Origin of the sequence: Heliobacterium mobile (assembly GCF_009720735.1) — a bacterium.
Classification (GTDB): Bacteria; Bacillota; Desulfitobacteriia; order Heliobacteriales; family Heliobacteriaceae; genus Heliobacterium; species Heliobacterium mobile.
This window is the reverse complement of sequence record NZ_WNKU01000003.1, coordinates 57,672-226,123: the sequence shown is the minus strand read 5'-3', so window position 1 is coordinate 226,123 and position 168,452 is coordinate 57,672. Positions and strand designations below refer to the sequence as shown.

The 168,452-nt window shown below is 47.8% G+C and carries 145 protein-coding genes, 1 tRNA gene, 1 other RNA gene, 4 pseudogenes and 2 CRISPR repeat arrays (2 of these 153 cut by a window edge); of the genes and pseudogenes, 112 read left to right on the top strand and 39 right to left on the bottom strand.

Translation table 11 applies throughout. The features are described 5' to 3' along the window. Positions 1-107: 107 nt before the first annotated feature. Positions 108-2,132: direct repeats of the CRISPR family, unit length 36 nt; unit sequence GTCGCATCGCCTTAATGAAAGCTAGGAATGTGACAC. Positions 2,133-2,236: 104 nt separating this feature from the next. Beyond that, positions 2,237-2,915: direct repeats of the CRISPR family, unit length 36 nt; unit sequence GTCGCATCGCCTTAATGAAAGCTAGGAATGTGACAC. 461 nt (positions 2,916-3,376) lie between these two features. Beyond that, positions 3,377-6,088 carry a RecB family exonuclease gene (locus tag GJ688_RS05150; protein WP_155475468.1) on the top strand — a complete coding sequence of 904 codons (2,712 nt, stop codon included), beginning with the start codon at positions 3,377-3,379 and terminating at the stop codon, positions 6,086-6,088. Continuing rightward, on the top strand, positions 6,085-9,342 hold the full coding sequence (locus GJ688_RS05145; RefSeq protein WP_170291681.1) for a UvrD-helicase domain-containing protein: 3,258 nt from the start codon (positions 6,085-6,087) through the stop codon (positions 9,340-9,342). Before GJ688_RS05150 ends, GJ688_RS05145 begins: the two co-directional genes overlap by 4 nt. A gap of 126 nt (positions 9,343-9,468) precedes the next feature. Here the strand turns inward: GJ688_RS05145 and GJ688_RS20560 are convergent, their stop codons facing one another. The 3 genes from GJ688_RS20560 to GJ688_RS05130 form a co-directional block, all read right to left on the bottom strand. Next, positions 9,469-9,621, bottom strand: coding sequence for a YvrJ family protein (locus GJ688_RS20560; RefSeq protein ID WP_170291680.1), 153 nt, complete (start codon positions 9,619-9,621; stop codon positions 9,469-9,471). 144 nt (positions 9,622-9,765) lie between these two features. Then, positions 9,766-9,990 carry a DUF2922 domain-containing protein gene (locus GJ688_RS05135; protein WP_155475465.1) on the bottom strand — a complete coding sequence of 75 codons (225 nt, stop codon included), beginning with the start codon at positions 9,988-9,990 and terminating at the stop codon, positions 9,766-9,768. 106 nt (positions 9,991-10,096) lie between these two features. Further along, complete coding sequence (locus GJ688_RS05130; RefSeq protein WP_170291679.1) at positions 10,097-10,321, bottom strand: DUF1659 domain-containing protein; 225 nt, start codon at positions 10,319-10,321, stop codon at positions 10,097-10,099. 616 nt (positions 10,322-10,937) lie between these two features. Here GJ688_RS05130 and GJ688_RS05125 point away from each other — a divergent pair. Both GJ688_RS05125 and GJ688_RS05120 read left to right on the top strand, forming a co-directional pair. After that, positions 10,938-11,249 carry a hypothetical protein gene (locus tag GJ688_RS05125; protein ID WP_155475463.1) on the top strand — a complete coding sequence of 104 codons (312 nt, stop codon included), beginning with the start codon at positions 10,938-10,940 and terminating at the stop codon, positions 11,247-11,249. Positions 11,250-11,337: 88 nt separating this feature from the next. Beyond that, entirely contained in the window at positions 11,338-11,559 is a 222-nt protein-coding gene (locus GJ688_RS05120) for a hypothetical protein (RefSeq protein ID WP_155475462.1), read from the top strand. Between the two features lie 88 nt (positions 11,560-11,647). Here the strand turns inward: GJ688_RS05120 and GJ688_RS05115 are convergent, their stop codons facing one another. The 3 genes from GJ688_RS05115 to GJ688_RS05105 all read right to left on the bottom strand — a co-directional run bounded on the left by GJ688_RS05115 (position 11,648) and on the right by GJ688_RS05105 (position 14,834). Then, positions 11,648-12,601, bottom strand: a complete 954-nt coding sequence (locus GJ688_RS05115) for a hypothetical protein (protein ID WP_155475461.1) — start codon at positions 12,599-12,601, stop codon at positions 11,648-11,650. Between the two features lie 153 nt (positions 12,602-12,754). Next, complete coding sequence (locus GJ688_RS05110) at positions 12,755-14,005, bottom strand: tetratricopeptide repeat protein (protein WP_155475460.1); 1,251 nt, start codon at positions 14,003-14,005, stop codon at positions 12,755-12,757. A 265-nt stretch (positions 14,006-14,270) separates the two neighbouring features. After that, entirely contained in the window at positions 14,271-14,834 is a 564-nt protein-coding gene (locus GJ688_RS05105; RefSeq protein WP_155475459.1) for a hypothetical protein, read from the bottom strand. A gap of 379 nt (positions 14,835-15,213) precedes the next feature. Between GJ688_RS05105 and GJ688_RS05100 the strand changes: the two genes are divergently transcribed. From GJ688_RS05100 to GJ688_RS05090, 3 genes are all read left to right on the top strand, one after another. Continuing rightward, a complete protein-coding gene (locus GJ688_RS05100; protein WP_155475458.1) occupies positions 15,214-15,441 on the top strand; it encodes a hypothetical protein in 228 nt (75 codons plus the stop codon). A 431-nt stretch (positions 15,442-15,872) separates the two neighbouring features. Continuing rightward, positions 15,873-16,979 (top strand): copper amine oxidase N-terminal domain-containing protein, encoded by a 1,107-nt coding sequence (locus tag GJ688_RS20555; RefSeq protein WP_235910786.1) that lies wholly within the window; start codon positions 15,873-15,875, stop codon positions 16,977-16,979. 609 nt (positions 16,980-17,588) lie between these two features. Beyond that, positions 17,589-18,176: a YdcF family protein gene (locus GJ688_RS05090; protein ID WP_207708757.1), complete on the top strand. Its 588-nt coding sequence runs from the start codon at positions 17,589-17,591 to the stop codon at positions 18,174-18,176. 212 nt (positions 18,177-18,388) lie between these two features. Here GJ688_RS05090 and GJ688_RS20550 read toward each other — a convergent pair. Next, a pseudogene (locus GJ688_RS20550) lies at positions 18,389-18,475 on the bottom strand (manganese catalase family protein); the annotation flags it as partial. A gap of 142 nt (positions 18,476-18,617) precedes the next feature. Between GJ688_RS20550 and GJ688_RS20260 the strand changes: the two are divergent. From GJ688_RS20260 to GJ688_RS05065, 5 genes are all read left to right on the top strand, one after another. Next, a complete protein-coding gene (locus tag GJ688_RS20260) occupies positions 18,618-18,857 on the top strand; it encodes a hypothetical protein (protein WP_170291678.1) in 240 nt (79 codons plus the stop codon). Positions 18,858-18,924: 67 nt separating this feature from the next. After that, positions 18,925-20,574 (top strand): recombinase family protein, encoded by a 1,650-nt coding sequence (locus tag GJ688_RS05080; protein WP_170291677.1) that lies wholly within the window; start codon positions 18,925-18,927, stop codon positions 20,572-20,574. Between the two features lie 194 nt (positions 20,575-20,768). Next, positions 20,769-21,413, top strand: a complete 645-nt coding sequence (locus GJ688_RS05075) for an accessory gene regulator ArgB-like protein (protein ID WP_155475456.1) — start codon at positions 20,769-20,771, stop codon at positions 21,411-21,413. 34 nt (positions 21,414-21,447) lie between these two features. Next, a complete protein-coding gene (locus GJ688_RS05070; RefSeq protein ID WP_155475455.1) occupies positions 21,448-21,570 on the top strand; it encodes a cyclic lactone autoinducer peptide in 123 nt (40 codons plus the stop codon). Positions 21,571-21,581: 11 nt separating this feature from the next. After that, on the top strand, positions 21,582-22,952 hold the full coding sequence (locus GJ688_RS05065) for a sensor histidine kinase (protein WP_155475454.1): 1,371 nt from the start codon (positions 21,582-21,584) through the stop codon (positions 22,950-22,952). 136 nt (positions 22,953-23,088) lie between these two features. On the opposite strand, the pseudogene GJ688_RS05060 reads toward GJ688_RS05065, so the two are convergent. The 3 genes and pseudogenes from GJ688_RS05060 to GJ688_RS20545 all read right to left on the bottom strand — a co-directional run. Then, positions 23,089-23,187 (bottom strand): annotated as a pseudogene (locus GJ688_RS05060) (manganese catalase family protein); the annotation flags it as partial. Positions 23,188-23,216: 29 nt separating this feature from the next. Then, on the bottom strand, positions 23,217-23,474 hold the full coding sequence (locus GJ688_RS05055; protein WP_155475453.1) for a spore coat protein CotJB: 258 nt from the start codon (positions 23,472-23,474) through the stop codon (positions 23,217-23,219). A gap of 33 nt (positions 23,475-23,507) precedes the next feature. After that, the gene (locus GJ688_RS20545; protein ID WP_155475452.1) at positions 23,508-24,215 is read right to left on the bottom strand and encodes a spore coat associated protein CotJA; all 708 of its coding nucleotides are present in this window, start codon (positions 24,213-24,215) and stop codon (positions 23,508-23,510) included. Between the two features lie 251 nt (positions 24,216-24,466). Between GJ688_RS20545 and ssrA the strand changes: the two genes are divergently transcribed. Next, positions 24,467-24,819: a transfer-messenger RNA gene (gene ssrA, locus GJ688_RS05045) on the top strand. 346 nt (positions 24,820-25,165) lie between these two features. On the opposite strand, the gene GJ688_RS05040 is transcribed toward ssrA, so the two are convergent. After that, the gene (locus GJ688_RS05040; RefSeq protein ID WP_155475451.1) at positions 25,166-26,401 is read right to left on the bottom strand and encodes an MFS transporter; all 1,236 of its coding nucleotides are present in this window, start codon (positions 26,399-26,401) and stop codon (positions 25,166-25,168) included. A 156-nt stretch (positions 26,402-26,557) separates the two neighbouring features. After that, positions 26,558-27,031 carry a MarR family transcriptional regulator gene (locus GJ688_RS05035; protein ID WP_155475450.1) on the bottom strand — a complete coding sequence of 158 codons (474 nt, stop codon included), beginning with the start codon at positions 27,029-27,031 and terminating at the stop codon, positions 26,558-26,560. A 236-nt stretch (positions 27,032-27,267) separates the two neighbouring features. Here GJ688_RS05035 and GJ688_RS05030 point away from each other — a divergent pair, with 236 nt between their 5' ends. Then, on the top strand, positions 27,268-27,552 hold the full coding sequence (locus GJ688_RS05030; protein WP_155475449.1) for a hypothetical protein: 285 nt from the start codon (positions 27,268-27,270) through the stop codon (positions 27,550-27,552). 453 nt (positions 27,553-28,005) lie between these two features. Here the strand turns inward: GJ688_RS05030 and GJ688_RS05020 are convergent, their stop codons facing one another. Continuing rightward, on the bottom strand, positions 28,006-28,545 hold the full coding sequence (locus GJ688_RS05020) for a hypothetical protein (RefSeq protein ID WP_155475447.1): 540 nt from the start codon (positions 28,543-28,545) through the stop codon (positions 28,006-28,008). A 38-nt stretch (positions 28,546-28,583) separates the two neighbouring features. Beyond that, positions 28,584-29,234: a hypothetical protein gene (locus GJ688_RS05015; protein WP_155475446.1), complete on the bottom strand. Its 651-nt coding sequence runs from the start codon at positions 29,232-29,234 to the stop codon at positions 28,584-28,586. Between the two features lie 378 nt (positions 29,235-29,612). On the opposite strand from GJ688_RS05015, the gene GJ688_RS05010 reads away from it, so the two are divergent. Both GJ688_RS05010 and GJ688_RS05005 read left to right on the top strand, forming a co-directional pair. Next, positions 29,613-29,807 carry a hypothetical protein gene (locus GJ688_RS05010; protein WP_155475445.1) on the top strand — a complete coding sequence of 65 codons (195 nt, stop codon included), beginning with the start codon at positions 29,613-29,615 and terminating at the stop codon, positions 29,805-29,807. A gap of 395 nt (positions 29,808-30,202) precedes the next feature. Beyond that, complete coding sequence (locus GJ688_RS05005; RefSeq protein ID WP_170291676.1) at positions 30,203-31,621, top strand: serine hydrolase; 1,419 nt, start codon at positions 30,203-30,205, stop codon at positions 31,619-31,621. Between the two features lie 442 nt (positions 31,622-32,063). Here the strand turns inward: GJ688_RS05005 and GJ688_RS05000 are convergent. Further along, positions 32,064-32,139: transfer RNA gene (locus tag GJ688_RS05000), tRNA-Thr, on the bottom strand. Between the two features lie 234 nt (positions 32,140-32,373). Between GJ688_RS05000 and GJ688_RS04995 the strand changes: the two genes are divergently transcribed. Further along, positions 32,374-33,540, top strand: coding sequence for an HD domain-containing protein (locus GJ688_RS04995; protein ID WP_155475443.1), 1,167 nt, complete (start codon positions 32,374-32,376; stop codon positions 33,538-33,540). 146 nt (positions 33,541-33,686) lie between these two features. On the opposite strand, the gene GJ688_RS04990 is transcribed toward GJ688_RS04995, so the two are convergent. Beyond that, positions 33,687-34,016 carry a nucleotide pyrophosphohydrolase gene (locus GJ688_RS04990; protein ID WP_155475442.1) on the bottom strand — a complete coding sequence of 110 codons (330 nt, stop codon included), beginning with the start codon at positions 34,014-34,016 and terminating at the stop codon, positions 33,687-33,689. A 186-nt stretch (positions 34,017-34,202) separates the two neighbouring features. On the opposite strand from GJ688_RS04990, the gene GJ688_RS04985 reads away from it, so the two are divergent. The 7 genes from GJ688_RS04985 to GJ688_RS04955 all read left to right on the top strand — a co-directional run bounded on the left by GJ688_RS04985 (position 34,203) and on the right by GJ688_RS04955 (position 41,742). Continuing rightward, positions 34,203-34,877: a TetR/AcrR family transcriptional regulator gene (locus GJ688_RS04985; RefSeq protein WP_155475441.1), complete on the top strand. Its 675-nt coding sequence runs from the start codon at positions 34,203-34,205 to the stop codon at positions 34,875-34,877. A 96-nt stretch (positions 34,878-34,973) separates the two neighbouring features. Then, positions 34,974-36,122 carry an HlyD family secretion protein gene (locus GJ688_RS04980; protein WP_155475440.1) on the top strand — a complete coding sequence of 383 codons (1,149 nt, stop codon included), beginning with the start codon at positions 34,974-34,976 and terminating at the stop codon, positions 36,120-36,122. Between the two features lie 117 nt (positions 36,123-36,239). Continuing rightward, a complete protein-coding gene (locus tag GJ688_RS04975) occupies positions 36,240-37,007 on the top strand; it encodes an ABC transporter ATP-binding protein (protein WP_155475439.1) in 768 nt (255 codons plus the stop codon). 11 nt (positions 37,008-37,018) lie between these two features. Then, the gene (locus tag GJ688_RS04970; protein ID WP_170291675.1) at positions 37,019-38,158 is read left to right on the top strand and encodes an ABC transporter permease; all 1,140 of its coding nucleotides are present in this window, start codon (positions 37,019-37,021) and stop codon (positions 38,156-38,158) included. 328 nt (positions 38,159-38,486) lie between these two features. Continuing rightward, a complete protein-coding gene (locus GJ688_RS04965; protein WP_155475438.1) occupies positions 38,487-39,824 on the top strand; it encodes an acetyl-CoA hydrolase/transferase C-terminal domain-containing protein in 1,338 nt (445 codons plus the stop codon). Positions 39,825-40,063: 239 nt separating this feature from the next. Further along, entirely contained in the window at positions 40,064-40,849 is a 786-nt protein-coding gene (gene motA / locus GJ688_RS04960; RefSeq protein WP_155475437.1) for a flagellar motor stator protein MotA, read from the top strand. Beyond that, positions 40,846-41,742 (top strand): OmpA family protein, encoded by an 897-nt coding sequence (locus GJ688_RS04955; RefSeq protein WP_155475436.1) that lies wholly within the window; start codon positions 40,846-40,848, stop codon positions 41,740-41,742. Before motA ends, GJ688_RS04955 begins: the two co-directional genes overlap by 4 nt. A gap of 93 nt (positions 41,743-41,835) precedes the next feature. On the opposite strand, the gene GJ688_RS21270 is transcribed toward GJ688_RS04955, so the two are convergent. From GJ688_RS21270 to rd, 3 genes are all read right to left on the bottom strand, one after another. Continuing rightward, complete coding sequence (locus tag GJ688_RS21270; RefSeq protein ID WP_155475435.1) at positions 41,836-43,041, bottom strand: EAL domain-containing protein; 1,206 nt, start codon at positions 43,039-43,041, stop codon at positions 41,836-41,838. A 78-nt stretch (positions 43,042-43,119) separates the two neighbouring features. Next, positions 43,120-44,079, bottom strand: a complete 960-nt coding sequence (locus tag GJ688_RS04945; RefSeq protein WP_235910794.1) for a YpdA family putative bacillithiol disulfide reductase — start codon at positions 44,077-44,079, stop codon at positions 43,120-43,122. A 137-nt stretch (positions 44,080-44,216) separates the two neighbouring features. Continuing rightward, a complete protein-coding gene (rd, locus tag GJ688_RS04940) occupies positions 44,217-44,378 on the bottom strand; it encodes a rubredoxin (RefSeq protein WP_155475483.1) in 162 nt (53 codons plus the stop codon). Between the two features lie 1,509 nt (positions 44,379-45,887). Between rd and ilvD the strand changes: the two genes are divergently transcribed. The 9 genes from ilvD (at position 45,888) to cimA (ending at position 57,858) form a co-directional block, all read left to right on the top strand. Continuing rightward, positions 45,888-47,561: a dihydroxy-acid dehydratase gene (ilvD, locus tag GJ688_RS04935; RefSeq protein WP_155475433.1), complete on the top strand. Its 1,674-nt coding sequence runs from the start codon at positions 45,888-45,890 to the stop codon at positions 47,559-47,561. A gap of 270 nt (positions 47,562-47,831) precedes the next feature. Next, on the top strand, positions 47,832-48,311 hold the full coding sequence (ilvN, locus tag GJ688_RS04930; protein ID WP_155475432.1) for an acetolactate synthase small subunit: 480 nt from the start codon (positions 47,832-47,834) through the stop codon (positions 48,309-48,311). Between the two features lie 48 nt (positions 48,312-48,359). Further along, a complete protein-coding gene (gene ilvC, locus GJ688_RS04925; RefSeq protein ID WP_155475431.1) occupies positions 48,360-49,355 on the top strand; it encodes a ketol-acid reductoisomerase in 996 nt (331 codons plus the stop codon). Between the two features lie 76 nt (positions 49,356-49,431). After that, positions 49,432-51,099 (top strand): biosynthetic-type acetolactate synthase large subunit, encoded by a 1,668-nt coding sequence (gene ilvB / locus GJ688_RS04920; protein WP_155475430.1) that lies wholly within the window; start codon positions 49,432-49,434, stop codon positions 51,097-51,099. A gap of 202 nt (positions 51,100-51,301) precedes the next feature. After that, a complete protein-coding gene (locus GJ688_RS04915; protein WP_155475429.1) occupies positions 51,302-52,840 on the top strand; it encodes a 2-isopropylmalate synthase in 1,539 nt (512 codons plus the stop codon). A gap of 44 nt (positions 52,841-52,884) precedes the next feature. Continuing rightward, on the top strand, positions 52,885-54,147 hold the full coding sequence (gene leuC, locus GJ688_RS04910; protein ID WP_155475428.1) for a 3-isopropylmalate dehydratase large subunit: 1,263 nt from the start codon (positions 52,885-52,887) through the stop codon (positions 54,145-54,147). Next, positions 54,148-54,651, top strand: coding sequence for a 3-isopropylmalate dehydratase small subunit (gene leuD, locus GJ688_RS04905; protein WP_155475427.1), 504 nt, complete (start codon positions 54,148-54,150; stop codon positions 54,649-54,651). A 393-nt stretch (positions 54,652-55,044) separates the two neighbouring features. After that, entirely contained in the window at positions 55,045-56,118 is a 1,074-nt protein-coding gene (gene leuB / locus GJ688_RS04900) for a 3-isopropylmalate dehydrogenase (protein WP_170291673.1), read from the top strand. A 93-nt stretch (positions 56,119-56,211) separates the two neighbouring features. Continuing rightward, complete coding sequence (gene cimA, locus GJ688_RS04895; RefSeq protein WP_170291672.1) at positions 56,212-57,858, top strand: citramalate synthase; 1,647 nt, start codon at positions 56,212-56,214, stop codon at positions 57,856-57,858. Positions 57,859-58,125: 267 nt separating this feature from the next. Here cimA and GJ688_RS04890 read toward each other — a convergent pair whose 3' ends face one another. Then, entirely contained in the window at positions 58,126-58,503 is a 378-nt protein-coding gene (locus tag GJ688_RS04890) for a small basic family protein (protein ID WP_155475425.1), read from the bottom strand. 138 nt (positions 58,504-58,641) lie between these two features. Here GJ688_RS04890 and cdaA point away from each other — a divergent pair, with 138 nt between their 5' ends. The 7 genes from cdaA (at position 58,642) to glmS (ending at position 71,082) form a co-directional block, all read left to right on the top strand. Beyond that, the gene (gene cdaA / locus GJ688_RS04885) at positions 58,642-59,454 is read left to right on the top strand and encodes a diadenylate cyclase CdaA (RefSeq protein WP_155475424.1); all 813 of its coding nucleotides are present in this window, start codon (positions 58,642-58,644) and stop codon (positions 59,452-59,454) included. Next, on the top strand, positions 59,454-60,503 hold the full coding sequence (locus GJ688_RS04880) for a CdaR family protein (RefSeq protein WP_155475423.1): 1,050 nt from the start codon (positions 59,454-59,456) through the stop codon (positions 60,501-60,503). Before cdaA ends, GJ688_RS04880 begins: the two co-directional genes overlap by 1 nt. Further along, the gene (locus GJ688_RS04875; RefSeq protein ID WP_235910785.1) at positions 60,469-62,301 is read left to right on the top strand and encodes an NAD(P)/FAD-dependent oxidoreductase; all 1,833 of its coding nucleotides are present in this window, start codon (positions 60,469-60,471) and stop codon (positions 62,299-62,301) included. The genes GJ688_RS04880 and GJ688_RS04875 overlap by 35 nt, the downstream gene beginning before the upstream one ends. A gap of 190 nt (positions 62,302-62,491) precedes the next feature. Then, complete coding sequence (locus GJ688_RS04870; protein WP_170291671.1) at positions 62,492-63,916, top strand: phosphoglucosamine mutase; 1,425 nt, start codon at positions 62,492-62,494, stop codon at positions 63,914-63,916. 411 nt (positions 63,917-64,327) lie between these two features. Then, positions 64,328-66,331, top strand: coding sequence for a methyl-accepting chemotaxis protein (locus tag GJ688_RS04865; protein ID WP_155475420.1), 2,004 nt, complete (start codon positions 64,328-64,330; stop codon positions 66,329-66,331). 341 nt (positions 66,332-66,672) lie between these two features. Next, entirely contained in the window at positions 66,673-68,676 is a 2,004-nt protein-coding gene (locus GJ688_RS04860; protein ID WP_170291670.1) for a methyl-accepting chemotaxis protein, read from the top strand. Positions 68,677-69,255: 579 nt separating this feature from the next. Further along, positions 69,256-71,082 (top strand): glutamine--fructose-6-phosphate transaminase (isomerizing), encoded by a 1,827-nt coding sequence (gene glmS, locus GJ688_RS04855; RefSeq protein WP_155475418.1) that lies wholly within the window; start codon positions 69,256-69,258, stop codon positions 71,080-71,082. A 274-nt stretch (positions 71,083-71,356) separates the two neighbouring features. Here glmS and GJ688_RS04850 read toward each other — a convergent pair whose 3' ends face one another. Then, positions 71,357-72,664, bottom strand: coding sequence for a D-alanyl-D-alanine carboxypeptidase family protein (locus GJ688_RS04850; RefSeq protein WP_170291669.1), 1,308 nt, complete (start codon positions 72,662-72,664; stop codon positions 71,357-71,359). Positions 72,665-72,818: 154 nt separating this feature from the next. Here GJ688_RS04850 and GJ688_RS04845 point away from each other — a divergent pair, with 154 nt between their 5' ends. The 6 genes from GJ688_RS04845 (at position 72,819) to GJ688_RS04820 (ending at position 79,475) form a co-directional block, all read left to right on the top strand. Next, the gene (locus GJ688_RS04845) at positions 72,819-73,199 is read left to right on the top strand and encodes an MmcQ/YjbR family DNA-binding protein (protein WP_155475416.1); all 381 of its coding nucleotides are present in this window, start codon (positions 72,819-72,821) and stop codon (positions 73,197-73,199) included. 192 nt (positions 73,200-73,391) lie between these two features. Beyond that, positions 73,392-74,009, top strand: coding sequence for an FHA domain-containing protein (locus GJ688_RS04840; RefSeq protein ID WP_155475482.1), 618 nt, complete (start codon positions 73,392-73,394; stop codon positions 74,007-74,009). A 75-nt stretch (positions 74,010-74,084) separates the two neighbouring features. Beyond that, positions 74,085-76,058, top strand: a complete 1,974-nt coding sequence (locus GJ688_RS04835; RefSeq protein ID WP_155475415.1) for a stalk domain-containing protein — start codon at positions 74,085-74,087, stop codon at positions 76,056-76,058. Between the two features lie 18 nt (positions 76,059-76,076). Continuing rightward, a complete protein-coding gene (locus GJ688_RS04830; RefSeq protein ID WP_155475414.1) occupies positions 76,077-77,540 on the top strand; it encodes a trypsin-like peptidase domain-containing protein in 1,464 nt (487 codons plus the stop codon). Positions 77,541-77,627: 87 nt separating this feature from the next. Then, positions 77,628-78,527, top strand: coding sequence for a PP2C family protein-serine/threonine phosphatase (locus GJ688_RS04825; protein ID WP_155475413.1), 900 nt, complete (start codon positions 77,628-77,630; stop codon positions 78,525-78,527). Positions 78,528-78,626: 99 nt separating this feature from the next. Then, positions 78,627-79,475, top strand: a complete 849-nt coding sequence (locus GJ688_RS04820) for a PP2C family protein-serine/threonine phosphatase (protein WP_170291668.1) — start codon at positions 78,627-78,629, stop codon at positions 79,473-79,475. Positions 79,476-79,919: 444 nt separating this feature from the next. Here GJ688_RS04820 and GJ688_RS04815 read toward each other — a convergent pair whose 3' ends face one another. Next, on the bottom strand, positions 79,920-80,480 hold the full coding sequence (locus GJ688_RS04815; RefSeq protein ID WP_155475411.1) for a CBO0543 family protein: 561 nt from the start codon (positions 80,478-80,480) through the stop codon (positions 79,920-79,922). A 302-nt stretch (positions 80,481-80,782) separates the two neighbouring features. Between GJ688_RS04815 and GJ688_RS04810 the strand changes: the two genes are divergently transcribed. From GJ688_RS04810 to GJ688_RS04790, 5 genes are all read left to right on the top strand, one after another. Next, entirely contained in the window at positions 80,783-82,030 is a 1,248-nt protein-coding gene (locus tag GJ688_RS04810; protein WP_155475410.1) for a hypothetical protein, read from the top strand. Between the two features lie 565 nt (positions 82,031-82,595). Beyond that, positions 82,596-82,982: a MerR family transcriptional regulator gene (locus GJ688_RS04805; protein WP_155475409.1), complete on the top strand. Its 387-nt coding sequence runs from the start codon at positions 82,596-82,598 to the stop codon at positions 82,980-82,982. A gap of 41 nt (positions 82,983-83,023) precedes the next feature. Beyond that, complete coding sequence (locus GJ688_RS04800) at positions 83,024-84,025, top strand: aldo/keto reductase (protein ID WP_155475408.1); 1,002 nt, start codon at positions 83,024-83,026, stop codon at positions 84,023-84,025. A 111-nt stretch (positions 84,026-84,136) separates the two neighbouring features. After that, positions 84,137-85,258 carry an MBL fold metallo-hydrolase gene (locus GJ688_RS04795; protein ID WP_155475407.1) on the top strand — a complete coding sequence of 374 codons (1,122 nt, stop codon included), beginning with the start codon at positions 84,137-84,139 and terminating at the stop codon, positions 85,256-85,258. A 47-nt stretch (positions 85,259-85,305) separates the two neighbouring features. Next, a complete protein-coding gene (locus tag GJ688_RS04790; RefSeq protein WP_155475406.1) occupies positions 85,306-85,956 on the top strand; it encodes a flavodoxin family protein in 651 nt (216 codons plus the stop codon). 73 nt (positions 85,957-86,029) lie between these two features. Here the strand turns inward: GJ688_RS04790 and GJ688_RS04785 are convergent, their stop codons facing one another. Next, positions 86,030-86,848 carry a stalk domain-containing protein gene (locus tag GJ688_RS04785; protein WP_155475405.1) on the bottom strand — a complete coding sequence of 273 codons (819 nt, stop codon included), beginning with the start codon at positions 86,846-86,848 and terminating at the stop codon, positions 86,030-86,032. Positions 86,849-87,300: 452 nt separating this feature from the next. Between GJ688_RS04785 and GJ688_RS04780 the strand changes: the two genes are divergently transcribed. Together GJ688_RS04780 and GJ688_RS04775 are read left to right on the top strand one after the other, a co-directional pair. After that, positions 87,301-87,729: a MarR family winged helix-turn-helix transcriptional regulator gene (locus GJ688_RS04780; protein WP_235910784.1), complete on the top strand. Its 429-nt coding sequence runs from the start codon at positions 87,301-87,303 to the stop codon at positions 87,727-87,729. Between the two features lie 46 nt (positions 87,730-87,775). Further along, positions 87,776-88,390 (top strand): class I SAM-dependent methyltransferase, encoded by a 615-nt coding sequence (locus tag GJ688_RS04775; protein WP_155475404.1) that lies wholly within the window; start codon positions 87,776-87,778, stop codon positions 88,388-88,390. Between the two features lie 5 nt (positions 88,391-88,395). Here the strand turns inward: GJ688_RS04775 and GJ688_RS04770 are convergent, their stop codons facing one another. Beyond that, entirely contained in the window at positions 88,396-89,289 is an 894-nt protein-coding gene (locus GJ688_RS04770; RefSeq protein WP_155475403.1) for a DMT family transporter, read from the bottom strand. 206 nt (positions 89,290-89,495) lie between these two features. Next, positions 89,496-89,942, bottom strand: a complete 447-nt coding sequence (locus GJ688_RS04765; protein WP_155475402.1) for an ATP-binding protein — start codon at positions 89,940-89,942, stop codon at positions 89,496-89,498. 181 nt (positions 89,943-90,123) lie between these two features. On the opposite strand from GJ688_RS04765, the gene GJ688_RS04760 reads away from it, so the two are divergent. Further along, on the top strand, positions 90,124-91,623 hold the full coding sequence (locus GJ688_RS04760) for a 4Fe-4S dicluster domain-containing protein (RefSeq protein ID WP_155475401.1): 1,500 nt from the start codon (positions 90,124-90,126) through the stop codon (positions 91,621-91,623). Between the two features lie 76 nt (positions 91,624-91,699). On the opposite strand, the gene GJ688_RS04755 is transcribed toward GJ688_RS04760, so the two are convergent. The 3 genes from GJ688_RS04755 to GJ688_RS04745 form a co-directional block, all read right to left on the bottom strand. Next, complete coding sequence (locus GJ688_RS04755) at positions 91,700-92,164, bottom strand: pyridoxamine 5'-phosphate oxidase family protein (RefSeq protein WP_155475400.1); 465 nt, start codon at positions 92,162-92,164, stop codon at positions 91,700-91,702. Positions 92,165-92,340: 176 nt separating this feature from the next. Continuing rightward, entirely contained in the window at positions 92,341-93,222 is an 882-nt protein-coding gene (locus tag GJ688_RS04750) for a glycoside hydrolase family 25 protein (protein ID WP_155475399.1), read from the bottom strand. 221 nt (positions 93,223-93,443) lie between these two features. Beyond that, positions 93,444-94,289: a methyl-accepting chemotaxis protein gene (locus tag GJ688_RS04745; protein ID WP_170291666.1), complete on the bottom strand. Its 846-nt coding sequence runs from the start codon at positions 94,287-94,289 to the stop codon at positions 93,444-93,446. A gap of 546 nt (positions 94,290-94,835) precedes the next feature. Here GJ688_RS04745 and spoVG point away from each other — a divergent pair. From spoVG to GJ688_RS04695, 10 genes are all read left to right on the top strand, one after another. Beyond that, positions 94,836-95,114 (top strand): septation regulator SpoVG, encoded by a 279-nt coding sequence (gene spoVG / locus GJ688_RS04740; RefSeq protein WP_155475397.1) that lies wholly within the window; start codon positions 94,836-94,838, stop codon positions 95,112-95,114. Positions 95,115-95,407: 293 nt separating this feature from the next. Further along, positions 95,408-97,426, top strand: coding sequence for a sensor domain-containing diguanylate cyclase (locus tag GJ688_RS04735; RefSeq protein ID WP_170291665.1), 2,019 nt, complete (start codon positions 95,408-95,410; stop codon positions 97,424-97,426). A gap of 131 nt (positions 97,427-97,557) precedes the next feature. Next, on the top strand, positions 97,558-100,530 hold the full coding sequence (locus tag GJ688_RS04730; protein WP_155475395.1) for an ATP-binding protein: 2,973 nt from the start codon (positions 97,558-97,560) through the stop codon (positions 100,528-100,530). Further along, on the top strand, positions 100,527-101,438 hold the full coding sequence (locus tag GJ688_RS04725) for a response regulator (RefSeq protein WP_155475394.1): 912 nt from the start codon (positions 100,527-100,529) through the stop codon (positions 101,436-101,438). The genes GJ688_RS04730 and GJ688_RS04725 overlap by 4 nt, the downstream gene beginning before the upstream one ends. 212 nt (positions 101,439-101,650) lie before the next feature. Next, positions 101,651-106,102, top strand: coding sequence for an S-layer homology domain-containing protein (locus tag GJ688_RS04720; RefSeq protein ID WP_155475393.1), 4,452 nt, complete (start codon positions 101,651-101,653; stop codon positions 106,100-106,102). 234 nt (positions 106,103-106,336) lie between these two features. Beyond that, positions 106,337-107,569, top strand: a complete 1,233-nt coding sequence (gene pgaC / locus GJ688_RS04715) for a poly-beta-1,6-N-acetyl-D-glucosamine synthase (protein ID WP_155475392.1) — start codon at positions 106,337-106,339, stop codon at positions 107,567-107,569. Next, positions 107,569-107,970, top strand: a complete 402-nt coding sequence (pgaD, locus tag GJ688_RS04710; protein WP_155475391.1) for a poly-beta-1,6-N-acetyl-D-glucosamine biosynthesis protein PgaD — start codon at positions 107,569-107,571, stop codon at positions 107,968-107,970. The genes pgaC and pgaD overlap by 1 nt, the downstream gene beginning before the upstream one ends. Before the next feature lie 231 nt (positions 107,971-108,201). Then, positions 108,202-109,413, top strand: coding sequence for an HD-GYP domain-containing protein (locus GJ688_RS04705; RefSeq protein ID WP_155475390.1), 1,212 nt, complete (start codon positions 108,202-108,204; stop codon positions 109,411-109,413). 154 nt (positions 109,414-109,567) lie between these two features. Next, positions 109,568-110,014: a PaaI family thioesterase gene (locus GJ688_RS04700; protein WP_155475389.1), complete on the top strand. Its 447-nt coding sequence runs from the start codon at positions 109,568-109,570 to the stop codon at positions 110,012-110,014. A gap of 259 nt (positions 110,015-110,273) precedes the next feature. Continuing rightward, complete coding sequence (locus GJ688_RS04695) at positions 110,274-110,513, top strand: hypothetical protein (protein WP_155475388.1); 240 nt, start codon at positions 110,274-110,276, stop codon at positions 110,511-110,513. Between the two features lie 165 nt (positions 110,514-110,678). Here the strand turns inward: GJ688_RS04695 and GJ688_RS04690 are convergent, their stop codons facing one another. Next, the gene (locus GJ688_RS04690) at positions 110,679-111,419 is read right to left on the bottom strand and encodes a VCBS repeat-containing protein (protein WP_155475387.1); all 741 of its coding nucleotides are present in this window, start codon (positions 111,417-111,419) and stop codon (positions 110,679-110,681) included. Positions 111,420-111,511: 92 nt separating this feature from the next. On the opposite strand from GJ688_RS04690, the gene GJ688_RS04685 reads away from it, so the two are divergent. The 4 genes from GJ688_RS04685 (at position 111,512) to GJ688_RS21265 (ending at position 115,068) form a co-directional block, all read left to right on the top strand. Then, on the top strand, positions 111,512-112,168 hold the full coding sequence (locus GJ688_RS04685; protein WP_155475386.1) for a DUF1847 domain-containing protein: 657 nt from the start codon (positions 111,512-111,514) through the stop codon (positions 112,166-112,168). 240 nt (positions 112,169-112,408) lie between these two features. After that, positions 112,409-112,921: a flavin reductase gene (locus tag GJ688_RS04680; RefSeq protein WP_155475385.1), complete on the top strand. Its 513-nt coding sequence runs from the start codon at positions 112,409-112,411 to the stop codon at positions 112,919-112,921. A gap of 309 nt (positions 112,922-113,230) precedes the next feature. Beyond that, positions 113,231-113,545, top strand: a complete 315-nt coding sequence (locus GJ688_RS04675) for a hypothetical protein (RefSeq protein ID WP_155475384.1) — start codon at positions 113,231-113,233, stop codon at positions 113,543-113,545. A 248-nt stretch (positions 113,546-113,793) separates the two neighbouring features. Next, positions 113,794-115,068 (top strand): DUF429 domain-containing protein, encoded by a 1,275-nt coding sequence (locus GJ688_RS21265; protein ID WP_155475383.1) that lies wholly within the window; start codon positions 113,794-113,796, stop codon positions 115,066-115,068. A gap of 163 nt (positions 115,069-115,231) precedes the next feature. On the opposite strand, the gene GJ688_RS04665 is transcribed toward GJ688_RS21265, so the two are convergent. Genes GJ688_RS04665 through GJ688_RS04655 form a run of 3 tightly spaced genes read right to left on the bottom strand, consistent with a single transcriptional unit; the run spans position 115,232 to position 116,532 of the window. Further along, positions 115,232-115,552 carry a hypothetical protein gene (locus GJ688_RS04665; protein WP_155475382.1) on the bottom strand — a complete coding sequence of 107 codons (321 nt, stop codon included), beginning with the start codon at positions 115,550-115,552 and terminating at the stop codon, positions 115,232-115,234. Between the two features lie 17 nt (positions 115,553-115,569). After that, entirely contained in the window at positions 115,570-116,103 is a 534-nt protein-coding gene (locus GJ688_RS04660; RefSeq protein WP_155475381.1) for an RNA polymerase sigma factor, read from the bottom strand. A gap of 36 nt (positions 116,104-116,139) precedes the next feature. Continuing rightward, complete coding sequence (locus GJ688_RS04655) at positions 116,140-116,532, bottom strand: hypothetical protein (RefSeq protein WP_207708756.1); 393 nt, start codon at positions 116,530-116,532, stop codon at positions 116,140-116,142. 218 nt (positions 116,533-116,750) lie between these two features. On the opposite strand from GJ688_RS04655, the gene GJ688_RS04650 reads away from it, so the two are divergent. The 3 genes from GJ688_RS04650 to GJ688_RS04640 are packed head-to-tail and all read left to right on the top strand — an operon-like array spanning position 116,751 to position 119,810. Further along, positions 116,751-117,209, top strand: coding sequence for a tripartite tricarboxylate transporter TctB family protein (locus GJ688_RS04650; RefSeq protein ID WP_170291664.1), 459 nt, complete (start codon positions 116,751-116,753; stop codon positions 117,207-117,209). Between the two features lie 26 nt (positions 117,210-117,235). Beyond that, the gene (locus GJ688_RS04645) at positions 117,236-118,918 is read left to right on the top strand and encodes a tripartite tricarboxylate transporter permease (protein WP_155475379.1); all 1,683 of its coding nucleotides are present in this window, start codon (positions 117,236-117,238) and stop codon (positions 118,916-118,918) included. Then, entirely contained in the window at positions 118,899-119,810 is a 912-nt protein-coding gene (locus GJ688_RS04640) for a tripartite tricarboxylate transporter substrate binding protein (RefSeq protein WP_328597315.1), read from the top strand. The genes GJ688_RS04645 and GJ688_RS04640 overlap by 20 nt, the downstream gene beginning before the upstream one ends. Before the next feature lie 194 nt (positions 119,811-120,004). On the opposite strand, the gene GJ688_RS04635 is transcribed toward GJ688_RS04640, so the two are convergent. Then, positions 120,005-121,387: a 4Fe-4S binding protein gene (locus tag GJ688_RS04635; protein WP_207708755.1), complete on the bottom strand. Its 1,383-nt coding sequence runs from the start codon at positions 121,385-121,387 to the stop codon at positions 120,005-120,007. A gap of 2 nt (positions 121,388-121,389) precedes the next feature. After that, positions 121,390-122,301, bottom strand: coding sequence for a hypothetical protein (locus GJ688_RS04630; RefSeq protein ID WP_155475376.1), 912 nt, complete (start codon positions 122,299-122,301; stop codon positions 121,390-121,392). A gap of 306 nt (positions 122,302-122,607) precedes the next feature. Here GJ688_RS04630 and GJ688_RS20410 point away from each other — a divergent pair, with 306 nt between their 5' ends. Next, positions 122,608-122,832: a hypothetical protein gene (locus tag GJ688_RS20410; protein WP_188039476.1), complete on the top strand. Its 225-nt coding sequence runs from the start codon at positions 122,608-122,610 to the stop codon at positions 122,830-122,832. A 117-nt stretch (positions 122,833-122,949) separates the two neighbouring features. Here GJ688_RS20410 and GJ688_RS04620 read toward each other — a convergent pair whose 3' ends face one another. Then, positions 122,950-123,999 carry a stalk domain-containing protein gene (locus tag GJ688_RS04620; RefSeq protein WP_155475375.1) on the bottom strand — a complete coding sequence of 350 codons (1,050 nt, stop codon included), beginning with the start codon at positions 123,997-123,999 and terminating at the stop codon, positions 122,950-122,952. 274 nt (positions 124,000-124,273) lie between these two features. Between GJ688_RS04620 and GJ688_RS04615 the strand changes: the two genes are divergently transcribed. The 23 genes and pseudogenes from GJ688_RS04615 (at position 124,274) to GJ688_RS04510 (ending at position 146,916) form a co-directional block, all read left to right on the top strand. Further along, entirely contained in the window at positions 124,274-125,161 is an 888-nt protein-coding gene (locus GJ688_RS04615) for an EamA family transporter (RefSeq protein ID WP_170291663.1), read from the top strand. Positions 125,162-125,423: 262 nt separating this feature from the next. Continuing rightward, the gene (locus tag GJ688_RS04610) at positions 125,424-125,768 is read left to right on the top strand and encodes a hypothetical protein (protein WP_155475373.1); all 345 of its coding nucleotides are present in this window, start codon (positions 125,424-125,426) and stop codon (positions 125,766-125,768) included. 227 nt (positions 125,769-125,995) lie between these two features. After that, positions 125,996-127,567 carry a nitrogenase component 1 gene (locus tag GJ688_RS04605; protein WP_155475372.1) on the top strand — a complete coding sequence of 524 codons (1,572 nt, stop codon included), beginning with the start codon at positions 125,996-125,998 and terminating at the stop codon, positions 127,565-127,567. Then, on the top strand, positions 127,560-128,906 hold the full coding sequence (locus GJ688_RS04600) for a nitrogenase component 1 (RefSeq protein WP_155475371.1): 1,347 nt from the start codon (positions 127,560-127,562) through the stop codon (positions 128,904-128,906). The genes GJ688_RS04605 and GJ688_RS04600 overlap by 8 nt, the downstream gene beginning before the upstream one ends. A 145-nt stretch (positions 128,907-129,051) precedes the next feature. Continuing rightward, positions 129,052-130,086, top strand: coding sequence for a uroporphyrinogen decarboxylase family protein (locus GJ688_RS04595; RefSeq protein ID WP_155475370.1), 1,035 nt, complete (start codon positions 129,052-129,054; stop codon positions 130,084-130,086). 369 nt (positions 130,087-130,455) lie between these two features. Further along, positions 130,456-130,920 carry an RrF2 family transcriptional regulator gene (locus GJ688_RS04590; protein ID WP_170291662.1) on the top strand — a complete coding sequence of 155 codons (465 nt, stop codon included), beginning with the start codon at positions 130,456-130,458 and terminating at the stop codon, positions 130,918-130,920. A 65-nt stretch (positions 130,921-130,985) separates the two neighbouring features. Next, positions 130,986-131,771, top strand: coding sequence for an ATP-binding cassette domain-containing protein (locus GJ688_RS04585; RefSeq protein ID WP_155475368.1), 786 nt, complete (start codon positions 130,986-130,988; stop codon positions 131,769-131,771). After that, on the top strand, positions 131,768-132,469 hold the full coding sequence (locus tag GJ688_RS04580; RefSeq protein WP_155475367.1) for a GTP-binding protein: 702 nt from the start codon (positions 131,768-131,770) through the stop codon (positions 132,467-132,469). Before GJ688_RS04585 ends, GJ688_RS04580 begins: the two co-directional genes overlap by 4 nt. 1 nt (position 132,470) lies before the next feature. Then, positions 132,471-133,640, top strand: a complete 1,170-nt coding sequence (locus tag GJ688_RS04575) for a cysteine desulfurase family protein (protein WP_155475366.1) — start codon at positions 132,471-132,473, stop codon at positions 133,638-133,640. 74 nt (positions 133,641-133,714) lie between these two features. Beyond that, positions 133,715-133,819: pseudogene (locus GJ688_RS21520) on the top strand ((Fe-S)-binding protein); the annotation flags it as partial. Between the two features lie 237 nt (positions 133,820-134,056). Beyond that, on the top strand, positions 134,057-134,449 hold the full coding sequence (locus GJ688_RS20530) for a hypothetical protein (protein WP_235910782.1): 393 nt from the start codon (positions 134,057-134,059) through the stop codon (positions 134,447-134,449). Positions 134,450-134,714: 265 nt separating this feature from the next. After that, positions 134,715-136,037 carry an O-acetylhomoserine aminocarboxypropyltransferase/cysteine synthase family protein gene (locus GJ688_RS04565; RefSeq protein WP_155475364.1) on the top strand — a complete coding sequence of 441 codons (1,323 nt, stop codon included), beginning with the start codon at positions 134,715-134,717 and terminating at the stop codon, positions 136,035-136,037. A gap of 9 nt (positions 136,038-136,046) precedes the next feature. Beyond that, entirely contained in the window at positions 136,047-137,534 is a 1,488-nt protein-coding gene (locus GJ688_RS04560) for a nitrogenase component 1 (protein WP_155475363.1), read from the top strand. After that, positions 137,518-138,837, top strand: coding sequence for a nitrogenase component 1 (locus GJ688_RS04555; RefSeq protein WP_155475362.1), 1,320 nt, complete (start codon positions 137,518-137,520; stop codon positions 138,835-138,837). The genes GJ688_RS04560 and GJ688_RS04555 overlap by 17 nt, the downstream gene beginning before the upstream one ends. Positions 138,838-138,893: 56 nt before the next feature. Further along, entirely contained in the window at positions 138,894-139,586 is a 693-nt protein-coding gene (locus GJ688_RS04550; protein ID WP_155475480.1) for an ABC transporter ATP-binding protein, read from the top strand. 1 nt (position 139,587) lies between these two features. After that, positions 139,588-140,790: an ABC transporter permease gene (locus tag GJ688_RS04545; RefSeq protein WP_155475361.1), complete on the top strand. Its 1,203-nt coding sequence runs from the start codon at positions 139,588-139,590 to the stop codon at positions 140,788-140,790. 94 nt (positions 140,791-140,884) lie between these two features. Beyond that, positions 140,885-141,742 carry a methionine ABC transporter ATP-binding protein gene (locus tag GJ688_RS04540; RefSeq protein WP_155475360.1) on the top strand — a complete coding sequence of 286 codons (858 nt, stop codon included), beginning with the start codon at positions 140,885-140,887 and terminating at the stop codon, positions 141,740-141,742. Beyond that, positions 141,732-142,400 (top strand): methionine ABC transporter permease, encoded by a 669-nt coding sequence (locus tag GJ688_RS04535; RefSeq protein WP_155475359.1) that lies wholly within the window; start codon positions 141,732-141,734, stop codon positions 142,398-142,400. Before GJ688_RS04540 ends, GJ688_RS04535 begins: the two co-directional genes overlap by 11 nt. Positions 142,401-142,463: 63 nt before the next feature. Next, positions 142,464-143,291: a MetQ/NlpA family ABC transporter substrate-binding protein gene (locus tag GJ688_RS04530; protein WP_155475358.1), complete on the top strand. Its 828-nt coding sequence runs from the start codon at positions 142,464-142,466 to the stop codon at positions 143,289-143,291. Positions 143,292-143,571: 280 nt separating this feature from the next. Further along, complete coding sequence (locus GJ688_RS04525; RefSeq protein WP_155475357.1) at positions 143,572-144,396, top strand: ABC transporter ATP-binding protein; 825 nt, start codon at positions 143,572-143,574, stop codon at positions 144,394-144,396. Between the two features lie 51 nt (positions 144,397-144,447). After that, on the top strand, positions 144,448-145,452 hold the full coding sequence (locus GJ688_RS04520) for an ABC transporter permease (protein WP_155475356.1): 1,005 nt from the start codon (positions 144,448-144,450) through the stop codon (positions 145,450-145,452). 55 nt (positions 145,453-145,507) lie between these two features. After that, positions 145,508-146,518 carry an ABC transporter substrate-binding protein gene (locus GJ688_RS04515; RefSeq protein WP_155475355.1) on the top strand — a complete coding sequence of 337 codons (1,011 nt, stop codon included), beginning with the start codon at positions 145,508-145,510 and terminating at the stop codon, positions 146,516-146,518. Between the two features lie 77 nt (positions 146,519-146,595). Then, complete coding sequence (locus tag GJ688_RS04510; protein ID WP_170291661.1) at positions 146,596-146,916, top strand: NifB/NifX family molybdenum-iron cluster-binding protein; 321 nt, start codon at positions 146,596-146,598, stop codon at positions 146,914-146,916. Between the two features lie 134 nt (positions 146,917-147,050). Here GJ688_RS04510 and GJ688_RS04505 read toward each other — a convergent pair whose 3' ends face one another. Next, entirely contained in the window at positions 147,051-148,409 is a 1,359-nt protein-coding gene (locus GJ688_RS04505; protein WP_155475354.1) for a nitrogenase component 1, read from the bottom strand. 3 nt (positions 148,410-148,412) lie between these two features. Then, entirely contained in the window at positions 148,413-149,942 is a 1,530-nt protein-coding gene (locus GJ688_RS04500) for a nitrogenase component 1 (RefSeq protein WP_155475353.1), read from the bottom strand. A 520-nt stretch (positions 149,943-150,462) separates the two neighbouring features. Between GJ688_RS04500 and GJ688_RS04495 the strand changes: the two genes are divergently transcribed. The 5 genes from GJ688_RS04495 to GJ688_RS04475 all read left to right on the top strand — a co-directional run bounded on the left by GJ688_RS04495 (position 150,463) and on the right by GJ688_RS04475 (position 154,772). Beyond that, positions 150,463-151,368: a radical SAM protein gene (locus tag GJ688_RS04495; protein WP_155475352.1), complete on the top strand. Its 906-nt coding sequence runs from the start codon at positions 150,463-150,465 to the stop codon at positions 151,366-151,368. 30 nt (positions 151,369-151,398) lie between these two features. Continuing rightward, the gene (gene nifH, locus GJ688_RS04490; protein ID WP_155475351.1) at positions 151,399-152,277 is read left to right on the top strand and encodes a nitrogenase iron protein; all 879 of its coding nucleotides are present in this window, start codon (positions 151,399-151,401) and stop codon (positions 152,275-152,277) included. A 42-nt stretch (positions 152,278-152,319) separates the two neighbouring features. Beyond that, entirely contained in the window at positions 152,320-153,246 is a 927-nt protein-coding gene (gene cysK / locus GJ688_RS04485; RefSeq protein ID WP_155475350.1) for a cysteine synthase A, read from the top strand. Positions 153,247-153,693: 447 nt separating this feature from the next. Then, entirely contained in the window at positions 153,694-154,152 is a 459-nt protein-coding gene (locus tag GJ688_RS04480) for a DUF4418 family protein (protein WP_155475349.1), read from the top strand. A 377-nt stretch (positions 154,153-154,529) separates the two neighbouring features. Beyond that, a complete protein-coding gene (locus GJ688_RS04475) occupies positions 154,530-154,772 on the top strand; it encodes a hypothetical protein (RefSeq protein WP_155475348.1) in 243 nt (80 codons plus the stop codon). 194 nt (positions 154,773-154,966) lie between these two features. Here the strand turns inward: GJ688_RS04475 and GJ688_RS04470 are convergent, their stop codons facing one another. Both GJ688_RS04470 and GJ688_RS04465 read right to left on the bottom strand, forming a co-directional pair. Then, positions 154,967-156,001: a CobW family GTP-binding protein gene (locus GJ688_RS04470; RefSeq protein WP_170291660.1), complete on the bottom strand. Its 1,035-nt coding sequence runs from the start codon at positions 155,999-156,001 to the stop codon at positions 154,967-154,969. After that, positions 155,976-156,638 carry a DUF1638 domain-containing protein gene (locus GJ688_RS04465; protein WP_155475346.1) on the bottom strand — a complete coding sequence of 221 codons (663 nt, stop codon included), beginning with the start codon at positions 156,636-156,638 and terminating at the stop codon, positions 155,976-155,978. The genes GJ688_RS04470 and GJ688_RS04465 overlap by 26 nt, the downstream gene beginning before the upstream one ends. 422 nt (positions 156,639-157,060) lie before the next feature. Here GJ688_RS04465 and GJ688_RS04460 point away from each other — a divergent pair, with 422 nt between their 5' ends. Further along, on the top strand, positions 157,061-158,122 hold the full coding sequence (locus tag GJ688_RS04460) for a uroporphyrinogen decarboxylase family protein (protein WP_207708753.1): 1,062 nt from the start codon (positions 157,061-157,063) through the stop codon (positions 158,120-158,122). 86 nt (positions 158,123-158,208) lie between these two features. Further along, positions 158,209-158,856 (top strand): corrinoid protein, encoded by a 648-nt coding sequence (locus GJ688_RS04455; protein WP_155475345.1) that lies wholly within the window; start codon positions 158,209-158,211, stop codon positions 158,854-158,856. A 1-nt stretch (position 158,857) separates the two neighbouring features. Further along, on the top strand, positions 158,858-159,955 hold the full coding sequence (locus GJ688_RS04450) for a uroporphyrinogen decarboxylase family protein (protein WP_207708760.1): 1,098 nt from the start codon (positions 158,858-158,860) through the stop codon (positions 159,953-159,955). Between the two features lie 47 nt (positions 159,956-160,002). Next, the gene (locus tag GJ688_RS04445) at positions 160,003-161,025 is read left to right on the top strand and encodes an MtaA/CmuA family methyltransferase (RefSeq protein ID WP_155475344.1); all 1,023 of its coding nucleotides are present in this window, start codon (positions 160,003-160,005) and stop codon (positions 161,023-161,025) included. Positions 161,026-161,028: 3 nt separating this feature from the next. After that, positions 161,029-162,711, top strand: coding sequence for an ASKHA domain-containing protein (locus GJ688_RS04440; protein ID WP_328597314.1), 1,683 nt, complete (start codon positions 161,029-161,031; stop codon positions 162,709-162,711). Positions 162,712-162,792: 81 nt separating this feature from the next. Continuing rightward, positions 162,793-163,902 (top strand): ABC transporter substrate-binding protein, encoded by a 1,110-nt coding sequence (locus tag GJ688_RS04435; protein WP_328597313.1) that lies wholly within the window; start codon positions 162,793-162,795, stop codon positions 163,900-163,902. A 21-nt stretch (positions 163,903-163,923) separates the two neighbouring features. Beyond that, positions 163,924-164,724, top strand: coding sequence for an ABC transporter ATP-binding protein (locus tag GJ688_RS04430; RefSeq protein WP_155475343.1), 801 nt, complete (start codon positions 163,924-163,926; stop codon positions 164,722-164,724). Further along, entirely contained in the window at positions 164,721-165,470 is a 750-nt protein-coding gene (locus tag GJ688_RS04425; protein ID WP_155475342.1) for an ABC transporter permease, read from the top strand. Before GJ688_RS04430 ends, GJ688_RS04425 begins: the two co-directional genes overlap by 4 nt. Positions 165,471-165,529: 59 nt before the next feature. Then, positions 165,530-165,652, top strand: a pseudogene (locus tag GJ688_RS20525) (radical SAM protein); the annotation flags it as partial. A gap of 68 nt (positions 165,653-165,720) precedes the next feature. Then, positions 165,721-166,650, top strand: coding sequence for a cysteine synthase A (gene cysK / locus GJ688_RS04415; protein WP_155475341.1), 930 nt, complete (start codon positions 165,721-165,723; stop codon positions 166,648-166,650). A 389-nt stretch (positions 166,651-167,039) separates the two neighbouring features. Next, positions 167,040-168,452, top strand: the 5' portion of a protein-coding gene (locus GJ688_RS04410; RefSeq protein WP_170291659.1) for a nitrite/sulfite reductase. Its footprint extends 6 nt past the window's final position; 1,413 of the gene's 1,419 nt are visible here — the first part of the coding sequence; it begins with the start codon at positions 167,040-167,042; its stop codon lies off the right edge, out of view. Then, positions 168,451-168,452, top strand: a 2-nt sliver of a protein-coding gene (cysC, locus tag GJ688_RS04405; RefSeq protein WP_170291658.1) for an adenylyl-sulfate kinase. Its footprint extends 562 nt past the window's final position; only 2 of the gene's 564 nt are visible here; the start codon is cut by the window's right edge — 2 of its three bases fall inside, at positions 168,451-168,452; its stop codon lies beyond the right edge, outside the window. The genes GJ688_RS04410 and cysC overlap by 8 nt, the downstream gene beginning before the upstream one ends.

The following is a 168,452-nucleotide window of genomic DNA, read 5'->3' as shown; positions in this document are numbered from 1 at the left end:
CCCCCCCCCCCCCGCTTATTTTATTTTTAATGATTCTGCCACCACGGATTTATAAACTATACTCTTCTTACCCTCGGTCAGATTATTATAAGTTCCTGGTCTTCTTTGTCGCATCGCCTTAATGAAAGCTACGAATGTGACACGGTAGTCCAACGGCAAGCCTCACGCTGGGGAGAGGTCGCATCGCCTTAATGAAAGCTACGAATGTGACACATATCTGATTTGGTCATCCATTTTTCGAGGATGATGTCGCATCGCCTTAATGAAAGCTACGAATGTGACACTGGCTGAATTCATCAAATAGGGCGAGGATGGTGTCGTCGCATCGCCTTAATGAAAGCTACGAATGTGACACCCAATGAATTCCATCCAACCCGGCGAAGACGGCGACGTCGCATCGCCTTAATGAAAGCTACGAATGTGACACTGAATTGTGTATTAATGGAGTAAAAGTCTTCGATGTCGCATCGCCTTAATGAAAGCTACGAATGTGACACATGCTTTCGAGGATGACGAGATAGATAAAAAAATGTCGCATCGCCTTAATGAAAGCTACGAATGTGACACTCGTCAGCGGGTCAGTACCTGGTTCAGATACAACTGTCGCATCGCCTTAATGAAAGCTACGAATGTGACACTGGGCCAACGGCTCCGGTATCACCCTTGTCCCCCTGTCGCATCGCCTTAATGAAAGCTACGAATGTGACACTCGGCATAAGCATTGGCGTTGCTTTCTGCCTCGTTGTCGCATCGCCTTAATGAAAGCTACGAATGTGACACCCGCATTGGGTTTGCACCTCGGCAAACTCGTCGATGTCGCATCGCCTTAATGAAAGCTACGAATGTGACACTAGACTGCCACAATCCAACAAAGAAACAGGATTGAGTCGCATCGCCTTAATGAAAGCTAGGAATGTGACACAGAAGGATTGTTATCGGCAGACAATGCCCTTGTGGTCGCATCGCCTTAATGAAAGCTAGGAATGTGACACTCCCGGAGCTTGTCGTAACTGTGCCCATAATCCGGTCGCATCGCCTTAATGAAAGCTAGGAATGTGACACTGCCGCGCCGGGTATTCCGCAGACCTTGAAAGGGTGTCGTCGCATCGCCTTAATGAAAGCTAGGAATGTGACACTCAGCATGGAAGCTGCGCCCGGTGCCCCCGGCATCGTCGCATCGCCTTAATGAAAGCTAGGAATGTGACACCTTTTCTATCGCTCGTTTCGCCGCGGCAATACGACGTCGCATCGCCTTAATGAAAGCTAGGAATGTGACACTTGAAGGAAGCTGGTATTTGTATCGGTATACCTTGTCGCATCGCCTTAATGAAAGCTAGGAATGTGACACAGCCAGTGATAGGTCGTAGATGGTATCTGTTCTCGTGTCGCATCGCCTTAATGAAAGCTAGGAATGTGACACTCGCTGAAGGATTTTCATCTCGATATGCCATAACGTCGCATCGCCTTAATGAAAGCTAGGAATGTGACACGCCACGCAGCACCGAGAAAACCACGCAGACCGAAAGTCGCATCGCCTTAATGAAAGCTAGGAATGTGACACCCAGGGCTGGAATGATTGTGATCCCGGAAGTACGGTCGCATCGCCTTAATGAAAGCTAGGAATGTGACACCAGTATTTCACGAATCGCCTTGCCGTCACCGTCAATGTCGCATCGCCTTAATGAAAGCTAGGAATGTGACACGATTTGACGGCTAGAACAATTAAAGCGACGGTATTGTCGCATCGCCTTAATGAAAGCTAGGAATGTGACACCCACGGCTGCAACAAAAAAGGCTTCCCTCTGAGAGGTCGCATCGCCTTAATGAAAGCTAGGAATGTGACACGCGGCCTCGTCCGGCTTTAAGAGTGCGGGGGCGTTAGTCGCATCGCCTTAATGAAAGCTAGGAATGTGACACTGCGTCCGAGAGACCAACACGATCAGCCAAGTCCTGGTCGCATCGCCTTAATGAAAGCTAGGAATGTGACACGCGATGTGAAGATGCTGGCGAGTGCGGGTGTGTGGGTCGCATCGCCTTAATGAAAGCTAGGAATGTGACACATTTCGGCTCATCGGGCGTGGCTTAGAGCCTTTTTCGTCGCATCGCCTTAATGAAAGCTAGGAATGTGACACTAAAGGTTCCCGTCAAATGAGCTTCATAAGTGGTAGTCGCATCGCCTTAATAAAGCTAGGAATGTGACACGAGAAGAACCCAAACTTGAGATTCTTTTGATTCCCGTCGCATCGCCTTAATGAAAGCTAGGAATGTGACACCGGGGAGGTGAGATGGGAATGTGTCAAGGAAGCGACGTCGCATCGCCTTAATGAAAGCTAGGAATGTGACACCCGACTCAAAATACGGATATGCTCATGACTTCTCGGGTCGCATCGCCTTAATGAAAGCTAGGAATGTGACACCTGGGTTATTCATGGATTAACACTCCATGAATAATGTCGCATCGCCTTAATGAAAGCTAGGAATGTGACACCTGTCAACGAGAAAACACCAAAATCAACGGTGCGGCGTCGCATCGCCTTAATGAAAGCTAGGAATGTGACACACGATTCAATACACCGGGACCGGGGAAAACAAAAGTCGCATCGCCTTAATGAAAGCTAGGAATGTGACACGAAGATGGATGTGTGCATCATCGTAAGGTCGGTCATGTCGCATCGCCTTAATGAAAGCTAGGAATGTGACACGCGATTTCTTTGGCGAGTTGGTGCCAGTTTGATGTCGCATCGCCTTAATAAAAGCTAGGAATGTGACACTTGGGGGACGATTTGCAGGACAGCCTCGATGTGGTGGTCGCATCGCCTTAATGAAAGCTAGGAATGTGACACCACGACACGTTGGGTACGTCCGGTGATTTCAGCCACGTCGCATCGCCTTAATGAAAGCTAGGGATATCACGTAAAAAAGTGTTCCATTTTGCTTTCTTCGATCACGAGAGTGTGCCTTAGCCATGAAGTGTGTTTTAGTAAAATGTTATTATGACTACGAAATCATGAGGAGGTGTTGCCTTTGCGCAAGACCTCTTTCGCTTTTTAAAGGATTTCTACGTAGCATGATAAATCAAACCGATGATATCTGAGATAAATGCCTTTTAGCCAAAGCGGACATCACAAGCACGAATGAAAAGTATTGATATCGGAAAAAGATTCACTGTATTAACATGGGGATTAATGGAATTCAAGGAGGGGAAATACTTAGGTTAAAGAAATAATGGTAAGTTTTCTTTTGCTTTCGGAAAAAGTTGTTTGAGGAACAAGTCTCCAAAACTTTCGAACAAGTATCCCACCTGATTTGAAAAGCCGACATGTTTTTTTGACAAAGGACTGTCGTAGCAAAAAAGAAGAAGGAGGAGGACACTGCGTTGAACATAATTCTCGGTTATTGGCTAGATTCTGTCACCTATCCTGATGCACTGGGAGAAAAAGAGGCGTCAGCAGGTACAGTCGTGACCGGTTTTCATGGCTTGATCGGAATACTAGAAACGCAGTTAGGGCTGACTTCACCTGAAACGTCACAAAATCTAAGAATTGCAGATTGGCAAGAGTTGATTCGGCATCATGATTCAGGAAACATGCCCTATTCGAAATCTTTCGGGATCGACTCATGGAATACGGCAAAAGAATTATTACGGCGCCGTGATGAGCTAGTGTTGGCGGGTTGGGATCCTGAAGTTTATGTAGGTGGAAGCCTGTGGATAGATACGCTGGCCCAATTGGAACGTTCCAATCCCAAAGGCAAACGGGGATTTCCCGACAGAGTGCGGGCATTACTCGCAGAGTTACAAAAGCGGGTTCCGTTACATATAGACAGGATTGCGATTGTGGATGAAGATGAGACGTTGTGGGATCCCTGGGCTGTTCATTTGATAGACGCAATCAAACGTCTTGGTGTACCCGTCGTGAAGGAATCTGTTCGTTTGGGAAAAGATGAACAACAAAAGCCAATGTCAGACTTATCGCTTCTTCAAAAGATTATGTCCGGAGAGTTGTCTACAGGACAGGCTTGTGGAGATGGAAGCCTGCTCCTCATCCGTTCCGAACAAGAATGGGATGCTGCGGACTTTTTGATCAGCTGGCTGTGGGAAAATGGTTCAGAAGATACAGTGTTAATCAAAGGGGAAGGCTCTTTATTCCTGGATGAGTTTTTTCACCGTCGGGGCCTTCCGGCTCTTGGCGTAGATGTCTCATCCAAATGGCGAGCCGTTCTTCAGGTCTTGCCACTGACTATCGATACCTATTGGAAGCCGCTGCGGATTGAGAGAATGATGGAATTATTGACGATTCCCACGTCCCCAGTCCCTTGGCGCATTCGATATCGATTAGCAAAAGTGTTAGCTGATGCGCCCGGTATTGGCGGTCCCCAATGGCTCCAAGCCATCGAGGAAGGTAAACAAGCCTATGAGGAACAATGGGCATCAGAGGGACTAGACGAATCGACAATCCGAAAACGGCGAAAAGATCTGAATGATCAGCTTGACTTGTGGGTGAACCATGATTATTACGACAGCAACGATGGGATACCGTTCGAGAAGTTAATAAGTATTTGTCAAAAAGTCAGTCGATGGGCAGCGAATGAGCTCCGTATTGCCGATGACCCCCTGTATGGCTACGTCATGAAGTATGTACAAGAAGTCATCGAAGGGGTAACGACACTTGGCGAAAGTACGGTATCTCGGTTGCAAGTGGGGCGAATCTTAGAATCCGTCATTGGTGAAGGTGCCGAGCTGTCGAACTATATTCAAGAAGCTTCGAAATGGCAAGTGGTTCAGCATCCCGGGCAAATTTGGGGCAAAGCCGATACGATTCTTTGGTGGGGTTTTCATCGGACCATGTCTGGGCCAAGCGTCAGAACGTGGACATCGAAAGAGCGTTCGTGGCTGCGTCAGCATGGTCTTTTCCTGAGCGATGAGCATGTTCAACGAAAACGGGAAGCTGCCTCTTGGCAACAGGCTGCCCGATTCGCGAATCGGAGGTTGATCCTGTTTGCTCCGGTAAAAGTGAAAGGCAAAGAAATGCCGACTCACCCATTCTGGGATGAGATTCGGCACGCCCTTGCCAGGGAAAATCATCTGGTGAGCTCTATTACCGTGAATGCATCGGAACTGCGTAAAAAGCCAAGTTTTTCTCTTCATCAAAAAGTCTTTGAACGAGTCTCATTAGAACCGCGGAATATTCCGGCTCCGATGAGAAAGTGGGAGATTCCGGCCAATATGATAGGCCCGCGAGCAGTGGAATCGGCAACCAGTTTTGAATCCTTAGTTGCGTGCCCCCTAACATGGGTGCTCCGTTATGCAGCCAATGTGAAGCCCGCAAGTGCACTCTCTTTACCCAATGAGTCGCGTATGCTGGGAAATCTAGGTCATAAAATATTGGAGACATTGATAGAGGAAAAAAGGTGTGGCAAAGCGATCGAAATAGAAGGACGTACGGGCGAGTTGTTTGATGAATGGTCGCCTTTGTTGGCCGCGCCTCTGTTAGAGTTGCAAAACGGAATTAAAAGAAACGAAATACGACTTAAATTGCAAAAGTCATTGAAGCAGTTTTTCATCTTGTTACATCACGTCGGTATTCAAATCCAGCATACCGAATTGAGTTTACAAAGAACGTGGAGTGAAGGCGTCGAGCTTGAAGGCACGCTGGATCTGGTTGGAGAAACAGCGGCCGGTAAAAAGATCCTCATTGATGCGAAATGGTCAAGCCGTCCGAGACGATATAAAGCAAAGTTAGAAAAGATATCCGTTCAATTGGCGCTTTACCATTGGCTTTTGTCGGATCATGAGATGGAAGAACTACCGGTAGCTTATTTCATGCTAAGCAGTGGTGAATTTTTTGCGCTGCCCCATGGCGATATTCCGTCCGTTCATCATGTCGTTGGGCCATCACCGCTGGAACAGATGAACCGTTTGCGAGCATCGCTGGACGATGTTTGGACGTACCTCTTTCATGGCATTGTGATGGCTCCCGGTATTCCGATGCATGTCGAAGATGCCGACCCGTTTACACCTTTAATCGAACCGCTATGTACATTTTGCGACTATCAACATCTTTGTGGTGCTGGGAGGGTGAGCCAATGAGCGGAACCTTAAAAATCGTAAGTGCCGGAGCCGGAGCGGGCAAGACCTCCCGTTTGTCAGATGAGATATTGCAGGCGATCAAGCGGGGTGTAGGTCCTGAAAATATTATGGCGACGACCTTTACCACGAAGGCGGCCGATGAACTGATTGAAAGGGTTCGCCTCAAACTCCTAGAATCGGGAGATAACATGGCTGCGGCACAGATTCTCGATGGCTATGTGGGTACGATGAACAGTGTTTTCGGCCGGCTTTTGCGTGAGTTTGCCTTAGAAATGGGTTTATCGCCAGTGCAAAAAGTATTGGCGGAAACAGAAGCGGCGGCGTTGTTTAATCAGGTGGCCGCGGAAGTCATCGATAAATACTATCGTGGATACAGGCAAGTCTTTCATCGTCTCGGTCAAGAGGATTGGCGCGAAAGTGTCCTAAGAACTCTAGAACTTGCCCGTCAAAATGGAATGAATTCCACAGATGTGAAAGCCTGTGCGGAGTATTCTTGGAATCAGATGAGGGCTTGGTTACCGGAGGCCCTGCCAAATTCGGAGTTGTTGGATGAAGACTTGAGAGCGGCCTTGGTAGTAGCCCGATCACAGCTTCCCGGCGGAGATACGACGAAGGCGACCGCCCAAGTCATCGCCGATATCGATATGGCGCTGAAGGAATGGGACCGCCATGAATCGTTATCTTGGCAGCAATGGGCCAAGTTAAGTAAATTAAAACCGGGCGCAAAAAGTCGGGACGCCGTATCACCGATTCTTATAGCTGCTTGCAAACATGCTCGCCATCTCAGACTGCATCAAGATATGAAAGCGGCCATGTTTGCGGTATTTCATTGTGCCGCAGAGGCGATGGATACATATGCGAGCGAAAAAGGCAAAGGCGGATTGATTGACTTTACCGATCAAGAGTCTCTGGCACTTCAGCTTTTGAAGAATGAACAAAACCTGGAGCTGTTAAAAGACAGGATTTCGGAAGTCTTCGTCGATGAATTTCAAGACTCCAGCCCGCTGCAAATCGCACTGAATATGCGGCTTCGTGAAATCGCAGAGAGAGCGACTTGGGTAGGAGATGTAAAGCAGGCCATTTATGGTTTTCGAGGAACCGATCCGGAACTGATGAAAACGGCTATGGACAGTATTACAGACTTAGCAATTGAAGTGTTAGACGATTCCTACCGTTCGCGCGAGTCGCTGGTCACATTCGTAAATGCGATCTTTGTTCCTGTTTTTCAAGCGAAAGGGATGGCGCCTGAAAAGATTAAACTAGCGCCCAAACGGAAGGACAAGCGCGAACAAGCGGTAGCCCTGGAGATGTGGTCGTATCCAAATTCTAAAAACAAAGAAACAGATGCGGCATCTTTGGCTGTAGGTATGAAAAGCCTATTGAGTCAAACAGAACAATACTTGATCGTAGATAAAACTTCCCGCCAAGTTCGTCCCCTAAAACCAGGAGATATAGCCATTCTCTGTAGAGCGAATGATGAGTGCTTGGAAGTCGCAGAGGCCTTATCCAGAATCGGAGTTTCAGCTACTGTGGGAGAGAGTGGTTTATTGACCGCTCCGGAAGTCGTGTACGCTGTTGCGTCAATGCGCTATTTAGTTGACAAGAATGATACCTTGGCTATGGCCGAAATCGTTCACTTTTCTTCCGAGAAGTTAGGAGAAGGGCGTTGGTTGTCGCCGTGGCTTCAAGCGGAGAAACCAGTTGAGATCTTTGGAGATGAACCAATGATTAAAGAGTTGGATCGGGCACGTGCAAAGATAATTCAAATGAGCCCATCCGAAGTGTTAGACTTAGCGCTCGTCACTGCGAAAGTGGACGAAGTGTCATTACAGTGGGGGCAAGGGGATCAACGATTAGCGAACCTCGATGCACTCCGTTCGATAGCCGTATATTATGAGGAAGTTTCAGCCACGAATGGAACGGCGGCAACGACAACAGGATTTCTTTTGTATCTTCGTGAAGTGGAAAACAACAAAGAATTGAACCGATTGGGTGAATCAATCGATGATAAGGCTGTTCGTGTGTTGACCTATCATAAGGCCAAAGGGTTAGAGTGGCCCTTCGTGATTTTGAATTCATTGAACAAATCTTCCGAGAAGCAAGCGCTGCCCCCTGTATTTAATCAAGTAACAGCCGTGAGTACGACACCCTTTCATGTGGACGCCCCTCTGGATGGACGTCGTCTCTATTTCTGGCCGTGGCCATATGGAAAGCAAGCGAAGGACGTTGGCTTAGATGGCTATGTAGAAAATGCATCTGAACTGAAACAGAAAAGGCAGTCGCTTCTAGACGAAAATCAAAGATTGATGTATGTAGGCATGACGCGTGCCCGCGATTACCTTGTGTTCACGACCCGCGATTTTACAAAAGCCCATTGGATACAAGAATTAACAGATGCTGCCGGAGAACAAGTAATGACCAACCTAGGTATTGCCGAGGAAGACCCGGACACATCGAATTCAGGCAATGCCGATGGAGAAATTATTGTGCGAGGGGAAGTCTTCCCTTGCCGAATTCGACATCTATCCATCGATGCATCGCCGGAAGAAGCTATGAATCCAACTGTGGCAACAGAAATTAGTTATGTGGGAAAAATAGAAGAACCCATGCCTTTTGTACCGGCGCGTTTTCGTCCGAGTGGACAAAAAGTGAAAACGATTTTGGATGAAACTGGGATTCGACTGCCCATAGTAGACACAGAAATTGAGACAAATGGTTCTAGAATTCATTCTATCGGTCGTCGCCTGCCGCTATCGGGTACCCCGGATATGGCGAACCTCGGCGAAATGGTTCATGCATTCCTGGCGACTGATCATCCTCAAAAGACGAAAGCAGAGAGGCTCGCTCTGGCTCAAGCGATCCGGCAAAGATACGCAGCGTACGAGCTTTCCGAAGATTCTATGGTACAAGCGGCTGACCAACTCGAGCGTTTTCTATCGCAACATTACCCAGACATATTAGAGCGACATCGGGAATGGCCTATTCACATGCGCAAAGGGTTACAAAGAACATCAGGATGGATTGACTTGTTGTTGCGTACGCCAAAAGGCTGGGTGATTGTAGATCATAAAACATTTCCCGGTAAGAAGGCCGATTGGCTATTCCGGGGATTACGTTACTTACCTCAACTTCGTACTTATGCAGAGGCGATTTATAAAGCAACCGACCGTCCCGTCTATGAAGCATGGATTCATATGCCGGTCGTTGGGTCGATGATTAAATTTACAGAGAAAGATATAAGAATACCGGAGTAAGTACAAAACAGAGTTTTGCATGCGCGCATGTTTTTAGCAAAAAAATGGGGTCAAGTTACAACTCATATAATCGGTAGTTTTGCACAAGAAAACCCCTGCTAACCAATAGCAGGGGTTTACAATTTGTTACACCTGTTCTTTTAGGATTTCAACGTTCTTGGCCAGTTCGCTAATGGCGCTGCTCAGCGTTTCGAGCCGTCCCTCCATGCGAATGAGCAGGTACGAGGCGATCGCCACCGGAAACCCCACATTGGCCACGGACTGTAGGAGACCGTCCACGTCTATTGCACCTCCTTGATGTCTTTGGAAGTGAAAGAGATTTACGCCGGAGATCAGAGAGGACCGGGAACGATGTCTATCTTTCAGTTCCCGGTCCCTTTTTATGGGGATGGTTCTCTCTCTGCCTTATCCCCGAGCTTATTCTTAGGGGTTGTACAGGTCGGTCACGTTGGAAGAGACCATGCGGACGTCTTTTTTGCCGATCAGGTCTCCGCCAGAGGTCGTGAACACGTTGTTGGCGATGATGGTATCCATGACGGTAGTTACTTCGTCTGTCGTGAGGCCCGCTTTGGGGTCGCGGACCCGCAGTACTACGTCGCGGCCCAGTTGGTTGGTAAATACCAGTTCGAGGGTTTCTTTCGTTGCCATCGAATTGTCACCTCCTTGAGAGGCCGGGCGGGGGATGCTGAATTCCGCCCGGCCTAGTTTTATGTGCGTTGAGTTATGACGGGGCTTGTCCCAGCGTCACCGGGCCTTAGGCTTCGACTAAGGCATTTTGGTCAATCCGGGAGATGCGACTGACAGGGATACTCATCAAGCTCGCCAGGGCTTGAGCGGTGGTAAAGACGGTTTCGTCGGTGGCAGCGGGCTTCAAGCCTTTGTAATCCCGATTTTGCACCAGCGGCTCCCCTTTGCTGTTCGTACCCGTTTGGACCGATAAGCGCAGGCTGGCGGTCACAGCGGATTTGTTGATAGCCATTCTTTTTGACCTCCTTCCGAACATATGTTTGTGCCGGCTACGGTTTTAATGTACCAGAGGAATGGAAATAGGACAAACCTTCTGAGGGCGGATTAGACCTGATAATTAGCACGTATGTTCCAATGCCTCCCAATATCTCCTGGATTCTCAAGAACACATGTTTGGTAAAACGATATGGTTCTTCTTTTTTTGAGGTTAAGTGATAAATTACTTTATAAAAGACAAATAAAAAAAGACCTCGTAATTACTTACGAGGCGTGAACAGGGAGGAACTGGAATTACTGGGGTACTATTTTATATATGCATCGAATCAAAAGGGCATGTCCTAAAAAATGCTTTGCATTTAGGTTTGAGATCTACCGCCGGTTTATAAATAAAATGGGAAGGAGTCCGTTTTTGAGGACGGACTCCTTCAAGAGGTAGGAGATGAATATGAGAGGTTGCACTAGCTAGGAACCGGTTACGAAAGGAGTACAAAGAGCAGCGCAACAAGAAATATTTTCTCCATTTAAATGGAAATATAAACTTTTTACGAGTTTTTCCGAAACGTAAAGAACAATACGTTGCGAACACCTTTGGAATTGCCTATGATAGGAAATAGGAGGGTGATGTAGAAATGATTGTAACAACAGGCAAAGATCTATTTGTCGATGAAAGAGGAAATTACTTTATCCCTATTCATGTCCAAAACAAAGAAGTGCAGTTAGCAAACGCCTTTAATGTGCTTGCATTCGAAAGCGTATTGGACCAAGAATATTACGATGAACACAAAAACGAAAAAGTCGGATTCACGATTGCGAATCGATTAAAAGCGAGAATTGAGCTCTTCAAAAGAAATTACATACAGCAAAATATTTATCCTTTAGAAGATTTGTATAAAGGCGGATATGAGGTAGCCTTTGTACCGGTATACGAACCGAGTGTGTAAAAGGTACGAATATTGACGGAATAGTACGATCGATAGTTTGTCTAACATCCCTAGATTCATCCTATGATGGAATCGTGGGGGTGGATAGATGAAGGTCGTTTTTATGCCGCATGTAGATCCACAAAATGCAGTATACGAGTCAGAATTTGATGCTGCCGAAATATCAGCGCTTATAGGCAGTGATTATGTAGTCATTCAAGAACCAGAGAAAACTTCACATTACAAAGTAAAATCCAGGATATTAAAAGTCGACACGAACAAAAGTGTTAAACACCTGTATGTAGCTGTGGAAAAGAAGTATGAGCGATAAGACACCCTTTGGGGTGTTTTATGACTATTTTAAGGTCGTACAGCTAATAAACAAAAGGATTTAAGTTATAGAGACTGTTTGTTTCTGTTTATTTAATTCCCAATTTTTCTTTAATGAACGCGTAATAATCTGAACCAGGCATATGAGCCGGGTGGATTAAGTTGGTAGCTTCAAAAGAAGCGCCATTTTTTATGGAAGCCAAAAGTTCTCCCAAAACATTATGACCCTTATTTACTCTATCTAGGTATTCATTAGACGACACAGTTCCTCGTAAAAGTAAGTTATCTAATTCCTGTTTCATCAAAGCAAATTTTTGAAATTCATTTACGACGGAAGATTTATCTTCGTCTGAAACTGAGAAGTTGCGCAGCATCGTTTCAATATGGGGACTATCTGACTGAACAGACGTACCCAACCAGTTGCGGATGAAACCATAATAGGCTTCCTGTAAATCTTTTAAGTTATCTTCTAGAGGTGTTGCGGTATCTTCAAGGTTTTTGGAACGCTTATCTAATATGCCATACATGAGAGGTAGTATTTTATCAAGACCTAAACCATGACGCCCAAAATATTTCTGGCTATTATCGAAGTTATCGGGCCAATTTAACGGAGCCGTATCAATGGTACCTTTACTCGCCGAGAAAAGGATCACATTGCACATTTGATGGCAGACACCTGTAATTGCGTAGATGATCCCGCACCAATCTTTATACCCATCTTCGCGGTTCAGGTCTGAGTAGTGCCTGCGCGTCAGATCTGGGTCTTTTCTAGGGTATGGAAATTTAAACTCTGCTAACCCGCGGGCTATGTATAAGTTGCAGTCTACTTCTGTACCCAGTGGTGTTTTGCCGGGGGAATAAATTTGTTTCGGGAAGAATAATTCATCATCAATCTCCGCTGTCCAATAGCAATGAAAGTAGATGTTTTTGTCGATAACTGCGTAAGTATGTGCATCTTTTAAGGAAAAAACGTTAGAAACCCCGACCTGAATCTTTGAATTCGTTGGCTCGACGCCAGAGACTTCGAATTGACTCGGTGACATTGGTCCCAACTCCTCCCAAGAGTATTTTTCACCCAACTAAATAATAACAAGAACTAACCCTAATTCCTATGTGATTAGAAAAATTTAATGCCGTTTATTGGGCGAATAATAAGCCCCGACCTCCATGAAAGAAATCGGGGCTTTGGCGAATTTTTAGTTACCACATCCCAGTTCTTTAGCTTTTTCAAGGTCTTTATTCGCTCTTGCATTATCGCCTTTAGTTGTGAAAACTTTAGCTCGATAAAAATAGGCTTCAGAAAGATCGGGTTGTAATTCAATTGCCTTATTTAAGTCGTTCATTGCCTTATCCATTTCATTTTTCAAATAATAAGCGATTCCTCGGTTGTTATAACCTAACGGGTCTTTGGTATCCAATTGAATCGCCATGTTTGCATCTTCGAGAGCCCGATCGGCATCATTTGTTTGGATGAAAACTTCGGAGCGATTGATATAGGCGTTTTCATAGTCTGGGTTTAGTTCGATTGTTTTATTCAATGCTTCAAGTGCCTGATCATAGTTTTTGAGCTGAGAATAATAGAACCCTAACAAACCATAGTCTTCGTAACTATCAGGGGCCAACTCTAGCGATTGCTTTATATCGGCGATTGCTCTGTCATATACCTTTTTATCTGCATACACCATTCCACGGTTATGATAGGCGATATCGAAATTGGGATTCAACTGAATTGCCATGTTTAAATTGTCTAACGCGTTATCATAGTCTTTTTGATCCCAAAATACTAAGCCTCGATTATTGTATGCATTTGGATACTCTGGGTTTAGACGAATCGCCTGATTGATATCATCCAAAGCCGCCGTATAATCTTTTAGACCTTCGTGACATGCTCCCCGTTTACTAAAGGCATCCACACAATTGGGGTTTGACTCTATCGCCTTTGTAAAAAGGGGAATTGCTTTTTCGAATTCACCCTTTTGCATTAGCTCCACTGCTCGGTTATATGGTTCTTCCCAAGGGCCATTTTTGAATCGCAATGTATTCGTCTGTTGATTAAACTCTACCTGTGCTTTGAGTTCTTCAGATATAAACTCGAGAGGAACAAAGACCCTATCTTTAAGAATCACGGCGGGTGCCCCGATTTGCTTTTCCCCTTTTCCAATCATCACTGAGTTCGAATCAACCCGAACCGTTAATTTCATACCGGCTTTTGCCAGTATTACACAAGGCTTCTCCCAAGTCACCTTTGCGCCGAGTGCCTCGGAAATCATACGCAGTGGGACCATTGTTAACCCTGTTTTTGTGTCTATAAATGGTTTTGCGTCTGAGGCGACTAGTTCTGATCCGTTCAGCACGATGTCCGGATTCACTGAAGCTGATGCTATGCTAGGGTATAAAGCGGTTGCCAATAAGATAGTTTGAGTTATGAGTGCTAATTTTTTCTTCATAACCAACCCTCCGATCTTTTTCACAAAGATTATTCAGTCTTCTTGTTTTGAATCATAACGCTTTCTGTCAGCTTGTACAACAGATATATCAATCAATATAACAACTGTGGACAAGATGTTTTTGTAGTACTGTTTCACAGGGAAAGTGCACCGGGCAGACGATTCAAATAAACTTTATTAGAAAAGCGTTTTTGGTATTATTGACATATTAGAATAAGCTATGCCCCATCAAAATAGACGGGGCATAGCGATCGTCGTGATACGATTAATTGTCGTATGAACCTGTCTCAACGTTAACACAATCAACACTGGAATCAGATAGACGCAACTGTACACTGAAAACCCCTCTTGTCACTTTACCATTAGAGCCTTCATACCATTCGTCTTCAAAATATTTTGCTAGAGTTGGGCTTTTATAATAAAAGTATTTTATGGAATTATCATTTGCGACTTTTAAGAAAATTGAATCTTTAGGAGTAAGCTTACGGGCAAAATTTAAAGCTTCGCTTTCACTCCAAAAAGTGTTTTCAGGAGCAACAAGCTGAAAGCTTTGGATACGATGGTTTATTACCGAAAGTACGCTTAATTCGCAGTTGTTATTCATATTCCATTCGTAACCACCACCGTAACCGTCTTCATCTAGAGGTTCGACCGAATTTTTAGGGTTACCATACGCAGATAAAACATCCTCAATCGAATTTCCAAGAACTACAATAGATTCTGACTCTTGTGACGTTGAAGTATTTACCGGATTTGAGTTATTCGTCTGGTTACATCCAAATAATATCGAAGAAAAAACAATGAGTGACACCATAAGCCAGCGTTTCATGCTAGAACCACTACTTTCTCCTAAAAATGCCCACTTAAATATTCTTATGTGTTCTCGAAAAAATTAGAAGCGAAAAAATAAAAATAAGCCATGAACTCTTCAAGAGGTGGGCTTTCATAAATTCACTCACGTTTTACGCTGGTTCAATCTTAAAAGAAAGATTGGACCAGAACACCGGTGATAATATAAGTGAACAAGCATTTTCAATTCAATAAGGAATGCTATTGGCAAATATTACTAATAGCCACAATAATACATTAATTGAAAAACAACCGGAGAATACCTTGAATTGCAATACAATTCCTTGGGACTTTTGATCAAAAGTTTTTTCCAATAGAATGTATTCAAGAGAATGATTAAACCATAAGGGAGGTAACCGATGGAACCAAGGCTAGCAGAACTGAAAGATGGACCCCAAAACCTATTTAAAGAAGCTTTAGAGCGCCGAAAAAACGAATACTATGAAGCACTCCATCGGGCGGCATATTTGGTCGTTCTTTCATTAGAGATGCCGACACATAAAGAGATTGAGAAAGAGTACCTCGATTCTTTACGTCGATTAAATATCATGGAATATGATTTGAAAAGTGTAGGTGTTTTCACATAAAAAAACCCCGAACGCTCAATGTGAGGTAAGGGGAACTAACAGTGGTAGAATGTTCCGACTTGAACAGCAGTCTCGGACTCTATTGCGGATAACTTTACGATTTCTAATTCTATTTGCGATGTATAGATTTCCCTACTCTTATAAAGGTCTCTAATTTTAGACTTTGCTTCACTGTCAGAGGCTGCCTTGACCATACCATAGAATATCTTGCGGTTATCGATGCAAGGAACATGATAAAGATAAATATACACTTTAAACTCCCCTTCATCCGATAAGGGTTTATCTACCTATAATATATTCTAAGATTCTTTGTATAGCAAAATAATTTTAGGATCCCCCACTATGCCTAACCGGTAAAAGAGGAAAGGTACACCAATCGTCGAAATTATTTGAGATTGTTAACGCGTGCTAATATGGAAAGGGGTGTACATATGAAAAGAAAAATCGTAGTTACTGCCACTACATTATGTACTATCTTCGCGGCAATCTCTCCGGCAACAGCTATAGAGATGTATCAATCAACGGAAATTAAGCCAATTCCGTCACAACCTACTTATTATCAGGCACAAGAAGTAAAACCGATGCCCTCTTCCCCAACAAATACCGAGCAATATCAAGCCAAAGAAGTAAAACAAGTCACGTCTACTCCAGTACAATACCCAGCTATAGAAACCAAACCAGTTACATCTCAATCTATTGAGTTTTATCAAGCTAAAGAAGTAAAGCCGATCTATTCCGAACCGGTACAAGAATATGTGGCAAAGCCCATTTCCGTGGTCTTCAACGGCAATCTGCTGAATTTTGATGACCAAGCTCCAGTCATGCTGAACGGGCGTGTAATGGTTCCAATGCGTAAAATCTTTGAGGCTCTGGGTGCCTCTGTAGGATGGGATGGCCCAACCCAAACTGTGGCAGGGATCAAGAAAGGTAAAATTGTAGTGTTAAGAATTGGTGTTCTCAAAGCTCTTGTTAATGATCAGCAAGTCTCAGTTGACCCTCCTCCGCAACTGATTAATGGAAGAACATATGTTCCTTTGCGATTTGTCAGCGAGTCGTTGGGGGCTAACGTAGGTTGGGACGGGGTAAACCAAAAAGTAACCATTACATCGACAACGGAACCGACAACAGAACAACTTGCTTCAAACGATGATCAAACCGTGTCTAATGATAATAATCAGGATCTAAGCTTCTTCTTCAAAGAGTGGAAATTGAATGTTGGTGGTGGAACGACCATCATCCCGGGAGTTTCCTATGATACTCAAATAACTAGTGCGGGTACCGGCACCGTAGGAACACTGGTTATTCGTAGTGACGGAACGTATACATGGAACACTTCTTCGGGTGTCATCAATGGTGATTGGAAGGCTACTGGAGAAGGTACTGAAGTAGGAAGCCATCCAATTATTCTGCTAAACGGTGAACTGGGACGTGACTATAAAGTGGGTAGAGGCGATGGTACCACTCAGGGCCGAGAGACAAATATCAGCGTCGGTGATCTGAAGGGACTACGATGGACCATAGGTAAACCAGCTAATTAGGAAAATTGGGGTTGGCAAAAAGCTATCGGTACTAACAATGGTAACGTAACTACGGTTAAGGTTAACCTCAAGCGCCTGACAGTTACCACGGAGTATGTTTCTAAAGAGGTTAATGTATTCAACGTTGTTTCGAAGAGCAAAAATAACACTTGTTAAAACCCTGCTCTCCTTTTAGGGGCGCGGGTTTTAATTTTCTGGAACTGTACAAAAAGAGCCAGCGCTATTGCTGACTCTTCTTGTTTCTGATTTTTGTATGACTAAGACATTTATTTTAGCGCAGTGCTTTTCAGCTATACACACCGGAGTCTAATCGTCGGATAATTTTTGTTTCGCCTCCCTCTGTCGGATAATGCGAATAGCAATCTTCACCATAATGCGGATGGCCGCCAATGTTCTTGGAGATACATTCTTATTCATGATAGAGTGTATGATCAGAATAGCTTTGGACAACCATGATTAATGTATAGCCTCACTGACCGAACTTACGTATCCGGCAGAGAAGACGAATCTATCCATTTGAACCCAGGTTAAAAAAATGGTTAGAAAGAAGATTCATCACAGGGAAGTAAACCCTCTAGGGCGAAAAGAAAAGCTGAGGAGGGATAATCTTTGGCCCGTTTTTTAAAAATTAAATTTTTATGGACTTTGCTAGCCTTTAGCATTTTTTTCTTATTGTTAAGTTTTGCCGGTGATTTTCTGGTAGTGGCGGAAGAGCCTAAAATAGCAGACGCGATTATTGTACTGTCCGGAGACGACGGGGGTAGAACTGAACGTGCCGTTGAACTATACCGCCAAGGATACGCGCCATACCTCATACTCTCCGGCGGCCGCATATACCAAGAAACAACCATGGCCGAACTGATGATGCAACATGCCTTAAAGTTGGGGGTCCCGAAAGAAGCGATCGTTCTTGAAAACAAATCCAGCAGCACCTACCAGAATGCGGTTCACAGTAAGGAAATAATGGAAAAGTATAAGTTTAAATCTGCGATTGTCGTTTCCTCGAACTATCACATGAGACGCACGCGAGTGGTCTTTGAGCAGGTCTTCCAAGGAACAGGCAACGTTTTTGCATACGTACCCTCTGCTGATCAGGATTATAATCCGGCCAGATGGTGGGAAAAAAATCGAAGTATCATGGTAACGATTACTGAGTACATAAAGCTGATCGGGTACGTTTTAAGGATGGCGACATAGATGTTGGAATTCCCTTAGGGTAACGGCCAAGGGAGCATTCCTTGGGGAGTTTTTTCTTTTCGCTGAGCGATTCAAATACCACAAGCGGCGATTAACCTACTTATGTAAAATCACACACAAAGGAGAAAGGAACATTTCTTTTCTCCTTTTACGTTTCTTTCGGCAAAATACCCGTCAAAACCGCTTGCCTTTTCATATCAACATATAAAAAACCCTTTAGCTTTCTTGGTAGGCATGGAATAACGTTGGGTGAGGTAACGCAGCGAAGCAGCCAATTCAGAGTCGGGACCGCCAGACTGACAAAAACGATAAGATAGCCGAAAGAGGCGGCTGAAGCTCACAACCCAAACAAACAGGGGAGTGGGCTTTTTACTTCGGCCAAGCCACCTGGACAAGGCCTGTTGCATATATGTAGACAGGAAACCTAGAGGTGGTGTCTGCATGTCTCAATATCAACCGGCAGAAATCCGAGAAATGCTGTTGAAGCTTTTTTTTCAGTGGGCTTTGGAAGACAGAGAGAGGGCAAAAATCGATAAAGGAGATGAGACGCCGGAGCAAGGAGGTGTCAGCCACGACAAGGAGACAAAACCTCAACAAAGAGACCCCAAACAGAGAGAGTCCCAACAGAGACACCCCTTACAGAGAGAGCAGCCAGAGAGTCAAGAGCAAAGAAACAGGTAAAAGACACGCTAATAAAAACACAAACCCTGCAACAAAGGCAGCCGTTACGGATGACATAGAAATCATCATGGATAACAGAGAAATCGTCACCGATGACATAGTAATAAAGCCGCGACAATCGGGAAACTTCGAAATACTCACGGATATCAAAAGCACGTTGAACATGCCAAACCTCTCCGTAGGTGGATATATCCGCGTATCCACGGCGAAGGAGGGGCAGAAAACAAGCATTGAAAACCAAGAAAAATACATACGGGAATGGTGTGAAGTCAACGGATACCAGTTGCATCAGGTGTATATCGATGTCAAAAGCGGCCAGTTCGCCAGGTTGCGTTCCGATTTGCACAAAATGCTGACGGACATTGAAGAAAAGAAAATATGCGGGATCGTCACCAAGGAAATCGCCCGTTCCTCTCGGGATGTGATGGACACGCTCGAACTAAAGCGCAATCTAAGTGATCAAGGAGCCTTTCTCATCAGTATTCGAGAAAATTACGACAGTCGCACCGACGATGATGAGTTCCTTCTTATTATCCACGCGGCCCTCGCCCAGAAAGAGCGGAAAACAACCAGTTCCCGCGTCAAAGTCACCCAAATGCTCAAAGCTAAGGAAGGCCGGGGCAACGTTCCCCCGCCGTACGGGTACCGCTATGGAGAAGATGGCCGCTATCTTCCCGATCCCCTAGAGGCTCCCGTCTATCACAAAATGGTCGAAAACTTCTTGAACGGCCGATATGGCCGGTTAAAGATCGCTAAAGAATTGAACCGGGAGAATACACCGGGGCCTCGTGGCGGAAAGTGGTGTCCTTCTTCCGTGAAGTTCATCCTGGAAAACCCCGTTTACCTAGGAATCATGATCTACAACACGACGACGCTCATCCGGACCGCCGGCGGGGAACGAAAAAGAGTCATCCGCCCGCAAGAAGAATGGGTGGTCGTTCACGAGGCTCATCCGCCGCTGATCACGAAAGAGGATTTTGATCGAGTTCAAGATTTGATCCAAAGGCGGCGTGCGAAGGACAACCGGGACCAGTGGAGTTTTGAGAAAAAGTACTTGCTGAGCGGGCGCATCTATTGCGGCGTCTGCGGCGGACGGATGCACGGCTCCTATTTTCGTCAACGATATAAAGTCAAATCAGAAGAAGAAAAAGAGTGTTTTTTATATCGCTATGTTTGTCAAGGAAAAAACGGCCGCTGCGATCGACCGATGAAGTATTACAAGATGCAGATCATCGACCAGATGATCCTGGATGAGATCACAAAAGTGCTCCACAAACTAATCAACCCAGAAGAAGCAGGGCGGTACGTTCAACGCCATAAAGATCTCTTTCATAAAAATCTGTCCAAAGAGCGAAAAGAGCGAGAACACTTGAAAGTGCGAATAGACAAAAATAAGAAAGCCATGCTCTTGCAACAAGTGGCATACGAAGAAGAAGCCATCGATTTAGAGGAATATAAAATGCGCCTAGCCAAGCTCCGAGAGGAAAAAGATCAATTGGCGCAAAAGTTAGAACGGCTGAACCAAAAGATGGCCGCTACCGATTCCGCAGAGGAAACCGTACAGGCCATAACTCATCACATCGTTCGTTCCTTAGGTAACATAGGACACCTAAGCGGCGACCGAAAACGCAGCCTGATCGATCTGATGATATCCCGGGTGGTTGTCTATCCCCAGCATCAAATCGATATCCAGTGGAGTTTTAAAAAGATAATATAACTTGAAACATCGACTACTAGTTACTAAATTCGACATAAATAAAAAAAATAAAATAAAAAAATCAAAAAAATAAGGAGGAAAAACAGAAAAAGTGGAGAATATTGGTCGGTAAATTAAACAAAACAAAATTCATGAAAAAATACCCCGATTATGTAAAACAGTGAAAAACGTTATGAAGCAAGGGAAGGGACTCTATGGATCGCCTATACAATCGGGCTGCTCAAATCCTGGCACAGATATTAGGTAGTGACGAAGAAGAACGTGCTGTTTACTTGTACGCCCTGCGAGTATGGGGAAGCACCCTGATGAATTACATACTCATGATCGTTTTTGGCTGGATGATCAACTGCCTACTGCTAGTGCTCGTATCGAGTATCTTTGCCAGCGCCGTCCGTATCTACGGCGGGGGGGCGCACCAAAAACGTTCCGAAATGTGTGCCTTTGTCACCGTTTCGATTCATCTAATTAACGCGCTTATCGTCACCTATTACAGGGAAGCATGGGCTTCACAGGGATGGCTCATCACCATAGCCGCTTTTGGCTTTATCACCTGGTCCATATATCGATATGCCCCTGCGGCAGCACCGACAAAACCGCTGACAGACGAAGAGAAAAAAAGATACAGAAAACGTGCGATTGTGGCATACTGCATGGCCCTGCCCACATTGGCGGTCTTGTATATGTCTCCGTATACACCAGTGGCCTATGCAGGGATCTTAGGCCTTACCTGGCAAGCCTTTACCATGACAAACTCCGGCTTTGCCTTTGCCGCTTTCATCGATAGGATTGCCGATCAACTCATGCCCCCGAGCGGCCCTCAAATCTTCCATCACTCCTAACGAATCGAAACAGACTATGAGGAGGTGATTCGGAATGAAGTATCGCATTTTGGCTCTTTTGGCTATGGTGCTCACTTTCCTGGCTCAAGTCGGCTCGGCTTCAGCTTGTTTTGTTCATGGTTATCAGCCTGAAGTACCCAACAGTCTGAAAAAATAGGGGGACCAACGATGGAAGATTTGAGGGTCCTTTTTTTTTATCAAATATTTGAACCGGCCATTTCCTTAATCCCAGGTCTCGTGTTAATGGGGCAACAAGTTCCGCGGAAAAAGCTTTGGCTGTATTCCATCCTAACGGGACTCATAGCATGGCTGATTCGTGGTTTACTGAGTCAGTATTTATTTGGACTACACGTGTTCCCACTCATGTTCGTCTCTATCATCAACGCATTTGTCATTTTGAACATCCCTGTTGGATACGCCATAACGACGGTCGTCCTTGGCTTAAGTCTGATTGCCTGTATGGAAGCATTTATCATGCCCTTCGAAACCGAAATGCTTGGAAACATGCCATACGTTCTCAATTATTCAAGCACGCATATCGTCGGCGGATGGATGACACTCACCGCGATCATTATCCTGACGGTGATCATTAAAGAGGTTAAGAAACAAGTCGAGAATAAAGCGCTCATCGCGATATCGGATATGCCTTTAGCTGAAAAAGTAAAAAACCTGGAAGCAAATGTTCAGATGGTCATCACATGTATAGCTCTCATGCTATTCATTGTCATATACTTAATTATGTTTTTCTCCAACTGGTCCAAATACTTTTTTGGCGAGGAAGCGAATGTTTCGAATATGGTCAGGACCGTAGGGGCCAGTACCCTCGTCCTGACCATCATTATCATCATATTGATCAGCAAAATCATGACCATGTATCGAACAGCCCTGCATAGCGTCGAACTGGAACAGAACTTGGAAAAGTCGAAACTGCTTGTCGATCAGTATAGAAAAAATCAACATGAGTTCTTAAATCATCTGCAAGTCATATTTGGATTCATCCAGATTCAAAAGCCTGAAATGGCGCTGGAATACATCAAAGAATACGATATTCGGTACCGGCAGGGGATCAATATCGGGAAAATCGCACGGGCCGACGTAGGCGCGATCATTGTCAGTAAAATGAGCTCGAAAATCGGAGAAACGACGAAGTTCATTATGAATTTCGAAAACGACTTGGCCTGTATTCCCATAAAGTCTAACGAAATGGTCTCGTTACTGGGTAACTTATTGCAAAACGCCTTGGAAGCTGTGCAAAAAGTGGAGGAAACGGAACGGTTCATTGAAATTGAGACGAAAAGGGCTGATAAGGCAACCCTAATCCAGGTTTCCAATTCCGGACCTGTCATCCCGGCAACGATGATCCACAAGATCTTTGATTTCGGCGTCTCCAGCAAAGAAAACCCTAATTCCGGGGTGGGATTATGCTTAGTAAAATCCATCGCAGAGAAGTATAACGGAATGATTCATGTAGACAGCAACGAAGCGAAGACGACCTTTTTGGTGTCTATCCCCGATGTACCCGATGACCTAAAGACCTAAAGACCTAAAGACCTAAAGACCTGACGACCCGACGACTAGACGTAACTGACGTAACCGAATGTCGAGCAAAAGGGTGGCGGCGGTAATCGTATTCGCCGGGACAGCCGCCCGTTGATTCATCTTATCGTTCTTGACAGTCGGGACCGCCGTACTGGGCAAAAAGATATTTAGCCATCCCGATGTCGCATTTTTCCACGCGGACCGGGTATTGCAGTTTTTTCTCATAAATCCACATGCTGGTTTATCGACCTCCCCGATCCAGACTCAATACTCGATTTCCCAAGGCCAGGGCGCTTCGATCCAGTTCCAGGGGTATTTTCCAGCAGCATGACTTTCCACGGTCAATAGATCATATTTGTGTTCGTAAGCCATTTTCAGCTTCTTTAACTCATCGACAACACGGCTGTAGTCTCGAAGGGCAGCCCGGTTGTCTGGATGGGTATCCAAAAAGAGGTTTAAGTCGATGGCGACGAACTCAAGTTCCTGAATTCGCCTCAGCAGGTCACGTTGGCATCGATCCATTTTCCTCACAATCCCTCCCGATAAAATGACTTATTAGGGGCGGCGACGGACATAGGGCTGATAGAGCGGGGGGAAGATAGTACCTTTGCATAAGGCCTCCGCGGGGGAGTAAAAAGGCGGGCAATAAGGCTGCCAGGGAACATGGGCTCGGGCGAATGTCCATCCAGCCACACAGGTATCACAAGGGGATATGGCTTCACCGTATTCCGGCATCGTCGGGCAAGGCATCGGTCTATAGGGCATTTGCTCGATCGGTGCAGTCTCGACAGGCATGGGCATCGGGGGATAGGGAGGCATCGAAGGACAGGGAGACACTGGCGGACAGGGAGACACCGGCGGCATGGGAACGTATTCAATGGGTGCAATAATCGGTTCCTGAGGTGCACAGGGAACAGGTGTGCAAGGAACAGGTTCGCAGGGAGTCGGTTGACAAGGCACCGGTTCACAAGGGACCGGCTGGCAAGGCATCGGTTGGCAAGGGACTGGTTCGCAAGGTACAGGCTGGCAAGGGACCGGCTCGCAGGGGACCGGTTGGCAGGGTACTGGCTCCATCCTCACCGGCTCAATCACTGGCGGCGGTGGAGGCGGAGGAGTTGGCGGAATAGGTTTCATCTTCGGCACTTGTGCCTCCGGAGCCACTTGAACGGGTGGAGCCGGGGGTGTAGGCGGCATCGGGGCCGCTGGTGGGGTATAAGGCATTTGCGGTGGCATCGGGTAAACGGGCGGTTTCATCCGATTCATGTAAATGAGCACCTCCTCATGTTCGCTCCATCATATGCCAATTAAGGCATGATGGTACTACCGACGCTCAGATTTGGACAAAGAAATCGAACCCTAAAAAATCATCAAGTCAAATTCCTTAAAAATCATCCTTTGATTTGACTGGTTTGTATTAACATTGAAAACCCAAACACTTTCGGGTATACTATAGCTACGTTCGGATACCCTCCGATCACCTGGAAGGCTGATCAGGCCTTCAGGAAGATGAACATGGGGGCGTAATGGTTTCGACGGGGAACGTGTTTGCTTGGGATGCGAGCCGGGTTGCCGCCAGGACCGTAAAAAGGGCGGAAGGCTTTAATTGCCGAAGATAACTACGCTTTAGCTGCTTAATTGCAGTCTAACCTCTTCTCCTCTGTGCTCTCGGTGAGGATGTAAGGGGTCATTTAAGAGAGCTGGCTTCGACCAATTCTCGGAGGTCCAAGCGAGATTTATCGAGATAGCCTGACCAACGCTCTGTCTGCCGTGCGGAAGGAAGGCGAAATCTAAAACGACAGACTACGCTCGTAGTGTCCTTTGTGGGCATTTCTTCGGACGCTGGGTTCGACTCCCGCCGCCTCCACCAAAATTATGGTAAATGCCTGTTAGACGTGTTGCGGATGACAGGTTTATTTGTCTTTCGTAACAGTGTTCGACTGACTTAAACGCATATATTTAGTGTCATTCGGACACCTCATTATTCTGTTGGAAAAAACGGAAAGTGAGGTGTCTTATATTATGCCTATCGTTGGCAAGAGACCAAGAGCGGGGAAGGTATCAGAACGGCGATTGGTGACCCGGGAAAATGTGCTAGCTGAGTTAAACCTAATGGATAATAAACCCACACAACGTGGAGATGTCAGTGCCGGATTTGCGCGTATCCCTCTAATAATCAAAAATAAAGGGATACTTGCCTAAATAAAGTAGGTAGTTTACACATTTGCATGCGTACTCTTGTACAAAACTGGTATTGCCGCTGCTATAAGGATCATACCCATAAAGGCGGGTGCGGCATGACCTAGTGATACATAGATTTGACCTCCAATGATAGGTCCAATCATTCTTGCTAAAGCCTGAATCGATTGGCTACCTCCTTGAATCCGTCCTTGTTCACTAGAATCGACAGATTTGGAGAGCATCCCATTGAATGAAGGCCCGAAAATCGAATCACCAAAGCCAAATATAAACATTCCGGCGATAAAAAGAGGATAGAATGAGAACAACGCCGATACTGCAATAAGACTGTAGCCGATAATCTCCGATGCCATGCCTAGAATTGCTATCTGTTTATCACTACGTTTTATCAAAAGCTTAGGCATTATGAAACCTTGTGAAATGATGTCTTGGAGGCCTATAATCGAAAACATAAGTCCGATTAATGCAGGCTTCCATCCGAAAGTATCCATTGTAAATTGTGAAAAAACTGCCTGTAAAGATCCGTTGGGTATCCAAAGTAAGAACGCTGAGACAAGCAGCATTTTTAAGTTGTTCATGGAAAGCACGTTTGCAAGCTGTGTGAATGGATTCAGTCTTACCAAGGTAATCTCTTTCAGTCTATTATTCTTATCAAGGCTCTCCGGCATAAAAAAGAATCCATAAACAACATTCAATAAAGTTATGATTGCTCCAAAATACATGGGTACAGAATAACCAAATTTGGCAAGTAATCCGCCTAGAGCTGGGCCAATGACGGTGCCTACACCTACAACCGCACTCATCCATCCAAAGTATTTGGTTCGCTGCTCTCTAGGAATGATATCTGCAAAATATGCGAAGATAGTGCTTATGCTTCCGCCTGTTATACCTTCTATTATGCGCCCAGCAAATAATACCCATAGAGCTCCTCCGATGCCAAAAACGAAGTACCCGATTGCAGAACCCAAAAGGCATACTAAGAGCAATGGACGACGGCCATATCTGTCGCTTAAAGCTCCAAGTACGGGGGACGCAAAAAACACGCAGACTGCGTAAACAGAGGTCAGCAGCGTAACAACAATAGCTTGATCTCCCGGATTGCTTATATAAGGCTGCACTAAGAATGGGACGACAGGTGCTATGATACTGAAGCCGATTCCGCAAAGAAACACAGACATAAGACCGAAGAGTAAAGCCTTTTTATCTACGGTTGGTTCTGTGTTCTGTTCATGGTTTGATCTGAATTCGAACATTTAAATTCTCCCTTTACAAGCTGCGATTTTGTTTCCTTGGAAGCATATTTATCGTATGATAATTTTGTTTCCTTGTCAACAAAATTATCGCAATAAAAATGCAGCCCGTTCTCAATGGAGTTGGGCTGCCTGTGGTTTCATTTTCATGATACAAATTTATTCTGGCTTAATATCTACAGCCAGTTTCTTTATTTCTGCATCCAAATGCCTACTATACTTTTCCACAAAGCTAAGCATACTGTCAAATTGTTCCTCGGTTATCTGCTCAAATACAGCTTTATCCCGTTCTTGAAACTCTTTGTGCAGTTCGTCATGGATTTTATAAATTACTTTCCCTTGCTCAGTAAGCCTAAAATAGATTTCTTTCTTGTTATCCGGCTTCTGGTAGCTTTCGATAATGCCTTTTTCTATGAGCTTCTTAGCTATTTTACTTATGGCACCGCTAGTCATATAAAAGGATTCCGCAAGTTTTGTTACGTTGGAATCTACATTTTTTCCAATGTATTCGATGCAATGTACTTCAGAAGACTTATAACCCTTAAGACTGTCTTCCATCTTAGACTTATTAAGCCAAACCATCTTGTTATATAAGTCCCTGAAACCCATTATGAGCTGTTCTTCTTTGTTCATGGCCTGTCCTCCCGCCCGCTGGTGCATTAACAATATTATAATCATTTTTGTTTCCATTTCAACAATATAAAAAGTTATTTTTAAAATGGAAATTGACTAGTTCCTCGATATATTCTATACATAGGTATAAAAACCTGTAGGCGGGAATCCTGAATGGCTTAGGATTGCTTTTTTAGCCCTGTCCTTGGATAGGCGTTCAAAACTACGTAACCAAATATAATAAGGAGATAAACAAAATGAAAATTGAACAAATTAAAGAGCGGTTGGAACAATTACGAGCCAATACACCTGTTATCGCAGGTATGAAGCATGAGTATGAGATAATAGAAGAAAGACAGTGGGTGAATCTGTACATAGAGAACGATCACTATTCCCACACCATTTCAGCAGGGAAGAATCTTCTGAGTGGGTATGCAATGAGGTATGATCACCTCACGTTTAATTTTCCTGAAGGGGAGTTCAATGAAGAAACGTGGACTAAAATCATTCATGAGATAGCTTCATTGGAAGAAGAGATCTAATCACGCATTCAAGTGTAAAGGTAGTGGGGTAACACCTGCTACCTTTTTCTTATCCCCCCCAATACTATTTTTCGTCCGGTTGCGAGGGCTCTCTGCCGACGAATGCGTCGAAACGAGGAATCGCCTTCGCAGCCGATGCCACCAATGCTCAACCGTCTATGTGGGGACGGCATCAGAGCCAAGGGAAAGAACAGGGTCCTCGGATGATGGGGACCCATATCAAAGATATTCTTTCCTCGTTAGTGACTGCCGGAACGATAAGCCAAGCACAATCCGATCTGATTTCAACAGCCCTGCCCCAACCACCACAAAATTCCTTGAACCAGTTGGTGACTAATGGTACCGTAACTCAAGACCAACTCAATGCAATTCTGCAAGCCCTTCACGGGGGACAGTTTTTTTCGATTATCGTATACGGGGTTTCGGTAACCATAAACCATAGCTGGTTAGAATCTATAACTGGTTAATGATTTGGATTAAGGTATTTTTCGTGTCTTCAACGCTCTTCTCTACTTTTAACCAGGTGCAATATGAGTATTTAGTATCCTTAATCGGAACAATGATATAGATCTCGTACCATACGGTGTCGTCTTCAGATGCAGCAGAATAAGAGCGTTCCAAAAGGAATAGTTTTCCTCTACCAAGTGGTGTGGTAATATCTTCGGTATCTTTTATTAAACTATGATTTGGCAAGTTAATATATCCTTCTCCGCCTAAGTAGCACTCACCGAGTTCCTCGCCCTTTGCGTTAATATATAAAGGTGGAGAGGCTGTAAAATCGATCCTCAAATTGACAGGAAACAGGACGTTATGTAACTTCGTAGTCAAACTTTCCGAGATAGTAACCATTTTGGATTGCTCACCGACTTCGAAATTGACTTTCTGAGTGTTGAAGTGTGGGATGTTTAGAGTGACAGGTAAATCGATTTTGTTTTGGGAACAGCCTGTCATTAAGAATGAAACTACGATGAATCCTAAGATATATCTCTTCAATTCATTCTCCTTTCCATCAACACTGTGGACAAGCTGATTTACACCGTAATACGGATTTGAATTTTCGACGTTTCTAAACCGAGACGCCGTTGAAGCTCAGGTGTCACTTCTACAACAATCGTCGAACCAGGTTGAAGAGATTCAAATATGTAATGATAGCCAGAAACGGTGGTTCCGCTGGAAGCCTGCATATCAAAAGGAACATCGGATAGGATTTTCAGGTGATCGTGATAGTCGCCGTTTTCCTGTAATCCTTTCAGAGGACCCATTTGCTCATACTTGGCGGGGAGCGTCGAAGACATTTGAGTCCGCTGTGATAGGACAAGTCGAATCTTTAAATCATGTATCTCCAACACTCCGTCGCTGGGGATGGGAGTATCATTAACGGTCATAGTATAATGACAGAGTTTTTCTGCAACAGAGACGAGTTGTTCCTCGGTCATTATTTTCAGAGCCACTTCGTTAAACTTTTTATAATCTTCAAGTTCCTCTTGTAAGGCCAGGTTTGATGTAGCCGAAGGGGAACTATCTTGAGAGGTTGATGGATTTTCTATAGAAACCGTCTTTATAGGCTGCGACTGATGAGTAGCACTGCATCCGGTCAATGTGAACAGCAACAGGCAGCAGCTTATTGCGGCTTCTGTCGTCAATTTGTTGCTATTGAAATTTTTCAACAAGCCCGATTTCACCATAGTAACCTCCCCATGTATATCGATTGCATTGATCCCTAATGAAGAAGCATCCTCGCCAGATAATCAGCATCCATCAGATGGGATTAATGGAGACTATTTAGATATATGGATGAAGTTTTCCTATTGAGATTGGAAAAATACTTCACACCGCCTTTAGAGCGCATCGGCCTGCAGAATGTTGATGATGATGATCGTCGGAGAAAATGTAAGGGTACTCGACAGGGAAACAACACTTTTGAAGCTCCACTTAGAAGGGTGGCTTTTTTTGCCACGGCTTAAGCCTATATACGAAAAGATAGTAGAAACTTTACAAACAAAAGAATGTCTAACTCGTACCTATTATTGCTATAATTGCTATTGAAAGGGAGGTTAGAGATGATAGGGATAAACTATGCGCAAGTGGAGCAGCTCTTCCTGGAAAAAGGCATCGACGACGACAAACTATTATCTGCCGGAGAGGTTAAGGAAATCGTTAAAGAAATCATATTGATAAACAATGCAGCTATAGAAAAGAAGTTGGCCGACGCCATGGCGAGAATTTTTGGTATACCACTGAACCCAGAGCATTAGCATAAGAGAAAAATGTAAAAACAGCTTATAGAGAGCGCCGAGTCTGGCGCTTTTTTGATTTTTACCTGCTGTAATCTTCATCGGTCAGGGCATCTGGACAATTTCGCCAAAAACAACGCCTCAACCGGTAAAGAAAGAACTTCCTCCGATCGAATCAACCCTGTCTCCAATAGTCGGGGAAGTCACGCCTAAACCAGCTAATCTTTCACCGACAAGCAAACTCAACCGAGAGCGCCTGATTTTGTGTAAAGTTAAAGCCCCGATCTCCTGTTGTGGATGTCGGGGCTTTTGTCTTTATAACTTCTCATTAAGAATAGGGATTGCAGGTTCGCTGCTATATCCCCCATAATGATGGGTGAAAAGCAAATAAATGGATTGAAGGGATGGAGGATATTTTGAAGGAAGCTCCATTTACTCGGCTGGTAAGAAGTAAAATATTTGTTATTCCCGTAATTCTATCGGTAGCTACCTCGATTTTCCCTATTCAATTTGCCACCGCAGCTTCTGTATCTGCGCAGACCCAAGTTGTGCAATCTTCACCTTACCAACAGATTCTCGACGACGTGGTTACAAAAGGTTCGCCGGGAGCGATGATGCTGGTTCAAAAACACGGAGAGAAACCCGTTGTTACTGTTAGTGGGTTGGCTGATACTTCCTCCAATGATAGCATGGACGCCATGATGCAATTTAGGGTGGGAAGTGTAACCAAAACCTTTGTTGCGACGACAGTTCTCCAACTTGAACAGGAAGGTAAATTAAATATCGAAGATTCCGTAGAAAAATATCTTCCTGGATTGATTCCGGACGGTCAAAACGTAACCCTTCATCAGTTACTAAACCATACTAGTGGACTTAATGACTATGCTACAGACCCACAGTTCCTTGGGATGCTCGCCCTTGATATGAAAAGGGACTGGAAACCACAGGAACTCGTTGCATTTGCAACCCAAAAGACATCCCTACCTAAAGGGCAATTTTATTACAGCAATACAAATTACATAATCCTCGGCCTAATCGTGGAAAAAGTCGACGGGATGCCCCTCGATACTTCCATCAAGAACCGGATTATCAAACCTCTAAAACTTAAGAAAACCTATTTGGCTACTGAGGAAAATCTTGAGGGGACTTATGCCCACGGATACATGGATATAAACATGGATGGTCAAGTCGAAGATATTACTTCAATCAGTCCTTCTTCCGCCTGGGCTGCCGGCGCGCTTGTTTCCAATATGGGTGATCTTGCAACTTGGGCTAAAGCGCTTGGCACAGGAAAACTGCTAAACGATATCGAGCGAAAAAAGATGATGACCTATGTAGATGCCAGCAGCATTCTCGGAACGGGTGTTCAATATGGATTAGGGATCGGTTGCTACAAATCGACGCCAATTGGGAAATTACTCGGTCACAGCGGCAATGTTCCTGGTTACTTAACTGAGATTGCGTATTCTCCAGATAAAGATTTATCCATCGTATTGATGATAAACACCAATCGAAATGACTTAATTAAAGAGGCGGAAGGGAAATTACTTGCCCAACTGGCCATACCTACAGTAGAAGAACTGAAAGCTAAGCCAACCAGTATTTCCCTTTCAGCTGGTGCTACAAAAAAGCTTAAAGTGACGGCGAAACTAAGCAACCACTCGTCTTCTGATGTGACATCGACTAGTACTTATGTCTCAAGCGACCCTGAAGTAGTTACAGTGGATCAAAATGGCTTGATTACCGTTTCATCAGACGCAAAAAGAGGTAAAACGGCAAAAATCACTATCACGTACGGTGGTAGGACTTGCAAAATAGGTGTCCGGGTTAAGTGATACCATTGAAAATTTAATCAATGCCTGAGCTAATGCATTGATTAAAACGTATGTTCTAATTTGCCTCCTTTGCGCTATAATGTTCGCAAAGGGGGCGTTTATATGTTCGAATGTGCAGAACACTATGACCAAACCTACCCAGAGGTCGATACCATCGATATCACCACAACCACACTGAAGGTCAGCGTTGACAACGGCCAAACCCGTTTTGAGTGAATCACCAGACCGTCCGCTCTCAATTTGATTAAGTTGAGCTTTAATTGTAGAGGAAAGATTTACGATCGCATATGCGAATGGCAGAAAAAAAGCGCCGAATAAGGCGCTTTTTCTACGTCCGCCGTCAGAGTCTGCCGTCAAAAAGAGACTTTGAAATTCCTCCGTCAAATCGCCGTCAAAGATAAAAAATTAAAGGCTCACGATTTCTCGCAAGCCTTAATTTCACTGGAGCCGATGGCCGGACTCGAACCGGCGACCTATTGATTACGAATCAATTGCTCTACCAACTGAGCTACAACGGCGTATTTTGTTGGTTTGAAGACCGATCCCTTGGGACGAGAATCAGTGTACCACAAAGGCAAAAGCGAGTCAACTGGAAAATTTTCCAGTTGACTATTGCTGATAACCCCCGCCATTATGTCTCGACATTCGGAAGGAGATCTAAAATCGTATAAACCGGGGGATAGGAATTCGCCTGCTTTTGCCGAATAAGGACCCTATGAACCTTATTGTTCGGTGGAGGTAGGCGATCAACCATGAGTATATTCGTGTCATCCAAAGAATGTGCGATGGATCCCGTCGATCCGATCAGTCCGGACGCTCCTGGCAATTCCGGCAACCCGGTTGTTCCCGCCTCGCGGCACAACACCGGAGAAGGATGTTTAGGCAAAGAGGATCTTTTTGAGGTAATCATCAAATCGATGCACGAGGGACTGCTGCTCATCGATTGTCGTCGACGGCTCAATATTATCAACGAGGCGGCGGTACGCATCTTGGGGCTCGAAAGTGTAGCAGCCGTGCAGGGGACGTTGATCGAGGAGACTGTCGGTCTGGTCTTCAACCCAACTCCTGCGGAGTATGCTCAGTCAAGCCCTTGGAAACAAGTGCTTGAAACAGGAGTGCCTCGGTTTGGTGTGGAACGGCGAACCTTGTCGGGGAAAAATCTGCAGGTGAACTTTGTTCCGGTCGTTAAAGAGGGACAGGTCCGAGGCGTATTGGCGACGATTCAAGACGTGACAGCCAGTAAACAACTGAAAGAAAGCCTCATCCGGGCCAACCAAGAACTGGAGGAAGCCTTCTCGCTTACGCTGCCGAACTCGAAAGTGACCCTGAAGCTCAAGACGACACCGGAATATGTCGATGTCTATGACGCCGCTACAAGGACGATAACGATTACAGACATCATCGAAGACGGTTCCTATCGCCATGTCATCAACGCGCTGAAAGTGCTTGCCGATTTACATAAACAAGGCATTACCGAACAGATCGGCATCGAAAAAGATACACTGGTTCAGGCCATCCTTTTTCACGATTTAGGCAAAGTCCAGCCGAAAGCCAAAATCGGAGACGTAGTCGCACCGGCCCAGTTCTTTGAAGATGGACGAAAGCATGCCGAACGAAGTGCCGAATTTGCTGCCCATTATTATCGGCAACCCCCAGACGTAGTGGAACTGATTCGGTACCACCATCACCGGGAGCAAGAGCTTCCGGACACTTTCCCTTTTCGGCTGTTGCCCATGCTGCGCTTGCTCCAACTCGTCGACGGTCTCTCGGCCGGGCTGACGCGCCGGAAGAACCAGATGGCTTTTACCGTCGAAGGAAGCGCCATCGTCATCCGGGAACATTCGGTCCATCCCCAATACAACAACATCCGCCGTATCGACTTGTTTACCGGTGAGGTAATTGTACAGTCGATCTCATAACGGAACCGCGACATTCCTTTGACCATACCAATAAAATGATCAGAACCTTATCCTTCATCTATAACTTCAGAATTAAGCTATAGCTTCAGCATTCAGCCCAACAAAATGCCCATTACAAAGATAAACCCATCAATCGAAGGATGGGTTTAATTTTTTTTTCGCGTCCACCGGTCCTTGTCCCGGACTTCGTACTTTTCCATCGTCCGACGGAAAATATCGGCTAGATCATAGCCCCGGGAGTTGCAGAGACAGACCAAGATAAAGAGGATATCGCCGATCTCCAGTTCCATATCCCCATCGGCTTCGCCGGGCTTTTTCTTTTTCGGGCCAAATTGGTGGGAGACTTCCCGAGCCAGTTCCCCTAACTCTTCACAAAGACGGATGACGAGCGTGGGCGGATCAAAATAACCTTCTTCGAATTGAGAAATATATTCATCGACCCGGGCCTGTACTTCCTTCATCGTCAGCGAGTCCATACGCAATCACCTCAATGTTACCTTAGCCCGCTCCAAGAGTTTTGTCCAGATTCCCCTAGAAATATTATTGGAACTAGGCTATTGACAGGACTTGGCCGTCAGCTCACAATGTAAGTAATCACTCACTTTTTAGAAGTAAAGGCATTCAAAGCATGAGCAATAACTTGAACTACAGGAGGGAACTCGATGGATGATCGAAGCTTATCAGATCAACCGATTTCAACAGGTCTCCAAGAACCTTCCGATCTGCAACTCACGGACAAACAATGGAACATCCTCGACGCTGCCCTAGCAGTCTTTACAGAAAAAGGATTCAGTGCAGCGACGACGAGTGAGATCGCCCGTCAAGCCGGCGTCTCCGAGGGGACGATTTTCCGCCACTTTAAGACGAAAAAGGACATCCTGCTGGCTATGCTGGTACCGCTGATCCGAAACACGATGGGACCCAAGAGTGTGAACTCCTTGACTCAGATGATCGTAAAAAACGAAAACCTTCCCTTGCGGGAAGTGTTGCTCATGATCGCTCTCGAACGACAGGAGTTTCTCACGGATAACCAAGCCCTGCTTCGTTTGATCTTGACGGAAGCCCAATACCATCCGGAACTGCGGGAAGTGATCATCGGTGAAGTGGCCTATAAAAGCCAGGAACAACTCATCCGACTGATAGAACAGCGGCAGCAAAAAGGGGAGATCCGCCAAGACCTCCCGGCGTGGGTTTTAGTTCGCTCTTTTTTCGGCATGGTGGTGGTCTACATGCTTTCCCGGGTGATGCTGACGAAACGAGAAGCGGGAAAAGACAACCGAGAAGAGATCCTGAAGATCATCGATCTCTTTTTGAACGGAGCGGCGATGGAGAAATAGCAGACAGAAACGGAAAATTGCGAGGAAAAAAGCCAATAAAAGGTCAGGGAAATACCGTTCAGGTTCGAGGAGAACAAGGGGGAGGGGGATCTACCGATGAAGCCTGGCAAGGGTCTTGTCATAGGCGGCGTGGTCCTTATTGTTGCTGCATCGCTGTTGGGAACCGGCCTGTACGCCTCTAAGCACGGCGGCACGTCGATCATGGCCGGAATCTTTAAACCAACCAAGACACTTTATTCCGGGACGATTGAGGGCACCATGATCCCGGTTCAGCCGGAGATAGCTGGACGCATTGTCGAGCTTCCTGTTCAGGAAGGACAAGAGGTAAACGCAGGCGATGTGATCGCTATCATGGAACCGCAGACGGCGCAACTGAACCTCTCCGTCGCGGAAAATGAGCTCAAACAGGCAGAGTCGAAGCTCTTAGACCTGCTCAACGGCAGTCGTGCTGAGGAAATTCGGCGCTACCGGGCCAATGTGGATCAGTATCAAGCGACAACCGATCAGATGGCCGCTTCGTCGGCGCAGGTGAAGGCGCTCGTAGCCCGAGATGAGGAGAACTTGCGTCATGAGGAAAAGATACTCAAAGACAGCCAAACCCTCCACGATGCGGGTGCCTTGAGCAGCCGTGAACTGGAAAATGAGCAGAATAAGGTAGAGACCTTGCGAGCCCAACTGGAGAGCAGCCAGGCTCAATGGGAAGGCAGCAAAGCCCAGTACGAGTCGGTTCGTGCCCAGTTAGCTGCCGCCCAAGCGAATCTGGATCAAGCCGTAGCCGGATATACGGAACCGACTATTCAAGCTCAGAAGGCGGTCGTAGACAGTCTCCGGGAAAAAGTACGCTTGGCCCAAGTCAATCTGGACAAAACCGTCATCAAAAGCCCGGTGAAAGGTCGAGTGCTTTATAAACATGTGGAACTCGGTCAAGTCGTCAACACGGCATCGCGCCTCGTCACGCTCCTCGATGAACAGGCGCTTTGGGTGAAAGTCTATATCCCCGAGGCGGAACTGCGCAACATGGCCCTTGGGAAATCGGCTCTGGTCAGTGTCGATGCCTATCCGGAACAGGTCTTTAACGGACAAGTCACTCAAGTCAATGACAAGGCCGAGTTTACTCCGAAAAACGTGCAGACCAAGGAAGAGCGCACGGCCCTTGTCTTCGGCGTCAAGACACAACTGAAAGATGGGCTGGATGTGTTAAAGCCGGGGATGCCGGCAGACGTAGCTTTTGAAAGCACGAACTGAACCGACTATCCGACTAGATACGATTCAGCGGCTTTGCAGAACTGTACGACTGCAGAACTGCAGGACTCTGGAACTTACACGTAAGCAATACTACCCTCGCCGAAAGGAGGCAAGGGAATGGAAAAAACCGAACTGGCCATCGATTGCCGAGGCTTGGTCAAACGGTTTGGAAACTATACGGCTGTGGAAGGTGTGACCTTTCAACTGCCTACCGGAGCGATCATGGGTTTTGTCGGGCCGAACGGTGCCGGAAAAACGACGACGATCCGCTTGCTCTGTGGCGTGTTGATGCCGACAGAGGGCCATGCCACTGTTCTCGGCTTTGATGTGAAAACACAGCCCGAGGAGATCAAGCAACATATCGGCTATATGTCCCAGAAATTCAGCCTCTACGAGGATCTGACCGTTCGCGAGAACATCGACTTTTATGCAGGCATCTATAACCTCACGGGCACCTTTGCTGCTGAGCGCAAGCAGCAAGTCATCGAACGGATCGGTCTGAACGAACGATTGCCCCAACTCGTCCAATCCTTGTCAGGCGGTTGGAAACAGCGAGTCGCCCTGGCCTGTGCCTTGCTCCACGAACCGAAGCTGCTCGTCCTCGACGAACCGACGGCCGGTGTCGACCCAGTGTCCCGGCGGGTCTTTTGGCAGATCATCCATAAGTTAGCCCAAGAAGGCATGACGATCCTCGTCAGCACCCACTACATGGATGAAGCGGACACCTGTGATTACCTGGGATTCGTTTTCTATGGCCGGCTGATCGCCTTTGGTACACCAGCGGAGATGAAGGCAAAGGAAAACAAAGCGAATCTGGATGATCTCTTTATCTATTATGTCGAACGGGAAGCCGTCGACGATCCGCGCAACAAGGGAAACCGGTAAGGGGGAGAAGGGTGAAGAGGTTTAACTGGTCCCGTTTTTTGGCCATCTTGGTCAAGGAGTTTCGCCAAATCGCCCGGGATAAACCGAGCGTCATCATGGCCGTCGGGATGCCTGTGATCATGCTTTTGCTCTTCGGATACGCCGTCAATACCGATGTAGACCACATGCCGACGGTCGTCTGGGACCAGTCCATGAGCCAGGACAGCCGTGAAGTGATCAGTTCCCTGCGAAACTCCACCTATCTCGACCCCGATTTTTACGTCCGGGGATATGATGAGATCAGACGCTATCTAGACGGATCATCGGCCCGAGTCGCCGTCATCATCCCTCCCGACTATGGCAAACAGGTGCAAGGCAGCGGCAACACGACCGTGCAGGTTCTCGTCGATGGTTCCGATCCGACGGCCGCCCGGGCTGCCATGTCAGCGGTACAGACCGTTGGCTTCAATACCGGCTGGGAGGTGCAAGCGGACCGGCTCGCCCAGCAGGGGGGAGCGACGCCGGTTCTGCCGGTACAGGTGGAGACTCGAGTTTGGTATAACCCCGATATGAAATCGCTCGTCTTTAACATCCCTGCACTGATCGGATTGATCATCCAAAACGTCATTGCCATGCTCACCGCTTTTTCGCTGGTTCGGGAGAAGGAGCGGGGCACCTTGGAGCAATTGGTCGTGACGCCGGTACGGCCCACTGAGCTGATGCTTGGTAAACTCGTACCCTTTGTGATCATCGCCTTCGTTTCGCTGATGCTCATCCTGAGCGTCGGCATCCTTTGGTTCGGCGTTCCGCCGAAAGGAAGCCTCCTGCTGCTCATCTTATTATCGATGCTGTTTGTGACGACCGTTCTCGCCATCGGCTTGCTCATTTCTACGATCTCTCGAACCCAGTTGCAAGCTATGCAAATGACCATCTTGTTGATTCTTCCGTCTATTCTGCTTTCTGGCTTTATCTTTCCCCGCGAAACGATGCCTCTCTTTCTGAAGGGATTGGGTGGTATCGTTCCCTTGACCTATTTCTTAGTCATCGTCCGGGGGATATTTTTAAAAGGGATCGGACTGGAGTACCTCTGGAAAGAAACACTCGTCCTAGCGACCTTTTCATTGGTCCTCTTTTTCCTTGCGGCCAAGCGGTTCCGTAAGAACCTCGACTAAGAGTGAATTCGCAAATAATTGTTTGAATGCTTATCCTTTACCGAACTCCTTACTTAAATTGAATGGATGAATTGGAACCAAGTTTGTGAACGAGTTACGAAAAAGTGAACGGCAGAGAAGTTTAGCCCGTTAAAAATTTAACTACGCAGTACCGTAAGACCGCTTCCGAAGGGAGCGGCTTTTTTCGTAATATCCTGCAAATTCCAAAGAACCTTACCATTTGGGGTATTTACTGGCAACAAAAATTTCAGTATAATCCAAATAGTCTATACATTCGTTCAATCCTCCTTATAGGAGCAAGAAAAACTACAGGGGGTAGCTTAACAGAATGAGCCTGCAAGACATCTATCGTTCGAAACTCGTTTCGCCACAACAAGCGGCACAGTTAGTCAAATCGGGGGACTGGATTGAATACGGCTTTTGTGCAACGGCCCCGCGAGCCTTTGACACCGCCATGGCGGAACGAAAAGAGGAATTGTTCGATGTAAATATTCGAGTCGGCGTTTCCGTACACCCCTCGAAGGCCTTCGAATCGGATCCGACTGGGGAGCACTTCACCTGGAACTCTTGGCACTTCACAGGCCTTGATCGCAAGTATGCTGGCATGGGTGCCGCCTTCTATAACCCGATCAAATTCTCCGAATTACCCCGCTATGTACTGGAAAATCAACGGACCGACATCTTCGTAGCCCAGGTGGCTCCGATGGACAAGTTCGGCTTCTTCAACTTTGGTGTCAGCAACAGCCATCATTACGGCGCTGTCGCACGGGCCAAAAAGATCGTCGTGGAAGTCAACGAAAAGATGCCTCGCGTCCACGGCGGCTATGCCCACGGCATCCACATCGACCAGGTCGATTGCATCATCGAAGGAGATAACCTGCCTCTGCCGGAGCTACCTTCAGCACCGCCCAGTGAGGTCGACCGCGCCATTGCCCAATTGATCATGAAGGAAATGCATGACGGCGACTGTGTCCAACTCGGTATCGGCGGCATGCCGAACGCCCTCGGTGCTATGATCGCCGAGTCTGACCTCAAAGATCTCGGCGGTCATACGGAAATGCTCGCTGATAGCTTCGTCGATATGTTCATGGCCGGACGGATGAACGGACGCCGCAAAAACATCGACAACGGCCGGATGGCCTATACCTTCGCCTTAGGCAGCAAAAAACTATACGATTTTCTCGACGACAACCCCTTCTGCGCCAGCTATCCCGTCGATTACACGAACTCCGCCGAAGTGGCCGCCAAGATTGACAACCTCGTCACCATCAACAACGCCGTCGAGATTGATCTCTTCGGGCAGGTCTGTGCGGAATCGGCCGGTGTCCGCCACATCAGCGGTCAAGGGGGTCAGTTGGACTTCGTCATCGCCGGCTATCTCTCCAAAGGGGGCCGCAGCTTCATCTGCCTGTCATCGACATACAAGGATAAGCAGGGTAACCCCAAATCGCGCATTCTGCCGACGATTACCCCAGGGGGGATCATCACCGACACCCGTTCCAACACCATGTACGTCGTGACCGAGTACGGCATGTTCAACTGCAAAGGCCAATCGGCCTGGCAGCGGGCGGAAGGCTTGATCGGCATCGCCCATCCCGATTTCCGGGAAGAGCTGATCAAAAATGCCGAAAAGATGGGCATCTGGCGCCGCAGTCACAAACGGTAGACAAAGGGAGCCAGTACATATTAGGGAATTCAATTCACAAGCCCCCGAAGCAATTCGAAGATTCGAAAGGCCGGGGGCTTATTTTTTACCTATACTTCATGAAATCTTTTTGAGAAATGAGACTTTTGGCGGAAGGTAACGAATTCGTCGATGTCGAATAGCTTTTAGCGGGTTACAAATGAGCTTCCTTGTGAAGGAAAAATATAGAATTCTGAATTGTGAAAAATGAGGTGCAAAGCATGGATACAGCCGTTATTCTCGGGCTAGTTCTCGCTGTAGTCGCGATTATCGGCGGGATGATCGCGAAAGGTGCCAGTTTAAGCGTCTTGATTAACCCGGCGGCCATCTTGATTATCTTCGTAGGAACGATGGCTTCTCTGTTAAACTCATTTCCGATGAAAGAAATTAAAAAACTACCGACCCTCTTTGGAATTATCTTTAAGGAACAAAAATTGACTGATCCGAAAGTCATTATTAATCAGATGACGGAAATGGCTCAGCAGGCACGGCGGGAAGGTCTGCTCTCGCTGGAAGCGGCCATTGAAAAACTCGACGAACCTTTCCTTAAAAACGGAATTCGCTTGATCGTAGACGGTCAGGGAGAAGAGTTTGTTCGGGAACTGCTTGAGGCGGAGATTGCTGCCATGGAAGAACGGCATCGGGTGGGTGCTTTAATCTTTACCTCTGCCGGTTCATATGCGCCTACACTAGGGGTTTTGGGTGCGGTTATCGGTCTAATCGGCGCATTGGGGAACCTAAATGACGTAGAAAAGCTCGGCCACATGATCGCGGCTGCCTTTGTGGCCACCTTATTTGGTATCTTCTCTGGTTATGTACTTTGGCACCCCTTTGCCACGAAACTAAAGCGGAAGTCCCAAGAAGAAGTGAAGTTAAAAACCATGATGCTCGAAGGGATTTTATCCATTCAAGTTGGTAGCAGCCCGATTCAAATCCGTGAAAAGATGATGATTCATCTAACTCAGACAGAACGTCAAGAACTAGACAAGGAAGGCGCTCGCGGATGAGCAAGAAAAAACAGCACCATGAGGAACATGTGGATGAGTCCTGGTTGATTCCTTATGCTGACATTTTAACGTTGCTTTTGGCGTTGTTTATCGTTATGTTTGCCGTCAGTCAGGTAGATACGAAACGATTCGAAGCCTTAAAAAAAGCGATGGAAACGGTCTTCAAAGGCGGCTCGGGCCTCATGATGAATTCCAGTCCCATGCCCACGGAGGGAGCGAGTGACCAACCGCCGGAAATGGCCGTTATGGAATCGCTCCGAGAAGCGCGGAACTTTCAAGAAATGAAAGCCCAGATGGACAAATACATCCAAGATAAGGGTCTGCAAAACCAGATCGAGACCGGTTTGGCTCAAGAAGGATTGCAGATCTCTTTTCGGGACGCAGCTCTCTTTGATTCCGGTAAGGCTAACTTGCGGCCGGAAGCACTTCCGACGCTGGATGTATTAGCGGAACTTCTGAGCGGGTTGAAAGGCAATGATGTGCGCATCGCCGGTCATACGGACAATCTGCCCATCAATACGGCGGAGTTTCCTTCCAACTGGGATCTGAGTGCCAAACGAGCCTTAAATGTGATGAAGCGCGTTCTAAACCAGGGTAAATTGGATCCGGCTAAGTTCACTGCCGTCGGTTACGGTGAGTACCATCCAAAAGACACGAACGATACCCCCGAGGGGCGGGCGAATAACCGGCGGGTCGAAGTGTTGATTATCCGCAAATACCCCGACAAAACCGCCTCTGGGGGAGCATCAGCTTCCACAGCCACGGTTCCTGCGGTAGTGACACCCAGCAAGGGGGAGAATAAAATTCCTTCTTTTGAAGGATTACCTGGAACGGGAGAGCCGAAACAGCTGCCCTCTGATCCGATTCCGGAAGGACTGAAATTTGTCAACTGACTTCAAAAAAACAGGCCGGGAAGCACTACGCTTTCCGGCCTGTCCGTTTTACCAAAGCTATGATTCGAATGATGATAATTGAATAATGAGAATTTAATCGACGCAGAGATCCAGGCATAAAAATAATTCGTCTCCAGCGGGATATATGTAGGTGCGCATCTTGCAACCGCTATGGGCGTCGGTGTAGGTACTGGACAGTTTGCCTGTTTCCTTATAGGTGGCTTTCACGATGTTGTTGAGAAAGTAAGGCCGCCAGGCCCAGTTCCGACCGCGAAACTCCTCTTCGGTGATCCACTCGCCCCGACGGCGAGTGAAGTTCGATGAGCATTGATAACCTCGCTCGTCGCAAAGATAGACGCGAGAGACAAGTCCGGGGAGTAAGTCGAGAAAACGGCTGATAAACTCGTCGGCCTTTCGCCAGCGTGGAGCCGTGCCTTCGGGCCAACGGGGTAAACACTCCAGCAAGGAGCTGCGCAGCGCATCGGAAGCGCGCTGGTCCGAATGGGTCTCCCATAGAGCGTGATCGACAAACTGCCGGATCTGGTAGCTCAGGCAGTGATGAAACACGTAAGGACTTAGAAACTCATCGTGCGGCTTCGCAAAGAAGTACCCCTGCAGGTAGCGGGCCCCTAAAGAGAGGGCGATTTGCACCTCTTCTTCCGTCTCGATGCCTTCAAAGAGCAAAAAAGCACCGATTTTCTCGGCTGTATTGGCGAACGAAGCCAGGACTTCCTTAAAGAACTCTTCGCGAGTGCATTTCTTGACCAGTTCCAGGTCGAGTTTGAGGATGTTCGGTTTAATATAGGCGATACGGTCAAAATTGATGAAACCACTGCCCACATCGTCGATCGCGATTTGACAGCCCGCTTCCCGGTAGGTCTGAGTGACCCGGGCCAGATCTTCGATATCATCGTTAAAACTATCTTCGGTGATTTCTACAGTGACTCTCGACGGATCGACGTTATGCTCCCGCAAAAACTTCAAGGTCGGAAGCTGCTCCGGGCGGTCGCGAAACGAATAGATCCAGCTTGGTTTCAGATTGAGAAAGAGGCGCGTATCTTTTGGCGCTTTCGCCAGGGCGGCAATTGCCTTCTGGCGAATGACGCGATCGATGCGAATATGGTCTTCCGTGCTTACAGACGGATCGTGGAAAAAAGGGCCCAGACTGCGAGTCCCTTCAGGCGTCAGCCAACGCCCCAGCACTTCATAGGCGAAGATCCGCTGAGTATCCATCGTAAGGATCGGTTGAAAATGAGGTATTACATCGCCGGGATTGGGGATAGGAGTCGACGTAGGCACGGTAGGAAAGCCCCCTCATGATGATGACGAGCAAGTCTGTCAGGGAACAGCAGGACATGAAGACCACGATCCGTCTGATTACACTTCGTCAAAAGATTGGATGATCCGTTTGCCATGAAAACGGCCTTTTTCGATATTCGCTTGGGTCACACGCCAGCCCTCTGAAATGGCGCCAGCCACATAGAGACCGGGAACGTTTGTCTCCATCGTCAGCGGGTTATGAGTAGGGAAGCCGTATTCATCGAGAGCGACACCGGTATCGACGAGCAATTTCGTGTTCGGCCGGTAGCCCGTCATCAAAAAGACGAAGTCCGCTTCTACCTCATATCGGTCGCCGTCTCGCCGTATCGTTACTGAGCGAGGTTGGATAGATTCCAAATGACTGTTGAAGAAAGTGGGGATGTCTTCTTTGAGAATGCGGGAGAGGATATCGGCGCCGATCCAGGGCTTCACGTTTCCATCGAGTTGATCGCACCGATGGACTAAGGTGACATCGGCACCATGGCGATAGAGGTCTAAGGCGGTCTCCGCAGCAGAATTGCCCCCGCCGACGACTACCGCTTTGCGGCCTGAATAGGGAAAGGCCTCTTTGAAGTAATGGCTCACATGGGGTAGATCTTCCCCGGGTATGTCAAGCAGGTTAGGGGTGTTGTAGCAACCGGTCGCTACGATGACTCGTTTCGAAAAATATATCCGGACTTCACCGGTAAAGACATTTTTCGCGTGTACCATAAAGCCCGTGTCTGTACGCTGAATGTCGGTAACCTGCCGATAAGTTTTAATGGGAATAGCAAAGTGCTGGGCGGCTCTCAAATAATACCGAACGGCTTCTTGACGGGTCGGTCGACAACCTTGGACGACGAAGGGTAAACCGCCAACCTCCAGCATATCGGTGGTGCTGCTTAAGATCATATATGTGGGGTAACCTACGACAGATTCGACAATGGAGCCTTTTTCCAAAACGACGAAGTCCAAACCATGGATCTTCGCTTCGATGGCACAAGCGAGGCCGCAGGGACCGCTGCCTACTATGATCATGTCATGCACCGAGCTCACCTCCGAACCATTCTTTTTCATTATCATTATAGCGGGAGTGAGAGTGAAAAAATAGCACTTTCTCTAAGATATAGAAAGAAAAAGAGGCCACACATGGGGGCCTCTTTTTCGATCTTAAGTTAATCCATAGGTTCAAACTGATCTTTACCGACACCGCAGACGGGGCAGACCCAATCATCAGGGATCGATTCAAAGGGGGTGCCAGGCTCTATGCCCGAATCAGGATCGCCCTTTTCCGGGTCATAGACATAGCCGCAGGGAACACAGACATACTTTTTCAAAACGATCAGAATCTCCTTTCTCGAAACTGTGCTCAGTCCTATTGATTTACCGCAGGGGGTGCAAATATCCATAGAAAAAATAAAAGAAGAAGGCTTGCGCCTTCTCCTTTGAAGCAACTACCCCTACAGTGTAACCGTTCCTAAGAGCATCAAGACTACCTCTTACCTTAACAACGCGACACCACTAAGTGATAGACGAAAATACTAACCTTGTCAAAGCCAATCTACGATGGAACCGAACCAGATATAACCAAACTGCCTAAGAACTGACCTAGGAAAGAACCGACCGAATTACCGATGCGGAATCGACCCAGTTACCCGAGACCTAGGAAAGAACCTAACCAGGGATAGAATCTCACCAAACAACCTGGACCTGAATCGTTCAAGGAACCAACTGAGCTAACCGACCAAGGATAGAACAGGGGCCAAGACGAATACCTACCCAGGGGGAAGACTGGATACCGGACAACAAGGGTACGAACGAGTAGGAACACCGGAACCCAACGAAGGAAAACCCTGAACTAAAGGGGAACCCAACCTAACGGGAACCGAACCGAGAGAAAAACCGAGAACTGAGTCGGAAAGAAACCGTACCCGAGAAAGAACTTGAACCTTGACCAGATAGGGACTGAACCTAAACCTAGGGGTATAACCTGGATCCTAACCCGATGGACCGAACCAAAGTTGGAACCTAAAACCGAACCGGGTATGAACCAAACTACCGAAGAACCTGAAGGACTGATCCTGATAGGCACCGGCTTGAGGAAAGAGAACCCCTAACCTAGAGAATCAACCAGAGACTGAAACCCCTTGAGCGACCTAGACCCTAACTGTGTCCGATGGGATTTACGGGGATACCACCGTTCAGGACCGATTCGGTTAACCTGAGGACCCACCGTGAGACTGGTAAACACCTGCCATGGACTGGAAAACCTGTTTCCGAAACCCTAGCGATTTGGTGAACCGGAGTCAATTTACTGTAGGGGTGTTGCTCACCTTTATACTAGCACAAGATTGTGAATTTTTCAACTGGAAACCGTGAAAAGCTTTACAAAGTTTTTACTGCCAGAGGTTATTGACACCGGGAGCAGCCATGACTATACTATTTTTTAATAACATACTACGCAAAGACGATGATGGGGTACTATGGCACTGAACGTCCCTTAGTTTCCAGAGAGCCGGGGCAGCTGAAAACCGGTACTAAAACGACAGTGTTGTCTCTCCCCGAAGTCGCTATCCGAACTGTCGGGCCTGGGGGCGCGGCGTAGTAGGTGGTGCCGGATGGAGCGCCTCAGGGCGTAAGCGTCCGTTATCAAGCTTCCGGCGATAGCATCGCTGGACAAGAGGTCGGCCATCTACTTTGATGGTACGACAATCAGGGTGGTACCGCGGGAAATACCTCTCGTCCCTGACAGGATTTTGGACCTGTCTGGGCGGGAGGTTTTTTTATATCCTTACCTCAATCATCAGAACAACGCACAGAACAAACAAAACCTAGGGGGGAGCCAATTGGATAGCAAAAACACCCGCAGCCATTCCGTGAAATGCGGTGTGGAAAAAGCGCCGCACCGTTCTCTATTTCGCGCCTCGGGCCTGACGGAAGAGGAGATGAATCGCCCGCTCATCGGGATCGTGAACGCCAAAAATGACGTCGTCCCGGGTCATATCCACTTGGATACCATCGCCGAAGCGGTCAAAGCGGGTGTGCGCTTAGCTGGCGGAACGCCTCTGGCCTTTCCGGCCATCGCCGTATGCGACGGCATCGCCATGAACCACATCGGCATGAAATACTCCCTGGCATCCCGGGAGATCATCGCCGACTCGGTGGAGATCATGGCCACGGCGCACGGTTTTGACGCGCTCGTCTTCATCCCTAACTGCGACAAAGTAGTACCGGGCATGCTCATGGCAGCGGCCCGATTGAACATTCCTTCCATCTTCATCAGCGGCGGCCCCATGCTGGCCGGCCGTTTCCAAGGGAAAAAGGTCAACCTGAACAGTGTCTTCGAGGGCGTCGGCCAGTACAACATCGGCAAGATGACCTCGGAAGAACTGGACGAACTGGAAGAAAACGCTTGCCCCACCTGCGGATCTTGCTCGGGCATGTTTACGGCGAACTCGATGAACTGCCTGACAGAAGTGCTCGGCATGGCTTTGCCGGGCAACGGAACGATTCCTGCTGTCTATTCCTCCCGGATCCGCTTGGCCAAACAGACAGGCATGAAGATCATGGAGATTTTGGAAAAAGACATCTGTCCCCTCGATCTCATGACCGAACAGACTTTTCGCAACGCCATCACCGTCGACATGGCCCTCGGCTGTTCCACCAACACCTTGCTGCACCTGCCGGCCATCGCCTACGAAGCCGGTGTGGAACTGAACCTGGACATCGTCAACGAAATCAGCAAAGGTACACCTCACCTGTGCAAGCTGGCTCCGGCTGGCGAGCACCATATTGAAGATCTCGATGAAGCCGGCGGTATCCCCGCCGTGATGAACATCCTGCTCCAGCAAGGCCTTATCGATGGTAACCTGCCCACAGTCACCGGAAAAACGGTGGCTGAAAACGTCTCCAATCGTGCCAACCTGCGGCCCGATGTCATTCGGCCCGTCGATAATGCCTACAGCCAGACCGGCGGCTTAGCTGTCCTGCGGGGGAACCTCGCTCCTGATGGTGCCGTCGTCAAAAAAGCGGCTGTCGCTCCGGAGATGTACGTCCACCAAGGCCCGGCTCGCGTGTTCAATTCCGAGGAAGAGGCTTATGCAGCCATCACCGGCGGCAAGATCCAAAAAGGTGACGTCGTCATCATCCGCTACGAAGGTCCTCGCGGCGGCCCAGGTATGCGGGAAATGCTTTCCCCCACGTCGACCATCTGCGGGATGGGCCTCGACAAAGACGTGGCTCTCATCACGGACGGTCGTTTCTCCGGTGCCACCCGGGGCGCATCGATCGGACACGTTTCGCCCGAAGCGGCTGATGGTGGTCCCATCGCCTTTGTGGAAGAAGGCGATATCATCTCCATCAACATCCCAGAAGGCAAGCTGAACGTAGAAGTAGATGAAGCGACACTGGCCGAACGCCGGAAAAACTGGCAGCCGCCAGAGCCGCGCCTGACCAAAGGATACATGAAGCGCTACGCCCAGAACGTCCTTTCCGCCTCCACCGGCGCGCGGATGCGCTAAATCTAAAGATCAAGCATTTGGTCGAGCCGGGGTGCCTACGCTGGGTAAACAGGCCGGGCATAGGCACCCAAACTCGCCAAAGAAAAACTCGTCGAAGGAAAAACTTACCGAAGACGTAACTTATCGAAGACAAAACTCATTAAAGATAAAAGTTCCAACGAAAAGTTCCAACGACGAGGATAAAAGCAGAAAAGAAGAGACAAAGTTACAGAGTACCCATCGAACCATGATTACCTTATATAGCAAGAACATAACAAGGAGGCGGAATCGATGCGGCACACCCTGTCCGTCATAGTGGAAAACAAACCGGGGATTTTGACGCGCGTGGCCGGCTTATTTGCCCGCCGGGGGTACAACATCGAGAGCCTCGTCGTGGGGGAGACGGAAAACCCGCAAGTATCCCGGATGACCATCGTCGTCGACGGTGACGAGAAGATCATCGAGCAGGTGACCAAACAACTCCACAAATTGATTGAAGTCATCAAGATCTCCGACATCACCCAAGAAGAATCGGTCCACCGGGAACTGATCCTGGTCCGCGTCGCTGCCGACGCTTCGACCCGTGGTGAGATCATGCAGATCTGCGAGATCTTCCGGGCCAGTATCGTCGATCTCAGCCGCAACTCCGTCATGATCCAAGCGACGGGAGACCAGAAAAAAATCGAAGCCATGCTGACCACCCTGCGCCCCTTCGGTATCCGCGAATTCGCCCGCACCGGGCGGATCTCCATGGTCCGGGGAAGCAAGTAAGCAGCTAGCAAATATATGTTTAAACGTTTGAATGGAGGAACCCCAACAATGAAAATGTATTATGATGCCGACGCCGATCTCTCGTTATTAGATGGAAAAACAATTGCTGTCATCGGTTACGGCAGCCAAGGCCATGCCCAAGCCCAAAACCTGAAAGATTCCGGAGTCAACGTCATCATCGGCCTTCGCCCCGGCTCTGCCCGTTGGGACGAAGCGAAAGCATACGGTTTTGAAGTCTATCCTGTCTCCGAAGCTGCTGCCAAAGCGGACATCATCCAGATCCTCATCCCTGACGAACGGCAAGGCGAAGTCTACCGCAAAGAAATCGCCCCGCACCTGACCGAAGGCAAAGCCCTCTGCTTCTCCCACGGCTTCAACATCCACTTCGGCCAAATCCAGCCGCCGAAAAACGTAGACGTCTTCATGGTCGCCCCGAAAAGCCCCGGCCATATGGTCCGCCGCATGTACACCATGGGCGCTGGCGTTCCCACACTGATCGCTGTCCACCAAGATGCGACCGGCCGCGCCAAAGACTACGCTCTCGCTTATGCCAAAGGCACCGGCGGCACCCGCGCTGGCGTCATCGAAACGAACTTCCGTGAAGAGACTGAAACAGACCTCTTTGGCGAACAGGCTGTTCTCTGCGGCGGTGCTTCCGCCCTCGTCAAAGCCGGTTTTGAAACCCTCGTCGAAGCCGGTTATGCTCCCGAAATGGCGTACTTCGAGTGCCTCCATGAACTGAAACTGATCGTCGACCTCATGTACGAAGGCGGCATCGCCCGGATGCGCTACTCCATCTCCGACACGGCGCAGTGGGGCGACATGATCATCGGACCTCGCATCGTCACCGACGAAACCAAAAAAGAAATGAAAAAAGTCCTCACCGAAATCCAAAACGGCACCTTCGCCAAAGAATGGCTCTTGGAAAACCAAGTCAACCGGCCGAAGTTCAACGCCCTGGCTCAAGCCGACGAAACCCATGAGATCGAAATCGTCGGTAAAAAGCTCCGGGCCATGATGCCCTGGTTGAAAGATAAGAAATAATCTGGCCTGAACTACGGCAAGAAGGCCCCGAAAAGGGGCTTTTCTTGTCCGGCGATACAGAAGGGAGTGGAACGATTTGAACGGAGCCCAGGCGCTGCTGAAATGTTTAGAGGCCAATGGGGTCGAGATGATTTTCGGCTACCCCGGCGGTTCAGTGCTGCCGATATATGATGCCCTACTGGACTCGCCGATCCGGCACATCCTTGTACGCTGTGAACAAGGGGCGGCCCACGCGGCCAACGGCTACGCCCGGGCTGCGGGCAAACCGGGCGTTTGCCTGGCTACCTCAGGACCGGGAGCGACCAACCTCGTGACCGGAATCGCGAACGCGTACATGGATTCCATTCCGATGATCGCCATCACCGGGCAGGTTCCTACTTCCATGGTCGGCACCGATGCGTTCCAGGAAGTCGATATCACTGGCATCACCTTACCGATTACCAAGCACAATTATCTGGTCAAGGATCCCGCCGAAATTCCCCGGGTAGTGCAGGAAGCTTTTCACATCGCCTCGACAGGTCGGCCTGGTCCCGTCCTGATCGATATCCCCAAAGATGTGCTCCAGGCGCAATGCCTCTGCCCCGATGCCGATGAAAAACCTGTCGTCGACATCAAGGGATACCGGCCGAACGTCAAAGGCCATCCGTCCCAGATTAAAAACGCCGTCAAGCTGATCGAGGCGGCCAAACGGCCCGTTCTGATGATCGGCGGCGGCATCATCCATGCCCAGGCGTCGGCAGAGCTTTTCGAACTGGCCACGCGGGCGAACATCCCTGTGGCGACGACCCTCATGGGGATCGGCGCCTTTGCGGAGACGCACCGCCTGTCCTTAGGGCTCATGGGCATGCATGGCACCCCGTACGCCAATCTGGCTATCTCCAAGGCAGACCTGCTCATCGGCATCGGCGTCCGTTTTGGCGACCGAGCCACGGGAGACGTTGCCAAGTTTGCCCGAGATGCCAAGATCGTTCATGTCGATATCGACCCCGCTGAAATCGGGAAAAACGCCGATATCGATGTGCCTATCGTCGGCGACGCCCGCATCGTCCTGAAGGAGTTTCTGAAGCTGACCCCGCCGATGGAGCAAACCGAATGGATGGACCAGATCGCCGCTTGGAAGCAGAACCGTCCCCTCAAATACAGGGCGGATCAACTGACGGCCCAACAGGTGATCGAAACCGTCGGCAATCTCACCCGCGATAAAGCCTGGGTGGCGACCGATGTGGGCCAACACCAGATCTGGACGGCGCTCTTCTACAAGTTTAACCGTCCGGGAAGCTTCATCACCTCGGCCGGTTTAGGCACCATGGGGTACGGACTCCCGGCCGCCAACGGTGTACAGATGGCCCGGCCTGATGACATGGTCATCCTCTTTACCGGTGACGGTTCCTTCCAGATGCAGATGCAGGAGCTGGGGACGGCCCGGCAGGAAAACCTCCCCTTGAAGATCATCCTCTTTAATAACCACGCCTTAGGCATGGTCCGGCAACTGCAACACTTCTACTGTGGCAAGCGTTACTCCGGCGTCAAGATGACCTTCAACCCGCAGTTTTCATCGCTCGCCGAGGCCTACGGCGTTCAATACTACCATATCTCCCGCCAAGATGCCGTCGAATCGACCTTGAAGGAAGCCTTCGACCATTCGGGCATGGTGATGGTGGAGGTGGCCGTTGACGAGCAGGAAATGGTCTACCCCACTGTTTTAGGGGGAAAAGGCCTCGACGAATTGATCGTCTGTGACTGACGGACTCATCGGAGACGTAGGATAGACGGTCGCGAACGAGGAAGCTTCCGTTCCAGTGAAAATCCTTTGAAAATTGCTTAATTCGAAATCTTGCAAAAGCATACTCTGCCGCAAAAACTACTGTTTTCAAAGCGTTGCTTTCACCCAACGCCTATGGAACGAAAAAAATCTACCGGATTGAACGAAAGAAGGGGGATTCGAGATGTCCAAGCGAGTCGTTATTTTTGACACCACGCTTCGCGATGGCGAGCAATCACCGGGGGTGAGTCTGAACCTTCAGGAAAAGCTAGAGATCGCCCATCAGCTGGCCCGACTCGGCGTGGACGTCATCGAAGCCGGTTTCCCGATTGCCTCACCGGGCGATTTCGAAGCTGTCAGCGCCGTCGCTGCCCAAGTCAAAGGACCGGTTATCGCCGGGCTCGCCCGGGCGAACCGAAAAGATATTGAACGGGCCGCCGAAGCCTTACGGGCGGCGGAACAAGCCCGGATTCACACCTTTATCGCCACGTCGCCTATCCACATGCGCCACAAACTGCGCATGGAACCGGACCAAGTGCTGGAAGCGGCTGTCGAGGCTGTCAAATTGGCCAAGACTTTTACCGCCGACGTCGAATTCTCGGCGGAAGACGCTTTCCGCAGCGATGTAGAATTCCTCTGCCGTATTTTCAAAGCGGTCATCGATGCCGGTGCGACCACCATCAACATCCCCGACACGGTAGGCTACGCGACACCGCAAGAATACGGCGCCTTTATCCAATCGGTCATCAACGGCACGCCCAACATGGAGCGGGCTACCGTTTCGGTCCACTGTCACAATGACCTGGGCCTCGCCGTGGCCAACTCCCTGTCGGCCCTGGAAAACGGCGCCCGCCAGATCGAATGCACCATCAACGGTATCGGCGAGCGGGCCGGCAACTGTTCTTTGGAAGAAATCGTGATGGCCCTCTATACACGCAAGTCCGTCTACGATCTGGACACGTCGATCAACCCCACCGAGATCTATCGCACCTCCCGTCTGGTCTCGAACTTGACGGGGATGCTGGTCCAGCCGAACAAAGCCATCGTCGGTAAAAACGCCTTTGCTCATGAATCCGGCATCCACCAGGATGGCGTCTTAAAAGAGCGGACCACCTACGAGATCATGAATCCCCAAATGCTCGGCATCTTTACGAACAACATCGTCTTGGGGAAACACTCGGGTCGCCACGCCTTCCGGGAACGCCTCAAGGAACTGGGCTTTGAGCTGGACGACGAAAATTTAGCGAAAGCCTTTGCCCGCTTTAAGAACCTGGCTGACCGCAAAAGCGAGATCACCGATGAAGATCTGGTCGTACTGGTGGAAGATGAACTGCGGGCTGTACCCGAGGCGTATCGCTTGGATTACCTGCACATCACCAGCGGCACCGTCCTCGTACCGACAGCGACAGTCCGTCTGAAACGCGAAGAAGAGACTTTCGAAGAAGCTTCCTGCGGCGACGGTCCCGTCGATGCCGCCTACAAAGCGATCGACAAGATCACCGGCGTCGGTGCCCGTCTGAAAGCTTATGTCATCAGCGCCACCACCTCAGGCGAAGATTCTCAGGGCGAAGTGAGCGTCAAGCTGGAGCGGGAAGGCCGGTTCTACACAGGCCGCGGCGTCGATACAGACATCATCGTCGCATCGGCGAAGGCCTACCTGAACGCCGTCAACAAAATCGTCTATGACAGAACACCCGTACCGAAACCGGAGCGGGCTGTGTAGAAAAATACATACTTTTGCAGACAGAAGGAGGGACTGGAACGACCATGGGTATGACCATCACCGAAAAAATCCTGGCCGCCCACGCCGGCAAAGCCACCGTGGAGCCAGGCGAACTGATCCGTGCGAAACTGGACCTGGTCTTGGCTAACGATGTTACAGCTCCTGTCTCCATCAAGGAACTGGAAAAGATCAACCTCGAACAGGTTTTTGACAAAGATAAAGTCGTTCTGGTCCAAGACCACTTCGTTCCGGCCAAGGACATCAAGTCAGCCGAACAATCGAAAGTCGTCCGCGACTTCGCCCGCAAGTTCGATATCACCAACCATTTTGATGTCGGAGAAATGGGCATCGAGCACTGCCTGCTCCCGGAAAAAGGCCTCGTCACCCCCGGTGACGTCGTCATCGGCGCTGACTCTCACACCTGCACCTACGGTGCCCTCGGTGCCTTTGCTACCGGTGTCGGTTCCACCGACTTAGCCGCCGGCATCGCCTTAGGGGAAGCCTGGTTCAAAGTGCCCGAATCGATCAAATTCGAATATGACGGCAAACTGCCAGAAGATGTGACCGGTAAGGACCTGATCCTGCACACCATCGGTGACATCGGCGTCGACGGCGCACTGTACCAATCGATGGAGTTCACCGGTTCAGCGATCGACGAACTGTCCATGGATGGCCGCATGACCATGGCCAACATGGCCATCGAAGCGGGCGGGAAAAACGGCATCATCGCTGCCGACCAAAAGACCATCGCCTATGTAGAAGAACGGACAAACAAACCCTACAAAGTCTACCAGTCTGACGAAGACGCCAAGTATAACCGCGTCATCAAATACGACGTCGAAAAACTCGAGCCTGTCGTCGCTTTCCCGCACCTGCCCGAAAACACCCGGCCCGTCAGCGAAGCAGGCCATGTCGAGCTTGACCAAGTCGTCATCGGCTCCTGCACGAACGGCCGCATCGAAGACCTCCGTGTCGCTGCCAAGATCATGCAAGGCAAGAAAGTGCACAAAAACGTGCGCTGCATCATCTTCCCGGGCACCCAGGCCATCGTCAAGCAGGCCATGAAAGAAGGCCTCATCGAGATCTTCATCGACGCCCGCTGCGCCGTTTCCACGCCCACCTGCGGCCCCTGCTTAGGCGGCCACATGGGCATCCTGGCCAAAGGCGAACGCTCCCTCGCCACCACCAACCGTAACTTCGTCGGCCGCATGGGCCACCCCGAGAGCGAAGTTTACCTCTGCGGCCCTAACGTCGCTGCCGCATCGGCCATTGCCGGCCGCATCGTACATCCCCGGGAGGTGGAATAAATGGAGTTCACAGGCCGCGTTTGGAAATTCGGGAAAGACATCGATACAGATGCCATCATCCCTGCTCGCTACATGAACACGAGCGTGCCGGAAGAACTGGCCAAGCACTGCATGGAAGATGCTGACCCCACCTTCCCGCAGAAAGTGCAAAATGGCGACATCATCGTCGCGGACAAAAACTTCGGCTGCGGTTCCTCCCGGGAACATGCGCCCATCTGCATCCGCGCCGCCGGCGTCTCCTGCGTCATCGCCAAATCCTTCGCCCGCATCTTCTTCCGCAACGCCATCAACATCGGGCTGCCCATCTTCGAGTGCCCTGAAGCGGTCGATGGCATCCGGGAAGGCGATGTGATCCAAGTGAACGCCGACAGCGGTGTCATCTTCAACATGACCACCGGTCAAACCTACACCGCCAAAGCCCTCGACGCCTCCATGCAAGAGATCATCCGCAACGGCGGTCTCATGGAGTATGTGAAGACGAGGTTGAGCGAGGCCAAGGCCTAATTGGTACTCTGTACTCTAGCTCTTATCTAGTACTTAGTAGTGCAATGTGGTAAATCGGGGGTGTAATGACTCCGCTCGCTAAGGGCTTCACGGCTGTTCGCTCGGTTGCTCCGCCGGTGCGCCAAACCCCAAGGCTTTTCTGCATGTAAACCATGGCGCACTTTCCGGCTTCGCAACTTTCGCTCACGACGCCGTTACGCCCCAATCGCTCACTCCGTCATTACACCCCAGATTTCTTACGTAAGTGCAAAGAAACCAGAAAGAGCGACCCTACTGACTTCTATGACCAAGCATAATCACTGATGGTTGCTTGGGGTCATTGGACGGTGTGCATTTCGGAGATCATAGCGAGCCGGCCAATGACCCTAACGACATCCTAAGGAGAGATAAACCGTGGCTTACCGTATCGCAGTCCTTCCTGGTGACGGTATCGGTACCGAAGTCGTCCCGCAGGCGATTCGCGTCCTCGACAAGATCGCCGAAAAATACGGCCACCAGTTTGAGTATAATCAAGGCCTCATCGGCGGCGCCGCCATCGATGCGACCGGCCATCCCCTGCCTGAAGAAACGCTGGGACTCTGTTACAACAGCGATGCCGTCCTCCTCGGCGCTATCGGCGGCCCCAAATGGGATAACTTGCCGACTCACCTCCGACCGGAAGTAGGCGCACTCCTTCCCCTGCGCAAAGAGCTCGGCCTCTACGCCAACATCCGTCCTTGCCGGATGTACAGCGCCCTCGCCGATGCCTCAACCTTGAAAAAGGAAGTCCTCGAAGGCACCGACATGGTCGTCATCCGGGAACTGACCGGAGGTATGTACTTCGGTCCCAAAGGCCGCGAAACCGTCGATGGTGTGGAAAGAGCTTGGGATACCATGCTGTACTCGACACCAGAGATCGAACGCATCGTCCGCCTGGCTTTTGAAGCGGCTCGCAAGCGCACCCGCAAGGAAGTCTGCTCCGTCGACAAAGCCAACGTCCTCGAAGCGTCCCGGCTCTGGCGGGAGACGGCCATCCGTGTCGCCGCTGACTATCCCGATGTGACCTTGACACATATGTATGTTGACAACGCTGCCATGCAGCTCGTCCGCAACCCCCGGCAGTTTGACGTCGTCGTCACCGAAAACACCTTCGGCGACATCCTCACCGACCAGGCTTCCATGCTCTCGGCTTCCCTGGGGATGCTCCCGTCGGCCTCCATCGGCGGCAACGTCGCTCTCTACGAACCGGCTCACGGTTCCGCGCCGGACATCGCCGGACAGAAAAAGGCCAACCCCTTGGCCACCATCCTGTCGACGGCGATGATGCTCGAATACTCCTTCAACCTGGTGACTGAAGCTCGGGCCATCGAAGATGCCGTCGAAAAAGTTTTATCGAAAGGTTTCCGTACGGGCGACATCATGGAAGCAGGAAAAACCCTCGTCAACACCGAAGAAATGACTGATCGCGTATTAGAAGAGCTGGCTTAAGCCGGCTCTTCACGCATATCAATGCTGGAATATTGTGCTCACAAGCGCAAAGATGCCGGCTGAAACACGTCGTTGTACCTGTAAGAGTTACCGATGGAGAAAGAGGTGCCCCGATTGGACCGTGTTTTTATCTATGATACGACGCTCCGCGACGGAACCCAAGGGGAGGGCATCTCCCTCAGTGTGGAAGACAAACTCAAAATCGCAGCACGACTGGACCAACTTGGTGTAGCCTACATTGAGGGCGGATGGCCCGGATCGAACCCCAAAGATATGGAGTTTTTCCAGCGGGCGAAGAGCATGCCCTGGAAGCATGCCAAAATTGCCGCCTTCGGCGCCACCTGCCGTCCCGGCTTGAAAGCCAGCGAAGACGCCAACCTGCAAGCGTTGGTACAATCGGGTGCCCCAGTCGTCACGATTTTCGGCAAGACCTGGGATTTCCATGTCACCGCCGCCCTGCGGACGACCTTGGAAGAGAACCTGCGCATCATCCGAGACTCCATTGCCTTTCTCAAAGAGCAAGGCTTAGAGGTCATGTTTGATGCGGAACACTTCTATGACGGGTACAAAGCGAATCCCCAATACGCCAAAGAAGCGGTACTGGCCGCAGAACAGGCCGGTGCCGATTGGATCGTCCTCTGCGACACCAACGGCGGCACGTTACCTCAGGATATGCTCGCCATCACCCAGGAAATGGTCTTCACCCTTCGTGCCCCTGTTGGCGTCCATGTCCATAATGACGGCGACCTCGCCGTCGCCAACTCCCTGATGGGGATCATGGCCGGCGCCCGGCAGATCCAAGGGACGATCAACGGCTATGGGGAACGCTGCGGCAATGCCAACCTCTGCTCCATCATCCCCAACCTGCAACTGAAAATGAACATGGAATGCCTGCCCGCGCAAAATGTGGCCTTGCTGACAGAAACGGCTCACTATGTGGCTGAAATCGCCAACGTGACCCTGCGCAACGACATGGCCTTTGTCGGACACTCCGCCTTTGCCCATAAGGGCGGCATGCATGTATCAGCCCTCTTAAAAGACCCCGGCACCTATGAACATATTGAGCCCGAACAAGTCGGAAACCAGCGCCGTGTGCTCGTCTCCGAACTGTCCGGTATGAGCAATATCGTCTACAAGGCGAAAGAACTCGGCCTCGATGTAAACCGGGAAAATGCCGACACGAAACAGATCATTGAAAATATCAAAAACCTGGAACATCAGGGCTTCCAGTTTGAAGGTGCCGAAGCTTCTTTCGAAGTCCTTCTCCGCCGCGCCTTCGGTGAAGATCCCGTTCCTTTTGTTCTCGATTCGATCCGCCTGATCATCGAAAAGCGTTCTGACGCTGAATTCACGTCGGAAGCCATGATCAAGCTGCGTGTCGGCGACCAGGTCGTGCACACCGCGGCCGAAGGCAACGGTCCCGTCAACGCCGTCGATAACGCCCTGCGCAAAGCCTTGATCAGTCATTATCCCTTCTTGGGCGACTGCCACCTCACTGACTACAAGGTGCGGGTGCTCGACGAGAAAGATGCTACCGGCGCCAAAGTCCGCGTTCTCATCGAAACAAGGAACCACCAGGATAGTTGGAGCACTGTCGGCGTCTCGGCGAACATCATCGAAGCGTCCTGGCAAGCATTGATGGATTCCTTCCAGTACGGCTTGCTCAAGCACGGTCAAGTAGAGACGGACCCAGTGGAAGCGACCGAAGTGGCCTCTGAGGCAGCCGCAACGACTGCCTAACAACGTATTGGCTGCCTAACAGCCGTACCCATACCTTACTTGCACTGAAGGCATAGTCCCGACGAAACATGACTGTCCGATCAGTCTGTCGAGTCCCTCTGTCAAATCCCTGGCAAATCCGAAAGTCCACAGAATCTTGAGACCGCAAAAGAGAAACAGTGAAAAAGCCTGCCCAAAATCTGGGCAGGCCTTTGCTTTTCCACAAAACTAAAGATAAAATAGAGGTTATGACGAGAACAAATCCCCAACGGTGGGTGTACTCGTTCCCTAGGCTTTTTCAAGATTGTTCGGCGGCGTTTTCACGCGGGGCCGGACAATCCGGTCGATGATATAACGGCGGATGACGGCGAGATTCTGGAAAATCCGGACACCGAAGGCGAAGACGGCAGCGAGGAACAGGTCGACACCGAGCCGATCGCCGATATAGGCGAGTAGCGCTGCCAAAACGGCATTGGTGAAGAAGCCCGTCAACAGGATCAGGGCGTCAAATTTGTCCTCCAAAAAGCTCCGCAAAGAGCCGAAGACAGAGTCTAACGCCGCCAGGACCGCAATCGACATGTACTTGGCATACTCAATAGGAATCGTAACGGATAATACGGAACCAATAAAAACCCCCAGGGCGAGCCCGACGAGAGGTAACCACATCTGTTCCTGGCACCACCTTAAATGAAAATCTTGTCAAAAAATGAAATACGATTCTGCCTCCATTATAGTCGCAAACCGGATTTTGCCACAAGGGATTTTGCCCTCGAATAGAGAAAATCTAGAAGAGGAGGTGATCTGATGATTCCACCGGCCTTGGAAAAGTTCAACCTGATCGCACTCATAGACATCTTGGCCGTTGCCTATATCATTTACCGGCTCACCATGTTTATAAAAGGCACCCGGGCGGTGCAATTGCTCAAAGGGTTCGGTGTGTTAATCATCGCCTCCTATCTGAGCGAAGCCCTCAGCCTGACCACCTTGAGCTGGCTTTTAAAACAAGCCTGGACAGCGCTCATCGTGGCGCTTCCTGTCGTTTTTCAACCGGAACTGCGCCGTACCTTAGAACAGTTGGGGCGGGGTAAACTTTTTCCAGCTCAGCTCGCTGTGATGGGCGATGAGGACAGAAGCTTAGTCATCGGGGAAATCGTTCGCGCCGTCGGCGTGCTCGTCAAAAACAAGATCGGTGCGCTGATCATCATCGAACGAAAAACCGGTGTCAATGATGTCATCGAGACCGGGACATTTATCGACGGGAAAGTATCGAGCGAGTTTCTCGTGAACATATTCATCCCCAAGACACCCCTTCACGACGGCGCTGTCGTCGTCCGGGGCGATCGGGTCATCGCGGCGGCCTGTTACCTTCCGTTGACAGACGACCCCGATCTGTCCCGGGAACTGGGCACCCGGCACCGGGCCGGCATCGGCATTACCGAACAATGCGACGCCGTGGCGGTGATCGTCTCGGAAGAGACAGGCAACTTATCCCTGTCCGTCGATGGGAGACTGACCCGCTTCTTAGATGAGACATCCCTGCGATCACGGTTAGAAGAATTGCTGCAACCGAAGTCGTCAAATACGCGGCCATTCTGGCATTGGAGGGGGCAGCAATAATGGATCTCGCCGAAACAGCACGCCGTAACTGGCTCTATAAGGCGGCTGCCCTTGCCTTAGCCGTCCTTCTATGGATCTATGTACAGGCGGAGCAGCAAGGGACACAAACCTTTCCCGTCACGCTCGAACGAGAAGGCCTGGAAGCGGGCTATGTGCTCGACCCGGAACCGCCGAACGTGGTGGAACTTAAGGTCCGGGGACCGAAGTCGATATTAGCGAACTTATCGTCGCGAGATTTCCGGGCCCGGCTCAGCTTATCCGGTGCCAAGCCCGGACCGCTGACGGTTAGTATTCAAGTCGATTCACCGTCCAACGTACAGGTGATCAGTCGTACGCCATCAGAGCTCAACCTGAACGTAGATGTCTTAGAGACCCGCACCGTTCCCGTCGCCTGGGAATACAAAGGCACCCTGCCGACAGGGTATAAGATGGGCGATCCCACCTTTCAACCAGCCGATGTTGTCCTCAGCGGACCCCGAGAAAAACTAAAAGCGATCCGGAAGGTCGGCGTTCAGATACCGGTCGGGGGAAAAGAATCGATCCTTCGCAGCCTGCCGGTGAGCATCATGGAACCGTACATCAATAACGATGACGGGCGGATCCAAATCTCGCCGCGTTCGGTCGAAGTAAACGTACCGATCACCCAGGAGATTACCTCTAAGACGGCAAACATACAACCGCAAGTCGTTGGAACCCCGGCAAAAGGATACCGTGTCGCCTCCACGCGGGTCGAACCGGCATCCGTCACGGTCCAATTGCCTGTGGAAATGTCACCGGAAGTGCGTAGCCTTTCCACCTCACCGGTAGACATCACGGAGGCTAAAGGAGACGTCGTTAGAGATGTGCCCCTCCAGTTCCCGAACGGGATTCGCCCGCAGAACGCCGCCCAAGGCATGGTGAGAGTGACCGTCGTCATCGAAGCCGTATCGGCCACAACCCCTGCGGAGACGGTACCGCCGGCAAGCGGGCAAACCCCGACCGGTGGTGGAACGGGTACGGGTACGGGAACCCCGAATGGAACGAAGGAACCTGCTAAGGAAGGTCAGTGAGCCGAAAGGAGCCTTTGGGACGAATTTGAAGATACGGATTGCCAATTTACGGGCCGGCTTGTCGGAAGACACCGGCCGTCTTTTGCCGAAGGCGGCAAAACGGCTGGGCTTGAAGCCTGGCCAAATCGCTGAACTGAATATCATACGTGAAGCTGTCGATGCTCGCAAAAAGGCCGATATCCGTTTCGTCTACACGGTGGAAGTCCTCCTCAAGGCCGACGTGAAGATCCCCAGCGGAATTGTAGAAAAGGATAGCCAAATTGCCATCGTCAAAGAAGAAAAAGTGAAGCCGCTGTTGCGAGGAAACGAGCCACTGACTAGCCGTCCTATCGTCGTCGGCGCGGGACCTTGCGGCTACTTCGCCGCCTTAAAACTCGCCGAAGCCGGTTACCGGCCAATTCTCTTGGAACGAGGCTACGATGTGGACCGGAGAACGGAAGACGTACGCCGGTTCTGGGAGACGGGAGAATTGCAGGTCAATTCGAATGTGCAGTTTGGAGAAGGCGGCGCCGGGACCTTTTCCGATGGTAAACTGACGACGAGGACCCATGATCCCCGGATTACAGAGGTCTTCGAACGGCTCGCTGAAGCGGGAGCGCCCCAGGAGATCCTCTACAAGGCTAAGCCCCATGTGGGAACCGATGTGCTCCGTCAGGTGGTCCGCAACCTCCGGAAGCGTTTGGAGGAACAGGGCGGAGAGGTCTTCTTTGGTGCTCAGGTGGACGAACTGATCCTTGAGAAGACGGCACTCGGCCGCCGGGTAGCCGGGGTGAAGCTCACGAAAGAGAGCGAGCTTATGGCCGAGCATTTGAATAAACATGCTAACCAAAAGGGTTTGACTAAGTTTAGTGCGGGTAGCTCTGATGCAGGGGGTCTGTCTACAAAAAGTCTGCCTGTAGGTAGTCTGCTTGTAGATAGTCCGTCTGAAAGTAGGGAGATACCGGCCGAGATTGTTGTTCTAGCCATTGGCCACAGTGCCCGAGATACGGTAAAGAACTTATACCATCAGGATGTGCCTATGCAGGCGAAACCCTTTGCGATCGGTCTTCGGGTGGAACATCCTCAGGAATTGATTGACCGGTCCCAGTATGGGGAAATGGCTGGGCACGAACGCCTTGGTGTGGCCGACTATCAACTACACACGAAAATCCAAGAAGCCGGACGGACGGTCTTCTCTTTCTGCATGTGTCCCGGCGGTACCGTGGTCGCAGCTGCCTCAGAAGAAGGTGGCGTCGTCACCAACGGCATGAGCGAATACGCCCGAGACACGGGCGTGGCCAACTCGGCCCTGGTCGTCTCGGTCGGTCCGGAAGATTTTCCCTCGCCCGGTCCGCTCGGCGGCGCTGAGTTTCAGCGCATCTGGGAACGCAAAGCCTTTGAACTAGGCGGATCCAATTACCGAGCGCCAGCCCAGACGGTCGGTGACTTTTTGGCCGACCAAAAAGGCGATCTAACAGGAGCGCTCGTCACGCCCACCTATCAACCAGACGTTACGGCGGCCAACTTGCACGCGAGCCTCCCGAAAGAGGTCGGCGAAGCCTTGCAAGCAGGGCTGAAAAATTTCGGACGGAAAATACAAGGCTTTGATATGGCCCAGGCGGTGCTAACGGGCGTAGAGACGCGCACATCAGCCCCCTGGCGCATCCTTCGTGATGAGTCTCTGCAGTCGCCGGACCTCCATGGCCTTTACCCAGCTGGAGAGGGCGCTGGTTATGCGGGAGGCATCGTCAGTGCTGCTGTAGACGGCCTACGGGTGGCCGACGCGATCATCTCTACCTACCGTTTGGTCGAGGCGTAAACGGAATCGGTGACAGAAAACTAACTGGAAGAAGTCAAAGGCAATTGGAAAATATAAATTTCAATTAAAAGCAAAAACAACGCAACAATAAAATAAAACGTTCATGGCCCATTGGGCCACAGGCTATCATGAAAATGGCTTTTTCATAAAAAAAATTAGATAATAAGAGTGATAAAGGGGAATGGAACCTGTGGGTAAACTCTTCGGTACTGATGGTGTTCGCGGCGTCGCCAATAAAGAACTGACGCCGGAACTCGCCTTTAAACTAGGCCGGGCTGGAGCCTATGTGCTCAGCAAAGAAGCGCCCCATCCGCGCATCGTCATCGGTAAGGACACGCGCATCTCCGGGGATATGCTGGAGGCGGCCCTCATCGCCGGCATCACTTCTGTCGGTGGGGAAGCCTTGCCGGTCGGTGTACTTCCTACGCCCGGGATCGCCTACCTGACCCGGAAGCTTGAAGCGACGGCGGGTGTCGTCATCTCCGCTTCCCACAACCCGGTGGCTGACAACGGCATTAAGTTTTTCTCCGCATCGGGCTTCAAACTTCCTGATGCCGTAGAAGAAGAAATCGAAAGCTACATTCTAGGAATAGGCAAAGAATCGGGCGATAAGCCCTGTGACAAGAATGGTTGCAGTGACACCAGTTCAAGCGACTGCCTCGGCGATGCAGAGGGCCACCATAGCGATGGTTTGCCAGCCCCGATCGGTGTACAAGTGGGAAGAGTTTGTCCGGTGACCGATGCCGAGACCATGTATATCGAGTTTTTAAAGCAGACCGTCCCCGTAGACTTTTCCGGTTTGAAAATCGTCGTTGACGGGGCGAATGGTGCGGCTTCTCGTGTGGCTCCCCGGGTACTGCGAGAACTGGGCGCCGAAGTGATCCCGATCTTCTGCGAGCCGGACGGTACGAACATCAACGACGGCTGTGGTTCCACCCATCCGGAGGAGCTCAGCCGGGCTGTCGTCGACCATGGCGCCCACCTGGGACTCGCTTTGGACGGCGATGCCGACCGGCTCATCGCTGTTGACGAAAAAGGAAATATCGTCGATGGTGACCAGATTATCGTTACCTGCGCCTTACATATGAAAGCAAAGGGACAACTGCCGAAAGATACCGTCGCCGTGACCGTGATGAGCAATATGGGATTACATATCGCCTTAAAACAGGCAGGCATCCACATCCTCGAAACCAAAGTGGGCGACCGCTACGTACTGGAGGCTTTGTTGCAGCATGATGCCGTCTTCGGCGGCGAACAGTCGGGCCACATCCTTTCTCTGCAGCACAACACCACCGGCGACGGGGAACTGACAGCTCTGCAGTTGATCACAGTGATGAAGGAGACGGGAAAACCCCTTTCGGAACTGGCTGGTCAAATGCAGCGCCTTCCGCAACTGCTGGTCAACGTGCGGGTGAAAGACAAAAGCTGCATGAATGCGCCAGAAGCCTTAGCAGCAGTTGAGGCGGGTCAAGAAAAACTGGATGGCCATGGACGTATCCTCGTTCGCCCCTCCGGTACAGAGCCGCTCATCCGGGTCATGGGAGAAGGCCCCGACCTCGTTGAACTAAAGCAGATCGTAGAGGAAATCGCTGACGTGTTCCGGACGTTCCAGTAAAAATCATGTCCCTGGGACTTCCGAACATGCCGGGATTTTCTCGGTTCCAATAATAGAAACACAAAACGCCTTGGTGGTATTATTCTTTTTACCACCAAGGCGTTTTCTAATTATACTATCACTCAAGTTTCATCTACAGAAATAGCGTCTATCCTTGAATAGAGTTCTTTTTTCTACATTGTAGAAATTAAATGAGAACACCTCTCGTTAGTAGTCTGTGGTTAGGGTAACTTAACTTTAACTAATTTATAGCGGCTTTTCTATATGAAGAATCAGAATAGTACAGAAATTCAACGAACTAATTAAAAATTAATGCAATTTTATGTTTGTAAAAACATAACTATGTTATTCAATTAGTTAAAAAATAATGTATAATTTAGTTAGTAAATTTTTTCGAAAGGAGGAACCAAATTGCGACGTGGTAAGTCAAGCTTGATGACCCAACTCATCCTCTTTCTGATCACTCCGGTTATTTTGGGGATGGCGGCCGTTGGGTACCTGGCTCATCATGGATCTTCAGTCATGCTTAACAATCAACTTAATCAAAGCTTAATCTACCAGGCTGAAAATGAAAGTAGAAACCTCGAACTATCCCTGCAAGAAAACGAAGACTCCATACGCAATCTGGCGGCAATCATGGGTCAAAATCCCCTAACCGTGGTACAAGTACGATCCATTTCCCTCTCTATTATGAATGTGCACCGAAACATGGCTAACTTGTTCATTGGATTTGAAAACGGGGAAGCTTTAGACGCAAAAGGCTGGGTTCCACCGGCCGGGTATGATCCCCGTACACGTGCGTGGTATAAGCAAGGAAAGAAAACCCCTCTTGGCTCTGTTGAATATACGGATATCTACAAGGATGCCATCACGGGAAAAGATGTCATCAGCATTGTAACACCGATACAGAAGGGCGACCAATTTCTTGGTGTCGTGGTCGCTGATCTTGATTTAACCTATTTGAAAGAATCCGTAGCGAATATAAAAAGCGGGGAGTCAGGATACGGATTCTTGATAAACAATCAAGGAAACTACGTCTATCATCCCACCTTACCCATTACAGAAAATATCCTCACACTAGACAATGGTGCATTCGCGCAAGCGGGCAAAGCATTTCTCAGTGGAAAACCTGTATTAGACTCTTTTATTTATAAAGACGTAGAAAAAAGATATGCTTCCCACCCGGTCGGTAAAACCGGCATGGTGCTCGTCGTGAACATGCCAGACAGTGAAATCGATGCGCCCATTAATGAACTGGCTCGTCAAAATCTCCTGACGACAAGTGTCGTCATCGCGATTTTGGTCGTGCTCATCTATTATCTATCTCAACGGATTAGTCGATTGGTCATCTATATTGGTCAAGTGGCCAAGCAGATCGCGAGCGGCGATTTGAACACCTCTGTGACCTGGTCTGAAAAAGAAGTGGCAAGCGAGGAATTTGCCTCTTTACTCGAGAGCTTTCGGGAGATGTTGGCTAATCTTCGTGGTGTTGTAGGCGACGTGGCAGCTGCATCGCAAACCGTATCGGCATCGTCGGAAGAATTGACCGCCGGCGCTGACCAAACGGCGCAAACAATCAACCACATGGCGGCTTCCGTCACGGATGTGGCCAACAACATTGAAAAGCAATCTCAGAGCATCGAAGCTTCCATCGGCACGGTGCAGATGATTTTTTCCCAACTGGATCAAACCTCTGCCCAGGCTAGCCAATTGACTGTCACAGCCCATAATACCGCCGAGATGGCGAAAAATGGACATGGCTCTGTAACGACAGCGAAGGTAGCCATGGACCGGATCCGCGATGCTGTAGTCAACCTTTCTACATTCGTTTCCCATCTGGATGAGCAGTCGAAGGAGATCGGGCAAATCGTCAACACCATTGCCGACATTGCCTCCCAAACCAACCTGCTTTCCCTGAACGCGGCCATTGAAGCGGCTCGTGCCGGAGAACACGGACGTGGTTTTGCCGTCGTCGCTGAAGAAGTGCGCAAATTAGCAGAAATGTCTCGGAAGGCGACAGAAGATATCACTGCCCTTATCCAAACGATTCAGCAGGAGATGAGCCAGATCACGCAAGCGATGACCGTCGGTCAACAGGAAGTCCACCGTAGCACCGAAATCGTTACCGGTACGGGAGACATTTTCAACAATCTAACCGATAGGGTTCTATCCTTGGCGGTCGATGTGGAGGGAATCGCTGAAATGGCGCAGAGTATCGCCCAGGAAAGCAAAACAGCTACAGAGAAGTTAAACGTAGTAAGCCGGATTAGCCGGGATACGACTCGTCAGACCCAAAATATTGCAGCTGGCGTCCAAGAACAATCGGCTGCTATGGAGGAAATTGCCTCGGCGAGCCAATCCTTGGCCTTTACGGCTCAAGAACTGCAGCAGTCGATTATGAAATTTAAACTATAATCGATAGAACGATAGGGATGGTATGAAAGCGTAATATCCTCCGAAAAAGGTATGCATACAAAATGTAGAACCGGGTTGGCTCATAAAACGATGAGCCAGCCCGGTTTTTCGTTTGCAGGACAAATAACTTAGCGAAGTTGCGCAATGTTCTAGTAGTACGGTTAAGTATAAATGGTGAATAGCCAAAAAACTTGATTATATCCGGTCCTGAACAAGCAGTGGTTTTAAGAAGTAAAGACGAATTATACCCATTAAACAATAATGTCGAAATTTGTTACATAATGTCGATTAGCAGTGTATAATTAATTGGTACATATACTATGAGAGGGGGGCCTCTAAAAATGAGAATCCTTAAAGCAAGCCTCATGACCCAACTTATCTTGTTTTTGATCACTCCCGTTTTTTTGGGTCTGGCGGCATTCGGATACCTTGCTCATCATGACGCTTCGGTGATCATGGACAAACAACTGAAAGATACGTTGGCCTATCAGGTAGAAAGTGAAAGTCGCAAACTTGAACAATTAATGCGAGAAAGCGAAAATTCCGTTTTAAATTATGCAGGTATTATCGGTCACAATCAGATGACAAAAGATCAACAACGGGCGATTGGCCTTGCCATTCTCAAAGACAATCCGGGTATGACGAATCTGCTCATCGGGTTAGAAAACGGTGACGTCGTCGACGCCAAGGGATGGGTGCCACCCGCCGGTTATGATCCACGACAACGGCCTTGGTACTTACTCGGCAAAAATGCGCAAAGGGGAACCGTCGGGTATACAGAGATCTACAAAGACGCAATTACCGGGAAAGATATCATCAGCATAGCTGCGCCCATACGGGATGACAATCAAACCCTCGGCGTTGTCGTTGCTGACTTAGATTTGAACCTCGTAAAGGAGTCGGTTTCAAAGATAAAAATCGCTCAAACAGGGTATGGCTTTTTGATCAACAAGCAAGGAAACTTCGTCTATCATCCTACGTTAACTTTAAAAGATAACATCAATACCCAAGATAACGGGGACTTTGCAATTGCGGGTAAAGAGTTTCTTAGCGGAAAACCAGTCCTACAGCGTTTTGTTTTTAACAATGTAGAAAAGCAGTACGCCTCACATCAAGTTGGAAATACAGGTTGGGTGCTCGTTATCGGCGTCCCAGTGAGTGAAGAATATGCTGGTGTAGATTCCTTAAAGCAGAAGACATTTATCTCTACAGTGATTGTCATCGCCTGTCTGATCGCGATTATCTATATTGTATCCCGCCGTATCAGCCGGTTAGTGACTCACCTCGCCGATAATGCGCGGCAGATCGCGGAAGGCGATCTGACCACCGATACACTTTGGTTTGAGACAGAGGCAGCGAGCTCTGAATTTGCCTCGTTACTGAGCAGCTTTCGAGAGATGACGAACAATCTTCGCCGTGTCGTTGGCGACGTAGCCGCGGCCTCACAAACCTTGTCCGCTTCGTCGGAAGAATTAACTGCCAGCGCTGAACAAACGGCTCAAACGGTCAACCATATAGCGACGTCTGTTTCCGACGTCGCTGATAATACGGACAGGCAATCTCAAAGCATTGAAGATGCCATCAGTACGGTACAGTCGATTTTTTCTCAACTGGATCAAGCCTCCGTACAGGCGGGTCAAGTGGCTGCAGTGGCTCACAACACAGCTGAGATGGCGAAAAACGGTCACGGATCGGTCTCGACAGCGAAAGAAGCGATGGATCGAATCCGCGATGCCGTCGTGAACCTTTCTACATTTGTAGCCCATCTGGATGAACAGTCGAAAGAGATCGGACAAATCGTCAGCACTATCGCTGATATCGCTGCGCAAACTAACCTGCTCTCGCTCAACGCAGCGATCGAAGCGGCTCGTGCCGGGGAACATGGCCGAGGTTTTGCCGTCGTCGCCGACGAAGTCCGCAAGTTGGCCGAAATGTCTCGAAAGGCGACAGAGGACATCACCGTCCTGATCCAAACGATTCAGCAGGAAATGGGCCAAATCACCCAAGCGATGACTGTCGGCCGGCAGGAAGTTAGCCGCAGTACCGAGATCGTCACTGGTACCGGAACCATCTTCAATAATCTGACCGACAAGGTGTTGACCTTAGCCACCAATGTGGAGGGCATTGCCGAATTGGCTCAAAGCATCGCCCAAAATAGTAGGAAGGCGACAGATCAAATGAACGAAGTAAGCCGAACCAGTCAGGATACGAGCCGTCAGACCCAAAACATCGCCGCCAGTGTTCAAGAACAATCGGCAGCCATGGAGGAAATCGCCTCGGCCAGCCAATCCCTCTCCTTTACAGCCCAAGAACTGCAGCAGTCGATCACAAAGTTCAAACTGTAAGGTACACCTTAGGAAGCGGGCGGGTCCCTTTACTTTTTGGACCTGCCCGCTTTCTTTTGCATCTATTGCCGCCTGCAGAATCAAAACCTCAATAACCTTGAAGTCAGGCAATTTATCGAAAAAAAAGAATCGAGCAATAAGTTAGAAGTTTAGGAATGATAAGAGCAAAGAATATTTTTACGGGAGGGTTGCAGCCTTCTTGTCCCACTGATACAATGATCATGACTCGAAATAGGGCTTAACAGGTATCAGAACTCGACAGGTGAATATGCAGCGCCAGAACCGGTATTTCACTCCATGGTTAAAATTCTAGTGGGTACATAAGTGGATTCCGGTTGACGAGGAAGGGGCTTATCGAAGATTTCGGCGGATGGCCCCTCGGCCGCTTACGGTCGACAGCCTAGCTACAAATCCCGGGAGCAATCGCGGAGACAAAAAGCTGGCAGTGAGTGTCGGGATAGATCTGTGCCTTTGAGCCGCCAAGCCTTTCGCCAAGGGATGCGAAAGAGGCGGCTTTTTTGCGCCCGTTTTGATTCGAGGGGCACAGCCCGACAACATACGAGAGGGGAAACGAAAAAAATGTGTGGAATTGTTGGTTACATCGGCGGCAAACCGGCCGCCCCAATCCTGGTGGAAGGTCTGAAAAAACTCGAGTATCGCGGGTATGACTCCGCCGGTATCGCCATTATGGAAGAGGGAAGCATTGAAGTCCGCAAGGCGAAAGGCAAACTGGCCATCTTAGAAGAAAAACTGGGTGACGCCGCGCCTACAGGCCTTATGGGCATCGGACACACCCGTTGGGCCACCCATGGCAAGCCTTCCGATGAAAACTCTCACCCCCATCAGGACTGCCAAGGCGACTTCGCCGTCGTCCATAACGGCATCATTGAAAACTTCCAAACCTTAAAAGAGCGTCTTATCGCTGACGGTCACCGCTTCACCTCGGAAACAGATACTGAAGTGCTGGCCCACTTGGTTGAATCCTTCTACGAAGGGGACCTGGAAGCAGCTGTCCGCAAAGTCGCCTCTGTCATCGAAGGCTCCTACGCCATGGCCTTTGTCTGCCGTCGTGAAGGCGACAAGATCGTCGCTGTCCGCAAAGACAGCCCCATGGTCGTCGGTCTCGGCGACAAGGAATACTTCCTGGCCTCGGATATCCCGGCTATTTTGAATCATACCCGTCAGACCTATATCTTAAATGACGGCGAAATGGTCATCCTCACCACCGATAGCGCCACTGTCAAGGACGCTAAAACCGGAGAGCTCATTGAAAAGGAAATCTTTGAAGTGAAGTGGGACGCTGTCGCAGCCGAAAAAGGCGGCTATGACCACTTTATGTTGAAGGAAATCTATGAGCAGCCCAAGGCCCTACGGGACACGATCAAAGGACGCTTTGACGAAAACGGCGTCAATTTAAGTGAAATCGGCATCGATACAGAACTGCTTCGCAAGGCCAACAAAGTCGTCATCGTCGCCTGCGGCACCGCCTATCATGCCGGCTTAGTCGGTAAATACGTCATCGAAAACCTCGCCCGCATCCCCGTAGAGGTGGACATCGCTTCCGAGTTCCGCTATCGGAACCCGATCATCAATAAAAAGACCTTAGTCATCGTCGTCAGCCAGTCCGGTGAAACGGCAGACACCTTGGCCGCGCTCCGAGAAGCCCAGTCCAAGGAGGCCAAAGTCCTGGCCATCACGAACGTGGTTGGTTCGACCATCGCCCGGGAAGCCGACTCGGTCCTCTACACCTGGGCCGGCCCGGAAATCGCTGTAGCTTCCACGAAAGCCTACACCACCCAATTGGTCGCCATGAACATCGTCGCCCTGGCCTTGGCCCAGTGCCAATGCGCCCTTCCCTGCAGCGAGATCAAAGCCATCGCCGAAACCTTAAAACAGATCCCCGCCCAAGTGGAAACAGTCCTGACCCAAGCGGACAAGGTAAAAGAGATCAGCGAACAGATCAAGGCTTGGAACGACGTCTTCTTCATCGGCCGCAGCATCGACTACGCTGTCGCTATGGAAGGCTCGCTGAAGCTCAAAGAAATCTCCTACATCCACGCCGAAGCCTATGCCGCCGGTGAACTGAAGCACGGCACCTTGGCCCTGATCACCGACCGGATCCCTGTCATCGCTCTGGCTACCCAGGAGCAGGTCCTCGACAAGACCGTGTCCAACATCCAGGAAGTCAAAGCTCGGGATGCGTTTGTCATCGCCGTGGCGCAGGAAGGGAATAGTGAGATCGGTAAGTTTGCCGAACATGTACTCACCATCCCCCGGACTCATGCAGCGCTGACACCGATCCTGGCTGTGGTTCCGTTGCAGTTGTTGTCGTACTATACAGCAGTGGCTCGGGAGTGTGACGTGGATAAGCCACGGAATTTGGCGAAGAGTGTGACGGTGGAGTAATAGTCATATTTTTTGGCTTCGATTGATCAATAAATATAAAGTTGGTAACTAACACTTTTAATCATTAGTAAAAAACCTTGGCATATTTTCTTAAATATGCCAAGGTTTTTTACTATTACTTTTTCAGGATCTCTCAGACGACTCTTATGACCTTTTTGTAATATTTTGAGCTAAGAATTATCATAACTTATTCAACCTAAAGTAATACCAATAATTAGAGTGCTTCTATTGGACAGGAATATATAATGTCTTTGTACGGTCCGTAAATCAGGGTTTAGGTCGTTGAAGCCTTACTTCTACCAATAGATTTTCTGTTTCTTCGCAATTTATTACGTTTTATTATTTGTAAGTTGCTATATATCCGAAGCGCCACAATAACCAAAAGTAAAACTACAAACCATTTAACATATAAATATTTACTATCATCATTAATATCCTTAGTGGTTAAAGGTGTTGTGGGAGGTATAGTTTCTTCTGATGATGAGAGAGGAATAGTGCTTAGGAGATTGTTTCCGCTCCAAACCTCAACAGTGGAAATTTCTTCACTTTCTTTTGCTTGATCGTTTTTATTTGAAACGGGTTTCACTCGAAGATTGACAGTTGGCAATTGTCCATCAACCGTTTTCGTTAAATAAATTGGTATTGTTAGATTTAAGTTAACTGATTTAGAACCAACCATTATTGAACCCACTGAAGCTCCTGATGGTTTGTATAATATATTGCTTGTTTGAGTAAAACCGTACTCAAAAAGATGGGACATGTCATTCCAGATAGTTCCTACCGGTGATTTTAATAACACTCCTACTAGACTGCGTCCATTCACTGTTGATGTAGCAACAAAACAATTTAATGCTTGAGAGGTAAAGCCTACTTTCATGCCGTCAACATGCGGGTCACGCCATAACAGCTTATTCTCATTAATCATTTGAGTTGGTTGACCCTGTACGGAACGAGTGATCCATTGTTCTTTTGTTTTTATATATTGATCAAATATTGGATTCTGATAGGCGACACGGGCGATCAGCGCTAAGTCGTGTGCAGTTGTAGTATGCTGCGGGTCAGTTAAACCGGTAGGATTAACAAAATGAGTCTGTGTTGCACCTATTTGTTGAGCCCTAGCGTTCATCATGTCAACAAATTGAGGTACACTCCCACCGATATATTCCGCAATAGCAACAGCAGCATCGTTTGCAGAATCTAGGAGTGTAGCATATAATAAATCATCCAGAGTTAACGTCTCGCCTGGGGTCAAATTAATGACTGTTCCGTATACTAATTTACTATCAATAACCGTATTCGTAATTGTTACCTTATCATTTAAATTTCCATATTCGATAGCTAAAAGAGCGGTCATAATCTTGGTTGTACTTGCTGGCTCTAGTTTTTCGTTAGCGTTCTTAGTGTAAATTTCTTGTCCAGATTGAATATCAAGAAGATAACCAGATTCTCCTCGAATTTCAGGTAATGCTGTGCTTGCCGCATTTACAGGCGCAGGAATAAGTATAGTTAAAACCATAAGCATGGAACCAAACAAACGTATTGGTCTTAATCGTTTCTTATGTTTCCTTTTAAACAAATACATTATATTTATCCAAACCTTTCTAGAATGTCTCATCTTTAAATTGTACTCGACAATATTCGACATATATTTTAATATATTTTTTTTGATTTGGATATAGAAAAATCAGCTCCGCTGGCGATCATTAAAGGCATTTTGACCGTTGTAGGTGTAGAACATGGACAAAAAAACTACGTATCAATGGCTGCATCGCTATGTAATGACAAAACGTGGAACCGAGGAAACGTATCCGTTTGACTTTGAAACGACTGTTTATCGCGTTGGTGGCAAGATGTTTGCCTTAGTCTTTACCAACGAAGATATCCTCCGAGTGAATCTCAAATGCGATCCCATGCTGGCCATTTTGCTCCGAGAAAAGTACAGCGCAATCACACCGGGTTATCACATGAACAAACGGCACTGGAACACCGTTCTTATGGACGGTTCCGTTCCTCAGGATGAAATCAAAGAAATGATATCGCATTCGTACGATTTGGTCTTTAACGGACTGCCTAAAGTGAAAAAGAACCGTATCATCGGAGCAATATTCCCAGGCTAGGAATATTGCTCCGATTTTTTTGTTGTGTAGTGAAGCTCATTTATGTTCTTAAGGATTTCTTTACATACTTTAAAACTAACGCCAATAAAATGAAAAAGGTAAGCGGAAAGACAATTTTTAATGAGAAGGTTCTTAAAGGATGATGTCGAGTGGCGCAGCCACCATGAAATAGAAAGGTGGGATGAGAAAACGATGAAGCGATGTTCCAATGGACACTATTACGATCCACAAATGCACAGTACATGCCCATACTGCGGGATAGAGAATTTTGATCCATCGGTAACCCGGCCTCTTTCATCGGGGACATTTCCCTATATGGAAGTTCCTCCCACACAGCCGAAACGTCCAGACTATGGGGTACCTTCTTTACCCCAAGCTTCACCCCCGGCTTGGTCCCAACCTCAAACTCCTCAACGAGAACAAATCCCACCTACACGGGGTGTCACTCAAGTCAAAGGGTACGACCGGGTGGTAGGGTGGTTGGTCTGTGTTGAAGGAGCGGAACTAGGCAAAGATTACCGTCTTCATAGTGAAAAAAACTTCATCGGACGCTCGGAAAAGATGGATGTTGTCATCAGGGCTGACGAAACGATTTCCCGAGAAAATCATGCAATCGTAAGCTATGACCCGAAGAAGAATAGTTTTCGCTTGCATCCAGGTGACGGAAGGGGGTTGGTGTATATCAATGGCGAAGAAGTCACCATCCCTGTACCGATTCAAGCCTATGACATGATTGAGATTGGTGAAACGACGTTACAATTTGTTCCCTTCTGTGGTGACCGGTTTCAATGGAAAAAAGATAAGGCATGATCAGGATGAGTTCTCCAGGTTGCCTTCAAGGCAATGTGGGTCAGTGTAATGGTAATCGTATGAGGGGGAACTTCTATGTGGGAAGAGCTTTGCATGGGTTGCATGGGACAAAAAGGGGAAGCAACGGTTTGTCCCTCTTGTAGTTATGAGGAAGGATCAGCCGTGATTCTACCCCATCAACTGCCATCACGCACCCTTCTCAAAAACCGGTACGTTATCGGGCGTGTTTTGGGGCACGGCGGATTTGGCATCACTTATCTGGCCTGGGATACCACTTTAAACACTCGCGTGGCGATCAAAGAATACTTTCCGCGCGATCTCACGACTCGATCCTACGGGAATTTGACGGTCTTTATCTACACTGGCAACGCACGTAACCAATACCTTTATGGATTAGATAAGTTTCTGGAGGAAGCCCGAGCCTTAGCTCGGTTTGCCCATCATCCTGGAATTGTGGCAATCCAAGATTTTTTCCAGGAAAATGAAACCGCCTACATGGTCATGCAGTACATGGAAGGCATGACACTGAAAGAATACTTGGATTCTGTTGGCCGCATCACCTACGATACAGCCCTTAGCATCTTAATGCCGGTGATGGATGCTGTAAGAGAAGTGCATGCTGCCGGGATGCTTCATCGGGATATCAGCCCAGACAACATCTACATAACCAAAACGAAACAAGTTAAAATTCTAGATTTTGGCGCCGCTCGTTACGCCCTTGGTGATTTTACGCAGAACATCTCGATTTTGTTGAAGCCTGGTTTCTCTCCGGAAGAACAATACCGCAGCCGAGGACACCAAGGGCCGTGGACCGATGTTTATTCCCTTGCAGCGACTTTATACATGGCCATAACGGGGCTTATTCCACCGGCAGCGATCGATCGACTGCATGCCGATCTTATTCAGGCTCCCTCGCAGCTAGGGGTAACGATTCAGCGGGAAGTCGAATGGGCACTTCTGAAAGGGCTCTCTGTTAAAGCAGAAAATCGCTATCAAAGTGTAAAAGAGTTTCAGATGGCTTTAACCGGATCGAACTTGGTGATGGACGACCGGATTATCACTTGTGCACATTGCGGCGCCCAAAATCGAGTCGCACCCAATACATCCATCGAGAATATGGCCTGCAGTCAATGTTACCAACCGTTTAGACCGGTCACTCCGGGTATTACCACAAACCATCACGCTGTTCCTCAAGCTGCGTTCATGCCTAGCGGTGCACCCGGCAGCGTACCTGGCGCCTTGCCGAATATCACCCCGAGTAGTATGCCGGGCTTCAACCTGGGTAGTCCATCCAGCGCTTCACCAAGGAACATATCGGCTGGAATACCTGGATCTATCCCGTATGCCGTACCCGAATCCGCTTCGAGTCCCATTTCTGGCAATGCTCCAGGAGTAAGTTCGGTCAACGGAATAAATCCGTCAATGGTTGCATCAGATTCGGGTGGAACGACGATTATACAGTTCAATTCAAACAACAAAACGTTGATGAAAATAGCTGCAGGGGCAGTCGCAGCTATTTTGATAGTCGTTGGTCTGGCGATTTACGTGAAAGAACCACCTAAGAAAGAACCCCCCGGTAATACAACTATCTCAACGTCCGCGAACGGGACAACGGAACAAACAAATCCACCCTCATCCCAGTCCTTTGAGCCACAAAGTGCCAACTTAACCTTTAGAATTGGCGAAAAAGTTTTTTATAAGAACTATAAAAAATATACAACCGATGTAGCCCCCTATATTCGAAATGGCATAATCTACGTCACTGTTCGAGTATTGGCCGAAACCTCCGGAGTTCAAGTGGATTGGGATCCGGATACACAGACTGCGTCCTTCCTTCGGGATAATACTCGGTACATAGTTAAACCGGGCGTTCCCAAGCTTATGGGTGATAACGGCATTGCAATACCGATGGAAGGAGCGCCGGAGCTCAAGGATGGCCGAATCATGATCCCGATAAACTGGATTGCCAAAGTGGCCCAAGGCAAAATGGAATATGATGAAACAACCCAAAACGTCACAATTACGCGAGAGCCGAACAAAAAACAGTAGGGAAATGGAGGTCTAGCGATGCTTAGAATCAAAAAAAATTTGGTCGCCATCCTCCTTGGATTCGTATTTTCTCTAATTTTCGTTACTGTTCCCTATGTCGAGACCGCACAAGCCGAACCCGACGCGAATCAGATGCGGCAAAGCGTCGTACACGTTCGAACCTATTTCGTGAATGACCGTGTCGGGTACGGCTCTGGTTTTATCGTCGATCGAGAGGGACAGTATGTGGTAACCAATAGGCACGCCGTAACGGATGAGGATGGTGTAAGGGGATACGATTTTTATGTCTATGTAAAGGATCAGGATGAACCGATTCAGGCACATATCTTAAGCCTGTCGCCTGAAAAAGATTTAGCCATCCTTGAGTTAACCAAAAAATCCGGTAAGGTTCCGGTCAGATTCGCCAGCAGTGATAACGTCAAGGATGGCCAGGCTGTTTATGCTGTTGGCTATCCTTTCCCGGCCTATATCGAAAAGATGACAAACATTGCCCAAATCAAGCATCCGCCGGAATCAAAGATTACCCGTGGCGTGATCAGCGGGAGAAACAAGGACGATAAAGGAACTAACCATTATCAGACGGATGCCGCCGTAAACTTTGGAAACTCAGGAGGTCCCCTTTTCAATGAAGCGGGTGCAGTAGTTGGCGTGATCCGAGCAAAACCCAACGTCAAAAAGATCGAATCCGAAGGGATCGCCTGGGCGATTCAAAGCGATGAAGTCATGCAGTATTTGGACCGGAATAATATCAAATATGACAACGAAGATACGGCAGTTAAACCCCTGAACCCACCGGAAACATCGACAAATGCTACTAACGACCCGAATGAGAAAAATACTCCGGCAAAAGAGAATATAAATGCGAATCCACCAGTTTCTACTCCACAAGCGCAAGACAAAACCCTGTTGATTGTCATCGGTGTAATCTCCATGATTGTTCTCATCAGTGTAGTCGCCATCATGATGGTACAGTCAAAAAAGAAAGCGGCCGTACCCTCGTCGGCTACGAATCCAGGAGTCAATCATGGAACAGGCGGAAGCATACCGAATGGGAAGGGCATAGGGCTCGGGCCGCAAGGTTTAGAGAGAAAAGGAGCACAAGAAAACCCTGTAACTCAACCCATTGCAACGAATCCAGAGAATTCACGGTCGACTAAGCCCATCCTTCGCGGACTGGTGGGCACATTTATCGGTCGAACCTTTGAGATGGATAAGGAACCTCTTACCGTAGGTAGGGACTCCCGGGTTTGTCAAGTGATCTTCCCGCCAGATCAGACCAATATTGGACGGGTTCACTGCAGTATCCGCTATGAAGAGCCCAGTCGGACATTCATTCTGGAAGATTGTTCGTCAACCAATGGAACCTATCTTTTCAATGGAGATCGAATCAGCCCCAAGCAACCTGTCCGGCTCAAATCGGGAGATCGGTTTTATCTCGCCGATCGAGAGAATATATTTGAGGTATTGCTGGAAAAAGGATAATCTCATCTGGGGCGTTGAGAGGCTCGTGTTTTTTCAACACGAGCCTTTTGACTAGACGGAAGAGCATCCGAAGCGGAAGGAGAACCAATGAGAATCGTTCCGGGGAATTTCCAGCATATTGGCAGAAGGGAAGAACAGCAAGACGCCTTTGGTTTTTCCGATATCGATGATTTGACATCTGTCCTCAACGGCGGAGTAATGGCAATCGTTGCGGACGGAATGGGTGGATTGTCCTGTGGTCGCCAAGCCAGTCAATTGGCGGTTCGAACCATGCTCTACGAATACTACCATGAATCTCGTCGCACTTCGGTGCCGGAAGCTCTTTGGAAGAGTGTACATAAAGCCAACACTGCCATACTTCAACTGGCGATGGAATCGAATTTGGCAGGGCAGATGGGTACAACACTTGCCGCTGCCGTGATTTATCGGGATATGCTCTTTTGGGTAACAGTGGGAGATAGCAGGGTTTACCTCTACCGGCAAGGAAAGTTAACACGCTTAAATGCCGATCATAATTATCGATTGGATTTACTAAAAAAAAGCGCCCGAGGAGACTTAGGTCGAAAGGAGGCCGACGAACATGCCGAAGGAGCTCATTTAACAAGTTACCTCGGCTTGACTGATCTCGAAAGAATCGATCGGAATATTCGACCGTACACCCTGTTTGCAGGAGATCGGATTCTGCTCTGCAGCGACGGGTTCTACGCCAATTTGTCGGAACAAGAAATCGTAGAAGCATTGGCGGGTGACCCTCAGAAGGCCTGCTATGTTTTAGCCGATCGTGTTCTGGCTTTAAATCGACCAGACCAAGATAATTTAACCGTTGCGATTTTAGCGTTAGAGGAGAATGATCCATTCCGAGTGACAGAACGGCAATTGCCGCAAACCCAGCGAATCGACACTATTGTTAGATTCCGCTGGGGCGCTGCCGCTTTGCTTCTCTTTATCGTTTCGGCGTGGATGATTATCCAAATGGCGAATTCATGAATTCAAACGAAATAGCTGCATCAACGAAAGGGCAAGTGTCAATCCGAAAAAAGAGGCCTGTCGGGCGTTTGTATGTATAAGGTGGGAGGAAAAGGGTTTATGAGGCTTACGACTGCTATGATTAGCCGGATAGGTGGAAGAGAGTCAAACCAGGATCGGTGTGATTACTTTTATAACGGGCAAAAGGGCTGTTGGGTGGTCGCCGATGGGTTGGGCGGTCACCGGGGGGGTGAGAGGGCGGCTCAAATTACCGTCAATACTGTATTGGAATACTATATAAAAGACGGAACAGCTACGGAGGAAACCTTAGAAAAATGCTTTCAAACCGCCCAAAAACAAGTGTCGATTGAACAGGACGAGCATAGTGAGTATTATCGGATGAAGTCAACGGCCGTAATTCTTCTGTTTGCGGAAAACATAGACTCGGGGACTGTGCCAAGTACTTCCAGAAGTGAAGAATCGACGGAAGAAGAAAGTTCAAGGGAAAGCTCAACGGAAGGTTCAAAAGAAATCTCAAAAGAAATCACTAGTGAAGTCGTCTGCGGCCATATCGGAGATTCACGACTCTACTATTTTCGTGACGGAAAAATTGTCTATATCACGAAGGACCACAGCGTGTCTCAGGCTATGGCGGAAGCTGGCTATATTTCACATGAAGAGATACGTTTTCATGAAGATCGGAACCGGGTATTGCGATCACTGGGACAGAAGGAGTCAATACGACCGGATATCGTGAGAATTCCTGGTCCTTATCGACCGGGTGATGCCTTTCTCCTCTGCACGGATGGTTTTTGGGAACATATCTGGGAGAGAGAAATGGAGATAGACCTGTCTAAGGCAGAAACACCGGACGCATGGTTGGAATTAATGGAGATCCGAATCATGGAGCGTGCTCCTGAGGATCACGACAACTATTCGGCTATCTCTGTTTTTTTCTGTGAGTTTTAACGCAAGAAAGCCAGGACAATCATCCTGGCCTTCACTGTTTACTTGATTATATCCCCAACGCCGCCCGCTTCTGATCCGCAAAGCATATCCGTTACGATGGAGGATCCGGAAACTTTTCAAACAGCGGTACGTTACCGATTTGATGCGTTTTTCGCACGATATCGCATCCTCTATTTATCGATTCAATGCTAGTATTCGCACTTTTATGCATCTTTGTACCTCAGAGATTGCAGAACCAGACTGGTTGACTGAAAAATACTACGAAGACAGGCAGTCCAGCCCATCGTGGTTTGGACTGCTTTTCTTAAGGACAGAGAACAAATAATGCTCTTGAGTTCGAGCATTATCTTTGCTTCGTAGAATAACGTTTTTGGAATTCATTTTCGATAATTATAAGACCGAAGTGGAGGAACGATTGGAGCAGTCTTTAAGAGTACGACCCATTTACGTATCCTTTAATGGCTTGAATCCATCCAATGTTGTAAAGTAGTGGCTACCCACAAAAATGGTGTAGTAGAGGGGGAGGGAGTAGTACTGTCGCCAAAGAAGCAATTCGTACAGTGCCATCCACCTCAGAATTTCTTCTCCTATAAAACTGAATAGGAGTGCAAATACCAAGCCCTTTAGATGCGGATTTAGCGATGGATTGTACTGGATCATGAACATGATTGCCACCGGAATAATCGAAAAGTCCGCAGGAATATAGTGGGGGAATAAAGGTAGAGCCTTATAATCGTAGAACCACAATCCGATTATTGAACCGATGGTATCTAAGGTAAGTGCAGCAATCATAGAAAAAAAACCGGCCAAAAGCAGTCGGTGCTTGGATTCGGGATTTCTGTATCTTAACCATAGTAACCACGGTACTATGGTTAAGAGGACACTAACCCACCAACGCCACGTAAATAACATTTCTGACAACCATATACTGTAAAACTGTTGCTGTAATTCAGTAAGTTGCTGATAGATCAGAGCAGTGCCTGTTGTATGCTCATGCGGTAACAAATATGGATTCCCCTTTGTGTAACCGTAATACTTCTTTTGGTTTTTTGTCCTGATATTCTCGTAGACGCACAAGTCAACATACCGCCCAGTCGACCCAAAGCGGAATCATAGCTACTAACGGTTCTCCTCATAAGATGTTCATTTTGGAAAATATATATTAGTTCCCGGAAGTATTATTCTGCGTATTCGGTGATATTGTTCCCAGAATACCGTTCTAATAAACAAATGAACTCCTACTCAATAAAATGGGTGAGTATTGGTAACAATATATAAGAATTTAAAGCTATAGGAGATAATACCCGATGCCTCATCAGAAGTTCCAGTCAGATGCAATCAAACCTCGATATGCCAAAGGACGTATATCCGCATTGGGGGTAAACTCGGTATATCCCCGCACTCCTTGGGTGGCAGCCTGGTGGTCGACCGCCTTTCCGGGGTTTGGGCATATGTTTTTAGGAAAGTACCTACATGGTTTTGCGCTGATAATTTGGGAACTTGTGGTGAACAGCCAAGCCCGTTTAAATATTGCGATTGCCTTATCCTTTCTGGGTAGGTTTGAGGAGGCAAAGGCTCAGATAAACCAGGAGTGGTTTCTGCTTTATGTGGCAGTGTACGTATATAGCATCTGGGATAGTTACCGTTGTGCGGTTGAAATTAAAAAAAGTCACGTTCTGTCCGAAATTGAAGATGCGCCGATCGCCCCTTCCGATGTTAGTTTTTTTGATGTTGTTATCCTTGATAAGAAAAATCCTTGGATGGGATTTGTCTGGTCAGCGTTCACACCTGGTTTGGGACAATTATACGCAGGTAGTACGGTTGTGGGTACATTTGTTTTGGTCTGGTGGATTTTTGTTTGCTATAAGGCATCGGCTGTTCGTGCCTGGCTCTATTCTTTCCTCGGGGATTTTAGCCGTGCAGCCGCAATTGTGGATTGGCAGTGGTTTCTTTTTTTGCCTTCCATGTACGTTTTTGCAATTTATCAAGCATACACAGCGGTAAATGAAAACAATATTTTATTCGATATCGAGCAAACAAGGTACCTTAGAGTGAGGGCTGCAAACTTGGGACAACGAAACACAATCGAAAACGGCACCATACAAATCATCGCCACATTTGACCATTCACCTTTTGTGGAGATGGTTATCCATGATATTGAAAAGCTAGGAGTGCCGCCACGGGATATCGTAGTGTTACCGCTGGAAAACCTTGATTCGGATACACATATCATTGACACTATTGATCGGGTTGACGGCAGAAGTAATCTGGACGGAGCCATGATGGGTGGTACGATCTTTATGGTCTTAGGTGCGATTTATGGATTTGTATGGTTATGGGGACCGGTAATTTGGGGGCTGATCGGCTTAGTAGTCGGTTTCTTCCTGGGATTGATCATCGAATTAGTACTCAATAAAAAGAAACCAAAAGTTCTTTCCGGTCGCAAAAGCGAGGTAATTATACGGGCGACATGTAAAGCCTCTCTACAAGACCAACTTGTTAAAACTCTTAAATCCCGAAGAGCCAGTGGTTTCGTGATCATGCCTCAAGAATAGCAGTTAGGACATAACCTACTGGTTCAAATGAATGTTTTCAAGCATTTTCAAGGACGTCAGCCCACTCCTTTGGTCTATTTACGGATGTATTAGGTGGATCTACGGTATTAAGTTGTGAACAGTAAAACCCGGAAGATAAGGTCTTATGAAAAAAAGGACAGTCCAAAGAACATTGATCTTTGTTCGGTCCTTTTTAATTTTTGTTTTATAACATCGTCGTAACTTCTAAATATGGAATATAGGGTCTCTCAATTCGGACAGGAATTCACAGTGAGTTAGTAAATATTAAGCTGGTAGGTAAATAGGTTTATTATTTTGCGCTTGACTTGGAGTTAACTCCAAGTGATATGCTATTTTCTGAGGTGAATCTAATCTTGGCTCTTTCACGGTTTGAGTTCCTATATAGACGGTACTATCCAAATGCCACTGGTGAAGAAATCGGTATGGGTAGTCGGGATTATGAATTAATTGTTTTGTAGTACGGACGAACGTATCCTTTCGAATTGGCGGACCTGCCTGAAGATGTCCGAACGTTGGATGACCGAATATCGGGAGGTAAAAACCGATGACAATTACAGAAGTCAGTGAAAAATTGGATATTTCACAGGATACACTCCGCTATTATGAACGCATCGGATTGATTCCTCCTGTGAACCGCAATAAAAACGGAATCCGGGATTACACCGAAGAAGATTGTAAGTGGGTCGAATTTATTAAATGTATGCGCAGTGCCGGTCTACCGATTGAAGTATTGATTGAGTATGTTGCATTATTCCAACAGGGCGACGAAACGATTGAAGCAAGAAAAGAACTTTTTATCGAACAGCGTAAACAACTTATCACAAGAATCGAAGATATGAAGAAAACGCTGGAGCGCCTAGATTATAAAATTGCAGTATATGAACAGGCGATCGTCAAAAAAGAAAAAGAATTGAGAAGGCCGGAACATTAGCTATGAGCGCTCAAAAACAATTAAGGAAATGGAGAGTTACAATGAAGTACAGAAAATTAGGGAAAACAGACGTAGAAGTTTCGGCAGTGGGTCTAGGCTGCATGGGAATGAGTGCAGCTTACGGGCAGGCAGATGATAACGAAAGCATTAGCACTTTACAATATGCACTGGAGCTTGGAATAAACTTTTGGGATACTGCCGATATCTATGGAAATGGTGCGAATGAAGAACTGATTTCGAAGGTACTGGTTCCTAACCGCAACAAGGTTTTTATTGCAACAAAATTCGGGTTCCGTGTAAGAGGCGCCAAAGGAGATGCCTTTGTGGGCGGAGATACCTATATTGACGGTTCCCCGAGGTGGATGAAGCAGGCCGTGGAGAACAGTCTTAGACGGTTGAAGGTGGACACCATTGACCTTTATTATGCTCACCGTGTAGACCCGCATGTTCCGGTAGAAGAGACCGTCGGTGCCATGGCTGACTTGGTCAAAGAGGGCAAAGTCCGTTACTTGGGATTAAGTGAGTGTACGCCGGAAGATTTGAAAAAGGCGCACGCTGTCCATCCGATTACTGCGGTACAAAGTGAATACTCGCTGCTAACTCGCGACGTGGAAAAAGAGATTCTTCCATTAACGAAGGAGTTAGGGATAGCATTCGTTCCCTTTGCTCCGTTAAGTCGTGGATTGATAACAAACAAACTCAATGTAAGCACCCTTGAATCCAATGATTTCCGCAGAAACCTTCCACGCTATAATGGAGAGTATTTGGAAAATAATCAGAATCTAGCAGCTGAATTTGCCGAATTTGCGGCGGGGAAGAACTGCACCCCGGTGCAGCTTGCCATCGCCTGGGTAATGGTACAGAGCGATAACATCATTCCGATCCCCGGAACAAAACGGAAAAAATATCTGGAAGAAAACGCAGGAGCGGTAGATGTCACACTTACGGCTTCAGATTTAGAACAGATAGAAAATGTAATTATGAAATATCCGAATATAGGGCCACGCTACAGTGCGCGGGAGAACAAATTTGTAAAAAAATAAAATCATACGTTGTGGTCATTGAACGTATCGATAGTAAACCAAGTCGCCAAGAGCACTTGGTTTGCTACTTTTATAAAAGTGTAGTCCAAAATCGGATTTTCGGAGAATTATATGAAAGATTGGTTAAGAAAAATGCTGTTCTTTTCACTCCTAGGTCTTATCGTTTTATTGCTAGGTATCGGTCTTTATTTGCAACATCCTAAGTTTGGCCGATTGCCTGACGGCTCGAACCTTGAAAGAATTAAAAGTTCTCCCCATTACTTGGATAACCGTTTTCAGAATTTAATCCCCACTCCTCAATTTACCGGAGAACAGAGTTCTGCTTCCTCGTTATGGGAGTTTCTCTTTACCAAAAAGGAACGGCTGCGACCGACCGATCCGATTCCATCGATAAAAACAGATCTGATGGCTTTGGACAAAGGGAAAGATACCGTGATTTGGCTGGGTCACTCTTCGTACTACATGCAACTTGGCGGCAAAGGGATTCTCATTGATCCCGTATTTAGTTCCTACGCAGCACCTGTCTCTTTTGCGAATAAGGCATTTGAAGGAACGAATCCATACACAGCAGATGACATCCCGGAAATCGATTATTTGCTGATTTCTCACGATCATTGGGATCACTTAGATTATCCCACAGTGACTGCGCTAAAAGCCAAAGTTAAAAATGTGATCTGCCCTTTAGGTGTCGGTTCCTATTTTGAACAATGGGGATTTGAAAAACAGCGTATCCATGAGGGGGACTGGTTTAGCTCATTAGAATTAGAAAAAGACTTTACCGCCCACGTACTGCCTGCTCGCCATTTTTCTGGACGCCTGCTCACTAGAGATAAGACGTTATGGGCTGGATTTGCACTGGTCACCCCGCAACGTCGGATATTCTACAGTGGTGACAGCGGATATGGTCCCCATTTCAAGCAAATCGGAGAAATGCTCAACGGTTTTGACCTCGCAATCTTGGAAAATGGTCAGTATGACAAGAGCTGGGCAAATATACACATGATGCCGGAAGAAGTGGCAATGGCCGCTGAAGAACTGAAAACCAAGGCCTTATTACCTGGCCATTCCGGAAAGTTTGCGATTTCCAACCATCCTTGGGATGATCCATTGAAACGGATTACGCTTGCCAGTCAAAATAAAAACTACCGGCTTCTTACGCCAATGATCGGAGAACCGGTATATCTCGATAAGGAGCAACAAGGCTTTTCCCAGTGGTGGGAAGGGGTTAACTGAATCCCCGCAGAACACTATTTCCATTATGAGGGTGGAGGAGGACTATGATGAAGGTACTTGGAATTAACGGAAGCCCACGGAAGCAGTGGAATACAGCGACGTTACTCAATAAATCTCTGGAAGGGGCAGCATCAAAAGGTGCCGAAACAGAGTTAATTCACCTTTATGATCTTACTTTTAAAGGATGTATGAGTTGTTTTGCTTGTAAGACAATAGGCGGTCACAGCTACGGGAAATGTGCGGTCAATGACGATTTAGCGCCAATTCTAAAAAAGGTCGAGGAAGTTGATGCGATTATCGTCGGGTCTCCCGTGTACTTTGGCAGTGTATCGGGGGAACTCAGATCATTTATCGAACGATTACTTTTTCCCTTTCTAGCTTATTCTAACCAGGCTCGATCACTCTTTCCGAAAAAGATCCCTGTTGGTTTTATCTATACCATGAATGTGCCAGAAGAATGGGCAAAACAGATGGCATACGAGCATCAGATTAGTCAACATGAAATGGCATTCAAATTGATCTTTGGCGGAGATGTGGAGAATCTTTATAGCTATGACACCTATCAGTTTACGGATTATTCAAAGGTAGTGTCAGACCTTTTCGATCCTGAACAAAAAGCGAAAAGGCGGGAAGAAGTCTTTCCCCTCGATTGTGAACGGGCTTATGAATTAGGTGCAAGAATCACAGGTAGACAATGATTGCCTAAAAAAGAAAAAAGGCGTGTCAAACTGTTGCTAGTTTGCACGCCATTTTATCTTTCAAATCAATATTTTACTTTTTCATCATTTGATAGGGTAACGTATTTTCCGAATCCATCGCTATCGCGTCATCGAGTAATTGGTTGGCTCTTTCCACCTGCCCGTGATTGAAAAGCATTTGGGCCGCAGACGAGAATGTGCTATATAGACTCTCCTGCTTTTGTTTTTTTGCATTGACCGCCATGAAGATGTATTTTGTCCCCTCGTCATAGTGGCCTACCTCGTAATACTGTGCAGCGATATTGAAGGCGTAAGTATCCGCTTGTTCAGGGTAGTATTCCATCGCTTGTTTTAATTGTTCAATTGACTCCAATGCGGCGGGCTCTTCGGTCGATGACGACCCATTTGACACAGACGGCTCAGTCTTCTGATTGGGTGAATGATTTACGGAAGAATCCCTGAAAATATTCACTGTACTGGTATTCCCATCCCACTCGACGGAGCAACCCAGGCTTTCGGCAACAAATCGGGCGGGCACCATCGTTCTTCCCTCAATAATGGTTGCGGGAACATCCAAGTGAAGAGTTCGGTTATTGACGACGGCTTCACGACTACCGACCGGTAAGGAAATCGAGATGCTTTCTTTGGTGGCTTTGACCGTACTGGTGGACTGATCCCATGCTAACTTCGCGCCGAGCGATTCAAAAATCCCTCGCAGCGGAACCATCGTGCGTCCTTCGATGACAGTGGGCTGAACGTCGAAAAAGATCGGTTTTCCATCAACATTTACAAAGATCCCTTCATCCGCGAAGGTGGGAGTTATTGTAGACGAAACAATGAGTGTGGTGATTGCTGGAATAAGCCACTTTTTGTATTGCTTTTTTCGTTCCATCGAAATTCCTCCATTGATGCTGATTCCTTTATTGAAAAATTGTACAGCTGGTACGGTGATTGATCTAAAAAGAATTATAACATGTCAAAGCCATTAATGGATATTTTTATCCTAAGTGAATGGGTAGGCAGAGAAACATCCGTCAGATAAACATGAAATAGGGAGGAAGTTCATAGGAAAAGGGATGGAACAATTCCAAGCATATTTACCAAATACTAGAGGCTTAGCAAAATTGCTCTAGCCTCTTTTCGTAAGCTCGGCTATTCTCGTTCTCTTGTTATTGAGCGAGTTTTGCGGGTAAGCTCTTTTATTGGGGAAAATAAAGTTATGGTTAAGACAATTCATGGCATATAAAATAGTTGCAACACACAACTACTTCTGTTGTGGTTTGAATATGATGTAAGCCTATTGGATGAGGAAGAATTTTGATTTCATGAGCAGGAGTGATTGGATTGGAAGATGGCGTAAGTGCCAAGGAATTGCGCGAAATCATCCGACAGCTTGAGCGCAAGTTAGGTATTTTAGAAAAAAACGAAATGGGTTGCTGCGGGGTTTCTTTTGCACAGTGTCATGCGATTGTAGAAATCGGAAGAGGAAAAAAAGTATCTCTAAATCTGTTAGCCGATAGCCTCGGTTTAGATAGCAGTACGATGAGTAGGACTGTAAACAATCTTGTGAATAATGGATTTGTCCAAAGAGAGCTTGATCCGGGGGATCGACGATACGTTACGATTCAATTAACGGAATCGGGAAATAAGGTTTTCCAACACGTAGAAGAAACCATGAACAATTACTTTCAAGGGGTTTGGGAGCGCATACCGAACGATAAAAGAGCGCAAATTCTTGATAGTTTTCAAATCTTATTAACAGCGTTTCAATAACTATTTCGGGTGATTCAGATTTTGTTGTTTAGGAGGTTTCGTTGTGATGAGCAAAGAGTATTTTGATCGTGTTGCGGACAAATGGGATGATATGAGGCAGGAATTTTTTTCGGATAAGATTCGTGAAAAAGCCTATTGTATAGCCGATCTTGTAAAAGGTAAACTGGCGGCGGACATTGGGGCAGGAACTGGCTATGTTACGGATGGTCTCACAGAAAAGGGTGTAAAAGTCATCGCCGTAGATCAGTCCGAGGAAATGTTACGACAGTTGAAATCTCGTTTTGGGGAAAAAGTCGATTGCCGTGTAGGAGATGCTTCTGCACTACCCATTGAAAATAACGCAGTTGATTATGTTTTTGCCAATATGTTTCTTCACCACGTGGATAGCCCGAGTGAGACAATTACAGAAATGGTACGTATTCTGAAGCCGGGTGGAAAATTGATTATTACTGATTTAGACGAACATAACTTTGAATTTCTTCGAACTGAACAATTTGATCGGTGGCTAGGTTTTCGGCGAGAAGACATAAAATTATGGCTGAGTCATGCTGGATTACACAACGTGAGCGTTGATTGTATAGGCGATAACTGTTGTTCAATGTCTGAATCCGGGACATCTCAAGCGAAGATAAGTATTTTTATTGCCTATGGTGACAAATAATAAACTCAACTTTCTTGATTTTGTATCTGAAAACTATGTAACTGAGCTATCAACATGCCTACCGCCATGAGTACCATTCCTATGATCTCATGTGGACCAAGAATTTCCCCAAGGATGAGATATCCTCCCAACGTTGCAAAGACGGTTTCCATACTCATGATAATCGCCGCATGAGTTGGCTCGGCATGTTTTTGTCCGATGATCTGGAGTGTATAAGCGATACCAACTGAGCAAAGTCCACCGTACAAGATAGGTACTGCTGCCTGTAACAGGAGGGTAGGAACGATTTCCTCTGTCGTTAGGGCTACGACCATGCTGAGAGCGGAACATGTTATGAACTGCCAAAAGGCCAGCACTAGATTATCGATTTTTGCTGCATACCGGTCGATAAGCAAAATATGAAACGTCCAAAAAGCGGCACCGATTAGTTCCAGCAAGTCGCCGTAGGAAACGGTAAAGTCACTTTTTACACATAAAAAATACAGTCCAACTGCCGATAGAACGGAGCCTGCCCAAGTATTCATTGTAATCCGGTGACCGATAAACAGACCTGTCAATGGAACCAGTACAATGTAGAGGCAAGTAATAAAAGCAGCTTTACCGGCAGTTGTATACAAAAGTCCGATTTGTTGTAGCGATGCAGCGATAAATAGGACTGTTCCCGCCAATATGCCGATCTTCCACGCCTTTGGGGAATTTTCCTCAGGCGTTATTTTTTTTGTGGAAGAATCTCGGCGGAAATACCAGATCAACGGTAAAAGCGAAGCTGCACCCAAGGCAAATCGTACACCGTTAAAGGTATAGGGGCCAACAAAATCCATACCTACCCGCTGAGCGACAAAGGCAAAGCCCCAGATGAATGCAGTCATTAATAGCAGTAAATTAGCTTTAAATTTCATCGATAACTCCTACATAATGTAATCGTGAACCTAGGTGCTCTTAAAAAAACTAGCCGGACGACGAATCCAGCCAGATTTCTAGCTTTGCCTGAAAGTTAAGCATAAGATTGTTTCCATTTTCATGATAGTACTATGGGCGTTACGATACAACAAGCGCCGTACCGGTGACTATCGAATACAAGCTGATGATAACCGTGCCTTGAGTTTTATTCCATTCCCTCTTCCTCATACTCTACAATGTGATCAATGGTCTCATCTTTTCGTGGAGGTTGAAAACGTTTATTCATGGAACGAATCACAGCTACGGGTACTTTCCGATCGCGAGAAGCGTTTCGGGCTAGAGCCGTTTCTAGTGAGGTTTTTACCCAGTGGAGCGTAATAGTGGCCCCGTGTTTATGGGCTAACTGGATAAAGGGTTTACGGTTTCTTCGTGTCATATTGGTGGCATCGAAAATGACAGTATTTCCTCGGGGGAGCATGTAGTCGATCATCTGACGGGCTATCTCAAAAACAAGTTGGTCGTGGCATATGATGGCCTCATCTTGCCAGAGAAACTTTCGGATGCTATCAGTTGATACAACATATCCCTGGAGCCGGTTTACCAAAGTCGATTTTCCACTGCCCGGCAGGCCGCAGAGCATATGAAATTCCATCGGTACACTCCTTTACAGGTGGCTGTGCGTATATAGAAGGCAAAATGCAAAAAGTCGCCTAAGATGAGAATCCGTCTGAAAATAGCGGTTTTTCTTTCGCCCCTATTGCATGATTTTTTAATTATTGTGTCGAAAGTGTATATACTTGCTTTTGGCAAGATATCGGACAGGGGGCTTCGCAATGGATTTCAGAGTTTTGACGCAGCGCCAATATGAGACAGCCGTCCAGATGATACGTCATGAAGTCTTTTATTATGTGGCCAAGATGACGATGGATGGCACATTAGAGAAAAATAAGCAGTTCATCCCGACGTTGATCAACGAGGAAAAAAAGCCGCGCTACCGTTGTTGTGTCTATAAGGAAAGAGCCGTCTCGGCAGAGCGTGTCCGCCTGGCTTGCGGTGAAGAGCCGGAAGGAGGAGTCGTACACGATCCCTCTGCTGGGGATGATCCGAGAATTCGTGTGATCTCCATCGCCTGTGATGAATGTCCCGTCAACCGGTTTTCCGTCACTCCCGCTTGCCGGGGATGTATCACCAAACGATGTATCGATGCCTGCCCGGTCAATGCGATCGCTCAAATCGATCGGCGAGCAGTCATCATTCAAGAGAAGTGTATCGAATGCGGACGCTGTCACCGTGTCTGCCCCTACGGTGCTATTACCGATATGCAGCGTCCCTGCATCAAAGCATGTCCTGTAGACGCCATTCGCTATGATGAAGATAAAATCGCACGCATCGATCCGCAAAAATGTATCGCCTGCGGACATTGCACCATCAGTTGTCCCTTTGGCGCGATCTCGGACACCTCTAGTATCGTCGATGCGGTAAAGATGTTGCGGCAGGAAAAGGGGAACGTCCATGCGGTGTTAGCGCCGTCTGTGGCCAGTCAGTTCCCCGATATCACCATTGGTCAAGTGAACAGCGCACTGAAAAAGCTCGGCTTTACGGCGGTCCATGAGGCGGCCTTGGGCGCGGACATGATCCTTGAGGCAGAAGCCCGGGAACTGGCGGAGAAGCTGGAAGCCGGCTCGTTCCTGACGAACTCCTGCTGTCCCGCTTTTGTGGCGATCATCGAGAAACACTTTCCCCAACTGAAGGATAATGTATCCACGTCTGTGTCGCCTATGGTGGCTGTTGGACGGTATGTGAAACAAAAGTATCCCGGCGCTCAGACGATCTTCATCGGTCCTTGCATGGCCAAAAAAGTGGAGATTGGGCTGCCTAAATGCCAGGGCGATATCGATCTGGCGATCACTTTTGAAGAACTGCTGGGTATGTTCGATGCGGCTGGGATCGATCTCGCCAGTTGTGATGATGAGCCGTTGGAGCAGGCTTCAATTTTCGGTCGCCGCTTCGCTCGCTGCGGCGGTGTTGCCGAAGCGATGGGACAGGCGCTCAAGGAAGCTGGGGTGACTGTGGAACTCAAACCTCATCGTTGTGACGGGGCGGAAGAGATCATCAAAGCACTTCGCATGGCAAAAGTGGGTCGCCCACCGGGCAATTTCATCGAAGGCATGGCTTGCGTCGGCGGCTGTCTCGGTGGGCCTTCTGCCTTAAACCATTCGCGCCGGTCAAAGCAAATGCTCGAAGCATACAGCCAGGAGGCAAAGGCCCAAACCATTGGCGAGGCCCTTTCCTCCTTAGACTTAGGACAGATTTCGCTACATAAGCACGAATAGGAAAACAAAAATAAGAGCCTGTCCCAGGTACTTGGGACAGGCTCTTGATCTGTTTGACTTTGCCGGTAAGCCTGATTTATCTTTGGGCCTTACCAGTCAGATGCTCGATTTCAATTTTTACCACAGTCGTAGTATGTCCAGAGTTCTCGATGTATTTTTTCCCAGATTCCATGTAATCGGCGGAATATTTTTTTACCAGTGCCAGCAAACCTTGTACCTTTTCATCTCCATCGACGATCTTGGCTTTACCAAAGACAATGACGCTTTCGTAATTCGTATCAAACGACTTGGATAGTAATTCGGTGTTACCAACTACACAAAAGGAAACACGGCTTTCATTCCCTATATTGTCGAGTTTTAACCCATTTACCGCCGAATGGACATAAATACTGTCGTTATCGTAAGCATAATTCAAGGGTACCCCATAGGGATACCCATCTGTGCTTAGCGTTGAAAGAATCCCGTATTCGCCTTCGGTAAGAATTTTTAGGCTATCGGCTACGGAAAGTTGCTTGTCTTTTCTACGCATTTCAGTGAACAAATAAAATCGACTCCTCTGAAATAATAGTAATTATAGCACGAGGAGTACCTCTCGTATCGTCGCTGAAATCAAATTACACAGTTTTACAACTGGATGATTGGCTTGCTTTTATTCCCAAAGATTATCTCAACGTTGTAACATATTATCGTATGAATATAATACGGTACAGCAATTATCTATGAAACAACGAAGTTCCAACCGCCATCGATCGGTACGGCTTGGACATTCTTAGAAAGACACATCCAAGGTAGATATGTGTCACCGTTGTACACAACTCCCTGAACATCTACACCATTCACATTCATCAGACCGTTGCCTTTATATATGAAAGGTGTCTTAACCTCCTTAAGTGCCGTCCAGACTACGTAAGTATCTACGCCTACGACGATACCGTCCATCCATGGCTTTCCGTTGATTTGTACTTTTTTCTTTAGATAGATTTGCAATGCCTCTAGTGATGTGACGACATTCATATCTACCTGTCCCGAGATTCCATTTACGGTTCCTTTATCGGTATATTGCCAAATGAGCCACTCTGCCCAGCCCGCAAAGTCTGGCGGTGGGTAGGAGGAATAGTGACTTATCCATAGGGGTAGGTCAGACAAGCCATCAACCTCATACATATCGATATACCATTTTCCTGTATATAGGATCACCTTTCCCCCAGTCGAACTGGACACAATATTGATAAATGTCCGAGACCATTCGGCCAGGTAGTCACCACTTAGAGTTGAATTCTTCTGCGGTGGTGACTCGAGGTCTAGCACGGGCCATAGATTTAGATTGACCGAGTTCAGTGCTTCAAGGAAGTGAGCCGCTTCATCCTCAGCGGAGTTTTGCTCTGGATGGGCGTAGTGATAGGCGCCAACAAGTACCCCGGCTGTTTGTGAGTTGTTCACATTCAATTGGAAACACTGATCGCTGGTTCTACAACCTTCGGTAGCTTTTACGTAGGCAAAAGAGATACCAGCTTCTCTTACTTGGTTCCAGTCAATATTTGTTCCCTGATAGCTGGATACATCAATTCCGAGCACGTTAGAATCAGAACGATTTTGCATAAATAAGCCTCCTCTTTAAATATTGAGGATTTACTATAATGTACGAAATAAAACCCAAATATTTACACAAGCATTTTGTTCATGTGTAAGCTTGGTATGTAATACCGACGGTCTCCGAGCTTTTATTAGATAAAAAATGACCTTGCCGATTTTGGTAAGGTCATAAGCTAGTTTTATTCTCGATGAGTAAAACAGCTAATGGGATAGACGATAAGGTATGTTTAGATAATCTGAGCTATTTTATCAATTTCTGTGGCTGACGAAGCTAACTCTTCCATCGATGCCGATATTTCCTCTGTCGCTGCAGCTTGTCGTTCTCCTAACACAGCCGTATTGCTTATTTTCTCGTCGATTAAATTCAAAGATTGCTTTATCTCGGAAAGGATTTTATCGGCATCTTTTACCGATTTCTCACTATTAGTAGCCATCTTCCTGATTTCCTCAGCCACGACCGCGAATCCTTTACCTTGTTCTCCTACCCGTGCCGCCTCAATGGAAGCATTTAACCCGAGAAGATTGGATTTGGATGCGATTTGTCTTATGAACGATAGAATGGTATCAGTTTGCTTAATATTTGATTGAACCTTTTCGGCGAGATTTTTCAAGTCTAATAATTCGTGAGATAAGGTAGTTGCAGAAGAAGCGATTTCTTCTGTCGTCGCCGAAATTTCTTCGGAGGTCGATGCAATCATTTGTGCCGCCGCTTCAAGAACTTGTTGATTAGCGAGACTTAGCCCTAGACTTAATGTACCAATAATATTTCCGCTTTCGTCCCTAATGGGTACGTTTGAAGACTTAACAGGGATGCCCCAAACATCTTTAGGAATCGTGAGCACGATTTCTGTACCTGTGTCTAAACATTGACTGGCGCCCCCTGACGGAGGCAATGGACTTCCTGCTACGGTTTTTGTATCAATTTCCTCGCCAGGTAAATAATACAAAAACTTTTCCTTGTCTGTAACTGCGAACATACAATCAAGTGGAAGAACTTTTTGAAAATAGGGTAGTGTTTTTTGAAAAGCTTCTAGTAAATCATCGACGCTGGATGTACTGCTTCGGATTGTCATTTCCCTCATCTCCATCTAATACACTTATTTTGCAATAATAATACTGGTATGTCACAATCCAAGACTTAAATCAAAAAAACTCTTCTAAAATCATCTGCACAAATAAATAAGGGTGCTATGTAGACAAGGTAAATACCGAGTGTCAATTTTATTCTACCATTTAGTTCCTTTGCCTACAAGGTAAAACCTTATACATGTTTAAGGTTTTATACTTTGAAACATGTAGCTGGATGCAAGGATTACCGATTTGTCGTCTACTTAAAAATAAAAAAGGCTCGGAAACGTATCTCGTTTTCGAGAGCCCTCATTGGCTAAAATTTTACTTAAAGTTACGTCGTAATTATACGTTAAGTTTTTATTTTCCACAATACTCTTTTTGTGGCTTTTCGAATCATCTCAAAATAGGTGACCCGGGATGAAAAAACGCCTAGAAAAAGATAATTCTCTCTAAAGCTATAAAAACATTAAACAAGTATTGACTACCCGAACAAATAGGGTAAAATTGAACCGATGAGTACAAAAAGATGCTATAGGGAGTTGTAGCGAATGGATATCAGTGTTAGAATCAGAAAGATCACCCGCGAAGGGGCCGTAAAGGCTATCGCATCTGTCACTATCGACGAAATGTTTGTTATTCATGACATAAAGGTAATCGCGGGAAAGACAGGAGATTTTGTTGCGATGCCGAGTAAAAAGGTGCCAAACGGAAGTTATCTCGACATTGTGCATCCGATTCATCAAGAATTTCGCGACATTATTTTTAAGGCAGTAATGGAAGAATACGAAAAAGCAGCCGGTAGTTCGAAAACACCGGTGGCGATGTAACCGCAACAGTTTGGTCGATAAGATTAAACTCTTTTTCGGTAACTACAGGGAAATTCCAAATCCAAATTAAACTTCCAGAGCGATCTTGCCATCACGGGCGAGGTCGCTTTTTTATTTAAAGATTGCTTGCCAAAGATCCGGCTGTTGGAAGTATCAAAGTAAAGTCTTCAACATAGAGCGAAAACAAATCAAAAGTAGTGATATATGAAGATATTTTAACAAAAAGGCCGTTTTTACGCGTTCGCTTGACTCAATTGTAAGAGTTTTGTCAGAGTCGGATGATACCCTTATTCATGAGTCATCAAAGAGACAGATCGATCATTGACGTGACCGAGGTGAACATTATCGTGAAACCACAGAATGTCGAAAATCGTTACCAGCCTCTATCACTTATAAAGGGCATCCTTGTTAAGATCTTTCTCATGTCTATTGCAATCGTAACGGTGGTCTCTTTGATCTCGTACTATAATGCCTACCACCGGGAGACGGAAGAAAGGCTGGAGGAACTCACCGTCTATGTTTCGGAACACGTTCGAACAGAAAGTGAGATCTTTAGGCTGGCCAAAGACAACCTCGACGTTTTTTCCCAGGAGTTCTTAAAACTCTATCAATCTGACATCAAGGTATCGGAACAGGAATTCTGGTCTTATTACTTTGTCGATAATCAAGGTGCTACGCGGATGAAACGAGAGTACTTTGATGGTTTCTATACGAAGGATGGCGGCTATATCTACGGGTTGTCCAGCTTCATCGGAAACAACCAAAGCGCGAAGGATCCCGATTTTCAACGACGGCTCATCCTGGCCGGCAGGGTCTTGTCTCGAATGGGCCCGGCATGGGTGAATCGTTTTGCCAATGTGCATGTGGCTTATCCAGAGAACGCCATCACCCTTTTCTACCCCGTGGAGCCGTGGGGCTTGCATGCCCGGGCCGACCTGCCCATGAACGAACTGGGCGTCATTCGAGCTGTCAATAAAAAAGAGAATCCAGAACGGAAAGCGATTTGGTCTGGTCTTTACTACGATGAGACGGCGAAAAAGTGGATGGTTACCTACATGGCTCCCTTGGATGAGGGAGATCGGCACTTGATCACACCCGGTCACGACATATATCTGACTGATTTAGTCGATAAAATCGTCGAAAACAACAACGATGGAACCTACAACTTCATCATTCGGAAAGATGGGTATCTGGTCGCCCATCCGAGCGATCCTACGGACGATCAAAAATGGGTGGGACAGTTATCCTTAGACAAAATCAACAGTCCTTTTATAAAGGAAGCCTATAGACTAATTCAAGAAGAAACCAAGGGGAATCTCTCGGAAGTTAAGATCATTAAAAATAATGCCTATGACTGCTACCTGGCTGTGGGCCAGTTTGAAGGTCCCGAGTGGTTGCTCGTTCGGGTCTTTCCCATGAAGATTATTCGGGAGGCAGCCCACGCAGCGGCGATAAGAATCTTTACCGAAGGCATGATGATTCTCACGATCATCCTTTTTATCGTGTACTATGTGATGCGCTATCAAGCAGAAAAACCCTTGAAACAGTTGACCCTTGCTGCCGAGGCTATCGGTCGAGGGGAGTATCAAGCGGTGGCGGAGCAAACGATTACATTACCGGTGCAATTGGATAATGAAATTGGCTTACTGTCTACCAGATTTGTGGAAATGGCTACCAACATCCGCGATGCTCAGGAAAACTTAGAAAGAATTGTGGAAGAACGAACGAAAGCCCTAGAGCAGGTCAATGCTGATTTGGTAGAGATGAGCTTGTTGGATGGCCTTACAGGGATCCATAATCGCCGCTCCTTCGATCGCAGCATGACACGGATCTTTACCGACGGGAAGGACGATTTAGGAACGTTTTCGATCATGATGGTCGATATCGATTTTTTTAAGAACTTCAATGACACCTACGGTCATGCTGAGGGAGACCAAGTCTTAAAGAGCATCGCGAACACGATTAAGGAAAATATTCGGGCAGAAGATCGTGTATTTCGTTATGGCGGGGAAGAGTTTGTTGTGATTTTTAGCCATGCCAACTTGATGATCGCCAAAGAGGTGGCAGATCGAATTCTTCAGGCGATTAAAGGTCTGCAGATCGTTCATCGGCAAAGTCCCCATGGAATGGTTACGATCAGCGGTGGGATTGAGGAGTTCGATCCATCCTATACTTCTGCCGAGGAGATGCTCAGGGTGGCCGACAGCAGACTTTATCACGCCAAAAAATCAGGGAAAAACCGTATCGTCTTCGGTTCTTCGGCCCCATCGGGTATCAAAGACGATGTTGAAGTATCATCCATTACGGCGTAAACCGACGGAAAGGCGTGCTCATAGGCCACCCCTTACGGGAATTCGAAAGAGAGGTCCATCAAGGATAAGACTCCCTTCTTGAAGAATATATGTGGCAGAACGACGTTACGGAAATTGGGTGAGTATTATACATGTTGAAGTTTTTTTGTTTCAAAAAGCCCTATATACCTATTTTATGGCTTTTGTTTATCGCGCTTATTGTACCTGCTACCGTCGTTCATGCCGAAGAGTTACCGGAAAAGCAAGTATTATTTTTGCACGCCTTTACCCCCGATGATCCAGCCCATCAGTTGTTTAACGAGGGGTTTAAGCGCACGATCGAAAAAAATGCTCAATATAAATTTATCTATTCCTATGAGTATCTTGATTTGGCTCGTCACCCCAATGATGAGGAGTACTTAGAAAACGTAGCCCACTATCTCCAAGCGAAATATGCCCGTCGTGAGCCAGATTTTGTGACCGCTAAAGCGAACCTGCGGCCCTTTTTATCGAAATACGGAAACGACGTTTTTCCGGGGGTATCCATTAGTATCGATGTCAAAAAAGACGAGGGACCGGCCGATGAGGATCCCTTAGTGCGTATGGGAAATCCCCGCGCGACAGATATCGATAAAAACATTCAACTCATTCTGCAAACGAAGCCGGATACGAAAACCATCTACATGGTGACTCCCGATCCGATCGAGCCCCATATCGACGGAATTCTCGAGAAGTATAAAGGGCAATCAAAGTTCGTTTTTGTCAATCAACTGCCCTATAAACAGATGCTTCAACGCCTGAAAAAAGCTGATGACGACTCCGCAATCTTGTATTTTCATTGGATGACCGATGTGGATGGAAAAAAGTATGCGCCTATCGAAGTCCTGCAAACGATATGCCAAGAAACCACGGTGCCTGTATTTGGTACCGACGTGCAGTATCTCGGGTATGGTATTGTTGGAGGATATGTCTTTGATTTTGAAAAGCTAGGGCAGTACGCTGCGTTACGGGTACTTGATGAGTTGACCCGTATAAAACCTCCGGACGATATCTTTCCCCCTCCTGTATATCATAAGTATGCTTTCGATCACCGCCAGTTAAAACAATGGGGAATAAAACGGAATCAGTTACCTGCCGAGAGCAAGATCGAATTTCAAGAGACCTCCTTTTGGGAGCAGTACGGAGATTATATTGTCAGCGGAATTATCTTGCTTATCCTACAAGCCCTGTTGATCGTGCTTCTTTTAATTAATCGGATGAAACGGATCAAAGCAGAGAGCAATTTGATCGAAGCAAATAGTTCACTTCAACAGATGTCGGAAAAACTCATCAAACTGGACAAGCTCAAAGATGAGTTTTTATTGAACACATCCCATGAACTTCGGACTCCTCTCAACGGAATTATCAATATCACTCAATCCGTCTTGGAGGAGGGCAAAAACAACCTTACCCACGCTCAGAAGGAAAGCCTAACGATAGTCAAAGCGGCGGGAAACCGCCTGTACCATATGATCAACGATATCTTAGAGATCTCAAAACTAAAACAAGGAGAAATTAAGCTCGACCTAAAGCCTGTCGACTTGTATACAACCGTATCTAAGGTCAGTTCGGTCTTGCTGTTTTTGATCAAAGATAAAGAGATAGAGCTACATATCGAAATCGCTTCAAATCTTCCGCCTGTGTTAGCCGACGAAAAGCGCCTGATCCAGATCCTTTACAATGTAATCGGCAATGCGATCAAGTTTACCGAAAAGGGTTCCATCGTCATCCGGGCTCGATGCCATCCTGACGGGATGGAGATTTCCGTCGAGGATACGGGAATCGGTATCGAGCAAGAAGAGTTACCCTTTATCTTTGAAGCGTTCGTGCAAATTCATCACCAAGATTCGCGATTGTACTATGGAACAGGCCTAGGATTATCCATCACCCAAAAGCTTGTAGAACTTCATGGCGGTAAAATATGGGCTACTTCGGAATTGCATCGAGGGTCGACTTTTTCCTTTACATTACCGGTGGCCCAAGAAACCGCGCCGAACACAGAGTCGTCGGTCGAGCTGGCTGCTCCTGACCTACCGAGACAGATGGGCACAGCCCCGGTGGAAATCCAGGGAAGCAACGGTTTTCGGATTTTAGTTGTCGACGATGATCCGGCGAATTTACAAGCCATTGTCAACATTTTAGCGTTAGAAGGATACAGCATCAAAGCAGTCACGCGGGGACAAGAGGTTTTAGATCTGCTCAAACATGGCGCTGCCTATGAATTGCTTATCTTGGATTTGATGATGCCGGGAATGACCGGCTTTGAAGTGTTAGAGTCGTTGCGGGACAAGTATTCCTATGTGGATTTGCCGGTACTCGTTCTTACCGCCAGAGCGCGGCAAGAAGATCTGGAAATCGTTTTTTCGATGGGGGCAAACGAATATCTCCCCAAACCCTTTGATGCTGGAGAACTGCGCGTACGCGTGAAGACCTTGGTGCAGTTAAAAAGGCTGGTCAGCAATAAAGTATCCAGTGAGTTGATGTTTCTCCAGGCACAAATGAAACCTCATTTTATCTTCAATGCCTTAAATGTCATTGCCTCTCTCAGTATTCGAGAGCCGAATAAGGCTAAAGAGCTTGTCCTCGACTTATCTGATTACTTGCGGAGCAGTTTTGACTTTGAAAGCAATGAAGGCATGACGAATTTAATGAAAGAACTGGAGCTGGTTCGTGCCTATCTAGCGATTGAACAGGCACGGTTCAAGCAAAGGCTGACCGTCGAAATCCTGGTAGAGGAAGATATCGACATCGCCATCCCGATGTTATCCATTCAGCCGCTCGTAGAAAATGCGGTTCGGCATGGGATCATGACCCGTATCGAAGGGGGACGCGTATCCGTTTCTGTCCATCGAGAAGCGGATGATATCAAAGTGTCTGTCTGTGACAACGGCGTAGGTATGGAAGAAAAACTGCTTGCCGTCATTTTCTCCAAGGAAGGAAAACAAGGCAGTGTGGGGATGAAGAACATTCACCGAAGGCTGTTAGCCCTCTATGGTAGGGGCCTGAAAATTACCAGTCAACTGGAAAAAGGAACGACCGTGGAATTTGCTGTTCCCTTCAGGGAGACGGAGGTTATGGATGCATGAATATATTAATCGTTGATGACGAGCCGGATTCCCTTCTTGAAATAGGCGCTTATCTAAACAAGTTCGGAAGATTTGACACGTATGAGTTATGCAGCAACCCCTTGGAAGCGTTAGAAAAAGCAAAGCAAAGCCCCTTTCAGGTGGCTTTGCTCGATATCGAGATGCCCGAAATGAACGGGCTTGATCTAGCGGAGAAACTGCTTGCTCTGTATCCACAGATCGGCGTCGCCTTTATTACCGCTTACAATCATTACGCAACGGAAGCGTTTGAGGTGAATGCGATTGATTACATATTAAAGCCCATCCGTGAGGAACGGTTGTTTAAAGCCCTGGATAAGATGAAGGCTAAATTGGATGAGTTCCATGTCCCAAAGGAAGACATCCCGGTCGTACCTGTGAATAGAGATACACTCACGATCACCATGTTTGGAAAGTTTGCCATACGGATGGGAGACCATCTGATCAAGTGGAACAGGCAAAAAGCTGCCGAACTGTTTGCGTATCTGTTAGATAAAAAGGAACAACCCGTTCACAAGGAGAAGCTATGTGAGCTTCTCTGGCCCGATTCGGATCCGCAAAAGGCGCTGGTGAATTTACAGACGTCGATCCATGCGATTCGGAAAACATTCTTGATCAGGTATGCCGATCATTTATCCATTGAATACAGCGGAAACAGCTATATGCTCCGTCTGAAGGACGTCATTATCGATGTGGAACAGTTTGAAGACTTGATAAAAAAAGCGGAGGAAAGCCATGACCGCGCTTTTTTAGAGCAAGCGGTAAGTTTATATGGAGGGGACTATCTGGAGGAAGACGGTTGGCATTGGGCGGAAGCGAAAAAGGTATGGTTACAGAGAAAGTACTTAGCTGCGGTGCAGGAGTTGAAGAGAAATAAAAAATCTAGCTAAGAAAAATAGAATGCAAGATATCGAGAAATGTCGAGATAAAATGAGAAAAGTAGAATAAAAAAGTGGTTATTTAAATGACATTCAAATCGGATAGTGGGTTTGTCTTAAGGATTATTGTATAGGATAGCCAAAAGGGGGTATGAAGGAACATTTCTGTAAAACGGTATCATCGGTTTCTCAAATATGGGTTTGAAAAAGAAGGGGATCGGGAGATGTATTTTAGAAATTTAACCTATAAAATTAGCACGACTGTCTTTTTAATTATTTACCTATTTCATTTTATACCTGTAGCGTCCTTTGCTAGTTCTCCATCCTCGCCAGGTATTTGGCCAACCGTATGGGTGCCTTATACACTTACCGATGGTTCAATCATTTGCGACCCCCATGATGAAAGTCCCGACGGAGTAGATTTAACTAGTGGTATTAGTAATAACCTATCAAGTGTTTATTTAGCATCCGATGGTTCCAACATGTTTTTTCGTTTTAGGCTGAGGGGTAATCCTCGCTATACTTCAGGCGGAAACAACGGTTCCTTTAATAGTAGTGGAGGATACTGGCAAGTTGAACTAGCAGATGCCTCTTCAAATACACACAAAGTAACTGTAGGTGTAGCTGGAAAACAAACTGACGAAGTTTATGTTATAGCACCTAATGCCACTAATGAAACCAAAGTTTATGATGTTCCCGCCAATGATTCCTTGTATACGAGAGTAACACAAGATCCGACTACGGGTGAGTATTACTTGGATTATCAAGTTCCTATATCATATTTATCTAACTACGGAATAACAGCTACTACTTCTATCAAGTTGTTTTTTGGAACGTCTACAACCTTACAAAAAATAAATAAGGATTTTATGATTAACTCAGCAATTCAAGACTCAAATGGTATTGTCTTTTCTCAACTAAACGTTGCACAAGTAAAACCAAACTCAATTCCTACATACGGATTACCAAGCGTATCGATCGACTCTGCCTCATTATCTTCGAGTTCCAGCACACCGACTGTAACAGGTTCCTTTAAGAATGCGGATCAAGTTTTAGTTACTGTTAGTAATTCTTCTTATAATGCGACGCTGAATTCTTCGAACAATACATGGGCGGCACTTATAACGTCACGTCTTAGCAATGGAATCTATCCCGTTACCATAATGGCCAAGGATACTTCTTCTGGTTGTTACTCAGAAGTTTCCGGAAATCTCGTAGTCAATGCATCTGTAGGAGTTCCGACCGTGACCACCGATAGTACGGTGAGCAACGTGACGGCCACGGGAGCCACAGTGGGCGGGAACGTCACGTCAGACGGAAACGCAACGATTATGGAACGGGGAATCGTCGTTTCTACCCAGACAGATCCGAGCACAAGCGATACCAAGGTAGCCGCGTCTTCGGCAGCGACCGGCACATTTACCGTGAACCTGACGGGACTAGAACCAGCGACGACATATCATTACCGGGCCTACGCAACAAACAGCCAGGGAACCAGCTACGGAGCCGACCAAACATTTACGACAGCCCCAGCCAGTAATCCGCAGAGTGTTCCGACCGTGACCACCGATAGTACGGTGAGCAACGTGACGGCCACGGGAGCCACAGTGGGCGGGAACGTCACGTCAGACGGAAACGCAACGATTACGGAACGGGGAGTCGTCGTTTCTACCCAGACAGAGCCGAGCACGAGCGATACTAAGGTAACCGCGTCCTCCGCAGTGACCGGCACATTTACCGTGAACCTGACGGGACTAGAACCGGCGACAACATATCATTACCGGGCCTACGCGACAAACAGCCAGGGAACCAGCTACGGTGCCGACCAAGCATTTACGACAGCCCCAGCCAGTAATCCGCAGAGTGTTCCGACCGTGACCACCGATAGTACGGTGAGCAACGTGACGGCCATGGGAGCCACAGTGGGCGGGAACGTTACGTCAGACGGAAACGCAACCATTACGGAGCGGGGAATTGTCGTTTCTACCCAGACAGATCCGAGCACGAGCGATACCAAGGTAGCCGCGTCTTCAGCGGCGATCGGCACATTTACCGTGAACCTAACGGGACTAGAACCGGCGACTACATACCATTACCGGGCCTACGCAACAAACAACCAGGGAACCAGCTATGGCTCGGATAAAACGTTTACAACCGTTGTTCCAGCTAAGGAAATTTACCAATTGACCGTTGATGAGTACAAGTATTCCTTAACCGTTGGTACTAAACATTCAACTACGGTTACGGCTATCTACTCGGACCAAAGTGTACAAGATGTTACTACAAAGGCTACGTATCGATCGTCTAACGAAAATATAGTTACTGTTGACACCTTTGGAAACATACAGGCAGTTTCTCAAGGTAATGCGGTTATCACAATTAGTTATGAGGGAATAACCGTTTTTACCCAAGTATTCGTTTCTAGTATGGAACCTGGCTTTGTTTTGGATTTGCAAGTATCCCCTGATACCATTGTTGGAGACGGTAATTCAGTTGTTTCCATTACCGCAAAACTTACCGCTACGAGTAATAGCTCTGTGGAAGGAGTTCCGGTGGAGTTCAACTTTACAAAATACCCAGTTTATAACAACTTGATCTCGACCGATAGTCTGGGTATTGCAAAATATACGTTTAAAGCACCGAATATACAGAGTGTAACACCAGTTTTAGATTCACTAACGGTTAGAGCCACAGATATAGAACGTAACAATTTACAAGTTGAGAAAAGTATCAACATTCGTTTTATGCCAGCGATGGTTAAAGGGGTTGTAGTCGACCAAGTATCAGGAAAACCAGTTGAAGGTGCAACGGTTTCACTTACGGCCGACTTTAACAACGATGGTGTTACTGATTTCTCATCGACAACTTTTACAGATTCCGATGGTTCTTACGAGGTCTACGTACCTAGAGGAAATTGGATCTATACTTTGAATATTCAAACCCCTGTGAAAATTGGAGATAAAATCGTACTACTTAATTCAACCCAAACAGCAAGTGTAGGACAATTGGATGGGTCTGAGAAGACCGTCGATTCTACGAATAAAATTAGCGGTCAATTACTTGTAGCGAGCTCGAATTCTGATTCTCCACTACCCACATCAACGTTGAGCGATTTGTTTGGTATAGGGCATGTTAGCGTCAAATTAAAATCCCTTTCGGATAACATAGAATTACCTAGCTTTCCTATAGACGAGAATGGTAATTTTGAAGTCAACAACGTCCAAAGAGGGACCTATCAAATTATCTATCAAATTACTGGACCGAACGGTGAAACATTAGCCGGTCCGACATCTCTCGTTAGCGTGAATCAAGATGGTGAAATGAGTATTGTTTATTCTCTGATAGACCCATATGGAATTGTAACGGATTCCGACAATCACCAACCAGTGAGTGGTGTGACGGTAAAACTATACTGGGCAGATACAGCTCTAAACCGACAAAATCATCACATACCAAACACGATGGTAAACCTTCCGGAACTCCCCAATTTCGCTCCAAATCTTAACCATAACCCGCAAGTGACGAATTCCGCAGGGGAATATGCGTGGATGGTCTACCCAAATGGAGATTATTATGTCATAGCCACGAAGGATGCCTATAAACCTTATAGCACACTCGATACGAAACCAAATGCACCTGCGACTGACGGTTCTGATAGTTTCATTAGAGATGGCATTATTCACGTTGGGCAGAACCTAGTGTCGCTAAATTTCAATTTGACGGGGGAGCACAGATCTTCAAGTAATTCGGGTAGTGGAAGTTCTTCACCGAAAGAAAACGCCGCTATTACCATAACAACTTCAAAGAGATCAATATATGTCGGTGATTCACTTGTTATTACTGCAACCGTAATTGGAAAGAATGCCAGTGGATTTGTAACTTTTATGGACGGTGAAGTTCAACTGAGCGATGCCGTTAAGTTGCAAAATGGTATGGTGGTATTTACTACCTCGGAATTGGGAGTAGGTACTCACAGCATCACAGCTGTTTACAATGGCGACATGAGATTTGAAAGTGCCAAATCTCAGACAGTGTCTGTAGACGTCAACCCAAAACTGCAAAACGGTGAGCATCAGAAGTATATAAACGGCTACCCGGATGGGGAATTTAAACCCGCAAAAGCAGCCATCCGCGCTGATCTCGCCATGATCTTGTACCGAACGCTAAACCTTTATAATGTTATTTCTGATGATGTTCAATACAATGACATCTCAAAGTCATATTGGGGAACAAAAGCTATTTTAGCCGTAACAAAAGCGGGATATATGAACGGGTACCCCGATGGAACATTCCGTCCAAACCAACCAATTTCCCGTGAGGAGATGGCAAGCCTAGTTTCACGAGTAAGGCATCTCCCCGATGGAAATCGTGGTTCGTTTATCGATGTAGAGGACGGTTGGGCAAAGAAATCGATAAATGCGGCTAGTTCTATAGGGGTGATAAAAGGATATCCTGATGGAACGTTTCATCCGAAGACAAACGTAACTCGTGGCGAAGCTGTCACTCTTATCAATAGAATGCTAAATCGGGGACCCCTTACTGAGGTTCAGACTGATACTTGGCCGGATGTAGATCCATCGAACTGGGCATTTGGAGACATTGAGGAAGCCTCAACAGATCATGAATATACCTTTAGCAACGGTGTGGAACGATTGGTTGAAACTGCAAAAAAATAAAAAGAGTATAAGTTGAAAGTGGTAGGTTGTTCGTTTGAAAACAATGAACAACCTACCACTTTTTTATGACGGAGCTTTTGTAACTATACAAGAAAAGCGTACTTGTTAGGATTAATACTTAATTTAATTAAAAAATGTATCGTTTCGAAATGTTAAATAATTACTATATTAACGTCAAGATTACAATGTTAATTTCCTTTGATTATGCTAGGCTAATTAGGAGGGACAAAAAGCTTGAGGAGTTTTATTACAATAATAACAAGTTATGTTTTTTGGTACCCTCTTATAATGAGCATGACCTGGATCATCGGCGGCTTATTATTCTATTTTCGCAGGGAAAAGCGCCGCCCGCCCGAATTGACGGTAACACCGCTGGTTTCTATTTTAATCCCTTGTTACAATGAGTCGAAAACAATCGAAGAAACCGTCTTTCACCTTCATCAAATTAATTATCCTAATGTTGAGGTCATCGCCATCAATGACGGCAGTACCGATGAAACTGAAAAAGTGCTGCGGGACTTACATGATAAATATGAAAAGCTGAGAGTGATCCATCTCAAAAAGAATTCTGGCAAAGCGAATGCCTTGTATTTGGGCCTGATCGCCTCAAAGGGAGAAATCATATTAGGTCTAGATGCGGATTCGATCTTGGATCCAGATGCCTTAAATTTCATGGTACCCCACTTTACCACCCCGAACTACGGAGAGCGGGTTGGTGCCGTAACCGGCAATCCGAGAGTTCGAAACCGCAGTTCCCTTTTAGCTAGAGTTCAGTTGTGCGAGTTTTCAAGTATCATCGGGTTAATCAAGCGGTCGCAACGCATCCTGGGCAAAATCATGACCGTTTCCGGAGTTATTGTCGCCTTTCGAAAAAGGGCGCTTCTCGATTGCGGGATGTGGGATAGGGATATGATCACGGAAGACATCGGGGTAACGTGGAAACTGCAGAGACGTTTTTGGGACGTGCGGTACGAACCGAGAGCCTTGTGTTGGATGTTAGTGCCAGAGACCTTATCAGGATACTGGAAACAGAGGGTGCGCTGGGCCCAGGGCGGCATTGAAGTTCTCATAAAACATCGGGATATCTTTTTAGATTGGCGCCAGCGGAGATTGATACCGATTTATATTGAAGAGCTGCTCAGTATTTTCTGGTCTTTGTCATGGATAATTACGACATTACTCATAGTGGTTAACATGATTAAAACGAATTTTTACTATGCGCCTGTATTCTGGTCTGGTTCCTACTTGGCTCTCATATGTCTCATCCAGTTTGGCGTGGCTATGTTCATCGATGGTGAATACGACGCGAATCTAAGAAAGTACTATTTATGGGCCATATGGTACCCCATTATTTACTGGTATTTTAACGCTTTGGTTGTCGTCAGGGCTTTACCGAAAGCCCTATTTAAGAAAAACAAGCATCAATTTGCCGTATGGGACAGCCCCGATAGGGGGTTAGGGACCTAGTGATTATTGACGGGAAACAAAATAAGCTGAGGAAGCTGCTCGAAGGCGTCTTGACCTCACTTGGCTGGAGCTATATTTTTTTCTTTTCGGTACAACTGATTGCGTCCTTGTTGCTTTGGTATTTTAATATAAAACTGTTTCATTCCGAGTTGTTTACGGACGAAAATATTCAGGGTACGATAAGAGTTTTTACCATTAATGTTATCCTGGCGTTGATTAATTTCATCATTATGTATACTTGGGGTATGTATAATGCCAAAAAGTTTGGCCGGTTACATCGAAGAAAGTTTTTAAATGATGTGACCAATGCTGAGGTGGCCAACTATTTTCAAATTCCCGAGTCTCAAGTTGAGCACTTTCAGAAATCCAAATGGATAGAGCTAGAGGAGACGATCGTATAGCCCCTGTACAACCCCGACGGTTGTCACACTAAAAGGTTTATCACCCGTTGGTCCTAAGAAATAACCACGAGCCAAACTGCTCATACTCACGGAATTCCTAACTTCACTACATGGAGCCGGTGAGAATGGGCAGTTATATTTTAATGATATTGATTTTCATTTACCTTTAGATCTCTCCGTGATATAATCAGGGCAATTATGGATTACTCGGTTGATGGAGGCAGACCGTAGATGCGCTTTAATCTTAACGAATTTTTGATCGCCCTGTCTTTTGCCTTAGACTTTGTCGAGATGGACATCTTCGGGATCGTAACGAATCACTCCAAAAGAGTCGCATACATGTCGATGCGTATGGCCGAGAAACTGGGGATGTCGCAAAGAGAAATCTTTGATATCGTATCGTTATCGATTCTGCACGATAATGGAGCAAGTGAAAAGATACTCCACGATAAACTAAAAAGCGAACCGATGAGTTCCTTACAATCGATCGAAAGCAAACAAGAGCACGGTCTCAAGGGAGAAGAGAACGTAAGGGATTACCCTTTTCTTACGGACGTTCGCAATGTAATCAAGTACCATCACGAAAACTACGACGGTACCGGCTTTTTTCAGATCAAAGGTGACGATATTCCCGTTATGGCCCAGATCATCAAACTCGCCGATACGGTGGAACTGAATACTTCCTTAAATAAGGTCACCATTGCGGAAAAACGCAGAATCCAGGATTATGTGAAATCGCAAGAAATGTCGACGTTTTCACCGAAAATAGTCAATGCCTTTATCGACGTGAGTCAAACACCCCATTTTTGGCTTGACTTGAAAGATGAATTTATCCACGCATCGCTGCAAAGAAATATTCCCAACTTCAGTGTCGAGATGACTTTTGCGCAGCTACATAATATTACGAGGGTCTTTTCGAAGATCATTGACGCCAAATCTACCTTTACGCAGGTTCATTCCAGTGAACTTGCTGATAAGGTCGCTAAGATGGGGGAGTATTACAAGAAGCCTGATGATGAAATATATAAGCTGATCATCGCGGCAGACTTACATGACATCGGGAAACTTGCTGTCAGCAATGCGATACTCGATAAACCCGGAAGGCTCGACGAGGAAGAGTTTGATGCGATCAAGCAGCATTCTTATTATACGAGGTTAAGCTTGCAGGAGATTCAAGGGTTTGAGGATATCATGGAATGGGCCTCAAACCACCATGAGAAACTTAACGGGAAAGGCTATCCTTACGGCAAAAAGGGAACAGAGCTAGACTTTAATTCACGCCTGATCGCTTGCCTCGATGTCTATCAAGCGCTTACCGAAAACAGGCCCTATCGAAAGGCGATGACTCATAGGGAAAGTTCAGAGATCCTTATGGGCATGATCCGAGATGGTTCGTTAGACGAACAAATCACTTCTGATGTGATCGGTGTTTTTAAAAAATAACGGTGAAAATATCGATAAGATTAACGAAGGATTTGAGTTGCTTCTATCCTTTTTTTATGAGTACAAGGGTACCAGCGAATTGTGTGGGGCTGGTATTTTGGAAAAAATGTAATTTATGATACTATAGATCCAAAAGTGGACTGGGGGCTTTCGATTGACGCAAGAACACCTTTCATGGGTACGCAACTATCTACAGGAAAAATATCAGACGCCTATCCTCGAAAATTTTCTTGGACTCGAGGTTGTCGAACTGGCAGAAGGAATAGTTATCTATCAAGTACAAATGAACGAACATCATCGCAACATATACGGATCCGTACATGGCGGTACGTTGGCCTCGATTTCGGACGTGGCCATGGGAGTCTCCTGCTTAACCTTGGGCAAACGTGTCGTTACGATCGATATGAACGTTAGTTACATAAAAAATGTAACCCAAGGAAGCATCTTAACTGCCGTCGGCGAGGTTGTCAGCAACGGGAAAACCATCATGCGAGCAGTCGGGGAAATTTATCATGAAGAACAACTCCTAGTACGGGCGCAAGCTTCATTTTTTGTGTTAGGCGTTTTTACAGAGAAGGATTATCATGTTGAGGCACGATAGATCGTCCTATCTAAATCGAACATCTAGCGTAGAATTCTGGCCTAAAAAATCCCGTTTGCACCACAGCCATAAAAGATCCACAGCACAATACGTAGAAGCTTTAGCGTAGAGCTTTCAAAAACTTAACTGCCCATTCTTACTTCTCATTCAACCTTTGGTTGAATGAGACAGTCAGAATGGGCGTTTTTTTATGCCTATCGCCAAAAGACAGGTGTTAACGAGTCGCCTTTGGACATCCTAGTCTTGGGAGGTAGATGTCTTGTCAGAACGTATGCGCGAAATCCGTGAAGCCCGTGAGGCTGAACAATTATCGAAGCTCAAAGATCTTCAAGTGCAGTACGAGAGGATTGCCCAAGATATTCAGGGGTTCATTGACAGTGTGGAGGTAGCCGGTATTCGCATTCCTATTGAAGTTACGAAACTATTGGAAGACGAGATGGCCACACTGAGGGGGCTGTCTACCGAGTTAAAAGGAGATCTAAGACAAAAATTAAACTAGAATGATTGGAAGATCTCGCTAAGTTCGGCGAGGTCCTTTTTTGTTATTACGGCGTAAAAAGACGCCCACCTTGATAGGATTGGGCGTAAGCCTGTATTTATAGCGGAAGATAATAGAGTACACTCGGCAAGCAATGCCAAACGTAGACAGGGAAACGAAAATGGACTAAAAGGGATAGAGCACTACGCTATAGTTTCGCAAGCGAAAACTGGTTCCATACCAATCCCACGTCGACTGTACATAGCCTAGCGTGTCTGCATTAGCGATACCGATAATTCGCTGATTGGCCAGCAAAGAAAATGTTCCGTCACGGTTTAGGTCAATTGGATTAATGATTTCTAAGGGCAAGACTTGACCGTTCACGGGCTTACGCAACTTTCCGTTCGGTGAATAGATGTCTGTATAGTACTCTTTGCGGTTACTCACGTCGAGTGTCACCGTTTGAGTGCGGTCACTTGACGCGACAACCACTCTGTAATCCTCGCGATAAATCACTTGAAGTTGAAGACCTTGGTTAAATTTCTCTATATCAAACAGGGAAGTCAATTGGTTATAGCGAAACGAATATAAGGCGTTCCAAAAGAGACCGCCGCTTCCACCTGTGGAGATGTTAACGAGGATATCGGAGATCAGGTCTTTGTTGAAGTCGCCGAGAAACAGCATGGGTGTGTAGCCGTTTTTAAAAGGTAGCGGATATTTATAAGTAGCCTTCGTCAATCCGTCCTCAATCACCAGCGTGATTTTCGAAAAGGCACCGGATCTATCTCCGGCACTTGTTCCCACTAAGGAGACCAGATCGGCGATATGATCTCCGTTCACATCTGCCCACTTCTTGACAATCATTGTCTGCGGTCCCTTGGAGGCAGCGGAATGATCATAGGGATTGGAATGAATATCTTTATTCATTTTTACCCTCCCATACATGACGCCTAAGGTAAGGTTAACCTAGCATATGAAAGTAGAAACGGCCGCGTGAAAAGAAAGAGGAGGATTTTACGATGACGATGGACACCAAAAAGCTCAGTTGTTCCGACTGTGGTCAGTTTAACTGTTACCGGCAGGATAAGGAGTTTCCTCGTTTTTGTCTTACCACTGAGATCGAAGCGGATGAATTGGAGCGGATCAAAGAGCTCTATCGGACGGATGAATGGGTATCCAAACTGGCCTATGCGGCTGCCGATATCGAAGGAACCTATTACGGAAAGCTCACCCGAGTCGAAGAGATCATCGCTTTCGCCAAGCACATCGGCGCTAAGAAGATAGGGATTGCGACCTGTATTGGTTTAATTGAGGAAGCGAAAACCTTCGTCAAAATCTTGCGGGCTAAAGGGTTAGAGCCCTACAGCGTCATCTGCAAGGTCGGGAGTGTAGACAAGACGGAAGTCGGGGTCCCCGAAGAGAAAAAAGTGAAAACCGGTTGCTTTGAAGCCCTTTGTAATCCAGTGCTTCAAGCGGAAATCTTAAACCGCGAGCAGACCGAACTAAACGTGATCATTGGCTTATGTGTCGGCCACGATTCATTGTTCATTAAATATTCCCAAGCACCTGTGACGACCCTGATCACGAAAGATCGGGTACTCGGCCATAATCCAGCTGCAGCTCTATACACGACAGGCTTTTATTACAAGCGCCTCTTGGAACCGGAAAAGGAATAATAAAAAGTTAACTGTTCGGCTAAAACGCATAAAAACTGTTTGTGTAGAAGATACTTGCTTAATGAAGCATACTTAAAAGGTGGGCCGATTACGTGAAGCCCGTGAAGCCCTTTAGCACGCTTTTATGCAGTGATTCGCCATGCCAAATGAAGCTGACAGAAGGGAACATAATCGAAAGAACCAAGTGAAGAACAACGGGATTGTATGAATACCGACTTCTGTACAATAGGTGGGGATTTGATGAACGAAGATTTTACCGAAATTAAACCGGAGGGACTGGACAGAAGTCCCTTTCGGATGATCGGAACCGAGTGGATGCTCGTTACCGCGGAGAAAGAGGGCAAAGTCAACACGATGACTGCCTCTTGGGGCGGCCTAGGAGTTATGTGGGGCAAAAATGTGGCCTTTATCGTTCTCCGTCCTCAGCGCTATACGAAAGAATTTGTCGATAATGCCAACACCTTTTCCCTAACCTTTTTTGCCAATGATTTCAAGAAAGAGTTGGGCTATCTAGGCTCTGTATCAGGTAGAGACGAAGATAAGATCAAAAAGGCAAATTTAACGGTTCTCTACTCCGATAAAACACCCTATTTTCAAGAAGCCAAGCTGGCATTGTTCTGCAAGAAGCTCTATGCCCAAGCGTATCGACCTGAATGTTTTATCGAAGCAGAACTGAGCGAGAAATGGTATCCTCAAAAGGACTATCATACTATGTACATCGCCGAGGTGACCAAGATCTTGGCCAAAGATTAAAAATGAAATACAGTACCTGTGAACTAACAAAGCGTGTGAAGCTATGAGTAGAGTACAAAAAGCCGGAACGGTACCTCGGTTGCTCAAAGAACTTCTATGCTTGCGTAAGAAACTATTTACTTTTGAGAATAGTTTGTGCTAAAATCATCTTAAAAGTTGATACCTTCCAGGAGAGTTGGAGAGGAACCTTGTACGTTGAGGTTCCTCTTTTTGTTTTTAAAAATCGGGGGTGGGACAAGCGAAGAATAATGATCTGGTGCGTGCGATGCTGTTGGGGGAGATAAGAAGATTTTGGGGGGCGGTGGCGTTATGTTCCGAGAACTCGCAAAAGAAGGAGACGAACTAAGTACGACGCTTTTGGTTAAGGATTTACCGGACTGCTTTTTATACCAGATACCTTCCTTTCAAACGTGGGTAGAAAAGTGTAAGCGAGTTTTAAAGAGAAAGTTACCTAGATCGGCAACGGAAGCGTTTTTTTTAGAGCAGGCAAATTCGCAGGATGAACCCTTCCGTATTGTTTTAGATAAGATGTTATTTGTGATCCATGGACTCGCTTTGGCTGAAGATCTTATTGAGGCTCTGGACCGCAATGATAATGAGACCCTTCGAGCGATAAGAGCATGAATTGAAAGCGACATCGGAGTGAACAAGACGTTCGCTGCGATGTCGCTTTTTACGTGCAAAAACGAGTGAGGGCCATTCGGTAGTTAAAATGAATCATGCAGAAAGGAATTAAGTGGTTAGACGAATAAGATATAAAAGAAACCAAAACATAGATTGAGTTCATATATTGAGTCCCAAGTTTAAAAAGCAGAAGCACAAAACCTGAAATTCATGGCTCAAAGATTTAATTAACGTTCTGTGAGGTACCCATGTCTGATTACATTCTTACCTATTCAAAAACCAAGTTTTTTCCCTTGGAGCCGGTATTCGCCGATATTCACATCGTGGATATTGCTCATTCATTATCGTTGATGACCCGGGCGAACGGGCACTTTACTCACTTTTACTCGGTAGCTCAGCACGCGATCAATTGTTGCAAAGAAGCCCAAAGCCGTTCCTATTCCGAGCGGGTCCAGCTCGGTTGCCTCCTGCACGATGCCAGTGAAAGCTATATCTCTGATCTGACACGGCCGGTGAAACGAAATCTACCCGAGTATTTTCGAGTCGAAGAAAAGCTGCAAGGTTTGATTTACGAACGGTTCGGACTAGGCGATTTATCAGAGGCAGAACTCAAGCAGATAGAAGCGGTCGATGATGCGCTCCTTCACTTTGAATTTGCTGCGATGATGGGCATAGAGATCTCGGATATCCCCCCGGAGAAGACGATGGACCATGATTGTTCACAGCGAGATTTCATAGATGTAGAAAAAGAGTTTCTTCGCCTCTTCCGCCGGTTAACCGGTGAAAAAGGTGGGTTCGCTTGTGTCGGGGTCGATGGCTGCAAAGAAGGTTGGATCGCCGTAGCGATCACCGAAGGTGATGTTGAGGTGGATCTATTCCCAAGCGTGGAAGCAATCTGTTTGAAATACGGTGGGAGTGACTGTATCCTCATTGATATGCCTATCGGTCTTCCGGAAGATGTGAGCGATATCCGACCCGATGGGGCAGCGAGACGAATTTTGTCTACCCGAGCTTCCTCCGTGTTCAGCGTCCCTTGTCGACAGGCCCTGTACGCTCGTGATTATTCTGAAGCAAACGCTATAAATCGGCGAGTCATGGGGAAAGGCCTCAGCCATCAAGCATTCAATATTTGCGGCAAAATCAAGGAAATCGATTTATGGTTAGAGCGAAACCCCTCTTATAAAAACAGACTCTTAGAAAGTCATCCGGAATTGTGTTTTACTATGCTGAACGCTAAGGGTGAAGAGAAAATACCGATTTCGGAGAATAAACGGACGGAAGCAGGTAGGGAAAAACGCTTATCTTTACTCAAAGGCTATTATGATAAGACTAGCCGAGTTGAAAAGATTATGAATGAAGATCCAAGGTTGCGTAAGATGAAGGACGATGTCATCGATGCTCTTTGCCTGGCGGTGACGGGAATGTTGGGGATGAAATACGGACTGAAGACGATCCCCGAAAAGCCCACCCATGACCGCCGGTGTATCCCGATGCAGATAGTTTGTGTCGAAATCCCGCAGTAGAACCTTATATCTGAGGATTCATCAAGACGATTCTATAACGCTACTTCTCCATAAAGATTCAACTAGATAGTAAAAGGCCCTAGGAACTGAACGCTCCAAGGGCCTTTGTTATTACTCAAGGCGGTGGTGCAGAAATAGGGTAAGGAATCCTTTTCCGGCTTGACTATACTTGTGGTTCGCCTTCCGCTGTATGGGAAACACAGGGATCCTGGTCAGTAACATTTCTGTGAGTGCATTTTTGCTTATGCCCATGTTTCGGGTGCCCGGCAGTCCCGAAAAGCAATCGAGACAATATGACGAGTCCTGCTCCTTGCCAGTAGGTGATAGTTTTTAATCCGAAAATGTCTGGCATCAGCTGATTCCATAAGACCATGACGAAAAAACCGAAGAGCAAGCTAATGGCAACGGCCATTAAAATGCCGCCGAAGATATGGGTCAGAACTAACGTAGCTTTTCCTTTGCCGTGACCGTGATGACAATTCATACTCAGTCATAGCCCTCCTAGTCTTGGTTGTCGAGTATCTTTTTCAGGGCTTTAGAGGCTCTACTTTTCCGGGATAAGAGTGTTCCGAGCGGTTCGTTCCACTTCTCCGCTAGCTCTTTAAAGCTCCGTCCTTCGATTTCGGTGGCGATCCATACTTTCCGTTGATTCGGTTCAAGTTCTAAAAGAGCCGAATTCAGCCGCTCCTGAACCTCCTTTTTATGCAAGACTGCATGGATATCCGCGTCGGGATCGATGATTCGTTCCAACAAGGTCGTGCCGGTCGCCTCATCGATCTGATCGAGCGATATGGACGGTTTAGGCTTACGCAGGAAATCAACCACCTTATTTCTTATGGAGCAATACAGATAAGCTGTTAGATTTTCGACATGAATTTCTAGATCTGCACGATTAAATACGTTGAAGAACACTTCGGCCACGATGTCTTCCGCGTCCATTTCCGATATGCCAGTAACTTTGCGACGGACATAGTGCATGAAGTTTTTTTGTTCTTGTTGGAACACTTCGCCGATGTGTTTTTGTTGTCCATCCATGATGTTTTCTCCAGATAAACTACACCCGGTTGAGAATCAGCAATTCGATGAAGGATCGCCAGTCTCTTGAGGGGATGGTGTTTGTTGAGCTTTGATGCTATCGACCATCCCGATACCAAAGTGTACGTAATAATCAGGCACACCGGTCAGGGGAATCCAGTAACCTATGATTTTAGTTTCTCCAGAAAGGGAATCTTGCCGGATGGCTTCATTCTTGTCCAGCGCAACGTTGGCTTTACAGCCTTTGTGCTTTTCTGGGTTGACGGCATTGCATTTGGTCCCAGGAACACCGCCGTATTGCTTGCAGCACTCATTGACCGCAATGACGGTGCGGCTTCGATGAATCAGCATAACCGGTTCGGGAAATTTACCCCACATGAGTTCAAAAGCTTTGGTTAATTGTTCTTCACATTTTTGTTGGTCTGTCATTGATAGGCCTCCTTATTTGTTCTAATTCTAATGACGTACAAGACCACGTTTTATTGCACAGTAAATAAAAATATTTATCTTTTTCGCGTGGAAGGTATGTCCGAGGTTCACAGAATAAATTGGAACAAACGATTGAGCTCCTCCTTGCATATCAATAAGTCGAACATAGCGCCCCTATGGTCTACCGATTTAATAGAAGAAAGGATGAGACATCAGCCGTGTATGCCGCCAATATCGGCGTAAGTCTTGGGTTACTTGTTCTCTCAGGTGCTGTCGTTGTTACGGCACAACAATTACCTCGAACGATTCCAGGTATTGCCATGGGACCCGGCGTTTTACCCTTATGGGCTGGCCTATTGATGAACCTATTGGCTGTAAGTTTGCTGATACAGAATATATTTTTTCGTTCGCCGAGTCCAAAGCGGAAGGTTTTTGATCCAAAAGAACTAGCCGCCGTTGGCAAGATGTTTTTTGCGATCAGTGCTTATGCTGCCGGAATAGAGTATCTTGGATTTGGCATGGCAACTTGTATCATTGTCGTCTATTTAATTCGATACCTCGGACAGTATGCTTGGTGGCGCTGTCTCTTGTTCGGTTTAATCATGGCTGGGGTGAGTGTCGGCGTATTTCGATATTTTCTAGACCTGCCGTTACCGACGGGCTGGTTCGGTTTGTAGCGATCCCATAGAGGCAGGTGATGGGTATGGATGTTTTTCAGCCGCTCCTACAGGGGTTTGCCGCCGCTTTAACCCCGCAGAACTTATGCTTTGGCTTTATCGGATGCGTTCTAGGTACGCTCGTTGGCGTCCTTCCCGGTATCGGTCCCACATCGGCCATCGCCATGCTGCTGCCGCTGACATTGATCCTCGATCCGACACCAGCGATCATCATGCTGAGCGGAATCTACTATGGCGCCATGTATGGCGGCTCGACGACAGCGATTTTAGTGAATATTCCAGGGGAGATTTCGTCGGCGCCGACGGCCCTCGACGGATATGCCATGGCCAAAAAGGGTAGAGCCGGTCCGGCGCTTGCTATTTCCGCCATTTCTTCCTTTGTTGCCGGAACGTTGAGTCTCGTCGGTCTGACCTTCTTCGCTCCGACGCTAGCCCAACTGGCATTGCACTTTGGACCTCCCGAGTATTTTGCCCTGATGCTCCTGGCTTTGAGTGTTGTCATCAATCTTTCCGGAAAGTCGCTGATCAAAGGGTTGATTTCGGCGGTTGCTGGATTTTTCGTGGCTATGGTGGGAATGGACCCGATCACAGGTATCGCCCGCTTTACCTTTGGTTCGGTGGAATTAATGTCAGGCATCGATTTTGTCAGCGTCATCATCGGTCTTTTTGCGATAGCCGAGGTGCTTTCAACATGGGAAGCTCAAGTGACTCCAGTGATTCGGACGAAGTTGACCGGTTTGATGCCGACAAGAGAGGACCTTCGTGAGACATTTCCGGCGATGCTTCGTTCTACCGTTATTGGTTTTTTTCTCGGCCTTTTGCCTGGCTGTAGTCCGGGAGTGACCGCCTTCATCGCCTACGATACGGAAAAGCGTTTTTCCCGCGTTCCGGAAACGTTCGGCCAAGGCCAAATCGCCGGAGTCGCTGCTGCTGAAGGGGCTAACAACGCCACGACCAGCGGTGGGTTTGTGCCGCTGCTGTCCTTTGGCATTCCCTCTGGTCCGGCACTCGCTGTTTTGCTCGGCGGCTTTATGATGTACGGCTTACAGCCGGGGCCTACTTTATTTGAAAAAAACGCACCCTTCGTATGGGCGCTGATTGCCTCTATGTATATCGGCAATGTCATGTTGATCATTTTGAATCTGCCTCTGGTAGGTCTTTGGGCGAGACTCGTCAAAGTGCCCTATCCTCTGCTGGCGCCGATCATCCTCATTTCTTCCTTCATTGGTGCCTACAGTGTACGCAATAAGATGATGGATGTCTGGCTCGCCATCGCCTTCGGCCTCATCGGTTGGTTGATGCGAAAGCTAGAAATCCCATCGGTACCGCTGATTCTAACGACGATCTTGGCGGGGATGCTCGAAACGTCGATCAAGCAAACCTTGAGCATGGGCGATATGGGAATTTATCTTTTATTCACCCGGCCCATCAGTTTGACAATTTGCATACTTGCCCTCTTGTTAACCATCTCATCCCTCTACGGTAGGTACAAAAAGATCCCCTTGCCGGGAGATGCTGAAGAGTTTTCCTCGGAATCTTTTGAGTTTCCTGATGTCATCGAGAAAAAACGCCCTGTCCTGGTGAAACCAAGGAGGTATCTACATGTTCCCAAAACGGTTTACCTGGTGCGCGAGCATGATCGCAGCCGTAATGTTGCTAAGTGTGGTTCTTTACGGATGCGTCAAGCCGGTGAACAAGTCCAACGGTGAAGGGTATCCGAATAAGCCGGTTCAACTGATCATCGCCTTTACGGCTGGCGGTTCTAGCGATGTGCAGGCTCGGATCGTTGAGAAGTACTGGAAGAAGTATTTCAATGACCAGCCGCTGGCCTTTGAATACAAACCCGGTGCCGGAGGGCAAGTTGGCTTTACGGAGATCGCCCGGGCAGTACCGGACGGGTACACTATCGGCGGTGTCAACGTTCCCCATATTCTCTTACAGTCGCTGAGTCCCCAGGCGACCTTTCGCAAAGACGACTTCGTCCATATCGCCCAGGTGGTCAATGATCCACAGTTGATCGTCGTCAATCAAAACAGTTCTATCCGGACCCTCAACGATTTCATTGCCGAAGCCAAGAAAAAGGATGGCCAAATGACTGTTGGTATCGTCGGGACCTTCACGGCCCATCATATGGCCCTCCTAAAACTGCAGGACATTTTGGGTGTGAAATTCAACGCTGTTCCCTTCCAAGGGTCTGCTGATCAGAATGTGGCGCTCCTCGGTGGTCATATCGATGCGATGATCGGGAATTTGAACGACATTATGCGATACACAGAACAGTTCCGCATGCTCGCTATCGCCTCGGAAAATCGCCACCACTGGCTTCCCGATGTGCCTACCTTCCAGGAGCTAGGCTATTCCTTCACCTCTGACATTCGACGGGGCTTCTCTGTTCCCGCTAACACGGACCCGGCTATCGTTCAGCGGTTGCGAGAGGGCTTCCAACAGATTTGTAACGACCCAGAATACCTCAATGAGATGGAGAAAATCGGTCAGCCCGCGGCGTACCTTTCGGGAGAGGATTTTACCAAGTACTGTGACCAGTATTATGAAGAAGCAAAGCAGTTGATTGATAAGTACGAACTCAATAAGAAAAATTAGTATAGAGTGAAGAGATTATGAAGGCTGTTTTACAGTAAAACTTCATCTGAACATTGATTAAAAAGCATAAGTTTGTGGCTTTTCTAGAGGCAAAAAGGGCACAACAGTAGAGAACGCTATTTCGATGAAGAGAGACCCTACAGATCGTCTAACAATCTGTAGGGTCTCTTTGGGATCTATTCATAGGAGAGGCGTTACACCCGGTGAGCCATCGGCAACGAAAATGCGTAAATGTTGATGATTAGGATCAAGCCCAAGAAAATCAGGTGGGGGAGTAAGGTCGAGAACATCTTTCCTTGCTCTTTGTAATGGTTTCGAGCGATCCGGAAGGCTGTATAGCCCGAGCCGATAAAGCCAACGAGGAGCAACAGAATTTGCAAGATATAGATAGTGCCGTTATCTACGAAGGCTAAGGATGCGGGGGTCGACACGGTGGTGAATACATTTAAGAAGGTATACCAAAGGGCTTTTCCTTCGCTGAGCAAGTGGAAAAGGTTGTGAGCCATGTGTGCGGCTAAGTCGAGCGGGATGATCGCATAGCCGAATAGGGTTAAATTCCGCATCGTCTTGTCGGACGTACCGACGCGAGAAAAGGCGCTGGTCAACCAAAGTGCGAAGAACGGAATCGCCATGGCTACCAAGAAGATGGTCGTAAAGACGACTGGGTAATTGGTCGTTCCCAGCAAATTTTGTGTAAATTCCAGGATGCGGGGCCAGATGGACAGCATGGTCAAGTTTTGAATCAACACAATACCCATGACGACTACGGCGAGAAAAGCTTCTTCCATCTTAGGTTTACGAATGAACCAGAGTTCCTTCGTCGGAACACGGGGTGTCACGCGAATCGAATCGTTGGGGCAGTTCTTGATGCAGTAGCCGCAGAGATTACATTTGGTGTTGTCTTCCATCGTGCGGGGAAACTCAAACATAGGGCAGCCTGGGGCCTTATCGGAACCGTTGTAACAGGACTTGCTGGTACAATTGCGGCAAATATCCGGGGTTGCCCGGAGCTCTAGAATACCAGCGCGGGAATAGTTTCCTGACAGGCCGCCGATAAAGCAGATGTAGCGGCAAAAAGTTCTCCGCTCCCAAAAGGCACCGGCAAAGATGACGAGGGCAACGATAATCAGCAGGAGGTAGGCCGAACCGCGAGGCGACTCGATAACTCCCCAGATATGATCCGACCAAGTAATGAGAAGGAAAAAGGCGTCGATGATCCACAATCCATACTTCTTTAGGAACTGGGGGACAGGCCGGTTCGCGCCGAAATACTTCTGCACAGTATCTGAAAGCCACGAGAAGGGGCAGATGGCACACCAAAACCGGCCAAAGAGGAAGAAGAACAAAGGGATCAGGGGCCACCAAAGTACCCAGGTGGCGGCAGTGCCGAAGTTTTTAGAAGCATTGGTGGAGCCGAACAAGGTAACATAGATGATCAGTGCGAAGACTGTGACTGTGATCCAGTGAAATACCCGTGGATATAAAGAACTTTGAAAAATGCCTTTGATCCAGCGATTTTTCAAAAGGTTATACGGCTGTCGATTATCATCGTGGTTGACTTTATTTGTAGAGTTCATCATTACACCTCCTTCAGTTGTCGCTTGTTTCGTAGAATCGTAGAACTCATCAACGTACCGGCAACAAACAAGCCGAACCCGCTCAAGAACCACTTGTTTGGGGGAGAAGTTCTCACGTGTATAGGTACAACTTCAGCGCCGGTTCCTTTTGGGCCTTGGACGGTAAAGACCAGAGAAGCATTTCCTTCTTTATTGGGGGTTATGGCGATTGTATACTCCCCGTTTCCAGAAGGAGTAGCATCGACAACGAGAGTAGAAGCCGACGTTGCTCCATGTTCATGGCCGCTGCTTTCTTGGGAGAGGAACTGTACCGATAGTGCCGAAGGAGTCAGGGTCTGACCGTCTGCCGACTGGACGGAAACTTGGATTATAGAAGCCTCGTCCATGGTCCAATCAGGGGGATTCATCATCGTGACTTTATAGAGTCCTTTACTGTTTGGCATGGATGCATCTCCGTGCATCATTCCATGAGTGGTATCGTTGTCATGATCTCCAGTGGCTGAGGAAGCGTCATGGGCAGTCCCAGCCATAGGCATATTCATATCGTGGTGGTTCATCATGTCATCATGATTCATATCGGAAGGCATAGAATGATCGTCCATCATGCCGTCCATGGAATGAGTACCGCCTGCAGATGGCTCATGACTCATCCCGGAAGGCATAGGATGATCGTCCATCATACCGTCCATAGAATGAGTGCTGCCCGAAGATGGCTCATGACTCATACCGGAGGGCATGGAGTGATCGTCCACCATCCCATCCATAGAATGATTCCCTGCTGTAGAAGCCGTTGGTGCCGGTGAGGAAGAGGAAGTACTGTGTTCATGGCTCATTTCCGCGGCCCATGCCGTACCTATCAAGGAAAAGGATAGTGTAAAAGTCAATAAGAACGCCTTTGTATTTACACTAAACATGGCTGTCCTCCTGATTATTAATTTTTGCGCGCGCTATAAGCATCGTGCTTTTCGTTAAGTAAAAATGTTGCTGCTTCGGTGATTACCTAACTGCTTTTGTATTTTACGAAATAGATTTGAAGAACGTATGAACTCTTTACTGAGCCTTATGGTCACTGATTTTTCTATAAGTTGAGGGTTCCATTTCTTCATCAATTCTTCACAGGTGCTTGATAAGATTAAAGGGAGCATAGGGATGCTTCATTTCTGGTAAGAACATTAAATTTTTTTAAGAAAGTGTTCTTAATTGTTTGAGGGAGGAAAGACATGTTTAAGAAGCTATTGTTGGCGGTTACTGTCAGCGGTGTATTACTGATTTCCACAGCTTGCAACAGTAATCAAGGGGCGACGAATTCGGCAGCTCCGACGGGAAATGCACCCGCTGCTGCTCAATCTCAAGAGCCCTCTTCCGATAAATCACAACAAAAATCTACGAACATGAGTGACATGCCCGGTATGAGTTCCCAAGAGCATGCCAATATGAAACAGTAATATATAAAAGAGCCGACCTTCATAGAAGATCGGCTCTTTTTGGCGTTTTGAACCGGCGATCTCGTAAATACCCCACGAGATCGCTTTATTATCGTTGTAAGGTAAATGACTTTTTGGTTAGAGATGAATCGTCATAAGAGAATCTAAATCCGAGTAAGGAATTACCACCTCGGGAAAACCGTAGACATAAGGTGTGTACTCATAGAGTTGAAAATAGACTACAAGTCCTTCCGGACTGAGATAGAAATTCTGATCCCTAGGAATGCTGGTGAACCCAGAGAGGGGCTGGTTAATTTGCTCAGTGAAATACTGAGACACGTCTCGGTTGATGAGCGGTATATAGGAGTCATCCTGAAAGAGGTCTGGTAAGGAATAGACCTTCCCATTGGTGGTGCTTACGGTTATCGACGAAGCATAAGTCATTCCATGGGCACCGCCGGAATAGATGTAATCTCTAAAGAAAAAGCTGATCAACCCGTGTTGGTTGTATTTGACTTCATAATTACAGTCTATGGCCATGGTCATATTCTTGGCGCCGGCATCACGGAGTTCTACCAAACTCTCTCGTAACGTACCGATATTATTCTTTTTAAAGGAATCAACGCGCTCCTTGAGGATGCGATTGATCTTGGTTTGTACAGTCGGATCGGCAAGGCCATCCAGTTGGGGGTACTGAATCTTTATGGATACGTCCGAATCATCGGACTGTTCTTTTTGGTTGCTGATGAGAATAGGGCTCTCTGGGATCGAACGAAGGGCTACTGTACGGGTGTTAGGTTGCCATTTCACTTCTGTACCTAAGTTTTCTGCAATAAAGCGAAGCGGAACAAAGGTGCGGTCATCGATGATTTCCGGCGTGCTGTTGAGGAACAAATCATGACCGTTGACGGATACATCAGCTTTGCCGATGTGCAGAAGGATTTCTTTACTTCCTTTTACAAGGGTGATGGATTGACTCGGTTCATCCCATTTGACAGAAAAGTTCAGTTGTTCGCTGATATCACGAAGCGGAACGAAAGTTTGGTCGTTCATGACGCGGCCGGAAAATGGCATCGGTGTCCCGTCGAGTTGAATCGGGACGGAAGGGTTACCACTGCCATAAGCGGTTCCAATTGCTGATGTCCACAAAGCAGCCGAAATTAAGAGAAGGCTTGAGCGTTTATGCATACTTTCAATCCCTTCTTGCTTTTGAACTTATGTATATATTCCAAATCATACTTACATAGTCCTATTGTACCATTTGGAGATGAATGATTTGTTAAATGCTTGAATAAAACTCAAAATAAAAAGGACTTTCACTATGGACAGAGAAAAGCCCTTGAAGCATAATGATCCGAGGGCATTATCTAGGCGCGCGAGCTGAATTGTCGTCTATGCCTGTAAAGTAAAGCGATGAACGAACGAATCCACTACATTATGTACCATGAAAGGATCATTGCACTTGAACCAAAATCATCGATGGCTCGGGTTTTTGTTGGTTCTCCTCGCGAGTACCTTATGGGGAATCAATGGAACGATCGCCAAGCTTCTCTTCCAGCAAGCCGTCAGTCCCATCTTTGTTGTCCAAGTCCGGTTGTTTTTTACAGCCGTCTCGCTGTTCCTGGTGCTCAGAATCTTTCGTCCTCAATGGCTGCGGTTGTCGCCTGGACAAATTCCCTCATTGATTACTTTAGGGGTTATGCTGGGAGGAGTCCAATTTACATACCTTTACACGGTGAGTCAGACGAATGTTGCAACGGCCGTTTTTCTCCAGTATACAAGCCCTGCTGTGCTCATCGCTTATCTCGCCTGGAGAGGGAAGGAGAAGATCTACCGAGCCCATTGGCTCGGTATGGCTTTTAGTTTGATCGGCGGATACTTAATGGTCGAGCACAGTCTGCAGATCACTGAAAGTGGTCTAATGACGGGCATCGTTTCCGCTTTTTTGGTGGCTGGCTATACCCTGGCAGGACAAGCCGTAGGGCGTCGTGTTCATCCCTGGGCTGGTTTGGCCTACGGTTCTGCGATCGGTTTTATCGTTTGGGCTTTGTTGGTGCCGCCGTTCACGCTGGATTGGCCTACGGCGAATGAACAATGGCTTTTTCTCCTCTACGTAGCACTGATGGCCACACTCATCCCCTTCGGTTTGTATTTTATGAGCCTCAAATGGCTTCCTGCAGCGACCGTTGGCATCCTCTCTACGGTCGAACCGGTCGTCGCTGCTTTTGTCGCTTGGCTCGTGTTGCAGGAGAATTTAACTGTCGGTCAGTTCATCGGGGCAGCGATGGTGGTTGCTGGGGCAGTGATCGTGCAACTGCGAGCAGACAAACCGGAAAAAGCAGTCGAATAGGGAATGCTTTTTGTTTTCTCTGCCCCATACAACCGAATCCTGGAGCAAGCGGTTGATTGGAACGTACTAGTTGAACGTAAAAAGTGGCTATTGACAAGAAAAAAGGAAGCCGATAGAATCTAAAATATCCCATCGGTTGAAATCTAGGGCTCACTAGAGAAACTAGAGGCCAAGGTACTACCGCCTTTGTGGCGGTAATGCCTTGGCTATTTTTGTTTAAAAACAAGTAAGTCGTGCGTCATATTCTAAGGAGGAAAAGGCTATGAAAAAAGATACCTATATCTGGGTGGGCGTAATTCTATCGCTATCCCTAACGGTCATCTTTGCTCCGAGTTGGAACGAATCATCGTTCAATCTCGGTGAAGGCAAAAACATCCCCACGTCTGTTAAGGACAGATTAGAAGTTCCTCCGGCAGAAGCGGCCACCAACGTAAAGCTAGATCCGGCAACCGAACAAGTCCAACCGACACGAACCCAGTCTACAAAAAACAAGTCTACACAATCCCAATCTACAGATCTTAAAAACGATAACAAACGTAGGTCTATCGGCAACTCACTGATAGAGCCGAGGAGAACACACGGCAGGGTCTGGAACTCCCATATTTAGACAGGGTCGGAAAGAAAGTCACCCTGATACTTTGGCGAATGTTCCGTTTGAATGTTTACTAAACCGGTAGGTATTGACAAGATAAAAGGAAGCCTGTAGAATCTAGATTATCCCATTCATAAAATTTGAAGGCTCACTAGATAAACTAGAGGCCGAGGTATTACCGTTTTAATGGCGGTAATGCCTCGGCTTTTTGTTTTTCCGAAAGAAAGATTGAGGTGAAGACGTTGTCATTCTTGGACCAAAAAGAACCTCCCCGTCGAGAAGAGCGCCTCGGTGCCTGCATCGCCATGAGCGATACCGTTGGCACTCTAGCGAAAAAGAAAAGCTGCCTTCTCGATGATGGAGAACGTGCCTTCAGCCAGGGGTCTATTTGTCTCATGCTGCCTGCCTTGGCTATTCTCAACTCCATCCCCGACAGCGTAGTATTGGTGCACGGTGCTAACGGATGCGGTTCCTGCTCTCACTCCCAAAATGCGAATACCCGTTCCGGCAGCTTGCAGCGAACGGGTAAGGGAAAAGACGCCATCTGGCTCTCCACAGGACTGAACGAGACCGATGTCATCGGCGGGGGTGAAGTGAAACTAGCTCCAGCCATTCGTGAGGCAGACCTCCGTTATAAGCCGAAAACCATCTTCGTAGTATCGACCTGCGTCCCTGGAATCATCGGAGATGATATCGATGGAGTCGTGGCTGAGGTTCAGCCAGACGTGGAAGCCCGTATCGTGCCAGTCCACTGCCAAGGTTTCAAGACGAAAATATGGGCGACCGCCTATGATGCCGTATACCATGGTATCGGAAGAAGACTCTTGGACGAGCCCGAAGAGAGCGATGAAGCAACAGTCCTTCAAGATGTGAAAGTATCGATTTCCGGAGAACAGCAGACCGAAGAGGAGACTGAGCAAGTCAGCCAGCTAGAAAGGGAACGCTTCCATCGTACCGTCAATCTGATGAACGTGTCATCGATGGGGCGAGTAGATGAGTTAGAGTTAGAACGTCTGCTTCAGAGCATTGGTTTAGAGGTCAACTTCTTCCCCGTCTTTGCCTCTCCCGATGGGATGTATAAAATGACGAAAGCCGCCCTATCCATCAGTACCTGCCCGACTCATGACGATTACATACTCAAACACTTGAAAGAGAAGTATGATGTCCCCTATCAACTGAAACACATGCCCATTGGGATTGAAAACACAAATCGATGGCTCCGGGACATCGCTGTATTTTTCGGATTGGAAGAAAGAGCGGAACAAATCATCGAACAAGAGGTGCAGGAACTAGGGTCCGCTCTGGAGGAGTTCAAACCTCTTTTTGCAGGAAAGACCGTCTTTGTCAGCGCTGGTGAATTTCGTGCCTTGGCGACGGCTCAGTTGCTGATGGAACTTGGTTTTGATGTGCGGGGAATTCGCTCATTCCACCACGATGAGTTCGCCGAAGGAGAGTATGAAAAACTAGCGCGCCAGGCAAAAACGGATTTTCTGATCAATATCGCTAACGTACAACCTTTTGAAGAAGCCAACCTGTTGCAAAAGCTCAAGCCCGATTTGTTCCTCGGCCATACGAATGGAAACATGACTGCTTCCAAGCTGGGGATCGCTACCCATGTCATCTACAATACAGGCTTAAGCTATGTAGGCTATAAAGGTGCTTATGAACTGGCCCGACGCCTGTACCGGCAACTGCGAAATCCATCCTTCAACATCAATCTATCGAAACATATACGGCTTCCATACCGTGCGGAGTGGTACCAAGCAGATCCCTTCCGCTATATTCGCACCCGGGGAGGCAGATGTCATGAGTAACCAAGTATTTGTAGAACGCCCCCGTTATACTTGTGCTTCCGGCGGTGCTGTCGCGACAGTCACAGCCTTGCCCGGCGGTATACCGATCCTTCACGCGGCTCAAGGCTGCGCCGGTAACTTCGCCTGGACACAAAATGGCGCTGCCGGCCTGCAAGTGGGCGGATATTGCGGCAGCTTAACCGTTCCCAGTTCTAACGTGCAGGAGCGGGAGGTCGTTTTCGGCGGTGTGGACCGGCTGTGCCAGCAGATCACACACACCTTGGAGGTCATGGAAGGGGAACTTTTCGTCCTTTTAACCAGTTGTGTCACAGAGATCATCGGTGATGACGTGGCCCCGGTGGTAGCTGAGTTTCGAGAACAGGGAGTACCGATCACCTTTGCCGAAACGGCCGGATTCAAAGGCAACTCCTATGCTGGTTACGATCTGGTGCTGCAATCCCTATTCCGGGATATCCTAGAGCGAGGCTTGCCTTTACAAAAAGGCAGGGTCAACCTCTGGGGCATTCCACCCTACCAAGACGTCTTTTGGCGGGGAAATTTAGTAGAACTGCGTGGGTTGCTAGAAAAGCTCGGTCTGACTGTGAACAGCTTTTTTACGGCGGAAGACACCGTGGAAAGTATCCGCACCGCATCAGCGGCCGAATTGAACATCGTTGTCTCTGAAGTTTATGGATTGGAAGCTGCGAAGGTCTCCCAAGAAATCCACGGCGTACCTTATGTCACGACGGCCCTGCCGATTGGGCCTGCGGCGACAGAACAGTTCTTGCGGCAAGTAGCTCAGGCTCTGTCTCTGGAACCCGCTATACTCGAATCGGTGATCGCCTCAGAACAACGCTACTATTATCGAACCCTTGAACCGCTCACCGACTGCTACAACGATATGGACTTGCAACGGTATGCCATCGTTGTCGGTGACGGAAATTATGCACCGGCGCTTACCCGCTTCCTTGCCGATGATCTAGGCTGGTTGCCGGAACTGGTGGTGATCACCGATTCCCACGACGATGATCGGAAAAGGGCACTCACATTGACGGTGAAAACATTAACGTCCGGATTGAAACCTCATCTCGTCTTCGAAAGCGATGGCAGTCAAATCATTTCTCATTTCCACCAAATCTGGCCTTCCCGTCAAAATCAAAAATACAAGCACGCCTTCAACCCTGCCTTTGTCGTCGGCAGTTCCCTGGAAAGAGAACTGGCAGCATCGCTGGGAGCGGCTCACGTGAGTATCAGCTTCCCCGTGTCTAACCGGGCTATTCTCGACCGGGGATATGCGGGCTACCGGGGTGGCTTACGTTTGATCGAAGATTTACTTGGCGTGGTCATCGCCGGAAGATAATTACTTTTTTGCTGACCGAATATCCGGAGGTGAGGTTGTCACAAGTGATACAACCTTGCCTCCTTTTTTGGGGAATCCCTTTTCATAATCGCCCGTGAGCCGATAAGTTACGAACAGTTACTATAGAGAAAAGGAGTTCGTAGATATGGCCAGTGACGTTTCTATGACCGATAAGGATGTGGTTCTCTCCACGATCCAGGGCGGGTCTCCAGGACGCCGTCCTGTCGCTTTGCTATCGGGAGGTGCTTGGACCTTCCGGCAACGAGGCTTATCCCTCCAAGAGGCGCTGCGTGATCCAGAAAGAGCGGCGCAAATCATCGTAGAGACGAATGAAATCGTTCGCTCCGATATTGTATGGCCGGGATCGGGCTATCACAACCTTGCCATACAGGCCATCGGGGGAAAGATTAAATATCGTGTGAAAGGAACGCCTGATGTAACGGAACCACTGATGGGCGAAAAGATCGAAAAAATCGATCTATCACGGATCAGAGACGATGAGAATCTTGCTTCGCTCTGGAAAATGACGGGCATAGTTCATAAGCTCATCGGCCATAAGACACTGGTGGGGTCTAGTACTTGGGGCCCCTTTACATTGGCCGGCCTCATCTTCGGGGTTGAGCGGCTCATGTACAGTTTGTATAAAGACAAAGCGGCCGCTCATGCCATATTGAAGCTTTCCACAGAATTGGCTGTGAAGTATTTAGAGGGTTATATTCAAGCCGGAGCTAAGATTCTGTCGGTAGCGGAACCGACGGCGTCAGGCGATATGATTTCAAGGAAGCATTTCCAAGAATTCGCTCTGCCTTACATCACCCAATTGATGGCGTGGATTCGCGATCAGGGGGTCCTTACGTTTTTGCATATATGCGGGAATATTACCGATCGCTTGTCGCTGATTCCGGAAAGCGGCACTGATGTATTGTCTGTTGACTTTAAAGTCGACCTGAAACATGTCCGTGAGAAGGTAGGAAACAAGATTACGTTCGCCGGGAACGTTAACCCGGTTGCTGTGTTAAAGGATGGAAGTCCGGAGACAGTATTCGCCCAAGGACAAAGTTGCTTATTAGAGGCCGGAGAGGAGTATCCTTTTATCCTGATGCCTGGATGTGACATTCCTCCGGACACGCCGATATACAACGTTGTCAGTTTTATTAACGCAGTCAAGGGATCGAAATAGGTGACAAGTCAAGCGGTGTAGGATGCTTTTGATATGAGGTGATGAAATGTTAAAGAAAAATTCAATTGATTCTAGACCCTCTCTGCAATATCTGGAAAAGGTATTGCGACAGAACAATGGAAAGGGAGGGCTATTTCGCTGCATTCGCTATCGAGATAAAATAAGCCAATTTGCTTCCACAGATTTGAGCACTAAAAATCGCTTAGCCACCAATGAAATATAATCTAGTCAACCCTATTTTAAAAAGACCGCTTTCTCGGTAGAGTTTGGATGACTCCCGAGCTAAGCGGTCTTTTCATATTTCAGGAATACTACTAATTGTGACTGATATCAATAGACAAAAGACCAAGGATGAAAGGAGCTGCCTCCGTGAAAATTTCTAAGAAAACTGATTATGCGCTGCGAACACTTTTTACCCTGCTTGAATACTATGGGAGCAGTCCGGTACCCATCCGAGAGTTGGCAAAGCGGAACAACATTCCAAAACGGTTTTTAGAGCACATCATGTTGGAATTGAAAGCTCAGGGATGGGTGAGTAGTATTCCAGGCAAGAACGGCGGGTACATTTTGGCAAAAAACCCGAATGAAATCACAGTTGGTCAAGTCATACGTTATTTTGACGGCGTATTGGCCCCCGTCGGATGTGTATCTGTGGCCGAATATAAGAAATGCAGTCAAGAGGGAGTCTGTAAGTTCCGACAGCTTTTCGCCAACGTCCGTGATTACATGGTCGAATTGATGCACCAGGCAACGCTGCAAAAGGTGTACGACGGGTTTTCCGGCGAATTTCGCGAGGTGCGGCTTAACTACATGCAGAACGGCGACGGTATATAAATTTTTTTTTCAACAAAATAACGACCCACCTTGCCGTGATTTATTCATTAAAGGAGTGAAAAAAATTGATCGAGAGTGTCACTATTATGGGAGGTCATGGACGGTCGGGCCGTCCCGAGGCGGTTCAACAGATCGATTTGAAGATGGGGAACGTGGTCAGCATTGTCGGACCAACTGGTTCCGGGAAGACAACACTGATTAACGATATTGAACTCCTGGCAAATGCGAATACACCTACGGGAAGACGCATTTTGATCAACGGATGCGTGCCACCCAGTGAGTATCGTTATGATCCCGCAAAGAATCCGATTGCCTTAATTACCCAGCATACCAATTTCCTTTCTGATTTACCGGTTCGCAAGTTTTTGGAGACCCACGCACGCATCCGTGACAAAAGAGATCAAAGCACTGATGGATTGATTGAGAGAGTAATATCTTTCGCAAATCAATTAACTGGCGAACCTATCAACTTGGAAAGCAGAATGACAGAACTCTCCGGAGGGCAAACACGGGCGTTGCTGATCGCCGATGCCACAATCATCTGTGACACGCCCATCGTCCTCCTCGACGAAGTGGAAAACGCCGGGATTCACCGGACACGGGCTTTACAACTTCTCCGTGAGCATAAGAAAATCTTTTTGTTTGTCACGCATGATCCCAGGATCGTGTTGCTCTCAGACTTTCGGATTGTCATGCGGGAGGGAAGCATTACCGATGTGCTACACACCGATCAGGAAGAGCAAAAACTTTCTGAAGGCGTGAGCAAGCTGGACGACAGTCTCTGTTTGTTACGGGAAAAATTGCGCTGGGGTCAGCGACTCATTGCAAATGACTTGGAGGTATTCGCATGAAATTGGCCATTGTTGCGGGTCCAGCCACGACAGGGAAAACCTCGGTAATTCGTCACGTCATCCGGAAGCTTAAGAGCAATGAGAAAAAGGCAGCTTTTTTGAAAATCGATGTGCAATATGCTGAAGAAGATATCGAGTTGGCCGAAGAGTTCGGTATTCCTACCCGTAAAATCTATTCCGGTGAACTTTGCCCCGATCATTGCAATGTGATGGTATTAGGTGATGCGCTGGAGTGGGCTGAAGAACAAGGCAGTGATGTGTTGATCGTGGAGACAGCCGGCTTATGCCTCCGTTGTTCGCCCTATGTAGAAGATGTCCTCGGTATCGTAGTTCTTGAGGCGACAAGCGGGATGAATTTGCCCCTTAAAGTGGGTCCTATACTTTCCCTCTCAGACATCGCTGTGGTGACGAAAATTGACCGAGTCTCCCAGGCGGAACGGGAAGTCTTCCGGGCCAGAATCCAGGATGTGGCTCCCAAGGTGCTCATACGAGAGGTGAATGCACTCTACGGCATTGGGATTGATCCGCTCGTAGAGGAGATTCTTGAATCAGCCGATGTGGAAGGTCAGTTGTACTTGCGCGGGAACCCACCCGTTGGAACTTGTACCATTTGCGTAGGTAAGAAAGAGGTTGGTTGGCAATCCCACTTTGGCGTGGTCCGTTCGTTAGAAAACCAGAATTTCTACAGGGGGCAATAAAATGAGTCGGGATATTTATTTCGATAATTCGGCGACGACCCCGATTGATCCGGCCGTAGCTCAAGCTATGGACCCCTGGATTGACGAGTACTTTGGAAATCCATCCAGTATGCATCGTATCGGACGACAGGCCCGTGAAGCGGTAGAGCTAGCCCGCCATCAGGTGGCCCAATTGATCAATGCAAAAGCGGAAGAAATCCTGTTTACGGGAAGTGGTACTGAGGCCGATAACACGGCCATCGTCGGTCTCTTTGAACTGGCAGGGGGCCAGCCCTTTCATCTGATTACCAGTGCGATTGAGCACCCGGCGATTTTGGAAACTTGCCGATATCTCGAACGTCGCGGCGCAGAGGTGACCTATCTAAGTGTCGATAGTTCTGGTATGGTCGACCCCGAAGAATTGGCATCTGCATTCGAACCGCACACACGGTTGGTATCGATTATGACGGCCAATAATGTCGTCGGTACAATTCAACCTATTGCAGAATTAGCGAGGATCACAAGAGACCACGGGGCTCTGTTTCATACAGATGCAGTACAGGCGGCGGGGAGAATTCCCCTTGATGTGCACGTCCAGCCTATCGATTTACTCTCTTTATCGGCCCATAAAATTTATGGCCCGAAAGGGTGCGGAGCACTGTATGTCCGTCAGGGAATTAAGCTGGAACCATTGCTCCACGGCGGCGGGCAAGAATTGGGTCGCCGTTCGGCCACAGAAAACGTCATAGGAATCGTAGGATTTGGTGTGGCAGCCGATATTGCGCGAGTAGAAATGAGCCGAGAATCGGCAAGGTTGGTACAATTACGAGATCGATTAATTCGCGGGATCGTAGATACAATTCCCAATGCCTATCTGATTGGGCATCCTTTTCGCCGGTTGCCGGGTCATATTTGTATTGGTTTCGCCGGTCAGGAAGGTGAGGCGATCAAGATGCTGCTGGCATTAGATCAGGAAGGGATTGCCATTTCTTCCGGAAGTGCTTGCAGTTCAAATCACGCTACGGAAGCGTCCTATGTACTGAAGGCAATGGGGTTTGATCCGTTGAGGGCGCGAGGCGGCTTACGCATCACCCTTGGCCGGTTTAATACGGAAAAAGAAGTGAATGAGTTCTTAGAAGTGATTCCTCGAGTTGTCGATTCTATGCGCACCATTACGTCCAGAGCCGTGTAAACAAACCTGTTGAGCGCAAGCGATTAAGAGTATAGACGAACCTTGATAAGCTTACAAAGACAATATTGGGAAGGATGATACCAGTGGTAAATCTCCCAGGTATGAACTGTGGATTGTGTGGGTACCGGAGTTGCGAAGAATTTGCCGTTCCTTTAGCGTCTAATCCTGATTTGATCAAACGGTGCATTTACTTGTCTGATAATAAACTTAAATCCACCCATCCGGGCCAAAAGTCAACTGAGATAAAGACAAATTACTGTAGCGGTGAAACCCATCAGAGCTGTGTCAGTGCTTCATGCGGAAGACAATCAGATACGGTTAAGGTAACCAAAAATAAAACAGAATGGAGGGATAGTCTAGATCGAGATTTCGATTTTTACTTGGATCAGTTTCCCGAGGACCCCGGGCCGCGGGAGGTGATCATTCCTCATAATCCTATGCTTACCCGCGAGTTGGAAATTCAAAAAGGTGAAATATTAATTGGCCGTCCTTTGGGAATGTCTTGTGGATGCCCGATTACTCACTGTGGTATTGTACACACCGTCGATCACCGAACCGGGGTCATAACCTGGTTTGTGACGGGACCGCTCGATCCACGGGAAAAGGGATTTAAAGATATGGGCTACTATATCGCCGAAGGCTATGAAGGCTTGGTCACGGAATCACGGGTGGATATAAAATTGGGGATGAGATATTTCTTTCAGCCTCGCCGATGTATGTTAAATTGGCGGCATAGCGGGCTGGTCAATTACGTTAACCGGACACCGGATGGGTTGCAAGTTCGAGTCGAGGGCCTATGGATCGGGTAAGCGGATTTAAAAAGCAGGTGTTCATTTTGAGCGCCTGCTTTTTTCAATCACGTATTTTGGAGTCGGGTTCCATGGAATTTATTTATCGAAAAGCTATTGACATCCATTACTAGGCATGTTTAAAATCATAAATGTAAATCGAATAACTCGGGTTTACTTACGACGTTGACCGGAAAGACCGGAGACCGAGAGATTCTCATCCATTCATTGGAGAGTATCTCCCCGGTCTTTTTTTATTCTGTTAAGAAGGAAAGGTGAGGCATGAATGACAGAGCCGCAATACGGGTTCGATACGTTAAAAGTCCGGGCTGGCTACGAGCCGAAAGCTCATCATCACGCAGTCGCTGTTCCTATCTATCAAACGGCGTCTTACGATTTAGGGAGTCCGGAACGGGCTGACCGATTGATTGGCCTGGAAGAAGCCGGGTATCTGTACACGAGAATCGGAAATCCGACAGTGGCCGTATTGGAGCAGAGAATTACCGAATTAGATGGAGGAACCGGGGCGATCGCCGTAGCTTCGGGCATGGCTGCTATCTCCTATACGTTGCTGAATCTGGCGGAGGGGGGAGGAAGAATTGTCACGACACCCCGGCTGTATGGGGGAACATCTGACAGTTTTCAAAAAATATTCCCTCCTTTGGGTATACAAATTGACTTTGTCGAAGACTCCGATGATCCCGAATCCTTCCGAAAAGCGATTCGACCGGATACCAAAGGAATACTGATTGAATCGATTAGCAACCCGAACGCGACCGTACTGGATATCGAGGCTATCGCCCGGGTTGCCCATGAACAGGGTATTCCCTTAGTTGTCGACAATACCTTTGGTACACCCTATCTGGTCCAGTTGTTCCACCATGGTGCCGATATCATTGTTTACTCTGCTACAAAAGCTCTTGGCGGGCACGGTACAACCATTGGTGGGGTGATTGTAGAAAGGGGAAGATTTAACTGGGCGAATGGGAAGTTTCCTCACTTTGAGGTTCCTCAGTACCTGTTGCGCGATCAAAAAACGGGACAAGAACGGACGATCCTCGAAGTTTTTCCCAATACCCCCTTTATAGCGAGAATACGCTTTAATCATCTGGCCTATCTGGGAGCGGTATTAAGTCCCTTTGATGCCTTCCTCATTCTACAGGGAATTGAAACGCTTTCGGAACGGATTGATAAGCAACTGGCGAATACGCGAAAAGTCGTGGCATATCTCGAAAAACATGACAAGGTCAGTTGGGTCAGCCACCCTTTCACCCAAAATAGCCCCTACAGAGATCTGGCCGCAAAGTATTTTCCGAAAGGAGCAGGGACGATCTTCACCTTCGGCTTTAAGGGAAGTGAAGCAGAACTGTATAAATTCATTAATGCCGTCAAAGTGTTTTCTTATCATGCCAATGTCGGCGATGCTCGCTCTCTAATCATCAATTCTCCCAAGAATACGCACGGGGAGTTAACGCCGGAAGAACAGAACTTGGCGGGGATAACTCCCGATTTGATTCGACTTTCCATCGGTCTGGAAGACCCAAATGATCTAATCGCAGATTTGGCTCAGGCCTTTGTAAAGGCCTTCGATGAGAAGTCAGAACTATGAGAGGTTATCATGAGTAAATGCAGAGTAAATTTGGAAGCACCGGAAGTGCCGATTCGGGAAGTCCGGATTGGATCGATCACCGGATTTGAAGGCACCGCAGGTCAACTGGTAAAGTGTGCGAAAGCCGGTATGCTGCGTGAAAACAGCCGTTCCTTCAGCCAATGCATGGGTTGCAGTTCGGGCAACGCTTTTTGCCAATTGTCTATGATCCAAGATGCAGCGATGGTCAATCATGCCCCAGTAGGCTGTGCTGGTGATTTTTTCACCTTTAACTTTGTCTACCGGGTAGGGCAGATGGAACGAAATCTTCCGCCGGTGATCGGGAGATATTTCAGTACTAATATTGAAGAAAAGGATACGATTTTTGGTGCCGTACAAAAACTGGAGGAGACGATTCGCAAAGCCTTCGATAGAGTACGCCCAAAAGCGATCTTTGTAACTACCTCCTGTGCATCGGGCATCATTGGCGACGACGTGGAGAGTGTGACCGAAAAAATGACCGAGGAACTTGGCATTCCTGTGGCCGCCTGTTTTTGTGAGGGGTTTAAATCGAAAATATGGACAACCGGATTTGATTCTGCCTATCATGCCATCGTGAGAAAGATCGTCAAACCGCCGAAGAAAAAGACCAACAAGATTAATGTTATCAATTTTTGGGGTAGTGACGTGTTCTCGGAACTGCTGGGGAAACTCGGTTATGAACCTACATACATCGTGCCATTCTCGACGGTAGCACAGTTGGAACAAATCTCGGAAGCCGCGGCAACCATTCAGATCTGTCCGACCTTGGGCAGTTACCTCGGGGCAGCGTTGGAGCAGGTTTACGGTGTGCCGGAGGTGAAGGCACCTTTAGCCTATGGAATTGCCGGAACCGATGCTTGGTTCCGAGAGTTGGGCAAGGTCCTTGGTAAAGAGGCCGAAGTGGAAGAGATCATCTCCGTCGAGAAAGCGAAAATACTACCTCAACTTGAAGAATACCGGGCCAAATTGAAGGGGAAAACCTGTTACGTGACGGCCGGTGCGGCCCACGGGCATGCGTTGCTCGCGTTGCTTCAGGAGCTTGGATTGAAGGTGCAAGGGGCAGCAATTTTTCACCATGATCCTGTCTATGACAATGGTGACCCCCGTTCAGATATGCTGGAACACACCGTCAATACCTATGGCGATATACCTAACTACAATGTATGCAATAAACAGGCCTTTGAATTGGTCAATATCCTAAACCGGGTTCGACCGGATCTAATGATCGCCCGTCATGGCGGGATGTCCCTTTGGGGCGCGAAGTTAGGGATTCCTACCTTGTTGATCGGCGATGAACATCTGGGCTTCGGTTACCAGGGACTGCTCAATTACGCAGAAAGGATTTTGGAGACCATCGATAATAAGGAATTCGTCACCAATTTAGCAAAACATAGCACCATGCCGTACACCCAATGGTGGCTTGAACAAAATCCGTACACTTTTCTGGGAGGTTGTGCACATGTCAAAAGTTATTGAGCAGCCTCGCTACTCTTGCGCATTAGGTGCACAGCAAACCGTCGTCGCCATCAAACGGGCCGTTCCCATAGTGCATGCCGGACCGGGATGCAGCACGAAAATCTGCAGTCTGATTGGGCAAGGGGAAGGTTATGCCGGTGGAAGTACGATTCCTTGCACGAATGCCAGTGAACCGGAGATCGTTTTTGGCGGTGAGAATAAACTGCGTAGTGTCATCGACGGTGCCTTTCAGGTGATCGACGCGGACCTCTATGTGGTGCTCACCGGTTGCACTTCTGACATCGTGGGCGATGATATCGGTCAGGTTACCCGACAATTTCAAGAACTAGGCAAGCCGATCGTCTACGCGGAAACAGGAGGATTTAAGAGCAACAACTACGTCAGCCACGATGGGGTTGTGCGGTCCATCATTGAACAGTATGTAGATAAACAGACCGATTTCAATCTGGGTAAAAAAGAAGGATTGGTCAATGTCTTTGCCACCATCCCCTATCAAGATCCCTATTGGAATGGCAACCTCGTTGAGCTAAAGCGCATTTTAGAAGGAATTGGCCTACAGGTGAATATTCTCTTCGGTACAGAGTCAGCAGGGGTGAAGGAATGGTTAACGATTCCGCAGGCGCAATTCAATATTTTAATCTCGGCGTGGCCTGGGTTGGATATCGTGAAAAGCTTACAAGAGCGCTATGGGACGCCCTATTATCACTTTCCTTACCTGCCCATCGGTGGTGCGGAAACATCCCGGTTTCTACGAGGTGTGACGGAATTCGGCGGGCTGGACAGAGACAAAGCGGAAGAATTCATTCTAAAGGAAGAAGAGAAATTTTACTCCTATATTGAGCGGACGGCTGACTTTCTGTTGGAATTTCGGTATGGTTTGCCTCGCAAGTTTTATACCATCTTGGATGCAACCTATGCTGCCGGCTTTGCCAAGTTTTTGCTCAATGAGCTTGGCATCCTTCCAGCCAAGCAGTACATCATTGATGATACGCCGGATGAGTATCAGGAGCGAATTCGAGAGCAATTCCGGAACATTTCTGAACTCCGTTCGGCGGAAGTCACCTTTACTGTCGACGGCGGGCACATACAGGAAGAGATTCGGGCGGAGCACCATAAGCAAAGGTCTCTCATTCTCGGCAGCGGCTGGGAACGGGACTTAGCTAGGGAGATTCAGGCTGACTTACTCCCGGTAAGTGTACCGATCACATATCGATTAGTGCTCCATTGCGGATACGCAGGGTATAACGGTGGATTGCGTGCGATTGAAGATATTTACGACCGAGTGCTCAATACATACAGGTAAGAGGTGTCCATGGGGTCACTCAGCAACGGGGAAGCCGTTCAGGAAGTGGGAATTTGATGATGATCGAAGCGATAGACGTAACAAAAAGATATGGGAACGAGACGATTCTTTCGTCCATATCCTTTGAAATCAAAAAGGGACAGTCTGTGGCTGTCCTAGGACCCTCTGGAAGTGGAAAAACAACGCTCCTATCGATATTAGGGCTACTGCTGGAACCCTGTTGCGGTGAAATTCTCTTGTATGGTCAAAGGATGCGAGGGTTATCTGATACGGAATTATCAAATCTTCGCAATCACCATATGGGTTACGTTTTTCAAAATTCACAATTAATCGGTTCGCTGACTGTAGGGGATAATGTGTTGCTCCCAGCCCGTCTCGCCGGAAAGGCACGGGAAAAGCAAAAGCAGTCAAGAGAGATTCTGGAACAATTTGGATTGGCGAACCGCATCAACCATCTCCCTCATCAGCTCAGTTTTGGTCAAAAGCGTCGTGTAGCCCTGGCTCGGGCGCTCGTTATGGAACCCCAGCTCATTCTAGCCGATGAACCGACGAACGATTTGGACGAAAAAATGGCGCAACAGGTTTCTCATGTCCTGCTAGGGTTAAAAGATCAAGGGGTAGCGTTGATCGTTGCAACCCATGATCGTCAACTCGCCGAGCGAATGGATCGACGCGTTCGAATTGACCAAGGAAAACTTTTCGATATTACGTTTCAGGACCGGGAGATCGGAAAGTTGAAGGACGGATAAGATGCTGTACATAGTTTGGAAAAACCTATACCGCCGGCGTCTTCAGGCAATCGCCACTTTACTGGGAACCGCCGTCGGAGTGGCCATCCTCATGACCGTATTCCTGTTGTATGAGGGCTTGGAGGAAGGAACTCGCCTGGGCACAAGCCGTATGGGTGCCGATTTACTGGTTTTACCAGCCAATGTGGACGTAGAAACGGGGCAAGCCCTATTCACTGGAGCTCCTCTGAATGTGTATATGTCTAAACATCTCGCCGATGAAGTCAAAAAACTTCCTGGTGTTCGGACTGTTGAGGGACGGTTTTTTACCCAAACATTAAATGATCAGTGTTGTTCCTTTGAAGAAGAGACTCGCTTAGTCGGAATTGAACCGAAAGTTGGCGGAACTATCGGTGCTTTGGTACCAGATCTGCAAGGAAAAGAGTTGAATCCAGAAGAGATCCTTGTCGGAGGGCGTGTCGTCGGAGGCAAGAAGAACAGCCGGATTTTTGTGCTTGGGCAAATGTTTAAGGTCGCCGGTGTATTGGAAACAACCGGTACAGGTTTGGACAAATCGATAATGATGCCTATGGACGTGGCCAAGCAACTGGCGCGTAACAGCAAGGCGCTCCAGCCGTACTGGGACAAGGCGGGATCTCCAGAAAACTTGTTATCGGAACTCCTCGTAGAAGTAGATAATCCTCGACAAATTGAAGCGGTAACTGAGGCGATCCAGCTTCTTGGACCTCTTCGCGTCGTCCAAACGAATGAAGTTTTCCTGAACGTAAAAAAACAAATGCAATTGATATTTATCCTACTGACGGGTACGGGACTGCTAGCAGTTATAGCCAGTATCGTTCACCTGTTTGCCCGTTCTGCTAGTGTCGTTTGGGAGCGCAGGGGGGAATGGGGGCTGTACCGGGCTTTAGGTGCGTCCCGTCAATACCTCGTCCGATTAGTTTTGCTCGAGTCGTTGCTATTATCGGTGGGTGGCGCCCTCTTGGGGATTGGGTTGGGGGGATACATATACCATCAAGTGTTATCGATGATTCAATCCTATCAAGGGGTGCCCTTTTTACCACCGTCGATTTTGTCGATCTTTTGTGGAGTTATCTTTACGGTGACAGCTTTTACGGCGATGGGGTTGATGGCGGCAGGTCTGGCTGCAAGTAGAGCCGGACGGATTGAGCCTTCATTAGCGATGGCCAAGAGTGATATACAGTAACTGAAATAAGGCTGACTAGATAAACTGGAAGCCGGGGTGTGCCGCTATACATGTGGTTACACTTCGGTTTTTTTATGGAAAGGAGGAGGATCGATTGCTCACAGTCCGGAACCTGCGAAAGACATTTGTTACCCCTCAAGGATCTCTGGAGGCTATTAAGGATGTTTCATTCCAGGTAGAAAAAGGGGAGATCTTTGGGGTCATCGGGTTCAGTGGTGCAGGTAAATCGACGCTGATCCGGTGTCTGAACCGCCTCGAGGAACCCGATTCCGGCCAAATCTTCATCAACGGTCGAGACATTACCTTGTTAGCAGGGCAATCGCTGCGAGAAGCCCGCAAAAAGATCGGCATGATCTTTCAGCACTTCAATCTCTTCGATTCTCGAACGGTCTGGAAAAACATTTCCTTTCCGATGGAAGTGGCCCGCCTTCCCACTCGCGAGATCGCGAAACGGGTGGAGAAACTACTGGAAGTGGTCGGACTTGTCGATAAAGCTGATGCTTATCCAGCGCAATTGAGCGGCGGCCAGAAACAACGAGTCGGTATTGCGCGGGCGTTGGCGATGGAACCGGAACTGCTGCTCATCGATGAAGCGACGTCCGCTTTAGATCCCCTTACCACCCGGTCGATACTGAAGCTCCTACAAGACATCAATCGACAAAGCGGAGTGACTGTCGTTCTGATTACCCATGAGATGGATGTGGTTCGGCAAATTTGTCATCGCGTAGCCGTCATGGAAGAAGGACGACTGGTTGAAATGGGGGATGTGCAAGAGGTATTCAACGAACCGAAGAGCAAAACGACCCAACTATTTCTACAGCAGATGATTTTTAATAGTAAGGAAAATGACAAGAATTCAAGCTCCGCTGGGATCGAAAGGGCTTTTGGCGCCCGGTCTGGCCCCTGTGAAGGTGCGGTTTTAATCGGGGAGGTGAATCGATATGCAGGATGACCTATGGCTATTGCTTCTAACCGGCACTGAAGAGACGCTCTATATGGTCGCTTTATCGACCCTATTGGCGATCCTTTTAGGTTTGCCGCTTGGGGTAACGCTCGTCGTAACTGCGCCGGGTCATGTGCTTCCAGTTCCCACGGTACATAAGTTTCTCGGGGCGCTAATTAATGCCACACGGTCCTTTCCCTTTATCATCTTGATCGTGATTCTTCTGCCGCTGTCTCGATTGCTTGTCGGAACCACTTTAGGCGCAACGGCCGCCGTAATACCGCTGGCGATTGGTTCGGCTCCTTTTTTGGCACGGATCATAGAGAACTGCCTAAAAGAAGTGGAACTAGGAAAAGTAGAAGCGGCGATCGCTATGGGGGCACAGCCTATGGAGATTGTCGCTAAGGTGCTGATTCCGGAAGCGACAGCATCGCTGATCCGGGGTCTAACGTTAGCCATCATCACGATTACCAGTTTTACGGCGACGGCTGGAGCGATTGGCGCCGGTGGGCTCGGGAGCCTCGCGATTCGCTATGGATATCTCCGTTACCGTGACGACGTTATGTTGGCCACCATCTTGACACTCATCATTTTGGTTCAGGGGATGCAGTGGCTGGGAAACCGCGTAGCATTGGCTGTTGAGCATAGGAGATATCGGTTTAAATAAGCTAGAAACTGTTGTGGAACGAAGGAATATTAAAAAAGTTAAACGAGTAGGAGAGATGAATCAATGAAAAAGAAGATCACCATTGGCCTCGCTGCTATTCTCTTGGCGACCGGTTTACTGACAGGGTGCAGTAAAAGTAGTCCATCGGCAAGTACACCTAACGGTACGCCAGCATCTCACGTCTTAAAAGTCGGTGCAGCAGTGGTACCCCATTCAGAAATCCTTAACTTTATCAAACCGAAGCTAAAAGAACAGGGCATCGATTTAAATGTTGTGGTACTCGACGATGAAGGGCAACTGAATCCGGCTCTCGCCGAAAGACAAATTGACGCCAACTACTTTCAACATGTTCCTTACCTGGAATCAGTATCGAAAGAAAAAGGTTATTCCTTTGCCGTCGCCTCGAAAGTACATGTAGAGCCTATCGGTTTTTATTCACAAAAACATAAGTCTACCTCACTACCTGATAAAGCCACGATCGCAATTCCCAATAACCCTTCCAATGAATACCGAGCGCTGGTGCTGTTACAGAAGAACGGCTTGATCAAGTTGCGAGAAGGTATCGCTAATTACCAAGCGACCCCTCGAGATATCACCGAAAATCCGAAACAATTAAAATTTGTCGAGGTGGATGCGGCCCAACTGACACGGACACTGCCAGATGTGGACGGAGCCGTTATTAATACCAACTATGTACTCGAAGCGAAACTGGATCCGAATAGTGCATTATTCCGTGAAGAAGCCGATTCTCCTTATGCCAATGTCGTTGTCGTTCGCAAAGGCGATGAAACCCGTGAAGACATTAAGCAACTGGACGCGGCACTGCGTTCTCCGGAAGTAAAGAAGTTTCTGCAAGAAAAGTATCAAGGGGCCGTAGTTCCGGCTTTCTAAGTCATTGACTTTAGAGATGGTTACTTTTGAAAAAATAAGGTTTCCGAGGTTATCGAAGGCCAGGTTAAATACCCTGGCTATTTTACGCTCTGAAATTTTTGCATTGACATTATTTTACGTGACAAGTAAAATTACATATGTAAATCGAAATACTCGGATTTAAGCTTTGTGCCGACCGGATATACCAGAGGCTGAGGCAAAACGTTCCGCGATGGGCGTTTTCCTCGGCTTTTTTTATTCTCAAGAATAAGGTGAAGCTAATGATTAGGAGCGTGACAGGATGAACAGGGTGACTGCAGAAAAAACCGAAGGAATCGTGCCGGTACAGGAAGCCGGACGGATTCGTGTACAAAATGTGAGCCGTTTTTTTCTTCAAGATTCGGGGCCCGATGTAATCGCACTCAACAACGTAAATTTAGACATCGAACCGGGAAAATTTTATTCACTTTTGGGGCCGAGCGGATGCGGAAAGTCAACGTTGATGCGAATTATTGCCGGCTTAGATGAGGCTACGTTAGGGACAATTACGTTGGATGAGGAACCGATCAGGGGCCCTCACTTTTTGCGGGGTATGGTATTCCAGGATCCGACCTTGTTTCCCTGGAAGACGATTGAAGAGAACATCGCCTCCGGATTGGAAGCACGGGGAATTCTCAAGGAAAAGAAGCATGAGGTCCAGGAGTACATCCGACTCGTCGGTCTCGAAGGGTTTGAAAAGGTTTATCCCCATCAGATATCTGGGGGGATGGCCCAGCGGGCTTCGCTGGCGAGAGCGCTGGTGAATCACCCAAAGGTATTATTGATGGATGAACCACTGGGAGCACTGGACGCGTTTACACGCATGCAGATGCAAGAAGAGATCCTCCGCATCTGGCAGTCTCGGGGCACGACGATTGTCTTTGTAACCCACGATATTGATGAATCCGTCTATTTAAGCGATAAGATTGTGATCATGACGCCCCGGCCTGGAAAAATCAAAGAAGTCATCGATGTCCCCTTGGGTCGTCCCCGCAGTCGAAATCATCCTGACTTCTGGCGGATTCGCTCACGTATTTTACGAATATTTGGTTTTTCCCCGGACTTTGCAGATAGCTATCATATCTAGTCAAAAGGCTGCGAAAAGAAAAGCCCTGATAAAAAAGAGAGGTTGAGCAACATGGCTGTAACCCAACCGGTATCAAGAGGTGTCCCGGGAGAGGAACGACACCGAATCCCCATCAAAACCCTATTGATTTATCTTTTACCGTTATTGTTATTGGGGATATTCTGGGCGGAATATACCTTTTTACCGAATGCACAGACGTTTACTAAAAAGAAGTATTTAGCGGCAGCCTTTCCTTATTTCGTCGGTCTTTATCTCGTAGTTTTCGGAGTAGGCCTATTCAAGAAAAATTTTCGCCAAAAACTAACCTATCGCTCGCCCCTGATTTCCGGTGCGATTGGCTTTCTTATCCTCTGGGACCTGGTGACCTTGAAAATGGGATTATTACCGTTGCCCCAATTCCCCTCCCCAGGAGCTGTGGTGGCTGCATTAGTCAGTGATGCAGAAGTGCTATTTGTCAGCCTGTACCATTCACTGGGCCTTTTATTTACCGGTTACTTTTTGGGATTACTCTTTGGACTTCCGACCGGGATCCTGATGGGTTGGTTTTCTACTATCAATTACTGGCTCTCTCCCATTCTACGTTTTATTGGGCCGCTCCCGGCGACTGCGTGGATCCCTGTGGCAATGGTTATCTTTCCGACCAGCTTCGTCGCCAGTGTTTTTCTGGTCGCATTGGCTGCCTGGTTTCCGATCACCATTATGACATGGTCCGGTATATCGAATGTAAACAAATCTTATTATGAAGTGGCCCGGACACTCGGTGCAAATGTACGTTACTTGATCTTCAAAGTGGCGATACCGGCATCATTACCCTCGGTTTTTGTCGGATTGTTTATGGGGCTAGGTTCCGCTTTTGCAACATTGGTGGTTGCCGAACTACTTGGCGTCAAATCTGGGTTGGGTTGGTATGTAGCCTGGGCTCAAGGATGGGCCGAATACGCTAAGGTGTGGGCGGCCTTGGTCATTATGGCCGTTATGTTTTCCGGTACCACTTCCCTGCTCTTTCGGGTTAGGGATAGAGTTCTTGTCTGGCAAAAGGGAATTATCAAGTGGTAAGGACTTACTACACCGGGTTGAAACAAAAAAGGATGTGGAAAAGGGGGTAGTACGGATGCTTGGAAAGCGAAAGTGGCTAGTCGCGACTTGTCTTGTAAGCCTACTCATGAGTGTAGTCCTTTCTGGTTGCGGATCTTCGCAAAAGGCGACACAAGCGGGAACGGATGGAGCATTGAAAAAAGTCACCATCGGTTACGTTGGTAGCACCTGTGAAGCGGCTATCTTCACGGCCTTTGAGAAGGGATTCTACCAAGAAGAAGGGCTCGATGTAGAATTGATCAAGGGAGATTTTGAGGCAAACAAAAACAGCATATCGACCGGTAAGATTGATGCCGTCGGTGGACTGGTCATGTCCTGGATTAAGCCTTTGGAATCAGGGTTGGATGCCAAATTCACGACGGGTATTCACACCGGTTGTGTCTATACTCTGGTTCCCGCAAAATCGGGCCTTACGAAAGCCAAAGATTTTAAAGGGAAGCGGGTCGGTGTGGACCAAATGGGTGGCAGCGCCATGATGTTGCTGGCCCGCGAGTTGGTCAACAATGGCGTCGATTACAAAAACGATGTGCAGTGGCGCGTTTATCCGAAAACAGAACTGGAATTGGCTTTAGACAAAGGTGAGATTGACGCCATCGCCGTTGGGGAGCCCTTTGGCACGATGCTCAAGGAAAAGCCTGAAAAATTTTCTGTCTTTATCGATTCAGCGGTAACTCCGCCCTATAAAGACGAGTATTGTTGCTTACTGTTAGTCAGCGGCAAACTGATCAAGGAAGATTCAGACACGGCCGCTCGCATCACTCGCGCCGCCATGAAAGGCGCTCAATACGTGAAAGACAACCCGAAGGAAATTGGTCAGTTAATCGTCGATAAGAAATACGTCGGTGGAACTCCGGAGATTAACATTAAAATCTTGTCCCAGTTCAACTATGTGCCATCGGTGGACGGCGGTGAACGGGCCGTGCAGACGGCAGCGGAAGAAGCGAAAAAGATCAAATTCCTCGACGAAGCCACCGATCCGAGTGAACTGGCCAAACAGATCTTCGTCCGTTTACCAGGTGTGCAGTAAGCCTAACTTAACTAGCCTATGCCTTATGTCAGTTAAGACTGTCCGATAAATCCAGATAAGAGCAGGGGGATGGTATAGTGTCTCACAAAGTCGCCGTCGCCAGCAGCGACGGCAAAGTGGTAAACCGTCATTTTGGTCATGCTGACAAGTTTTTAATCTTTGAAGTGGACGAAAAGACCTTTTGCTTCCTGGAAGTGAGAGAAACGGTGCCCTATTGTCAGAACCAGAGCCACGGCGCCAGTTCTGCAGCGTTAGATGCGCTTGCAGACTGCAAAGCCGTACTCGTCAGCAGGATCGGACCTGGGGCCAGAGAAGAATTAAAATCGCGCGGAGTCGAATCATGGGTCATTACTGATTTTATTGAAAGCGCCTTAATGCAATACGTACAAAGGCATTGATAGGATGGTCATATAGCGCGATTGAAATAACCTGTTTTGCGAAAAAGAGTTTTGAACCAAATCAGTTCAAAACTCTTTTTTCACTTTATAAAATTGGCTGCGATAACGGAATCGAACCACTAACCTTCTTTATGTCAGGCACTCGCCCCCACCGTAGTCGTATAAATCTTTTCTAGAAGAGTGAGTGCGCCACGATACCCGATATAGGAACGCGATAGAACAACTTCGTAGGATGTGGGGAAGCCCACTTCGACGATGGAAGTCTTTAATTCCTTTGCCAGGTCTCGCTCCCAGGTGGTGCCGAAGATGATTGGGGGCTTGTGTCCGAAATGAGTCTTCCGGATGAGTTGGTGAATTATGTAGCTGTCCTCTTCGAATTCCACATTGGTCGACACATCCTCGGCTATCGTCCGGTATTGTTCACGGATCCCTTCGCGGAACTCTTCTGGTGGGTTCTCGGTAATGATCTGCTTACCGGGAATGACCCCTAACTGGTTGACCAAGAATTTGGTCAGGGCAAGATTATAGGCACTGTCTCCGACGACGACAAATTTGGCCGGTAATCCCCACCAGTACTCGGCATAGAAGTCAGAGAAGTCTTCGAGGTAGCGGTAATAAGTCGCCTCTTCTTTTTCAATGAAGGATTCTGCTTTTGCCGTATCCAGGCCGGCAAAATCGGTCACTTTACGCAAGAAGGCACTGGTCTCTTTTGCCCCGATGGGTATGACAGGGACATGCAGGTACGGCTGCCCGTATTTCTGTTCGAGGTGCTTGGCTGTCTGAAGTCCTAACCAAGGCGAAAGAACCAAGTTAAACTGCGCTTTAGGGATATCCCTCCACTCGGAAACACCTTGGGATTCATGACCAAAAAGGATGTTCACCTTAAGTCCGATACCTTCCAGGATGCGTTTGATTTCCGTTAAATCGCCCCGCCAGAAGGTATTATGGTACGGAAGGAGCGACCAGACGTTAACGGAAGCACGCTCCCGAGGTCCCTCATAATCGCCGACATACTGATCGATAATCGCCCGCGTGACCAGTTCGTGACCGGTAAAATTGTTCCCCTTAAATCCGCCTGTCTCCGCAAAAACAATGGGTACACCCTGAGTTTGAAACTCCTTTACAACCGATCCCACGTCGTCACCGACTAGATCGGAGATGCAGCCAGTGAGCACGACAAACAGGTCAGCATCGAGAATTGTAAGGGACGATGCGATCAATTCTCTTAATCGTTCAGCTCCGCCAAAGACGACTTCCTTTTCTGTAGCGTTTGTGCTCGGGACGACAGCGCCACCGCCGTATCCTCCGCCTTGAAAACCGTTGTAGAAAGCCACGTTCATAAACTGTTTATCGGCACAGCCGGGTCCGCAATGGGTGATGGGGATCACACGGGGAATAGCGGACGCGCTATGCATGGCTGCAATGGCGCAGACATAGCGTATCTGTTGGATCGAGTTCGTCTTTCTGATATTTTTCTCTTCGTTTATCGACATACTTTACTCCTCCGTATGCAATGAATTGTTTTGTCTGGCCAGGATAAATGGGTCCTTCTGGTCCAACCACTCTCTTTTGTAGGGCAGCCGAGTGTGAGCAGCCAGATCTTCGTGAAACTTCTTGTGTGCCAAAATTTCCAAGATGGTTTCTCCCAAATTGAGCATCCCCTGATAGCCCAGGGCGTGGTGCTCATCACCGAGAGGAGCTGCCGGGATACCTAGTCGCGAGGCTAACGGGGCCAAGCCATTGTGGCGTATCAGAATAAAGTCCGGTTTTACTCGCTGCAACAGTCCGTAAAATTGATATTGCTGGCGGTTACTCACGCTAAAGGAAGGGACATCTCCGTAGTTATCGACCAAATGGGAGAGGGAATCTTGCCGGGGATCCTGACTGTCATAGATCGGATCATGGTGAAAGACGAGGGAACCGTCCACCTCAATCCCCAGTTCCCGAAGGACAGCGATCAATCCATGGGCATAGGCGGAACCAGTAGCCACATACCCTTTCTTTCCTTTTAACTGCTTGCGCAGTTCCTCCAGTTGCGGCTTGACCCGCTCATGTTCCTTGGCAATATAAGCTTCAGCCAGTTCTTCGCGGTGGGTAACCCGTGCCAGTTCACGGATCCAAGCGTCGGTTCCGGCAAAGCCATATGGTTGAGGGGCTTTGATTTCGGGAACACCGAATTGTTGTTCTAAGGCAGCCCCTAGGTATGAAGACAGGGTATGGCAGAAGCCGACTGTGGCAGCGGCTTCGGAGAGTTGTTCCAGATCCTCCACTGTCGCCATATCGACGACATAGTTGACGCGAAGTCCCAATTCAGCGAGCATGGGTGTAAAGACGTCAGAACCCCAGAGATTGATGACATTCACGAGGTCTTCTTGTTTCTTTGGATTTTTGCGTACGATTTGCCGTACGATACCATGTTGTGTAGCATCGAACCCTGTACTCCAGTGTTTGGATTTGAAGCCTTCGCAGTGTAGTGGAATCACAGGAATTTGAAGCTCAGCCTCTAAACGGCTGGCGACACTATCGATATCATCGCCGATGATGCCGGTGGCACAGGAAGTACCGATAAAGATCGCTTTGGGATGATTCCGTTCCCAGGCGTCCCGAATCGACTGTTCGAGTTTGTCAACGCCTCCGAAGACCATGTCCGATTCTTGAAGGTTGGTGCAGATTAGGCGAAGGTTTTCGACGGGTAAATTGCGCATGGCAAGACCGTTGCGATAGATCGAGTTATAGATAACCTGTCCAGCTCCACAACCGATGGGAGAATGCTGAATCAGCACAGCGTCCCGTACGTTGCCGGCTTGGCATTCGACCATCTGTTCGCTGCACACCGATCCTTGAGTAAATGGGCCTTGCAATTCACAGAGCCTGCGAGCTTTATCGCCACAACCGGAACCACAGCTGCCCCGTCCGTAGGCGGACTCTTTGGACAGCTCTGACGCTTTTCCATCCCAGGCGATGATCGTCCCGAGCCGCTGTTCCCGGCTCTCAACGACTGGTGTATCGAGATTGATCTTCTTCATGGTCCTTCCTCCATTTCATAAAAAAACAGAGGCAAATATTCTTTCTGATCTCAGAAAGATATCTGCCTCTGGATTTTCCAGTCAGCTCCATGATCTTTTTAAAGTAGCAATATAGGCAAAAGGAAAAAAGAAATGAGTAGAAAATTCTAAACAAGCGCAGGCAAAAACTGTATTATGAAAATTAAGTTAAACTTATCATGGGAGTTAAAGGTTGTCAAGAAATAGTTCTTGTTGAAAACAACTCCTAAAAGATAATAGGGGGACGTGATCGCAGGTGCGGCTTATGCTTTTCTTACAGTAGTTCAAGTTAGTTTTTGATAAAAACCCCCAAAAGTCTCTGGGAGATAAACAACAAAATTCTTTATATTGACAAATGAGAATCGAGAATGTAGTATATGTAATATCCCAAGATTTGAATAACAAAGGCTCACTAGACAGACTAGAGGCCGAGGTGTACCGCCCGTATGGCGTGTATCCTCGGCCTTTTTATTTTGTCCGGCCTGCAGAAAGGAGGAGCACGATGACTGGGTCTTTGGATGACGGTAAATCAAAGCGCGAAACCCCAAGATATGATCATCTGGTTCGAAAACATCCCTGTTTTAACGGAGAAGCCCACGTCAAGTTTGGACGAATCCACCTGCCAGTCAGTCCGGCATGTAATATCCAATGCCGCTACTGCCGTCGGGGTTATAACAAGTGGGAACAACGACCAGGGGTCAGTCGAGGAGTGCTTACTCCGGAAGAGGCGTTACTTACGCTGGAAAGGGCACTGGAGCTTTGCCCGGAAATTACCGTAGCGGGTATTGCGGGTCCTGGCGACACCTTAGCTACGGATCATGCATTAGAAGCTTTTCGCTTAATCCATCGCCGATATCCGCAAATCATCAACTGTCTCAGTACCAACGGCTTGCTTCTTGCGGAAAAAGCTGAGCAAATCGCCCAGGCGGGAGTGGTAACCTTAACGGTCACTGTGAATGCGATTGACCCTGTGATTGCCGCCCAAATTTACGAAGAGGTCCGTTTTGATGGGAAACGGCAACAAGGGGAAGCGGCAGCAGCGCACTTAATCAGGGCCCAGCTAGCCGGGATTGAAGCAGCGGCCCGTCTCGGCCTTAGCGTTAAAGTTAATGTGGTCCTGATCCCTGGTATCAACGATGGACATATCGGTGAAGTGGCTCGGGTAACCGACGAAGCAGGCGCTTCGAACTTCAACATCATTCCCCTGATTCCGCAGTATGAGTTCCAAAACCACCGGCCTCCCGATTGCCAAGAACTACAAGCGGCTCGAGAAGCTGCGGAAACCTACTTACCTGTTTTCAGGCATTGTCGACATTGCCGTGCCGATGCCTGCGGTATTCCTGGAAAAGGAATCGATCTAGCGGGGCAATTATATGACCGACCCATGGAGACGTTTTCTCACGGGTAATTACAATGATGAGAAAGGGGTTTCATAAGAATGGCCAACAAGAAGATTAAACAAATTGCGATCTACGGAAAAGGTGGAATTGGCAAGTCAACGACGACATCCAATATCAGTGCCGCATTGGTCGACGCTGGTTACAAAGTGATGCAAGTCGGCTGCGATCCGAAGAGTGATTCCACCAATACACTTCGGGGGGGCAAATATATTCCAACCATTCTCGATACACTTCGGGAAAAGAACAACGTGAAACTCGATGAAGTGGTCTTTGAAGGATTCGGTGGCATTTATTGCGTCGAAGCAGGCGGCCCGGCGCCTGGTGTCGGATGCGCAGGCCGGGGGATTATTACAGCGGTGCAACTGCTGAAACAACATCGCGCTTTTGAAGAACTGGATCTTGACTATGTGATCTATGACGTTCTGGGTGACGTAGTTTGCGGCGGCTTTGCCGTACCGGTCCGGGAAGGGATTGCCGAGCACGTCTTTACCGTCTCATCGGCAGATTTTATGGCTGTGTATGCCGCAAACAACCTGTTTAAAGGGATTCAAAAGTATTCAAAATCTGGCGGTGCCCTTCTGGGTGGTGTGATCGCCAACTCCATCAATGCACCCTACGCGAAGGCCATCATCGATGATTTTGTCCAGCAAACGAAGACCCAAGTCATCGAGTATGTACCTCGTTCGGTCACCGTCACCCAAGCAGAACTGCAAGGGAAGACCACGATTGAGGCGGCGCCTCATTCAGAACAAGCTGGTGTATACCGCCGATTGGCTGAAAAAATTGCCAACCACACTGAATCTAAAATCCCTTCTCCATTAGATGTGAAGGAATTGCGGGAATGGGCTGCCAAGTGGGCCGACCACCTGCTGGCTTTGGAAACAGGCGAAGTTCGCAGCCCGGCGGCCGCTATTTAAAGCGGCATTGCTTTGAACTAAAAAATAAGGGGGAGAACAAAGATGGCAAAGATTGCCGAAAACTTGACCGACTTGATCGGAAAAACACCGCTGGTACGATTGAACCGCCTTTCCAAGGAAGCGGTCGCCCAAGTGGTCGTCAAACTGGAGTATTTTAACCCAGCCGGAAGTGTCAAAGATCGTATTGGCTATGCCATGATCAAAGCGGCAGAAGAGCAGGGTCTAATTAACAAGGACACGGTGATCATTGAACCGACAAGTGGCAATACGGGAATTGCCTTGGCATTTGTGGCTGCTGCCCGGGGATACCGCCTAATTCTGACGATGCCGGAAACCATGAGTATAGAGCGCCGGAATCTGCTGCAAGCCTATGGGGCAGAACTTGTTCTTACCCCCGGTTCAGAAGGAATGAAAGGTGCGATCCGACGAGCTGAGGAACTCGCTGCCCAGATCCCGAACTCTTTTATCCCGCAGCAGTTCAATAACCCGGCAAATCCTCAAATACACCGGGTCACAACGGCGGAAGAGATTTGGAATGATACCGATGGAAAGGTCCACATTGTGGTCGGAGGGGTCGGTACCGGAGGTACGATTACCGGCATCGGCGAGGTACTGAAAAAACGTAAATCTGATATTCAAGTAGTGGCTGTGGAGCCGTTCGATTCGCCGGTGCTATCTGGTGGAGATCCTGGTGCACACAAAATTCAAGGAATAGGTGCTGGTTTTGTTCCTAAAGTATTGAACTTGGAAACCGTTGACGAAATCGTAAAAGTAAAAAATGAGGACGCCTTTGAAGCGAGCCGTCAACTTGCTCGCCAAGAAGGGATTTTAGTTGGCATATCTTCCGGAGCGGCAACCTTTGCGGCGCTACAAATCGCCAAACGCCCGGAAAATGCCGGAAAACTGATCGTAGTGGTGTTACCCGATACAGGGGAGCGGTATTTGAGCGCATCCTTGTTCGATGAATAGTTTGCCAGAAACAAAAGATGGATCCGCGACCTTTGAAACGGGGTGTGAACATGTCACTGCGATCCTATACCTGGCTGAGCGTAATTGTCTTCGTTTTGGGACTAGCAATTTTATCGCAAGGGTGGAATCGATCTCCCTTTAATGCAGACGGGGGAGGGCATTCATCTCCGACTTCTAACTCCAGCACGGCTATACACGCCGGAACTGGTCACGAAATGAAGGGAGAAACAGCATCTTCACAAAACCCGCCGAGTTCCCATGATTCCGGTAACAAGAGTGGTACGACCAGCGAGACATCGATACATGGCAACACAAAATCCCCCGGGGGATCCTAATCGTCTTGATTAAAGGGGGAGCTCTTAGGATTCTACGGAATAAATAGGGTGCTCCTACGAGAGAACGGGATGACTGAAAAGTGAAGAAGAAATATGGGGGGAGGGAACAAATATGGAGAAGAGATGGAAGGTCCTCTCATATACGTCTATCCTGTTGAGTGTGGCGCTCTTGGTCACCCCTAAAATCCTGCCAATTTGCAGAGATTTAATGATCACTCAGTCTGGTAGTGCTGTGCCGATGCGTTGCCACTATGCTTACCAAGCGGAGTTTCTTGTATCCTTACTCGCTTTGCTCATATCCGGTTCACTACTGGTGGTGAAAGGATTGGAAGGACGCCGGACGACAAGCCTATTTTTAGTTTTTACAGGTCTCTTGGCGTCATTAATTCCGCAAAAGTGGATCATCGGTATCTGTGGTAACGCCGCTATGGATTGTCATCATGCTATCCACTGGATGTACGGTTGGGCAGGGTTGCTTATCCTTACTGGATTCACACTAGCTTGGCTGGCTGGGAGAACCGATGAGCCAATTTCTAATCACAACTCCTCTTCTTTTGGAGAACATTTGTAGAGAGCGAACACTTTTTAAGTGTAACAGGAAACGAATCGACTCGATAAATAGAAACCATGGCATGGAATAAGGCTATGGTTTTTTATTTTACAAAGTTATGTAAGTGCTAAATGTATTAAGAATATCCCACAACTGATATTTACATAAGTAGCTCTGTATTCTTTCCAACTGTTTTAGTTGGTTATAATTTAAGTTATTTCTCTATTCATACTATGAATTTATATGTTAAAATACCGAGTAATATTATAAAAATTAAAAATAAATACTTTTAATTCTAAAATATGTATTGATTAAGAATGACATTTATGTTATTTTATAAATGACAAGAGACCTAAGTACCGGTGGAGCGAAAACATTAAAGAAGAGGGGGATTTAGAATGATGATGTGTGATGCTTATTGGAAAAAAATGTGTACGGAAATGTCTATGATGATGATGACCATGGACGAATGCAAAATGTTCTGTGACATGATGATGAAAATGGGGAAAATGAACGAAGCACAATGCACCATGTTTTGTGACATGATGATGTCATGTATGACCGGAATGGGCAGTACGACCGGGATGATGATGAAATGCGAAGACATGATGAAGGATATGTGTACTCATACCTGCAACTAGAACGATAGAACCATTAATAGAGTCGAAATTTCTCGGGTCTCTTGTTGGCAGGCAACTCGCCACGCAGATACCGAATAAGCGATATTAAATTGAATGTGGAAAGATATAAGCTATAAGATATTTACAAGAAAATAAAGACCTTCCTGTTTACATCGAGCAGGAAGGTCTTTATGTGTCAACGGACGTTGCAAGAGTCACAGAGTTTTTATTTTAACAGGTTGAGAATCGAATAATTCTTTCAACATATGTTGATTCATTTTTTGTCCAATAAAACAGATCCGGCTTACCCGTTCCGGGCGAGCTTCCCGAAAAGAATAATTACCTTGTACGTAATCAAATTGAATCCACTGATTCAGGGAAGTTTGCAGCAAGCCTTTTCCTCTTATGATTTTTCCAAATACCTCTTCATTGCGGAGTGCCCCGAGGTAAATGTTAAGTTGACTTTGATTATAGATTTTGTCCGTCTCCACTCCCCAGAATTCAAATAGCTTGGGATTCAATTTCTTTAGATTGTTGTTTTGGAACGATGATATCCATGAAAAAAGGCCCCTGTTGAGTTCAACAATCTCAAGAATATCATCTCCCCGAAAACGCTCCCAGTCGGTAGAGATCAGGCTCGCTTGAGGATTCAATCCATAAACAGAGTTGATCACCTTATCGACCCTGTCACGGTCTGAATCCTGGGTCTTGCTCAGGATAATCGTCTGTGCATTGACAATTTGATCTTGATAGAAATCCCCGAATTCTTCTAGATAGGAAGGGTGGTTTAAAACATCTACGACTGTAGCGACCATGTTTAGCGCAAGAACGTTATTCTGTGCAATCGCTTTTTGACAGGCTTTGATTACATCAGAAAGTTTGGCTAAACCTGTTGGCTCAATGATGATTCGGTTTGGTTTATAGGTCTTTACCACCTCGAGAACGGCTTCAATAAAATTACCCACAAGACTGCAGCAAATACAGCCAGAGTTGATTTCCCATACCTCCACACTTTTCTCGCGAAACAAGGGACCGTCAATCCCGACCTCACCGTATTCGTTCTCAATGAGAACCACTTTTTCACCGCTAAAACTTTCCCTAAGGAGCTTGGATATCAATGTTGTTTTACCCGCTCCTAAAAATCCGGAAATAATATCGACTTTCACCTGTGCGTTCATCAAACCGACCCTGCCTTTACATAAGATTATTCTCAGATGATCTTTTTCATCTAAGGATAAAGTCCGATTCATCGATATAGCCGCCTGGTAAAATGTTGATAAACTCTTCGTCATCCCAAGGACCTCGGATCAATTTCTCGAGGTAACGCGGACTGCCTTGGAAAGTTTGATGAGCTACTTTGAGAAGTTCCGCTGTTTTAAGTGATTTGATCAAGCCGGCCTCTTCGCGGGGGTGACCGGTGTGAATGAATTGAATGCATCGGTAGCTGTTAAACATGAGATCGAGTATACGTTGTGCTTTCTTCTCGCCGAACTTTCTGCAGTTCATATCATGTTCACCGAGAATTGACTTCTCCATCTCTACCCAACCGCAGGTGAGATAGAAGGTACCCCGTTCTTTTTGTAATTCTTCAAAAACTTTTTGAGAACCCAAGAAAAGGGGAATGCAATCATGCACCCTGGGAATGGTGAGGATCACGCCGGGGGGAGCCTGTAAACCCTTGAGGGCGCCCCCGCATAAGCCGAAGGCGATCACTATTCGTGAGTAACCGGATGAAGCGTTAAGTACTAATTGCAACTCTTTATGCAGTTTCTGCGGGAACTTGTGAAGGCCTAAGTCGACAAAGGAGAGGTCCAGGGGATCTTCTGCCTTCACAATCGCTAAAATCTCTTCCCGCATGATGTCGCAGACGATAATTTTGGTTTTCATGGGATGCTCGCCTCACAATACCGCAAGATATCAAAGCTTTCACGGAGCTAAAGAAAAAAAGGAGACTAGGCGAAAATTGCCTAGCCTCCAGCGTTCCTGGTCAGCTATCGTAATTTTGAGTTCAAAACACTTTTATCTTTAGAAGTAGGATCTTTCAACCCATGATATGTTAGGAAAAAAATCTTGTCAAGATAATTTGTAATTACGGCTAGGGTAATACAGGGATGGAATATATTTATTGTAAACCTATTGACACCCATACCAGGTCTTGATTAAAATCATAAACATAAATCGAATAACTCGGGTTTGATTGCGACGTTGACCGGAGAGACCGGAGGCTGAGAGATGACCCATCCACTCGTTGGATGGGGTCCCTCAGCTTTTTTATTTGGTTTATTGAAGAATAAGGAGTCGTGATAGGGATGAAATCGGAGGAAATGACTTCATTGGAGCGCATCGCGGCAGCGCTTCAGTACCAGAAGCCTGATCGCGTACCTGTAGCCCCTCTTGTCTGCGGAGCTTCCCACCGGGTTCTCGGCACTACCTATGACAAGTGGTCTATGGACGCAGACCTTGCCACTCGAAGCTTGTTGGCGGCCCATGAGATCATCGGGTTTGATTCCTTTTTGACTTTGGTCGATCTCTCTGTGGAAGCTTATGATTTCGGTCAGGATGTCATTTTTCCGAAGACGAGCACCGCTTACAGCAATACCAACAATCCTCTGATCAAAACCGTCGAGGACTACTATAAGCTCAAACCGGTGAATCCTCGGGAAACGAAGCGTATGGGCATGATCATCGATATGTGTGCCGGTCTGTCGAAAGCACGAGGGAAAGATACGGCGGTCATCGGCTTCGTCTACGGTCCCTTAGGCGTATTGTCGCAGTTGCGTGGCCATGAGCGCATGTTTATGGACTGCATTCGCCATCCCGAAGCCGTATTACAGGCCGTCGAAGTGTTGACGGAAGTGCTGATCGATTACGCTAAGGCACAGATCGAGGCTGGCGCTCACGCCGTTTGCATCGATACGCTCTATGCATCGGGCAGCATCATGAGCAAAAAGATGTGGGAAAAGTTTGAGGGGCCTTTCGCGAAGCGAATCGCCGATGTCATTCGAGATTCCGGAGCGGTGCTGCTCTTGCATAACTGTGGTAACAAAATCTACTTCGATGTCCAGGAAAAGTGGCTCCATCCGGTCGCCATCTCCCATGCCTATCCCGCTGACGATTGCGTAGACTGGGATGAACATGCGAGAAAGTGGGGAAAGAAAATCGTCACCATCGGCTATTCGGTCCCTTCCGATACGGCCATCATGATGAGCCCTGAAGAAATAATGGAAGATTGCCGCAAGCAGATCGAGACCTTTAAAGATTGTAACGGCGGCTTTATCTTGGCGACGGGTTGCGAATTTCCACCGAATGGAAACCTGCTCAGTGCGATCGCGATGGTGAAAGCCGCAAAAAAATACGGGAAGTACCGTTAGCTGTTAAAATTATTTTGTCTGCATTTCTGGGCTTTTATTGAATCATCGGGTAACCGAGACAAATAGAACGAGGAGGAAACATTCAAATGAGAGAACTGAAAGCAAAGCTGTTTCAAGATCTTTCGGATGCTGTCGTTGACATGGACGAAGAAAAAGCTGTGGAGACGAGTCACCAGGTGATCGATGAAGGGATTGACGCCTACGAGGCGATTGAAAAAGGCCTAGCCCATGGAATGGATCGGGTTGGTGAGTTGTTCGACCAAGAGGAGTATTTTATTCCCGAAGTTCTCATTTGCTCTGATGCCATGTATGCCGGCGTGGAAGTGTTGAAGCCGCACCTAAAAGGCGACGAGCAGGGAGAAAAGAAAAAAGTGGTGATCGGCGTCATTGAGGGGGATACCCACGACATCGGAAAAAACCTGGTCAAAATCATGTTGGAGACATCCGGTTTCGATGTGTTTGATCTCGGTCGGGATATTCCGCCTCAGCAATTTGTCGACAAAGCCAAAGAGGTGGGCGCTCACATCATCGGCCTGTCTACGCTGATGACTACGACCATGGACGGGATGAGGGAAGTGGTTCGCATACTCGAAGAGACCAACCTGCGGGAACAATTCAAAGTGATCGTCGGCGGCGGTCCCATCTCTCAAAGCTTTGCCGATAAGATTGGTGCTGACGGTTATGCGGCGAACGCGGCTGACGCCGTCAGACTCGCCCGGAAATTGGTCAGTTAATATGGTTCTCGGACAATCAGAATACTTTAAACGTGATTCAATGACGCCGAGTGAGCGATTGAGTGCCTACCACCGGGGAGAGCCTGTCGATCGATTGCCTTGTGTGCCCATCGTAGGTAATACAGCGGCAAGGGTCGTCGGAGCAAAAGTTTCTCAGTTTCGTGGGAACGGAAAACTGTTGGCCCACGCTCATATCGAAGCGTACCGGCTTTTCCAGTACGACATCATTCGGATTTTTACCGATCTCTACACGCAGGCGGAAGCCATGGGGGCGACGGTGCACTACCCCGAGGATGAAACGGCTTACTTAGAGAAGCCGGCCCTAGCCTCTCACGGCGAACTCGATCAGCTTCAGCCTGCCGATCCCTATAGAGATGGCAACCTTCCGCACCACCTGGAAGCGATGAAGATCGCTGTCGACAAGGTCGGAAAAGAAGTCACGGTGACCGGTGCTCTTACTTGCCCCTTCACGAACGCCTCCTTTCTCGTCGGTGCGGAACAACTGGTGCGACTCATGCTTCGCAACCCGGAGGCAGTCCATCGGCTCTGTGAAATCTCTCTAGAAACGAACCTTCGATATGCGAAAGCGATCATCGACGCAGGCTGTACCCCGAGCCTTACCGATGCCATGTCATCTTGTACGGTGATCAGCCCCCGGCAGTTTCAAGAGTTTTCCTATCCTTATTTAAAACGCCTCATCGACTATATCCATTCCCGTGGGAAATCGGTCACTTTACACATTTGCGGCAAGACCAATCGGATATGGGAGCGGATGGTTGAAGCGGGTGCTGACTGCATCAGCATTGACAACGATGCCGATTTGCTCGAGGCAAAGGAGAAAGTAGGTTGCCAGGTTCGTCTCATGGGAAACGTTAAACCTTCCGAAGTGATGCTGCAAGGGACAGGGGATGATGTGAGAAAGGCTGTTCTCGACTGCCTCTCCAAAGCCTACGACAATCCCAAGGGGTATATCGTCGCCTCGGGATGCAGTTTGCCGACTGAGACCCCCTTTCGTAATATTCATGCCATGCTGGATACGGTCCGAAGAGTGGGGTATCCCGTAGATCCGGAGAAGCTTGAGCGACTGTCAACGGGCTAAAGAAATCATTGGCAGTGCCATTTAAAAAGGAAACGAGGAGATTAAACTTGAGCGCCTTTAGCCCCAAAGAACGATTGTTGCGGGTGTTAGATAAGGAAAAGATCGATCGAGCCCCTGTCGTTTGCCCCGGCGGCATGATGAACGCCGCTATCGTGGAAGTGATGAACCGGACTGGTCACACCCTGCCGGAAGCCCATCATGACGATACATTGATGGCAGAATTGGCTTTTGACGTAGCCGATTATACGGGGTTCGAAAACATCGGTATTCCCTTTTGCATGACCGTCGAAGCGGAAGTGTTGGGATCGGGCATTGATGTAGGGACTTTGGCTTGTGAACCCAAAATCCGTCAGGAGGCGTACCCATCAGTCTCTCAAGTAGAGTTCAAAGAACCGCAAGCGTTGCTTCGGTCCGGGCGGATCAATACGGTGGTTCAGGCGGCTTACCGTCTGGCCCGGAAGCATCCCGATTACCCCATCATCGGAAATCTGACAGGGCCGATCAGCACCGCTGCATCCATCGTCGACCCCATGTCCTTTCTCAAAGAGTTGAGAAAAGATAAAGAAAATGCCCATCGGGTCATCGATTATGTGAGTAATGTGTTGATTGCGTACGCACAACTCATGGTCGATGCGGGTGTGAAGGTCATCTCCATCGGTGACCCCACTGCGACTGGTGAGATTTTAGGGCCGAAAATGTTTGAGGAGTATGCGGTTCCCTACTTAAACAAGGTGATCGACGGAATTCACGAACTTGATGCAGCAGTGATCGTACATATTTGTGGAAAGATGCAATCGGTACGGCATATGATACCGCTCATTAAAGGAGACGCCATCAGCACCGACGCGATGGTGAATTTGAAACGATTAAAAGAAGACTACCCACAGTTGACGACGATGGGCAATTTAAGTACCTACCTGTTGGAAGGCGGAAATTATGAAGACGTTTCTCGGCATACCCGTCGTCTTGTCGGTGACGGTATCGATATTATCGCTCCCGCTTGTGGGCTGAGCACTTCCACGACGATTCAGGCGTTACAGGCCATGACCCAAACGGTAAAGGAGCTATAACCTGTGAGTACATCAGTGAATGTTGTTTTTCAACCGTTGAACCGTACGGTACAGGTGGAAAAGGGAGTGACGATCCTACAAGCGGCACGCTTAGCAGGTGTTTTAATCGAATCCCCTTGTAATGCCGTTGGGACTTGCGGAAAGTGTAAAGTGAAATTGGATCAGACCTCGCGATCGTCCATCCGTCCTTACGGTTTGCATCATCTCTCTCCGGAAGAAGAAGAGCAGGGATATGTCCTTTCCTGTGAAGCGGAAGTCCTTGGTGACATTCTTGTCGACGTTCCGTCGCGCAGCCACGGCACGGAATTGAAGATTCTAAGTCACGGCCAAAGTGTGGAGGTGACGCCGGAGACCTATTTCCAAAAACGCTATGAACCGAAGGATGACCGGACCTTTGTATTTGCCGGTGATGAGTTGGTCGGCCTAGAACAGAGCAATACAGAAGATCAAAAGTACGGCCTGGCCGTTGACATAGGCACGACAACCATCGTCGTCTCTTTAGTCGATCTCGGCAGTGGTCAAGAAATCGCCTCCGCTTCGGCCTTAAATCCTCAAAGTCTTCATGCCCAAGATGTGCTGTCCCGGATCACCTTTGCCAGTACAAAACGAGGGCTCATGATGATGTACTCCGAATTGATCAATGAGTTGAACCGGCTTATCGAGCGAGTGACCGAAAAGTCTATCGTAAACCGGGAGCACATATATGAAGTGATTTTCAGCGGCAATACCTGCATGATCCACTTGGCCACTGGCAAAGACCCGGCACCGCTCGGAAAATATCCTTACATCCCGGAGTTTACTGGCGCAGTTCACCTAAGTGCCTCAGAGCATCACCTAGGCGTGTCTCCGTTTGGACTCATCTATGTGCCGCCTGTTATTTCTGCCTATGTAGGCGCCGATATCACATCAGGCATCCTGGCGTCCCAGTTGCATCAGCAAAAGGGAATCACGTTGTTTGTTGATATTGGGACAAACGGAGAAATGGCTCTGGCTGTAGAGGGCAAACTTTCTGCCACCTCTACTGCGGCAGGGCCGGCTTTTGAGGGCATGAATATCACCTGTGGTATGCGTGCTGGAGCGGGGGCCCTGGAGTTTTTTCAGATTGAGGACGATAAAACCATCACGACGAAGACGATTGGCGATCAAGAACCGGTAGGGATCTGTGGGAGCGGACTTTTGGATATCGTCGGGGAGTTAGTGGCCAATGGCGTGATCGATAAAAATGGCCGTTTTGTGAAACCGGAATCGACCCTATTGCCGGCCTCATTAAAAGAGCGGTTGCAACTGCGTGATGGAAAAAGAGTATTCCAAATTTCCCGGCAAGTGTATCTGACCCAAAAAGATGTTCGTCAAGTCCAGTTAGCCAAAGGCGCTATCCGAACCGGGATCGATCTGCTGCTGCGAAGTAAGGGGATCACATCGGACGCCGTGGACCGGGTGCTCATCGCCGGTTCCTTCGGTTATCATCTGCGCGCGAAAAGTTTAATCCACCTCGGGCTGTTACCAGACAGTTTTGATGGGAAGATCGAGTTTATCGGCAATACCTCGAAAACGGGTGCTCAGGCCTTTCTCATGAACCAGTCCCTACGCAAAGAGATGGAAAAAGGGGTTACCGAAATCGAAGTGATTGAGCTGGCTAATTATGGTGATTTCGAGCAGGTTTTTGTACGATCCTTAGGATTTTAAGTCAAATTCAGCCCACCGTGACAGACGGCTCTTTTCCATGAGCGTCTTCCAGGGTGGATACTAAAAAGGAGTGAATGGCCTGTGCCTTTTGTCGACGCGAAAACAAAGCGGATGATCACCTTTGCCTTGGGCATCATCATTTTTGCCACGACGGCATTGTTGACCGTTGGGTGCAGCTCTGATGCAAAAAAGGGAACGTCCGCACAGACGGCTGCACCGGCAGCAGAAAAGACCGACAAAATCAAGCTCAATGTAGGTTACCTTCCCGCTCCCGGTGATGTATTGTTCTTTGTCGCGAAAGAAAAAGGTTTCTTTGACCAAGAAGGACTCGACGTGGAGATGTTCCAGTTCACCAACTCAGGGGAAGGCCTTAACGCTATCAAGAGCGGTAAACTGGACACAGGCGCTTTCGGTACGGCGGCCCCGCAGACGTTTATCGCGAAAGGGACTCCATTTGTCGTTATCGCAGGCATGCAAAGCGAAGGGCACGCCGTTATCGCGAAGCCGGAAAACGTAGAAAAGTTTAAAACGCCGCAAGGTTTCGTCGGGAAAAAGGTAGCCACCGTACGGATGGCCACCGGTGACGCCGTCTGGCGGTATGCCTTGGCAAAGGCGGGTATCGATTGGAAAAACCAGGTGAACATCCAAGAGCTTGATTCACCGGCTGCAGTGATCGAAGCTGTCAAAAAAGGAACTGCCGATGTGGGCAACGTGTGGGTTCCCTTCGTAGAGATGGCGGCAGCGCAAGGATTGAAAACAGTCGAGTGGTCCTCGGCGTATATGCCCGGACACGTCTGCTGCCGTGTCGTCGCGATGGAAGATGTGCTGGCGGCCAAAAAGGAAGCTTTTGTTCGCTTTGATAAAGCGCTCATCCGGGCATACGAGTTTTACACGCAAAACCCGGATGAGACGGTAGACGCCCTTTCCAAGTATGTCAAGATCGACAAGGAACTGCTGAAAAAGGCCACATACAGCGGTAAGATTCATAGCATACCCGACCCGGATAAGAAACGCTTCGTTGAGTTCTGGAACGCCATGAAAAAAGTCGGCTACCTGGACAGCGATCACGATATCAACCGGAATATTCAACCGGAGATCTATAAAGAGGCCTTAGACCGTTTGAAATCGGAAGATCCCAACAACGTCACATATGGGATCCTTGAAGAGGGATACAAAGCTAACGATCTATAGAAAGCCGGGGAGGTGTGAGTCATGGAGGCCTTGTTACAACTGGAGGCAGTTTCCCTAGCCTATGGGAACAGTGCATCCAACCGGTTGGTTCTATCCGATGTTACAGTCGATGTGAAAGAGGGCGAGTTTATCACCGTTGTAGGCCCTAGCGGATGCGGCAAAAGTTCAACCATCGGGTTGCTCGCCGGCCTTCTGACCCCGACCTCTGGCACCATTCGCTTACAAGGAACACCGATCACAGGGCCCGGTCCAGACCGGGCCGTCGTTTTCCAGGACTATTCTTTGTTCCCTTGGATGACTGCCTTAGATAACATTCATTTCGCACTCCAGCAGGTCAGGAAGGCCACTCGGGAAGAGGCATTACAATATCTGCATCTGGTCGGTCTCTCGGAAGCGAAAGAAAAGTATCCGGGAGAATTGTCAGGAGGGATGCGCCAACGGGTAGCCATTGCCCGTGCTTTTGCTGTAGATGCACCGGTCTACTTGATGGACGAACCATTTGGAGCGGTGGACGCCAAAAACCGCATTTACCTGCAAGATCTTCTCCTGCGCTTGTGGAAGACAGGGGAGCATTCGAAGACCATTTTTCTAGTTACCCATGATATCGATGAAGCTTTATACCTAGGCGATCGAATCATTATTTTTACACCTTCCCCCGGCCGGATTCGCCGAATTGTGGAAGTACCCTTTACACGGCCTCGAACACGGGCTTACTTGGTTCATGATCCTGCCTATATTCAGTTGCGAAATGAGATTCTCTCGCTGCTGCAAGACGACTTGATCGGAGAACTGGAACTGGTGGAAGGGGGATCAGGAATATGATGCAAAAAACGATCGATCGTTTGCTGATCTTTTTGAGCATATTTTTGATCTGGGAGTTATGCACCCATACCTTTTCCATACTCGATCCCTTCCTATTTCCGTCTCCAGAAAAAGTGGCCCAGCTGCTTGTAGAAGATTCGGAGGTCTTCCGAAAAAGCTTCACCAGTTCAATCTACCTGTTAACGTCGGGATTGATCCTGGCTCTGTTGACAGCGATTCCGCTCGGTTTGTTGGTAGGATGGCAGCGTCGCCTCCATCAAGCGGTAGAACCGCTGACGAACCTGCTTGGCCCGATTCCGCCGATCGTGTATATCCCCTATACGATCGCTTTGCTGCCTACCTTTACCTTGTCGTCGATATTTGTCATCTTCATCGGTGCTTTTTGGCCGCTCTTTATCAACACGGTCGCTGGTGTACAGGCCGTAGAAAAAGGCTTGATCGATTCGGCACGGACCTTAGGGGTCAGCCGGTGGACCATGCTGACACGGGTGTTACTGCCTGGCGCCCTTCCTCACATTCTTTCCGGAGGATCCATCAGCTTGGTCCTCGCCTTCATCTTATTGACAGCCGCCGAAATGATCGGCGCGACCAGCGGCCTTGGCTGGTATGTGAAGTATTTTTCCGACTTCGCCGATTATCCGAGGGTGGTCGCAGGGATACTCGTCATCGGCATCGTCGTTTTATTGCTCATGACGGTATATCGCCAAGTATCCAGTTATCTGCTTCGCTGGAGAACAAGCGGTTAACCATCAAGGGAAAGTGACCCATTTAATGAGCAAACATCCTTGCTTTAGTGGGGAAAGCGGCGGAAGCCTATTTGCCCGTATTCCGTCATTGCCGTGCCGATGCTTGCGGGATCCCTGGCAAAGGGAAGGATTTCTCAGCACTGCTCTATGATCGACCGATGGAGACATTTTCACACGGTTGAGGCAAGAGCGGCAGCATTCATCACAGGAATGTTCAACGCTGACAAACACACGGGGAGGGAGATACGACATGGGAAAGATTGTCGATAATCTTTCCGATTTGATTGGGAAGACCCCTTTGGTCAGGTTGAACCGGGTGACCGGCGGGGCGAATGCAGAAGTCGTGGCGAAACTGGAATCCTTCAACCCTGGAGGTAGTGTGAAAGATCGCATCGGTTATGCCATGATCAAAGATGCCGAAGATAAGGGATATATCAAAAAAGATACGGTAATCATCGAACCGACTAGCGGTAACACAGGGATCGCATTGGCTCTCGTTGCAGCGGCCCGAGGGTACCGACTCATTCTCACCATGCCTGAGACGATGACTATGGAGAGGAGAAACTTACTGAAAGCGTATGGTGCGGAAATCGTACTGACTCCCGGGACTGATGGGATGAAGGGGGCTGTTCGCCGAGCCGAAGAACTGGCCGCTCGGTATCCCAATTCCTTCGTGCCGCAGCAGTTTAACAACCCGGCGAACCCGCAGATTCACCGGGTGACAACGGCTGAGGAGATTTGGGAAGATACGGAGGGAAGAGTAGATATCATTGTCGGAGGCTTCGGAACAGGAGGAACAATCACCGGTGTCGGAGAGGTGCTAAAAGAGTATAAACCGGAAGTTCAGGTTGTAGCGGTGGAACCGATAGAATCTCCTGTATTATCTGGCGGAAAACCGGGGCCTCATAAAATTCAAGGACTCGGCGCCGGATTCATACCGGAAGTTTTAAACGTATACATTATTGATGAAATATTTAAAGTGGAAAGCGAAGAAGCCTTTGAAATCAGCCGGCGTTTGGCTCGGGAGGAAGGCATTCTGGCGGGGATTTCATCGGGAGCGGCTACCTTCGCTGCGTTGCAATTGGCGAAGCGGCCAGAGAACGCCGGAAAACTTATCGTTGTTATCCTTCCCGACACGGGCGAACGGTACTTGAGCACGCCGCTCTTTCAGGGGGCTTAATTGGAAATATGGCAGTTAGGCTTGTGCTGACCGGATATACCTGAGTCTGAGGCGAAGGTTTTGTTATTGACCATGGCCTCAGTTTTTTTATCAGTAGAACTTGTCTTACAAATCCGTATATGGGAATAATCGGTTGTACAGAAGAAGACTTGAGGCCCGATGGAGGGCCTCTTTTTAAATTGGACTTTTTTTCGTTGACAGATGGGAGAACCGATGTTATTATCTTAAAAAACAAGCAATTTACTTGGAATTAAATCAACGGTTGGGCTGACCAGACGTGCTGGAGGCCTAGATTTACACCCTCGCGGGTGGGATCTAGGCCTCCTTTTGCTTTTTTCGGTCCATATTAAACGTAAATGCATCACAATAAAACGAATAGGGTGAATCTTATGACGGAATTTTCTGCGCAAGAAATCGGTGCTCTCCGACGCCAGGGGATATATCGGCAGCGACAAAAAGATGAGTTCTTTCTTCGAATTCGCTTACCTCTTGGACGGTTGACATCGTCTCAGTTAGACACAGTGGCCTCCGTCGTCGATGAGACGGAAAGAGGCCGGTTGGAACTGACGACACGGCAATCGATTCAAATTCACGGCTTAGCCTTTGACACTATTCCAAGAATTCGCCAAACCCTAGAGGAAGTAGGGTTATTCTCGCTCGGAAGCGGCGGGAAAGCAGTCCGAAATATCGTGACTTTTTATGAAGGCGGACCTTTCGCTGGGGAAGCAGAATCCTTAACCCGTCATTTAAATGAGACCTTTGTCGCCAAATCGTTAGAACTCACACTTCCCCATAAATTTAAGGTGGCTGTTGGCGAAAGCCATCGCGCCGGTCTTCTGTTTAACGACGTGGGGCTGTTGCCAGTACAACGGGAAGGAGGCCTCCGTTGGCAGGTCTTCGTGGGTGGCGGTTTGGGAAGCAAACCTCACGTAGCTCAGTTATTGCCGGTAGAGGTGAGGGGCAGCGATGTTAGCAGCCTTCTGGTAGCCATTCTTCACGTCTTTATCATGAAAGGAACCCTCAATCAACGATTAAAATTTCTTGTTCAGTCCCTCGGTTTAGAGCATTTTTGGGAACTTGTCAGAGAGGAATGGACTGTTCCTGTTGAAGATCCTGTCACCTCGCCTTCCTCATTAGAAACGATGGGTTCCAGTGAAACAGTGATTGTCGATGTGCCCGATAGCTCATTGACGACAGTGCAGCTATATAAATTAGCCTCCGTCGCTCGACGGTTTACTCAGGGAAACATTTATCTTACGTCAAACCGGCAGATTCTCTTGAGAGACGTACTGCCGGAAGAAAAGGAAGCCCTTTTGGCCGAGTTATCTACGGTCGATCTGGCAACGCCCGAACCGATCCATTGGATCGCCTGCCCAGGTCGAACATTATGTGCCCGTGGGTTAATTGATACCCAGTTGCGTCAAAGCATTCTCAATACACTGCGTGAGCATCGCCTCGTTTGGGAAAAGATCGAGGGAATGTCGATTCATCTATCGGGCTGTGCCAGTTCTTGTGCCAGACCTCAGGTCGCCGATATCGGTATTACGGGAATCATCGATAAACAAAATCCGGGAATTCCCAGTGTAACCGTGACCGTAGGCGGTGGACTTGATGGAGAATGGCCTGTTCTCGGTGAGACCTGGCGATCCCCCATAAAGGTCGAAGATTTGCCGACAGCCTTGTTGATCATCTTGGAGAACTGGCTGGAAAAGCGAGAAGGGCAGGAAACCTTCAGGCAAACCTACCTGCGACGTCACCGGGAGAAAGGGAGCCACAGAATACAGGAAGGGAGAACAGTCAGT

Coding starts and splice junctions, on each gene's coding strand:
- GJ688_RS04645 (WP_155475379.1), top strand. CDS start 117,236: ATGGATGTTTTTCAGCCGCTCCTACAGGGGTTTGCCGCCGCTTTAACC.
- GJ688_RS04775 (WP_155475404.1), top strand. CDS start 87,776: ATGAGCAAAGAGTATTTTGATCGTGTTGCGGACAAATGGGATGATATG.
- GJ688_RS04685 (WP_155475386.1), top strand. CDS start 111,512: ATGACGATGGACACCAAAAAGCTCAGTTGTTCCGACTGTGGTCAGTTT.
- GJ688_RS05010 (WP_155475445.1), top strand. CDS start 29,613: ATGATAGGGATAAACTATGCGCAAGTGGAGCAGCTCTTCCTGGAAAAA.
- GJ688_RS04810 (WP_155475410.1), top strand. CDS start 80,783: ATGCCTCATCAGAAGTTCCAGTCAGATGCAATCAAACCTCGATATGCC.
- GJ688_RS04460 (WP_207708753.1), top strand. CDS start 157,061: ATGAAATCGGAGGAAATGACTTCATTGGAGCGCATCGCGGCAGCGCTT.
- GJ688_RS04465 (WP_155475346.1), bottom strand. CDS start 156,638: ATGAAAACCAAAATTATCGTCTGCGACATCATGCGGGAAGAGATTTTA.
- GJ688_RS04675 (WP_155475384.1), top strand. CDS start 113,231: ATGTTCCGAGAACTCGCAAAAGAAGGAGACGAACTAAGTACGACGCTT.
- GJ688_RS05035 (WP_155475450.1), bottom strand. CDS start 27,031: ATGAACAAAGAAGAACAGCTCATAATGGGTTTCAGGGACTTATATAAC.
- GJ688_RS04975 (WP_155475439.1), top strand. CDS start 36,240: ATGGAAAAAACCGAACTGGCCATCGATTGCCGAGGCTTGGTCAAACGG.
- GJ688_RS04720 (WP_155475393.1), top strand. CDS start 101,651: ATGTATTTTAGAAATTTAACCTATAAAATTAGCACGACTGTCTTTTTA.
- GJ688_RS05065 (WP_155475454.1), top strand. CDS start 21,582: ATGGAAGATTTGAGGGTCCTTTTTTTTTATCAAATATTTGAACCGGCC.
- GJ688_RS04580 (WP_155475367.1), top strand. CDS start 131,768: ATGAAATTGGCCATTGTTGCGGGTCCAGCCACGACAGGGAAAACCTCG.
- GJ688_RS04750 (WP_155475399.1), bottom strand. CDS start 93,222: ATGCAAAATCGTTCTGATTCTAACGTGCTCGGAATTGATGTATCCAGC.
- GJ688_RS04520 (WP_155475356.1), top strand. CDS start 144,448: ATGGCTGTAACCCAACCGGTATCAAGAGGTGTCCCGGGAGAGGAACGA.
- GJ688_RS05115 (WP_155475461.1), bottom strand. CDS start 12,601: ATGTCACCGAGTCAATTCGAAGTCTCTGGCGTCGAGCCAACGAATTCA.
- GJ688_RS05080 (WP_170291677.1), top strand. CDS start 18,925: ATGGATAACAGAGAAATCGTCACCGATGACATAGTAATAAAGCCGCGA.
- GJ688_RS05075 (WP_155475456.1), top strand. CDS start 20,769: ATGGATCGCCTATACAATCGGGCTGCTCAAATCCTGGCACAGATATTA.
- GJ688_RS04600 (WP_155475371.1), top strand. CDS start 127,560: ATGAGTAACCAAGTATTTGTAGAACGCCCCCGTTATACTTGTGCTTCC.
- GJ688_RS05130 (WP_170291679.1), bottom strand. CDS start 10,321: ATGGCTATCAACAAATCCGCTGTGACCGCCAGCCTGCGCTTATCGGTC.
- GJ688_RS04545 (WP_155475361.1), top strand. CDS start 139,588: ATGCTGTACATAGTTTGGAAAAACCTATACCGCCGGCGTCTTCAGGCA.
- GJ688_RS05100 (WP_155475458.1), top strand. CDS start 15,214: ATGGAACCAAGGCTAGCAGAACTGAAAGATGGACCCCAAAACCTATTT.
- GJ688_RS04655 (WP_207708756.1), bottom strand. CDS start 116,532: ATGACAGACCAACAAAAATGTGAAGAACAATTAACCAAAGCTTTTGAA.
- GJ688_RS05145 (WP_170291681.1), top strand. CDS start 6,085: ATGAGCGGAACCTTAAAAATCGTAAGTGCCGGAGCCGGAGCGGGCAAG.
- ilvN (WP_155475432.1), top strand. CDS start 47,832: ATGCGGCACACCCTGTCCGTCATAGTGGAAAACAAACCGGGGATTTTG.
- GJ688_RS04835 (WP_155475415.1), top strand. CDS start 74,085: ATGTGGGAAGAGCTTTGCATGGGTTGCATGGGACAAAAAGGGGAAGCA.
- GJ688_RS04470 (WP_170291660.1), bottom strand. CDS start 156,001: ATGAATCGGACTTTATCCTTAGATGAAAAAGATCATCTGAGAATAATC.
- GJ688_RS04425 (WP_155475342.1), top strand. CDS start 164,721: ATGATGCAAAAAACGATCGATCGTTTGCTGATCTTTTTGAGCATATTT.
- GJ688_RS05040 (WP_155475451.1), bottom strand. CDS start 26,401: ATGTTCGAATTCAGATCAAACCATGAACAGAACACAGAACCAACCGTA.
- GJ688_RS05135 (WP_155475465.1), bottom strand. CDS start 9,990: ATGGCAACGAAAGAAACCCTCGAACTGGTATTTACCAACCAACTGGGC.
- GJ688_RS20555 (WP_235910786.1), top strand. CDS start 15,873: ATGAAAAGAAAAATCGTAGTTACTGCCACTACATTATGTACTATCTTC.
- GJ688_RS04530 (WP_155475358.1), top strand. CDS start 142,464: ATGAAAAAGAAGATCACCATTGGCCTCGCTGCTATTCTCTTGGCGACC.
- GJ688_RS20410 (WP_188039476.1), top strand. CDS start 122,608: ATGTTTAAGAAGCTATTGTTGGCGGTTACTGTCAGCGGTGTATTACTG.
- GJ688_RS04840 (WP_155475482.1), top strand. CDS start 73,392: ATGAAGCGATGTTCCAATGGACACTATTACGATCCACAAATGCACAGT.
- GJ688_RS04660 (WP_155475381.1), bottom strand. CDS start 116,103: ATGGATGGACAACAAAAACACATCGGCGAAGTGTTCCAACAAGAACAA.
- GJ688_RS04475 (WP_155475348.1), top strand. CDS start 154,530: ATGATGATGTGTGATGCTTATTGGAAAAAAATGTGTACGGAAATGTCT.
- GJ688_RS04860 (WP_170291670.1), top strand. CDS start 66,673: ATGAGAATCCTTAAAGCAAGCCTCATGACCCAACTTATCTTGTTTTTG.
- GJ688_RS05110 (WP_155475460.1), bottom strand. CDS start 14,005: ATGAAGAAAAAATTAGCACTCATAACTCAAACTATCTTATTGGCAACC.
- GJ688_RS05120 (WP_155475462.1), top strand. CDS start 11,338: ATGAAGGTCGTTTTTATGCCGCATGTAGATCCACAAAATGCAGTATAC.
- GJ688_RS04575 (WP_155475366.1), top strand. CDS start 132,471: ATGAGTCGGGATATTTATTTCGATAATTCGGCGACGACCCCGATTGAT.
- GJ688_RS04830 (WP_155475414.1), top strand. CDS start 76,077: ATGCTTAGAATCAAAAAAAATTTGGTCGCCATCCTCCTTGGATTCGTA.
- GJ688_RS04980 (WP_155475440.1), top strand. CDS start 34,974: ATGAAGCCTGGCAAGGGTCTTGTCATAGGCGGCGTGGTCCTTATTGTT.
- leuC (WP_155475428.1), top strand. CDS start 52,885: ATGGGTATGACCATCACCGAAAAAATCCTGGCCGCCCACGCCGGCAAA.
- GJ688_RS04850 (WP_170291669.1), bottom strand. CDS start 72,664: ATGTATTTGTTTAAAAGGAAACATAAGAAACGATTAAGACCAATACGT.
- GJ688_RS04495 (WP_155475352.1), top strand. CDS start 150,463: ATGACTGGGTCTTTGGATGACGGTAAATCAAAGCGCGAAACCCCAAGA.
- GJ688_RS05055 (WP_155475453.1), bottom strand. CDS start 23,474: ATGGATCGATGCCAACGTGACCTGCTGAGGCGAATTCAGGAACTTGAG.
- GJ688_RS04875 (WP_235910785.1), top strand. CDS start 60,469: ATGGAACGAAGGAACCTGCTAAGGAAGGTCAGTGAGCCGAAAGGAGCC.
- GJ688_RS04630 (WP_155475376.1), bottom strand. CDS start 122,301: ATGTTTAGTGTAAATACAAAGGCGTTCTTATTGACTTTTACACTATCC.
- GJ688_RS04995 (WP_155475443.1), top strand. CDS start 32,374: ATGAGTATATTCGTGTCATCCAAAGAATGTGCGATGGATCCCGTCGAT.
- GJ688_RS04665 (WP_155475382.1), bottom strand. CDS start 115,552: ATGAATTGTCATCACGGTCACGGCAAAGGAAAAGCTACGTTAGTTCTG.
- cysK (WP_155475341.1), top strand. CDS start 165,721: ATGGGAAAGATTGTCGATAATCTTTCCGATTTGATTGGGAAGACCCCT.
- GJ688_RS04770 (WP_155475403.1), bottom strand. CDS start 89,289: ATGAAATTTAAAGCTAATTTACTGCTATTAATGACTGCATTCATCTGG.
- GJ688_RS04430 (WP_155475343.1), top strand. CDS start 163,924: ATGGAGGCCTTGTTACAACTGGAGGCAGTTTCCCTAGCCTATGGGAAC.
- nifH (WP_155475351.1), top strand. CDS start 151,399: ATGGCCAACAAGAAGATTAAACAAATTGCGATCTACGGAAAAGGTGGA.
- GJ688_RS04525 (WP_155475357.1), top strand. CDS start 143,572: ATGAACAGGGTGACTGCAGAAAAAACCGAAGGAATCGTGCCGGTACAG.
- GJ688_RS05030 (WP_155475449.1), top strand. CDS start 27,268: ATGAAAATTGAACAAATTAAAGAGCGGTTGGAACAATTACGAGCCAAT.
- GJ688_RS04705 (WP_155475390.1), top strand. CDS start 108,202: ATGCGCTTTAATCTTAACGAATTTTTGATCGCCCTGTCTTTTGCCTTA.
- GJ688_RS04745 (WP_170291666.1), bottom strand. CDS start 94,289: ATGACAATCCGAAGCAGTACATCCAGCGTCGATGATTTACTAGAAGCT.
- glmS (WP_155475418.1), top strand. CDS start 69,256: ATGTGTGGAATTGTTGGTTACATCGGCGGCAAACCGGCCGCCCCAATC.
- cysK (WP_155475350.1), top strand. CDS start 152,320: ATGGCAAAGATTGCCGAAAACTTGACCGACTTGATCGGAAAAACACCG.
- GJ688_RS05105 (WP_155475459.1), bottom strand. CDS start 14,834: ATGAAACGCTGGCTTATGGTGTCACTCATTGTTTTTTCTTCGATATTA.
- GJ688_RS04690 (WP_155475387.1), bottom strand. CDS start 111,419: ATGAATAAAGATATTCATTCCAATCCCTATGATCATTCCGCTGCCTCC.
- GJ688_RS04760 (WP_155475401.1), top strand. CDS start 90,124: ATGGATTTCAGAGTTTTGACGCAGCGCCAATATGAGACAGCCGTCCAG.
- GJ688_RS04680 (WP_155475385.1), top strand. CDS start 112,409: ATGAACGAAGATTTTACCGAAATTAAACCGGAGGGACTGGACAGAAGT.
- GJ688_RS04820 (WP_170291668.1), top strand. CDS start 78,627: ATGAGGCTTACGACTGCTATGATTAGCCGGATAGGTGGAAGAGAGTCA.
- GJ688_RS04800 (WP_155475408.1), top strand. CDS start 83,024: ATGAAGTACAGAAAATTAGGGAAAACAGACGTAGAAGTTTCGGCAGTG.
- GJ688_RS04795 (WP_155475407.1), top strand. CDS start 84,137: ATGAAAGATTGGTTAAGAAAAATGCTGTTCTTTTCACTCCTAGGTCTT.
- GJ688_RS04610 (WP_155475373.1), top strand. CDS start 125,424: ATGAAAAAAGATACCTATATCTGGGTGGGCGTAATTCTATCGCTATCC.
- GJ688_RS04620 (WP_155475375.1), bottom strand. CDS start 123,999: ATGCATAAACGCTCAAGCCTTCTCTTAATTTCGGCTGCTTTGTGGACA.
- GJ688_RS04535 (WP_155475359.1), top strand. CDS start 141,732: ATGCAGGATGACCTATGGCTATTGCTTCTAACCGGCACTGAAGAGACG.
- spoVG (WP_155475397.1), top strand. CDS start 94,836: ATGGATATCAGTGTTAGAATCAGAAAGATCACCCGCGAAGGGGCCGTA.
- GJ688_RS04560 (WP_155475363.1), top strand. CDS start 136,047: ATGAGTAAATGCAGAGTAAATTTGGAAGCACCGGAAGTGCCGATTCGG.
- GJ688_RS20260 (WP_170291678.1), top strand. CDS start 18,618: ATGTCTCAATATCAACCGGCAGAAATCCGAGAAATGCTGTTGAAGCTT.
- GJ688_RS04765 (WP_155475402.1), bottom strand. CDS start 89,942: ATGGAATTTCATATGCTCTGCGGCCTGCCGGGCAGTGGAAAATCGACT.
- GJ688_RS04635 (WP_207708755.1), bottom strand. CDS start 121,387: ATGAACTCTACAAATAAAGTCAACCACGATGATAATCGACAGCCGTAT.
- GJ688_RS04735 (WP_170291665.1), top strand. CDS start 95,408: ATGAGTCATCAAAGAGACAGATCGATCATTGACGTGACCGAGGTGAAC.
- GJ688_RS04725 (WP_155475394.1), top strand. CDS start 100,527: ATGAATATATTAATCGTTGATGACGAGCCGGATTCCCTTCTTGAAATA.
- GJ688_RS04880 (WP_155475423.1), top strand. CDS start 59,454: ATGGATCTCGCCGAAACAGCACGCCGTAACTGGCTCTATAAGGCGGCT.
- GJ688_RS04915 (WP_155475429.1), top strand. CDS start 51,302: ATGTCCAAGCGAGTCGTTATTTTTGACACCACGCTTCGCGATGGCGAG.
- GJ688_RS04985 (WP_155475441.1), top strand. CDS start 34,203: ATGGATGATCGAAGCTTATCAGATCAACCGATTTCAACAGGTCTCCAA.
- GJ688_RS04845 (WP_155475416.1), top strand. CDS start 72,819: ATGGACAAAAAAACTACGTATCAATGGCTGCATCGCTATGTAATGACA.
- GJ688_RS05070 (WP_155475455.1), top strand. CDS start 21,448: ATGAAGTATCGCATTTTGGCTCTTTTGGCTATGGTGCTCACTTTCCTG.
- motA (WP_155475437.1), top strand. CDS start 40,064: ATGGATACAGCCGTTATTCTCGGGCTAGTTCTCGCTGTAGTCGCGATT.
- GJ688_RS04825 (WP_155475413.1), top strand. CDS start 77,628: ATGAGAATCGTTCCGGGGAATTTCCAGCATATTGGCAGAAGGGAAGAA.
- cdaA (WP_155475424.1), top strand. CDS start 58,642: ATGATTCCACCGGCCTTGGAAAAGTTCAACCTGATCGCACTCATAGAC.
- GJ688_RS04965 (WP_155475438.1), top strand. CDS start 38,487: ATGAGCCTGCAAGACATCTATCGTTCGAAACTCGTTTCGCCACAACAA.
- GJ688_RS04990 (WP_155475442.1), bottom strand. CDS start 34,016: ATGGACTCGCTGACGATGAAGGAAGTACAGGCCCGGGTCGATGAATAT.
- GJ688_RS04945 (WP_235910794.1), bottom strand. CDS start 44,079: ATGATCATAGTAGGCAGCGGTCCCTGCGGCCTCGCTTGTGCCATCGAA.
- GJ688_RS04505 (WP_155475354.1), bottom strand. CDS start 148,409: ATGTCGATAAACGAAGAGAAAAATATCAGAAAGACGAACTCGATCCAA.
- GJ688_RS04565 (WP_155475364.1), top strand. CDS start 134,715: ATGACAGAGCCGCAATACGGGTTCGATACGTTAAAAGTCCGGGCTGGC.
- GJ688_RS04455 (WP_155475345.1), top strand. CDS start 158,209: ATGAGAGAACTGAAAGCAAAGCTGTTTCAAGATCTTTCGGATGCTGTC.
- GJ688_RS21265 (WP_155475383.1), top strand. CDS start 113,794: ATGTCTGATTACATTCTTACCTATTCAAAAACCAAGTTTTTTCCCTTG.
- ilvC (WP_155475431.1), top strand. CDS start 48,360: ATGAAAATGTATTATGATGCCGACGCCGATCTCTCGTTATTAGATGGA.
- GJ688_RS04805 (WP_155475409.1), top strand. CDS start 82,596: ATGACAATTACAGAAGTCAGTGAAAAATTGGATATTTCACAGGATACA.
- cimA (WP_170291672.1), top strand. CDS start 56,212: ATGGAGAAAGAGGTGCCCCGATTGGACCGTGTTTTTATCTATGATACG.
- GJ688_RS04555 (WP_155475362.1), top strand. CDS start 137,518: ATGTCAAAAGTTATTGAGCAGCCTCGCTACTCTTGCGCATTAGGTGCA.
- leuD (WP_155475427.1), top strand. CDS start 54,148: ATGGAGTTCACAGGCCGCGTTTGGAAATTCGGGAAAGACATCGATACA.
- GJ688_RS04595 (WP_155475370.1), top strand. CDS start 129,052: ATGGCCAGTGACGTTTCTATGACCGATAAGGATGTGGTTCTCTCCACG.
- GJ688_RS04785 (WP_155475405.1), bottom strand. CDS start 86,848: ATGGAACGAAAAAAGCAATACAAAAAGTGGCTTATTCCAGCAATCACC.
- GJ688_RS04550 (WP_155475480.1), top strand. CDS start 138,894: ATGATGATCGAAGCGATAGACGTAACAAAAAGATATGGGAACGAGACG.
- GJ688_RS04955 (WP_155475436.1), top strand. CDS start 40,846: ATGAGCAAGAAAAAACAGCACCATGAGGAACATGTGGATGAGTCCTGG.
- GJ688_RS04730 (WP_155475395.1), top strand. CDS start 97,558: ATGTTGAAGTTTTTTTGTTTCAAAAAGCCCTATATACCTATTTTATGG.
- GJ688_RS20545 (WP_155475452.1), bottom strand. CDS start 24,215: ATGAATCGGATGAAACCGCCCGTTTACCCGATGCCACCGCAAATGCCT.
- GJ688_RS04480 (WP_155475349.1), top strand. CDS start 153,694: ATGGAGAAGAGATGGAAGGTCCTCTCATATACGTCTATCCTGTTGAGT.
- GJ688_RS04450 (WP_207708760.1), top strand. CDS start 158,858: ATGGTTCTCGGACAATCAGAATACTTTAAACGTGATTCAATGACGCCG.
- GJ688_RS04790 (WP_155475406.1), top strand. CDS start 85,306: ATGAAGGTACTTGGAATTAACGGAAGCCCACGGAAGCAGTGGAATACA.
- GJ688_RS04515 (WP_155475355.1), top strand. CDS start 145,508: ATGCTTGGAAAGCGAAAGTGGCTAGTCGCGACTTGTCTTGTAAGCCTA.
- GJ688_RS05125 (WP_155475463.1), top strand. CDS start 10,938: ATGATTGTAACAACAGGCAAAGATCTATTTGTCGATGAAAGAGGAAAT.
- GJ688_RS04890 (WP_155475425.1), bottom strand. CDS start 58,503: ATGTGGTTACCTCTCGTCGGGCTCGCCCTGGGGGTTTTTATTGGTTCC.
- GJ688_RS04500 (WP_155475353.1), bottom strand. CDS start 149,942: ATGAAGAAGATCAATCTCGATACACCAGTCGTTGAGAGCCGGGAACAG.